We start from the raw sequence: 230686 nt of genomic DNA, 5'->3' as shown, positions 1-230686 counted from the left end.
TTTTAGATATCTTTTGCCTATGGTTGACTCAGTTTCTTTTATAAATTTTTCTTTATTGAGTTTGTCAACTTTGTTCTTTTCAAGAATGTATTTCTTAATCAATTCAGAATCATTTTTGTCTGAAACAACTACTAATTTCTGGTTTTCTTTTTTTGAAATATATCTATCAATTACTTTTTGAATAGTGATACTGTCAGATTTTAAATTTTGGGAAAAAGCATTTAACCCAAAAAATAAAAAACAAATAGCTGTATTTTTTTTAGTTCTGAACATCATTAAAACTATTTCTATAAAAAGTAATGGCTACTGACCATATTCTTTAACAGCCTCTATAAACGCTTTTGCATGATCTACAGGAATGTTTGGCAAAATACCGTGACCTAAGTTTACAATGTATTTGTCTTTTCCAAACTCGTCGATCATTTCGTGTGCCATTTTCTTGATAGTTGGAATTGGAGATAATAAACGCGACGGATCAAAGTTACCTTGTAAGGTGATGTTTCCACCCGTTAAATAACGTGCATTTTTAGGTGAACATGTCCAATCCACACCTAATGCCGATGCTTTTGATTTTGACATTTCATTTAACGCAAACCAACAACCTTTTCCAAAAACAATAACTTCTGTTTCTTCAGCTAATGCTTCCACGATTTGGTTGATGTATTTCCAAGAGAATTCTTGATAATCCACAGGCGATAACATTCCTCCCCAAGAATCGAAAATCTGTACCGCATTTACGCCTGATTTTACTTTTTCTTTTAAGTATAAAATGGTAGTATCTGTAATTTTTTGTAATAATGTATGGGCTGCAACAGGATTTGAAAAGCAAAAACCTTTAGCGGTATCAAAACTTTTAGACCCTTTTCCTTCTACAGCATAACAAAAGATAGTCCATGGAGAACCCGCGAAACCAATTAAAGGGACTTCGTCGTTCAACATTTCTTTGGTTAGTTTGATGGCATCCATCACATAACCAAGGCTTTCTTCAATATTTGGAATAAAAACTTGTTCCACTTGTTCCATTGTACGAATTGGGTCAGGAATAATGGGACCTAAATTGTCCTTTAATTCAACGTGAATTCCCATAGCTCTTGGAACTACCAAAATATCAGAAAACAAAATTGCCGCATCTGGTTTTACAATTCGGATAGGTTGCACTGTGATTTCAGCTGCTAATTCTGGTGTTTCACAACGTGTGAAGAAATCGTATTTGTCGCGTAATGCTCTGAATTCTGGTAAATATCTTCCTGCCTGACGCATCATCCATACTGGCGGGCGTTCTACAGTTTCTCCTTTTAAAGCTCTTAAGAATAAGTCGTTTTTAATCATGTTTTCTTGCTTTATGCTTTAAGCCATACGCTTTAAGCTTTTTACATTTTTATTGCATATTGCCTAAAGCTTAGTGCTTACGGCTAAAATAATTAATACATTGGATAATCACATTTTCAACCGAAGGTTGGTTCGCGACTATGATATTTTTTGTGTGATGTTCTAATGCTTCTGCAGTGGTATTTCCAATACAAAAACATATTTCATCAGCAATTTTATTTTGTTTAGTATAACTTTCTACTCCTGACGGACTATAAAAAAGTATTCCGTCAAATGTTGAATTACCGTTGGCTGAGCCTGTCGAAGTCATTTTTTGAGGTGTTAGAATCGTTTCGTACACTTCAATTTCATTGAATGAAATTTCGGCTTCTTTCAATTTTTCAGGCAAAACATCGCGACGCAAATTTCCGCTAAAAAAAGTATAACTTGAATCGGCATAGACTAACGAAATGATTTCCGCTAAATCCTCAGCATAACCTGTATAAGCTTCTACTTGAAATCCGTTTTCTTCCAATAATGCTTTGGTTTTTAAACCAACACAGAAGACTTTTTTAGCTTTTAAATCTTCAATATTTTCAAATCCTAAAACAGTATTAACTGCATTTTGACTGGTGAAAATTAAAGCTTCGTTGATTTGAGCATTAGCAAGAATTGGTAATGACTTGGTTTCAATAAAATCGGCTTCGACTACTGAAAGATTAGCGTTCAATAAAAACTGCTTCTGATTAGAAAGCAAGGTTTTTGTAGATAATATTCTAATGTTTTCAGCCACAATTATTTTTTCAGTTTTTCTTTAATTTCAGCCATTAAAGCCGAACCTCCATTGTCAAGAATTTCTTTGGCACAATTCAAACCTAACTTTTTCCACTCTGAAATATCAAAAGAACGTTTGATTTCTATTTTTTGCTGACCATCGATAGAGAATAACACCCCGTCAAAATCGATACAATCTGTTTTTTCATTATAAATGGCTAAGGCTCCAATTGGCGCAGTACAACCACCTTCTAATGTTCTTAAAAACTGACGTTCGATATACGTGCAAATTTCTGTTTCGATGTGGTTTAATTCAGACAAAGCGTCTAAAGCAAAAGTATCTTCTGCCATAGCAACCACCATCATAGCGCCTTGTGCAGGTGCCGGAATCATCCAGTCTAAATTGATAAAAGTATCCGGTTTTAAATTGATTCTTTCCAATCCAGCCGCTGCAAAAACAGCTCCATCCCAATCACTATCTCTTAGTTTTTGCATACGGGTATTTACGTTTCCACGTAAATCAACTACTTGGTGTTTTGGATATTTATGCAACCATTGTGCCTGGCGACGTAAACTCCCAGTAGCAATAGTTCCTTCACCTTGTAAGAAATCTAAATTCCCTTTGTGTACTAAAATATCAACCGTATTGGCTCTTTCTAAAACAGCTGCTTGTACAATACCTTGTGGCAAAGCTGTAGGAACATCTTTCATAGAATGTACAGCAATATCTACCTGACCAGAAATCATAGCAACATCAAGGGTTTTAGTAAAAATTCCTGTGATTCCTAATTCGTATAAAGGTTTATCAAGAATGATGTCCCCTTGTGATTTAACGGCAACAATTTCGGTTTTATATCCTAAATCGTTAAGTTGTTTTTCAACAGTGTGAGCTTGCCAAAGCGCTAATTCGCTATCGCGAGTTCCTATTTTTATAATTCGATTTTTTGCCACAAGTTGTTATTTTTCTAACTGAAACACTCTTTGAATCCAATCTACACTTTCATCAACCGAAGTGTTTTCATCTTTTAAATGATTGGCAAAATGATTGGTGATTTTTTGAATAATACGATTGCTTATTATCTCGGCTTGAGCCTCATCAAAGTTGTTCATTTTTTTACGTTGATACGCCATTTCGATTTCTTTAATCGACTGTAGTTTGGCTTTCAAAGCATGAATCGTTGGTGCATATTTACGCCCTTTAGTCCAAGTGATGAACTCATCTGAAATTTCTTCAATAATTGCTTCAGCCTGCGGAATGAATTTTTTACGATTCTCTAAAGTCTCATCGGTAATTTGCGACAAATGATCCATATGAACCAAAGTCACTCCTTCAATATCCTGAACATTTTCGTTCACGTTTTTAGGAATCGATAAATCTAATATCAATAAAGGTTTTTTTAGATTTAAAATGGTCTTATCAACCGTTGGGTTTTGAGCTCCTGTCGCTACTACCAGAACATCAGCTTTTTGAATTTCTTCTTGTAAATCAGCGTAATCTTTTACGATTAAGTCTAATTTTTTGGCCAATTTTTCTGCTTTATCCTTTGTGCGATTGATCAAAGTAATGTGGTCGTGTTTGCTATGTTTTACAAGGTTTTCACACGTATTACGACCAATTTTACCTGTGCCAAAAAGCAAAATGTTTTTATCAGCAATATCAGGAACGGTTTTGAAAATATATTGTACCGAAGCAAAAGATACAGAAGTCGCTCCAGAAGAAATTTCGGTTTCGTTTTTAACTCTTTTACTCGCTTGAATAACCGAATTTACCAAACGCTCCATGTAAGCGTTTCCTAAATCATGTTCTTTTGAAAAAACGAAGGCATTTTTAATTTGAGAGATGATTTCGAAATCACCTAAAATTTGACTATCTAAACCCGTTCCTACACGGAATAAATGATTGATAGCTTCTTTACTTTTGTATACGTAAGCTACTTTTTGAAAGTCTTCGACAGTTCCTTGACTATTTTCACAAAGTAGTTTGATTAATTGAAATGGGTGTTGTGCAAAACCGTAAATTTCTGTTCTGTTGCAGGTAGAAGTTACAATCAGACTTTCTATACCTTCTGATTTAGCCTGAACTAGTAAGTTTTCTTTGGCTTTATCATCCAGACTAAATTTACCTCTCATCTCTGCATCAGCTTTAAGATAACTTAAGCCAATAGCATAAAACGAAGTTGATTTTGCGGGTATATTCTGTGTCATTAAATCCTAATCAAATTTTCGATACAAATTTAGTCTTGCAATTTTTATAAAAATAACGCTATAAGTACTTTTTGTGTCGCTATAAGTAATTTTTATAGTTGAAATGACTTTTTAGCGATATTTGTTATATTTTTGCTGTGAAATAAGGTCTTTAGAATTTATTTATATAGAATCATTCTAAATAAAAAAGTTCTAATTGATTGAAATTTAAAACTAAAAAGTATCGCTATGAGTTCAGCGGAAGAAATAAAAATAGACGATGAATTTATTTTAATTCGCTTTCAGAATGATTCTGAGGAAGAAATGAAATACGAGCGTCCTGTAAAAACTGGATTGATTCAGTTTCACTTTGGCTTAAAAGGAAAGGGAAAATTCATCTTTAATAACGGTAATTATACTCTAGATTTAAAAGATGAGAAATCACTTTTGTTCTACAATCCAGAAAAAGAGTTGCCACTTCATTTAGATATTGCGCCTAAAACTTGGATTATTTCTGTTCTAATTTCTATTAAAAAATTTCATGGTTTATTCACAAGTGATGCGGATCATATTCCGTTTTTAAGTGAAGAAAACAAAGACAGGAAATACTACGGTGAGGAAAACATTACGCCTTCTATGGCGATTGTTTTGAACCAGATGTTTCATTACAACTTAAACCCAACAATCAAGAATTTATACTATAAAGGAAAAGGATACGAATTGTTGAGTTTGTTCTTTAACAAAAGTGAAGATCCAGACGTTGAGCAATGTCCTTTTTTAATTGATGAGGAAAATGTAAAAAAGCTTAAAAAAGCCAAAGAAATCATCATTGCAAATATGGCTGAACCGCCTAGTTTAGAAGAACTTTCGGAAAAAGTAGGGTTGAATCTTAAAAAACTAAAAACAGGTTTCAAACAAATTTATGGAGACACCGTTTATGGTTTTCTATTCGATTATAAAATGGATTATGCCCGTAATTTATTAGATAGCGGATCGTATAATGTTAATGAAGTAGGATTAAAAATTGGCTATAGCACATCTAGCCATTTTATAGCAGCATTTAAAAAGAAATTTGGCACTACGCCTAAGAAATATTTATTAGAAAAAGTACAATAATGAAAGGAGTATTATTAGTGAACTTGGGCTCACCTGAAAGTCCAGACCCAAAAGATGTTAAGCCTTATTTAGATGAATTTTTAATGGATAAATACGTAATTGATGTTCCGTATTTATTAAGAGCTTTATTAGTTCGAGGAATTATTTTACGCAAAAGGCCAGAAGAATCTGCTCATGCGTATGGAAAAATTTGGACAAAAGAAGGTTCACCACTTGTAGTAATTTCTAAAAATGTACACAAAAAAGTTCAAGATAGAGTAGATGTTCCTGTAGCGTTAGCGATGCGATATGGTTCGATGACTATTCAAAAAGGATTGCAAGAATTAAAAGACAAAGGAGTTACCGAAGTGTTGTTATTACCAATGTATCCTCAATATGCAATGGCATCGACAAAAACTATTTTTGTTTTAGCCGAAGAACTTCGTAAAAAGCATTTCCCTGAAATGACCATTACACGCATAAATTCTTTTTATAACAAAAAAGATTATATCCAAAATCTAGCAGACTCAATTAAAGAACATTTAGAAGGTTTTGATTATGATCATTTACTTTTCTCTTATCACGGAATTCCAGAACGTCATATCAGAAAGTCAGACGTAACTACAACACATTGTAAAATAAATAGCAGTTGTTGTGTGACTGCATCGCCAGCTCATGAGTTCTGTTATCGTCATCAGTGTTTTGAAACGACTCGTCAAGTAGTTGAGCTTTTAAATATACCAAAGGAAAAATATAGCGAAACTTTCCAATCAAGACTTGCAGGCGATAAATGGTTAGAGCCTTATACAGATATTGAAATCAATAACATGCCCGCTAAAGGGATCAAAAATCTAGCGGTTGTTACACCAGCTTTTGTTGCTGATTGTTTAGAGACTTTAGAAGAAATTGCAATGCGTGCTGATGAAGATTTTAAAGCTAATGGTGGAGAAAATTTCAAAGCAATTCCTTGTTTGAATGAAGACGAAGCTTGGATGGATACAATTGCAAATTGGATTAAAGAGTGGGCTAAAAACTAATTGCAATGGAACTTTATAACTACATAAAATCCTTACATCTCATTTTTGTTATTACTTGGTTTGCAGGTTTGTTTTATATTGTTCGTTTGTTTGTATATCATGCAGAAGCTAAGCAAAAGCAAGAGCCAGAACAAAGTATTTTAATCAAACAATACCAATTAATGCAGTATCGCTTGTGGTATATTATTACTTGGCCTAGTGCTATTCTGGCTAGTTTTTTTGCGTATTGGATGTTGTTCTTTACAGATGCTGGTCAAATTTGGCTCACACAACCTTGGATGCATGTAAAACTGGGCTTTGTGTTTCTTTTGTACTTGTATCATTTAAAATGCCATCAAATATTTCTTCAGTTACAAAAAGATGAGGTAAAACATACGTCGGGATTTTTTAGATTGTGGAATGAAGGAGCAACTATTATTTTATTTGCAGTTGTCTTTCTTGTGATTTTAAAAAATGCTGTGAATTGGATTTATGGAGTAATTGGAATTATACTTTTTTCAGTACTTTTAATGTTTGGGTATAAATTCTATAAAAAGATTAGAGAAAAAAATCAGTAAATGAAATCCCTTTTTAAGGTTAAACATTGGTCGCTACGCACAAGAATCTTCATGTCGATGATTCTAATTACACTTATATCTTCGATATTAATTGCGGCAGCTTCTATCATTCATTTTCAGATTAAAAGTAAAGTATACCACGACGAAAAGTTATTGATTAAAGAAAATCAAATTCGCCAACACATACAGTATATTTTAGCAACTACGCCACACCCATTAACAACGTTCAATTTACGATCTATCTTTTCGTATAAGATTTTTGAGATTGCAAATATTCACAATATTCAAATTGATATTTTCGATTTTTCAGGCAGATTATTGGTCACTTCTAAAGCACCAATAATAAAGGGACAAATTTCTCCTTTACTACCAGATTATGTGGTGGATAGAGTAAAAAATTCACCCAAAAACAGATACGTTGATTTTGCTGAGGGGAAAGATAAAAGTTATCGATTTTCGTATAGTTATTTAATGGATTTTGTTGAAAATAAGCCACTAGGAATTATTCGACTGCCTTATGTAGAAGATGATTCTTTCTACAAAAACGAAATCAGAAACTTCTTGCTTATTTATGGTATGGTGTACTTAGCAATGGTGATTATTTCGATTTGGATTGCTTATTATCTTTCAAAATACATAACAAAATCATTAAAAACTATTTCTGATAAACTAACGGAAACTAGTTTGACAGAAAAAAATGAAAAGATTGAGTCTGTCACCAATAGTCATGAAATTGACCGATTGATTTTTTCATATAATAAGATGATTGATCAGCTTCAAGAAAGTGCTAATAAACTGGCTCAAAGTGAAAGGGAAGGAGCATGGAGAGAAATGGCGAAACAAGTCGCTCACGAAATTAAAAACCCATTGACGCCAATGCGATTAACGGTTCAAAGTTTTGAAATGCGATTTAATCCTGAAGATCCTAATGCAAAGAAAAAATTAGCCGATTTTTCTAAAACATTAATTCAGCAAATTGATACAATGACGGCTGTTGCGTCTGCGTTTTCTAACTTTGCTTCGCTACCAGCTCAACAAAATGAGACACTCAATATTGTTGATGTCGTTAAATTAGCATTGGAAATCTTTAATGAAGATTATATTCGATTTGAATCTTCTCATGGAGAGATAATTACAAAAATTGATAGAACACAATTGATAAGGATTATTACCAACTTAGTTAAAAATGCAATACAAGCTATACCGGATGAAAAAACAGAAAAGAGTATTCTAGTTTCTATTACTAAGGACAAAAGTAATGCTGTAATTTGTGTACAAGATAACGGTAAAGGAATTGCATACATAGATTTCGACCGAATATTTGAACCTAAATTTACTACTAAAACAAGCGGTATGGGGTTAGGCTTAGCAATCATTAAAAACATCATTGAAAATTACAACGGAAGCATTACCTTTGAGTCTGAAGTAAATCAAGGAACCACTTTTAAAGTTATTTTACCTATAATAAACAAATAATATGGCACTAGAAAATATAATTTTAGAACACGAAAAAGGAATTGCAACTATTTTTATTAATAGACCAGAAAAATTAAATGCGTTAAACAAAGCAACCATTTTAGAATTACATGAAACTTTAAAAACGATTGAAGAAAATCCAGAAGTTAAAGTAATTGTAATTACAGGAAGTGGAGAAAAAGCTTTTGTTGCTGGTGCTGATATATCTGAGTTTGCCAATTTTTCTGCCAAAGAAGGTGCTCAACTAGCTGCTAAAGGGCAAGAGTTACTGTTCGATTTTATAGAAAACATGAAAACTCCCGTTTTTGCAGCTATCAATGGTTTTGCATTAGGTGGAGGTTTAGAATTAGCAATGGCATGTCATTTTAGAATAGCATCAGACAATGCTAAAATGGGATTGCCAGAAACTTCTCTAGGAGTTATTCCAGGTTATGGAGGAACGCAACGTTTACCACAATTAGTTGGAAAAGGTCGTGCTATGGAAATGATTATGACAGCAGGTATGATAGATGCCCAAACAGCTTTAAATTATGGTTTAGTAAACCACGTAGTGCCGCAAGCCGATTTGTTTTCAACATACATGACGATTGCTAATAAAATACTGAAAAACTCTCCAGTGGCAATAGGAAAAGCAATCAAAGCTGTTAATGCAAATTATAAAGATGGAGTTAACGGGTTTGAGATAGAAATAAACAAGTTTGGCGAATGTTTTGCCACTGCCGATTTTAAAGAAGGAACAACAGCCTTTTTAGAAAAAAGAAAAGCAGAGTTTACAGGAAAATAAAATTTTAAAGAATATATACAGTAGCAGTAAGCATAACAGCTTACTGTTTTTTTATTATGAGATATTTGTTGTTTCTAATTTTTTCTTCCACAGTTACATTTTCACAAATAAGTTTTGAAAAAGTAAATATAAAAACACGGAAGTTCATCCAAAAGTATAAAGAAAAAGAAAATATTCCGGGTATATCTGTTTCTATTTCATATAATGACACTTTAGTATTTTCTGAAGGATTTGGATATGCTGATTTAAAAAATAAAATTCCTGTTACTCCTTTCGAAACGCAATTTAATATTGCCAGCATAACCAAAACAATTACAATTTCTTCATTGGCTAAATTAGTTGAGATGGATTCAGTAGATTGGGATAAAAGTGCTTATTTCTACTTAAAAAAACTCCCGAAAAAGACTTTCGATTTTTCTGTACGGGAGCTAGCAGGACATTTAGCAGGATTTCAGAGAAACCTTGATGAAGACGGTTATTACCAGGAGGCAACTATAAAAAGAACTAATTTTTTTGAATTATTTAAAAAGACAAAACAGCAATTCAAACCTTCTGATAAATTTTTATATAGTAATTTAGGATTTAAAATCTTAGGATTGATTATAGAGGCTAAATCTTCTAAAGAGCTTACTGAATTTCAAAGGGAGGTGGTTTTGAATAAATTGAAAATGGTCAATACTTTAAAAGATTCTATTGGTCATACATTACCAACTATTTCCAAATTGTATTCACTAGACAAAAACGACTTTAATGAGGTTAAAAATATTAGTTCAGAATTTAGATATGCTGAAACTTGTTATTTGTCTACAAGTGAAGATATAATCAAACTTGGAAATGGTTTTTTGTTTCCTGATAGGATATTAAAAAAAGAAACTTTAATAACATTATTGACCTCCCAAAAGACCAATGATGGCAAGAAAACGGACTATGGTCTTGGGTTTCATTGTCAACGTGATAAATGCAATAATTTTTATTATGGTCATGACGGAAACTGGGTTGGTACAAGAAGTTTTATGCATATTTACCCCAAAAGTAAGTTGGTAGTTGTTGTTTTAGCTAACAGGAGTTTAAATGCAAAGCTTGAGTATGAAGATTTTTCAGATTTAGCTAAAAATTATATCGACTATATATCTAATTTAAAATAAAAGAGAGAACCATTTTGGTTCTCTCTTTTATTTCTGACCTTCCCATTCAGCATAGAACTGTGATAGAAATTGTTCCATAAATTTGTGTCTTTCTTCAGCTATTTTAAAACCTGTTGAGGTATTCATTTTGTCTTTTAACAACAGCAACTTTTCATAAAAGTGATTTATTGTTGGAGAGTCACTATTTTTATATTCTTCTTTAGTCATGTTGAATTTTGGCTCAATTGCTGGATTGTATAGCGCTCTATTTTTAAACCCCCCATAATTGAAAGCTCTCGCAATCCCAATAGCTCCAATAGCATCTAAACGATCGGCATCTTGAACAATTTCAAGCTCTTTTGAGTTGAATTTTTTTTCAAAATTACCACCTTTAAACGAAATGTTTTCGATAATGTTAATCACATGCTGAATGATTTCTTCACTAGTATTTTGACTTTCCAAAAATGTACGAGCTGTTTTAGGGCCAACAGTTTCATCTCCACCATGAAATTTACTGTCGACAATATCGTGAAGTAAAGCACCTAACTGAACCACAGTTAAGTCACATTTTTCTCTTTGTGCAATTAGTAAAGCATTTTTATAGACACGTTCTATATGAAACCAATCATGTCCTCCTTCGGCTCCTTCAAGTTGTTGTTTTACAAATGCGATAGTATTTTCGATTAAACTCATTGTAATTTAGATTAAAAAAATCCCTTCTGTAATAGAAAGGATTAGAATTTTATTTTATTAATGCAGGTTGCTGTACCCATTTAAAAACATGTGATTCAGGAGCAATTTTGATTCTTTCTGCCAGTTTTGTCATTCTATCTGGAAGTTTCATTAAGTAATCTCTTGCTTTCTCTGCTTCGTCAGTTAAATTTGAAATTTTATCAATTTCCCATTTTTGAATTAGTTTTTGCATAATGTCAACATAATCCATAGAAGTGTAAACACCTATGCGTTGCGCTGATTCAGAAAATTGCTCAAATGCACTTCCTATTTTTTCACCAGATTCTCTAATTAGTTGAGCAGGCATATTGATTTTGTGTTTCATCATATGATGAAAAGCCATCATCATTTGACTAGGATCTACATCAAAAATTCTTTTCACAAAATCTGAATATGCATGGTGATGACGCATTTCGTCTCCAGCAATTAATTTGCAAATTTTAGACAATTTATTATCACCATATTTTTTTGCTAATTGCGCTACTCGATTGTGCGAAACATAAGTTGCTAATTCTTGAAAACTTGTAAACACAAAGTTTTTGTAAGGGTCTCTGTCGGTTCCTGGATCGAAACCATCTGCAATTAAATGCTGAGTAGTAACTTCTACTTCACGCATGTTAACTCTACCAGACAAGTATAAATATTTGTTTAACAAGTCACCATGTCTATTTTCTTCACCAGTCCAATGGCGTAACCATTTTGACCATCCGTTATCTGGTTTTTGTGAAACTCCTTCAACATCCATTAGCCAAGATTCGTAAGTTGGTAATGCTTCTTCAGTGATAGTATCACCTACTAAAACAACCCAAAAATCATAAGGTAAATCCTGAGCAATTTCTCTTAATTCTTTTACATCTTCAATGAAAGATTCACTTTCAGAGTTTGGCAACAAATCTGAGGGTTGCCAAATTTTTTCTATTGGGAGTAAGTATTGTTCAACAAAGCTATCAATGCTTTTTTCTAGAAACTGCATCACCTCCAAGCGCACATTTTGTATTGACATAATTTTAATTTTTTATTCCACTTACAACAGCAGATTCCGTTTTTTCTATTAATTCACCAAATGGTAAATCCTTAACAGCTATTGGTTCATGAATTATGAATTGTAATTTATTTCCTAATCCCATAGGGAAACTTCCGTAGCGAACCATTTTCCATGAGTTGTTTATAGAAATTGGAACAACGTAAGCGGAAGGGGCATATTTGCATAAAATTTTGAGACCGTTTTCTGAAAAACGTTTTGGCACTCCAGTTTTACTTCTTGTTCCTTCTGGAAAAATAACTGCAGCTCTTTTGTGTTTCTCAATATATTCTCCTAAACTTTTAATTGCGGGAAGGGCTTGTTTAGGGTCCTTTCTATCAATTAAAATTGATCCACCGTGTCTTAAGTTGTATGAAACACTCGGAATTCCTTTTCCAAGTTCTTTTTTACTTACAAATTTTGGGTGTGAACGTCTTAAGTTCCATATAATCCCTACTATATCATATAAACTTTGATGATTAGCGACAAAAATTATCGGAACATTTTTTGGTACTAAATCAATATTTTGAACATCATAGGTAGTTCCTAAAAGATTTGTACATTTTGTCAAACAAAAATTTAAATAATCAACACTTTTTTTGTGTGCTTGGTATCCAAATACGTTTAAACAAATCCATTGAATGGGGTGAAAAATTAACAGGCATAAGCCAAAGAACATGTAATAAATTACAGATATTGGATAGGAAATTAATTTTTGCATTATTTACATCAATTTGTGCAAAGGTAAGTCATTAAATAAAAAAACCACTCTAAAAGTGGTTTCATTTTGAGATTTTTCTATTTAGCAAAACTCGCTGTAAGCATCTTTTAGATTGTCTGCAATGATTTCTGCAGGGCGACCTTCAATGTGGTGACGTTCTAACATGTGAACTAACTCACCATCTTTAAATAAAGCCATTGCTGGTGAAGAAGGAGGGAAAGGAAACATGTGTTGACGTGCTGCATCAACTGCTTCTTTATCAACTCCCGCAAAAACTGTGATTAACTGATCAGGTTTTTTATCACCTTCTAAACTCATTTTTGCGCCTGGACGAGCATTACGAGCTGCACAACCACAAACCGAATTCACAACTACTAGAGTTGTTCCTTTTTGAGCTAAAGCATTTTCTACTTCTTCAGCAGTATATAGACCTTGAAAACCAGCATCAGTTAATTCTGCACGCATTGGTTTTACCATTTCTTCTGGATACATATTCTTTTAGTTAAAAAGTTATTGAAAAGCAAAGTTACGAAGAATATAAATTTTAGCGTTTTATTTAATAGGAATTTAACGGATGTTAATGGAAAATATCTTTAGCTACTCTATATGTATTGGCATGTGCTTCGATAATAGTTTTGATTTCAGGAGAATAACCACCTCCCATACTACACTGTACTGGGATTTGGTGTTTTCTACAAAGTTCAAAAACGATTTCATCACGTTTTTTACAACCTTGAAGAGAGCATCCTAATTTTCCTAATTTATCTGTGTCAACGATGTCTACGCCACTTAAATAAAAGATAAAGTCAGGTTTTTGGGTTTCTATCAAATTTGGTAATGTGGCATTCAAAATCCTTAAATAATCATCATCAGAAGTTCCATCAGGTAAAGCAATATCTAAGTCAGAAGTTTCTTTTTTGAAAGGATAGTTACTTTTACCATGCATGGAAAAGGTAAAAACGGCCTCGTTATTTTGAAAAATTTCAGCTGTTCCATTGCCTTGATGTACGTCTAAATCTACGATTAAAACTTTTTTAGCAAGTTTTTTGTTCAGTAAAAATTGAGCACCTATGGCTTGGTCATTTAATAAACAAAAAGCCTCTCCGTGATTGCTGTAGGCATGATGAGTGCCACCAGCAATATTGAAAGCTACACCATCATTAATAGCATTTTGAACTCCAATAATTGTCCCTTGAGCAATACGTAATTCTCTTTCGACTAATTCTGCTGAAAGGGGAAAGCCAATTTTTCTGGCTGCTCTTGCATCAAGAGTTAAATGGATTAAATGGTCGACATACTCTTTTGTGTGTACTGCAAAAATAGGGGCTAAGTCAGCTATTTCTGGTTCAAAAAACATTTTATTGGTGGCCGTTCCCTCATGTAGTAATTGTTGAGGGAGCAACTCATATTTAATCATCGGAAAACGATGACCTTCAGGCAAAGGATGTTTATAAATAGGATGGTAAGCAATGGTGAACATTACAAATTCATTTGCTTTTCAAACTCTTCTATAAACAAACCTACATGATAGCCATCAACTAATCCATGATGAACATGAATTGACATCGGCATCGATTTTCTTCCATTTGTTTCAGTCATTTTACCAAATGAAATTTTATGACAACTGTCTGGAAATGAAAATCCACGAGCATGAGAAATTGAAGTAAAATCGATCCAAGGTATGGCTGAAAAATGAATTAAATTATTATCAGGAAATTCACGAGTAAGCAGTCCTGTTGTGTTTTGAATTCGTTCTATTTCCTCGATTGTATTTTGGTTGAATTGGTTGAGGTCTGTGTCAAATTCAATTAATGAAAAACCGAAGGTTTTATCTTCACGCATGATGGTTGATGAAACATCTATTCGATCCCAAATGTAAACTTCATTGTCGATAATACGATATTTGAAATTTTCGACAGTATTGATGGCCATTAATGTTTTATGTAAATAATACGTGAAAAAAGAAACGTTTAGTTCTTTAGCTTTATTGAAAGCTTGAGTACAATCAATGGTAAATGTGAGTCCAAAAAAGGGCTCTTCCATTTTACTAAAAAACTCAAAATGTTCTTTACGATTCCAATTATTAAGGTCTAATTTTGTTTTCATTAAAGCAAAGATAAGACTTCTTTAATATTTGAAATAGATCTAAAGTTATCATGAATTACTTCAAAATCGATTTGTTCATAAGCCCAAGTTGTATGATAAGGGATGTGAATACCATAACCACCAATATTTAAAACTGGTAACACATCTGATTTCAAAGAATTTCCAATCATCATAAAATCACTGGGTTGAATATCTAATCGCTTGAGCATTTTTTGATAATCAACATCGGTTTTATCACTCATCACTTCAATATGATGGAAAAAATGACCCAGACTGGAATCGTGTAATTTTCTGTGTTGGTCTTTCAAATCACCTTTGGTAGCAACAATAAGTTTGTAGTTTCCTTTAAGTTCTTTAAGGACTTCTTCTACATCAGGTAATAATTCTACAGGTTTTTGTAATAACTCTTTTCCTATTTGAAGGATTTTATCAATAGCGTTACCTGAAATTTGATGATTCGTCAATTTTAAAGCAGATTCAACCATTGACAAAGTAAAAGCTTTGATTCCAAAACCATATAAAGCCAGATTTTTTACTTGATGACTTAGAATTAGTTGCAAGATTTCTTGATGAGAAGCATAGTTCCGAAACAAGGCACAAAATTTTTCTTGCGCTTCATCAAAGTAAGGTTCGTTATGCCAAAGTGTATCATCAGCATCAAAAGCAATTATTTTTGGTTTCATGGCTTTGTGTTATAAAAAACTCCTTCATAAAGAAGGAGTTATATGATATTTTTCAATCAAGTCAAACATAGGGCAACGCTTGCAACGTTTAGACTCTTTCTTTTTATATTTTTCGCAACATTTTGACTTACACTTTTCTGCTTTCTTGTGTAGTTTTTTAAGCTCTTTTTCGTGCTTGTCTTTGTCTTTATTTTTTTCTTTTTTGCTCAAAGCAAAAAGGTTTTATGCTTATTTTTCGGTTGCATTCTTCGCTGTAATTTGCAAAATATCTCTATCAAACAAGTACAATCCTCCTTTATCATCACCTATCATATTGATTTTATCCAATATGTTTTTTGCTTGCGCTTCTTCTTCAATTTGTTCAGCTACATACCATTGTAAAAAATTATGAGTAGCATAATCTTTAGTTTCAAAAGTGATGTGAACTAATTCGTTGATAGATTGTGAAACAAAAAGTTCATGTTTATATAATTCTTCAAACATTTCCTGAAAAGCAGTAAATGTCGTTTTAGGCATTTTTAAATCGGTTATTTGGGCATGACCTCCACGTTCATTAACATACTTAATCAATTTAAGCATGTGCATACGCTCTTCATCAGATTGTAAATACATAAAACGGGCAATGCCTTCAAAACCATGAATTTCGGCCCAACATGCCATGGAAAGATAAACTTGTGACGATTCGGCTTCGATTCTAATTTGCTTGTTTAAAGCGTCTTCAATACTTTTTTGTAACATAGTTTAATTCGTTTTCTATAAAGTTAAGAAGAAAAACTAACATATTATTCTTTTAGATAATTTGAATTTTAGAATTTTCTTTATTTAAAGATCTGTAAGTATTTCTATGTCTTCACTATTGTCAATAATTGAAGAGTAAATAATTGAAGTTAACTCGATTCTTATATCAGATCTTAAATTTTTATATGTACTACCACTTTTGTTTAAAGTATTTCCATAATTGTCTTTATTGACAATTACATTATTTAAAGAGATTTCAAAAACACAATGTGGATACATACAAGGTTTTGGATCATGATTCAATTTAATTTTAGCAATTAAATCAGGATTGTTTTTACTTACGAGGATTTTTTCAAACGTTCCATTTTCACTAAGTGATTTTATCACTGTGGTGCTTATTTCCTTTTCTGGAATTCTTTCAATGTTTTTATCAGAGTCTATATTATACAACACATCATCTTTTGGGTAATTAATAGTGTCGTTAAAATTTCTATTATGTGAAACATCATATAAGCTAATTGATTGATATGGTTTCACAAGATCGTTGAAGCTACATCTGTAATATAATTCTTCACCAATCGAAAATTCTGGTATAATCTCTTTGCCTAATGAATGTAACCTATTGGGGATATATGCTAAAGAACATTCTGTCATTAATTTTTTATTGTTATGCAGAAATAAACTTATAAAGCAATTTTTCCATATCAATATTTTGGTCAAAAGTGCCTTTAATTTTTTTGCCATTCTTACCTATAAAGCTGTAAACTATTTGACCATATTCATCGAACGTAATCATTGATATTCCATGATTGGATTCACGCCACAACATTAAATCTGAATCCTCAACTGAATCCAAAGATATTTCTAATTTATTAGGGTCAATCTCTCCAAGAACATAACCTAAAGCTTTTAAAAATCCTTGAATATTTTTTACTTGAATTTCATTAAGAAAACTAAATTTCATTAAAATGCTGTTATACCAATCATCTAGATCGGAAACACTTAATTCATTAAAAGTATGAACTTGATTAATTTCAGAGTTTACATATTCATCTCTGAACAATTCGGATTGTTTTAAAACCAAATCCTCTGCTAAGAATGTTAATGAATTTTCCATAATTAATTTTCTTGATTTATATACTTTATAAGAGCTTTAGCTGTAATCGAATCAAAAAAAGCTCTATTTTTTATGTTTTGTAAAGGCAAAAATTGTTTTTCTAAGTCAATTTTATTTTCGCCAAAAGGTTTTAATTTACTGCTTACACTTATATCTAATAAAACAATATCCTCTTTTGGTTTTGTAGATACTGCATTGACAATAAAATCTGAATTATCTTTATACGAAAAACGAACAGAACTCTGGAAGTTTAAAACCTCTCTATCATCTGATTGTTTGGGGTATAATTGAACAAGGTGCGATGCAGGATTTGACTTATCAATTTCTATTACATTTATATATCGAACAGAAATATTGGTTATCGTAAGGTTATCTTTAGTTATTTGGTCAAAAATTTCCCAATATTCTAATAACGAAGTTAATATTTCACCAAAACCTCTATACGAATTCAGATGATGATAAGACAACGACCCTTTTCTCATTTGCAAAACTTCATTTTTGTTTCTTAAATGAAAACCACTATTGTCTTTTAAAATTCTAACCCCTCCATTACTTACCTCAAATTCATTTGTAACAGAAGGTTTAATATCATTAAAATTGTTTTTGATAGAATCTAAATTAACAAATTTATCGAAACAATCTTTGTCCACAATTTCCTCATAAGAAATTGAAAAGATAATTTCTTTTATAGGTGTATTTTTTAATTGAGGATATATCATAAGTTATTCAGATGATGTAAATATATGAAAGAATGTGACAAAATTATATTTTGTACTGAAAATTTTAACTAATTGTAGCTCCGTTTTCTACTCCTTCTGCTTCAGGGCTTACAAATACTAGTTTGCCTTCTGCGTTATTTGTCAGTAACAACATTCCTTGACTTTCCACACCACGCAAAGCTCTTGGTGCCAAGTTAACTAAAACCGTTACTCTTTTTCCAATTACTTCTTCAGGTGTGAAGTGTTCTGCAATTCCCGAAACAATAGTACGAACATCTAATCCAGTATCTACTTTTAAAACCAATAATTTATCTGCTTTAGGCATTTTTTCGGCTTCGATAATAGTTCCAACACGTAAATCGATTTTTGAGAAATCGTCGAAAGTTGCAGTTTCTTTTTGAGGCATAATTTTATTATTTGTGGCTACTACATTTGCTTTTTTAGTAGTTTCGAGTTTATCAATTTGTTTTTGGATTTCTGCATCTTCAATTTGAGCGAAAAGAATTTCTGCTTCGCCAATTTTATGACCTGCAGGCAGTAAATCTGAAGTTTCAGCTACTTTGTTCCAATTTAATTCGTCTAATTTTAAGATATTGGCTAATTTATTAGCTGTAAACGGTAAGAATGGTTCAGCCAATACTCGTAAAGCAGCAGCAATTTGCAATGCTACATACATTTGTGTTTTAACTCGCTCAGGATCTGTTTTTACCATTTTCCAAGGTTCTTCATCGGCTAAATATTTGTTACCCAAACGAGCTACGTTCATCATTTCGCCTAATGCTTCTCTAAATCTGTATCTTTCTACAGAAGAAGCAATCACTGCTGGATAGGCTTTTAATTCGGTTAAAGTAGCTTCGTCAATTGCATTGAATTCGTTTGGAGCAGGAACAATTCCGTCGTAGTATTTGTTAGTTAATACCACCACACGGTTGATGAAGTTTCCAAAGATAGCAGCCAACTCATTATTATTTCTTGCTTGGAAAGATTTCCAGGTAAAATCGTTGTCTTGTGTTTCTGGGGCATTCGCCGTTAAGGCATAACGTAAAGCATCTTGTTTTTCAGGGAAATCGATTAAATATTCGTGCAACCAAACCGCCCAGTTTTTAGAAGTCGATAATTTGTTTCCTTCTAAATTTAGGAATTCATTGGCTGGAACATTATCTGGTAAAATATAGCTTCCTTCTGCTTTTAACATCGCAGGGAAAATCACGCAATGGAATACGATATTGTCTTTTCCGATAAAGTGAACTAATTTTGTATCATCTGATTTCCAGTAAGGTTCCCAGTCTTTACCTTTACGTGCGGCCCATTCTTTTGTTGATGAAATATAACCGATAGGCGCATCAAACCACACATATAGTTTTTTACCTTCTGCACCTTCTACAGGAACATCAATTCCCCAGTCTAGGTCACGAGTTACTGCACGAGGCTCTAATCCACCATCAATCCAAGATTTTACCTGTCCGTACACATTCGGTTTCCAGTCATTTTTATGCCCTTCTACAATCCATTTCTGTAAAAAATCAGAATATTCATTTAAAGGTAAAAACCAGTGTTTCGTTGATTTTAAAACAGGCTTTGTTCCTGTTATTGTTGATTTTGGGTTAATTAAATCGGTAGCATTCCATGACGAACCACATTTTTCGCATTGGTCACCGTAGGCTTCTTCGTTGCCACATTTTGGACAAGTACCTATTACAAAACGATCGGCTAAAAACTGATCTGCTTTTTCATCGTATAATTGATCTGTAGTTTCTTCGATGAATTTACCTTCGTCATACAATTTTCTAAAAAATTCTGAAGCGGTTTCATGATGAATTTTGGCAGAAGTTCTAGAGTAATTATCAAATGAAATTCCAAAATCGATAAAAGACTGACGAATGATTCCGTCGTATTTGTCTATTACTTCTTGTGGAGTAATTCCTTCTTTTTTGGCTTTCATTGAAATTGCAACTCCATGCTCATCACTTCCACAAATGTAAGCCACGTCTTTACCTTGTAAACGTAAAAAACGTGCATAAATATCACCAGGAACATACACACCAGCTAAATGACCAATGTGGATGGGGCCGTTAGTATAAGGCAAAGCTGCCGTAATTGTATATCTTTTCGGATTTTGTACCATAATTCAACTAAATTGAGTGCAAAAATAAGGTTTTTTCGTCCAAGAATACACGAATACTATTCCTAATTTATTACTTTTGAAACTATAACTTAATAAGTAATGTCTCGCTATTTACTCGTTTTAATACTTATTTTTAATTTATCCTATTCACAAAAAATGATGGTAACACCTCCTTTACTTAAAAAAGGCGACACGGTGGCTATTGTGGCTACTGCTCGTAAAAACATTGATGATAATTTGAAACCAGCTATAGAATTATTGAAAAGTTGGGGATTAGAAGTAAAAATAGGAAGTACTATTGGGTTAGATTTAAATCAGTTGGCAGGAACCGATGAGCAACGTGCCAAAGATTTTCAAGAGCAATTAGATAATCCTAACATTAAAATGATTTGGTGTGTTCGCGGAGGTTATGGAACAGTGAGAATGTTGGATTTATTGGATTTTACAAAATTCAAGCAGAACCCAAAATGGATTGTTGGTTTTAGTGATGTAACAGTTTTACATAGTCATTTGAATACGATGGGTTATAAATCGATTCATGGAATTATGCCTGTGACTGTAGCTAGAGCTTCAAAACAAGCTAAAGAGACAATGAAAATTGCATTGTTTGGTACTGAGAGGTTGGAATATGATATTCCGTTTCATAATATGAATAAGTTAGGCAAAGCCACAGGGGAATTAGTGGGTGGTAATTTGTCGATTTTATATAGTTTGTTTGGGTCACCATCAGCCATTGATTGCAATGATAAAATTCTTTTTATTGAAGATTTAGACGAGTACTTGTATCACATTGACCGTATGATGATGAATTTAAAACGTAATGGTTGTTTGGAAAGTATCAAAGGAATTTTAGTGGGAGGGATGACAAAGATGAAAGACAATGATATACCTTGGGGTAAGGATGCGTTACAAATCATTGAAGATGTGACTAAAAAATATAATATTCCTATTGTTTATAATTTTCCAGCCGGACATATTCAAGACAATCGTGCCTTGGTTTTTGGTTCACAAATTGAACTAGATGTAAATGCTGAATGCACTAAGGTCTTTTTTGAAAGATAATGGCTTTCCATAATTATTTAGGTAAAAAAGGCGAAGAGCTTGCTAAAGAATATCTTCAAAAAAATGGTTACACTGTTTTAGAAAGTAATTTTGTTTTTCAAAAAGCAGAGATTGACCTCATTGCTCAAAAAGATGACACTCTAATTGTTGTTGAAGTAAAAACCCGCTCTTCGGTAGACTACGGAAACCCTGAAGATTTTGTAAGCCCTAAAAAAATAAAACTTCTTGTTAAGGCTATCGACGAATATGTCAATTTGAAAAATCTTGACCTTTCTATTCGTTTTGATATCATCTCAGTAATACACGACAAAGGTAATTTTACAATAGAGCATCTTGAAGATGCTTTTTATCATTTTTAAAATTTGCTCAAAAAACACCCCTATTGTTATAAAAGCATTTAAAAAAATATAGCAAGGTTAAATTCGTAACAAAATGTTTTTTTTCTATATTTGCCAAAAATTAGGACAGATAAATGAAAACGATTTCTTCAGTTGTAGAGAACTACATTAAAACCAAACCCTTTTTATTAAATGCATTATCGCAAGGAATTATTAACTTGACTTCTTTAGCGAGAACGATTACCGATGAATTAGAAGAAGAATTAGGGAAAGACGTAAAACAAGGTGCTGTAATTATGGCATTAAAGCGTCTGTCTGAAGACTTAGATTTTAAGGTGAATCATAAGATTACTAAGGTTTTAAAAAACATAGGTGAAATTACTGTACGTTCATCGTTAACAGATTATACGTTTCTTATTTCAGATACGATTTTAAACAAACAAGCTGATTTGATTTCGGATATCGATTCACATTCAGATATTTTTTATACATCATCTCGTGGTGTAAACGAAACAAATATAGTGGTAAGTGATAGTATTTCTCACTTGATTGAGAAACACTTTAAGGGAGAAAAATTAACGCAGAAGTTAGAAAATTTAGCTTCTATAACGGTTAAACTTCCTAAAGAAAACACATCGGTTCCAGGAATTTATTATTTTATTTTCCAACGTTTGGCTTGGGAAGGAATTGTTATTTACGAAGTAATTTCAACTTCTAATGAGTTTACAATTTTAGTAGATGATGAAATTGTAGACAAAGCTTTTAAAGTGATTAAGGATTTGAAATCGACAAAATAAAGAAAAGCCCTGTTTAAGGGCTTTTTTTAATATCATTTTGTGAGTAAAAATGATTTCACGTTATTGGGTACAGATGTTATCAAACAAATTATTAAGAAATGATGATAATTGAAATAATAAATAAAATTGAAAAATTAGGATATAAACTTGAGGGGCTTGATGACAATCAAATAAATAATATTGAAAGTTATTATGATGTTACTTTGCCAAATGATTACAAGTTCTTTTTGAAAAAAATGGGTAAATCTGGTGGAGGGATATTGAGAGGAGAGGATTGTTTTTATGATAGAGTTTTTGAATTAAGAGAATACGCAAATGAATTACTAAAAGATGATAATAGTTCATTTGAATTTAAAAAAGAACATTTTGTATTCTTCTCACATCAAGGATATATCTTCGCATTCATTGATACTACTATTCTGAATGATTCGCCAATATATTATTATTTTGAAGGTGACTTGGAGCCTCAGATTAAGTACAATTATTTGGCTTGTTTTTTGGAGGAATATATTAAGAAAATTCAAGCGATAGATTAAAAGTATCCTTGATTTCAAAAAACAATATCAACTATCTTTTTACTAGTTCAAACAATATGCTTCTTTAGATACTCTAAATTGATATGAACTACATGATAAAATTCACACAGAGAATATTATTATTAATTTTTTATAAACTTAAATCATCTCTATCAATTCCAATGCTTTTTTAATTGATTTCACATTTTCAAAACTCAATAACAAACGGAGACCATTTTTGGTCTCTTTTTCTTTCATCTTACATAAGTTGCTGTTTTGTTGCACAAACAGTAATACTTTATGAAAACGAGTCGATTGGTAGTAATTACTTTGTTGGTCACCTAAGAAGTAGCAAACCATTTTTCCTTGTTTTAAAACTAGTTTTTCGATACCTAAATGAGACGCAATCCATTTGATACGCAAACTGTCCAATAGTGCTAGTGCCGATTTAGGTAACTTTCCAAAGCGATCTTCAAGTTGTTGTTGATATTCCTGTAATTTTTCTTCGGTTTTGATTATGGCCAAGTCGTTATATAAACTCAAACGTTCTGTAACACTGTTTATATAATCATCAGGGAAAAGCAATTCAAAATCAGAATCTATTTGAAGGTCTTTTACATATTCTTTAGTTTCAATGTCGCTTTCTTCTGGATATAAGTCTTTGAATTCATTTTCTTTTAGCTCTTCAATGGCTTCCTGCATGATTTTTTGGTACGTTTCAAAACCAATTTCATTAATGAAACCACTTTGTTCGCCACCTAATAAATCTCCAGCACCACGAATCTCTAAGTCTTTCATGGCAATGTTGAAACCACTTCCTAGTTCGCTAAATTGTTCCAAAGCCTGAATACGTTTTCTAGCTTCTTCGGTCATTGCAGAATAGGGCGGAGTAATGAAATAACAGAACGCTTTTTTATTACTTCGGCCTACACGACCACGCATTTGGTGTAAATCAGACAATCCAAAATTATTAGCATTGTTGATGAAGATTGTATTGGCATTTGGCACATCTAATCCACTTTCAATAATAGTTGTGGCAACAAGAACATCAAAATCACCTTCCATGAAAGATAGCATGACTTCTTCTAATTTTTTACCATCCATTTGGCCGTGACCAATGCTTACTTTGGCACTAGGAACCAAACGCTGAATCATTCCAGCAATCTCCTGAATATTTTCAATACGATTATTGATGAAATATACTTGGCCACCACGTTCAATTTCATACGAAATAGCATCTCTAATCACCGTTTCGTTAAAACCTACGACTTGTGTTTCTATTGGATAACGATTAGGTGGAGGAGTAGAGATAACAGACAAATCACGAGCAGCCATTAATGAAAACTGTAAAGTTCTCGGAATTGGTGTTGCAGTTAGTGTTAATGTATCAATGTTTTCGGCAATGGTTTTAAGCTTGTCTTTTACATTTACGCCAAACTTTTGCTCTTCGTCTACAATTAATAAGCCTAAGTTTTTAAACTTAATGTTTTTATTTACCAATTGATGTGTACCAATGACTATGTCAAGCTTGCCCGATTCTAAATCCTTTAGAATTTCTGTTTTTTGCTTGGCAGTTCTAAATCGGTTGAGGTAATTTATGTTTACAGGTAAATCTTTTAAACGTTCTCTAAAAGTTCTGTAATGTTGATATGCTAAAATAGTTGTTGGAACTAAAATAGCTACTTGTTTACTATTGTCAGCTGCTTTGAATGCGGCACGAATCGCTACTTCTGTTTTTCCAAAACCAACATCACCACAAACCAAACGATCCATTGGGCGATCACTTTCCATATCGGCTTTGACATCTTGTGTCGCTTTTAATTGATCTGGTGTGTCTTCGTAAATAAAGGAACTTTCTAATTCATGTTGCAAGTAGCTATCAGGAGCAAAAGCAAACCCCTTGTCTAATCTTCTCTTTGCATATAACTGAATTAAGTTGAAAGCAATATGTTTTACACGTGCTTTGGTTTTTTGTTTTAATGCTTTCCAAGCACTTGAACCTAGTTTGTAAATTTTTGGAGGGACACCATCTTTACCATTGTATTTGGAAATTTTATGTAAGGAATGGATACTTACATATACGATGTCATTATCCGCATAAACTAATTTAATTGCTTCCTGTGTTTTGCCATCCACTTGAATTTTTTGTAATCCTCCAAACTTTCCAATTCCGTGATCTATATGTGTAACATAGTCTCCTACAGAAAGCGCATTAAGTTCTTTAAGAGTGATGGTTTGTTTTTTTGCATAACCGTTTTTTATTGAGAATTTATGATAACGCTCAAAAATTTGATGGTCTGTATAACATGCAATTTTATTTTCGTAATCAATAAAACCTTGATATAAAGGAAGTACGACAGTTTCGTAATCTTTTACAAAATGCTCATGATTTTGCTCATCCATCGATTCGAAAATATCATGAAAACGTTTGGCCTGTTGTTCATTGGCACAAAACAGATAATTTTTGATTCCGTTTTGACGATTGCTTTTCAAATCCTCCATTAACAAATCGAATTGCTTATTGAATGAAGGTTGAGGTTTGGTTTGTAGCTCGAAACTTTGTTCTACCTTAAAAGTAGGTTTGTTGCTTAATTCAACAACTGAAAAGTTAAGCGCTTGCTTAATAAATGACCTCTGATTGATGAATAATTCATCAGGAGAGGCATGTTTAATATCTTTAGATAATTTCTCGAAGCTTTCTTCGGCTTTGCCAAATAGTTTGTCCAGATTTGTTAATAACAAATCGGTGTTTTGAATAAAAAGAGTTGTTTTTGAATTGATATAATCTAAGAAACTTTCTCTTTTTTCTTCCAGAAGCTTATTCTCAAAATTAGGGATAATGGTGATCTTAGTTTTCTTCTCGATCGAAAGTTGTGAAGCAACATCAAATGTTCTAATACTATCTACTTCGTTTCCAAAAAACTCGATTCGATATGGGTTATCATTAGAAAAAGAGAAGACATCTAAAATCCCTCCTCTTACCGAAAACTCTCCTGGTTCAGTAATAAAATCGACACGTTTAAAATTGTATTCAAATAAAACTTCGTTGATAAAGTCTATGGAAACTTTTTCGCCAACAGCAACTTTTAAAGTGTTTTTTTCCAATTCTTTTTTGGTAACAACCTTTTCAAAAAGTGCTTCGGGGTAGGTAATAATTATCGCTGGCTTTTTGCGAGAATTAATTCTGTTTAAAACTTCAGATCTTAGTAAAACATTGGCATTATCTGTGTCTTCAATTTGATAAGGTCTTCTGTAAGAACTAGGATAAAAAAGAACATCTTCTTCATTAATTAATTCTTCTAAGTCATTAAGTATGTAAGCCGCTTCTTCTTTTTCGTTTGCAATGATTAAGAATGTTTTGTCTAATTTTTTGAACCAGCTTTCAATTGCAAAAGATAGTGATGACCCAACTAATCCTTTTACATTAATTTTAGCATCGCCAGTTATAGATTGTGCGATTACTTCATATTTAGATTCATTAGCAAAAAGCTGTTTGATGTGCTCTGTACTCAACGTGATGTAATTATTGAACGGTTATTTCTTTTTTAAAGTTTGTTTGAGGTGTTCCTTGTGTAGGAGGACTTACAGTTTTTATAGAATCCTGTTGTGACTCTAACGGATTTGCACCTCCTCGAATTGAATTTAGCATTTCTAGTTCACCTTCTTCAAATTGAATATGACTTCTTCTAACTATTTCCTCAATTTGATCCTGAAATGCATTTACTTCGATATTCAAATCTGTTACTAAAGTGAGAACTTTTTTTTCAGGAATCCTATCAAAAGCCATGAAAGTGTTTAAAGCTTTTACCTTAGTTACAATCGCCATTAATCTACTTTTTATTTGTGGCTTTTGAAGTTTTGTAGGTATAGATGTATTTAAAACTTCGGCTTTTTGTGCTAAGCTTTTTGTTTTTTGTTTAAAAGCGCTTATTGTACTTTTTGGTTTTTGATATAATTCATTAGTAAATAATCGCCATTCGTTCCAGTTTGTCGCTATAGATTGTGATTCTGGAGTAAGTGTTCTTGTGTTGAAGTTCCATGCTTTATTAATGTTAGCAAAAACCAACTCTTTTTCTTTAAGTGCTCTTGTTATTTCAGCCTGATGCAAAGCAGAATCATCTTTGCATGAAGTAAAAATCAAGCAAAGTAAAAGGTAAAAAGGCGCAATTAATCTCATCATAATATCACAAAATAAAACTCCTTTGCAAATGTAATGTTTTTGTTTTTCTGTCAACTACAAGTGTTAAAGTTCTTAAGAAGAATTGAGTTTTATAATTATCGAAAACGTTATATTTGTGACACAACTTTTTAAAAATGGATACAAAAATATTAATTATAGGTGCTTGTGGTCAAATAGGTACCGAGTTAACTCAAAAATTAAGACAAATTTACGGCGTAGATAATGTTATCGCTTCAGATATTAGAAAATTAAATATTGATGTTGTAAATGATGGTATTTTTGAAGTGGTTAATGCATTAGATTATAATCAAATAGAACATTTAATCGAAAAATATCAAATTACTGATGTTTATTTAATGGCCGCTCTTCTTTCGGCAACAGCAGAAAAAAATCCAGCTTTTGCGTGGGATTTGAATATGAATTCACTTTTTCATGTTTTAAATTTAGCCAAAGCAGGAAAAATTAAAAAAATATATTGGCCTTCAAGTATTGCTGTTTTTGGACCTACAACACCAAGAGATAATACACCTCAATATACTATTATGGAACCCTCAACAGTTTACGGAATTAGCAAACAAACTGGTGAAAGATGGTGTGAATATTACCACACACAATACGGTGTAGATGTAAGAAGTATTCGTTATCCAGGTCTAATCAGTTGGAGTACTCCTCCGGGGGGTGGAACAACAGATTATGCAGTTGATATATACCACAAAGCAATTACTGAAGGTGAATTCACTTCGTTTTTATCTGAAAATTCAGGTTTACCAATGATGTATATGGATGATGCAATTAAAGCAACTATAGGAATTATGCAAGCACCCGCTGAGCAGATAAAAATTCGTTCCTCATATAACTTATCGGCAATGAGTTTTACCCCAAAAGAGATTGCTGCTGAAATCAAGAAACATTTTCCAGATTTTGCTATAGATTACGCACCAGATTTCCGTCAAAAAATTGCAGATAGTTGGCCAGCAAGTATTGATGACTCGAGAGCAAGAGAGGATTGGGGTTGGCAAAACGATTACAATATTGAAAATATGACAGTTGAAATGATTGCAAAGTTAAAGGAGCATATTTATAAATAATAAAAAAGGGAACGATTATCGTTCCCTTTTTTATTTAATCTTTTATTTGGCAATTTTTGGAGTAGGTTTTAATTTTTCTATAAATAAGTCTTCAATAGGCGTTTTTATTTTTACCACGTCATTAGTATTATCATTAGGGATGGTCATAGAAAGCACATAATGTTTAATTTTCCATTCTTTGCCAATTTTCATCAATACTCCAGATCCTCGGCAAATTTTCATTTGAGTATTTAGTAATTCATCAAACCAAACAATTTCTCTTGCTTTGTCAAAATAGATATTACGCTGTAAAGCAGTAAAATTCCAAGCTCTTCCTTTATCAAAATAAGGTTTTGCAAAATCCATGAATTCTTTTTTGTTCCAATTTTCGGTTGCATCAGTTCCAATAAAGATAGATTCATCAGCTAAGTAACTAAAATAGTTATCAAATTTAGCTTCGGCAGCAGCTTTGTGCCAGTTGTCTAATAAAGTATTTATTTCCTTTTTCTCTTTGGTTTGAGCAAAAGATAAAAACGAAAATAAAAGTAAAACAATTGTTTTTTTCATGATTGATGTTTCTTCAAATATACTGAATTAATAAAATTGGAATTTCTAAGTTTTAGAAGTTTTATTAAAAATAAGTCCTTTCTTAAATTTATTATATCTAGCTTTGTGCCCAATTGGTTTTCTGCCAGTGCTTGTTCTGATCTGTAAATTTGTTGTTTTCTCTTCAGTTTTTGGCGTTTCAGTTGCCGTTTTATTAATTTAAACAAATTTACATCATGTTCGAAGTCTAGTCTACTATGACTTCAGTAGTTTAATTCCTTGTTCAGTTTAGTGATTATTTACTAACAAAGAATGCTACAAATTTTATTTTCAATCATTTAGACTTTTAAAAGATTACTCTCGTTTTGCTCAAATTGTAAAATATTCTGAATAGGAATCATTTTACTTATCACTAAACTCAATTTAGTAGCATGTAACTTAAGCATATGTTTTAAAGCTTTATTTAAAAAATATAGTCTATACTGGCTATAATATCAAAATTATGACATTTCAAAAATTAAACATATTACCCGCGATACTCAAGGTTCTTGATGAAGAACAATATGTTTCGCCAACACCCATTCAAGAACAAGTTATTCCTCTAATTCTAGAAGGTAAAGATGTTCTAGGGTGTGCACAAACAGGAACAGGTAAGACTGCTGCATTTGCAGTGCCTATTTTACAGCAATTAGAATTTCGAAAGGATATAAAAACTAAAGTTATAAGAGCTTTAATTTTGACTCCAACTAGAGAATTAGCAATTCAGGTGGGAGATAATTTTACACGTTATGGGAGTTATCTGAATTTGAGTTGTACGACCATTTTTGGCGGTGTTTCTCAGGTTTCACAAGTTAAAGCTTTAAAAAGGGGTTCAGACATACTTATTGCAACTCCAGGGCGCTTACTTGACTTAATGAATCAAAATCTAATAAATCTAGAGCATTTAGAGATTTTTGTATTAGATGAAGCTGATAGAATGTTAGACATGGGATTTGTTCATGACGTTAAAAAAATTGTGAATTGTATTCCTGCTAAGCGACAAACACTTCTTTTTTCAGCAACAATGCCTAAATCGATTCAGCAGTTGGCAAATAATCTTCTTACTAATCCTAGTTATATAAATGTAAGCCCGGTTTCCTCGGCCTCTCAATCGATTACACAGTCAGTATATTTTGTTGAGAAGAATGACAAAGAACAACTGCTTTCTAAATTATTGAATGATTCTGGAGTTTTAAGATCGTTGGTTTTTACAAGAACAAAACGTGGAGCAAATCAAGTCGTAAAAAATTTAATGAATCAAGGAATTTTGGCAGCGGCAATACACGGTAATAAATCTCAAAATGCTAGACAAAAAGCATTGGATGATTTCAAACAAAATGCTTTAAGAGTACTTGTGGCTACAGATATTGCAGCAAGAGGAGTGGATATAGATGATTTACCTCATGTGGTAAATTATGATCTTCCTAATATACCTGAAACATATGTTCATCGAATTGGTAGAACTGGAAGAGGAGGAAAGAAAGGTATTGCAGTTTCGTTTTGTAGTAACGAAGAAAAAATTGACCTCAAGAGTATTGAGAAGTTGATAGGGACTAAACTTTCAATTTCTAGTATTTAATAAACATATTAGCAGTTTAAGTAATTGAATTTATGATAACTGTGTAAAAAAATAAATTAGTAAACTTAAAATAATAGACTATGGCGGATTCTTTTTTAAAAAAAGAAAATAAAAAGAAAAAGATATTGAAGAAAAAATCTAAGGACCAAAAAAAGGAAGATAGAAAAGTGAACAATAATAAAGGTAAAGGCTTTGAGAGTATGATTGTTTATGTTGATGAAAATGGTCATTTGACAAACACACCACCCGAAATTGATAAACCTGTTGATGGTAAAACTAAACCAGCTATATCAAAAGGGTAATAAAGTAATTGGATTTACCATATAAAAAGAAAAGGCTTCGCAGTAATGCGAAGCCTTTTTTGCTCCCCCTCTTGGGCTCGAACCAAGGACCCTCTGATTAACAGTCAGATGCTCTAACCAACTGAGCTAAGGAGGAATCACCTAAAAAGGTTTATGTGTTTGCTAAAAAGTTGCTCCCCCTCTTGGGCTCGAACCAAGGACCCTCTGATTAACAGTCAGATGCTCTAACCAACTGAGCTAAGGAGGAAGATTAATATCTTTTTAGCGAGTGCAAATATAATCGATTTTTTATAATCGCAAACAAAAAGCTTTAAAAAATTACAAAAAATTCTTTGCTATTATTTCGTATATATCTTTTCCAAAAGTTAAAGCCATTAAACTCAGTAAGATAATCATTCCAAAAGTTTGAACTCTTTCTGCAGCTTTATCGCTTAAAGTTTTACCGGTAATCATTTCTGCAATGGTAAAAATAGCATGCCCACCATCAAGACCAGGTATTGGCAACAAATTCATAAATGCTAAACCAATCGAAAACATAGCGGTAAATCCCCAAATAAACTCCCAATTCCATTCTGTTGGCAATCGCTGTGTAATTCCAATAGGACTCTTAACTTGTTTGTAAGCTTCTGTTTTTGGTCTTAAGATTAATTTGAATTGTTTAATGTTGTAAACAAATTGTGTGTATGATTCATTTACTGCAGCTGGAATAGCTTCTAGCAAGCTCATTTTGTTAGTGATGATGAAATCGTCAGTGTTTTCAAATTTTGGAGCAAAACCAATTTTTCCTTCTTTGTTTACTTTAGTTGAAAGTACAACTTCTTGTCCATTTCTTAAAACTGAAAGCTTTATCGAATCTGATTTTTTAGATTTTAGAGATTCAGAAAGCTCGTCAAAGAAGTTTATTTTTTTACCATCAATGGTTAAAATTTTATCTCCTTTTAATAAACCAGCTTTGCCAGCTTCACTGTCTTTTAATATAGAGTCAATAGATACTTGAGTTAATCTAGGTGTAATAAAGTTTTTGCCTTCGGTAGCTAAAATTTTACTCTTTTGTTCGTCTGTGATGGTTAATGTTTGCTTTTGACCATTTCTTTCAATTTCAACTTTATCTCCTAATAGTAAATCAATAACCATTCTATTGAATTTTGGTTGAGCTTTACCATCTACAGCTATAATTTTATCTCCATTTTTAAAACCAGCATTCAATCCTGATTCACCAAAAGCCAAACCGTTTTTTTGATACAATTCAGTAGAAGCATATTTTTGACCGTAAGTACTATACATTGTTGTGTAGATAAACCAAGCTAATAAAATATTAACTGTAATTCCACCTAACATTATAATTAATCTTTGCCAAGCTGGTTTAGATCTAAATTCCCATGGTTGAGCTGGTTGATTCATTTGCTCTTTATCCATACTTTCATCCATCATTCCAGATAGTTTTACATATCCTCCAATAGGAAGCCATCCTATTCCCCATTCAGTATCTCCAATCTTCTTTTTTACTAAAGAAAACCAAGGATCCATAAATAAGTAGAACTTTTCAACTCTAACTTTAAATAATTTTGCAGGTAAATAATGACCAAATTCGTGAAGAATTACTAATACTGAAAGTATGAATATAATTTGTGCAATCTGAATAAGTGTATCCATTTTAAATTTTAAAAATTTCTATAAAAAGCAAAAGTAAGACTTTCGCCTTACTTTTTACACAATACCTATGCCGAGTTTAGTTTTTTATCAATTTTTTATGAAATATTCGTTTGCAATTTTAAAGTCTTATAATATAAACTCTTTAAAAATTAATGACAAATGAATAATACTTTTCTTTTAGATAAAAAAACCTGTTCATCGAACAGGTTAAAACTTATAATTGTTAAAAATTTAAAAAACACTAAATAAAAGTGGTATTTTGAGATTTTCGTTCAGATATGATGGATAACAATTTAGTTTTGTTTTTAAATTATTGGATTGATTTAGAAAGCGTACTTCGCTCCTGCAAAAATTCCAAAAGCACTTCCATCAGCAATTGTGAAACGTAAAGTTGAGAAAGGAACTATTTTTCCTCCAAAATCAAATTTGATACCAGTGCCAATATTAAAACCAATGTTGCCATCAGAGCTTTTTTCGCTCCCGCCTTCTGCTTCTGCATACTCGGCATATTCTGCTGGGATTTCTACTTTTGACGTTACATGTGTATAATTCAACCCTGCAAGCCCATATAATTTAAAGCCTTTTTGATTTAAAAAATAGTATTGTCCATCTAGATTAGCTTCAATTACTGTTGTTTTTATGTCTTCAACTTTTTCTGTAAAATGATAATTGAAACTAGGAACTATACTTAAGTTTTTCATTACTCCAAATTCTCCTACTAAACCAGCTACAAAATTTCCTCCTCCGCCAGATTCTAAGCTGGTTACGTATCCTATTTGCATTCCTGCCTCTGCAACAGTTTTAGGTTTCTTTTTTACTGGTTTTCTTTTTTTGTTTTGAGAGTATGTTGCAGTTACTGTAAGTAATGTTATTACTATTAAAAATATTTTTCTCATGATGTTAATTTGATTAAAAAGTTTTGTATTCGTATTCAAAAGTATTTTTAAGATTGTTGTTGTTATTACCATTAAGCACAGTAAGCAATTTTACTTTACCACTAGCTGTATACTGATAATTGTAATTTTCAAAAAAGGAGGGAGTAGTATAACCATCGAAGATAATCTTGTAAAATCCAGGGTTGTTAGGAGATGTGGGGTCTGTAATCATCTCAAAAAGATAAGCCGTCGGAGTACTATAACTCATCAACGCAGTCTCAGGATTGTTATCATAACTATCAAAACTTGAAGTGTAATCTATTTTTGTTGGGTCAGCTTCATCTGTTCTAACAGAAAGGCAATTCCCACGTCCTCCAAAGGTGTATGTTTTTGTGTAAAGCAATGTCCCTGTAGGACTTTTTGCTGTACTTGTCTTTAAGTTATTATTATCTGTCCAAGTAAATACTGCATCAAGTACATTAGCAATGTAATGTTCTTCTTTAAGAATTTTGCCATTTTGAAGAAAGAATATAAATTTTCTATCTGGTCTTGAATCTACATAATCCTTAATTACTGTAACTTTATCTGCAGTGTAAGAATATGTAGTGTTTTCATTAAAGCTACTATTTGCTGCTGAAGATAGGAAAATAGAAGATATTCTTCTTTCTGAATCATAAGTAATTGTTTTGATCCAATCTACTGTCCCGTCAGGGTTTTTTAGAGTAACTTTTACAGGCAATTCCCTCTCATGTTTGATCTCATTTTCATCTTTACTGCAACTGAAAATAGTCAACCCAATTAGAAGAGAGCTTAAAAATTTTAGTGTTTTCATGTTTTTTATTGTTTATCTGATTAAGGCAAAATTATAGTCACATATATTTTCTTACAAGATGGAAAACAGCCAAAAAAAAACCTCCCTGTTTTCAGGGAGGTGTTATAATAATCCTAATTGAAATGCTTTGGCGACAATGCCTGCTGAATTCTTGGCATCAAGCTTTCGTAAGAGGTTTTGTCGATATGTTTCGACTGTATTTGGACTTAAATATAGTTCATTTGCAATTTCTTGGGTAGTATATTCTTTAGCTATTAGTTCAAGCACTTCTTTTTCTCGTGGACTCAAAACTGGAATTATAGATGAATTAGTTTCTTTTACACCCTGAATATCGTCTATTAAGATGGTTTGAATTCCCGGAGAATAATACTTGTTTCCTGATTTTATTGAGGTTATTGCGATTAATAATTCATTTTGGTCAGTATTTTTTAAAAGATATCCATCAGGTTGCTCCTTTAAAATTGTTTTTACCATAGATGCTTCAGAGTGCATGCTTAGTATCATAGTTTTTATTTTAGGACAAATGTTTTTGGCCTTATTCATAAGCTCAATGCCATTAATATCAGGCATGCTTATATCAGTTATGAGTAAATCTGGACATTTCTCTTTTAAATCGTCTAATAAAAGTGATGGACTTGAGTAAGTACCAATGATTTGTATGTCAGGGAAGTTTTTAAGGATGGCTTCTAAACCATTCAAAAACATTTTATGGTCGTCTACAATAGATATTTTAAATTTACTCATAATTATATTGGGATGTCAAATTGTAATACGGTACCTCTTCCTGGTGACGAATCGATGGTTAAATAGGAGTTAAGGTCTTTTATTCGTTCTCTAATGTTTTTTAAGCCAATGCCCTCAAATTGTTTTGTTGTATCAAAACCAATTCCATTGTCCTCAACAATTATATTTATATAATCATTAAATGCAGTTACCAATAATGAAATTGAGGAGCAGTTTGCATGTTTAAAAGCATTGGTGACAATTTCTTGTAATATTCTGTAAAGAAGTGTTTTTTGATGAATCGTCATTTTTTCTAAATCTTTACTTCCATCTATATTTAAATGTAATTTTGTTTGAGTTTGTGAAGCATAATTTTGAATTAATCTTTTTATGATTTGTTCAAAAGTATCTTTAGAAAATTCAGGTGGAATTAAATTATGTGACATTAAACGAACATCATTACAAACTCCGTCTAAATCTTTAATTAATGATTCATTTTTGTCTCCTAATTTATTGAAATGATTGATAACAGATAGTTTTATTCCTGCAAGATTGGCTCCAAGTCCATCATGAAGTTCCTGTGCCAATCTTTTTCTTTCGGCTAATTGACCTTCTAGTGTAGATTCGACTTCTTTTAGTTTAAGTTCAGTTTTAAATTGTTCCTTCTGTTGTAGGTTCAATAGAGTTTTTATTTTGTGCCTTTTATACCAGTACCATGAAAGAATAATAAAAAGTAATAAAACCGTAGCTCCTAGAACCATTACTATTTTAGACTTCTTTAAGTCGGCTTCGTTTAATTTTTTTTGATTTTCTAGCAAAGTGAGTTTAGCATCTTGACGTTCTAATTCAAATTTTGCCTCTATTTCTTTTACTGCTGCTGTATTGCTTTTTTTGTTTAGAGTATCTTTTAATTCGGTGTATTTTTTAAGATAAATTAATGAGCTCTTATAATCACCAAGAATCGAATAAGCTTCTGATAAATTTCTATTTATCAATATTTTATTTTCTAAATGATTTTCTTTTTCCGCATAGTATTTTCCTTTTTCTAGATAACTGATCGCTTTTTTTGGGTTGCTGAGTTTCAAATATAATTCTCCTATATACAGCATAGTGTTCATGTAATGATAAGGGGATTTTATTTTGTCATTAACCAATAAGGCTTTTTGATAATATTGAATGGATAAATCATATTTTTTGAAATCACTGTATGCCTTACCAATGTTATTCAAAATAGAAATTTTATCATTAATTTCGGTTTCTAGTTTATCGGCTTTAAGGTAATTTTTAATTGATTTTTCCATATCTGGAATACATGAGTATGCATTACCAAGCATACCATAACAACCTGCAAGTCTAGTGTTTGGAGCTTTAGATTTTTTATAATAAAAAATAGCTTTTTCTATATTTTCTATAGCTTTTTGATATTGAGCTTGGGAACCATGTACTACACCTATGTTCAAGTAATTTGTGCCTAAATCGAAAAAATTGTTTACACTTGAGTAATACTTCAAATTCGTTTTAAGCATTTCATAAGCTTTATTGGCGTTCCCATTGCTTAATTCAATTAGTGCCAAGTCGTTTCGGCCAGAAGCCATTCCGTCTTCGTCTTTTATTTTACTTGCAAGTTTATAAGCTATTGTTGCATATTTTTTTGACTCAATATTGTCTTTATATAAATTCTTACCACTTAAAACCGAATATATATCTACTAATATAGTATCTGTTGGTAGTTTTGCTCTTTCTTTTGCTAATTTCTTTAATGAATCTATGCTTAATTTTCGAAGTGACTCAATTTTTGGATCTTGCGAATAGACTGAAAATGACAATAAAATTAGAAAGGTTAAAAAATGTCGAATTTTCATCTTTTTAGATTTTTAATGTATTGCAAAACTAAAAAATATGAATTTTATTATGCTAATATTTTGTTTTTAATTGCAAAAGAGAGTCAAAGACTCTCTTTTGCACTGTATTTATTTACTTAAAAGTAATAACTCATTTGCGACTATCTCGGTAAAATACTTTTTTTCACCGTTTGAATCTTCCCAGGTTCTATAGGTAAGTTTTCCTTCTAAAGCAATTTCTTTTCCTTTGCTTACAAAATTTTCAATGATTTCTGCTGTTTTTCCCCAAGCAGTTATATTGTGCCATTGTGTATCTGTTACTTTTTCTTTTTTATCATTATAATATACTTCATTAGTGGCTAGGGTAAGTTTTGCTAGTTTTTTTCCTCCTTCTAAGATTTTGATTTCTGGTTCTTGTCCTACGTGTCCGATTAATTGTACTTTGTTTCTTAATGCATTCATGGCGTTTAAAATTTAAATGTTACTGTTAATTAAAATTGCTTTGTCATTCATTTTGACATTGCAAAGATTAGACTGGATTTAAAATTTATTCGGTATATAGTCGTTTAATTTCGATTGTAAACGTTTGTTGTCGTTTGTAAATGGATTTTTTATTTATCTTTAAAAGCAAATAAAAACAAATGAACCTCGAAGAACTTAAATTTCCTATTGGAAAGTTTCATTTCGATCCTGAAATTTCTAATGACCAATTAAAACTTTGGATTCATACCATAGAAACTTTTTCTGAAGAATTAGAAATAATTACTAAATCTCTTTCGGTAGAGCAACTCAATTGGCGTTATAGACCAGAAGGATGGTCGGTTAAGCAAGTTGTACATCATTTAGCCGATAGTCATATGAATGCACTTATTAGAATCAAGTTAGCACTTACAGAAGAATCACCAACCATTAGGCCCTATGAAGAATCACTTTGGGCTCAATTAGTTGATGGATTAAACAATGATGTTTCGGCATCTTTAAAAATTATAAGTGGAGTTCACGGGAGATGGACACAAGTTTTAAAAAACCTTTCGGAAGAAGAATGGAATAAAATGTATTTTCATCCACAGCACCAAAGATTGTTTTCAATAAAAGAAGGTTTGGGAATATACGATTGGCATAGTAAACATCATTTGGCACACATAAAACAAGCATTGTTTAATAATGGTAAATTTGGAAGTGTATGAAAGATTGTTTAGAGTGTAATGAAAAAATTGTAGGGAGGGAAGACAAAAAGTTTTGCAGTGATGGCTGCAGGAATGCCTACAACAATAAAATGAATAAGGATAGTACAAACTTAATGCGTAACATTAATAATAAGTTGCGAAAAAACTATCGTATTTTATGTGACCTTAATCCAGAAGGAAAATCGAAAACTAATAGAACAAAACTCATTTCTAAAGGTTTTGATTTTGAATACTTCACTTCTATTTATACCACTAAAACAGGAAATGTATATTATTTTTTATATGATCATGGTTATATGGCTATTGAAAATGAAAATTATGTTTTAGTTAAAAAAGAAACCTAAATCTAACTATAATGCAAAAACCAACCAACTCACTTTTTCAAATGGCATTACTCTTTGGTATTGTGTTTGCCATTTTTTACTTCATGGTTCCTCAAAATGAAGAACAAAATGTACCACTAAATGAATTTTCAACTAATAGAGCGTTAGCCCATGTAAAAAAAATTACTCAAAAACCACATTATATAGGATCAGAAGGACATCAAGAAGTTGTTACCTATTTGTTTGATGAACTAAAACAACTAGGATTGTCTCCTCAAATTCAAGAAGGTTTTACATTATCTGATGGTGGAATTCTTGTAAACTCTAAGAATGTTTTAGCTCGTATTAAAGGAACAGAATCTGGTAAAGCACTTTTGCTTTTATCACATTATGACAGCGCTCCACATTCTAAATCACTTGGGGCTAGTGACGATGCCAGTGGTGTAGCGGCTATTTTAGAAAGTGTTAGAACACATTTGCATAACAAGCAACAAGCTAAAAATGATATTATAATTTTATTTTCTGATGCTGAGGAAATAGGCTTAAACGGAGCAGCACTTTTTGTTAGCAAGCATCCTTGGGCAAAAGAAGTCGGCGCTGTCATTAATCTAGAAGCAAGAGGAAGCGCTGGACCAGGTTACATGTTAATGGAAACCAATGAAGGCAATTCAAAAATGGTGGATGCTTTTAGTAGTAGTAAATTATCTAAACCCAATTCAAATTCATTAATGTACAGCATTTATAAAATGTTGCCAAATGACACTGATTTGACTGTTTTTAGGACACTTGGTAAAATTCAAGGCTTTAATTTTGCATTCATAGACAATCATTTTAATTATCATACTGCTCAAGATAGTTATCAAAATCTTGATCAAAGAACAATGGCACATCAAGGTGCAAATTTGTATCCGTTGATGAATTATTTGGCTAATTCAGACTTGACTAATTTAAACTCAACTCAAGACAAAGTTTATTTTTCAGTCCCGTTTGGTTTTATCAGTTATCCTTTTGAATGGATTGTACCAATGTTGATTATTGCTTTAGCTTTGACCTTAATAATAATTTTTATAGGTTTATCAAAACGTGTTTTAGTTCCTTCTGAAATAGGTAAAGGGTTTTTAAAGTTTATTTTAGCTTTAGTTGTTTCGGGAGGATTTGGTTTTTTTGCTTGGAGATTGCTTTTGAAACTTTATCCACAGTACAATGATATTCAACAAGGTTTTACCTATAATGGTCATGATTATATTTATGGATTTGCAAGTATTGCCCTTGCATTTTGTTTCATCATTTATCAAACCAAAGACACCAAAAGAAAGGAATACAATCATTTTATCGCCCCTTTAATTTTATGGTTACTCATTAATACTGGAGTTGCATTGTGTCTTAAAGGAGCAGCGTTTTTAATAATTCCTGTTTTATCAGGATTAATACTGTTAGGTTATTTTGTAATTACTCAAAAATCGAATCCAATTTTAAATTTTATTGTATCACTTCCTTCGCTGGTTATTTTAGTTCCATTTGTTGAGATGTTTCCTATTGGTTTAGGATTAAAAATACTTTTTGTAAGTAGTGTTTTAGTTGTTTTAATTTTTGGATTATTACTACCAATTTTAGGTTCGTTCCAAAATAAAAAAGTATATTTTTTCTTGTTTCTTGTACTTGGATTCTGTTTTATTGGCAAAGCTCATTTGAATACTGATTATTCAGAGAATAAAGCCAAACCCAACAGTTTAGTATATATTCAAAATTCTGAAGAAGGTAAAGCTTATTGGGCAACTTATGACAAAAATTTAGATGAATGGACTAAAGGATATTTAGGTGAAAAACCAACCGATGCTCAAAAGCTGAATACCAATAAAATGTATAGCAAGTACAAATCAGGTTTTACATTTATGGCTAGTGCGCCAATGAAAAACTTGCCTAAATCGACAGTAAAATTTATTCAAGATTCTATCAGTGGTAGTTATAGAAACTTTATTATTGATATAGTCCCAAATAGAAAATTGAATAGAATAGATGTGTTTTCTAACCGAGGAAGACCAGAACAATTAAAAGCCAACAAAGTTGAGGATATTGTGTTTAAAAGCAATATTGAAAATGCTAAAAGCAATAAAATTTTAACCTATTATATAACTGATAGTATTTCGTTAAGACTTCAGTTTAGAATTCCGGCAAAAGAAAAATTAGATCTATCAATTAAGGAAAGTTCCTTTGACTTATTGGAACATCCTCAATTTAGTATTAACAAAAGAAAACCTTGGATGATGCCTACACCATTTGTTTTGAATGATGCCATTATTGTTGAACATAGAATTTTTAGAAATGCAAAAAATTAGTGTTCTAGGATGCGGTTGGTTGGGTTTACCATTGTCACAAAAACTTATTGAGTCAGGTTTTGTTGTAAAAGGTTCTACAACATCTTCAGAAAAAGTGAGTCAACTAGAAGATGCAGGAATTAATCCTTTTGTAGTTTCTTTGACGGAGAATAGTATTGAAGGTTCTGTTGAGGCATTTCTTGACGAATCAGAAGTGTTAATTATTAATATCCCTCCAAAATTAAGAAGTGGATCAACAGAGAATTTTGTTGCCAAGATTGAAATATTAATTCAATTCCTAGAAAAATCTTCTATAAAAAAAGTCTTGTTTGTAAGCTCAACATCTGTCTATGGAAATCAAGAAGGAATCCTAACAGAAGAAATTATTCCAGAACCAATTACAGAAAGTGGTAAGCAATTACTTCAAGTTGAAAAATTGTTGTTAACCAACCCTAATTTCAAAACGACGATTCTACGATTTGGAGGTTTGATAGGGGAGGATAGACATCCAGTAAAGCATTTGGCAGGAAAAGAAAATCTTGATAATCCAGATGCTCCAATAAATTTCATCCATCAAAAAGATTGCATTGAGATAATTAAAACCATTTGTAGTAATGAGCTTATTGAAGTTTGGGGAGAAACTTTTAATGCAGTTGCACCATTTCATCCCAGTAGAAAAGATTACTATGTGCAAAAAGCAAAAGAAATGAATTTGGCTTTGCCAAAATTTTCAGAATCAATAGAGAGTACTATTAAAATTATTGCATCAGATAAATTAATTAAGCGAATAGGTCATCAATTTGATTTAGATTTGTATCGATGAAACCTATAAAAAAAATTCAATCTCTTGGATTACCTATTTTAGCACTGATTTGGATTTGCTTTTTTTGGGGTACTACTTGGTTAGCTTCAAAAGAAGGGGTAAAGCACATGCCAGCTTTGCAATTAGCTGCAATACGCCAGTTTCTAGGAGCAGCATGTTATTTGGGATATTTTATATTTAAAAAGACACCCTGGCCTAAGGGAAAGCAATGGAAAACTATTTTGATTTTAAGTGTTTTAAATTTTGTACTAAGTAATGGTTTAAGCACTTGGGGAGTAAAATACATTTCTAGTGGATTAGGAGCTGTTATTGGAGCTATTTTTCCTTTGTGGATTGTAATTATTAGTTTTTTTAACGGAGAAAGATTATCAAAACTAGCAATGATTGGATTGCTAGTAAGTTTTGGAGGTGTGTGTGTTGTTTTCTCAGATTATTTAGCAGATTTTATTAAACCTGATTTCCAATTTGGTATTTTTTTATCTGTATTAGCTACTATTACATGGGCTTTTGGAAGTTTGTATACTAAGAAAAAAGCAAAAAACTTTAACCCTTATTTTAGTTTGGGATTACAAATGCTTATTTCAAGTATTTTATTGTTCGCTTATTCAGGAGCAACGGGAACCTCAATAAATATCACTCAAATACCCCCTCAAGCTTGGTGGTCTATTGCTTACTTGGTTATTTTTGGCTCCATAACGACTTTCATAGCTTTCATCTATGCTCTGCAGCATCTACCAACAGAGGTGAGTAGTATTTATGCTTATATAAATCCTATTATAGCAGTGATTTTAGGTGCTTTTATATTTGACGAACCATTGACAATGACTTTGTCAATAGGCGTAGTTGTTGTTCTTTTTGGGATCTATTTAATTAACAAAGGCACTCGAAAATCTTTTGACAAAAAGTATTTAAAATAAAAAGACCTCGATTTGAGGCCTTTTTATTTTTGTCTGAGATTAGATTACCAAATTTTAACCCTCTCTTCAGGCTTTACATATAATTTGTCTCCTTCTTTAATGTCAAAAGCTTGGTAAAAAGATTCCACATTTTGTAAAGGCACATAAGCTCTATACATTCCAGGTGAGTGAGGATCTGTTTTTACTTGGTTTTTAATTGCCTCATCTCTCATTTTTGATCTCCAAATAGTTCCCCATGAAATGAAGAAACGTTGTTCTGGTGTGAACCCATCAATATTTTCAGGTCTTCCGTTTTTCTTTAAAAATAATTGTAAACCATCATAAGCTGCATTTACACCTCCTAAATCTCCAATGTTTTCTCCTAATGTAAATTTACCATCTACAAAAATACCTGGTAATGGTTGTAAAGCACTGTATTGAGCAGCAAATGCTTCTCCTAAACCAGTAAATTGTTTTAAGTCAGCATCAGTCCACCAGTTAACTAAGTTTCCATCAGCATTATAACGTGAACCAGAATCATCAAAACCATGAGAGATTTCATGACCTATTACTGCTCCTATTCCTCCATAATTAACAGCTTCATCTGCTTTATAATCATAAAAAGGAGGTTGTAAGATTGCGGCTGGGAATACGATTTCATTGTATGAAGGGTTGTAATACGCATTTACCGTTTGTGGAGACATTCCCCAACGTGTTTTGTCTACTGGTTTTTTTAAATCAGCGATATTTTCTGCGTAACCCCAACGAGAAAGGTTTTTCATGTTCGAAAAATAATCACCACCATTTTCTTTAGCTACAATTTCTAGTTTAGAATAATCTTTCCATTTATCAGGATAACCAATTTTAACAGTCGATTTTCTTAATTTTTCAATAGCACCTTTACGTGTTTCAGGAGTCATCCATGGTAAGTTGTTGATACGATTTTCAAAAGCTAAAAACACATTATCAATCATGGCTTTCGCTTTCGCTTTCGCTTCTGCAGGGAATTTTTTCTCTACATACAATTTTCCTAAAGCTTCTCCTACAGTTCCATTTACAACTTGTAATGCTCTTTCTTCTCTTGGACGCTGTTTTAATGCACCTTGAAGAGTCTTGCTGTAAAACTCCCAGTTTGCAGTTTCAATATCAGTGGTTAGATATCCAGTTGATTTATTAATTAATGTCCAACGAAGATATGCTTTCCAATCATCAACTTTGTTTGCTTTAAAAATACCATCTAAAGCTTCCATATATTTAGGTTGAGAAACAATAACTGAATCTATTTTACCAATACCAACACCTTGTAAATATGAATCCCAATTTACAGAAGGAGTTAAGTTTTGTAAATCAGCTACTGACTTTGGATTGTAAGTTTTTCTTCGGTCACGACGTTCCACTCTATCTAATCTTGGGCGAGCCATTTCTATTTCAAGTGCTAATACTTTTTCAGCTTGAAGTTTTGCATCAGCAGGTTTAATTCCTAAAAATTGCAACATTCTAGCAACATGGAGAACATATTTTTCTCTTTTTTCTTTAGAGTCTTTATCGTCAGAAACATAATAATCACGGTCAGGTAAACCAAGAGATCCTAAACCGATGTAAACTACATTGCGATTACTGTTTTTTGCATCTGGTCCAACCCCAGCGCCATAAAAACCTAAACCTCCTTGAGGTTCCATTTCAATTAATAGCTTATTAACATCATCAATTGATTTGATAGCATCAATTTTAGCTAGGTAAGATTTTAAGGGCTTGATGCCTAATTTATTTCTAGAAATAGTATCCATGTACGTTCTGTACACATTTACTGCTTTTGCTTGATCAGATTTTGGATCCAGATTTTTATTCGCTGCAGCTTCTTTCAAAATAGCTAAAGCATCTTTATCTGTGTTTTGACGTAGTTCATCAAAACTTCCCCAACGAGTTTTATCTCCAGGAATTTCGGTTTTATCAAACCAAGTTCCATTTACATAACGGAAAAAATCATCACCAGGTTTTACAGATTTATCCATATAATTTAGATTAATCCCTGGTTTCTGCTGTGCAAAACCTTGTGTAACAGCTAAGCTGAACAAAGCAATGGCACTTAATGAAACATTCTTTTTCATATTTATTTTTGGTTAAATTTTAGAATTAGTAGTTGGTTTTTGTAAAATGTTACAATTCCCAAATGTATTGAATTGTGTTGTTTTGATTTAATTTTTAACATTTTCTATAGAAATGATATGAATTAGTTATTGCTTCAAGTTGTAACTTTGCCCAAAAATAAGCTATGATTGATTTCTTAAAGAGATTCAAAACATTATTAGTTGTCTTGTCTATTTTGTCTGTAGTCATAATAACGTTATTTTATTTTGTTTTAAAACCTGCTAAGTCATTACCAATTTACACTCCTTCTATGGTAAATCCAGAATTGGTAGATACCACTATTCAGCATATAGCCAACGAACATTTTATTTCAGATTTTTCTTTTACAAACCAAAACGGTAAAACGATTACTCAGAAAGATTATGAAGGAAAAATTTATGTGGCAGATTTTTTCTTTACTACTTGTCCTTCGATTTGCCCTATAATGGCAGACAATATGGTTTGGTTACAAGACCAAATAAAAGATAATCCCGAAATTATGTTGCTATCTCATTCTGTTACTCCTGATATTGATAGTGTTCCTGTTTTAAAAGCCTATGCAAAAAGGAAAGGTGTAATTGACGCGAAATGGAACCTGGTAACTGGTGATAAAAAAGACATTTATTACATTGCTAGAAAATCTTATCTAGCAGTAAAAACTGGGAAACCAGAAGAAATGTATGATATGGTACATACCGAAAACTTTGTTTTAATAGACAAAAAAAGAAGGGTTAGAGGTTTCTACGATGGCACAAAGCGTGAAGAAGTTGAAAAGCTTTTAGAAGACATCAAATATTTATCAGAAAAAGAATAATTGTTTGAAGATTGATATTTATCATATTTAGAATGATTTTAATTAGTACTTTTGCAATCTAAACTGAATCTAAATAAGTGGATATTAACTTAGCACAATTGCAAATAGGACAAAAAGGAATTATTCAAGAATTCAATATTGATTTGGTTCCTTTAAAATTATTGGAAATGGGATGCTTACCCGGAAATGAAGTGCAAATACTACAAGTAGCTCCTTTTGGAGATCCCTTATATTTAAATGTAAACGATTCATACCTAGCAATTCGATTAGAAACTGCACGCGCTATTACAGTTCAAATTCCTAACGAGAGTAAATAATGAAAGTTGGGAATATTAACATAGCACTTATTGGAAACCCCAATGTTGGTAAAACATCTGTTTTTAATCAGCTCACGGGGTTGAATCAACAAGTAGGTAATTATCCTGGTATTACTGTTGAGAAAAAAGTGGGCGTTTGTAAATTAGCATCCAATCTTAAAGCTACAATTCTCGATTTGCCTGGAACATATAGTTTAAATGCAAGTTCACTAGACGAGAATGTGGTTATAGAATTGCTTCTAAATAGAAATGATAAAGATTATCCAGATGTAGCTATTGTAGTTACTGAAGTAGAAAACCTTAAAAGAAACTTACTGCTTTTTACCCAGATAAAAGACTTAGAAATCCCCACTATATTGGTCATTAATATGGCGGATAGAATGTCTTATAAAGGAATTACTTTAGATATTCCATATCTAGAAAAAATGCTGAAAACCAAAATTGCTTTAATCAGTTCTAGAAAAAATGAAGGTATTGACGAGTTGAAGAATTTAATCGTTAATTATAGAAATATTCCAACAGAACCTTGTTTAAACGCTTCTGAGATTGATCCAGTTTATTTTGGAAATTTACGCAAAGCGTTTCCAAATCAATTACTATATAAACTTTGGTTGGTTATAACTCAAGATGTCAATTTTGTTAATCTAGACCGAAAAGAACTACCCAATCCATCTTTCACCAAGTCAAAAGAAGATCTAAAAAGACTACAGCATAAAGAAACCATAAAAAGGTACCAGTTTATAAATGAGGTGCTTAAAGTAGGGCAGACAGTTGATATTAATTCGGCAAAAGATTTAAGAAGTCGGCTAGATCGAATTTTAATGCATAAAGTTTACGGCTATTTAATCTTTTTTGGGATTTTAATGCTCATTTTCCAATCAATATTTGATTGGTCAAGTGTTCCAATGGATTTTATTGATACTAGTTTTGCCTCGTTGAGTTCATATGCTAAAGCAAACTTGCCTACGGGAATTTTGACAGATTTAGTTGCTGAAGGTATAATTCCAGGATTAGGAGGTATTGTTATTTTTATTCCTCAAATTGCTTTCTTGTTTCTTTTTATCTCTGTTTTAGAAGAAAGTGGTTATATGAGTCGCGTAGTGTTTTTGATGGATAAAATCATGCGCCGTTTTGGTCTTAGTGGAAAAAGTGTTGTGCCTCTTATTTCAGGAACTGCTTGTGCTATTCCGGCAATTATGGCTGCACGTAATATAGAAAACTGGAAAGAAAGATTAATTACTATTTTAGTAACACCATTCACAACTTGTTCGGCTCGATTGCCTGTATATGCTATTTTGATTTCACTAATTATTCCAGACAAACGTTTGTTTGGAGTATTCAATATGCAAGGTTTAACATTAATGACTTTGTATATGTTAGGTTTTGGGATGGCCATTTTTTCAGCTTATATTTTAAATAAAATTCTAAAGATAAAATCCAATAGTTACTTTGTTGTCGAAATGCCAGGATACAAAGTACCAATGTTTAAAAACGTTGCTATTAATGTTATAGAAAAGACCAAGTCTTTTGTTTTTGGAGCAGGAAAAATTATTTTAGCTTTATCTGTTATTTTGTGGTTTTTAGGATCGCACGGACCTACAGAAACATTTCACAACGCTGATAAAATTATCGAAACACAATTGCAGAACAAAACTGTTTCAGGTGAAAAAGAAGATCTTGTTGCATCATACAAATTGGAAAATTCATATATCGGAATTGTCGGAAAAACAATCGAACCGGTTATCAAACCTTTGGGATACGATTGGAAAATAGGTATCGCTGTTGTAAGTTCATTTGCGGCTCGTGAAGTTTTTGTGGGAACATTGGCTACTATTTATAGTGTTGGTAGTCACTCTGATGAAGAAACAACAATTAAGAATAAAATGGCTGCTGAAGTGCACCCTGTAACAGGAGCTAAAATCTTCAATTTTGCTACTGGTGTTTCTTTATTATTATTTTATGCATTTGCGATGCAATGTATTTCTACTTTGGCAATAACAAAAAAGGAAACCAATTCTTGGCAATGGCCTATGGTACAATTGGTCTTTATGAGCGGATTTGCCTATGTGGTTTGTTTAATTGCTTTCCAGATTCTTAAATAATGAAAGAAAGATTTACACTTCTACTTCTTTTTACTTTTTTTATTACTATTACAACATTTGGACAAACCAAAATTGACATATCAAAGCGCGAGCTTACAGAAAAAGAAGGTGTTAAATTTCAAGCTCAAACCAATTATAAGAAAAGTCAAAACAATGAACCTAGTCTTTTTTGGCAAATTTTTGGTAAACCTATTATAGGTGCAATTGGTTGGGCTTTTTTTGGAAATTATGAAAATGAATCACATTTAAGTAGTCGGTTAACCCCATATCCTTTTTATGATGCTAAGTCAGGTAATTTTGAAAATGCAGATACTTTAGATGGAATAGAAAAGAAAAAAAATAGATTTAGGATAGATGTTGAGGAGAGTTACTTGTTCAATAGTAAGGAGTTATTTGGAAATTATTTGGAAGTAAAGATAAGGCCATTTCAATACTTGTATTTTCAGGCAGACTATCATCAATTAGAAGAAAGAAGAAATTTTAATTCTAGTAGCTTGTCTTTATTCTATTTTAATTTTGGATATGATAGAATCCGAATGAATAAATTCAATTTCGGTTGGACTCTTGGAGCAACTTATGTGGCAAATGAAGTTAAAAAAGCAGGCATGAGTTTTGGTTTAAATGCCGAAGTTTTTCCAATCAAACAATGTTCGTTTTCAGGAAGTGCTAAATGGGGGCGCTATTAATAACAAATCTGTAAACGAATTTGAAGTTAAGGGGAGATATCACATTAAAAGATGTTTTCTTTCTTTGGGTTATGATTATGTTAAAATTGGGTCACCATCATACAAGTTCACTAAATTTGGTGGAGGAATTTACTTCTAAATTATGATACAGCAAGTTATAGCATTTGGACTTTTAATTGTTGCCATTGCTTTTTTGGTAAAGAAATTCTTTTTCAAAAAGAAGAATGATAAAAACTGTGGTTCAGATTGTGGTTGCAGTTAATAATTTAACTTTATAAAATAATCCTCTAATTTTCTTGTAACACCGTCCTTAGGATAAGGTAAAATGCTAATCCCTTTTAATTGGTTCGTTTGTGTTGGTAAATGTTTTGTAAACCAAGAAACTATTTCTTCTTTAGATTTTGTGTTTACTGTAAATTGCACCTGTTCAACAATTTTTTTGTTCTCGTAAGCAGCAACTTCAATAGTTACTTCACCAGCCCAAATACATTGAACCCCTTCAGGACATCTTGAATCATCTATCACTTTTACTAATACAATTTCTTTATCAGATTTAGAGTCAAGTTTCTGATTGATTGTGTTATCGTTTTGTGCCGAAGCGCATCCAATAAGCGATACAGTTGCTATTACTAAAGAAATATATTTTTTCATAAAGTGTTTTTCAAAAAGAAATCAAAAATGATTCCACAAGTTACACTTTTTTGACAAAAAGATTGGCAGCAATTTTATTCGAAATCATTAATTCTTTGTTGCCGACTTTAATTTTTAGTGATAAATCAAAGCTTTCTTTAGACATAACTTCAATTTTTGAACCTAATGCAATTTCTTGTTTGTCAAGATATTGAAGAAATTCTGAAGAAGTGTCTTTAACTCCTACACAAACTCCTGCTTGCTTTTCTGTTAATTCCGAAAGTAATTGTTTTTCGACTTTTACAATCATTCCTTCAGCATTTGGAATTGGATCACCATGCGGATCTTCGGTAGGAAAGTTTAAAAATTCATCTAGTTTATTGATTAATTTTTCAGATTTAATGTGTTCCAATTGCTCCGCAATGTCATGTACTTCGTCCCAAGCGAAATCTAATTTATCAACTAAAAAAACTTCCCATAAACGATGCTTTCTAACAATCATTTTAGCCGAATGCAATCCTTTATCAGTCAATGAAACTCCTTGGTATTTTTTATAATTAACCAGATTTTTTTCCGACAATTTTTTTAGCATATCCGTAACTGAAGAGGCTTTGGTTTCCATTTTCTCAGCAATTGCATTGGTGCTAATTTCCGAATCCAATAGTGTAGTTAAATGGTAGATAGTTTTAAGATAATTTTCTTCTGAAAAAGTCATGGATTAATTTTTTACGATAAATAATGGAATGAAAATTTGATGACGCAATTTATCAACTGTAGTTCCAAAAAGCAAATCACTTAGTCCGGTATGACCGTGGGTTCCCATAACTAAAATATCATAAGTTCCTTCGTTGATAATTTTTGGTATTGATTTTCCTGGTTTCCCATAGCCTAAAATACTTACTACATTAAAGCCTTTCTCAGACAAAATTTGTTCGTATTCTTTTAATAATTTTTCATCAATGGTAGTTTCACAATCTTCAATATTCTCTCCATACATCATAGCACCTACAGTTTCTACTATATGAATTAATGAGTACTTAGCTTCTTTTCCGCCTAATTCAAATGCATGGTTAATTGCAGCTTCATCTGCATTGGAGAAATCAACTAGAATGGCAATATCTTTTTTTGTATGTACTTCAGATGTTGTGAATTTTAATTTTAGATTGTGAGGAGAATGATTCAAGATATTAGGTTTTGCCTTCGAAATAAAAGGTTTAAAAACGATATATAGTAGTAATAGTAAAAAGCCAATTGCTAAAGGGATTACGGTAAACCAAAGTATCGTTGGATTTTCTGAAGATTCTAACAAACCAACGATTTCAGAGAATACTAACTTGGCATTTAATGACACAATGATTAGTGCAATAATCCAAGCAGCAATTTGTGTGGGTTTACTAATGTGAAATCCCTTCATTTTTGATTTATCACTTACAAAATGAATTAAAGGTATGATAGCAAATCCTAATTGTAAACTTAAAATCACTTGGCTTAATATAAGGAGCTTGCCAGTTACTTCTTCACCAAAAATTGAAATAACTATTACAGCAGGAACTATGGCTATTAAACGAGTTAAAATACGTCTTACCCAAGGTTGGATTCGTAAATTAAGATACCCTTCCATTATAATTTGTCCAGCTAAAGTCCCTGTAATGGTAGAGCTTTGTCCAGCAGCAATTAAGGCTACGGCAAATAAAATAGGCGCCCATTTTGTTCCTAATAAGGGAGCTAGTAATTGATGTGCGTCTTGTATTTCGGCTACTTCAAAATAACCATTTTTATGAAACGTTGCCGCGGCTAAAATTAAAATAGCAGCATTTACAAAGAAAGCTAAGTTTAACGCTATGGTCGAATCTATGAAATTGTATTTCAGAGCTTGTTTGATTCCGCCTTTACTTCTGTCAAATTTTCTAGTTTGAACCAAAGAAGAATGCAAGTATAAGTTGTGCGGCATAACGGTAGCTCCAATAATTCCAATGGCTATATACAAAGCAGTATCATTTGGCAGCGAAGGAACTAGTCCAGAGATTATTTTACCTACTTCTGGCTGAGCAAATATCATCTCAAATACAAAGGAGAAACCTATGATAGCGACCAAAGCAATAATAAACGCTTCCATTTTTCGAATCCCTTTATTAATGAGAAATAATAATAAGAAAGTGTCTAAAACAGTAATCAATACTCCATTAATAAGTGAAATATCAAACAATAAATTTAACCCTATTGCCATTCCTAAAACTTCGGCCAAGTCACAAGCTGCAATAGCAATTTCGGCTAAAAAATATAAAATGTAGTTTATAAATTTTGAATAGGTTTCTCGTGAAGCTTGGGCTAAATCACGCTGTGTCACAATTCCCAAACGAGCACTTAAGCTCTGTAAAAGCAAAGCCATGATGTTGCTCATTAATAAAACCCATATTAAAGCATAACCAAATTGGCTACCACCGGCTAAGTCTGTTGCCCAGTTTCCTGGATCCATATAACCCACGCTTATTAAGTACGCAGGGCCAAAAAAGGCTAATATTTTTCTAAATATTGATGTTTTATTTTGTGTCGAAACAGATTCGTGAACTTCTTCTAATGACTTACTCATTTCTATAGTAATTGATTAAGACAAATTTAATTAAAATATTTGCTTACTAAAATTTAATTTTTAGCTTTGTCTAAAAATTTATTTAAATATATAAAAATCACAATTGTGAAAAAATTAATCCTAGTTGCAATCGTCTGTCTTTGTAACTTTTTAAATGCGCAAACTAATATTAAAGGAACTATTTCTTCTGATGGAATTTCTTTTGATAATGTTGAAGTAACTCTTGATAAAACAATTAAAACCAAAACGGACATAGATGGCAATTACTACTTTGAAAAGGTAAATACAGGGAATCATGAGGTTGTAGTTATGTTTGAAGGATTTCAAACTCAGAAAAAAAGAACTACTGTTAAAGACACAACAGAAGTAATAGTAAATTTTGAATTAATTCCAGCGAAAAGCTCACAAAAAGATCTTGAAGAAGTGGTAGTTACTGGTACACTCAAGCCGGTAAGTCGCTTAGAAAGCGCTGTACCTGTCGAAGTATTTAAGCCTACTTTTTTCAAAAAAAATCCAACTTCAAATATTTTTGAAGCACTTCAAAATGTAAACGGAGTGCGACCTCAGTTAAATTGTAATGTTTGCAATACAGGAGATATACATATTAATGGATTAGAAGGACCATATACTTTGGTTCTTATTGATGGTATGCCTATTGTTAGCGGACTTTCTACTGTTTACGGGCTTTCTGGTATACCAAATTCGTTATTGGAAAGAATAGAAGTAGTTAAAGGACCAGCATCTTCATTATATGGAAGTGAAGCAGTTGGCGGATTAATTAATATCATTACTAAAAACCCTAAAAATGCTCCCGCTTTTTCGGTAGATGGATTTTCTACGGGTTGGGGGGAAGCCAATTTAGATTTAGGAGTCAAAACCAATCTTGGTAACACTGCTTCGGTATTAACTGGGATAAACTATTTCAATTACTCGAATCCTATAGATAACAATGATGATAATTTCACAGATGTAACACTTCAGGATAGAATTTCTGTTTTTCAAAAATGGAATTTCAACAGAAAAAGTAAAAAGTTATTTTCTATGGCTGGACGCTATTTTTATGAAGATCGATGGGGAGGTGAAATGCAATGGAATAAAAGCTATCGTGGCGGATCAGAGGTCTATGGGGAAAGTATTTATACAAGTCGTTACGAAGTGTTAGGAGCTTATGAGCTTCCTGTAAAAGAAAAACTATTAGCTTCTTTTTCATATACTAATCATGATCAGAATTCAGTTTATGGGAACACGCCATATTTGGCAAAACAAAAAATAGGTTTTGGTCAGTTAACTTGGGATAAAAAAATTAAAAGTCATGATTTTCTTTTTGGAACTGCGATACGTTATCAATTATATGACGATAATACACCTGCAACAGTAAATGAGGATATAACATGGATTCCAAGTTTATTTGTTCAAGATGAAATGCATTTGGCAGAGAAACATAGTTTACTTTTAGGAGCACGTTACGATTACAACAATGCTCACGGGAATATTTTTACTCCTCGTTTAGCTTATAAATGGAAAGTAAATGACAAAAGCATTTTCAGATTTAATACAGGTACTGGTTTTAGGGTGGTTAATTTATTTACCGAAGAGCATGCTGCTTTGACAGGTTCTCGCGATGTGATGGTTTTAGAAGACTTAAAACCGGAGCGTTCTTATAATGCTAATCTGAATTTTTTAAAGAAATTCTATCTTAACGACGGAAGTTTTATTGGAGTTGAAACTACAGCTTGGTATACTTATTTTACTAATTCAATTCTTCCTGATTATGACACAAATCCAAACCAAATTATATACAAAAATCTTGATGGATTTGCAGTTTCTAAAGGAATAAGTGCAAACATAGATGTAATTTTAGGGAATGGAATAAAAGCAACACTTGGTGCGAGTTATTTAGATGTTTCTAAAACCGAAAACCAAATAAAAACCAAACAGGTTTTAACCGAAAATTTCTCAGGAACGTGGTCTATTTCATATTCTATTCCAAAATGGTTTTTATCAATTGATTATACAGGAAATTTATATGGCCCCATGAAACTTCCATTATTGGGAAATCTTGATCCAAGAAAACAATATTCATCAACCTATAGTGTTCAAAACATTCAGTTTACTATTTCAAAAATTAAAAACTGTGAGGTTTATTTTGGTGTCAAAAATCTTTTAAATTGGACGCCTAACAAAGGCAATCCTTTTATTATTGCTCGTTCTCATGATCCATTTGATGAAAATGTTCAGTTTGATTCTAACGGAAATGCACAAGTGACACCTGAAAATCCATATGGTTTAACATTTGATCCATCGTATGTTTATGGGCCAAATCAAGGAATTCGAAGTTTTATTGGTTTACGCTACTTTTTAAATTAATTCAAATTAGTCATTGAAGAATTAATTATTAAATTTGCGTTCGTATAAAATTTATATCATGTTACAAATCGCAGTTATTAGAGAAAAAAGGGAAGAAGTGATTAAGGCGTTGGCCAAAAGAAATTTTGATGCTACTGCTATAGTTGATTCTGTAATTGCATTAGACGAGAAGCGTCGTGCAACACAAGTAGAATTAGATAACATTTTAGCCGAATCTAATAAACTGTCCAAAGACATTGGTGCTTTGATGAAATCTGGAGAAAAAGCTAAAGCCGAAATCCTAAAAGAAAAAACTACGCAATTAAGAGACAAGAGCAAGGAATTGACAGAAGTACTTAATGCAGTTTCTGAAGATCTTACTCTGGAATTATATAAGTTGCCTAATACACCTGCTGACATCGTTCCAGAAGGCAAAACGGCTGATGATAACATCAATGTTTTTGAAGAAGGTGAAATTCCAGTATTGCATGAAGGAGCACTTCCACATTGGGAACTAATTAAAAAATATGATATCATCGATTTTGAATTAGGAACTAAAATCACAGCACCAGGATTTCCTGTGTATAAAGGAAAAGGAGCTAAGTTACAACGTGCGTTGATTTCGTATTTTTTAGATAAAAACACTGATGCCGGTTATCAAGAAGTTCAAGTGCCTCATTTGGTAAATGAAGCATCTGCTTATGGAACAGGACAATTACCTGATAAAGATGGTCAAATGTACCATGATGCAAAGGATGATTTATATTTAATCCCAACGGCTGAGGTTCCAGTAACAAATATTTACCGAGATGTGATTTTACAAGAAAATGAATTACCTGTTACAGTTACGGGTTATACACCTTGTTTTCGTCGTGAAGCAGGATCTTGGGGAGCTCACGTTCGTGGATTAAACCGTTTACATCAGTTTGATAAAGTAGAAATCGTTCGTATCGAACATCCAGATAATTCACATACGGCTTTAGATGGAATGGTAGAACACGTAAAAGAAATTATGCGTGAATTAAAATTACCTTTCCGTATTTTACGTTTGTGTGGTGGTGATATGGGATTTGCTTCGGCATTAACTTATGATTTTGAAGTTTTTTCAACTGCTCAAGATCGTTGGTTAGAAATTTCATCGGTTTCAAATTTTGAAACTTTCCAAACCAACCGTTTAAAACTACGTTTTAAAGGAAAAGATGGTAAAACACAATTAGCACATACACTAAACGGAAGTTCATTGGCTTTGCCTCGTGTATTAGCTGGAATTATAGAGAATTATCAAACACCTGAAGGAATTGTAATTCCTGAAGTATTACGTAAATACACAGGTTTCGATATTATAAACTAGTTTCTTAACGAAAACACAATATGTACTAAAGTGGCAAAATTATTGCTACCTTAGTACATTGTTTTTTTAATATGATGAAGTTTTTGCGCTTACTTTTTTTATTATTTCCAATATTTGTTTTTTCTCAAAACGAATTTTTGGCGCAAAATTATTTTGATAGAGGAGAGTTTGATAAAGCTATAATTATTTATGAGAATTTAATAAAAGCAAGTCCTGGAAATTATCAGTATTTTCAAAAGCAGGTGGCTTGCTATCAGCAGTTAAAAGATTTTTTAAAAGCCGAGAATACTATTAAAAATAAATTAGAAAGGAGCAAGTTGCCACAATTGTATGTCGAATTGGGATACAATTATCAATTGCAAAATCAACCTGAAAAGGCTAAAAAAAACTACGATTTAGCATTTCAGAAAATACAAGAAAATCCAAATTACGTTTACGGAATTGCTCGCGAATTTGAAGTAAAAGTACTGCTACAACAAGCCATAGAGTCCTATTCGATTGCCCAAAAATTGAATCCTGAACTTAATTTTGATTATCAAATAGCATTACTTCAAGGACAATTGGGAAAAATAGAATCGATGATAGATGCCTTATTGGATTATTCTGGAAAGTTTCCTGATAATTTGATTTTAGTTCAAAATCAGTTAAATAGATTTATGTCTGAAGATCATTCTAAAACTTTCTCAGATTATCTAAAAAAGGCCTTGTTGTTAAGAACTCAAAAATCACAAGATTTGTTTTGGAACAGATTTATGAGTTGGTATTTTGTGCAACAAAAAGAATACGGAAAAGCATTTATTCAAGAAAAAGCGATTTATAAAAGAAGTCCAGAGAGCTTTAGTAATGTTCTTACCCTTGCAAGATTAGCATCTGAAGAAAAAGAAAATGATGTGGCAAGAGAAATACTTGAGTTTGTTTTGGCTAATACTCAAGACAGACAAATAATACTTGATATGAAGCATTCTCTATTAGTGATGGATGTTGAAAAAGCAAGCCCTCAAGAATACCCTATTATATCTCAAAAAATAAATCAGCTTTTTGGAGAGTATGGAGTATCTAATAGTACATTGAAAGTACAAATTCTAAAAGCTCATTTTGATGCTTTTTACCTAAAACAATTCGAAAGCGCGAAATCCATTTTGACAAAAGCATTGGAACTACCATTAAATCCTTTCGAAAAAGGATATGTTAAGATGGAGCTCGCAGATGTTCTTTTACTTGACGAAAAATTTAATCAAGCCATAATTTATTATGCTCAGGTAGAGGATGATTTACCAAATGATGAAATGGCACATCAAGCTAGTTTAAAAATGGCAAAAGCTAGTTATTATAAAGGAGATTTTGAATGGGCTCAACAACAATTCAAAGTATTAAAATCTTCGGTTTCACAACTTATTGCAAATGATGCAATGCAATTGTTTTTACTAATTTCTGATAATACAGTAGAAGATTCTACTCAAGTAGCGTTAAAAAAATATGCTCGAGCAGATTTTATGATTTATCAAAACAAAAACAATGAAGCTTTAGAGCAGTTTAAAGCTATACTTAATCAACATAAAGGAGAAAGTATTGAGGATGAAACATTACTGCAAATAGGCAAAATTTATGAGAAGTTAGGAGACTACCAGCAAGCAGTAAATTACTATCAACAAATAATAGATCGTTTCCCTGAGGAAATTTACATAGATGAGGCTTTGTTTTTCTCTGCCGAGATTTATAGGAAGAATCTTTTAGATAATGAAAAAGCAAAGAGTTTATATGAAAAAATCTTGTTCAATCATCAAGATAGTATTTACTTTGTAGAGGCTAGAAACAACTTCAGGAAACTCAGAGGAGATACTAATTTATAAAAGTTTATTCGGTAATTTGTTTGTTCTTTTGTTTGAATAATCAAATCCACAAATCAAATCTAAAAAAAATGATAATCTACAACGTTACTATAAATATTCACGAAAGTGTTCACGACCAATGGATGCATTGGATGCAAAACAAACATATTGCTGATGTTTTAGCCACAGGCAAATTTACCACTGCAAGGATGGTAAAAGTTTTGGTAGAAGAAGAAATGGGAGGAGTTACATACTCAATTCAATATACTACAGATTCTAAGGAAACATTAGAAAAATATTACCAAGAAGACGCACCTCGTTTGCGTGACGAAGGATTGCAGCTTTTTGGAGATAAAATGCTTGCTTTTCGTACAGAACTTGAATTAATTTCTGAGCATTAAAAGAAGTAAAGAGTTTTACATTTTTTAATAATCAAGAACATAAAAATAATGGATAAAGTAAAAGCAAAAAAACACCTTGGTCAGCATTTTTTGAATGACGAAAATATCGCTCAAAACATTGCAGATGCATTAACACTTGAAGGTTATAAAAAAGTATTAGAAATAGGACCAGGAATGGGTGTTTTAACAAAGTATTTGTTAGAAAAACCTATCGATACTTATGTTATTGAAATTGATACTGAATCTGTAGAATACTTACAAAACCATTATTTAAAATTAAGTAATAAAATTATTTCAAAAGATTTCCTTAAATATAATATCAATGAAGTCTTTGAAGGAGAGCCATTTGCTATCATTGGGAATTTTCCATATAATATTTCTTCTCAAATAGTTTTCAGAACACTTGAAATGCGCGACCAGATACCAGAATTCGCTGGAATGTTTCAAAAAGAAGTGGCTGAGCGTATTTGTGAAAAAAAAGGAACTAAGGCGTATGGTATTTTATCGGTTTTAACACAAGCTTTTTACGATACTGAATACCTTTTTACAGTGTCTGAGCATGTGTTTACACCACCTCCAAAAGTAAAGTCTGGGGTAATGCGAATGAAGCGTAAAGAAAATTATAAATTACCTTGCGACGAAAAATTATTTTTTAATGTAGTGAAAACTGCTTTTAACCAAAGAAGAAAAACACTTCGTAACAGCTTAAAAAGCTTTAATATGACTGATAATTTGAGAGAAGATAGTATCTTTGACCTGCGTCCCGAACAAATTTCGGTGGAGCAATTCATAGAACTTACTCAAAAAATCGCAGCCGATGGAGTTTAAAATCAGCAGAGACTTTATTGTTCAAATTGAACAACTCATTAGTGAAAACCGTGCACAGGAATTAGAAAACTTGTTGCAGGATGTTCACTTTGCTGATATTGCTGATATTATGGACGAGCTTGACGACTATGGTGCAAGCTACGTTTTCAAACTTCTTGATTCTGAAAAAACAGCTGAAGCTCTTTTGGAGCTTGACGAAGAGGTTCGTGTCAAAATCCTTAAAAACCTTTCTGCTAAGGAAATTGCAGAAGAGCTTGATGAATTAGATACGGATGATGCCGCCGATATTATTGCAGAACTTCCTCAATCCAAAAAAGAAGAAGTAATTTCTGAGCTTGAAGACGTTGAACATGCAAAAGACATTGTTGATCTATTGCGTTACGACGAAGATACTGCGGGAGGTTTGATGGGTAAAGAGCTAGTTAAGGTTAATGAAAACTGGAATGTTCTTACTTGTGTGAAAGAAATGCGTCAGCAAGCTGAACATGTTACTCGTGTACATTCTATTTATGTGGTTGATGATGAAGATCGTCTTAAAGGAAGATTGTCTTTAAAAGATTTACTAACCACTTCTACTAAGACTCCTATTAGTGATGTTTATATCAAAAAAGTGGATTACGTAAAAGTTGATACTAAAGATGTTGAGGTAGCACGTATCATGCAAAAATACGACTTAGAAGCAATTCCTGTTGTGGATGAAATGGGAAGATTAGTTGGACGTATTACCATTGATGACATTGTAGACGTAATCAAGGAAGAAGCTGACAAAGATTATCAGTTAGCTGCCGGTATCTCGCAAGACGTTGAAGCTGACGATAGTATTCTAGAACTTACAAGAGCTCGATTACCATGGTTGGTTTTAGCATTACTAGGAGGTTTTATTAGTGTAAAAGTATTGGGTTTCTTTGAACCAGCTATGAAATTACATCCTGAATTATTCTTTTTTACGCCTTTAATTGCTGCTATGGGAGGAAATGTTGGAGTACAATCTTCGGCAATTATTGTGCAAGGTCTTGCCAACAATGCCATAACGGGTAGTATTGTTGAGCGTTTATTGAAAGAACTTTCCCTGAGCTTGTTAAATGGAATTATTCTCGCAGCCATTTTATTTTTAGGAAGTTATTACTTGCTTAATTTTGAAGCACATATTGGAATTACAGTAACTGTAGCGTTAATTTCAGTAATTGTAATTGCTTCGCTTAACGGAACCTTTATTCCTATTATCTTAAACAAATACGGGATAGACCCTGCATTAGCCACAGGGCCATTTATTACAACCAGTAATGATATCCTTGGAATTTTGATTTACTTTTCTATTGCTAGAGTAATTCTAGGTTTTTAGAATATTTTCTTTTAGAATTTCGCTAGATAATTGATCAAATCTTTTTGTAGTACTTATCAATGTCAATGTGATATTAACCAATTTTATGGTAATATTGTATATTTGAGTAAACCTTAATACAAGATTTGTGAAACCACAAGAAATTAAAATTCTTCATATTGACAGTAATCACCCTTTACTTTGGGACCAATTAGAGAAAGCAGGTTTTAGTAATGAAACTGATTTTATTTCTTCAAAAGATGAAGTCGAAAAAAAAATTCAAAATTACCATGGTATTGTAATTCGAAGTCGATTTAAAATAGACAAGCAATTTTTAGACAAAGCAGTAAATCTTCAATTTATTGCACGTGTTGGAGCAGGTCTTGAAAGTATTGATTGTGATTATGCTCAAGAAAAAGAAGTTTATTTAATTGCTGCCCCAGAAGGAAATCGGAATGCTGTTGGCGAACATGCTTTGGGAATGTTATTGTCCTTGTTTAACAAATTAAATAAAGCAGATAGAGAAGTTCGTTCAGGTCATTGGAACCGTGAAGCGAATAGAGGTCATGAACTTGATGGTAAAACTGTTGGAATAATTGGTTATGGTAACATGGGTAAATCATTTGCAAAAAAACTAAGAGGTTTTGATGTTAAAGTACTTTGCTACGATATTTTAGAGAATGTTGGTGATGAAAATGCAAAACAAGTTTCGTTAGAAAATTTCCAAAAAGAGGTTGATGTTGTAAGTCTTCACACACCTTGGACACCAGAAACCGATAAGATGATTAATAAAGATTTTATCTTAGGATTTGAAAAACCCTTTTGGTTTATTAATACTGCTCGTGGTAATAGTGTTGTTACCGCAGATTTAGTGGATGCTTTAAAATCAGGAAAAATCTTAGGAGCGGGTTTAGACGTTTTAGAATATGAAAAGTTATCTTTTGAAACGCTTTTTGAAGGTGAAAAACCTCAGGCATTTGAGTATTTATTACAAGCAGAAAATGTACTGTTGACACCACATATAGCAGGATGGACAGTTGAAAGTAAAGAAAAATTGGCACAAACAATAGTTGACAAAATCATACATCTTTATACAAATGAATAAGGTGAGCTATTATTTAGTTTTAGTCGTTGCAATATTAACCTGTTTGCAATTTATACCACATGCTTTTTTAGGATATCCAGCAATATTGGAGCATGTTTCTAAAGGTGAAATACAAGAGCCAGCCGCACAAGGTGTTCAAATGATATGGATTTATTCTTCAATAATGATGTTATTGTCTGGAATTTGGATGTTTTTTATTGCTAAATCTATTAAAATGGGTGAGCATCTGGCTCGTTTACAAGGCTTATTTATTTCAATTGGTTTAATAGCATTTGGGTTGAGTTGTAGTTACATTGCGCAAGAGGTTTTTAATCATTTATTTTTCTTTACTGTTGAAGGAATTCTACTTTTGCTATCAGTTACAGTTTTCTATAAAAGAAAAAGTCAGGATTAAAAGTGTAACTTTTTTAGAAATTGTTCGTATCAATAGAGTAAGATTAATCTTGTAGTTTTTAGATAAATTTATAGGAGATGCCGAAAATCCATAATAGAGTAGGAATTAACCAAAAACAAAATTAAAAATGGACGCACAAAAGGTCGACATGTACTTGATGATGAATAACAAGTACTTTGAGGAACATCAATTAAATGCTATTAGAGAAAAACTTTTATCACTTGATGAGGATCAATGGCAAAGACTTCAATTTACACAATTTAAAGACCCTACTACAGCGTTGTTAATTTCAATTTTTGCAGGAACTTTAGGAATTGATCGTTTCTATATCGGCGATACAGGTATGGGAATAGGAAAATTGCTTACTTGTGGAGGATTTTATGTTTGGGCTATTGTGGATTGGTTCTTAATCCAAGGTGCAACTAAAGAAAAAAATGTTGAGAAATTTTTCAATGCATTAATGTAAAATGAAAAAAAACAAGCTATACAATCTTGTTTTAACAGCTTGTTTTTTAGGATATAGTTGGTTGTTTTTTTTTAAGTTCTTTGCTAATTCTTCATCAAATATTGATTTAACGGCTTGCCTTTTTAAAAGAATAACCACTATACCTTGCCCATCCTGTGGAACTACAAGGGCCGTTCAAGAAATTGTACAAGGCAATATTTTGTCTTCTTTAGTTATAAATCCTTTTGGTATCATTGTAGCCTTAATAATGTTATGTTGTCCGCTTTGGATTATTTATGACTACTTTACAAAAAAACAAACGTTTTACAATTTTTACCTAACAACCGAATCTATTATCAGAACTAAGATTGTAGCAATTAGTCTCATTTTTCTTGTTCTTTTAAATTGGATTTGGAATATTTACAAACAATTATGAATGCACAATTGTATTTTGGTTATAAACCAGCAGATAGCGAACTCGAAAGAGCTTCAAATAGTTATTTAATGTCGCTTGTGGCTGTTTTAGGTGGTTTGCCATTACCTATAATGAACTTACTTGCGTCAATTCTTTTTTTTCTTGGAAATAAAAAAAGTACCCCTTTTGTGAAGTGGCATTGTACTCAAGCTTTGTTTGCTCAGCTAAGTATGTTTTTTTTCAATACAATTGGTTTTTGGTGGACCATTTCGGTGATTTTTAAAGAAGCTAAGGCGACAAATTATTACATTGCTTATATCATTACTATAGTATTATTTAATTTGTTCGAATTTTTTGTGACCCTTTATTTGGCTACTCAAACAAGGAAAGGGAATCATATTGAAATGTATTTTGTTGGAGATATTACTAATTTAACTTGCCCAATTAATAATGAAAATAATAGTTAAAGGTTTAAGCGTAATTGCAGTTTTTTTTGCAGTTTGGTTGTTACTAGCGCAAATAGATTTTGTTTCTATTTTTGGAGTTAAAGAAGCTAAAAATAATACAGAAGAAACTCTTGGAGATATTATTTGGGATGAAATAAAGTCTACAGAAGAAATTATAATAAATGATACAATTACTAAAACTATTAATAAGCTTGTAAAGCCATTATGTGTAGAGAACGGTATCGAACAGGATAGTTTAAAAATACATGTTTTAAAAAATGATGAAATTAATGCATTTGCATTACCAGGCAATCATTTAGTAGTATATACAGGGCTAATTGAGGCGTCTAAAAATGAATCTGCGTTGATTGGTGTATTAGGTCATGAAATTGCTCATATCGAGAATAAGCATGTGATGAAAAAACTTTCTAAAGAAATAGGTCTTTCAGTTCTGTTGTCATTAACTGGTGGAAGTGGAAGTGCTCAAGTGATGAAAGATATTTTTCATAATCTATCTTCATCTGCGTATGATAGGTCATTGGAAAGAGAAGCAGATTTAACAAGTGTAGAATATATGTTAAATGCTGATGTAAACCCAGCCTCTTTTGCTGATTTCTTGTATGAAATGTCATTTGATACTAATTCATTATCAACTGCTTTGTCATGGGTGAGTTCTCATCCAGAAGCAGAAGAAAGAGCTAAATATGTTTTAGAATATATTAAAGGAAAAAAGAGAAGCTATAAAACTATTTTGTCAGAAACAGAATGGAATGATTTCAAAAGAATAAATAAAAATTTATAGTATAAAAAAACCAGCTATTTAGCTGGTTTTTTTATACTTATTCTTCACCTTTTTCGGCAAGTTTTCGTTCAAGTTCTGCTTGAAACTCTTCCATAACTGGTTTTACAGTACTTTCGGGTAAATCAGCAATTCTAATATACATTAAGCCATCAACAGCATTATTGAATAATGGATCAACATTAAATGCTACAACACGAGCGTTTTGTTTAATGTATTTTTTGATTAAAACTGGTAAACGTAAATTACCTGGCTCTACTTCATCAATGATTTTGTCAAATTTGTTTAAATCAGCCTCCGTTTCGTTGAATATGAAGTCTTTGTCGGCATCTTTTAATTTCACCTTAAATTCTTTTTTAGGATGAATATATTGAGCTACATAAGGATCATAGTAATTTGATTTCATGAATTCAATCATTAATGATTTTGAGAAATCAGAAAACTGATTACTAATACTAACTCCTCCAATTAAGAATTTATGCTCTGGATAACGTAGAGTAGTATGAACAATACCTTTCCACAATAGGAATAAAGGCATTGGTTTTTGCTGGTATTCTTTAACAATGAAAGCACGTCCCATCTCGATAGACTTGCTCATCATATCGTAAAGTTCAGGTTCGAACCTAAACAGGTCTTGAAGATAAAATCCGTCTATACCATATTTTGCAAAAATTTGAGAGCCTAATCCCATACGATACGCACCAGCAATTTGCTTAGTTTCGTCATCCCAAAGGAACATATGGTCATAATATTGGTCAAACTTATCAATGTCAATAGATTCATTTGTACCTTCTCCAACTTCTCTAAAAGTAACTTCTCTTAAACGACCAATTTCATGTAGAATATTTGGAATTTCTTGAGCTTTTACTAAAAAGACTTCATAATTTTTGCTTTGTAAAAGTCGCGTGTCCATTTGACGAAGCTTTTCAACTTCGGCAATCATTTTCTCTTGATTTGCTCCTCCTACAATCTCCTTTACAGGTTTCGGAATTTTTAAACTTTGTGTGTTTATTAATTTCGATTCTTTCTCAAAAGGATTGGCTAGCATATAGGTTTTTTTGCGTAAAAATTCTGAATATGCTTCTAAAGTATCATGTTCGTTTTGTTCTGCAACAGAGATTGGTTTTCCAATTCTAACTTTGATTACACGATCCTTTTGAGTTAATAATTCTGAAGGAAGTTTAGCAGTTCTTAATGTATCTCCTAATTTTGAGAGCATGTAAAAAAACTTGCTGTTTTTTGCGTGAAAATAAATTGGTATCACAGGAACTTGTGCTTTGCGAATCACTTTGATAGCGCCTTCTTCCCACTCTTTATCAACAACTAGTTTGCCGTCTTTATAAGTTGAAACTTCACCAGCTGGAAACATTCCCAAAGGTTTGCCATCACTTAAATGGCGAAAAGTTTCTTTTAAACCAATTACGCTAGATTTAGCATCCTTGTGATTTTCAAAAGGATTTACAGGCATAATGTAAGGTTTTAATGGCTCAATTCTATGTAAAAGAAAATTAGCAATGATTTTAAAATTAGGCTCTCTTTCAAGCATTAATTTTAACAACAATATACCATCAATACCACCTAAAGGATGATTTGAAATGGTAATATAAGGCCCTTCTTTAGGTAATCTTTTTAAATCCTCTTCCGGAATTTCAAATTTTATTTGGAACTCATCCAAGATAGCATTCAAAAACTCAAGATCATTTAAATGCTTGTTTCTGTTATATATCTTGTTTAGAGTAGAAATTTGAAGCACTTTCATTAGCAGCCAACCAGAAAAAGTCCCAAGAACTCCATATTTGTCTGTCTTTATTGCTTTTGCAACTTCCTTAGCGGTAACTAAACCCATTAATTTTTTGATTTTATGCGAAAAACAAAGATACAAAAATGATGTAACTTCCTAAGTGGTTTTGTAAGTATTCCCCTTTTATTTTATTTACTAGCTTAACTAATTGATTTTTAAATCATTAAAACTTAATTAAAAATCTTGTTTTAATTTGATTGATTTTTCAATACTTTTGAAAAAACAAGTACCCCAAATGAAGATTATTTCCTATAATGTTAATGGAATCCGTGCTGCTATAACTAAAGGATTTCTAGATTGGTTAAAAGCTGCAAATCCTGATGTTATCTGTCTTCAGGAAATAAAAGCTACTCAAGACCAAATCCCTGTTATGGAAATTGAAATGGCTGGTTATCCTTACCAATATTATTTTCCTGCTCAAAAAAAAGGCTATAGTGGTGTAGCGATTCTATCTAAAATCGAACCTAAACAAGTTGTTTTTGGTACTGGGATTCCTCATATGGATTTTGAAGGGCGAAATGTACGTGCTGATTTTGAGGACTTTTCTGTTATGAGTTTGTACTTGCCTTCTGGGACTAACATTGATCGATTAGATCATAAGTTCAAATACATGGATGATTTTCAGGAGTATATAAATAATCTGAAAAAAGAAATTCCAAATCTTGTCATTGGTGGTGATTATAACATCTGTCATGAAGCTATTGATATTCATGATCCTATTCGTAATGCAAAAGTTTCAGGATTTTTACCAGAAGAACGTGCATGGTTGGATGCGTTTATGAAGTCAGGATTCGTGGATAGTTTTAGACATTTTAATAAAGAGCCTCATAATTACAGTTGGTGGAGTTACAGAGCAAATGCAAGAGAAAACAATAAGGGATGGAGAATTGATTACAATTTAGTTTCAGAACCTATGAAAGATAGAATGAAAAGAGCCTTAATATTACCTGAAGCCAAACATTCTGACCATTGCCCAATTTTAGTAGAGATTGAATAATAATTTTAGAGTCTATTTTTCGTTTTAATTGTAATTTAAAATTAACGGGAATAGTTCTAACAAATAAGTAGAATAAAATGATAAAAAAAGTTTCAGCAGGATTATTAGTGTTAGCTTTAAGCACCTCTTGTGTTTCAAAGAAAATTTACACTGATTTAGAGAATAAATATGCCGAATTAAAAAAGGAAAGAAACACCTTGGCAGATGAGAATGAACTATTAAAATCAGGGAAAAGTCAATCTGATTTAGATAACGCAAACTTAAAATCGGAACTAGAAAAATTAAAATCTGAGCGTGATAAGTTGGCTGCCGATTATGCTGCTTCAAGCAATAATCTTCAAACGCTTCAAAGTTCTTATGATGCTTTAGAGAAAAATAGTGATGCTGCTTTGAAAGCTAACATGGATAAAAACCGTGAGTTGTTAGCTCAATTAGAGGCTAAAGAGAAAGCTTTGGCTGACGAAAAAGCACGTTTAGATAAATTAGGTAGAGATTTCAAAGATAGATCAGATAGAGTAGCGGAATTAGAAGGATTAATTGCTGCTAAAGAAGCTTCAATGAAAAAACTTCGCGAAACGTTGTCAAAATCATTGAAGGCTTTTGAAGGAAAAGGTTTAATGGTTCATCAGAAAGATGGAAAAGTATATGTGTCTATGGATAACAAATTACTTTTTGAATCAGGAAGTTGGACTGTTGGTACCGAAGGTAAAAAAGCAGTAGACTTAGTAGGTAAAGTACTAGGTGATAATCCTGAAATTTCAGTTTTAATAGAAGGACATACAGACAACGATAAAATTACAGGAACTTTAGCTGGAGGTATTGAAAACAACTGGGATTTATCTACAAAACGTGCGACTGCAATTGTAAATATTTTATCATCAAACCCGAAAGTTAAAAAAGAAAATTTAACAGCGGCAGGACGTAGTGAGTATTCGCCATTAGTTTCAAATGACACTAACGATGGTAAGGCTAAAAACAGACGTATCGAAATTATTCTTACGCCAAAATTAGATGAGTTAAGTAAAGCACTAAACGAAATCTAAAAAAAACATATAATAAATAAAAAGTCCAGAGTTGTCTGGACTTTTTTATTAAATGAAACTCCTTAAATTTGCAAAGTCTAAAAATTCCCTCATGAAAAATATAATTCTGCCCAATACTAATCTTGAAGTTAGTGAAATCTGTTTAGGAACAATGACTTTTGGAAATCAAAATTCTGAAGTTGAAGCACACCTACAACTTGACTATGCTTTTGAGAGAGGTATTAACTTTTTAGATACGGCAGAAATGTATCCAATAGGAGGGAATGAACATATTTTTGGGAGTACCGAAAGATTTATTGGAACTTGGTTAGCTAAAAATAAACATAAAAGAGATAAAATGGTTGTTGCAACCAAAATTGCTGGACCAAATCGAGGTATGGGTTATATTAGAAAGCCTTTAGATTTTTCTAAGAAAAGCATCCATGAAGCTGTTGAATTAAGTTTAAAAAACCTTCAAATAGATTGTATTGATTTATATCAGATGCACTGGCCTGAAAGGGTTATGAATATGTTTGGGAAAAGAGGTATTTCGGATATTGATGCTAATTGGCAAGAAAATATCTTTGAAGTTTTGACTGTTTTTGATGGTTTAATTAAAGATGGTAAAATTAAGCATATAGGTGTTTCTAATGAAAACCCTTGGGGTGTAATGAAGTTTCTAAACGAAGCAGAAAAACATAATTTACCTAGAATTGCTACAATACAAAATCCATATTCATTACTTAATAGGTTATTTGAGGTTGGTTTATCTGAAATATGTATGCGAGAAAATGTGGGTTTATTAGCTTATTCTCCTTTGGCCTTTGGCTTCTTAACAGGTAAATATTTAAATGAAACACCAACCAATTCACGTATGGGGACTTTCCCGAATTTTGTGCGTTACACTAATGAAAATTGCTACAAAGTGACCAAAATGTACCAAGACTTAGCGCATAGTTTAGGATTGACATTAACAGAAATGGCACTTGCTTTTGTGCATCATCAAAAATTTGTGACTTCAACCATTATTGGAGCTACTTCTCTAGATCAATTAGAAGAAAATATTAATGCCTTCGATGTTAGATTAACAGATGATGTGCTGAATCAAATTGAAAAAATTCAGGAACTAATACCTAATCCAGCACCATAAAGTTATTTATTCCTTAATTAATTTATGGATAAAATGTGAGCCAGAATCATTGGTTATTTTTAAAAAGTACAAACCATTCGATAGATGATTTGTGTTTACATAGGTAATGGGTTGGCTCTTATTGGTTTCTTTCAGAATTGATTTGCCTTGTAGGTCAAGAATTTCAATATTGCGAATTGGATTTGCAATGTCTGAATTACTAATATATAATTCATTAGTAACTGGATTAGGATAAACTTTAACAGAAGTTAGACTGTTCTCTGTAACACTTAAAGAACTATCTATTAATTTGTAAATAGTTCCGTTTATTGATGCTACATACAATTCACCATTTACATCTTCTCCAAAAGACACAAAATTATTACCACTAAATGTTGCCGAAAAAGAAACATTTCCTAAGCCGTCACTTGACCCAATTTGAGCTTTGCAATAATCAGAAAAGAAATATTTTCCTTGAAAATTCGGGTATTGTGTGCCTCGGTAAACATATCCTCCAGTGATAGAACAAAAACCATTGGTGTGGTTCGTTGTAAATAAAGGCGATTTCATTGTTGATTGCGCAGCACAACCCGCTGTATTGTATGCAGTATTACCTTCATAACAACGCCAACCATAATTCAAACCACTTTCAGATGCTGTTGCTCTATTTACTTCTTCGTATTGATTTTGGCCTACATCAGCAATCCACAAATCTCCTGTTTGTCTATCAAAAGAGAACTTCCAAGGATTTCGTAAACCTATTGCCCAAATCTCATCAGCACCAGCTATTCCAACATACGGATTAGTAGGTGGAATTCCGTAAGGACTTCCAGAATTAACATCGATTCGAAGCATTTTTCCCAGTAACTCATTGATGTTTTGTGCTCTATTGCCGGGGTCTCCACCACTACCACCATCTCCCATGCCAATATATAAATAACCATCAGAACCAAATTTTAATGTACCTCCATTATGGTTGGTGAATGGTTGATTCACTGTGAGTAAAATTGTTCCTGTTGTATTTGCTATGTTTGGATTTCCTGAATTAACAGAATAACGAGCGATTACAGTATTGCCACTTGTATTAGTATAGTTGATGTAAAACAAACCATTTGTACTGTAATTAGGATGAAAAGCAAGACCAAGTAAACCTTGTTCACCACTTTGATTTGTCAATGAGGTAATGTTTAAGAAAGGAGTTGGATTTATTGTTCCATTGCTGTTTAAAATTCTAATTAACCCATCTTGTTCAACAACAAATAATCTGCTATCACCACAGTTTTCAATATCTACAGGAGAGGCAAATCCTGTTCCAAAACTTTGTAAAGCAATAGTACCAGTTTGTGATTTACTTTCAAATTGTATAAAGACTAAGGCAATAAGTAGGTATAAAAATCTCATGGTTGTAATTGTTTGATTGTTATAAAGTTATAAAAAATCCCGACATAAAAGTCGGGAAATTCTTATAAAACCAAATTATTTTTCTACTGAGTAGCCTTTCGTTTTAGCAAAGCCAATGATAGAGGTGTTTATGGCATTTCCTAGATCGTCTTGAGATTTTGTTTTCTTCATTTCCTCATCGATATAAGCTTGACGTTTTTTGCCTAATTCGGTAATTTCTTTCTGAAGAACTTCACGTTCTTTTGATTTTTTATCTACATATGCCTGAATTTCTTCCTTCGATTTGTTTTGCAACTCTTTTGGTAATTCTTCCTTTCTTAGTTTAGCAACCACATCTTTGTCTTTTTTAGCTCTGTCAACTAAATCCCAACTTTCATTTTTGTATGCAACTTTTGATTTGCTTACTGCTCTTTCGGCATAATTAGCCGAAGAAACCCCTTTTGCGTTAGAATCTTGTGTTGCTTGATTCATTTTCTTTTCATAACCCATGCTTCCGTAACCAATATAAGTGTCATTCATTAAAACATTACATTCTGAAATTCTAACATCATAAGGCGTTACTATATAATGAACAGCTCTATTAGAATCGATATTAAAGTATTTTCCTTTACCTGCATCGGCACCATCTCTCCAAAATGTTCTAATTCCTTCCATTTGATCTCCACAGAAAATAGTATTTACATAGATGTCATTTCGTAAAGCATCACTTATGGCTTCTTTATAATTAATATTGCCTTGATTGAAAGGTTCGTTCCCAGCAATGTAGATCAATTTCATATTGTTGTTGTCTTTGCCCCAAGATAATTGTCGTGTAGCATCTGATATCACTGCGCCACAGTATTCTGAACCTCCATTGGTTCTTAAAGAAAATAATTTTTCAGAAATTAAATCCAAATCGGTTGTTAATGGTGCAACTTGTCTGATATAATTTGCTTGTGCAGAAAGGGCATCGTTACCATATTCATATAAACCAATTTCGATATCTGGTGTTTTTCCATTGTATTTTAAAGTGGTTAGAGTATTTACAATATTCCATAAACGGGATTTTGCTTGTTCTATCAATCCGTCCATGCTGTTTGACGTATCTAGTAAAAGAGCTACTTGAATTTTTGTAGTTTCGTTTGCAACCTCTGTTTTCTTAGGTTCTTTTGGTTTTGCAGTTGATGAATTGCAAGATGCAAATGATAATGAAGTTGCTAATAATGTTGCTGATAATATAAGTTGAGTTTTCATAATATATATTTTTAAAATTATTGTTGAAAGCTTTTAATGTCGTTTTCTATGGTTAAAATAAGTAAGCTAGTTGCAGTACAAAATACTGGGCTTGTAATACAATGATGACCATTCCAGCTGCCATTATCATTTTGGATTTTTATCATTTTTCCACTTACATTATCGTACCAATTTTTCCAATCGTCATCTTTTTTAACCATCATAGACTCTCCAGTTTGTAAGAAACTAAGAAACTCTTCACCTCCGTTATTTCCAAAACCATTCATAACATTGTTATCCATTGCTTGCGTTTTTGCTGCTTTATAAACTTTGGTCGCCACATCATATGAAGAAGCTTTCTCTTTTGAAACACCTATTTTTTCAAGGTTTTCTTTATTCATGACCGCTTTTTTGTCAATTTTTCCTGAAGCTTTTGCATTTTCAAGTAAATCTTCTGCTTCTTTTGCTTCAGCAGCACTTCCCCTAACTGAGCTACTTACTGCGTACAACATAACACCTGCACCATCTTCGGTTTTTGCTGTATTTCTTTCGGTATCGTAATTGTCTTTTTGGTATTTTCTTGCAGCATCAATTTTGTCTTTGTTCACTTTAATATTTTTGTTTTTTGACGCCTGTTCTAACCCTGAATTAGCAAAAGAAGATTGTAATACACCAGCCCAACCAGCTCCTGAAACTTTTCCATTTCCGTCATAGGATTTTTCTATTTTATCGACACATATTTGAATGGCATCTTCAACTTTCTTAGCCAATTTTTGATCTGTAATAGTTGGTATGATTTGATTTAGAAATTGTAGTGTTAAAACCGCATCAATGTTTTGTCCTAGTTTGGTTTGAATTTGTGTACCTCTTATTTGGGTGATAAATTCATTGTCTTTGTTTTTTTCAACCTCATTAAGTAAATATTGAAGAGCATTAGATAATTCTTGTTTGTATTTTCCTGAATTTATTGAATAACCCATGCGATACAAAGCCATTGAAGCCATAGCTGTTGTTGCAGGATCAGAACTCACTGCGTGCGGATTCATTTCACCTTGATTAGAATGTGATCCTGCGCCCCATCCGCCATCTTGATTTTGGGCTTTGCCTAGCCATGCTTCTCCTTTATCAATGGCAATTTTTACTTTAGCGTCTGTTTTATTTACGGATTGATTTTCTACAGATTGTTCTCCCATTACAGACATGAACACACAAGGTTTTTCTTCAGTAGTTGGTTTTTTTACTGGAGTTTGTTTTTCATATCTAGAAATTAATCGTTTTTCAGTATTAGTTTTTGCTGTAAGGACTATTCCTGAAAGTAACAAGGTGCTTCCTATTGCAATTAAAAGTTTTCCGGTTTTCATAGCTTTTCGTTTTAAGATTATACCTCAAAATTATTCTAAGAAATTGCACGTTTTTTGCAGAATGGGTGAAAGAGGGAGTTGACTTGGTGAAACCGTTTTGATAGCATTTTTTAAAATAGTTTCTTTACATTGTCAAATATTTACAAAGAAGATGCGAGTAAGTTGGATGTTTTGGACTGTTGTTTTTGTGTTAGGGTTTCAATTTGAAATGGTAGCACAACAAGATAGTATTGTGCCAAAGTATAAAAGCAAAAAAGCATATCCAGTAAAAATTAGCAAGGCTGCAGATGACTTAAAAGAATCACTAGACTCCAACAATGAATTAAAGATTGCTAAGAATTATGAAACTTTAGCTAAAGGATTTTCAAATAAACAAGATTTTGCAAAAGCTGAAGAGTATCTTAAGAAAGCTTTGGCAAGTTATACTAAACTAAACTTAAATAGTGATAAAACCAGAGTAGCTAGAAGTCTAGCTAAAGTACAGGAATCACAAAATAAAGTAAATGCAGCTATTAAAAGTTATGAAATGGCAGGTGCTGCATCAAATGATAAAGATGCTGAACTAATCAATAAAAACGATGCTAATCGTTTACGAAATGTTGATAATCCAGCTGCACAAATGGAATATTCCAAATCGAACGTTCGATTGTTAGAAAAAGAAGATAAAAAAGAAGAAGTTGCCGAGGCCTATAAGCAACAAGCTGAAGCTAGTTTGGTACAGCGTAATAGTGAAGATGCCATTTTGAATTTTACAAAAGCAATTAATTATTCTAAAGATAAACCCGAAGAAGTGGTAAAGCTAAAGAACGAAATTGCAAAAGTATATGCTGCCGATAATCAGTTTGATAAAGCCATTACAATTAATCAAAAGTTATTGGATGATGCTGTTAAGCAAAATGATTTTGACACACAGATTAAACAATTACAATCATTAAGCACAATATATTTTAAAAAGGAAGAACCTGAAAATGCGGTAGCTTCTTTAAAAAAGGCCTATAGTTTAGCATCACATTATGGTAAAACAGATGAGGTTAAAAGTAGTTTAAAGCAATTACTTGAGTACTATAAGTCGAATGGAAAACAAAAAGAAAGCATGGCTTTGTATGAAGACTTTTTTAAGAATTTTGACCAATTGATAAAAAAAGATAGCACACTGATTGATGAAAAAACTTTTCAGGTTACCGAGGACAGAATCAAACAACTTGAAAAAGAAAAACAATTAAAAGACGAGTTAATTTCGAAGAAAAACACTTTTAATTATTTCCTAATTGGGATTTCTGCTTTGTTGTTGCTTTTGGTAGGTTTTATTGTAAAGGCTTTATATTCTATTAAAACTAAAAACAAAGAAATTGCGTTGCAATCGTTGCGTAGGGAAATGAATCCTCATTTTATTTTCAATAGTTTGAATAGTGTGAACCAGTTTATTTCACAGAATAAAGAATTAGAAGCCAATAAATATCTTTCGTCATACTCACATTTAATGCGTAACATGATGGAGAATTCAAACAAAGATTTTATTAGTTTAAGTAATGAAACAGAACAGCTTAAAAAGTATTTGGATTTAGAACATCTTCGTTTTCAGGATAAATTTGATTATGAAATATTGATAGATGATGCTTTAGATACCGAAGTGGTTTTAGTGCCTAATATGTTAATTCAGCCTCATCTTGAAAATGCAATCTGGCACGGTTTACGTTATCGTGAAACCAAAGGACTTTTATTGCTGAAGTTTGAATTGAATAGAGGAGAAATTTCGGTGATTGTGGATGACAACGGAATTGGATTAACACAAAGTGCCGAACTTAAAACCCGAAATCAAAAAGTACATCAGTCGCGTGGAGTTACCAATACCAAAGAGCGTATAAATCTTTTGAATGAATTGTACAAAACCAATATTTCTTTTTCTATTACTGAAAAAAATAGCGGAGAAACAGGAACAGTAGTAAAAATTGTATTCCCTAAGATTGAAAAAGTATGATGACATTTCAAAAAATACAAGCAGTTATTGTTGAAGATGAAATTGCTGCACGAGAAGTGCTTAAAAATTATCTAAGCAAGTACTGTCCAATGGTTGAGGTAATAGGGGAGGCTCAAAATATAAAAGAAGCGGTTCCATTGTTACATGAAGTAACACCTCAATTGGTTTTTTTGGATGTCGAAATGCCATTTGGCAATGCTTTTGATGTGTTGGAAGCTTGTAAGGATTTACATTTTGAAACTATTTTTGTCACTGCTTTTTCTGAATATTCATTAAAAGCGTTAAACCAAAGTGCGGCTTATTATTTGCTTAAGCCAATTAGTATTGAAGAATTGATCGTAGCAGTAAATAAAGTGCAACAACATATTCTAAATCACGAATTATTTAATAGAAATAAGATTATAGTTGAAAATTTTCGAGAGACTCAACCTGAAAAAAAGCAAGTAATTTTGCCTACACTTGAAGGTTTTGAAGTGGTAAAAATGGAAGACATTGTAAGGCTTCGCGGTAATGGAAATTTCACTGATTTACATTTGGCCGATGGTAGTAAAAAAATGGTCTGCCGTTTCCTAAAACATTTCACGGAAATTTTACCTTTCCCTTTTTTACGTGTACACAAATCTCATATCATCAACATCAATTATGTTAAGTCTTACAACAAAGGTGGATATGTAGTACTAAATGATGCCGCAGAAATTGAAGTTTCTCCCACTTACAAAGAACAGTTTTTAAAGAATTTTAAATAATTAAAAATCAAAATCACTTACCGAAGCTGTGGAGTCTATTGCAATTGTGTCTTGTACAACTTTAATACGTAAGTATGAACGAGCTCTTCCTGAAACATAAATTGGTATTGATTGTCCAATAGTATCGTCACTAGTAATTAATCCCCTGCGAAGCATTAGGTTTTTAATAAACTTCTGGTTTTTTTCAGCATATGATTTTTGATTCCCTTCTTCGTTAAATTGATACATAAACTTCTTAGGTTTTGGCACAATTGAAGCTAAGTACAAACATTCGTTCAAAGTCAAATCGATAGGTTTTTTCTGGAAGTAAAATTCGGCAGCTTCCCCAATTCCGTAAACATTAGGCCCCCATTCAATTACATTAAAGTATACTTCAAGCATACGTTCTTTAGAAGCAATTCGGTTATTTTCAAGAATATAAACTAATAAGATTTCTTCCAGCTTTCTTGATAAAGTTTTTTCGCGAGTTAAGAATACGTTTTTCACCAATTGCATACTGATGGTACTAGCACCACGGGAGAACTTTTTGGTACGAATGTTTTTCGCTATAGATTGTTTAAATGCTTCCGAAATAAAACCACGATGGCGCATAAACGAAGGGTCTTCGTTTGTAAGAACGGCGTGTTTCAGATAAGGTGAAATTAACTCTAACGGTGTGAAATTTGGATTAGAAGCGCCCACAAAAATAGGCCTTTGAAGCACTCCGTTTTCGATTGCTCGATAAGTGAATTCTGTATTTAGTTTCTCAAGATTTGCATCTCCATATTTTACAATTCGTAAGTTGTGTTTGTTGAATTTACTATCAAAAATAAGTTTATTTGGCTTGTTTTTATTGAATTGAAAATTGAGCTTGTAATCAAATTCACCTTCGGCTTCCATACCTACAAAATGAGAGAATAGACCATCTGGAAGCGAAGTAATAAAATCTTGCGCTTTCATGGTGTCGATATTCAGTTTTAGCGAGTAAACAGTATCTTCCTCAGTATTATACTCTAAATAGGGTTTTACTTTTATTTTATTAAGTTGAGCTTCCGAAGTACTATCAATAGCTATAAAATCACTTCCTAGTAAGAATCTGTAATCAAACTGAGCGTTTTTGATAACTACATCTTTCTTGGCAATTTTTGGATGATTGATTGTGAAGTTCTCAATAGATGCTACACCATCAATGTGTAGTTTGCCAAAAGACATATCGAGGTTGTCTAATTTAAGGCGAATTTTATCAAAGCTGGATTTCAAACCAAATCTTTCATCTATATAAGGAACTTGGATTTTTGAAGTATCGCCTGAAGCAAATAATAAATCCGCTTTTTTATCTCTTGGATTGGCATATCCTTTTATGTTCCAGTTTTGAGAAAAAGTATTCGTAGTAACCTTGATTTGTGTGTCAAGTTCATTGTTTACTAATTTTAAATCATCCATATGAAATTGCACTTTTTTATCCATATCGTTAATACGAAGGGATAAGTTTGTCAAATTCATTTGAGCAGGGACTAGGTTCAGTAACTTGTTTAAAATTCTATTGACAAGCTTTGCATAATCTCTTTTGTCATTGGTTTTTTCTTCGTTTTTTTCTTTCTTTAAAAAAGCATCAAAGTTTTTTCCGTTTTCATTTTTAACCAATTGAATAAAACCATTTTGCATTTCTAAATTATTCAATTGAACATCTCCAGTAAGTAATTGAAGTAAACTTACTTCGGTCTTTATTTTTTGAACAGATAAAAGAGTGTCTGCTTCATGTGGAATTAGCGTTATATTGTTCAATTCAACTCCAGTAGTGCCTAAAAATTTAGCGCTACCAACATTAAAATCCGAGTTATATTCTGTGTTGAATTTATTTTTTGCCTTATCTAAAGCTTGTTGCAAAAGAGTATCTCGGAAGAAATAAACACTTCCGATAAGCACTATAATTAGTATAATAACTATTTTAAGAATCAGAAAAAACCATTGTTTTTTGGTTCTCATTGGTAATAAAATTTGGGATGATTTATGGAAGCGAAGCTACAAAATCTTCTACTTCTTTTTTCTGATGAGCATATTTTTCTTGTAAAACAGAATCTTTACCCATTTTATTGTAATAGTCTAACGCTTTGTTGGCAAAAAATTTTTGTTGGTAGCTTGGAACATCAGGAACTTGAGGGTAAGTTTTATGAAATAACATCTCATAATAGGCTTGCCATTCCCTTTCGTTTCTGTCTACGACGAAATTACCCACGGCTTTTTGACCAATATGAATCATTTCGTGAGCAATTAAATTAAGCATCAACACAAACTCAAACTCAAAAGTATTTTCAGGAATACGAATAATGTTGGGTTGTCCAAAAGCACCTTCGGTGGTCATTAAAATGTATTCTGGTTTTGCTTTTTCGCGAAGCTCAAAGTTTTTAAAATTTGGATGTTTGATTCCGTATTCTTCTATAACTAAATTTGCTGCAGCAATGGTTTCTCCTAGTTCGTGGTAGGATTGTACAAGTTGTAATATTTCAGAGTAAGGTTTCATAGATTAACCAAACAATTCACTAACCACTTCTTCAATTTTGCTTACTAAAACCACCTTTATTCCAGGAAATTTAGTAGAAATTTTATTGTATTTTGAGATGAAAACTGTTGAAAAACCTAATTTTTCGGCTTCTTGAATGCGTTGTTCGATTCTATTAACAGGCCGAATTTCTCCAGAAAGACCAACTTCACCAGCAAAACAAAAATCTTTACCCACTGGAATATCTTCGTTAGAAGATAGAATAGCCGCAACAACAGCCAAATCAATTGCAGGATCATCTACTGAAATACCTCCAGTCACATTTAAAAATACGTCTTTAGCTCCTAAACGAAAACCAGCACGTTTTTCTAATACTGCCAAAATCATGTTTAATCGCTTAGCATTGTAACCAGTTGTGCTACGTTGCGGAGTTCCATATACTGCAGTTGAAACTAATGCTTGAATTTCTATCATTAAGGGGCGCATACCTTCAAGAGTTGTAGCAATTGCTGTTCCTGATAATTCTTCTTCTTTATGGGAAATCAAAATTTCCGAAGGATTAGATACTTCTCTCAATCCTGAGCCTTGCATTTCGTAAATCCCTAATTCGGCAGTTGAACCAAAACGATTTTTTAGGGAACGTAAAATTCGGTACACATGATTTCTATCACCTTCAAATTGTAAAACGGTATCGACCATGTGCTCCAAAATCTTTGGACCAGCAATGTTTCCATCTTTTGTGATATGTCCAATTAAGATTACTGGTGTGTTAGTTTCTTTAGCAAATTTGATTAATTCAGCAGTACATTCTCTAATTTGAGAAATGCTTCCTGCTGATGACTCTATATAATCAGTTTGTAAGGTTTGAATAGAATCGATAATTACAATTTCGGGTTCAATTTCTTCAATTTGTCTGAAAATATTTTGTGTTTTGGTTTCGGTTAGAATATAACAGTTATCACCATCTGGAGTGATACGTTCAGCACGCATTTTTATTTGCTTCTGACTTTCTTCTCCTGAAACGTATAAGGTTTTGTAAGGCAATTTTAAGGAAATCTGAAGTAATAATGTACTTTTTCCAATTCCAGGCTCACCGCCTAAAAGGGTTAAAGAACCGGGAACTAAACCTCCTCCCAACACTCGATTTAATTCATCGTCGGTGGTATTTATTCTAATTTCTTCTGTAGAATCAATTTCATGAATACGTAAAGGTTTAGCTGCTTTTTTTACAGCTGATGGTTCAGATTTCCAGGCAGTTTTTTCTTCTTTTTGAATAATTTCTTCAACTATGGTATTCCATTCTTTACAAGCTGTACATTGACCTTGCCATTTTGCAAATTGAGTACCACAACTCTGACAAAAGAAAGAGGTTTTTATTTTAGCCATTTAAAATTTATCTCGAAATTATTCTGGTTTTTTCTCTTCTGTTGGGGTTTCTTCCACTGGAGTGTCAGTCGCTGGTGTTTCTTCTGCTGGAGCTTCTTCAGTAACTACATCTTTGGCTTTTCCTCCTTTAAGTTTTTCTTTTTTAGGTAATAAAGCTTTCAAATCCTCGGCTTTATTCATCATCATGTCTTTTGTTAGGCCAGCAATTTCTTGTTTAGTAAATCCATCTTGATAGCATTTAATTGCTCTTTTTATTTCTTTTCTTTTTTCCCAATAATTCCCCATGTGATAATCGTATAACATGGTTTTTTCATACTGTTGTCCAGAAATTTGTGCTAATTCTTCATATTCATTCCAAGCCTCATTTTTAATGATAGCAGTCTCGATGGCTTTGAAATCGTTTATACGAACATTCATTTTTATACCCAATGCTTTTTCTATCATTTCATATTTCTTGTTTAAATACACAACAAAACCTTCTTTTAGAGGAGCAATTTTTTCTTGGTATTCGATAGATGAAATTGGTCTGTATACTTCAAAAAATTGATATAAAGCACTCGGGATTCCGTTAGTTGGAATAGAATAGTGAGATCCGCCTTTGAATTCTTCAAATTTGTAGTTTACTAACTCGTTTTTTACCGCCTTCATGTTTTCGTTCAACGCATTGATACGAGTTCTCATTTTTTTTAAATCGCCTTCGGCTGTTGCATGGTAGTAAAAAATTGGTTCTTTTGCAGCTGCTAAACGTTGCGGAATTCTGGTTTCCATATTTGTATATAGTTCAGGGCTAAAAGAAATATATCCTTGAAATATAGGAGTATCTTTGTATAAATAGGTGTTTAAAAATCCAGCAGTTAAATCTAGACCAGCAATCACTTTGAAAGGGGCAACTCTATATTTAGTCTCTAAATATGGAAGTAGTTCAGTTCCTATAAATTCAAAAAAAGCAGCTCCTTTTCCTCCAGGTAAACCAGTTTTAGGATCCGTGTCAGAATCATCTTCACGTTCGTTGTTTTTATTTTGGTTTACACCAACTAATATAACTTCAGGAACATCATCCCAGTAATTTGCGTATGATAAGTTTCCTGCAAAAGGATCAAATAAAAATTCGCTGTCTAAAACTAAAATTAAAGGATATTTTTTCTCGGTATTTTTTTCGTAAGAAGCGGGAAGTTTTACTCTTATGTCTCTATTTCCTCCCATTTTTGCTGAACGAAAACTTTCAGTTGTTTGTGCAAATACTGAAAATGAAAAGAAAAGTACTAGTAGGTAAAGTGCATTTTTCATAATAAAAATAAATTAGTCTTTGACTGTATTTAACGACCAAGATACTAATTTATTTCTTTTTCCCTACGATTGGTAAAACTAAAAAGGCAAAAACGCCCAGAAGGATTGTAATAAGCAATTGAGACGTCCATATAATCCATCCAAAAGCATTTCCTGCCTCTAAAGGTATGTTGTAGAGGAATAAGATTTTAGCTATTAATACAGGGAAAAAACCAAAGCCCCCATTTGTAAATGACATAGTTAAACCGCCTATTACAAAAGCAACAATTATGGTTCCAATGCTAATATGGCTTGTGGCTTCAAGTGCAAAAACTGTTATGTAAAACATTAATACATAAGACAACCAAATCAGTAGTGTAAAGAATAAAAATCTCCATTTGTTAGGCATATTCAGCACACTAAAAATACCTTCTTTTAAACCTTCTACTTTTGACTTTAAAAGTAAAACAAACTTCCATTTTGAATATTTGTAAATCAAAATAAAAGTTATGAATCCTATGAATCCAAAAAACAATAACCAGCCTAATTTTTCTACAGGAATGTAAAGTAATAAAAAGCTTTTAAGGGTTTTGAATTCTAAAGTTAATGCTGTAAAAACAAAAAGTAACAAGAATATTAAATCAACTATTCTTTCTGCTATAATTGTTCCAAAAACTTTGTCAAAAGGTTTGTCTCTATATCTTTTAAGAATTAGGGCTCTTGAAACTTCACCGGATCTTGGAATGGTTAAATTAACAAAATAGCCAATACATACTGCTACAAAATTTAGTTTGAAATCAGGAACTGTGCCTATTTCTGTTAATGTGTATTTCCATCTGTATGCTCTGAACACACATCCTAAAATGGCTATTCCTAGTGATACAAGGACGTAGTTGTAATTAGCAGTTATAAAATAACTCTTCATCTGAGCAATTTGCTGATCAGAAAAAGAATTGTATGTGTAATAAGTTAAGCCAGCTCCTAAAAGAATTGGAATTATGACACTGGCGTAAGAACTTATTTTATTCTTCACGATTATCTTAACGAATTGTCTTTTTCGTTAGGGAAAATAATAGAGGGTTTGAAGTTTTTAGCCTCTTCCATATCAATACTTCCGTAAGCAATAATAATAATGATGTCGTCTTTATGAACTTTTCGAGCTGCAGGTCCATTAAGTGTTATTTCTCCACTATTTCTTGGTCCTGTTATAGCATAGGTTTCTAAACGCTCACCGTTATTAATATTTACAATTGATACTTTCTCGCCTTCAAAAATATTTGAAGCTTCCATCAGAGCCTCGTCAATAGTTATACTACCGATGTAATTCAAATCGGCGCCAGTTACTCTAACTCTGTGTATTTTAGATTTTACTACCTGAATTCGCATGTTGCAAAGTTATATTATTTTAGGGAAATGTTATCAATCAATCTAATATTGTTTACAAAAACTGCTATAAACGCTCGGTATTTTTTGTTTTTATTTTTTCTCTTGCATTCAATTAAAGTTGCTTCGTCTGCAATTTCAAAATATTCAAGCTCAAATGTATTTTGTTTTTTGAATTGGTCGTTTACCCAATTACTAACTTCTTGAGCGCTTTTTTTAGAAAAAAGTTTTGCTGCTTCAGAAATGGTTTTAAAAATAAATGATGCTTTAGAACGTTCTTCGTTTGAAAGTCTTTCATTGCGTGAACTCATTGCTAGTCCATTTGCTTCGCGATGAATTTTACAGCCATTTATTTTTACTGGAATTTTATATTTTTCAACTAGTTTTTTTACAATTTGTAACTGCTGAAAATCTTTCTCACCAAAGTAAGCGTTGTTGGGTTGTACAATTTCAAATAACTTTTTCACTATTGTTCCTACGCCATCAAAATGTCCAGGACGATGTTTCCCTTCCATTTGAAACTCTAGGCCGTCATACTTGAAAGATGTCGATTCTGTTTTTCCTTCGTAGATGTCATCAACGGTTGGTGCATAGACAATTATATTTGAATCTAGATTTTTTATTTTTTCTACGTCAGAGTCAAGAGTTCTTGGGTATTTTTTCAAATCCTCAGGATTGTTAAACTGAGTTGGATTAACAAAAATGCTCACTACAGTTAAGGAGTTCTTTTTGAGTGACTCACTCATTAGTGAAAGATGTCCTTGGTGTAGGGCACCCATTGTTGGCACGAAACCAATAGATTTTTTTTCATCCCAGAAGGATTTTAAATAATCTTTTAGCTCATTTTGTTTGACAAAAACGGTCATGTGTAATCATTAAATTCCATGCAAACTTACTATTTTCGTCAATATCTTCGTAATTTTTTGTAATTTTGCATGGATTTGTGTCCAATAAACAAAACAAAAAAATAACATGGAGGATAAAAGGATTTTGTATGTATCATCCGAAGTAGTGCCCTATCTTGCTGAAAATGAGGTTTCTTTGATGTCTTATGATGTGCCAAAAATGATTAATGATCGTGGTGGGCAAATAAGAATTTTTATGCCAAGATATGGTAATGTAAATGAAAGAAGACATCAATTACACGAAGTGATTAGGCTTTCTGGAATGAATTTGGTGGTGAATGATGTAGATATGCCGTTGATTATTAAAGTAGCTTCGATTCCAAAGGAAAGAATTCAGGTGTATTTTATCGATAATGATGAGTATTTCAAGAGAAAAGCAACGTTTACTGATGAAGAAGGGGTGCTTTATCCTGATAATGATGAAAGAGCAATCTTTTTTGCAAAAGGAGTAGTTGAAACGGTTAAAAAATTAAACTGGGTTCCAGATATTATTCATGTTCATGGTTGGTTAGCTGCAATGTTGCCAATTTACATGAAACATTACTACAAAGACGAGGCTTTATTTGCAGATACTAAGATTGTTACTTCAGTCTTTAGTCAGTCTTTTGATGGAACTCTAGATTTAGAAATGGGTAAAAAAGTTCAATTTGATGGGGTGCCTCAAGAAGCTGTTCAAGAATTGGATAATCCAACTTTCGAAAATATAATGATGGCATCAATCAATCATTCAGATGGTGTGGTGATTGCATCAGAAGACATTTCTTCAAATTTAACAAAATTTATAGAAGCTTCAAAAAAACCTTTTTTACCTTTCGCCTCGAAAGATACGTTTGCGGAAGCGTATACTGAGTTTTATAAAAATCAAATTTTAGGTTAAACTAATGACGAATACCATTTTTTTTAAGGGCCTAGCTGTTGCTTTTATGGCTTTATTTATAGTTTCTTGTGATAAGGATTACAATTCAATTGGATCAGATATTGTAGGAAATGAAAATTTTTTATTTGAAAAGTATACAGGTCCATTATCAATTAAGTCATCAAATCAAATTACTGGTCCAGTACAAACAAATGGACTTTACATTCACCAATTAGGAGTTATTGATAATTCATTGTTTGGAGGGCCGAATGAAGTAACAAAAAATCATTTTGCAACACAGCTTGCTTTGTCTGATTTTGAACCTGAAATTCATTCTGGAGTTCAAGTTGATAGTGTTGTTTTAACCGTGCCATATTTTAGTACTAAATTATCTACAGATTCTAATGGTTGGGGGAAATATGATTTAGATTCTATCTATACTTCTAATACTGTAGATCAAGAGTTTGATGCTATAAAGTTGAAGGTTTATAGAAATGGATACACTCTTAATAGTTATGATCCTAATGAAGATTTTGCAACTGCAAAAAAGTATTATTCGGATGACAATAGTAAGTTTTCAAGTAATATAGTAGATAATGTACTTAATAATGATCCTGATGTTAAGCAAAATGATCAGTTTGTTCCTGATAAAAAAGAGTATGTTAGGTTTAAAGTGGATGGTGATTTAAATATGATGCCAAAAACTAACGAAAATGTGCAGTCTAGAAGTAATCCTAGAATGCGCCTAAAATTGGATAAAAATTATTTTAAAACGGCTATTTTAGATGCTGCTAGGGACGAGACTAATCTTGGTACTAAACAATTTTTTACAAATAATTCTAATTTTAGATCATATTTTAAAGGTTTGTATTTTCAAGTTGAACAAATAGGTGCTAATTATACATCAATGATGCTTGATTTTGCAAAAGGTAATGTGACTATATACTACAAGCAGCATAAGACAGACAATGACACTTCTGCTAATCCAGAGTTAGAAATGAAAGAACTTGTTTTAAATATGTCAGGGCAAATGGTTAATCTATTTGAAAATAATGTTTCTATACCAAGTGGTGATTCTAGAATTTATTTAAAAGGTGGTCAGGGCTCTATGGCTTTTATTGAGCTATTTTCAGGAACTGAATTGCAGCAATTAAGAGATAAAAAAGTTTTAATAAACGATGCAAGTCTTTATTTTACAGTAGATTCTTCGCTTGGAAATCCAAATAGAATTTATCTTTTTGATGCAAATAATGACAAAGTTTTGTATGATTACTCAATTGATCCGACATCCGTTTCGACTAATCCAAAAATAAACAAATTTATTTTTGGAGGTATTCTATATAAAGACGATCAAGGAGTAAAAAAATATAGAATTAGGATTACTGATCATATAAGAAGAGTTTTAGCTTCAAGTGATTATGATAAAGAAAATGTTAGGTTGGGGTTGGTTGTTACAGAAAGTATAAATAATGTTTCAAATCTAGCTTTAAAAAATAAATTCACATTACCAGCATTGCCTTCAGGATTTGTTAAAGAGTTTGATAAAATTCCTTCTGGTTCAGTTGTTAGTCCAAATGGTGTAGTATTGTTCGGAACTGATTCAAGTCTTGATCCAGATAAAAAAGTTAAGTTTGAGATTTATTATACAAAACCTAATTAAATTATAATTTATGTGTGGAATAGTAGGTTATATAGGACATAGAGAGGCTTATCCGATTGTAATCAAAGGGCTTAAGCGTTTAGAGTATAGAGGTTATGATAGTGCAGGAGTTGTGCTTTATGATGGTAAGGATTTAAAACTTTCTAAAACAAAGGGCAAAGTCTCGGACCTTGAAGAAAGAGCTGCTAAAGAAATTACTTTTAACGGAACCATAGGGATAGGACACACTAGATGGGCAACTCATGGGGTTCCTAATGATGTTAACTCTCATCCACATGTTTCAAATTCAGGTAATTTGGTTATTGTTCACAATGGAATTATAGAAAACTATGAGCCGTTAAAAAAAGAATTAATAAATAGAGGATATGAATTTAAGTCTGACACTGACACTGAGGTTTTGATTAATCTTATTGAAGAAGTACAGAAAAAAGAAAATATTAAACTCGGTAAAGCAGTTCAAATTGCATTAAATCAAGTTGTAGGTGCTTATGCTATTTGTGTTTTTGATAAAAATAACCCAGACGAAATTGTAGTAGCACGTTTAGGAAGTCCTCTGGCTATTGGTTTGGGAGAAAACGAATTTTTTGTTGCTTCAGATGCATCACCATTTATAGAGTATACCGCAAATGCTATATATCTTGAAGATGAAGAAATGGCGATTATAAGATTGCATAAACCTCTTAAAATTCGTAAAATCAAAGATGATTCATTAGTTGACCCTTATGTTCAAGAGTTACAAATGAACTTAGAGCAAATTGAAAAAGGGGGATACGATCATTTTATGATGAAGGAAATTTATGAACAGCCTAGTGTAATTAAAGATACTTATAGAGGGCGTTTACATGCAAATGAGGGTCTTATTAAAATGGCCGGTATTGATGATAATATTGAGCGTTTTTCAAATGCTCAACGTATTTTGATTGTTGCTTGTGGTACTTCATGGCATGCTGGTTTAGTAGCTGAATATATTTTTGAAGAATTTGCCAGAATTCCAGTTGAAGTTGAGTATGCTTCTGAATTTAGATATCGAAATCCAATCATTAATGATAAAGATGTTTTAATAGCGATTTCTCAATCAGGAGAAACGGCTGATACTTTAGCAGCAATTAAGTTAGCTAAAGAAAAAGGAGCTTTTGTGTTTGGGGTTTGTAATGTTGTTGGGTCTTCAATTTCAAGAGAGACTCATGCGGGAGCCTATACTCATGCAGGTCCTGAGATTGGGGTGGCTTCAACAAAAGCATTTACAACACAAATTACGGTTCTTACAATGATTGCTCTACGTTTGGCTAAACTTAAAGGGACTTTGTCAAATTCTGATTATCATAGGTATTTATCAGAATTAGAAATGATTCCAGAAAAAGTACAAGAAGCGCTTCAAACAAATGAGGTTACAAAACAAATTGCATCTGTTTATAAAGACGCTCAAAATTGTTTGTATTTAGGAAGAGGATATAATTTTCCAGTTGCTTTAGAAGGTGCTTTAAAATTAAAAGAGATATCATATATTCATGCTGAAGGTTATCCTGCTGCAGAAATGAAGCATGGTCCGATAGCTTTGATTGATGAACAAATGCCTGTGGTTGTTATTGCGCCTAAGCAGGGTCATTATGATAAAGTTGTAAGTAATATTCAAGAAATTAAATCGAGAAGTGGTAAAATTATTGCAGTTGTTACAAAAGGAGATGAACAAGTAAGAGCTCTCGCTGATCATGTGATTGAAGTTCCTGAGACTTCAGATGCATTATCACCATTGTTGACGACAATTCCACTTCAATTATTATCTTATCATATTGCTGTGATGAGAGGTTGTAATGTTGATCAGCCAAGAAACTTGGCAAAATCAGTTACTGTAGAGTAAAACTCATTATGAAAACAGAATAAAAAAAGCACAAGAATTCTTGTGCTTTTTTTATTCTGTTTTGTGACATATATTTTGTTTAAAAATCGGTGAATTGACAAAAAAAAGGATTAAAATTAATGATGGCCAATTTTTTTAAGCCTTTTTTTATTTATATCAAAAATTATTGTACATTGGCTTTATAAACCAACAAAATTCAAAAGAATGAGAATGTATTTTACTATTTTGTCATTGTTTTTTTGTGCCTTAACTTTTGCGCAAAATACAATTTCAGGATCAGTGACTGATGCAAATTCGCAGCCAGTTGCTGGTGCAAATGTTAAAGTTGTAGGAGCGTCCACAGGGACGTCTTGTGGCTTTGATGGAAAATTTACACTTAAAACAAGTGCGGCTTTTCCTTTTACAATCGAGGTGTCTATGATGGGCTACAGTGCGCAAACCCTTGAAGTTTCTTCAAAAGAACAAGAAATAGTAGTTGTTCTTTCTGAAGAATCTACATCTTTAAATGAAATTGTTGTTTCTGCTTCTAGAGCTCCAGAGAGAGTCTTAGAATCACCAGTTACAATTGAGAGAATGGGGCCTAAGGAAATCAAAAACACTACAGCTGCAACTTTTTATGATGGACTTGAAAATTTAAAAGATGTTCATTTTAATACAAGTAGTTTTTCATTTAAATCACTTAATACGCGTGGCTTTGCTACAGTTGCAAACACTCGTTTTATGCAGTTGGTGGATGGTATGGACAATTCTTCGCCAGCATTGAACTTCATTTTAGGAAACTTGTTGGGTTTGAATGATGTTGATGCAGGAAGTGTTGAAATTTTACCTGGTGCTTCTTCGGCTTTATATGGAGCTAATGCATTTAATGGAATTGTTTTTATGAATAGTAGAAGTCCTTTTGCTAAGGAAGGAATTTCTACATATTTTAAATATGGAAGAACAGTTCAAGAAACTGCTGGGGATAACCCTGTTTATGACTTTGGTATTAGAGCTGCTAAAAAATTTACGGATCATTTTGCTGCAAAAGCAAATTTTTCAGTGCTTTCTGCTACAGAATGGATTGCTAATGATAGAAGAGATTTAACACAGAATAATTCAGGATTAGATTTTAATCCTAATTATGATGGTTTGAATACCTATGGTGATGAAGTTTCGACTAATATTAAAAGTGTTGGTCAGTCTCTGGCTAATTTAGGACTTATTCCTGCTGCTGCTGTAAATTTATTACCAAATTACAATGTTGCAAGAACTGGTTATGCTGAGCAAGATTTAAATAGTAATAAAGTTGAGAGTGTTAAGTTTGATGCTTCATTACATTTCCGTCCTTGGGCAACTTCAGAAAGTAACTTTGCAAAAGATATCGAGATTATAGCTCAACATAAATTGGGTACTGGAAATACTATTTATCAAGGAGCAAACAGATATTTTTTGAAAAATTTCTATATGGACCAAACAAAGTTAGAGGTTAAATCTAGAAATTTCTTTGTTCGTGGTTATATGACTACTGAAGATGCTGGGAATTCTTATGACATGCGTTTTGCTGCTTGGAATGTTAATCGTGCTTGGAAGTCAGACCAGAATTGGTTTGGACAATATGCTGGGGCATATATACAAGCTACTTTAGCTGGTCAAACTCCTGAAAATGCTCATAAAATTGCTAGAACTACTGCTGATACGGGCAGATACTTGCCAGGTTCTCCTGAATATAACGCTGCTTTAGCTTCAGTGATTAGAAATTCTGATTTTACATCAGGTGCTAAGTTTGTTGATCAGTCAAAATTATATCACACAGATGTTAATTATAACTTTAAGGATTTGATTCAATTTGCTGAAATTCAGGTGGGTGGTTCAATGAGAGAGTATGTTATGAATTCTGAAGGAACAATATTTACAGATTTTGACAAGCCATTGAGATATAGCGAATATGGGATGTATACTCAATTGCAAAAGAAAATGATGGAGGATAGGCTTAAATTTACTGGATCAATAAGATATGATAAGTCTAAAAATTTTGATGGAAATTTCTCTCCAAGAGCTTCATTGACTTATGCAGCTGGTGCGGATAAACAACACAACTTGCGTGTTTCTTACCAAACTGGTTTTAGAAATCCAACTACTCAAGATCAATATATTGGTTTAGATTTAGGTCCATTTGCATTAATCGGATCAGCTCCTGAAAATTTAGTTCGTTTTTCAGAAACGGTTACTGCTTCAAATGGTTCAGATTATACTTTAAATGGTAATAATGCTTACTATAATTCATTTACTTCTGCGTCTGTTCAGGCTTTTTCTGCAACAGGAGATGCTAGTTTATTAGAAAAATCAACATATGGATTGGTGAAACCTGAAAAAGTGCAAGCATTTGAAGTTGGATATAGAACTAACTTCGAGAAAACAGGTATTGATATCAATGGTTACTACAATATGTATAAGGACTTTATTAATACTGCAAATGTTATTGCTCCTTATTACGGGGAAGTAGGAACTCCGCAAGCAATTGCTGCCTTAGCAAGTGGTGACAGAAGGGTTTATCAAGTATATACTAATTCTAAAGCTGATATCACGTCACTGGGCTTTGGTATTGGTTTGAATAGAAAAGTTGGTAAATTTGACTTAGGTGCAAGTTATAATTATTCAGATTTTCAATTTGATGAGGCTTCAGATCCAAGTTTTGAACCTGGCTTCAATACTCCAAAACACAGAGTTAAAGGAAGTTTTGGTAGCGACAAATTGTTTAAAAATTTTGGATTTAATACTAACGTAAGATGGAATACAGAATATTTATGGCAGTCTTCATTTGTAGATGCTATGGTTCCTGAAAACGTTGTTTTTGATGCTCAAATTAACTATACAATTCCTTTCTTAAGATCAGTAGTTAAAGTTGGTGGTGCTAATATAGGTGGTAAAGACTATATTCAAGTGCCGGGAGCAGGTAATGTTGGTCAACAATATTATGCTTCTTGGACAATTAATCCATAATTAAGGTTTAATTCAATAAAGTAGAAAAAATGATAAAAAATATAAAATGGCTATTGTTTGCTTCGTTAAGTATAGTAGCGTGTAATGATGATGATGTTATTACAGAAGAACCTGTGTCTTCTGGTTCTGCAAATTTTTCAAAATATGTAGCTTTGGGTGATTCTTTTGCTGCTGGTTATAGTGACGGGGCCTTGTTTAAAGAGGCTCAGAAAACTTCTTATCCTGCAATTTTATCAGGTCAATTCATGGCTGCAGGTGGAGGAAGTATGACTATTCCCTATATGAATGATAATATTGGAGGTTTTACAAATACAGCTTTAGGAGGTCCAAGGCTTTATTTAGCTCCAGGGAATGTTCCAACTCCTGTTGCAGGTACACCATCTACCGATGTGTCGTCGCATTTATCAGGTGCTTTTACAAATTTAGGTGTTCCAGGTGCAAAAAGTTATCATCTTTTAGCTGGAGGTTATGGGAATATTGCTGGTTTACTTACTTCTCCGCCATCTGCAAATCCATATTTTGTTAGATTTGCTACTTCAAGTACTACTTCAGTTCTTGCGGATGCTTTAACTCAACAACCAACGTTCTTTTCACTTTGGATAGGAGGGAATGACGTACTTGGTTATGCGCTTTCTGGTGGTGATGGTTCTAATCCAATAACGCCAACTATAAATTTTGATGCAGCATATAATACTTTAGCTACTCAACTAGCCACAGGAGGAAGAAAAGGGGTAGTGGCTAATTTGCCTTATGTAACTAGTTTGCCTCATTTTACAACTGTTCCTTATAATCCCGTGGTTCTTAACTCTACTCAAGTTTCACAACTGAATAGTGGTTATGCTACCTATAATGGAGGTTTGGCTGTTGCCGTGACTAATAATTTGATCACTCAAGCAGAAGCAGACAGAAGAAGAGTTGTTTTTCAAGTGGGAGCTAATCCAGTTGTTATTGTAGATAGTTACTTGACAGATCTTTCTGCTTATGGTATACCGTCATACAGGCCGGCTACTGCTGATGATTATCCTGTATTACCTTCAAGTGCTTTTATTGGTACATTAGTTGGTGGTAATCCGGTAGCTATTAATGGAGTTTCGGTTCCTTTGGCCGATAAGTGGGTTGTAAGTAAAAATGAAGTAGATGAAATTATTGCTGCAACAGATGCTTATAATGTTACTATTGAGGCTGCAGCAAACGCAAACGGTTTGGCATTTGTTGATGCAAAATCAATAATGAATCAGTTAACAAGTCCTAATGGTATTTCTGTTAATGGATACACTTTAAAAGAAGATTTTGTAACTGGAGGTGCTTTTTCTTTAGATGGGGTTCATCCATCACCTCGCGGTTATGCGTTAATTGCTAATAAATTTATTGAAGCAATCAATGCTAAATATGGATCTACTTTAAAAACAGTTAATGTTGGGACATATAGAATTTTATTCCCTTCTATATTATAATGTTAATAAAGAATATTGAAGTAAAAGCCATCGGGATTCTCGATGGCTTTTGTGTTTTATGATGTTTAATTTTCAAGGAGTTAAAAAAACCAAAATTTTGTATTGTAATTCACAATTATAAAATTATCTTTGCACTCTGAAAAAACACTTTGTTTTTGATAACTAAATAGCTATTTAATAATACATAAGCATGTCTCAAGTAATAGGAAAAGTTGCTCAAATTATTGGACCAGTTGTAGATGTTGTGTTTAACACAGCTGATGCTGAGTTGCCAAAAATCTATGATTCATTAGAAATCACTAAAAACGATGGTACTAAATTAGTATTGGAAGTACAATCTCACATCGGTGAAAATACAGTACGTACAATCTCTATGGACTCTACAGATGGTTTGAGTAGAGGAGCTGATGTTAAAGCTACTGGTGCTCCAATTCAAATGCCAATTGGTGGAGATATCTACGGGCGTTTATTCAATGTAGTAGGTGATGCTATCGATGGTTTAGGAGATTTACCAAAAGAAGGTGCTAACGGATTACCAATCCATAGACAAGCTCCTAAATTTGAAGATTTATCAACTTCATCAGAAGTTTTATTTACTGGTATTAAAGTAATCGATTTAATTGAGCCTTACGCTAAAGGAGGTAAAATTGGATTATTCGGTGGTGCTGGAGTAGGTAAAACGGTATTGATTCAAGAGTTAATTAACAATATTGCAAAAGGTCACGGTGGTCTTTCTGTATTCGCAGGAGTAGGTGAAAGAACACGTGAAGGAAATGACTTACTTCGTGAGATGTTAGAGTCAGGAATTATTAAATATGGTGAAGATTTCATGCACTCTATGGAAAATGGTGGATGGGATCTAACTAAAGTTGATAAAGTGGGAATGAGAGATTCTAAAGCAACTTTCGTTTTCGGTCAGATGAATGAGCCACCTGGGGCACGTGCTCGTGTTGCTTTATCAGGTTTGTCAATTGCTGAGTACTTCCGTGACGGAGCTGGATCAGATCAAGGTAAAGATGTACTTTTCTTCGTAGATAATATCTTCCGTTTTACACAAGCAGGTTCTGAGGTGTCAGCGTTATTAGGACGTATGCCATCTGCGGTAGGTTACCAACCTACATTAGCAACTGAGATGGGTGCGATGCAAGAGCGTATTACTTCGACTAAAAAAGGATCAATTACTTCAGTTCAAGCGGTATATGTACCTGCGGATGACTTAACTGACCCTGCGCCAGCTACAACTTTCGCTCACTTAGATGCTACAACGGTATTGTCTCGTAAAATTGCTGAGTTAGGTATTTATCCTGCAGTAGATCCATTAGATTCTACTTCTCGTATCTTAACACCAGAAATCTTAGGGAATGAGCATTATGATTGTGCACAAAGAGTAAAAGAGATTCTACAAAAATACAAACAGTTACAAGATATCATTGCTATCTTAGGTATGGAAGAGTTGTCAGAAGATGATAAACTTGCTGTATCAAGAGCGCGTCGTGTACAACGTTTCTTATCTCAACCGTTCCACGTTGCTGAACAGTTTACAGGTATTCCGGGAGTATTAGTAGATATTAAAGATACTATCAAAGGATTTAACATGATTATTGACGGTGAGTTGGATCATTTACCAGAAGCAGCTTTCAACTTGAAAGGTACTATCGAAGATGTTATTGAAGCTGGTCAAAAAATGTTAACTGAAGCATAATTTTAATTATGAATTAGGAATTATAAATTATGAGTTTCATCTCATCGAATTATAACTCATAACTCATAACTCATAACTTAAAAAGATGATTGTAGAAATCGTATCACCAGAGGCCACTTTATTTTCAGGAGAAGTTACATCTGTAGCAGTTCCAGGAGTAAATGGTGAGTTCCAAATGTTAAATAACCACGCACCTATAGTGTCGTTGTTAGTAAAAGGGAATGTTAAAATTGTTGGGTCCAATATTAAAATTGCTAAAGAATTTGCAGCAAAATTTAATAAAGTAAATGATCAAACTTTTTGGTTGCCTATCAATTCAGGAACTATCGAAATGAATGATAATAAAATAATTGTATTGGCAGATTAATACAATTTGAAATAAAGCAAAAGCCAAACAGTAATGTTTGGCTTTTTTTATATTTTTATATTACTAAATCTACGTGTATGAAAACGAAAATTACATTTCTTTTATTAATGATTGTGAGTGTGACTCTCTATTCATTTAAACAACAAACATCGCCAGTTTTAACATTAACTAATATTAAAACCAATAAGAGTATTAAAGTTTGTGAAAAGTACAACCCTGATAAGATAGAGGCTCTTTTAGGTAAGGCTATAACTTTAGATAAAGAAATTCTTGAAAAAGGGGAAGCGCCAGTTTTTACTTTCAATTATGATGGTTTAGTTATGGAAATGCAAAACGATCAAATGAAATTGCTTACTATAACAAATAAAAAATGGAAGCTTAATAAGTTTACAATAGGTGTTAATGTTGAAGACATTGCAGCGGTACATGAAAAACATGATGCCAAATTTGTTCGTGATCGTCGTTTTAAAGTAAAAAATTCTAAAGCTGTGATTTTTGCTCAAACTGATAGCGAGCAAAAGGTAACTAAACTTGGAGTGGTGTTTTAATGGCAGAATTTCCTAAATCACTCCAAGAAAAACTTGATATACGTAAAGCTAACAATGCCTTGCGTTCGCTTAAGTCATCAAATGAATTAATAGATTTTTCTTCCAACGATTATTTAGGCTTTTCAAAATCTGAGGTTATTTTTGATGATAGCCATCAATTTTTGATTGATAATAAATATAAAACAAATGGTGCAACAGGAAGTCGTTTAATTTCTGGCAATCATCATCTGTATGTAGTTGCCGAAGAATATATTGCACAGTTTCATCAGTCAGAATCAGCATTGATATTCAACTCAGGATATGATGCAAATGTTGGCATTTTGAGTTCAGTCCCTCAGCGTAATGATATTATATTATATGATGAACTTTGTCATGCATCTATACGAGATGGTATTCAGCTTTCAAATGCAAAATCCTATAAATTTGAGCATAATGATCTAGAAGATTTGGAACAAAAACTTATTAAGTTTCAAGTTTTAAATTCCAACATTTTTGTTGTGATTGAGTCTGTTTATTCAATGGACGGTGATTCTCCTAGTTTAGAAGATTTAGTGTCTCTTTGTGAAAAATTCAAGTGTTATTTAATTGTTGACGAAGCGCATGCTCTAGGTGTTTTTGGAGAACATGGTCAAGGTTTGGTTCAATCGTTAGGTCTACAAAATAAAATTTTTGCAAGAATCATGACCTTTGGCAAAGGCCTAGGTTGTCATGGAGCAGTAATTTTAGGAAGTAATGAACTCAAATCGTATTTAGTCAATTTTGCTCGAAGTTTTATTTACACTACGGGACTTTCGCCTCATTCTGTAGCTACTATTTTAATTGCCTATAAAAGCTTGAGTGAAAATCAAGAAGCAATCCAAAGGCTTAAAGCAAATATTGTTTTCTTTAATCAAGAAAAAATGCGGCTAGGATTAAAACCTATGTTTGTATATAGTAAATCCGCAATTCAATGTGCTATAATTCAGGGTAATGATAATGTGAAGCGAATTGCTCTACAATTACAAAAAAACGGATTTGATGTAAAACCAATACTTTCTCCTACAGTCCCTGAAGGACAAGAAAGACTTCGTTTTTGCCTTCACAGTTATAATGCTGAAAAAGAAATTTCGGCTGTTATTGCTTGTCTTTACTCACTTTTGTAAATTTTTTGAATTTTTTTGTAACGTTTTGTTTATTCGATTACTTACGAGTCGTAAACAAATTAAAACAAAACATTATGAAAACTATAAACACATCAAAAATTTCTTCAGTTAATTCAATTATGCTTTTTTTAGCTTCATTTGGGATTAGTTACTCTTTAGTGAGCGAATTTGCTTTTGAGAGACCCAACAGAGAATTGTTAGTCATCATTATTTGCCTTTTAGCAGGGAGTTTTGCTTCTAAAAAAAGAGAAAAGGCAGAAAATAATAAATAAGAGTTTCACATCAATCAAAATTATCATCAATATAGAAAACTAAAAAAAATGAAAAAACTAATTCAATCTTCACTTTTAATTTTTGCTTCTTTATTAGGAGGATCTACAATTGCTCAAACAACAGAAAATACATTACTATGGGAAATATCAGGTAAGGGATTAACTAAGCCATCTTATTTATACGGCACAGTTCATATGATGTGTGAGTCTGATTTTAAAATAACTGATAAAACTTTGAAAGCTTTTTCTAAATCTGATAAACTTGCACTAGAAATAGACATGGATGATCCATCAGAGTTAATGGCTATGCAACAATCAGCAATGAGTAAAGAACCGCTCAGTAAAACTTTAAATGCTGAGGATTATAAAAAACTTGACGCCTTTCTGCAAGAAAAATTAGGACAAGGAGCAAAAACTTTTGACAACTACACTTTAATGACGATAATGAGTATGGTGATGTTCAAGTCATTAAATTGCCCTCCAAAAATGTATGAGTTTGAATTCATGAAAATGGCGAAGGAAAGAAAAATAGAAACCATAGGTTTAGAAAAATTAAACGATCAATTGGATTTTCTAAGTAAAGCATATTCTGACCATGAAATGATAGAGCAGTTAAAACTATATGGCTCTGACTATTTTAAAGAATTAATACCAGTATATACTTCAGAGCAGGTTCAAAAAATATATGAATTAACTACGGATGCTAAATTTATGAACAAAGAAGATAAAAAATGGATGTTAGATATTCGTAACAATAATTGGGTCAAAAAAATGCCTGAGTTAATGGAAAAAGAAAGTGTTTTCTTTGCTGTTGGTGCAGCACATTTGGATGGTGAACAGGGTGTAATACAGCTGCTAAAAAAAGCTGGATATAATGTAAAACCTATAATGAACTAAAAAGCATTTTGGAGTCGAAAGAAAAAGAATTTTTAAGCCGAATTGAAACTCATAAAGGAATTCTCTACAAGGTTTCTAAAATGTATATGGACAATCGGGACGATCAGGACGATTTGTTTCAAGAAATTGTTTGTCAACTTTGGAAGGGATATGACACCTTTAAAAGGGAAAGTCAGTTTTCAACTTGGATGTACAGAGTTGCAATTAATACTTCTATAGTTTTCTTAAAAAAAGAAAAACGTAAAGTAGACAAGTATGATATTGTTTCAGAAAATATTAAAGAGGATGAAGACGACTCCCATATTAAAGAAACTCAAATAGAACATTTCTATAAGGCAGTACAAAAGCTGGATAAGATTGATAAAGCTATCATTTTTTACCAACTTGAAGGATTCTCGCATAAAGAAATAGGAGAAAATCTAGGGATTTCCGATGGGAATGCTAGGGTAAAACTCAATAGAGCTAAAGAAAAATTAAAAGAAATTATAAAAAAACAAGGTTATGGACTTTGATGATATACAAAAAGCATGGAATAATGATCATAATAATGAGATCAAACTCCCAAATAATTTAGAAAAATTACAATCGGCTAATATGCCACTCGATAAAATTCGTAAAAACCTTAAAAATGAATTTATTTATCAAGTATTAGCAATTGTTTTCATTGGTTGTATTCCTTTTTTGTACAACTTTACTGATTTATTAGCAACAGCCTTTTATGGTTTATTTGCTTTGTTTTTAGTTATTTGTGCTTATTTTTTAGTAAAACTGTTTTGGTTTTATAAAAGACTTAATACGCCAAATACGAGTACAAAAGACAATTTATATGACACCTATTTTGATATTCGGTTAAATATGGAATTGTATAAATCATTTACTTATTCTATTGTTCCTTTTGCTTTAGCATTTGCAGCAATGATTATTTTGAAAGATCATTCTCAAGAAATCGTAGATGTTATTTTGAACAAAAAATCAGGCGATTTTATTCTTGGAGGTTTATTTGGAATGTTTGTAGGAGTAATGATTTCGGTAGGGTTTATGACAGAATGGTGGGTGAACTATTTTTATGGTAAGTACGCTAAAGAGATTCGAAAAATAATTGATAAATTAAAAGAATAAACTAAAGCCCATCTTTGTGATGGGTTTTTTACTTTTGTATAAAATTTAAAAATGAAATTATTCGTAACAGGAATAGGTACCGATGTAGGAAAAACAATTGCATCGGCTATAATAACGGAAGCTCTAGAAGCAGATTACTGGAAACCAGTACAAGCAGGAGATTTAGAAAATTCAGACTCTCATAAAATCCAAAAATATCTTTCAAACAATACAACTAAGATTTTTGATAATGCCTATGCTTTGCATACACCGGCTAGTCCTCATTTAGCAGCAAAAAGAGACGGGGTTGTAATTGATTTACACCAAATTCAAGAGCCCAAAACAAAAAATCATTTGGTAATTGAAGGGGCTGGAGGTGTTTTTGTTCCTTTAAATGATACTGATTGTGTTATCGATTTGATTCAGAAAGATTATAGAGTAATAGTTGTTTCAAGACATTATTTAGGAAGTATTAATCATACTCTTTTAACTATTGAAGCGTTAAAAAATAGAAATATAAATATTGCTGGAATTGTTTTTAGTGGAGACGAATATCCTTCAACTGAAGAAATTATCTTAAACAAAACAGGACTAAAAATGATTGGGCGAATAGATAACGAACCTTATTTTGATCAAAATGTAGTAAGATATTATGCTCAAAAATTTAAAGAAAATATATTAAATCTTTAAGAATATAAGATAAGAGGATAGGTAATAGAATTCTTTTGTCTATCATCTCTTTGTCTATTATCCATAATCTAAAAAAAATGAACTTATCTCAAAAAGACAAACTATACAATTGGCACCCTTATACACAACATAAAACTGCTGCTGATTTTCCTGCAATTGTAAAAGGGAAAGATGCGTTGTTGTGGGATGAAAACGGGAAGGAATATATTGATGCCATTGCTTCATGGTGGGTAAATCCTTTTGGTCATTCTAATAAAATTATTGCAGATGCTATCTACAAGCAATTAACTACTTTGGAACATGTGCTTTTTGGTGGATTTACACATAATAGAGCGGTGGAACTTTCTGAGAAAGTATTGTCTATTTTGCCTTCAAATCAAAAAAAAGTTTTCTATTCTGATAATGGTTCAACCGCTGTTGAAATTGCTATTAAAGCTGCTTTGCAGTTTTTTTATAATAAAGAAGAAAGAAGAACAAAGATTATTGCTTTTGAAGATGCTTTTCATGGAGATACTTTTGGAGCAATGGCGGCAAGCGGAATTTCATTTTTTACCGAAGCTTTTCAGGGTTCATTGCTGGAAGTAGTTAGGATTCCAGTCCCAACTCAAGATAATGAGCAAGAGGTTTTGATTCAATTAGAGAGTTTACTTTATTCAAAGGAATTTGCAGCTTTTATTTTTGAACCTTTAGTGTTAGGCGCTGCTGGGATGGTTATGTACGAAGCTTCTGCATTAGATAAATTAATTGAAATTTGTAAAAAACATCAAGTCTTTACTATTGCCGATGAAGTAATGACGGGCTTTGGGAAAACAGGCAAAACATTTGCTTGCAATTATCTTTCTCAAAAACCTGACATGATGTGCTTGTCAAAAGCATTGACAGGCGGAACTATTCCTATGGCGATTACCACTTTTACACAAGAAATTTTCGACGGATTTTATAGTGATGATGTAAATAAGGCACTATTTCATGGTCATACATTTACTGCTAATCCAACAGGTTGTGCAGCGGCTCTTGCAAGTATTGAATTGTTATGTACAGAAGAAATTCAGCAAAACATCAAACAAATTAACCAATTGCATTTGCAGTTCCAAGAGAAAATCAAAACCCATCATAAAATAAAAGTAACTAGGGTTCTAGGGGTAATATTTGCCTTAGAAATTAAAACCGAAGGTCAAGAAAGTTACTACGGTGGCCTTAGAAATAAATTATATAATTTTTTTATTGAAAAAGGAATTATTTTACGTCCAGTAGGCAATATTGTTTATATTTTACCACCATATATTATCACTAAAGAGCAGTTACAAAAAGTATATGGTAGTATAGAAAAGGTACTAGAAATAGTATAGTTTTCTTTGGGTTCTTTGTAAAAGCTTTGCGACCTTTGTAATTAAATTGAGTGAGTTTGAAACAAAAAATTGCCATTACTTCTTTGAGTTCTATTTCGGCATTAGGTCAACATCCTAATGAGATCTGGGATAGTTATTTATCTTATAAAACTGCTATTACAAATCAGTTGTTTAATGGTAAAAGCAAGCCTGTGGCTCAAATTCCTTTAGAAATAAAAAAGAAACTCAAGGAATTAAGAAATTCTGATACTAAATACAAAGCTTTAGATGAAACAGTTTTAATGGCTATTTTAGCTTCAAGAGAAGCAGTAAAAATGGCTGGATGGGACTCTGGAGAAAACTTTGGGATTAATATTGGATCATCTCGTGGAGCAACTCAATTATTTGAAACTCATCATAAAGAATTTATTGAAACAGGTAAAGCGGCAACACTTACTTCTCCAACTACAACTTTAGGCAATATTTCCTCGTGGGTTGCTCATGATTTAAAGAGTAAAGGATTAGCAATTTCACATTCAATAACTTGTTCTACTGGTTTACATGCAATTTTAAATGCTGTGGCGTGGCTAAAATCGGGTATGGCAACAAAGTTTCTTGTTGGAGCTAGTGAATCTCCTTTGACAGATTTTACTTTAGCTCAAATGGAAGCACTAAAAATTTATAGCAATCAGCCGGAGAATGAGTATCCTTGTCTTGCTTTAGATTTAGAAAAAAAGAAGAATACTATGGTGCTAGGAGAAGCAGTCTCGCTAGCATGTTTAGAATTAGGTGTGAAAGAAAATGCATTGGCTTATGTCGAAGGTATTGGTTATGCTACAGATGATTTAGAACATAATATTTCAATTTCTGAGGAAGCTAAATGCTTTCAAGAATCTATGAAGATGGCTTTGCAGAACACTCCGCTTGAAGATGTAGATGCGATTGTAATGCATGCTCCGGGAACTATTAAAGGAGATTTGTCAGAATTTAAGGCAATTCAAAAACTTTTTAGTAAATCGGGTATTGAGCCTGTCGAAGTACCTTTACTAACTACAAATAAGTGGAAGTTAGGTCATACTTTTGGTACTTCAGGAATGTTGAGTGTTGAATTAGCAATACTAATGATGCAACACAATACATTTATACCAGTGCCATTTATCTCAAACCAATTAGTACAAAAGCCTATAAAAAAAGTGTTGGTAAACGCAGTTGGTTTTGGAGGTAATGCAGTTAGTGTTTTATTAAGCTGCGATTAATGGCTACGACTTAACTCTTCTAATTTGTCATATACTAAATAACTTTCCCATCCTTTTCGAAGTAGGTAATCTCCAACTTTTTTCTTTTTCTTTAGTAAATTCTTTTCGAACACAGCATCCCATTGTTTTTCGGCTAAAAGATGGAAGTTTTCTATATATGTTTCAGGAAGAATTTCTTTTAATGCTTTGGTAATGTTGTATTTAGAAATATTTCGTAATTTTAATTCGTTTTCAATTCTAAATTTCCCCCATTTTTTAATGTTGTGTTTCCCTCTGGCAAAACTACAAGCAAAGCGTTCTTCGTTCAAGAAATTATGCTCGATAAGATGAACTATGATATGATCTATGACTTGAGGAACTATGCCTAGGGATTTCAGTTTTGTAATAACTTCATCATGGCATCTGTCCTGATAGGAGCAGTAATACTCAATTTTTTTTGTGGCTTCTTCTACAGTATATACTTTCGAATTCATACTGTAAAAGTATCAAAAACTATCCTAAATTTAAAAATGTAAGAAATTTCATATTATGAATAATTTATTAAAAGACCAAGTTTTATCGACTATCTGTAATATTTAACGATAAATTTAACTTTAATTACTTTTTTTATTCAGAATTAATAATATATTTGATGGCTTTATTTTAAACTAAGTGTTTGGTTTTCAGTAGAGCGTTTTACACAATTAAAACAGATACAATGAGAATTAAATTACTTATTTTTTCTTTATTTTTTAGTTTAATTAGTTTGGCTCAAAGCATTACCATTACAAATGCAAGTATTGGTGGTTCAGCGATTCTAGGTTCTAATAATTATAACGGTGGGGCAGAAAGGGTTTGGACTCAAAGTTCAGTCTCTTTTGGAGGTAAAGCTATTACTTGCAATCCAGCTGGTACACCTGCTTCTTCTACTGCTTGTCAATATATTCAAGCCCAAGCAACCAATGGAGTTGTTTATAATACTACTGCAATACCTGGTAGAATTTTAAGTGTCCAGTTTACTGGCTCAGCTTCTGTAGCATCAACATTATACCTTGGTACATCACGTTTGGTAAGCAATACAACAGCTGATTATGTAGTAACAGGAGGTACATCGTTTGGCTCACAAACAAATACCACCTATACATGGACTATGGCTTCAACAGATAACTATAACTACTTTTGTATAAAAAGAGGAGCTACTGCGCAATATTTTAGTTCTATAGTAATCACCTATGAAGTCCCACATACAGTAACTTTTAATGGCAATGGTGCAGACGGAGGTTCTATGTCAAATCAAACCGCAAATACTGCGACTGCTTTGACATCAAATGCTTTTACTCGAACAGGTTTTACTTTTGCTGGTTGGGGTACAGCGCCCGCTGGTCCAGTAGTTTATACTGATGGTCAAACCTATAATTTTTCTGCAGATTTAACTTTATATGCACAATGGACATCAGCAAGTTGTACATCTCCATCTACTCAAGCATCAGGTATATCTACAAATAGTTTTACGTTAGACGGTTTTAATGTCAATTGGACACCTGGAAATGGTAACGGAACAATGTTGGTTGTTAGACCTAATTTAGCTGCTAATGCAGTTCCTGTTTCTGGTACACCTTATTCTGCAGCTTTAGATTGGTCAACGGCTGGTCAGATAGATGCAAACAATAGAGTTGTTTTTAGAGGAGCAGGATCAACGGCAGGACCTATTACGGGTTTGACACCAGGAACAGAATACAGAGTAACGGCTTATGAATATAATGCCACTGGAGAATGTTATAATTTAACATCACCTGTATCAACTGTTACTTACACACTGAGTTCAGAGCCAACTGCCCATGCAGCTACATTTAGTTGCACGACTGCTTCAAGCACTCAAATAGATTTAAGTTTTTCGGCGCCTAATACTCTCACAAATGGTAGAGCATATATCATTCTGCAAAAAATAGGATCAGCACCAACAGGAGTACCCTCAGATGGGGTTTATTACCCTGCCGGAACCGTTATAGGGGACGCAGTAGTAGCCGGAAATACTTCATTGTCTGGAACAGATACAACTTTTTCGGTGACAGGATTAACGCCTGGAACTACTTATTATTTTACCTTAATCCCATTTAATGCATATTTAAGTGTTGCTCAAACAATAAACTATTACACAGGAGGAAGTATTCCCTCAACAAATTTTACGACAACTACTGCTCTATGTGTTGATGAAAATTTCAACTCATTTACTGGTGCTTCTTTTGGTAGTTGGACATCTACTGGTTTATCAAATTATACTACTGCGGCTAGTTCAGGTTTGAGCCCAAATTCAGCACAGTTTAATTCTACAGGTGATATTTTAACCACTCCTTCCTTTGCCTATGCAACAGAGTTAAGTTTTTGGATTAAAGGAAATTCAACTGATGCTGCATCAGCTTTATTAGTTGAAGGTTTTGATGGGACAAGTTGGGTCGTTGTTGATAATATTACAAATTCAATACCTACAACCGGAACAACAAAAATATATAATTCATCATCTACTCCTTCATTGCCAATAAATCTCCAGAGATTTAGGTTTACCTACACAAAATCTGCAGGTAATTTAGCATTTGATGATGTAAAAGTTTTATGTGGACCTTTAATATCTTCTAATGAGATAAACGTTCAAGGAAATTCAGTTTCAATTGTTGATGGAGATATTACACCATCCTTAACAGATCACACAGATTTTGGTTCTGTAGATGTTACTTCAGGTACAATAGTAAGAACATTTACCATACAAAATACTGGTAATGTTATATTAAACATAGGAATTGTCACCATTAGTGGAGCTCAGGCATCAGATTTTACAATTACATCTGCTCCAGCTGCAACAGTAGCAGCAGGAGGTTCTACAACTTTTCAAGTAACATTTGATCCAAGTGCTGTGGGTGCTAGAAATGCAACTATTTCTATTGCTAATGATGATGCTAATGAAAATCCTTACGATTTTAGTATTACAGGTAATGGAACAAATGTAGCGAGTAATGATTTATGTACAAGTGCAACAACATTGATTGTAAATGCAGCGCCTATTCCAGGGAGTATGACAGGATCAACAAGAACACCAGCACCTTTCAATAATAAGCCAGATGTTTGGTACTCATTTACACCTACTTGTTCAAGTACCCACATAATAACTGTTTCTGGTTTTACGGGTGATATTGATATTGAGTTGTTTTCGGGAAGCTGTCCTGCAACAACTACTTTTTTAGATGAATCCAATGGTACAACTTCTACAGAAACTATTAGCATTGCATTAACAGCTGGAACAACTTATTTTCTAAGAGTATTAGCATTTAATAATGCGGCTGAAACTTCAACTTTCAATGTTGGTGTTACAGCAGGAAGTTCATTAAATATTAGTAATACTGGAAGCCCAGCTACCGGTAATATAACAACAGGTACAAATAATGTAGTTATTATGGGAGTGACAACAACTCCAGCTTGTGCGACTAGTTATGATCTTTCTTCTATAACGTTAACTAACGCAGCTGCATCAACTGTAGCAGCTTCAGATATTTCTAATTTTAGAATATTTTATGATGCAAATTCAAATGGAGTTGTTGATGGAGCAGAAGCTTCTGTTTCTGGAGCAGGTATTGCCTTGAACACTTCAATGAATTTTACTTTGTCAGGACAAACAGGATTAACAACAGAGAGAAGATATCTATTAGTTGCCGATGTTTCTCCGACAGCAGTAGTAGGAAGAAAAATAAAAGTAGATTTGTCTCCTAACAGTAATTTAGTTGCTGTAATTAATCCTGCAGGAACTAAAAATGGAATTGCTTTAGGAAATGTACAAACGATTGTTACACCACCATGTACACCAGCTACAATTGTATCCGTGATGCCTTCTTCTGGACCTATTGGGACTCAAGTGACTATAACCGCATCTACAGGTAATTTGACTTCTGCAACTGCTTCATTTAATGGAGTTGCAGCAACAATTGTGTCTAGTTCGGCGTCTCAATTAGTAGTTACAGTACCATCAGGAGCAACTACTGGGAATTTAATTGTAACAGATTCTCAACCTTGTTCATCGGCAGCAATCGCTTTTACAGTTGTTGATAAAGATATTACGTCTTGCCAAAGTTCATCTTTAATTACAGATTTGTTTATTTCTGAAGTTACTGATGCTTCTTCGGGTTCTTTGACTTATGTAGAAATTTATAATGGTACATCAAGTACTATTGATATGGCTGCATTGAATTATGCAGTTAGATTTACAAATTACAATGCAACCTTAAACGATAGTGCTCCGGGAGTTGATGTTGATTTACCATTAGCAGGTGTTCTTGCCCCTGGAGGGAAATTTATTTTTGGAACTACTGTTGGAACTGCTTGTAGTGTGCCTGGAGGAAATGGTAGTTTAGCCAATCAAAGCGGAGTTCATTCTGGAATTAATAATAATGATTTAGTGAAGTTAGTAAAAGGAGGAACCGTAATTGATGTTTGGGGGTTTGCAGATGATACTCGTTTTTGGATCACTGATTTAGGACTTGGAGATAGAGGATACGATTTTGAAAGAAAAAATACAGTTTCGGCACCATCGACTACTTTCGCAGTGAATGACTGGGTAATTATAGATTGGGATAGCTGTAGTGATGATTATTCTAACATAGCAACTTATATTCCAGTTGTAGCAACACCAGTGATAACAGCACAACCTGTTATTTCGGTAACTTGTACAACTACTTCGGCAACTTTGAGTGTAACAGCCAATGAAGGTTTTGTAGGTGGTAATCCATTAACATACCAATGGTATATTGTTGCCCCTAATACTGCTTCATGGTCTACAGTAACAGATGGAGGTGTATTCTCGGGAGCAACGACAGCTAATCTTGCTATATCTTCAGTTGCTAATTTAGATGGGTATCAATTTTATTGTCAAGTAAGAGAAGACTTGGCAACATGTTATACAGCTTCTACGGCAGTTTTAATCTCTGTTCCTTCAACTGTTTGGAATGGTACAATTTGGACTAAAGGTGCGCCAGATGTAACTAAGATAGCCATCATAGATGGTAATTATGATACAGCAGCAAATGGTGATTTTGAATGTTGTAGTTTACTTGTAAATCCAAGTTATACTTTAGTTATTAAAGATGGTGATTTTGTTACTGTAGTTAATAATATAACTAACAATGGTACATTAAATATTGAAAATAATGGTTCATTAGTCCAAGTTGATGATGCAGGAATAAATACTGGTAATATAAATATGCAAAGAACTGCATTTATAGATTATAGAGATTATGTATATTGGTCAAGTCCAGTTGCTAATTTCAATTCAGCTGACATTTCCTCATACTCAGGTAATAATAATTTGTACAAATGGATTCCAACTGTTCCAGGAAACGGAGTAGGAGATTTTGGTAATTGGGTAAACGGTACAGAAACAATGGTTCTTGGAAAAGGATATATAGAAAGAGGGCTTAATAATGCACCATTAAATTCTCCTGTGAATTTCACTTCAACTTTTACAGGGGTACCTAACAATGGAATAATTAATACGTCAATTTCAAGAGGAACTTATAACACTGTTGGTGCTTACCCTTCGCCTTATTCTCCAACAAATGCTACACAAGATGATGATAATTGGAACTTATTGGGTAATCCTTATCCATCTTCAATATCAGCAGACGAATTTTTAACGGCTAATTCGAGTAATTTAGATGGTTTTGTTAAAATTTGGTTACATCGCATTGCACCAAGTGGATCAGCTTTAGACCCATTCTATAATAATTATGGATATAATTACGATCCAAATGATTATTTAACGTATAACCTTTCTGGGCCTTCAACTCCAGGAGTATTTGATGGTTATATAGGCGCTGGACAAGGTTTTATTACTAGGATGTCTGCAACTAGTGCTTCTGCTTCATCAAATGCTGTTTTCAGTAATAGCATGAGAAGTAAAACGTATAGAAATGATCAGTTTTATAGAAGTACAAATGTTAATTCAGGTGGTAGAATTTGGATTGATTTAGTATCTTCAACAGCAAGTAATTCAACACTTGTTGCTTATGTTAATGGTGCAACAAATGGAAAAGATCAAATGTATGATGCTCAGGCTAATTTGAAAGCTACTTTTAGTATTTATTCATTATTAGAGGGGTATGATAGACATATTATTCAGGGTAGAAGCTTACCTTTTGATCAAAACGATCAGGTACCATTGGCAATAAAAATACCTTCTAATGGTAATTATACAATTGCAATAAAGGATGTTGATGGTTTCTTTAATGATCCTAGTCAGTCTATTTATCTTGAAGATAAACAAACAAACTTTATTCATGATTTGCGTTCAGCTCCATATTACTTTACATCTAATAGTGGAGAATTTCTTGAAAGATTCGTATTGCGTTATACTAATCAAACATTGAATAATGATCAGTTTGAAGTTTCTGATAATAGCGTTAAAATTTATGCTTCAGATAATAGTATAGTAATAAACTCCTCAATAGAGCCTATCAAGACATATGAAATTTATAATGTGTTAGGTCAAACATTGGTTTCTAAAAAGCAATTAAAAGTTAATAAAGCAGAAGAAACTTCATTACAAAAAGCAAGTCAAGCTATTATTGTGAAAGTGACTTTAGAAAGCGGAAAAACAATTACTAAAAAAGTTATGTATTGATTTTTTTTCAGGTTAATAAGTTTAGAAATCCCTCTTTTGAGGGATTTTCTTTTTTGTTGAAAACTTGTTACTTTAATGAAGTAAAAAACAACTATTTTTACTAAAAATAATTTGATTTAAAATTTAGGAATAATGAGTTCAGAAAAAGAAGCCAAACTAAAAGCGCTGCAGCTTACTTTAGATAAATTAGATAAAGCATACGGTAAAGGAACCGTAATGAAAATGGGAGACAAAGCTATCGAAGAAGTTGAGGTAATCGCTTCAGGTTCGTTAGGATTGGATTTGGCTTTAGGAGTAAATGGGTATCCAAAAGGGAGAATCATAGAAATTTTTGGACCTGAATCATCAGGTAAAACGACATTAACATTACATGCAATAGCTGAAGCTCAAAAAGCGGGAGGAATAGCTGCTTTTATCGATGCAGAACATGCTTTTGATCGTTTTTATGCAGAAAAATTAGGTGTAGATATCGATAATTTAATTATTTCTCAACCAGACAATGGTGAACAAGCATTAGAAATTGCAGAGAACTTAATTCGTTCAGGTGCTATTGATATTGTAGTTATTGACTCGGTTGCAGCATTAACTCCAAAAAGTGAAATTGAAGGGGAAATGGGAGATTCTAAAATGGGTCTTCATGCTCGTTTAATGTCTCAAGCTCTACGAAAATTGACTGCTACAATTAGCAAAACACATTGTACTGTTTTCTTTATCAACCAGCTTCGTGAAAAAATTGGAGTTATGTTTGGAAATCCTGAAACAACTACAGGTGGTAATGCATTGAAATTCTACGCTTCTGTACGTTTAGATATTAGACGTTCTTCTCAAATTAAGGATGGAGAGAATGTATTAGGAAATAGAACTAAAGTAAAAGTTGTTAAAAACAAAGTGGCACCCCCTTTTAGAACAGCTGAGTTTGATATTATGTATGGTGAAGGTGTTTCAAAAACTGGAGAGATTTTAGATTTAGCAGTTGAATTTGAGATTATTAAAAAAGCCGGTTCATGGTTTAGTTATGGAGATACTAAATTAGGTCAAGGACGTGATGCAGTAAAAGCTTTAATTAAAGATAATCCTGAATTAGCAGATGAACTTGAACTTAAAATCAAACAATTGATTAAAGAAAACGAAAATTAGAATATTTAAGGCCTCAATTTTAAGATTGAGGCTTTTCTTTTTTTAAAACATGTTGTAAATTAGTGTTTTAAATCTTTTAGTTATGAAAAAGGTAGTTGTTTTTTTCTTGATAGTAATGACATCAATGAGTTGTTCAAATGATGATGGAAATAATTTTCACTACGAATATATTCCAGTTGATAGTGTAGTTTTACCTTCAGAATTTAAAAAAGATAGTATTTATGAGTTGCCATTCAAATATGTAAGACCAACTACGTGTCATTTTTTTGATGGTTTTTATTATGATAGAAACTCAAATATTAGAACAATTGCTATTGTAAACGGAGTAGTTGAACAAGATAATTGTACAACTGCACCAATTAATCCAATGACTGAAATTTTACGTTTTATTCCTACTACAGAAGCGAGTTATATTTTTAAACTTTGGAAAGGTGAAGATTCAAATGGCAATGATATTTATGATGAAATAGAAGTTCCTGTGGTTCCTTAATTAATTATCTTCTTTTTCTAAACGAACTAATTCATCATACATGAGTTTTTGAGCATCATCCCGAATTATTTTTCGGTCATGATGGTCTTTCGTTTCTGTTTCTATGAATTTTAAAATTTTAACTCTTAATTTTCCTGGGTATCCGCTAAAAAAAGTATAAGAAAAATGCTTTTTATTATCTGGGAAAAGCATTGGAACAATAGGTAAATCATGGTCTACTGCTAAATTGAAAGCTCCAGTTTTAAAAGTGTCTAAAACGATACTTTCGTCATCTGGGACTTTGCCTTCAGGGAAAATACAAATACTTAATTTTTGATTTATTCTTCGTTGAGCGCGCTCATAAACTTGCTGTCTGCTTTTAGGACTGTCACGATCAACCATAATTACAGCTCTTTTATAGAAGAATCCAAACAAAGGGATTTTAACCAATTCTTTCTTCCCTACAAATACAAATGGATTTTTTACAGTCACTAACATCAGCATTATATCAAGCATTGAGGTGTGATTCCCAATGAACATGTAACTTTTGTTAGGAATGATTTCTTGATCTTTTTCAACTTTTGGGTAAAAACCCATTCCATATAAAATCACTTTGGCCCAAATTCTTGCCATCTTAAAAAAGTGTGGATACCAACTTTCTTTTAAAAAAGAGACGAATAAAAAAGGAAACATTACAATGATGGGAAGTAATACTAAAATGTAAAACCACACACGCCAAAGAATCCAAAAAGGTATTTTAATAATTTTCATAGGCTCAAAAATACACAATCGCTTTAAAAATCTCACAAAAGAATTAACTTTGCTAAAAATAGATAAAATTACAATGGCAAAAATACTTACGGGAATTCAAAGTACAGGAACTCCACATTTAGGAAATTTATTAGGAGCGATTTTACCAGCTATCAAAATGGCCGAAAATCCTTCAAATGAATCGTTTCTTTTTATCGCCGATTTACATTCGATTACACAGATTAAAAATGGCGAAACATTAAGAAGCAATACTAATAGTACTGCGGCAGTGTGGCTTGCTTGTGGACTTGATCCTGAAAAAGTAATTTTTTATCGTCAAAGTGATGTACCTCAAACTACAGAATTGTCTTGGTACTTGAGTTGTTTTTTCCCTTTTCAGCGTTTAACCTTAGCGCATTCATTCAAAGATAAAGCAGATAGATTAGAAGATGTTAATGCTGGTTTGTTTACGTATCCTATGTTGATGGCTGCTGATATTTTATTATATGATGCTGAAGTGGTACCTGTAGGTAAAGATCAATTACAGCATCTTGAAATTACTCGTGATGTAGCCTCTCGTTTTAACCATCAAATGGGAGAAACGTTTGTTTTACCCGAAGCATTGACTAGTGAGAACACTATGTTAGTACCAGGAATAGATGGAGAAAAAATGAGTAAATCAAGAAACAATATTATCAATATTTTCCTTGATGATAAAGCACTTCGTAAGCAAGTGATGAGTATTGAAACAGATAGTACTCCTTTAGAAGAGCCTAAGAATCCAGATACGTGTAAAATATTTACAATTTTTAAATTATTGGCAAACGAAGAGCAAATTGCCGAAATGAAAGAGAAGTATAAAAACGTAAACCGCGATTTTGGTTACGGTCACGCAAAGCAGGCTTTGTTTGAATTAATCATTGACAAGTTTGCTGCCGAAAGAGAGCGTTATAACTATTATATGAACAATTTGGATGAACTTGAAGCTTTGTTGCTTCAAGGAGCTCAAAAAGCATCTGCAGTAGCTGATGGCGTATTGAAAAGAGTTAGAACAAAACTTGGCTACTAGATAAAACTTAATAAAATATAAAATCCCGAATAATCACTGAGCTTGTCGAAGTGAAATTCGGGATTTTTTTTATGCTAAAGTTTGTTTTTATTCTTCCTGTAAAGCATTCCAACCTCTAGCTTTTAAAGCTATTTTAGTGTTGGCACGGGTTACTAAATGAATTCCTTCGCTTTCTTGTGTCATGTGGCCAATAACGGTGAAGTTTGGATTTCCTTTGATTTTATCAAAATCATCCATTTTAATTGTGAAAAGCAACTCATAATCTTCTCCACCGTTTAGAGCAATGGTAGTAGAATCTATATTAAACTCTTCACATACATTAATGAATTGAGGATCCATTGGTAATTTATCTTCATAAACATTACATCCCACAGTCGATTGTTTGCACAAATGCATTACTTCTGATGATAACCCATCAGAGATATCAATCATCGAGGTAGGTTTTATGTCTAGTGCTTTTAAAATTTCGGCAACATCCTTTCGAGCTTCAGGTTTAAGTTGTCTTTCAATTAAATAAGTATAATTGTCTAAATCGGGTTGGTTATTCGGGTTTACTTGAAATACCTGTTTTTCTCTTTCTAAAACCTGTAGTCCCATATAAGCAGCTCCTAAATCACCTGAAACCACCAATAAGTCACCTTGTTCTGCTCCGTTACGGTAAACAATATCGTCTGCGTCAGCTTCACCTAAAGCAGTAATAGAAATGATTAGACCTTTTTGCGATGAGGTAGTATCTCCACCCACAACATCAATATCATATTGTTTAGCTGCTAACGTGATTCCTTCGTATAATTCTTCCAATACTTCTAAAGGAAAACGATTGGAAACAGCTACAGAAACCGTAATCTGAGTTGCTTTGGCATTCATAGCATAAATGTCAGATACATTAACCACTACGGCTTTATAACCTAAATGCTTCAAAGGCATGTAAGCCAAATCAAAATGAACACCTTCAATTAATAAGTCGGTAGAAACTACTGTTTTTTTGTTTTGAAAATCCAAAACAGCAGCATCGTCACCAATGCCTTTTATAGTGGATTCGTTTTTTATTTCGAAGTGTTTAGTTAAATGGTCAATTAAACCAAATTCACCTAATTGTGCTATACTTGTTCTTTGTGGTGTTTTATCTTCTATCATCGCTATTCATTTTCTAAGGCACAAAGGTACAAAGTTTTTTCAGGCTTAAAATTTTTAAAATTTCTATTTTGCTACTGACAAACTGTTGTCACTTGCCTCTCTTAATTTTGTTTCAGTAATCATTTAAACAATCATAATATGAACACAGAAACAGTTTCACAGGTAATCAGTCAAGAAGATTTATTAAAGCACTGGCAAGGGCATAGAGCATTAACAAGAAGAGTAATTCAAGCTTTTCCAGAAAAGGATTTCTTTGAATTTTCAGTTGCAGGAATGCGTCCATTTGCAAAATTGACTGATGAACTTTTGGCTATTGCTGCTCCAGCATTACGAGGAATTGTGAAAAGAGATGTACAACCTTTTACTGAAGGTTCAACCCAAGGTTTTACGACAAAAGCTCAATATTTAGAACAATGGGATAAAGACACAAAGGATATTGATGCATTGTGGCAACAATTATCAGTAGAGGATTTTAGTGAATCATTTAATCTTTTTGGGCAATATGAATTCCCTATTATTCAAAATATCCTTTATTTCATTGACAACGAAATTCATCATCGTGGCCAAGGCTATGTATATTTAAGAGCTTTAAATATTGCTCCTCCTTTTTTCTGGGAAAGATAAAGAGATAGAATTCTGAATAATCCTGACATAAATTGTCAGGATTGTTTTTTTTGAAGTAATCTCTTTTTATTCATATCAAGTAATTCAAGTACACGGTCTCTTAATTCTTGTGGTTCTAGTATATCTGCATGATCTGCAAACATTAGAAACCATCTTGAAAAGCCATTATTCATTTCAGAACACATAAAGGTCATTTCGACTTGACTGCCTATCTTTTTTTCCGAAACAAAACCATATTGTTTTCGTTCCCAAGATAGATATCTAGATATTTTTTTATCCACTAAAATGCGAACTTTGGTTAGAGAATGAACTGAATTTTCTTTGTGAAGTAATTCGTCAAGAGTTTTGTGTTCTAACGTAAAATCTAAATCTGTTTTCCATATTTTTTGAATACGATCTGTCCGAAATTGTCGGTAATCATTTCTTAAATGACAATATCCTAAAACATACCAGAAATTATTTTGATGAAATATACCTACCGGTTCTATTCTTCTTTCGTTAATTTCTTCAGTTTCGAATGTTTGGTACGAAAGTAAAGTTTGCTTTTTCTCAGCAATACTTTCAAAGAATAATGCTAGTGCATTAGGTACATTTTCATTGAATAATTGCTGATTGGATTGCATTACTACTTTCGATTCAATTGCGTCTAGCCAATCTTTGTCGCTGTTTTTTAAAACTGCTTTTAGTTTAAACATTGCAGATTTGTAATGCTTATCTAAACCTGTATCAGTAAATTTTTGCATTAATTTTTCCGCGGCAATAAAACTACTTGCTTCCTCACGGGTAAACATAATAGGGGGAAGTCGGTATCCATCCATAATAGAATAACCAATACCAGCTTCACTGTAAATAGGAACTCCCGAAGATTCTAGTGAACGGATATCTCTGTAAATGGTTCTAAGGCTGACATTAAATCTGTCTGCTAAATCCTGAGCTCTAACAATCTTTTTAGATTGTAATTGAATCAGAATAGCGACAATGCGGTCAAATTTATTAAGAGATTCATCCATTTACTGCGTACAACTTTTCTTTCAAAGATAAGTCATAAGTTGTCATTATACAGAAATTAAAAAAGGCACATTTATAAATTTATGAATGCGCCTTTTGTTTTTTCATAGCTATAAAATTACCTTTTTAAACTAAAATGGGCTTTAAATTCTTGGTCTTGACCATTAAATTTGTAGAATACTTGGAACCAGTAATCAGTAGAAGGTAGTGGTTCTCCATTAAAAGTTCCATCCCACCCTTGAGTAGCAGGTCTAATTTGTTTTAAGAATTTACCAAAACGATCATAAATATATATATAGGATTCTGGTTGATCTGCTAAACTCTTAATATTCCATGTTTCATTATAGCCATCTCCGTTTGGTGTAAAATATCTTGGATAATTAAGTACATAAGCTTTAACTGGTATGCTTCCACAATTATTTAGTGTGTCTGTAATTGTAATTGTGTGTGGGCCAGCAGGAACATTAGTAAATACATTACTTGATTGTATTGGGCCATTATCAAGTTGATATGTATATACTCCAAAACCATGCTCTATGATAACAGTTATGTCTATTTGCTCTTCAAAAGCACCAGAAACATGAGCATAAGCAATAGCTTTACTTGATTTATCAATCGTTACAGTTGTTGGTTTGTAGTTACAATTTGCACCAACATCTGGAGTTAGTTTTACAAATTCAACATCATAGGTTCCAGGTTCAGTAGCTGTGTAGCTTACACCGGTACCCATTAGTGTGCCATTCAAATACCAGTTTGCACTGAACACGGCAGGGTTTAAGCCAGTATTGACTGTGTGTGTTGTTAGTCCTTGACTTATTGTTATTGGATCAACACAAATAATGCCGTTAGGCAGTGTTAAGTCTAATAATGGATGAACTGTAAAGGTAAATGAGTCTTCATCGTTACAGTTAGAGTTGTTTGTTGCGGTTGCATATCTGTAAATCGTGTACGTTCCAGGGGTACTATAAGTGTAATTTGCTGGAGAAATTAATCCAACACCACCTGGGCTTGAATAGTAATTGATATTGTAATTAACAGTCGGTAAAGCGGGTAGAGTATAAGACCCACATTCTTCCGAATCAAATGTTTGTGGAGTGATTACTGGAGTATCAGATACAGTTATTGTAAAAGATTTTTCCTCAATACAAGTCGAACCAAATCGTCCTGAATTTACCGCATAAACATAAATCGTAACTGGTGTATTGGCTGATGTAAAAACAGTACCAGTAGGAACAGGATTTACACCATTTGCATTGTAAAAATAGCCTATACTATAGCTGTTACTTGGTTCAGGTGGTTGATGCGTTAATACAGGAAGAGTGTAGGTGTCACAAACACTTATGTCTTGAAAATCAGGAAGATTAATTCCGTTGAAATATACTTCAAAAGGCTTGTCAAATACACATCCATTTGCAGTGTTTACATTGTATATATAAAAAGTATTATCGGTTGTGAATACTTGTGTTGACGTTACAACAGTTCCGCTACCGTTAGGTCCCCCCGGAGCGGTATAAACAGTTCCGTTTGTAGGTGTAGGGATAGAATATGGATTACATTCAATTCTATTAATTGGTTCATCGGTTACTGGATATGGAAGTATATCTATTGTGAAAGAACTTTCATTGTCACATCCATTAGCGTCTGGATTGGTATATATCCAATAAGTACCTGGATTTAGATTTGAGCCAGATAAGTCGATTATTGAACCAGCTGGAATTGCTGTTTGTCCAGCAACAGTTGGTCCGCCTTGAAGCATATAGTAGCTGCCATTTGTTGGAATAGGTAATATGAATTCTCCACAATGTGTGCCATTTGGAATTGTGTCAACTTCAGGTTTTGGATGTATTGTAATTTGGTAGTTTAAATTATTTGCTTCTGTACAATTTGGGATTGTGGTCGTTGGAGCATAATAATAAACAGTTTGAGATGTAGTTATAGGTACATTTGGATCTATTGGATTTCCACCACCACTTGGTGCATCAAAATACCCTCCTATAGTGATAGCAGGTAATGTATAGCTTCCACATGCTTGTTGTGGTGTAAAAAGTGATGTGTCAATTATGTTAATGTTTACTGCATTTTCAGTGATACATACACCGGGATTTCCTGTAACATCTGTGTAAGCATTTTCATTGTAAACATAAATGGTTTGTGTTGAGGTTATGCTGTTCCCTGCTGATAATGCGACTTGACCACTCACAGAAGGACCTCCAGGCAAGCTGTAATAATTTCCATTTGTTAATGATGGTAAAATGTAAGAGTCACATGTAATTACATCGGCAGGGTCATCAGCTAATGGCAGCGGATGAATGTTTATGACAAATAATCTGTCAGTACAAAATGTGCCATTGACATCTGCATAATAATAAATATCTTGAGTAATTGAAGTTGTCGACGAAGGGTTAGTGAAAACTGTTCCCACAGGGATTAGTGTTCCAGATCCTGAAGGCCCACCTGGTGCAGTATAAAAAGCGCCAATGTTATAATCAGGTTGAGGAACGGTAAATGAACCACAATTGTCAAGTGTTGGTACATATTCATCAACAAAATGTGCATAAAATTGCGATTCATTAGTACAGCCATTTGCATCTGGTCCAGCAAAAATGTAGTAAGTTCCTGAAAGGTCAATAATATCTCCAGGATTTAATTGTGTACCAGTTCCATTAGGGCCAGTATAGTAAGTTCCATTTGCAATAGTTGGCAAGGTGTAATTATTACATTCTATAACCTGATTTAATGTTGTGACTATTGGTAAAGGATTAACGGTAATTATAGCATTGGTTACATCAAAACAATTTGAATTAGAGATGTTTTGTAAGCGAATCCAAACAGTTACAGATGTTGATCCAGCAGGAATATTTAAAGAATTTCCTATGCTATTTATTCCTTGTTGTGCGTCTGTTTGTGTTAAATAGTACGTAATAGTAAAATTGCCTGCAGGTTGGCCATTTAAAACATCTGGATTGAAGTTGGCCAAATTATAGCTTTGTCCTATAGCATTATCACAGATAGAATCTGTAATGTTAGTTCCTGCAACTACTGGATTTGTAACTATTAAATTAAATGAATATGCCGCATCACAAAATTGTCCAGTTTGAGTATTGAATATTTTAATGTAAATGGTTTCTCCACCTGGGCTTGGATACGAATTTAAATTAGATGAAGGAATTGGATTGTTACTGTTAGCATTTGCTATAGAATCGTAATAAAACACATCATAAACGTTGTTATCGATGCCAAGAGTTGTTTCGTTATTTGTGGTTAAGTTAAAATTATAACTTGCACTTCCATTTCCACAAACATATAAATCAGAAGGAGAGTTTACAGCTAAATCATTAAAAACTACTGTATCGGTTAAACTACAACTTCCTTTAGTTATATTGACTGTATATGTTCCGGGTTGAGTAACTGTATAAGTTGGACCAGTTTGCCCTGTAGAAAATCCATTTAAAAGCCAATCAAAAGTATAAGACGTATCTAGATTTGTATCTAGAGTATAAGTGTCTCCAGAACATATTATTCTGTCAGGACCTAAATCAAGATTATTTTCAAAGCTACCAGCACCTATAAAAACAGCAGAATCATAATCAGAATCTCCATAATCTGCAATCACCAGTTTTAAACGATAAGGAGTGTTTGGAGTTACTGCAGATGATGCGTTTAAAACAACTGTATGTCCTCTCATGTTTAAAGTTGAGGCTCCAGGATTGTTTACGTTGTAAACAGAAAATAAGTTAGCGTTTGATGATCCACAGGTGTTGTTGTATAATGCATTTTTAATTGTCTTAACCGAGACAGGTGTAATAGTGCTTGGAATTACAGCTAGATTTGTGGTTATTCCTGTTGTTAAATTTGTTAATTCAAATGCAAAAATATCATTAGATAAACATTGAAATTGGCCATATTCATTAGACGCAAACAAAAAATCAAAACTAAAAGCACTTGAAATAGGTACAAAGTCAAATTGTAAGTATGAAAGATCTGTAATTGCAGTTGTTTGACCACTAATATTATTGCTTAGGTTTTGTAAAAAGGGATCAGTTCCTCCTCCAGTTGCAACAGAACTCATATTAGCTCCTGTATATGGTCCTTGAGAAAAAATAGCTTCACCATTTCTAAGTATAATACCCTCGTTTATGGGGAAAGTAGAACCGTTGTTGTTGAAATAAGCTACTGACTGTGATGATGAAATTCCAATATTGGATACACTGACACACGAATTTCCAAGTAATAGATTAACTAAATCACTAGGGCTATTTGTAGTATTATCTACAGTAATGCTTTGGGAAAAAACATTACTCCCAAAGCAAAGCAGAAAAATGTAAATTACTTTCTTCATATGAGTCAGCCTTGGGTTTACTAAAGGTACAAAATTTACCATTTTGCAAATAGGTTTTAAGGTTAAGATTTGGGTTTTTGGGCAAAAAAGTCCAATTGAATTCACAATTGGACTTTAAATATATTTCTTATTTTAATCGTTTAGCTTCAAGACAGCCATAAATGCAGATTGGGGTATTTCTACATTTCCTACTTGTCTCATACGTTTTTTTCCAGCTTTTTGTTTTTCTAATAGTTTTCTTTTACGAGAAATATCTCCACCATAACATTTTGCTGTTACGTCTTTACGTAAAGCTTTGATTGTTTCACGAGCAATAATTTTTGCTCCAATCGCAGCTTGAATTGGGATGTCAAACTGCTGTCTTGGTATTAACTCACGTAATTTTTCACACATCTTCTTACCAATGTGGTAAGCATTGTCTTCATGTATTAATGCTGAAAGTGCATCGACGTTTTGACCATTTAATAGGACGTCTAAACGAACTAATTTAGAAGTTCTCATCCCTATAGGATGATAATCAAAAGAGGCATAACCTTTCGAAACAGTTTTTAATCTATCATAGAAGTCAAATACAATTTCTGCAAGAGGCATATCAAAGTTTAATTCAACACGTTCAGTTGTTAAATAAGTTTGATTTGTGATTTGTCCACGTTTCTCTATACATAAGCTCATTACGTTACCTACGAAATCTGCTTTTGTGATAATTGTTGCTTTAATAAAAGGTTCCTCAACTCTGTCAAGTTTTGAAGGTTCAGGTAAATCTGAAGGGTTGTTAACGACAAAGGAAGTCTCTGGGTCTTTTTTGGTATAAGCTAAATATGAAACGTTGGGAACAGTAGTAATTACCGTCATGTTGAATTCACGTTCTAAACGCTCTTGGATAATTTCCATATGAAGCATTCCTAAGAACCCACATCGGAAACCAAAACCTAACGCAGCAGAACTTTCAGCAGCAAATACTAATGAAGCGTCGTTCAGTTGTAATTTTTCCATCGAAGCACGAAGTTCTTCATAATCTTCAGTGTCAACAGGGTAAATTCCAGCAAATACCATTGGTTTTACATCTTCAAAACCATGAATCATATTTGTTGTAGGAGTCTTGGCATCAGTGATGGTGTCTCCAACCTTTACTTCTTTAGCTTCTTTAATTCCTGATATCAAATAACCTACGTCACCAGTTGAAACTTTATCTTTTGGAACTTGGTTTAATTTAAGAGTTCCAATTTCATCAGCAAAATATTCATTGCCTGTGGCCATGAATTTGATTTTTTGACCTTTTTTAATTTCTCCGTTTTTCACACGGAAAATAACTTCAATTCCTCTAAACGGATTGTAAACAGAATCGAAAATCAAAGCTTGTAAAGGTTCTTCTGGATCTCCTTTAGGAGCAGGTATTTTTTCAATGATTGCTGCCAAAATATTTTCAACACCAAAACCAGTTTTACCTGAAGCATGAATAATATCTTCTAATTTACATCCTAATAAATCGATAATATCGTCGCTTACCTCTTCTGGATTGGCACTTGGCAAATCGACTTTATTCAATACTGGAATAATTTCCAAGTCATTTTCTAAGGCCAAATATAAATTAGAAATCGTCTGCGCCTGGATGCTTTGTGCGGCATCTACAATTAATAACGCTCCTTCACAAGCAGCAATAGAACGGGAAACTTCGTAAGAGAAATCCACGTGTCCAGGAGTGTCAATTAGGTTTAAAATATAATCTTCTCCTTTATACTTGTACTCCATCTGGATGGCATGACTTTTAATAGTGATACCTCTTTCTCGTTCTAAATCCATGTTGTCAAGTAACTGGGCTTTTTCTTCACGCGCAGTTACTGTTTGTGTAGCTCCTAAAAGCCTGTCTGCCAAAGTACTTTTACCATGGTCAATATGTGCAATAATGCAAAAATTTCTAATCTTCTTCATTCTATACTTTATAAAGTAATCTTTTTAGGCTGTTTTTGAAGATGTACCTCTAATAAACAGAAGAAAAATCTTCAAACCTAATTTGGCTACAAAAGTATAAAATTAAGTGAAGCAATCTAAGAACATCTTAGCATTAAGTGTATTAATTAAAAATTTTTGAAAAAATTGTAGCTTTTTTGGACTGTTTGCCCTTTGCAATTCTATATTTTCTAAATTCTAAAAGAGTTTTTTGAAGACGTTGTCTTAATTTTTCTGGGCTAGTTTCTTTTTTCATGTGGCATTAATTTAGTGAAAGTTCCGTTAAATTTAATAAAATAAATTTATAAAAAAAACCTTACAAATAAATATTTTTTTGTAAAAAAAAGTTTACATTAGCTAAAACTAAATAACTGATAATCTATGAAAAAACTTGACTTAGATGCACTAATTGATGAGACGGGAGTTGACTCTGCTCTTGTGTTTAACGGTGATGGAAATTTGTTAAAATCTCATTATCTTGATTTTGATGGTAATATTGCGGCGATGGGTGGTGTTTTGTTGACAATGTGTAAAGAGTTAATCGAGGATCTGAAATTTGGAAATTCAAACGAAATGATTATTCATGCGGACAAAGGACTCTTCTTTGTGCGTAGGCTCGATAAGGATGAGTATTTGGCCTTAATTACTAAAAATCCAAGTAAACTAGGTCTTATTCATTTAAAACTGCAAGCGATTTCTTAATCTTATTCAAAAACTATATTAACACTAAAATCTTAAATTATGTCAGAATTTTTAACAACATTTACCTCAGATTTGAAAGATAATCTTGCTGGTTTTATAGGTGTTTCAGTTACAGAGGTGAAAACAGGGATGTCATTTGCTTCGCTTTCTGTTAATCCTAATTTTGATCCAGAATTGGCATCGGCTTACAATCTTGAAGTGGTTAAGGCAAAACTTAGTGCAATTAAAGCTTTAGGTCTTGCATCTAAACTGGATGATATTTTGATCACGCTTTCTGATCAATTACACATTATTGATTTGTCAGAAAACGGAGATTACTTTGTTTATCTTGCTGTGGATTCATCTAAAGTGAATTTAGGAATGGCTAGAGCTACTCTAAAAAAATATAGTAAAGACATTGCATCTAAAATGTAGAATAATAGTATCTTTGCACCAAAAATGAAGCTGTAGTTAATTACAGCTTTTTTTTGTTTTTTATACATAATGAAGTGGATAAACTGTAGATTGAATGGTTAAAATAGGTAAAATAGAATTACCGGATTTTCCTTTGTTGCTAGCTCCTATGGAGGATGTTAGTGATCCGCCTTTTCGTCGCTTGTGTAAACTGCATGGTGCCGATTTGATGTACTCTGAATTTATTTCGAGTGAAGGCTTAATTCGTGACGCAATTAAGAGTAGGCAAAAACTGGATATTTTCGATTATGAGCGTCCAGTTGGTATTCAGATTTTTGGTGGAGATGAGGAGGCCATGGCAATGAGTGCTAAAATAGTCGAAACTGTTCAGCCAGATTTAGTAGATATTAACTTTGGATGTCCAGTAAAAAAAGTAGTTTGTAAAGGCGCGGGTGCAGGGGTGTTAAAAGATATCGATTTAATGGTTCGTTTGACCAAAGCGGTCGTTAAAAGTACTCATCTACCTGTAACTGTCAAGACCCGTTTAGGTTGGGATGAATCATCAATTAATATTGATGAGGTTGCCGAAAGACTTCAAGATGTTGGTATTCATGCCTTAACAGTTCATGGACGAACGCGTGCTCAAATGTATAAAGGGCATTCTGATTGGTCACATATTGCCAGAGTTAAAAATAATCCTAGAATTAAAATTCCAATTTTTGGTAACGGTGATATTGATTCACCCGAAAAAGCATTGGAATACAAAAACAAATATGGTTTAGATGGTATTATGATTGGCCGTGCTGCTATAGGTTATCCTTGGATTTTTGACGAAATAAAACATTACTTCAAAACAGGTGAGCATCTGGCTTCACCAAATATTACTGATAGAGTAGAGGCTGCAAGAAATCATTTGATTTGGTCTATGGAATGGAAAGGTGAGCGTGTAGGGATTGTTGAGATGCGTCGTCATTATACAAACTATTTTAAAGGTATTCCGCATTTTAAAGAGCATAGAAATAAATTGGTAACCCTTGATGAGCATAATGCTTTATTGCAAGTGTTTGATGATATTATTCAAGACTATAGTGGTCAATTAGTTTAATAAAATAAAAAAGTCCCAATTTGGGACTTTTTCTATACTTGTATTGTTTTCCATTTTCCTCTACGATATAAAAATATGCTGGTTAATGTAATTGCAGTTTCGGCAATAGGAATGGCCATAAAAACTCCTGTAGGTCCCATTTTTAAATGCTTTGCTAAGAAATAGGCTAAAGGAATTTGGAACAACCAAAATCCAAAAAAATTGACTTTTGTAGGTGTCCATGTGTCACCAGCACCGTTAAACGTATTAATGAGTACCATGCCAATTCCGTAGAAGATATAACCCAGACTCATTATTTGTAAAGCAGAAACGGCTATATCATGAATAACTTTGTCATTGGTAAAAAATGATATGACCACACTTCCAAAAAACAAGCAAAAAATCATAATACAAGCCATAAAAATAACATTATATTTTGCAGTTGTAAATACTGATTTTTCGGCACGTTCTATTTGATTTGCGCCTAAATTTTGCCCAACTAATGTAGCGGCAGCATTGCTTAGTCCCCAAGCAGGTAGGATAAAAAACATCATTATACGTAATGCTGTTTGATAACCTGCAGAACCATGATCTCCTCCTGTTGTGGCTACTAATTGTGCTAAGAAAATCCAACTACACGAAGCGATTACAAATTGTAAAACTCCTGGAGCTGCAATTTTTACTAGAGCATTTATTTGTTCCCAATCTGGAATGAACTGTGAAATATTTACTTTTAAAATTCCTTTGTCGCCAAATAGATGGTAAAACTGATATAAAACTCCTACGCTTCTACCAATAGTAGTTGCCATTGCAGCTCCTACTAATCCAAAAGCAGGAATTGGCCCCAATCCGTTGATTAAAATGGGACATAATACAATATTACATCCGTTAGCAATCCATAAGCTTCGCATTGCAATAGAGGCGTTTCCAGCTCCTCTAAAAATTCCGTTTATCAAAAATAAAAGCATGATACTTATACTTCCTCCCATCATTATTTGGGTAAAAAGAAATCCATAGTCAGTAGCTTCTTGAGATGCTCCCATTAATAGTAAAATGTCTTTTGCATAAATAACCCCAAAAAGACTAATGATTGTATTAATGACAAAAGCAATTACAATAGCCTGCATCCCTGCTTTTGCTGCTGCTTCTGGATTTTTTTCTCCAATTCTTCTAGCAACAACCGCGGTAGCTGCCATACTTATTCCGATGGCTAGTGAATAAATAATAGTGAGTATAGATTCTGTTAAACCTACAGTTTGAATGGCAAAACTGCTTTTTTCTAGATGACCCACAAAGTACAGGTCTACTAAAGCAAAAACTGATTCCATCATCATTTCTAAAACCATAGGTATGGCTAGTAAAATGACGCCTTTTTTAATGCTTCCAGTTGTAAAGTCAAAAGAATTGTCGCCTTTAATAGCGGTTTTAATAGTTGAAAATATACGTGATAGTATTGATTGATTTATTTCTGTCATGATTAATTTAGGATAATAATTGATAACTCCAAATTGAGATTATTTGGTTAAAAAACAAGGTCTTAATTATCTCCCGATAATTATAGACTAGACAAAAACAATCATAGACGTAATATTATAATAGTGTTTAACAAATATAAATTCTTTTTATGAACTTACATCATTAATTTTTTGGTTACTCTACTGCTTGCAATATATGATGCAAGAAAGCCTAAGAAAAATATTGTAAAGAATACAATAAAAACGTTAGTGAAGTTGAAAATAACAGGATAAGGTAATGATTCGGTTATCATTACAACCTTAAAGTGTTGTTGAATAAAAACAATTATGATTCCTAATAAAATTCCAATCAATCCGCCAACGACAGTTAGTAATGTTCCTTGAAGAAGGAAAACGTTTTGTATTTCCTTTATGTTCATACCAACACTGAATAGAGTCTTTAGATTGTTTTGTTTATCTAATATCATCATTATAATTGCTCCAGCTAGTGTAAATAGAGTCATGATTATGACTAGTGTAAAAATTAGATAAATGGCAGCGTTCTCTGTATTGAGCATTTTATGTAAGCTGTCATTAAGTTGTGCTCTATTTTTTATCAATACATTTTCTTCGCCAAATATAGTAGTTAGCCTGGTTACTATTTTCTTCTCATTTGCAAGAGAATCTAAATTAATCTCAATCGCAGTTACTTGATTTTTTTTAAATTCAAGTAATTCTTGTGTTAATTGCAAGTCTGCAAAAACGTATTTTGAATCTAATTCATCATTGATTGCATATATCCCAACAGGGATAAGTGTAGATCTATTGAAGGCAGTTTCAGCGCTTGTGATAGCTCCTTTGCCAGGTCTAGGAACATATATTTCAAAAGAATTATTTATATCAAACAGACCCATTGAAAGTTTTTGTGATATACCATTTCCAATCACAACTTGTGGGGTTTGAGGTGTGAGCCACTGTCCTTGATAGAGTGTTTTCTGAATATTGTTTACAAGGTTGTATTGATTGTCCACTCCTTTAATAAAAGCAACTTGTTCTTTTCCTTTATATAGAAACAATACTTTTTCTTCAATAGTTTGGCTGTAAAATTTAATCCCTTTGGTAGCTTTTGTTTTTAATCGTTGCTCTTCAGTTATAGTAAGAGTTTTGCCGTATTTAGGTATTATTTTTAAATCTGGATCAAAATCATTACTAAAAGATAAGCTAAAGTCCTTTAACCCACTAAATACAGAAAGAACAACAAATAAGCACATAGATCCTACTACTATACCTAATGAGGCAATTCGAGTAATAATGTTTATGGCATTATTTTTACTCGATGTGCGTAAATAACGTTTCGCTATGTAATAGGAAAAACTCAAGTTATGATTTTTTTCTTTTTTCTAATAAGTCAGGGTTTTCTATTGGATTTTCTTTTCCAGATAATGCATTGTCAATTTTCTCAATATAATCTAAACTATCGTCGATATAAAAAATAAGATTTGGAACTTTTCTTAATTGTTGTTTAACCCTTTGAGCCAAATCATGTTTAATCAATGGAGTATTAGATTTTATAGCTTCTAAAATTTCTTCTGCTTTATCCTGAGGGAAGATACTCAAAAAAACTTTAGCAATAGATAAATCTGTAGTAACACCTACTTTAGAAACAGAAATTACAAGATTAGTTATGCCGTTTTTACGCACTTCCCCTTGTAAAATATCCACTAAATCCTTTTGCAAAACGCTCCCTATTTTTTTCTGTCTATTTGTTTCCATGTGGCAAAAATACAATTTTTTAGTTTGATAGTGGTAAAGTAACTAAGTTACAAAGTTTTTATATTTGTTTAAAATTTAAAAAATGAGAAAGATAGAACATATTGGTATTGCAGTTAAAAGTTTAAGTGATTCGAATGATTTGTTTGAAAAACTTTTTGGGGTTGCTCCATATAAAGAAGAAGAAGTTGAATCTGAAGGGGTTAAAACGTCATTTTTTATGAATGGCCCCAATAAAATAGAATTACTTGAAGCGACAAATCCAGAAAGTCCTATTGCGAAATTCATAGAAAAAAAAGGAGAAGGGATACATCATATTGCATTTGATGTTGAAAATATCTACGTTGAAGTTGAAAGATTAAAAAAAGAAGGATTTGTAATTTTAAACGAAATTCCAAAAAAAGGAGCTGATAATAAGCTAGTTGTTTTTTTACACCCTAAAAGCACTAATGGAGTATTGATAGAATTGTGTCAAGAAATAGCAGATTAATTTTGTAGAACACAAAAAATGTACTAATATTGCAACCTCAAATGAGAAATTATCTTGTTTGTGATTGCTGAAATTCAGTTAATCAATTGGTCCTATAGCTCAGTTGGTTAGAGCACCTGACTCATAATCAGGTGGTCCCTGGTTCGAGCCCAGGTGGGACCACATATTTAAACCCTGTTTTTTCAGGGTTTTTTTGTTTATAAAAGGTTACGAAAACGTTTCTTTAAAAGATATGGCGCTAATTTTTTAATTTTTAATTGGTTGTGTCATTTTTTTCTTTTAATATTGTCGAGAAATCAAATGTTTCAAATCAAAATTTTTAATAAAGTTTTGTTAAACAGTTTTTTTTTATATTTTTACCAAACTATGAAAATTGCTCCAAAAAATACCTACCTTTCAGTTTTAGCTGCTTTTGTAAGCGGAGGTCTATATGCTCAAGATCCACCACCACCACCTACACCTGTTGGTCCAGGTTTCCCGATAAATGAAAATGTAGTGGTGTTAGTAGTAGCAGGTGTAGTTTTAGCTGCAGTTTATTTTTATAGAAGTAAAAAAGCTTTAATTAAATAGTATTTAGTTTTCAAGATATAAAAACAAAAAAGCTCCCTTATGGGAGCTTTTTTTATTTCTTAGAAGTTGCTTCTAGATTTCTTTCTATTGTATGTCCAGGTCTAGACCATTTTGGTTTTTCACCAAGAGCTTCAAATTGTGAATCACAAGCTTCAACTGTTTCAGGTTGCATTTTCTTAATGAAAGGTTTTTGAGGTTGTAATCCTAACATTTCAAACATTTTCATGTCTTCATTAACATCTGGATTTGGAGTTGTTAGAAGTTTATCTCCTGCAAAAATTGAATTAGCACCAGCAAAAAAGCACATAGCTTGACCTTCACGAGTCATGTTAGTGCGCCCTGCAGATAATCTAACTTGAGTTTCTGGCATTACAATTCTGGTTGTAGCTACCATTCGAATCATTTCCCAAATTTCAACAGGTTTTTCTTCTTCAAGAGGTGTGCCTTCAACTGCCACTAGTGCATTAATAGGAACTGATTCTGGTTGAGGGTTTAGTGTTGAAAGCGCAACAAGCATTCCGGCTCTATCTTCAACGCTTTCTCCCATTCCTATAATACCTCCACTACAAACTGTTACATTAGTTTTTCTAACATTGTCGATTGTTTGTAAACGATCTTCAAAACCACGTGTAGAAATCACTTCTTTATAGTATTCTTCAGATGTATCTAAATTATGATTATAGGCATATAATCCAGCTTCGGCTAATCTTTTAGCTTGATTTTCAGTAAGCATTCCTAAGGTACAACAAACTTCCATATCAAGTTTGTTTATTGTTCTTACCATTTCAAGTACTTGATCAAATTCAGGTCCGTCCTTAACATTTCTCCATGCGGCACCCATACAAACTCTTGATGATCCTGAAGATTTAGCTCTTAAAGCTTGTGCTTTCACTTGTTGAACGCTCATTAAGTCATTGCCTTCGATGTCTGTATGATAGCGAGCAGCTTGTGGACAATATCCACAGTCTTCTGGGCATCCACCAGTTTTTATAGAAAGTAGTGTTGAAACTTGAACAACATTAGGGTCATGATGTTCTCTGTGTATTGAGGCAGCTTCAAATAATAAATCCATTAAAGGTTTATTGTAAATAGCTATAATTTCTTCTTTAGTCCAGTTATTTCTTGTGATACTCATAGTATGCTTTTTGTAATAATGGTCAAAAATACGGATTTAGATTTATTATTATGGGAAGTGTAAAAAAAAATGCCTTTGGATACCAAAAGCATTTTTCTAATTTTTTTATTTTTCAATAACCTTTGATGGGTCTGTCTTTCCAATACTGCATTAAAGTGAATGTAATGATTATCGACGAAGCTATTCCTTCAAATAGTAATCCAATACAATATTGATACATTGAAGGCTCTCCACCTCCAAACAAGAAATTTTTAGATAGATTTGCCAGATAGGCATTTCCTCCTTTCATGGATATATATGCTAATAATCCAGCAACACTAAGAGCTACTCCTATTAAAGAGGTCAATGATCCAGATATAATATTTTCTAAATATTCTGTTTTTCCTTCTTTATAATTTGATTTTATGGTTTTATTGATAAAGTAAACCACAATAAAAATATTAAGAAGTCTTAGTAAAAACACATCCGAAAGTCCAAGCAATTCCATAAAGAGGAAATAGATGCCTATACTGATGAAAATCAAAATACCGTTGTTTAATTCTTTTGAGATATTCATAACTTTTAATTTTAATTAGACAATTAGTTAAAAGCAATCTAGAGTACTCTCAAATTTAATTAATAAAATACTGAAAAACAAATAATTAACAAGAATATGGCGATTAGTATTCTTTGTTGAAGAATTTCATGGTTTTGTTTTTGTCTTTTTTTAATTGCTCTTTTAGGTCTTCTAAAGAGTTGAATTTTTGTTCATCTCTTATAAATTCTAAAGTGTAAATGGTGATTTGTTTGTGGTACAAATCTTCGTCTAAATTTAAAAAATGCACTTCTATTGATAGAGAATTACCTTCAACAGTTGGTCTGTAGCCTATGTTCATCATTCCGTTGTGCTGCTTTTTATCCCATTCTCCTTTTACTATATATACACCAGTTTTAGGTATTATTTTTTGTGAATTTTGGATTTTTATGTTAGCTGTTGGAAACTCGATTGTTCGGCCTAATTGTTTTCCTTGAGTTACTTCCCCTGAGAAAAAGAAATCATACCCTAAATATGAATTGGCAAGGGAGATATTTCCGTTTAAGATTGCATTTCTAATTTTAGTTGAGCTTATGGTTATGTCATTTATTTCTTCTGCAGAAATTTGCTCAACATCAAAATGATATTTTTTTCCAAAATAAATTAAATCATGGATGTCTGAAGATCTGTTTTTACCAAAACGATGATCATAACCAATAATTATTTTTTGAATATTTAGTTTGTCTACCAAAATATTTTTAACAAACTCTTCACCAGATAATTCAGAGATAGATTCAAAATCTAAAATCACTAAATTGTCCAGTCCAAGGTTTTCTAATAACTTTATTTTTTCATCTGTAGTGTTTAAGAGGCATATATTTTTATCTTGGTTGAGGACAGATCTAGGATGTTCAGAAAAAGTAACTACAGTACTTTCAATATTTTCAGCTTTAGAGCTTTTTAATAATCTGTCTATAATTTTTTTGTGTCCCAAATGGACTCCATCAAAAGTGCCAATGGTTAAGATTGTTCTTTTTGAAGAACTGAACTCAGTTTCAGAAGTAAATACTTTCAAAATAAATTAAATAAAAGCAAAATTAAGTTTTTTAATAATTGCTTGAGATTTAGGCTTTAGGTTTTTTCGAAATCCTTTTAATTTAACAAAATAAATTAAGAAAGTTTTAAAAAAATGTTACTTTTGTGTGCTAATCAAATTTATAATTATGAAAAAACAATTACTTCTGGCAATTGGATTTCTTTTTTCTTTAAGTCAAGCTTCTGCACAAACAGATAGGTTTTGGACTGAATACAAAGGATCAGGAGTTGAAGTTGCCAAGCAGATTTCTCGAGAAGACTTTCCTAAACAGTTTAAATTGTTTAGTGTTAATGTTGATCAAATGAGACAGGTGTTATTTTCTGCTCAAGACAGATTCGTTTCTAAACAAGGTAAAATAATTTCTTTACCTAATTCTGATGGGGGGTTAGAACAGTTTGAAATGTTTGAAGCGTCAAACTTTGATGCGGAATTGCAAGCTCAGTTTCCAGATATTAGGGCTTATGTTGGTAAAGGAATTAATGATAAATATGCTCAAATTCGTCTGAGTGTGTCACCCAAAGGATTAGATGCTACAATTTTTAGAGCAGGAAAGGACACTGAATTATTAGAACAATATTCTAATGATGGTAAGGTTTATGCTATTTACACATCAAAATCCCAAGGCGCTAGAGAGTTCAAATGTGGAACAGTGGAGAATTCTTTGCAAGCTCAAATGTCTGATAAGAATGGTATTTCTGCTAAATCGAATGACAGAAAATGGCATGTTTTTAGACTAGCCATGTCTTGTACAGGAGAATATGCTGCTTTTCATGGAGGTACCACAGCTTTAGTTTTAGCGGCTTTTAATAATACTATGTCAAGAGTTAATGGAGTTTTTGAAAAAGAATTCGGAATTCACATGAATTTAGTTGCCTCAACAACAAATGTTATTTATTTAAATGCTGGAACAGATCCTTATGGAGATACGGATGCAAACTATAATACAGATTTGCAAGATGCTTTAACAATAAATGTTGGTGATGCAAATTATGATATAGGTCATTTAGTTTCTGCTATTGGAAATAATGGTAATGCTGGATGTATTGGATGTGTTTGCGGAACCGCTGATACAACTACAGCTCCTTGGACAGGAGTTGGAGCAGGTAAGGGTAGTGGATATACAACAAGTACTGCTCCTATTGGAGATAATTTTGATATTGATTTTGTTGCTCATGAAATGGGTCACCAATTTGGAGCAAATCATACGTTTACATTTAGCGGTGAAAATAATACTGTGAATGTTGAACCAGGTTCAGGTTCTTCTATTATGGGTTATGCAGGTATAACAGGTGCCTATGATGTTCAGCCTCATTCAGATGATTATTTTACCTACAGATCTATAAATCAAGTTCAAACTAATATGACAACTAAAACTTGTCAAACTACAACAAATGTTGCAAATTTACCTCCAGTTGTTACTCCGGGAGCTAATTTAACATTGCCTATTGGAACACCATTTTATTTAACTGGTTCAATAACTGATCCTAATGGTAATCCAGTAACATATTGTTGGGAACAAAATGATGACGCTACAACTGTTGGGGGAAATGCAGGTTTTGTTTTGTCTAGTAAAAACAACGGGCCTAATTTTAGATCATATGCTCCAACTACATCTCCGGTTAGATATTTTCCTTCGCTAAGTGCCTTAGCGAGTAATAGAACAACTTTTGAGGTTGTGCCAACAATAGCAAGAACCCTAAATTTTGCATTAACAGGTAGAGATAATGTTGTAGGTCAATACCAAACGAGTACAGCTACTATGTCTGTAACTTTTGATGCTACGAGAGGACCATTAGATGTTACTTCTCAAAACACTGATGGAATTTCATGGTTACAAAATTCAACTCAAACTATTACATGGACAGTTAATAATACTAATTTGATGGCTGGCGCGGCTAATGTTGATATTTTGCTATCAACAGATGGAGGTTTGACATACCCTATTGTTTTATTAGCTAACACACTAAACGACGGTTCACAAGCAATTACAGTACCAAATATTGCTGCTACAGACTGTAGAATTATGGTAAAAGCTTCTGGTAATGTTTTCTTTGATGTAAATAGGAAGCCTATTGCTATTGGATATACAGTTACAAATACATGTAATACATACACCAATAATGGCTCTATTGATATTCCTGACGGATCAGGAACAACAGGGCCAATTCCAGGGGGTTATGCATTAAGAACGGTTAATGTGCCAGTAACTTACAACATTACTGATGTAAACGTAAATGTTGCTGTGACTCATACTTATATTAATGATTTAGCTATTGAATTAGCACATCCTGATGCAACTAGTTTATGGTTGTGGTTGGATTTCTGTGCGTCTCAAAATAATTTTAATATTACTTTTGATGATAATAACCCAATCCCTGTTTGTACAGGAGGATCAAATGCTACTGGTCCTTCAGGAGTTTCTTATGCGCCTTATGATAAGTTATCTGTTTTGAATGGTAAACCAGCTAATGGTACTTGGACATTAGGAGCAAGGGATCTTTATTCAGGAGATACTGGAAGTGTTACAAATTTTGCAGTTACTGTTTGTTCTCAAACTTTGACATTATCTAATCCTGATTTTGAATTTGAAGATTTTAATTTATATCCAAACCCTAATAAAGGGGAGTTTACAATTAAGTTTACTTCTTCAACAGCAAATGATATTAAAGTAGTAGCTCACGATTTGAGAGGTCGTCAAGTATATGAAAAATCTTTTGTAAATACAGGAGCAATTAATCAATCGGTTTCTTTAAATAATGTTGAATCAGGAATTTATTTAGTTTCTATAATCGATGGAGCTAAGAAAACTGTTAAGCGTGTTATTATAGAATAATCTTTTTGATAATAATTAAAAAAGGCAAATTCTGTTGAATTTGCCTTTTTTTGTGCTTATTTTTTCATTTTGATTTTACGGCTTTACTCATAAAATACATTTCTCAATTAAATTTATTGCCACATTTGTAATATTATTCGCTATACTTTTTTGATTATCAATTTTTTAATTTTGTATTGTGGAAATATTTTTTAACTTGGTGTTTATTAACCCTAAATCATGATGTAAATGAGAAAAAAACTACTTCTATTATTTATTTTGTCTTTTGGTTTCGTCAATGCTCAATCCGATGGATTTTGGAAAAAATGTGATGTTTCTAAAAATAAAATAGTCGCTAATAAGTTTGTTAAAAGACCAAACTTTCCTGAAAAATTCGACTTATATGTATTAAATACAGAGTCATTAAGAAATGCTTTGTTTGCTAGTTTAAATGGCAAAAATTCAAAAAAAAATATTATTTCAATACCTAATACCGAAGGTCAAATAGAAGAATTTGAAGTTTTTGAAGCTTCAAATTTTGATAATCAATTGCAGGCTAGATTTCCTGAAATTAGGGCTTTTTCGGGAAAAGGTATTACAGATAGGACTGCTACTTTAAAATTAAGTCTCTCTCCTCAAGGTATACAGACAATGATTACGAGAGCTGATAAACCTAGTCAATTTATTGAACCATATTCAGAAGATAATTCTATTTATTTTGTTTATAGTAAATCAGGCAAGCCTCTAGATAATTGGAAATGTAGTACAATTGAAAAGGAAATGATAGACAATATTGATTTTGAAATTAGTAAAAATTCAAATCAAGGAAAATCGAGTGGTGCAATTTTAAGAACATTAAGATTAGCTCAATCAGTAACTGCAGAATATTCAAATTATTTTGGTGCTACAAGTGCTGCCCAAGTCGGTTTAGTTTTATCAGCAATTAATGCTACGCTTACTAGATGTAATGGAGTATATGAAAAAGACTTAGGTTTGCATTTAAACTTGATTAATGAATCAACAAATGTAATATTTTACAATGCTTCTACTGATCCATATTCTGCATCAGGTACAGGAGCTGGAGGTGCTTGGAGTACAGAATTGCAAAGTACATTAAATACTATGTTGTCTGTACCTGCTCAACCACAATCTGTTAATGATGCATTATACGACATTGGTCATCTTTTTGGACGTGATGGTGGTGGGGGAAGTGCTGGATGTATTGGTTGTGCATGTGGTACAATTAATCCTGCAGCGTCTTGGACTTATATGGGTAGCGGAAAAGGAAGTGGTTTTACATCACCCGGAAGTGGACCTCCAGTTGGAGATAATTTTGATATTGATTATGTTGCACATGAGGTTGGACATCAGCTAGGTATGAATCATTCTTTTACACATTCTGCACAAGTTCTAGCTGCTCAAAAAGAAGTTGGCTCTGGAGTTACAATTATGGGTTATGCAGGGATTACTAGTTATGATGTTGCACCACATTCGATAGATATTTATCATCCATATAATATTTGGCAATTTGAAGAGAATTTTTCAAATAAGCCTTGTACTCAAGTACAAGATATTTCTGCAAATAACGTTGCTCCAGTAGCTAATGCAGGAAATGATTATGTTATTCCAATTAGTACTCCTTTTCTTTTAGAGGGTTCAGCTACTGATGCTAATGGTGATGGACTAACTTATCATTGGGATCAAAATGATGGGATTACTGGTTCCGGCCAGACAGGTGCAAGCTCACCAGCTAGTGCTACTAAAACGATTGGTCCAAATTTTAGAAGTTGGCTTCCTTCATCTTCTCCAATAAGATATTTTCCTGCTTTGACTTCAATCATAAATAATTCAAATACAACTAGTGGGACAGGAAATGAGATCATTACAGTTGAAGCATTAAGTTCAGTGGCTAGAGATTTAAATTTTCGTTTGACAGTTAGAGATAATGCTCCGTATAGTTCTTCTACTCCAGAGGTAGCACAAACTCATTATGATGATATGAAGGTGACTGTTAGTTCTGCTGCTGGGCCTTTTGCGGTAACAGTACCAAGTTCAGCAGGTTTGTCTTATAATGTTGGAACAAATCAAACAGTGACTTGGAATGTTGCATCTACCAATGCTGGAGCTGTTAATACTCCTTACGTTGATATTTATTTATTTGTGGATAATACGCTTACAAACGGAATTTTGTTGGCAAGTAAAGTACCTAATGATGGTTCAGAAGTAGTTACTATTCCTAATAATGTTGGAACAACTCACAGAATCATGGTTAGAGGTAATGGTAATATTTTCTTTGACATTTCTAATAATAACTTTGCTATAACTGCGCCTGCATCATCATTTGCAGTCGCTTTTAACGGTTTGGTGGGAGAACAAAATAAAGGAGTTTGTCAAGGTGTTAATGTTGTAAATTATACATTTAATTATACAACTTTAAATGGTTTTTCAGGAACTACTAATTTCACGGCAACTGGAGTTCCAGCAGGAACAACAGTAAGTTTTACTCCTACTTCGAGAACTACTTCTGGACCAGTTACTATGACTGTAAATACAACTGGAACTACTCCGTCAGGATTAGCAAACATATTGGTAAATGCTACTTCTGGGTCAACAACTAAAACTGTTCCATTTTATTTAGATGTTGCAGGAGCTCCTGCATCGGCTACTTTGTCTACTCCTGCTAATAATGCAAATGCGCAAGATGTTACAGTTAATTTAACTTGGATTGCAGGAGCAAATACAAACTCTTACGATATAGAAGTGGCTACTGATAGTGGTTTTACTAATATAATTTCATCTGGTTCATCTGTTACTACAAATTATACAGTTAGTGGATTGTCTCAGGCTACAGATTATTATTGGAGAGTAAGACCTAAAAATGCAGGTTGTTCAGGTGCTTTTGGATCTGCTTTTAAATTTACTACTGGTATTGTGAATTGTTCTAACTTGAGTAATAATACTGTCCAAGTAATTGCATCAAATGGGAAACCAACAATTACTTCTACAATTACTGTACCTTCTGGATTTACAATTAATGATTTGAATTTAGGATTGAATATTACACACACTGTAATAAGTGATCTTATAATATCATTAGCTAGCCCATCTGGTACATCTGTAACTGTTTTTAATCAAACTTGCGGAAGTAATGATAATATTAATGCTACTTTTGATGATGGTGGTACAGCTCTGGTTTGCGGGACTAATCCAGCAGTCAGCGGAACAGTAATTCCATTAAATCCTTTATCAGTATTCAATGGCCAAAGTTCTACTGGAACATGGACTTTAACAGTAAAAGATAATGATGCTGCATCAGGAGGTGGAGGTTCTTTGAATAGTTGGAGTTTAAATATTTGTAATATTCAAGTAGCTACTTTAGCTAATAATGAATTTGAATTTTCAAGCTTAAAAGTTTATCCAAACCCTAACAAAGGAAACTTTGTAATAGAATTGAATTCAGAAGGTAGTAAAGAAATAAAAGTAAATGTTTTTGATATGAGTGGACGACAAATATTTGCTAAAAACTTTGCTAATAATGGAGCTTTCAATCAAAGTATAAATTTAGAAAACGCTCAATCTGGAGTTTATTTAGTTTCTATTTCTGATGGAACTAAAAAAACAGTAAAAAGGGTTGTTGTAGAATAGTTTATAATGAATATCATAAAAATAAAAGGGAAGCTTCTAGCTTCCCTTTTATTTTCCATTAAAGTCACTCATTGTATTTCCTAATCCAGATAGTGCAAATGATTGAATTGCTTTTATTGACATTTCTAATCGTTCGGGAAGCTTTATTTTTTCATCTTCATCCCATTCTCCAAGCACATAATCGACTTGTTTTCCCTTTTTGAAATCATCACTTATGCCAAATCGAAATCTTGGATAATCAGCTGTGTTTAATGTTTGCTGAATACTTTTTAATCCATTGTGACCTCCATCAGATCCTTTAGGTTTTATTCTAATAGTGCCAAAGGGTAAGTTTAAATCATCAGTAATTACAAGTATATTCTCTTTTGCTATTTTTTCTTTCTCCATCCAATATTGAACAGCTTTACCGCTAAGATTCATGTAGGTGTTGGGTTTAAGAAGTAGAAGTGTTCTTCCTTTAACTTTATATTCAGCTAGAGCTCCTAGTTTTACAGTTTGAAAATCCAGTGATTCTTGTTTTGCTAAAAAGTCCAAAACTTTAAATCCAATGTTGTGACGAGTGTTTGCATATTCGGCTCCAATATTACCTAGGCCAACTATTAAAAATTTCTTCATGTTTATTTCTGTTGTTTCTGTTTTGTTAGTAAACAGATTTTTGATCCAATTAATCATTGGGCAAAAATAACTTAAATTTTAATCATAAAAAAAGCACCTCGACTGAGGTGCTTTTGTATAGAGTGTAAGAAAATTATTTTTTCTTTTTTGCTCCTTTTTCTGCTTTCGCAGCTTCTTGAGCAGCTTTCATTGCAGCACGAGAAATTCTTACTTGACAAACTACAGTGTTGTCTGGGTGTAAAAATTTGTACTTGTCTGATGCTAATTTAGTAATGTATAATTTATTACCCATTTCTAATGCAGAAATGTCAGCATCAATATAATCAGGTAAATTAGCTGGTAAAGCTTTTACTTTTAATTTACGTTGGTTTAAACGTAAAACACCTCCTAATAATACACCTGGAGAAGTTCCAACAACTCTAACTGGGATTTCCATAGTTACTTCTTTGTTATCAAATAATTGATAGAAGTCAATGTGTAAAATTTTGTCAGTTACAGGGTGTACTTGGATGTCTTGTAAAACTGCATTGAAAGATTTACCGTTTGCTAACTCAATCACAACTGTGTGTGCGTTTGGAGTGTAAACCAAGTTTTTGAATGCTTTTTCTTCTGCTGAGAAATGCACTGGTTGATCTCCTCCGTATAATACGCAAGGAACCGCTCCAGCATTACGTAAGGCTTTAGTAGCAACTTTGCCCACGCTTTCTCTTTCTGATCCTTTAATTGTAATCGATTTCATTTTTAAAAAATATAGTTATTAAATATTTTACTTATTTTAAGCATAAAATTTTTGATTTTATGCGAATGAGCTGGCAAATGTACGATTAATTATTTAATCGCTTGCCTTTACATTAAAAATTTTCCACTTATGGAATTGTTGTGATGCACCATGTGCATAACTTCTGCAAAAAGTGGTGCGCAACTCACTACTTTTATTTTGTTTGATTCTTTCTTTAATGGAATAGAATCTGTAACAATTAATTCACTCAATTTTGAGTTTTCTATTTTTTCGTAAGCACTACCAGATAAAATAGCATGTGTACAAATAGCACGTACACTTAAAGCTCCTTTTTCTATCATTAAATCAGCCGCTTTAGCTAATGTGCCTCCTGTGTCAATCATGTCGTCTACAAGAATTACGTGCCTTCCTTTTACTTCGCCAATTAATTCCATTGATTCAATTACGTTTGCAGCTTTCCTTTGTTTGTAACAAATTACTACATCCGATTCTAAAAATTTAGAATAAGCATACGCTCTTTTTGAACCACCCATGTCAGGAGATGCAATTGTTAAGTTTTCTAAACCTAAGCTTTTTACATATGGTAAGAAAATTGTTGACGCAAACAAGTGATCTACCGGTTTTTCGAAGAAACCTTGAATTTGATCAGCATGTAAATCCATGGTCATAATTCGGGTAGCTCCAGCGCTTTCCAATAATTTTGCAACTAGTTTAGCTCCAATTGGTACTCTTGGCTTGTCTTTTCTGTCTTGACGAGCCCATCCAAAATAAGGAATAACCGCTGTTATATGTCTTGCAGAAGCTCTTTTAGCAGCGTCTATCATTAATAGCAATTCCATTAAGTTGTCAGAACTTGGGAATGTTGAACAAACAATAAATACTCTCAATCCGCGGATTGACTCTTCATAAGACGGCTGAAATTCACCATCACTATATTGCGAGAACGTTACTTTGCCTAATGTAACACCGTATTTTTCGGCGATTTTTTCAGCTAGGTAAACACTTTGTGAACAGGCAAAAATTTTTGCTTCGGGTTCTAGGTGTGGCATTAATATGTTGTTTTTTATTCCGCTACGCTTTATACAATTCGCTCTACTGTTTGTTTAAAGCTTTATGCGTTATAAGCGTCTCGGATGTAGTTAGTTATGTGTTGTGCGTTTTTAACGCGGTGCAAATTTAGGAATTAAATTCATGCTTGAAAGATATTTTTGAACTATTTTTTATGAATTTTGGAAAAAATAATTACATTTGCAGCCACGATACTGAAACGAAAATCAGCTTCTTTGCCCGGATGGCGGAATTGGTAGACGCGCACGACTCAAACTCGTGTACTTAGGTGTGTGGGTTCGATTCCCACTCCGGGTACTAACCTCTCAGAAATGAGAGGTTTTTTATTTTTAGACAGCTTTAATAATATAAGTCACGATCCCCCAAATACTGATTTGATTTTCTTCTGTGATTTTTATGGGTTGGTAGTTTTTGTTTTCTGGAAGTAAGAACAAGTAATCTTTTTCCAATTTGATTCTTTTTACTGTAAACTCACCATCAACTAAACATACTGCGATTTTATTGTCTCTTGGTTCTAGGCTTCGGTCAACTACTAATATGTCTTTGTCATTGATTCCTGCATCTATCATAGAATTACCATTTACTTTTACATAAAATGTTGCCAAAGGATTTTTAGATAGTTCTTTATTGAGGTCGATATTGCTTTCTGTGAAATCTGCAGCAGGAGAGGGAAATCCGGCAGAAACGCCTCCGCTTATGTATGGAGCAGATTTATCACTTTCAAAATCTGGATTTAGAAAGGTCAGTTTGTTTGTATCTTTTATTGACATTTGATCTCTAGAATTTGATTAAAATCTGTGGTATATTTTGGCGATAAATGGTTTTGATTCATATCCCAAGTTTTCTCTAAATTTTGATTGCCTAATTTTATTTTACGTCCGCCAATTTTAGCATTAAGAGAATCAATAGTCTCCATCAATCGCAAGTGCTTTGGGTTTTCATCTTCGAATAGATGAAATTGTTTGCTGTTTTCAGGAATGAGTCCGCTTACTATTACGCCAGCTTTTTTGAACTTGATACCATTATTGCCTTCATAAAGTTTTTTTAAAATAGACAAAGCAGTGTTTACAATCGTTAAAGTCGAATTAGTTGCAAAGGGCAAACTAATAGCACTATTAAAATAATACTTGTTAGATTCATATTTATGTTTGTCAACGACAAGCATAACAATAATGGTATAACAGCAAGACTTTTGTTTGCGTAGTTTTTCGGCACAAACTGTAGCAAATGTTGAGACGCGCTCTTTTAGTAAATCATAGTCAGAAATCTGCTTTGGGAAACTACGAGTAATGGCAATACTCTTTTTTTGTTCTGATATAGGTTCTAATGTTAAAACAGATTTTCCTTCAAGCTCTTGTTTTAATCGTAAACCGGTTACTCCCATTTCTTTTCTTATCCAAGCCTCATGTTCTGGCAAGGTAAAGTCGTAGGCAGTTTTAATATTGCGGAGTTTGGCTTTTTTAGTAAGGCGATAGCCAATGCCCCAAACGTCTTCAATTTTAGTCCATTTTAAGGCTTTGATTCGACTTTCTTCGGTATTAATTATATAAGATCCTTTAGTTCTTTCAGGAAATTTTCGAGCAATTTTGTTAGCTACTTTTGAAAGTGCTTTAGTCTCTGCAAAACCAACTGAAATAGGTATGCCTAACCATTGTAAAACCCTAGACTTCATTTGCAATCCATAATCTTGGAAATCGTTTATGTTTAGACCATCAAAATTCATGAAAGCTTCGTCTATGCTGTAAATTTCTATGTTGGGAGAAAATTGTTCTAGAATTTGCATTACTCGATTGCTTAAATCGCCGTATAAAGGATAATTTGAAGAAAAGACAGTAACATTTTTAGTTTTCAACTCTTCGCGAACCTTAAATTCTGGAGCTCCCATCGGGATTCCAAGTGCTTTTGCTTCGTCACTCCTAGAAATAATACAGCCATCGTTATTGGATAAAACCACAATAGGCTTTCCAATCAATTTTGGTTGAAAAACGCGTTCGCAGGATGCGTAAAAATTATTGCAATCGACTAAAGCATACATGTTGCAAAGGTACTTATTATGCTTTTTATGATTTGATTTAAGAAGTTAATTTTTGATTGGGGTTAATAAAAAATCCGGCTTAAAACCGGATTTCATTTATAAATTATTTGCTATCGCATTTGCTAGATCTTGAAATTCTTCAGGAGTTAGTTTTACCTTGTTGTGGAATCGCGCATCGTCCATCATGTTTAGAGGAATTAGGTGAACGTGAGCATGTGGTACTTCAAGTCCAATAACAGTCATTCCTATTCTTTTGCAAGGCACCGTTTTTTCTAATGCAATGGCAATCTTTTTTGAGAAAGCCATTAGACCTAAATACAATTCATCTTCTATATCAAAAATTTTGTCGATCTCTTTTTTAGGAATACATAAAGCATGTCCTTTTACATTGGGATTAACATCTAAAAAAGCCAAAAAATCATCAGTTTCGGCAATTTTATAACAAGGAATTTCCCCGTTTACGATTTTAGTGAAAATAGAAGGCATTGAGTTGATTTTAGGTTTAGTCTCTTGTTATTTCTAGAACTTCAAATTTAAGAATTCCGTTAGGAACTTGAATTTCGGCAATATCACCAACAGATTTGCCTAATAAACCTTTTCCTATAGGAGAAGTAACCGATATTTTTCCTGTTTTTAGATCAGCTTCGCTTTCAGCTACCAATTGATATGATAATTCCATACCATTAGTTTGGTTTTTAATTTTCACATGTGATAAAACTAATGCTTTTGAAGTGTCTAGCTGAGATTCGTCAATTAAACGAGCATTAGCATAAAGCTCTTCCATTTTAGCAATTTTCATTTCCAAAAGACCTTGAGCTTCTTTTGCAGCATCATATTCTGCATTTTCAGATAAATCTCCTTTGTCTCTTGCTTCTGCAATTGCTTGTGATGCTTTTGGGCGTTCTATACTTTTTAATTGTTCTAGTTCGTCTTTTAATTTCTTTAATCCTGCGGCTGTATAATAAGATACTGTACTCATAACGTCATTTTTATAAAATAGAAAAAATCCCATCGGGACGGGATTTCTTCATACAAAGATATAATTTTTATTTTAATTTATAATTTAACCCTAAATAGGTGCGTTTACAAAGTTAATTAAATTAAATTTGTTACAGCAAGTTATTAGCTTTTTTAAAATGAAACAAATTATCGCCTTAATTATTACTTTATTATTAGTTTCTTGTGATAAAGACAAGCCTGTAAATAATAATCAATATTTGCAGAATGTAAGTTTTTCAAAAGAAATTAATACAAATTTACCACAATATAATTCGTTGAAATTTCCAGGAAACTCTATGGTAATTACAGATGCAGGAGCAGGAATACAAGGTATTATTATAGTGGCTGCTGGTACAAGCGATTATCGAGCTTGGGAGGCAAGTTGTCCTAATCAATATCCAGTTGCTTGTTCTCGGTTAACAATTGAAGGAGGTTATGCCAAGTGCTCATGTGAAAATTCTAAGTACAGTATTTATATTGGAAGTGGAGAAAATGGTGAGCAATATCCTTTGAAGCAATACAGGACAGAAATATTGGGAGATGTAATAAGAGTTTATAATTAAAAAGAGGAGCAATTGCTCCTCTTTTTGTATTAAAATAAAAGTGTTAAACCGGCTAATATATTTGCACCTGCTTGAGGATAATAACCTGCTCCTTCAATGGTCGTAATTGCAGGAGGGTTAGACCATGTATCGTCATAGGTGTAAAAATACCCGTTTGAAGTGTATTTTCTATTAAAGATGTTGTTAGCTACTGCTGAAATAATAATTGATTTGAAAACTTTCTTAGGTTTGATTTCGTAACTAGCACTAAAATCATTCACAAAATAATCATTTAAAACAGATGATCTTGCATCAATATTACCCATGTATTGTTTTCCAACAAATTTGGAAAGCAATGAAACTTGCAATGGTTGTATAGGGTTAAAAGTTAAAATATTTCCAGCTACAATTTCTGGAGAGTAAGAAATATTAGTTTCTCCTAAGTTTTGTAAATTTCCATCTCTTTGAAAATAGAAATCAACATTTTTGTTTTTACTTAATGTAATATTTGGTTGAATTGACCATTTTTGATGCAAAATAATTTTTGCATCAACTTCAACTCCTAGTCGGTAGCTTTTACCTATGTTTTCACGAATTGGTGCTCCTACATCATCTAGTCCTCCTGTTAAGATTAACTGATTTTGATAAAGCATATAATATCCATTTACATTAAGCTTTATTTTATTTGAATTAAAACGCCATCCTAATTCAAAATCGTCTAATGTTTCAGGGCGAGGACTTCCGTTTTCGTAATCAGTTCTATTAGGCTCGCGGTTTGCTCTTGCAAATGAATAGTAGATTGTGTTTTTTTCATTAGGAGAGAAGCTTACACCTGCTTTTGGATTGAAAAAATTAAAGTTATCTTGGACAATATCGGCTTGAACTCCGTTGGCTTTATAGTTAACATTTCTTCCTTGAAGGTCTACGTATAGGTTTAATTTTTTGAAGAATGTATAAGTAGCTTTTAAGAATACGTTAGCATCAGTTTTAATTCCGTAGTCGTCATAATATTTGTCTCCTAATTCGCTTGTCGAAGCATATCTGGCCCAAATAACTTTTCCAAAATGAGAACCTTCATATTTGTTTGCACCTCCACCTAGAATTACTGATAGCTTTTCATTAGTATAATTTAATGAAAATGTAGTTCCGTAAAAATCATTATCTAACCATTTTTGGCGAACTAAATCGGTAGTGGTTTGTCCAGCAGTTGGTGTTAATCCATAATCTTCAAAGGCCTCATCTTCTTTATAGTTTTCGTAGAACCCTTTTCCTTTAGTGTAGTGAATGGCTAAGTTGGTGCTAAATGTTTTCGAAAAAGTTTCATTCCAATGCAATTGAGCATGATTTTGCTTGTAATTGTCAACTTCGTTGTCATAATAACGAGTATTGCCAAATTCATCAGTATAAATACCAGCTGAGTTAAATGTTCTGTCATTTTCTAATTGAGTTGCATCTACACCATTCCATGATTGGTAAGTAATCTCATGCCCTCCAAAAATTAATGCTTTAATTCTAGTAGTTTTTGAATTGAAATTTCCTTGTAAAAAGTAAGATTTTAGGTTAGAAGAAGCTCTGTCAACATAACCGTCAGAGTTTATTTTAGAAAGTCTTCCTAAAACTTCAAAATGATCATTTAATAATCCAGTGTTGAATTTAATAGTGTGTTTGTGTGTGTTAAAACTTCCATATGAATTTGAAATTTCACCACCTGCTTTACCGCTTGTGTTTTCTGTTAAAACGTTTAAGCTTGCGCCAAAAGCTCCAGATCCATTTGTAGAGGTTCCAACTCCTCTTTGTAATTGAATGCTTTCTGCAGACGATGCAAAATCGGGCATGTTAACCCAATAAGTGCCATGACTTTCAGAATCATTGTAAGGAATTCCGTTAATAGTTACGTTTACACGTGTTGCATCGCTCCCACGAACTCTAATTCCTGTGTAACCAACTCCGTTTCCTGCATCGGTTGTTGTAACTACCGAAGGGAGGTAGTTCATTAAAACAGGTATATCCTGTCCTAGATTACGTTTAGCAATTTCCTTTTTAGAAAAATTACTGAAAGAGATTGGAGTTTTTTCGTTGGCACGTATAGCTTGTACCATGACTTCTTCTAAGGAATTAACTTTTACCGAATCCTTTGTAGATTCTTGAGCAAAAGAACTTCCAGAATTTAATAGCAATATTGCTATAATAAGTGTTTTGAATAAAGTTTTCATTCGTAAATGTTTACGAATAAAAGGGGTAATTATTCTTTTTTAATAAATTGATAATGAATTTCTCGACAATAACCACTTCTAGTTAGTGTCTTATCCCTAAACAGCATTACCTGTTCTAGGTTCATTGGGTATAATCTCAGCTCGTTATTTAGAGCACCCCTTTGAGACGGCGCAAATTTAATTAAAAGAAAACAGAAAATGCAAAATATAATTCGCGAAATGCAATTAAGAAAGAAACCTCTTACAGGTTAGTATTTCTTTAATTCAAAAGTAGTTCCATCAAAAACACCATAGGTGAAATAACCAATCCAATCGCCTAGATTAATGTATTTTGAGGATTCATTTAACTGAATTTCCATTGGTAAATGACGGTGTCCAAATACAAAATAATCATAGTGTTTAGACTGCAATTTTAATTTGGCATATTGTACCAACCACTCGTTTTCTTCACCTAGAAATTTTACATCTTCATCACCCGAAATCAATTTGTTTTTTACAGAAAGATATTGAGCTAATTTTACTCCAACATCAGGATGTAGCCATCTGAATAACCATTTCGAAAAAGGATTGGTAAATACTTTTTTCATTCGTTTATAGCCTTTGTCACCAGGACCTAAACCATCTCCATGGCCAATTAAAAAGGTTTTGTTGTTAAAAGTAAATTCTTTTGTAGTATGATAGACAGGAATATTTAGTTCCATTTGAAAGTAATCGTCCATCCATAAATCGTGATTTCCAACAAAAAAGTAAACAGGAATGCCACTATCTCTAATTTCGGCTAGTTTACCCAAAACTCTAACGAAGCCTTTTGGAACAACCGTTTTGTATTCAAACCAAAAATCGAATAAATCACCTAACAAAAAAATAGCTTCTGCATCTTTTTTTACTTCATCCAGCCAGGCTACAAATTTTTGTTCGCGTGGGAAACTAGCTTCAGGTGTTGGAGCACCTAAATGTTGGTCGCTGGCGAAATATATTTTTGTATTAGAGGATGTATTCATTGGTCAAAATTTCGACAAAGATACTATTAATTGAAAAACTAAGCATGATGCTTTTTTAAAGAAGCATAAGCAACAATGGTACTCATAAGCATTCCAACTCCGCCCACAATAAACGGTGCTCCAGCAAATTCAAAAGGAGCTTCATTGTGTGTAAAATAGTAGAACACAGTAGACATTAAAGGCGGACCAATAATTGCAGCAGCGCTAACTAAACTGGTTAATGTTCCTTGTATTTCGCCTTGTTCATTTGCAGGAACTTGTGAAGCTATTACAGCTTGTAAAGCTGGTCCAGCAATTCCGCCTAGACAGTAGGGGATTAAAAAAGCAAACATCATCCAACTTTGTGTCGCGAAACCAAAAAGAAACATGCCCAAGGTATACAATGCCATACCTACATAGATACTTTTTACATTCCCTAGCTTTGGATTTATCCATCGAATAAGACCTCCTTGTACTAAAGCTACTAATAAACCTACAACACCAAGAGAAATACCAACCATGGTTTCGTCCCATTTGAATTGGTACATGGTAAAATAACTCCAATTACTTTGTACAGCATGTGAAGCCGTATGAAGTAGGAAAACAGCAGCAACCAAACCTATTAAACTTGGATATTTTTTTAAATGTATAAATGATCCAATAGGATTTGCGCGCTTAATATCGAATTCTCTTCTATTTTTTTTAGATAATGATTCTGGAAGAATAAAGTAACCATATAAAAAGTTGAACAAGCAAAGTATTGCTGCTGCATAAAAAGGAACCCTAGCGCCATATTGTCCAAGTAACCCTCCAAGTACAGGGCCAATAATGAAACCAAGCCCAAACGCAGCACCAATCATCCCGAAGTTTTTTGCTCTGTTTTCGTTATTACTAATATCACCAATGTAAGCTGCTGCAGTTGTAATACTCGCTCCTGTAATACCAGCAATAATTCGACCTATAAAGAGCCAGGTGATAGTAGGGGCAAAAGCGAGTAGTAAATAATCCAAGCTAAAACCAAACAAGGAAAGTAACAGAACTGGCCTTCTTCCAAATTTATCGCTTAAGTTTCCAACTAATGGGGAAAAAAGAAATTGAGTAATGGCATAGGCAAATGTTAACCAACCTCCATATTTGGCCGCTTCACTTATATCGCCATGAATCAGTTCTTGGATTAATTTTGGAACCACCGGAATGATGATTCCTAATCCAATAACATCAATTAATAATGTGATAAATATAAAACCTATAGCGGCTTGTTTTTGATTTTTTTTCATGATGATTTGTTGTTGGGCGTGACCCTTTGGGTCGGGCTTTTCGCTGTATCTTTTTTAGAACATTTCGAAAACCTCAATGTTCTAAAAAAGGATGTCGCTTCAATCCCTCACGCTGTGTTACAAATAAACAAAAATCTAATATGTCTATGATTTTTTTTTGAATAAAAGTAGTGTTAATTTTTTGTCTATATTTGTCGATCCTAAAATTGGATTTTATGAAAAAACAACTACTTATCTTTTTCTTTTTTTTAAGTTTTAATGCTATTTATGCACAGATATTTACAGGAAATGTAATGTTTCAGAATCCCAATTGTCCTGGTGAGCCTAGTGGGTTAATACATGTAAACGCTACAGGAGGAGTTCCGCCTTATACTTTTTCGGTAATGCAAAATGGTGGACCAATGTATGGACCAACTTCAAATAGTGTGTTTACTAATTTATTTGCAGGAGTTTATACCGTAAATGCTTTCGATAGTAGTGTGCCACAACAAATGTTTAGTATGAATGTGATTATAACAGAACCAGCTCCGTTGTATTTTACAGTTGCTGTAGAGGGGCATACAGTTACAGTCTCGGTTGTGAATAGCGGTAACTATCAGTATTCTTTAGACAATGGCCCAAGTCAAAGTTCAAATATATTTACTAATGTTTCTGTGGGAATGCACCAAATAACTGTTGTGAATGAAAATGGGTGTGTGCTTTTACAGAATATAACGGTTGATCCATTATTAGAATTGTCTGTAACGAGCAATTATGTCGATTATAATAACGATGGTTTTACCAATGTGGGCGATGTGATTGCTTATCAATTTACAGTTACAAATAACGAAAATGCACCCATCACCAACCTGACACTTTCGGGTAACGATCTAACCATTAACGGTTCTCTGGCAACGCTAAATCCGAGTGCTTCAGACGCAACAACCTTTACAGGAACACACGTTATCACACAACAGGATATAAATAACGGTTGGTTTTCAACTAATGTTGCTGCAAACGGAACATATGATGGCAATTTGTATTCAATTGCTGTAATAGATGAGGAAGCATTATCAATTACCGATGGAATTAAGCTAAATGCATTTGTTGATACAAACACAAACGGAATTCAGGACGGGGGAGAGCAAAATTTTACACTTGGAAACTTTCAGTGCCAAATGAATAATAATGGGATTAATCACATTATAACGGCTTCATCAGGAGTGCATTATATTTATGAAACCAACCCTGCAAACATGTATAATGTAAGTTATTCGATTGGTAATGTTAATCCGTTGCAATATAGTTTAGGTACTTCTTCTTATAATAATGTTTCAGTAGCAACAGGTTCTGGAGTTACAACCTATAATTTTCCTGTAACAGTATTGGATCATAAAGATTTGGAAGTTGCTGTTTTTCCAAATGGCGCACCACCACGACCAGGATTTACATATACAAACCGTTTGATGTATAAAAACAACGGAAACCAAACCATAGATTCAGGAACATTAACTTTTATTAAAGATAATGCGGTTACGATTACAGGTATTTCTCAATCTGGAACGGTTTCAGGGACAAACGGTTTTACTTATAATTTCACTAATTTACTACCTGGAGAAGTTAGATATATTGATGTAATAATGCAGGTACCAACTATTCCAACAGTTGCATTAGGTCAGACAATTACTAATAATTTTTTGGCTACCATTTCGGGAACAGATATAAATACATCAAACAATGCTAGTAGTTTGACTCAAACTATTGTTGGTTCTTACGATCCTAATGATAAAATCGAATCGCATGGTGGAAAAATATTACATTCATCTTTTACTTCAAATGATTATTTAACCTATACAATTCAATTTGAAAATACCGGAACAGCAAACGCTGTAAATGTTAGAGTGAATGATGTTTTAGATTCTAAACTTGATGAAACTACGGTAAGAATGATTAATGCCAGTCATGATTATGCACTTGATAGGGTTGGGAATAATTTAAATTGGAAATTTAATGGAATTGAGCTTGAACCTTCGGTGGCTAATACAGCTATAGGAAAAGGATATGTTACTTTCCAAATAAAACCAAAGCCAGGTTATGCTATTGGAGATATTATTCCTAATACAGCGAGCATTTATTTTGATTTTAATCCTGCTATTGTTACCAATACTTTTAATACTGAATTTGTGTCAACTTTAAGTGTAGCTAATTTTGAAAGTGAAAGTTTTGCAGTATATCCAAATCCTACAATTGGAGTTTTAACAATTTTATCAAAAAACAGTAGTAGATCTATTAATAATGTAGTTGTTAGTGATGTTCTTGGAAAAACAGTTCAAACTAATTCTTTCAATTCATCAAAAGTTGTTTTGGATTTGTCAGGCTTAAATAGTGGAGTTTACTTTGTTAAAGTACAATCTGAAGGAGTGGAAAAAGTATTGAAAATTGTAAAACAATAATTTTATAATTTGAATAAGAAAAACCGCTAGATTTCTAGCGGTTTTTTTATGGCTAATTTTTTAAAGTTGTCTCTTTTGACCATCAAGCATGTAAATCCAAATCATTCTAGATAATCTGAAGTTGAACGTACTCCACACTATGGCGAGTAAAGCGATTAAACCAACGATAGTAAGAAAACTGTCAATGAATTGGTGGGCAATCAAAAAGAATATGACCATCTCAGCAACTAATAGAGCATAGCTTACAAACATGGAGCCAAAGAAATAGCCTGGTTCTTTTTCAAACTTATAATTACAATGTGAACAATTCGTGTGCATCTTAGGTAATTGAAAAAGGAAGATGTTTCCTTTTTTAGTAAAAACCTGTCCCTGATGACATTTTGGACATTTTTCTTGGATAATATTTAAGAAAGTTGACATAGTTTTTTTTAAGTAAAGTTAGTGTGGGTTGAGGGTTGTACTATTGTTAATTTACACTATTTTTTGTACTTTTAGGACATATTTTAAAAATGAATTTATGAGAAACTTAGCGGTATTACATATTGAACAATTCGTTAAAAAGGAAAAAATTGAAGGTTTTTATTGCAATACTATAGAAAATCATATCATTACTGCTCACAAAAACATTCATAAACCTCATAAGCATAATTTTTACCTCACTGTACTATTTACGCATGGATCGGGAACACATGAAATTGATTTTGAAATCTATGAAATAAAACCTGGAAGTATTTTTTATCTTAATCCCGGACAAATGCATCATTGGCAATTATCTGATGATATTCGGGGCTTAATTTTCTTTCATTCTCAAGCGTTTTATGATTTGCATTTCTCAAATGGTAAGATTAATAATTATCCTTTTTTTCAAAGTGTACAAAATCCTTCTGTATTGTATTTAGATGATCAATATCTCTCTTATTTTGATGGATTGTTTACATATATTCTGAATGAAATGAACTCAGTAAATGCATTTAAAACTCAAAAAATAATTGCGTTAATCGAATTGATTTATATTGAAAGTACCCGTTTGTACATAAATGATGAGGTTTTGCAGACAGTGAAGTTGAATTCTTATTCCGATAAATTTCAACAATTTGAGCGTTTAGTGGAAATGCATTATAAAACAGAAAAATCAGCATCTCAATACGCGGATTGGTTGTTTATTTCGCCTAAGCATCTCAATCGAATAACTCAAAGTATGGTCAATAAAACTACTACTGATATAATTCTCGAGAGGGTTTTCTTGGAAGCAAAAAGGGAATTAATTTCAAAAAAATTTAGTTACGGCGAAATAGCAACAGATTTGGGATATGTAGATTATGCCTATTTTTCTAGACTGTTTAAAAAGAAGTGTGGAGAGACGCCTTCGGAGTTTTTGAAACGTTACCATTAAGAAATAAAAAGTCCCATCATTGATGGGACTTTTTATATATAAATTGAGAATATTACAATTCCAATGCTTTTCTTGGATTACCACCCATTAAGATTTCTGTTGGGTTTTCTAAAGCTTCTTTTACTGCTACTAAGAAACCAACTGACTCACGTCCGTCGATGATTCTGTGGTCGTATGATAATGCCACAAACATTACTGGAGCGATAACGATTTGGCCGTTTTTCACGATAGCTCTGTCTACTACATTGTGCATTCCTAAAATACCTGATTGAGGAGGGTTGATGATAGGCGTTGATAACATAGAACCGAATACACCACCATTAGAAATCGTGAATGTTCCACCTGTCATTTCATCAACAGTAATTTGTCCGTCACGAGCACGTAAAGCCAAACGTTTGATTTCAGCTTCTACACCACGGAAAGATAATAATTCTGCGTTACGCATTACTGGAACCATTAATCCTTTTGGACCTGAAACCGCTACTGAGATGTCACAGAAATCGTAAGAGATTTTTTCTTGACCATCAATCATAGAGTTTACATCTGGATATAATTGTAAAGCGCGAGTTACTGCTTTAGTGAAGAATGACATGAAGCCTAATCCCATTTGGTGTTTAGCTTTGAATTCTTCTTTATATTGATCACGTAATTTGTAAATTTCAGTCATGTCAACTTCGTTGAACGTAGTTAACATTGCAGTTTCGTTTTTAGCAGCTACTAAACGCTCAGCTACTTTACGACGTAACATTGATAATTTTGATCTGTCAGAACCTCTTGATCCTCCAGTAGGAGTTCCCATTGAAGGAACAGCGTTAGCCGCATCTTCAGTAGTGATTCTTCCTGATTTACCTGTGCCAGATACAGTTGCAGGGTCAATGTTTTTTTCTGCTAATATTTTTTTAGCAGCTGGAGAAGCACTTCCAGTTGCATAAGTTGTTTCTTGCGCTGGACTAGCTTTCGGAGCTTCTACTTTTGCGGGTGCTGAGCTTGTCGAAGTATCTGCTTTTGGAGCTTCAGCTGCAGGAGCTGCTGATCCACCTTCAGGTTTTGCTGCATCAGTATCAATTAAACAAACTACAGCGCCAACTGCTACTGTGTCACCTTCTTCTGCTTTAAGCGTAATTACTCCACTCATTTCAGCAGGCAATTCTAATGTTGCTTTATCTGAATCAACTTCTGCAATTGCTTGGTCTTTTTCTACATAATCTCCGTCTTTCACTAACCAAGTAGCAATTTCTACTTCTTTGATTGATTCTCCCGGTGAAGGGACTTTCATTTCTAAAATCATCTTTTATAATTTTATAAAGTGTTGTTATATATCAGTTTATCAAAAATACAATTTTTATTGAAATAAGGTTTTGTCAAAAACCATCGCAATAGCTGCTGCGTGACGTTTTTTAGAACGAACATAACTACCAGCTGCTGGTGCACTATATGCTTTAGGCGAAGCAATTCTAAATTTAACTTCGTTAAAATACATTAGCATATATCCGTAAGCTCCCATGTTTCTTGGTTCTTCCTGTGCCCAAACATAATCATCTGCATTAGGATATTTAGCTATGATTGCTTTCATTTGTTCAACTGGTAAAGGGAACAATTGTTCTAATCTTACAAAAGCAACATCTTTTCTTCCGTTAGCTTCTCTTTCTGCTTTTAAATCATAGTAGAATTTACCTGTACAGAACACTAATGTTTTAACATCCGCTGGATTTACATTTGCATCATCAATTACTTCTTGGAATTGACCGTCAGTAAATTCACTTAAAGCCGAAATTGCTTCAGGATGGCGTAATAAACTCTTAGGTGTCATTACTACTAATGGCTTACGGAATTTAGTCACCATTTGTCTTCTTAATAAATGGAAGAAGTTGGCTGGTGTTGTACAATCGGCAACATACATGTTGTGGTTAGCACATAATTGTAAGTAACGTTCCATACGTGCCGAAGAGTGTTCGGCTCCTTGATTCTCATAACCGTGAGGTAATAACATCACGATACCATTTTGATTGTTCCATTTGTCTTCCGCTGCTGAAATGTATTGGTCAATCATGATTTGAGCACCATTTGAGAAATCACCAAACTGTGCCTCCCAAATAGTTAAAGCATTTGGATTGGCTAAGGCATAACCATATTCAAATCCTAAAACACCATATTCAGATAGGTGTGAATTGTACACCGAGAAATTTCCTTTTTTATTAGGAATGTGGTTCAATAAGATTACTTCTTCTTCTGAATCTTCTACTTTAACAACTGCATGACGATGTGAAAACGTACCACGTTCCACATCTTGTCCAGAAATACGAACATCGTAACCTTCGGTTAATAATGAACCATAAGCTAACATTTCACCCATTGCCCAGTCTAACCTGTTTTCATCAACCATTTTTTTACGGTCACCAATTACTTTTGTAATATTTTTGATGAATTTTTTATCAGAAGGTAATTCAGTTACTGTTTTGGCAACCGCATCGATAATTTCTTTGCTAGCTTTAGTTTCGTACTTTTTAAGCATTCCTTCCGCTTCAACTTGTTCGAAACCTTTCCACTCGTCCTGCATAAACGGAGAAATAACCGTTAAGTCTTTTTTACGAGAGTTTTCTAAGTTTTCTTCTAAGGAAGCTTTGTATTCTTCCTCTAATTGTTTTACAAAATTACCATCAATAGCACCTTCTGCTTTTAATTGTTCAGCATATAGGTCTCTTGGATTTTTATGTTTAGCAATTGCTTTATATAAGATAGGTTGTGTAAATTTAGGTTCGTCACCTTCGTTATGACCATATTTTCTATATCCTAATAAGTCTATGAATACGTCTTGCTTAAATTCCATACGGTATTCTAAAGCAAATAACATAGCATGAACTACAGCTTCGGCATCATCAGCATTTACGTGAAGTACTGGCGATAAAGTTACTTTAGCAACATCTGTACAATACGTTGATGAACGAGCATCTAAGTAGTTAGTGGTAAAACCAACTTGATTGTTAAACACTACGTGTATAGTACCATTGGTTTTATAACCATCAAGTTTAGCCATTTGAATGATTTCATAAACGATACCTTGTCCTGCAACAGCAGCATCACCATGAACAGCGATAGGTAAAACTTTTGAGAAATCTTCTGGATAGTATTTGTCTTGCTTAGCACGCGCAATACCTTCAATAACGGCACCTACAGTTTCAAGGTGAGAAGGGTTAGGGGCTAAGTTGATGTTTATTTTTTTTCCGTTTTGTGTTTGTCTGTCGGCTGTAAGACCTAAGTGGTATTTAACGTCACCATCAAACAATGCATCGTCATCGTAATCTTTTCCGTCAAATTCAGAGAAGATGTCTTGAGTTGGCTTTCCAAAAACGTTTGCCAAAACATTTAAACGACCACGGTGTGCCATTCCCATTACGAATTGTTCTACACCTTTATCAGCTGCTGCTTCAATTAAGAAGTCTAAAGCTGGAATTGCAGACTCAATACCTTCTAATGAGAAACGTTTTTGACCAACATATTTAGTATGTAAAAAGTTTTCAAATGAAACCGCCTCATTTAATTTTTTAAGAATACGCTTCTTCTGATCAGCATTGAAGCTAGGTAAGTTGTCATTAATGTCTAGACGACGTTGGATCCAATCAATTACTTTTGGATCACGAATGTACATGTATTCCACCCCAATGTGTTGACAGTAAACATTATCTAAATGTTTTATAATATCACGCAATGAAGAAGGATTTAAGTTTACCACTTTGGCAGCATCAAAAACGATATCTAAATCAGCATTTGAAAGACCAAAGTTTTCAATTTTTAAATCTGGTGAATACGTTCTACGTTCGCGTACAGGATTTGTTTTTGTAAACAAGTGACCGCGAGTTCTATAAGCATCAATTAACTTAAGAACATTAAATTCTTTTTGAAGTTTATCAGTTACAACTGAACAATCTTGACCATTTGCTGATAAAGCCAATCCTTCAACGGGACCTGCTCCAAATTCATTAGCAAAGTCGAAACCTTGGAAGAAAGCTCTCCATGAAGGTTCCACGCTATCTGGATTTTCTAAATATTGGTCGTATAAATCGGCAAAAAAAGCCGTGTGTGCTGCGTTTAAAAAGGAAAACCTATCCATAATATTAAGTGAGGACGATTTGTGGTTAAAAATTTTGGCAAAAGTACAATACTTTACAATAATGTTCTAATGTTTTCATACTTTTATATCATAAAATATTCATAAAAATGAATTCAAGTAAGTACTCCTTCGTTTTTTTAACAAGAATTGCTATTTATGTTCAGTTTTTGTTGTTTTTCAGTTTTTTACAAGCTCAAGATTCAATTACAGCGCCTAAAAAAAATATTTTTTGGAAGAAGCTGCAAGTTGGTGGAGGATTAGGTCTTGGAATAGGGAGTAATTATACTAATATAGCAGTTGCTCCTAGTGCAATTTATCCTTTTAATGAATATTTTTCTACAGGTCTAGGGATTCAATATAGTTATGTTAAGCAAAAAGGGTTGTATGATTCGCATATTTATGGGGCAAGCATAATTACATTATTTAATCCAATCAGAGAAGTTCAACTTTCTGCAGAGTTGGAAGAACTTAGAGTCAATAATACATATACTGCTTTTTCACCTTCCATAAAGGATGATTTTTGGAATACTGCTTTATTTCTTGGTGCAGGATACAGAAATCAAAATGTAACAATTGGTTTTCGATATAATATTTTATATAAGGAAGAGAACAATGTTTACAGTCAGGCTTGGATGCCTTTTGTTAGGGTGTATTTTTAGATTTTTATATCGAGGCTTTTATAAAAGCCTCGATATAAAAAAATTATTTTGTTCTATTAGATGAACATGTAGTGAATATTGTTCTTGGATTAATACCAGTGTCAATACTAATAGTTGCTGATGGATCATTAATAGTTGTTACTTCGCCAGTTCCCCCGAAAATTTTGTTCATTTCGGATACATTTAATTCAATAACTGAAGTTTTTTGTAGGATTAGTTTTTGTTTTTTGATTTTTTTCATAATAAATTAATGTTTTTTACCTTGCCAAGGTATTTTATTTGGATAATAAAATAAAATATTACAACCCTTTTTTTATAAAAAAACAGGTTTAATTTAGCTTTTATGTTTAAATAATTTTAGTTTAAAATATAGTGATGAGGAAGAATGTTTTGCCTTTTTTTATAATGCTTTTTATGTTTAATTCTGTGATGCCACAATCGAACTCGAACAAAGTTCTAATCGATTCTATCAGGAAGACACTTCTTAATGATACAAAAAGAGCAAAGTATTTCAGTTATAAGTTATTAGAAAAATCTAAAAGTCAGGGGAATTTTAAAGATCAAAGTTTAGCATACTTTTATCTTGCTGATTTACATAGTGTTGAATCACAAAGAGATAGTGTTTTTTATTATTATGAAAAAGCTATACAAAAGGCTACAGAAAATGATGATAAAGATTTAGTGCTAAAATTTAAAATTAATAAAGCGAATTATTTGTTTAATCAAAATGATTTTGATAGTGCATTAGAATTATATAATGAATGTTTAATAATTGCTAAAAATAACAATGAAAGTTATGCGTATGATTATATTGTAATTCAGAGGGGAAATGTATATTATGAAATTGAAAAATATAGAGAAGCATTACAAATTTTTAAAGAAGGTTTTAAAAAGCAAAAATTTGACAGGCTTTCAAAGCTAAGTCTGCAATTAAGTTTATCTAAAACTTTTTTAAAGCTCCATCAACCTGATTCATCAATCATTTTAGTTAATAAAGGATTGTTAGAATCAAAAAAGTTTAATTATGATGAGTATGAAATTTTTTTTAGAAATCAACTTGCACTAAACTTTATCTATTCTAAAAATTATTTTCAGGCAGAAAATGAATTAAAAAAAGCTTTGGAGTTAGCTAAAAAATATGGTGTTGTTGATTACATTAGAATGACTGCAATTAATTTAGCAAAGTCTTATACACTGCAAGAAAGAGACAATCAATCTGTAGAAATATTATCACAAATCCTAGAAAAAAACAATGAAATACCATTTTCTACACAAAATCATGTTGAGATAGATAACATATTAGCAGAAAACTACAAGCAATTAAATGATCCTGGAAAAGCTGCTTTTTATTTAGAGAAGTATGTACAAGATTCTAAAAAAATTGGACAAAAAAGGATAGAAACTATAGAATATCTTCACAATATGAGTGTTTCTGAAATGGAAAACGAAAAAAAATCACTAAGTATTCAAAAATGGGTACTAATTGGAATAATTACTTTTTTAAGTATATTTCTAATTATCCTTTATTATAGAAAGAAAAAGTATGAAAAAGAAAATCAAGAACGCTTTGAAAATTTAATTCATAGAATAAATGAATATGAAATTGAACTCAATCAGGAAAATCCTGACAATAATAGAGATATTCATGTTTTAAAAAATCAGATAGCTTCTTTAGAAGAAGAAATTGATGAAGATTTTTCAGAGAATGACGCTCTTGATTTAAATGAAGAATCTGATGAATATAAAGGAGAAAATAATAGCGAATTCAATGATAATGACGCTGCTGAAATAACTCAAGGTTTTATTATTAAAGATGAAAAAATAAATGAAATATTAGAAAAGTTAGAAAAATTAGAAGAAAAAAAATATTTTTTAAAACAAGAATGCACATTGCATAATGTTGCAAAAAAATTGAAAACAAATACAGCTTATTTGTCCAAAGTTGTCAATAATGAGTTAGGAAAAAATTTTAGTACTTATATCAACGAGTTGCGTATCAATTATATAATAATTGAACTAAAGAAAAATGCAAAGTTAAGATCTTATTCTGTTAATGCCATAGCAACAGAGATTGGATATAAAAGACCTGATGCTTTTACTAAATATTTTAAAGAAGCTACAGGTATTACACCTGCTATCTATATCAAAAAAATTAATGAGTTATCAGAAAGCAAAAAATAGATATAACTTACTGATAATAAAAGTATTACTACACTTTTAAGCACGCTTTTTTTATAAATAAGCGTGTTTTTTTTTTTTTTTCTTCAAAAATCCTCTCTTAATTTGATTTGTCGAAAAGAGAAAGGTACCATCTTTTTTTGAAAAAATAAAACAGCGTGTGGAGACGCTGTTTTATAAGAAAATTTAACAAAATGTAAACCCAACAAGTGACTGTTAGGAATTACTTTGCAAAGTTACAAAAGTTTTAAAATCTTCAAAACAAACTTCTCTGTAAAGTTACTTTTTCACATTGCTTGTTGGTTAAAATGAAAGTTTTAATTGCAAACAATAATTCTTATGATTCTTAAAGGAAAAAAAAGACTTAATCGGAATTCAATTTTTGAGCTTAAAGACAGTAATGAATCTACTAAAACAGATTCATTTTTTAAAGTTTTAATTCTAGAATTTAAAAAAATAAGTCGTCTATTCCCTAAGCTGTAACACCGTCATCATAATTGTTTTTTGTATTTAATTCTTTAAAGAACAAAACCAAGACCTTATTAAGGAAGGTTGTAATTTAAACTAAAATAATGAAAAAAGAAAAGAGTATTAGTAAGTTATTGCTTTTTAAAAAAAAGGGAATAGCAGAATTAAACGACAATCAACTTTTTCAAATTAAAGGTGCTGATTTAGGAGATGCTGTAAAATCTGCAGTGGTATCTTTTACCAATAACACTTTTGATACCAATGTTGCTGTTTCAGCTGCAATAGCAAGTTTTTATAAGACATTGCAACTTTGATTAATGTCTTAATTCTAAAGAATAGAATGTATTTCTAATAATGCAATAATATCTTAAAATTAATAATTAATCTGTTGACTATTTCACGTTCAGACCACGTTGGTTTTTAAAAATTAAAAAGGGATTTGATTCAATACATTGATAGAGTTTAAAGTGAATTGCAAAAGGAGAAACCTGAAAATCCTAAATAGAGTAAGGAAATAATGACTAAAATTCTAACAAAATGAAAAAACAAAATGTAAACTCAAAATTAGTTTTTACAAAAGCTTCTTTAGTTGAACTAAACAATGATCAATTAAACTCAGTTAATGGAGGTACTATGCCTTATCCAATTCCTACTGCATCTGTTGTGTCAATTACAACAACAGTGTCAACGGTACCTACCATTGGATGTACATTTTGTATATCTAGCAGCAATGGGACTTTTACTGAAAATCAAATGTTGTAGTAAGTAAAATATTTTTACTAAAACTTAATCAATTTTAATAAAATGAAAAAGAAAAATATAAATCCAGAGTTAGCTTTCAAGAAGCTAAATGTAGTGGAATTAAATGATCATCAATTACAGGAAGTAAATGGAGGAACAACTGCGGCTTGTGTTGCAGCATCAGCAGTGAGTAGTGCTGTTTGTGGGGCGGCAGTTATATCTGCTGTAGTTTCGGCGGCTTCAGTTTCAGCTGTAGCCTCAGTTTTATCTTACATATATATTAATAATAAAGAAAATTAAATTTTATGAAAAAGTCAAATAATATCAATAAGTTAAATTTTAATAAGACTGCTGTAGTTGAATTAAATGATTCTCACCTAAACGAAATTAACGGAGGTACTGGAGGTTTTTGTGCTACTATATCGGCTGTCTCTGGTCAAGCTCTTTCTTTAGTAGGTTCAGCAATAGCTTCAGCTGTGGTAAGCGCAGCGGCATCTATAGTTGCAGTTTCAGTTTCAGTAGCAGTTTATACTGCCGTAAAAGAGAACTAATATTTAAGAGTATTTTTATTAAAGGCTGCTTTTGCAGCCTTTTCGATTTCTTTTTTTATTTAAAATATTGATTGTTAATATTTTAATTTATCGAAAAGATTAGTTTTTTTATAAAAACAAGTTTTTTTCATTTTTTTAATCTTTTAATATTAGGTTCATTTGCCTTGTGTTTAAACAAAAAAATATGACTGAGAAAAATATATTTCCCGAGGAGATTCTAAAAAGCACAATTGAAAATCATATAGTAAAACATAATAAAAAAACATCAGTTTTTTTTTGGGTTACTTGTGTCGCTTTATTAATAGTTTTTGTTTCTCTGCCTTTTATTACAATAGATATTTTTACAACAAGTCGCGGAACAATTGTGTCTCAAGAAAAGAAGGTAACTATTTATGTGCCTTCTAATGGTAAGATAACAACATTCAATATTGAGGAAAATAAAAAAGTTAAAAGAGGCGACACTTTACTTATTATTTCGCATGAAATTTTAAAAGAGAGAGAAAATCTAAATTCTTTGCAAAGCAGAGAGAATAATTTATTTGCCTCAGATTTAAAGAATTTGATTGCCCAAAATTATAATGCTGTAAAATCAGAACAGTATCAAAAAGAGTATTTAAAGTTTAAGCAAGAATTGTACAATTTAGATGTAATTCTTCAAAATTTGCAAACTGAGTTTAACAGAAAAGAACATTTATTTAAGAAAGATGTAATCTCAAAAGTAGAATATGAAAGAGCGCAATTAGAGTTTGATAAAGTAAAGAATGATAGAAACAATGTTATTAAACAGGCACAACTCACTTGGCAAAAGGAGCTTACACAAATACAACAAACTAACACTACAATCAAATCTTCTCAAAAGCAATTGAAAGAAGAAGAAGAGAATTATATTATTACTGCCCCAATAGATGGTGAACTAGTCAATATGCAAGGATATCACAAGGGGAGTTTGGTTGCTGTAGGAAACGCAATTATTGAAATTTCACCTGACAAAAATGTAGTAGTTGAAACATACATAAATCCTTCAGACATTGGTTTTATTATGGAAAAAGGTAATGCATTATATCAAATAGATGCTTTTAATTCTAATCAGTGGGGATTTGGAACTGGTAAAATTCTAGAAATAAGTAAGGATGTAGTTTTTCTAAATAATACTCCATTTTACAAAGTAAGGAGCTCTTTGGATAAAGATAAATTAACATTAAAAAATGGTGCAATTGGAAAACTAAAAAAAGGAATGACATTAACTAGTAGATTTTTTTTGACCAGAAGAACAGCTTTTCAACTTTTATTTGATGAAGTTGAAGATTGGTTTAACCCTTACACGGCTAAAAAATGAGTAAAATAGAAATAAAACAACATGATTTTTCAGATTGCGGAGCAGCTTGTTTAGCTTCTATTGCTGAATTCTATAACTTGAGTTTGCCTATTGCAAGAATAAGACAATATGCAAACACAAACCAAAAAGGTACCACTTTGTTGGGATTGAGAGAGGCGGCGTCTAAACTTGGATTTTTGGCTAAAGGGGTACAAGTCTCTTTTGAAGGAATTAATGAATTGCCTTTTCCTGCAATTATACATGTTATGCAAGTTAAAGATGGTCACGAATTTCCACATTATATGGTTGTCTATAAGGTTACTAAAAGATACATTCAGGTAATGGATCCTGCAATAGGGAAATTAGAAAAGAAAAAGTTTTCTGAATTAGAAAAAATCTTTACAACTTATGCTTTAATATTAATTCCAGATGAAGATATATTTACAGAAAAGAATGAAAAATTTTCAAATTGGAGACGTATTTCTTTTTTATTAAAACCTCATAAATATATATTGTTTCAGGCTATAATTGGTGCTGTTTTATATACTTTGTTAGGATTTTCAATTTCAATTTATGTTGGAAAAATTACTGATTTTGTTTTAGTGAGTGGTAATAAAAGTTTGCTCAACTTAATGAGTATAATTGTTATTGGATGTTTAATTCTACAAGTTGTTTATGGTGTTCTAAAAGATGTTTTTATTTTAAAGACTAGTCAGCAAATTGATTCAAGATTGATTTTAGGGTATTACAAACATTTGTTTACCATGCCTCAAAAATTCTTTGATACAATGCGAATTGGTGAAATTATGTCAAGAATTGGTGATGCCGTAAAAATAAGAGTACTCATTAATGAAACTGCATTAAGTGTTTCTGTAAATATTCTGATTGTAATTTTTTCATTCATTTTTATGTTTACTTACTATTGGAAATTAGCTTTAATAATGTGTTTAATTATTCCTTTTTATATAGCTATCTACCTAATTACAAATAAGCTTAATAAAAAAGTTGAGAGAGAAATCATGGAAAAAAACGCCTTAATGGAATCTCAGTTAGTGGAATCTATTAAAAACATAGGGACTGTTAAAAGACTTTCTTTAGAGGATTTTTCAAAAATAAGAACAGAACTGAAGTTTGTAGATTTGCTTAAGAGTATTTATAAATCAGGTATAAATGGAATATTTGCCAGAACTTCCACTGATTTTATTTCTAGAATATTTACAATAATTCTATTGTGGGTTGGTACATATTATGCAATTGATGGTGAAATAACACCTGGGGAATTGTTTTCATTTTATTCTATAATTGGTTATTTTACTGGACCAGCTTCTCAGTTAATAGGTACAAATCAAACTATACAAAATGCAATGATTGCTGCAGAAAGATTATTTGGTATTATGGATTTGGACAGAGAGGAAATCGAATCAAAAGTAACTTTAACGAAATATAATTTAGGAGATATTCAATTTAAAAATATCGACTTTTCATATGAATTGGGTTTTTATATATTTAAAGATTTAAATCTAAATATAAAAAAGGGTGAATTTACAGCCTTTATTGGTGAAAGTGGGAGTGGTAAAAGCACCTTAGCTTCTTTAATTCAAAATATTTATTATCCTAAAGAGGGTAAAATTTTAATAGGTGAGTATGATCTAAACTATATTTCTAAAAAAAGCATTAATGATTTGGTAACAACTGTTCCTCAAAATGTTGAATTATTTGATGGGACTATTGCTTTTAATATTGCAATTGGAGAATCAGAACCTAATATGGAGCGAATCATAGAAGTAAGTAAACGAGTTGGAGCTTATGACTTTATAGAAGCATTGCCAAACGGATTTAATACCTATTTGGGTGAATTTGGAGCTAATTTATCAGGAGGTGAAAAACAACGAATTGCTTTTGCTAGAGCATTATACAAAGAACCAGAGATATTAATTTTAGATGAGGCTACATCAGCTTTGGATTCTGAGTCTGAATTGATAATAAAAAAACTTGTTGAAGAACTCCGTAAAGAAGGTAAAACGATTATTGTCATAGCTCATAAATTACAGACAATAAAAAATGCAGATGTTATTTACGCCTTCAAAAAAGGTCAAATTATAGAATCTGGGAATCATGAAGAGTTGATTTCTAGAAAAGAGTATTACTATAATATGTGGAACAACATTGCTATTTAAAATTAAAATATTAACAAATGAAAAACTATTCTTTTACAAAAACTGCCATAGTAAGAACACCATTGGAAGAAAAAAAAGTGGATTTGACATGGGAGCAAATCCAAGAGATATTTGCAAAAAAAGAAAATAGAGAAGCTTTATTTTTAGGCTCACCAAACATATATAAAGCAATGACTTTGTGGGAAAAAGGAGAATTGTTTCAAAAAGAAGATGAGCTTAAAAATTTGAAAGGCTCTTTATATAAATACGCATCACGTTTAGCCAATAGAGCTACACCATTTGGGATGTTTGCAACTGTTGCTTCTGCACAAATAACCAATGAAGCAGACATGAATATTGGGAGTAGCGAATTAATAAGATTTACAAAATTTGACATGTATTTTTTGGCTATTCTGTTGCCTGAGATAATTAAAAATGAGTCTATTAGATCTGTTTTGAAACTTTATACAAATAATTCAGCTTATGAAGTTTTTGACAAGTACAGATATGTAGAATACTATTATAAGAATGATGTTAGATTTCATAAAATATCTGAAGTTGAAAAAACTGACTATTTAAGTTTAATTTATACAGAGGCTAAAAAAGGAATTCAGTTCAATGATTTGGTGCAATTATTAATTTGTGATGATATTTCAAAAAATGATGCGTCAGAATTTATAAGTAAATTAATTGAAAATCAATTTATTGTTAGTGAACTTGAGTTTACAGTTACTGGCCAAGATTACTTTGAAAAATTACTTCAGGTTCTTGAAGAAGATCGTTTTGATTTCTATGAAGCACATGTAATTAAAAATCTTATTAATACATTAAAAGACAAAATAAATGATTTGGATAAAAATTGCATTAATGATATTCAATACTATTATGAAATACATGAATTTTTGACGGCTCAGCTAGGAAAAGAGATAGATATTACTAAACTATTTCAGGTGGATAGCTGTCGTAAAATAAATAATGGTAGTCTAAGTTTTAAAACTTTAAAAGCGGTTAGAGGAGCAATAACAGCTTTAAATAAGCTTTGTTCTTATCATGAAAATGATACTTTGAAAGAATTTAAAAAGAATTTTCAAGAACGCTATGAGGAATATGAACAGCCTTTAATTAAAGTTTTGGATCCAGATTTAGGGGTTGGATATGGAGCTAAATCAGGAGCTAAAACTCCATTAGTTGATAATTTAGTTCTAATGAGAAATTATAGCGGAGAAAGAAAGTTCTCTATGGATTTTAAAAAGACTTTTCTATTCAAAAAATTATTAGAAGCTCATAAAAATAATTGGCAATCTATTGAGATTACTGATGATGAAATTAAAAATTTTGTTGAGGATGAAAGGTTGTATCCAGATACTTTTTCAGTATTTACAAATATTTTTACTGAAAATGGAAAAGAGAAAATTAACCTAAAAACAGTTTCAGGGCCTACAGCAAACGGCTTAATAGGAAGGTTTACTCATTTAGATTCTCAAATTTTTACTTTGTCTAATGAAATTACAGAAATCGAAAAAAACTTATCTATAGATAAAATTGTTGCCGAAATAGTTCACTTACCACAAGCAAGAACTGGTAATATACTGTACAGAAGTTTTCAACGTGAATATGAAATACCTTATTTAGGAAATGCATCAGTAGATCAAGAGCATCAAATTTTAATAGAAGATTTACTGGTTTCGGTAAAAAATAATAAAGTGATTCTGAGATCTAAGAAATTAAATAAAGAAATTATTCCAAGATTAAGCAATGCACATAATTACAGCAGTAATGCATTGCCTATTTATCATTTTTTATGTGACATTCAAAATCAAGAATCTTCTGGTTTTGCTTTTAGTTGGGGAGCTTTACAAAGCGAATTTGATTTTTTGCCAAGAGTTTGTTATAAGGATATTATCTTTTCAAGAGCTACTTGGAATATTAATAAGAGTGATATTGATACTTTACTCGCTAATGATGAATCTAATGCTGTAGGAATCATAAGAGCATTTCAAAAATCAAGAAATATTCCAAATCTCATTTATATTACTCAAGGAGACAATGAGGTTTTAATAAACTTTGAAAATGAGTTTAGTTGTATTGTTTTTTATAATATGTTAAAAGGAGAACGCTTTTTACAACTAAAAGAATTTTTGTTTAAAGAAGATAGTATAACTGGAGCTTATTGTAATGAAGTAGTTTTAGTTGCTCATAAAAATTTACCAGAAAAACAGGAACAAAATATTCAAAAAGATTTGCATCAATTTGAAGAGATTAATTATGATGTTAAAAAATCTTTTTCGATAGGTGAACAATGGTTGTATTATAAATTTTATTGTGGTGAAAGAGCTGGTGAGGAAATTTTAAATAAAGTAATTAACCCACTGGTTGCAGAGTTAGAGCAAAAAAAGATCATGGAAAAATGGTTTTTCATACGCTATTACGATGCTCAAGGACATCATCTTCGTTTTAGAGTTTTGTTAAAAGACTTGAATTTATTTACAGATTGTATTAAGGCAGTAAAAAAATTCACATTACCTTTTGAAGTGAATAATGTTATTTGGAAAACACAAACAGACACATATCTAAGAGAATTACAACGTTACGGATTTGATTCGATAGAAGCTACTGAAACTTTATTTTATAATGACAGCGTTTCTACACTTCAATTTGTTGATATGATTGAAGGAGATGAAGGAGAAAAAATCAGGTGGTTGTATTCATTGTTGTCAATGGATCATTTCTTAAATGATTTTGGATTTTCATTTGAAAAAAGAATGCAACTTTTTAATGTGGCCAAAACAAACTTTGGGAAAGAATTTAATCGATCTGGTAAATTAAACAAACAAATCAATGAGTATTATGCAACTCATGAGCTAGAAATTGAAAATTTTCTATCTAAAGTAAATACTCATCAGGATTATTTACCAATCTGGGAGGTTTTGTTAAAACGTTCTAAAGCAAATGAAGAAGCAATTTCTTTTATACTTCAAATGAATCAAGAAAATGCTTTAAAAATCCCTGTTGAAGATATTGTTATGAGCTATTTACATATGATTTGTAATAGGATTTTTATTTCAAAACAACGTGTTCATGAAATGGTGGTTTATGATTTTATGTACAAGTATTATAGTAAGAAACTGCATGTTATTAAAGAAAATAAAACAGAATTAGAAACTATTAATTTATAAATTATGAAAGCTTTAGCTGTTGTGACTCCAAGTTTGTTTGAAGTAATTGATGAAAAGAACAAACATTTAATGGAAATAGATGATTTAAAGATTCCTCTTGCTTTAGTAGAAGGTAATGCACCTGAATTTGATCCCGAGTCTGATATTTTTAAAAATTCAGTTTTAGTACAAAAAAAGAGTTTTTCACTAAATTATAGAGATTTAGGAATTATGGAAATGGCGTGGAATTATTTAAAAGACAAAGAAGTAGAAACTTATTATCCTATAGGCTCAGATTTTTCTGGATATGTGATTAAAGTTGGTAAAGATGTAACTCGTTTTTCAATTGGAGATTTGGTAATTGGAGATTGTGCCTTTCCTGATTTTAAGGAAGGTGTGAATCCAGGGATACCTTCTAATCATTCAAGTCGAGAGTTTGAGGTTTATAATCAGCTAAAACTTTGTAAAGTACCTGATTATATTTCAGCTGAAGATGCTGGAGCTCTAAGCATTGGGACACAAACTTCAATGTCTATGCTTAAAAAAGGAGCAATTAAAAAAGGAAACAATGTTTTAGTTACTTCTATCACTTCAAATACCTCTTTTTTTCTATTAAATACATTATGGGGTGAAGACTGTAATGTTTATGGGCTCTCATATTCTGGGGAGAATATCCAAAAAGTAAAAGACCATTTTCCTTTTATTAAGGAAGTCTTTTCAGTTAGTGAGAATAATATTCCAAAAGATATTTTATTTGATGTTGTATTTGATGCTTTTTCAGATACTTATCTAGAATATTTAATTCCTTGTCTTAATTTTAATGCCAGATACGTAACCTGTGGGATTTTTAAACAATCTAGTCATAAAATGATTAATAGTGATGGAGTAAACCTTTCAGCTTTAATAGTTGGTTTAATGATGAAGAATATTAGTTTAATAGGTAATTGTTTAGGCTCTACTCAAGATTTAGTTGAAGGATTACAAAACTATAGAGAAAACAAGATGTTTATTGATACGGTATTTACTGAGGAGAATAGTATTTCTGATTTCATTTCTAGATCCTACAATTTAAATAAAGATAAATTTGGAAAGGTGGTTTTTGTTTATGAAAATAAAAATTAGCATTAGTTGTAACTGAGTCTAAGTTTCTTGTTTGCTATTAGTTTTTCGTTTTATTTCTACAAAAGATTATTTTTAACAATTTATACGGTAAAACCGTAATCAAAAATCTTTTTTCGTATTTACCTTTATGATGTAATTATTCGTGCCTTATTGACTTTTTTGCCCCCATTTCAAACCAAAAACAAACGAATATGAGAAAAATTATTTTAGGTTTTACACTTTTTCTGGTTTTTTTGACTAATGGTCAAACAAAAGGAATAGTTGGAGAAACAAATTGGCTAAAAAATTGGACCAATTTTAAGCCAAAAACAACTGAATACAGCGAAGCTTCAAATGTTTTAGCTGGAGTTGTTAGTAAGGATATGATGCTTTATAAAAAAAACACTTATTTGTTAATGGGTAATGTGTATGTAACAAATGGAGCAACCTTATTTATTGAACCAGGGACAGTGATAAGGGGAGATTTTGAAACAGGAGGAAGTTTAATAATAACAAAAGGTGCAAAAATTATTGCTCTTGGAAATGAGACTGATCCAATTGTTTTTACATCTAATAAACCAAGTTCTGAAAGAAAGCCAGGAGATTGGGGTGGGATAGTTGTAATGGGAGAAGCGACAACAAATAATTTTACAAAAAGATTAGATTTAAATATAGAATCTCAGTACAATAGTTATGGTGGTGGTAAAGATGAAAGTGATTCTGGGATATTGAAATACGTTAGAATTGAATTTGCTGGGAAAAAGGAAAAAAACGCGATTAATAATCAAGGACTTATTTTAGCTGGAGTAGGAAGTAAGTCAATTATTAGTAACATTCAAGTGAGTTTTTGTAATGATGATGCTTTTAGTTTTTGTGGAGGAATTATTTATGCAGAAAATTTGATTTCTTATAAAAACATGAACACTGATTATAATTTTACTGAAGGTACACAATGTATAATAACTAATAGTCTTGCGGTAAGAAATCCTTTTTCTTCTAGAGCTGGAGAATCTAGATGTTTTGAAGTAAAATCGTATGACGTCGCATCAAAAGCTGATTTAAGTAAAAGACTTACGAATGTAATTGCTAATAACATTACCTTGTTCAATGAATTTGCTGAGAATAATGGTCTAGTTAAAGAAGCTATTTTAATAAAAGAAAATTGTTCATTAAATATTAGTAATAGTGTGGTGTCTGGATTTAGTCAAAGTTTGATTTTTGATAAGGGGTTCAAAGTGAAACCAGAGACATTAGCTAAAATAAAATTAAGAGGCATGTTGCTTAATAATTGTGATGGTCATATAGAAAGCGAGCTGCCTGAGTATAACGAAGAAATAAATAGTTGGTATAGTTCCAACAGTAATATAATAGAATATTCTACTATCATGGATGTTGCTTTTTTTACAGAGGTTGACTCAAAAAAAATGCCGGATTATAGAATTAAAGACCCAATCAATACCACTAGATTGGCAACAAACTAAAATTTCCAAAACAAAAATCATCCCTTAAGTAACCTTAAGGGATGATTGCTTTATAGTCTATTTCTAAACCAAACTTTTTGCCATTCTCTTTTTAAAATTAAAAAAGATACTTGTTCTGAAAGTTCATATATATCAGAACCATCGAGACTTTTTATTTGGCTTTCTGGAACATCTATGATGTATAATAAGTTCAGATATTCGGCAAACTTGAACTGTATAAGTTTGTATATCTTTTCTTGGAGTTGAATTTTCAAATCAATTGGAGAAATGTTTGTATCGAAATCCACGCTTTCATTCGCTAATGAAAAATCTTTGTTAATCTGCTCAACTAATTTAAAATACAATTGTTCTTTCTGAGCTTCAGAAAGTAATAAGTCCGTGTTTTTGGGTGCTATAAACATTTTCTAAACTTTTCTTCCCATTAAGTTTTCACCAAAAGCTTTTAGAACTCCTTTTTTCGTGTCTTCTATGTTCATTTTTTCTAGAGTTTGAAAAGCTTTTTCAGTGTATTCTTTTATAGCCTCAAGAGTTGCTTTGCTAGATCCTGTGAGGTTAAAAATATCTTTCACAGAATTAATTTTATCACTATTTTCTTTTGGTTGAATTGAAAATAAATGAAGCAATTGTTCTTTTGTTTCGGTTGTTGCAAATTCTATTGCTTTAAGATAAAGATATGTTTTTTTGTTTTCGATTATATCTCCTCCAACTTGTTTTCCAAAGGTTTCAGGATCGCCAAAAGCATCAAGATAATCATCTTGAAGTTGGAATGCAATGCCTAGATTTAAACCAAAATCATAGATTAATTCAGCATTTTCTTTTGAAGTATCAGCTACAATAGCTCCCATCTTCATGGCAGCAGCGACTAATACTGCTGTTTTGAATTCAATCATTTTAATGTATTCTGGGATTGTCACATCATCTCTTGTTTCAAAATCAATATCCCATTGTTGTCCTTCACAAACCTCTAATGCAGTTTTGCTAAATAATTTTGCGAGCTCTCTGAAAATAATAGGTTCGTATTGTTCAAAATACTGATATGCTAAAATTAACATAGCATCTCCAGAAAGAATACCTGTGTTAATATTCCATTTTTCATGTACAGTTTCGTTTCCTCTTCTCAATGGTGCATCATCCATAATATCATCATGGATCAAAGAAAAATTATGAAAAACTTCTACTGCGGTTGCTGCAGGTAAGGCTTTTTCATAATTACAATTGAATATTTCTGCACTCATCAATGTTAGAACAGGTCTTATTCTTTTACCTCCAAGAGATAAAATGTATTTTATAGGCTCGTATAAGTTTTGAGGTTCTTGGTTGATTGTTAAAGAAGAAAAATGGTTACTTATAACTTCTTGATAATAAGATATGGAATGCATTATTTATTTTTTTGCTAAAATACTTTAAAACTTGCACTTGGCAAAGTTTACTAAAATGTTAAATTTTTGTAAAAACTTAGGAAACTTTTAAAGTGTTAAAAGTTTCCTAAGTATATTTGCATTGAAATTATGTTATAAAGATGACAGCAAATAATTTATTGTTTGATAAAGATCAGTCAAACGTTTTAATCAAAATTAGACGTAGTGTAAATCGTTATCTAAAAACTAATATTAAAGCATCAAATGGTTTTTTGTCTGTTTCAAATGACCAAATTGAAGATTTGCAGCTTGATTTTATTCTGGAAATTGTGTCTAATAATTTCAATTTCATTAAATCTGAAGAAACTTCTCAAATTTCTTTTAAATCCATTTCATTTCAAAAAATTAATCAAACGATGAGTTTTATCAAAGGGTATCTCACGATTAATAATGTAATTAAAGTTGTTGAACTTGAGGTTTCTTTAGTTTCTACTGAAGATGAAGGAACAAACGGAAATGCTTTTATAGAAATTACAGGAATAATAAATAAGAAAGATTTTGGTTGGACTTTACAAGAATATAAAAATTGGGGAGACTTTCCATTGAGTCAAAATGTAAACTTGGTAGCAAATTTAGATTTTAAAAACTTTACAGCGAATTAATAGGGAAAATATGAAAGAGAAGATTATCGCTAAAGCGACAGACATGTTTTTGAAAATGGGCTTTAAGAGCGTAACAATGGATGATATAGCCTGTGAAATGTGTATTTCTAAAAAAACAATTTATAAATTTTTCAGCAATAAGGAAGCGCTAATAGAAGAAGGAACAGCTATCGTAAACAATAAAATAAATTCTTTAATGGATGAGGTTATATCTAAGAACTATAATGCTATTGAAGAAAATTTTAAAATTAGAGAAATGTTCAAAGAAATGTTTCAATCATTAGATCATTCGCCTGCATATCAGTTAAAAAAGCACTATCCGGAAATATGGGATAAAATGATGGCTTCAAAAATTGAAGACTGTAACGAAATGTTTGGACAAAATATCAGTAAAGGTATTGCCGAAGGTTTGTATAGAGATGATGTTAATATTGATGTTTATATAAAGTTCTATTATACTTTGATATTTAGTATAAACGAAAATACTCAACTTGAAAGCGAAGCATTATTACTTGAAAAAGAAGCTTTAGAATACCACACAAGAGCTTTAGCAACTCCAAAAGGAATAGAAGAATTAGAGAAACAATTACAAACTAACTATAAATAATTTTATGAGAAAAATAGTAATATTAATTAATCTAATTTATTTCGCGCAGCTCAATGCGCAAGAGGTGAATAAGAATGATGCAAAACAAAGTTACTCATTCACTTTAAAGCAATCAATTGAGCATGCTTTGCAATATAACTATGCCGAAATAAATGCAGGAAGAGATATAGAGGCTGCAAAAAAGAAAAAGTGGGAAACTACAACTATAGGTCTTCCACAATTAAATGGTAATGTTGGTTACCAAAACAATTTTAAACTGCAAAAATCTGTTGTGCCAGGAGAGTTTTTTGGTGGACCTCCAGGAAGTTTCGCTGAGGTTGAATTTGGTACAAAACATAATATGGGGGCAAGTTTAACTTTGAGTCAATTAATTTTTGATGGTTCTTATTTAGTAGGTTTACAGTCTGCAAAAGTATACCTTCAGTTGTTTGAAAATTCTAAAAAGAAAACAGATTCTGAAATCAAACAAATGGTAATCAGTTCTTATGGGAACGTTCTTTTAGCTCAAGAAAGTATAAAAGTCTTAGAGAGTAATAAGACTATTTTAGAAAAAAACTATAATGATGTTAATCAAATTTATAAAAACGGATTAGCAGAAGAAGAGAGTGTTGAGCAAATAGCAATCACATTATCTACTGTAAATAGTACATTGAATAATGTTAAACGTTCAAGAGAGTTGGCTTTAAAAATGTTAAAAATTAATTTAGGAATAGAATTAGAAGATGAATTAACTTTAACAGATAATCTTGAAACTCTTTCTAAAGAAAATTTAGACTTAGCGATTACCACATCAGAATTTAGTGTCGATAAAAATATTGATTATCAAATGGCAACTAATATGACCGAGCAAAAAAGATTGCTTTTAAAATTAGAAAAAAGTAAAGCTTTGCCATCTTTAGGAGCCCAAGTAAATTTTGGATACAATGCTTTTAGTAATACGTTTAGTTTTTTTAATGAAAACCAAAAATGGTTTAATTATTCAAACTTAGGAGTTGCATTAAATGTGCCAATTTTTAGCAGTTTTGGCAGAAGTGCAAGAACGCAACAAGCAAAAATAGCTTTCGAACAAGCTCAAACAAAACAAAAAGAAGCAGAGCAAATGCTAAAACTTCAATATCAAGCAGCAAAAAGTGATTATGAGTTTAGCGTTGAAGAATATGAAACAGCAAAAAACAACCTAAAACTTGCTGAAAGAATTGAAAAAAAGCAACAAATAAAATTTAAAGAAGGTTTGTCTACAAGCTTCGAGTTTACAGAAGCGCAAAGACAATTATATGCTGCGCAACAAAGCTATTTACAATCAATGGTAAATGTTGTAAACAAAAGAGCTTCATTAGAAAAAATAACAAACTAATCATTTAAATATATCATTCAAAACATGAAAAAAATACTTATACTAACAGTTGTTTCAACTTTATTTATGGCATGTGGAGGCAACGAAAATAGCGCTTCAATCGATGCTTTGATTGAAGCTAAGAATTTAACAGAATTGAAGGCAAAAAGAGCTGCTTTGCAGACAGATTTGTCTAAAATTGATGCAGCATTAGCAACATTAGAAAAAAAATCTGATGAAGCTTTAGTAGAGACTATTGCAGTAAAAGATACTGTTTTCAATCACTATGTTGAAATACAAGGAAATGTTGATACACAACAAAACGTTTTGATTCAACCAGAAATGCCAGGTGCTTTAATCGCTTTAAATGTTAAGGCTGGACAAACTGTTTCAAAAGATCAAGTTTTAGGTCGAGTAGATGATGGAGGAATGAGTCAACAATTAGCTCAAATTCAAACACAATACGAATTAGCTAAAACAACTTTTGAGCGTCAAAAAAGATTGTGGGATCAAAAAATTGGGTCAGAGATTCAATATTTACAAGCGCAAACTCAAATGGTTAGTTTGTCAAAATCAGTTAATCAAATGAAGGCTCAAATTGCGAAAACAATAATCCGTGCGCCATTTAATGGTGTAATCGATGAGGTTTTTGTAGAAAGAGGACAAGTAGTTTCGGCTAGCCCACAAGGCTTAATGCGTATCGTTAATTTAAGCCAAATGTACATAAGTACTGCAATACCAGAAATGTATGTGGGTAAAGTAAAAGTAGGAACTTCAGTTGAGACAAATATTGCTTCTATAGGTAAAACATACATGGGTAAAGTACGTCAAGTAGCTAAAACGATTAATCCTGCTAACAGAAGTTTTGGAATTGAAGTAACCGTTCCAAATCCTGAAGGGTTATTACGTCCTAATCAAGTGGCTAAACTTAAAATAGTAGATTATTCTAATAAATCAGCAATTACAGTTCCTACAAATGTTATTCAGCAAGATGCAAATGGTGCAAAGTATGTTTATGTAGTTACAAATACTGCAAAAAATGCCGGAGTTGCTAAAAAAGCAATTGTTAAGGTAGGACAAAACGCTAATAACAATACAGAAATTTTATCAGGATTAAAAACTGGTGATGTTGTAGTATCAGAAGGAGCAAATACAGTTTCTGAAGGAATGAAATTAACTTTCTAAATCTAAAATTGAAGTTGGCTTAGTGATGATCGGATTTTGTTGGTTTATTATTCAATCTTCAACAAAACCAACTTCAATTTTTAACCCATAAAAAGCAATAATAATGTCGCATCAGCAAAAAGAGTTTGGCATTTCGAGTTGGGCAGTAGACAACCGAGTGACCGTATATATACTTACATTTATTGTGGTTATTACAGGGATTTATGCCTATATAACCATGCCGCGTGAGGATTTCCCTGAAATCATCGAAAACAAGATTTATATTTCATCTATATTCCCTGGAAACTCAGCAGAAGATGTAGAGAAATTAGTAACTAAACCCTTAGAGGATAATATCAAAAACATAAGTGGTGTTAATAAAGTAACATCAAGTTCGTTCCAAGATTATGGAATGATTGTTGCCGAATTTGACGATGATATCACTGTTGATCAAGCTAAAATCTTAATCAAGGACAAAGTAGATGTTTCAAAAGCAGATACTGATTGGCCTACGCTTGATAATGGAAGTAAAGTAGAACCCAATGTCTTTAGTATTAATATTGCAGAAGAGGTGCCAATCCTTAACATCAATCTTAAAGGAAATTATACAGCACAACAGCTAAAAAAATATGGTGAATATCTTGAAGATGAAATTGAAGACATTTCTGAGGTAAAAGCTGTTGATATTTTAGGTGTTGATGACAAAGAAGTTGAAATTGCTGTTGATGTATACAAAATGAATGCAGCGCAAGTGAGCTTTGATGATATTGCTAGTGCAGTAAAGTATGAGAACATGACTTTGTCTGGAGGAAATTTAGTTTCTCAAGGTGCACGTAATAATATCCGAATCATTGGTGAAATTGAAGACCCGTCTGAATTAGAGAATGTAATTGTAAAATCATATGGAGGTACGGTTTATCTAAAGGATATCGCTAAGATTAGTTTTAAAGAGAAAGAAAGAACAACGTATGCTCGTGAAAAAAATCAGGAAGTAGTAATGTTGAATGTTAAAAAGCGTTCAGGTCAAAACATGATTACTGCTATTGATCAAGTAAAAGAAGTAGTTAAAAAAGCTCAAGAAACGGTTTTGCCTAAAAACCTAGAAGTAACTTTAACAAACGACCAATCGTCACGCGTTGAGCATCAAGTAGATGAGTTGTCAAACCACATCATTTTTGGGGTTGTTTTGGTAATGATTGTTTTGATGTTTACTATGGGATTACGTAACTCATTGTTTGTGGGTGCGGCAATTCCTCTATCAATATTTATCGCCTTTACATTACTTCAAGCTATTGGTGTTACCATGAATACAATGGTATTGTTTGGATTAGTTATGGGATTAGGAATGCTTGTAGATGATGGTATTGTGGTGGTCGATAACGTTTTTGCCAACATGCAGAAGGGATTGCCAAGAGTTCAAGCTTCCAAAATAGGTATTGGAGAAATCGCTTGGCCAGTAATATCATCTACTGCAACTACATTAATGGCATTTTTACCATTTGCATTATGGCCTGGTACTATGGGTAAATTTATGATGTATTTCCCATTAACATTGTCAGTAACCTTAGGAGCTTCATTGTTTGTGGCTATGGTTGTAAATGCTGCAATGACTGGTGGTTCTATGGATATTGTAGATAGAAATATTGAATCTAAAGTCTTAAAAAGGAATACAATTATTTTCTTAGTAATAGGTGTATTTTTTGTAGTTATTGGAAATGTTTTTGATTCAAAATTAGGAAGAGCAATTGGTCACTTATCATTGATTGCTGTAGCTATGATGTGGTTGTATTATAAAAAACTATATCAATGGACACAAGATTTTCAACATAGTTTCTTTCCTCGTATGGAGGAAAAGTACAAAGCAATGTTAGCTCGAATTTTAACTGGTAAATCGGCTTGGAGAGCTTTTGGAGTAATTGTGGCTATGTTATTCTTTTCGTTTGTTTTAGTTGGAGTTTTCCCAAGAAAGGTGTTATTCTTCCCTGATAATATTCCTAACCAAGTAATTGCTTATATTGAATATCCGCAAGGAACCGATATTTCTAAAACGAATAAAGCGACAAATTTCGTTGAAAAACAAATTATTGATGTAATAAGTAAATATGTTGATCCTAAAACGAGTGAGAATTATTTAGCAGAATCAATCGTAGCCCAAGTAGGAGTTGGTGCAACCAATCCTCAAGTTGACTTAGGTTCTCAGTCTGAAACTCCTCATAAAGGGAAAGTTACAGTAAATTTTGCTGAATTTAAATTCCGTAGAGGTATTAATACTGCAGATGTTATGGAAGAAGTTCGTGCCAGAATCAAAGCAATTCCAGGAGCGTCTGTTACTGTTGAAAAAGATGCCGCAGGGCCACCAGCGGGTTATCCAATTAGTATTGAATTAACTGGTACAGATTATGACTTGATGCTTAAAGAGGCAGATAAGATGATTGCGTACTTAAATTCTAAAAATATTCCAGGTATTGAGAAGCTAAAAGTAGATATCAATAAAGAAAGTCCAGAATTATCAGTAAAAATTGATCGTGCTAACGCAGGAAGTTTAGGAGCTTCAACTGGAATGGCTGGATTTACTTTACGTAGAGCAGTATATGGACAAGAAATTTCTACTTACAAAGAAGGTGATGATGATTATAACATTGTAATGCGTTTGCAAGAAGACCAACGTAAAAACGAAAGTGTACTGTTTAATCAACCTTTGACATATCGTAATCCAAACAATGGACAAATTATGCAAGTGCCAATTTCGGCGGTGTCAAATACAGAAAAAACAACTACTTATAATCAAATTAAACGTAAAAACTATAAACGTATCATGACCGTATATTCAAACATTTTGACAGGATATAACGGTGATGAGATTACGAAAAGCATTGCTAAAGAATTAGAGAATTACAAGCTTGCTGGAGATATTACTTATGGTTTTTCAGGAGTTCAAGAGGAACAAGGTAAAAATCAAAGTTTCTTATTCTTTGCTTTATTCTTAGCATTGGCTGGTATTACAACAATTATTGTACTTCAGTTCAACTCTGTGTCAAAAACTATGGTTATTATGTTTACGGTACTATTGAGTTTTAGTGGAGTATTCTATGGGTATGTGATAGCAAACATGGATTTCGTTATTTTAATGACCATGATGGGAATAATCTCGTTAGCCGGAGTTGTAGTTAAAAACGGAATTGTATTAATGGACTTCTTTGTCTTGTTAATGGATAAAAAAGTGGCAGATAATGGTCTTGAAAGTCATGATGATTTAACACTTGATCAAATCAAAGAAGTGATTATTGAGTCAGGTAAATCACGTTTACGTCCTGTATTATTAACGGCGCTTACCGCAGTATTAGGTCTAATTCCGCTAGCAATTGGATTAAATTTTGACTTCTTCGGATTAGTTACCGATTTTAATCCACACTTATATATGGGTGGAGATAACGTTATTTTCTGGGGGCCATTAGCATGGACAATTATTTTTGGATTAACATATGCTACTGTGTTGACATTAGTAATGGTGCCAGTTATGTTCTACTTGGTTAAGAGAACTAAATATTGGTTACGTGATAGAAGAGAAAGAAGAAGAAATCTTTCAGAAGCTTAATTATAAATTTAATTAGTAAAAAGGCCAGCTCAATAAGCTGGCCTTTTTTATTAGAAGGTGTATGTTAAACCGATTCCTAAAATTTGTTTTAGTTGAATTCTTGGTCCTAAAGTAACTTGTACTCCATCAACTTCATCTTTAGCTTTGATGTCATCATCATAAATGATGTGTGTGCCAATATTTGCATTGACATATTTGTTTACTACTAAATCTAATTGCAATTGCCAGTTTACATCTATGTTTCCGAAATTGTTAATATAATCAGAATATAAAGCTAATCTGTTTTCCAAGTACATATTAGTGAAAATCTCGTCTTTATGATAGGCTGTAAACAAGGCACCTAGTTCCATTCTTATTTTATCCCCTTTAGAGGTGATTTCACCAGTAATTGGATCATAAGTAGCTTTTGTTACTCCAAAAGCCCCTTCATTGGCTAATCTTTGGTCAAGAACAAAAGTTGTTTTCATTGTTATTGGTGACAAATAGAGATTGAATTTTCTTTCTTTATCAATATATTCAGAACCAGCTCCTAAAAAGACATAAGCAGGGGCAAAGGATTTTGAAATGGCTCTTTCAGTATTTGGATACAAATAACCGTTTGTGAACTGGGTACTAAAATTGAATTTGGCAGAATAAAACCAATTAGAAATAGTATCTCTCCTAAAGCCAAAGGTTGAGTTTAGAGCTAATGCATCATCAGTTTTTCTGACTTTTACTCCATCTTGTTTGTTAATACCATATTTAAAAAGTAACTCATTGTGCCATTTTACAGTTTCTTTTTCATAGATTCTAGTGAATTTACCTTTTAGTAATCCAGAAACAGTATTTACACCACCAGCGTTCCAGTTTAGAAAAGCAACTTGACTTATGTCAAATCCTATTTTATTTTCCTTTTTCCAATAAGTGGTTGAATCGGGAAGTTTAGTTATAATCTCTACTTGTGAAAAAATAAATTGGCTTGAAAAAATAGCAATAAAAAGTAAAAAATGTAATTTTTTATTCATGGTTAATTCGATTTGGTTTGCAAAAATCGAATTTTTTATAAAAAAGTAAAAACGATGAGTGAAATTTAACAAAAAATACAACTCTTAAGAGTTGCATTTTAGTGGAGAATACCGGATTCGAACCGGTCGCCTCTACGCTGCCAGCGTAGCGCTCTAGCCAAATGAGCTAATCCCCCGTTGATTGTAAACAAATATATTGATTTTGATAGAATATATTTATTTTTGTAAAAAAATTACGATATGTCAGCTGATATTACCCTAAAAATTACCGATAGAGAAGGAGTAACACATGAAGTTCAAGCGCCTACTGATATGAATATGAATATCATGGAGGTTGTACGTATGTATGAGTTGGCTCCAGAAGGCACTATAGGTATTTGTGGAGGTATGGCAATGTGCGCTTCATGCCAATGCTATATTTTAAATGATGTTGAATTACCTGAAAAAAATGCTGATGAAGACGCAATGCTTTGGGAAGCTTTTAATGTGAAAGATAATAGTCGTTTAGGTTGTCAAATAAATATTACTCCTGAAATTGATGGACTAGCAGTAGAGTTAGCTCCTGAGAGTTAAATGTAATCCTTCAACGCTTTAGGCCTTTCAAGATATTCTCTAACTATTTGTAAGGTTCCATCGTCACGAGTATCAATAAACCATTTTATAAGAGCTATTTCTCCATTTTCAATTTCAATTCCAGTTATTGAACGAGGGTGAATACAGCTTCCGTCATTAAAATAATTAGCTTCGCTGTCATTTGGTCTTGAAAATCTTGGACGATGTGTATGACCAGTGATTGTAATTTTATTATTGTTTTCTAAAATCCATTTTTTAATTCTGCGTTCAACTTTAATAAGTTCAACATAGTTTTTAGCAGGACTTGTTGGGTCTTTAATTCCCCAAATTTGGAGCGGTTTCCATAAAATACGAACCAAGAATTGATTTATTTTCCAACCTACATAATTCATGAAATCGGCTTGATGACCATGAATTAAAAATAGTTCTTGTTTAGTGTCTTTATGTTCTAGTATGATACTTTCTTGATAGGTAAGTCCTGGCATTAAAGGAACCTTTTGTCCTAAGTTCATATCGAAATATTCAGAGAAATTTTTTTTCACAACATTGGGGTTCCTAAAAATCATATCATGATTTCCCCAAATCATATTTAGTCTATTTTCTAAATAAAATTTTTGAAGTAGTAAATAAATATTTTTATTGGATTCGAATACTTCTTTAAAGAATATGTTTTCCCAAAGTTCATCACCATCACCTAATTCGATGTAATGAAACCCGTTTTTAAAATATTGCGATAAAGCATGAAAAAAAAATGTTTCTGTTATTAGCAAAATCATCAGCATAACTTCCATCACTTCTATGACAGTCGCTAAATAAGATGAATTTGGAATCATCATCAAAAGGAATTCTGATGGCGTTTTTATAAGCTCTGTCTAATCGGTCTTTTGATGATAACATTTAAAGGTTTCAGATTTATGCTAAAGATAATTCTTTTTCTTTAATTGTTTTTTCTATTGCATCCCATAATCCAATTCTTTTTTCTAAAGCTTCAAGTGCAACTTCTTCCATTTCCTTCCATTTTATTGGATCATTTTCAGCCAATTCTTCAATCATTTTCATGGCCATTGGTCCATGTTCATCAGCATCTAATTCAATATGTCTTTCGAAATAATAAATCAGTTTAGAAAGGTTAGTTTCAGGAAAATTAGTCTTAAAATTTCTTAGAATTTCAGTGAACATATTTGGTATTAAATCCTCTCTGCCAAATGTAAAGGCTGAGGCTATTTCATGAGCGTTTCCTTTTTCAATCACTCTAAAAGTAAAGTTTAAAAACTCTTTTATTGCATTGTCAAGAGGACTGTTTTTTATGGCTATAAAAACGTTTTTAGTATCTTCTATGTCAAATAAAAATTGTTCAATTTCAGAGGTGGAAGCTTGACAATCTTGCATAGCTTCAATATACATTTCGTAATGACTCAAGCGTCTTCCGTCTAAACCTAAATCAGATTCTTCTGCTATAACAATTTCGTTAATTAGGTATCTTGTTTCAGGATTTTTGGATGCTTTCCATGGCGTTGTTGTGCAAGTGAGTTTTTGTTGTAAAGCTTTTAATAGCGACATAAAATCCCAAACAGCATATACATGTATTTCTAAAAAAGAATGTAAATCATCAATGGTTTTAATTTTAGAATACAAAGAATGGTTCAACAATTGTTTTTTTTGTTGTTCAATAGACTGATTTATAGATTGTATATTCATGGGGCAATTTTTATAGATATACGAAAAACGTTGAGATTTGGTTTTGTTTTTCACGTTACAAAAATAAAAATGCTTCCTGAATTTAGGAAGCATTTTGTATCAATTTTATCTATTGTTCAATTATTTAAAAGCAGAAAAGCCAGTTACATCCATACCTGTAATTAGTAAATGAATGTCATGAGTTCCTTCATAAGTAATTACCGATTCTAAGTTCATCATATGACGCATGATTGAGTATTCACCAGTAATTCCCATACCACCTAACATTTGACGTGCTTCACGAGCAATTTCGATTGCCATGTTTACGTTATTTCTTTTAGCCATTGAAATTTGAGCAGATGTTGCTCTTCCTTCATTGCGTAAAACTCCTAATCTCCAAGTTAATAATTGTGCTTTAGTGATTTCAGTAATCATTTCTGCCAATTTCTTTTGTTGTAATTGAGTTGCACCAATAGGCTTGTCAAACTGAATTCTTTCTTTAGAATATCTTAAAGCAGTATCATAACAATCCATTGCAGCACCAATAGCACCCCAAGCAATACCATAACGAGCGGAATCTAAACATCCTAGAGGAGCTCCTAATCCTGATTTATTTGGCAATAAGTTTTCTTTAGGAACTTTTACATTATCAAAGATAAGTTCACCAGTTGCAGAAGCTCTTAATGACCATTTGTTGTGTGTTTCTGGAGTTGTAAATCCTTCCATGCCACGTTCAACAATTAATCCATGGATTCTTCCTTCTTCATTTTTAGCCCAAACGACAGCAATTTGTGCAAATGGAGCGTTTGAAATCCACATTTTAGCACCATTTAAAAGATAATGGTCACCCATATCTTTGAAGTTGGTTATCATTCCGCCAGGATTTGATCCATGGTCAGGCTCAGTTAAACCAAAACAACCAATCCATTCTCCAGTAGCTAACTTTGGTAAATATTTCATGCGTTGTTCTTCATTTCCATATTTCCAAATAGGATACATAACCAATGAAGATTGTACAGATGATGTAGAACGTACACCAGAATCACCACGCTCAATTTCTTGCATGATTAAACCATAAGAAATTTGATCAAGACCAGCTCCACCATATTCAACAGGAATATAAGGCCCAAAACCTCCAATTTCTGCAAGCCCTTTTACAATTTGATGTGGGAATTCTGCTTTTTGAGCATATTCTTCAATAATTGGAGAAACTTCTTTTTTTACCCATGCACGTGCCGAATCACGTACTAATTTATGTTCTTCTGTTAGTAAATCATCTAACAAATAATAATCAGGAGATTGAAATAAATCTGGTTTCATAATTAATGCATTATGTGCGACGCAGTTATGCGGAGCAATCTGTTAATAATAGGACACAAAAGTAAGTAAAGATTTTTAACAAATCAATTAAGGAATGTTATAATTTTTAAGGACATTTTTTTTTATAATAGAGACTGTTTGCAAGTTTAGATGTCATTTTGCTTAAATAGTTGGTATTGTTCGTAAATACAAACATGTTATCAATTTTGAGTGAGGTTCAGAACTAAAATTTTAGAAAATATTATCAGATTATTTAACAGTAAACAATTTTTTTATAAATAAATTCGTTTCATATTTGTAAGAAATTACATAAAATTTAATTAAAAAACATGCATTTAGTTAAAAAACTTTTAATTGAGAATAAGTACTCAAATGTTGTAGATGAATTTGAAGATCTATTTTCTTCACATCCCAATTATCCAAGTTTGTTTGCTATTACTGATACATTGAGTTTATTGGGAGTTGAAAATCTTGCCATAAAAATACCTAAAGAACAGTTTGTAGAATTACCGAAAACTTTCTTGACTCTTTATAAGGGAGAATTGGTTTTTTTATCTAAAAGTAATGATTTAATCACTGTTCTAGATGAAAAAGGAAAGAAATTAAAGTTAACTCTCGATGTATTTCTTGGTGATTGGGATCAGATTGTTATTGCTGTAGAACCAAATACAGAAAAGAAAATTGAACTAAAAAAGACTTCAAAATGGGTTTTGTTGGGGCTTCCATTATTATTGTTGATTTTATTGTCTTCTTTTTCCAATGGATATTCAATTAGCTCGATTTTGCTTTTAGGACTAAATGTTTTAGGACTTCTTTTAAGTGTTTTGGTACTACAAGAAAAATTTGGAATAAAAACAGAAATAGTTTCCAAATTGTGTAATATGAATCAAGAAACATCTTGTGATTCAGTTATTAAATCTGATCAAAGTCAGATTACAAGTTGGTTGAGTTTTACAGATTTGCCATTATTGTTTTTTGGATCTAACTTTTTATCACTACTACTGAGCCCAATTTTGTCAGTTAGCATTATATCTGGACTAAGTTTGTTGACTATTCCTTTTTTGATTTATTCGGTTTGGATTCAGAAGTTTAAAATAAAAAAATGGTGTTTACTATGTTTAGGAATTTCAGGAGTTGTGTTGTTGCAAGGACTATTTTTTGTTTTTAACCCATTCATTTTTAATACTTTTACACCGTCAGGATTTGTCTCTTATTTATTTTCAGTAACATTACTTTTTTCAGCATGGTTTTTAATGAAGCCAGTTTTGGAAAAAGAAATTAAAGCTACAAAAGAAGTAAAGGAATTAAAAAGATTTAAGCGAAATTTTAAAGTTTTTAGTTCTCTGACTAAAGAGATTGATTCAAAAAATATTTTGGAAAAATTAAAAGGGATTGAGATTGGAAATTTTGAGGCTACTACTAATATTTTACTTTTCTTGAGTCCTAGTTGTGGACATTGTCATAAAGCTTTTGCAGATGCTTATGAATTATATAAAAAGTATCCAGAGAGCATTTATTTAAAAATCCTATTTAACGTTAATCCAGAAAATGAACAAAACAAGTATAAGATAATTGTTCAAAATTTACTGTATATCAACTCTGTTAATTCTAATAAAGCTAAAGAGGCCTTAATTGATTGGCATATTAATGAAATTGGATTAGACTTATGGAAGGAAAAATGGGGAATTGATATACATGATATGATGGTAAATAATGAAATTTATGACCAGTATAATTGGTGTGTTGAGAACGAATTTAACTATTCTCCTGTGAAGATTATTAACGGAAAGCTTTTTCCAAATGAATACGAAATAGCAGATCTATATTATTTCATGAATGATTTTGAGGAAATAAACAAACTTCAGCACGAAAATATAGCACAGTAAAATATCCCGGCCAGGAGAGGACTGAGTCTCAACAGTCATTAAAGGATTGAGAAATAAAACTATTAAACTATTAATTATGTTAAAAAACATTTTAAAATTAGAAGGTGCTCAAGCATTATCTAAAAATGAGCAAAAAACGATTAAAGGAGGTTTAGCCTGTGGCGTTGATAATAATTATTGTCCAGCAGGTACTAAATGTGTAACGGACTGTCGTTATGAAAACTTATGCAGGCCAATCAGTTATGTTCCATGCTAATAAAGATTTTTTTAAAATAATACGCATAATTTAAATATAAAATATCATGTTAAAAAACATTTTAAACTTAGAAGGTGCTCAAGCATTATCTAAAAATGAGCAAAAATCAGTTAAAGGAGGATTGAAAGATTGTATTGATCCAATGACAGGACAATGTAGATATTACAGTTTGGCTTGTGCTAATCCTTGCCGAATACAGTTAGAACCATAATAAGTTTTACTGAGTTTATTCCCTTGTTTTTTTTAAAGGGATTTTTAAAAACTAAAAAAAAATTAAATCATGTTAAAAAACATTCTAAACTTAGAAGGTGCTCAATTGATAACAAGGGTTGACCAAAAAAAAATTAATGGAGGTATACCAGCTGGTTGTCAATATCAAAGCTGGGAAGGAACTAGCTTGGCTAACTGTAAAGCTACTAGATCAGAAGGATATAATTATTCATATTCATTAGGTATTTGTAAAGCTTATTTTTGTGGTCCATATGTTCCGCCACCGCCATATTAGGATTTAATAATTATAAAAGGGGAATTTTCCCCTTTTTTGTTTAATATAGATTCTCCATTTGTTTATAGAATTTTAGAGATAGTTGATTAAATACGTATAATTTTTTTAAAAAAATGAGTTCCTTTGCAAGTTCTAAAAAGCGACAAATGAGAGCATATTTTTTATACTTCATCTTCTTCTTTACATTTTTTTATTTACCGCTTCAAGCACAAAAAGCTTTTAGTACAAAAGAGTATTCGAATTTTCAAGATGAAATAAGAAGATTGACTAATTCTAACCAAGATAGTGCTTTTGTAATAGCTTTTAGATTAGAAAAATCAACAGATTTAGAACAAAAAATTTTTGCAAAAGGAGCAATTGCTTATCTTTCTCAGTCGAAAGGCGATACTATAATTTCTAACAAAAAAGTAAATGAAGCACTAAAACTTTCGGAGAAAATACCAAATTCAGTTAAGAAAGATAGAACTTTAGCATATCTGTATAATTATATAGGTTTGATGGATTGGCAAAAAGCTAAATTAAGTAATGCTTTGTTGAAACTTAACAAAGGACTGGGTTATTCAATAAAAATAAATGATCTAAGACAAGTCATAAAACTACAAAATAATATTGCAATTATTAATAATGAAATTGGTAATTATCAATTAGCTATTAAATCCTTGAAAAGGTCTGAAAAAATGATTGGGGAAAATAATTTCCTTTTTACAGAAAATGATTTACTAACGACAAAATCTAGTCTTCTTCTAAATTTAGGAAAAAACTATGAGAGCGTTTTTAAGAAGAACCAAAAAGATAAGAAAATTTTAGATTCAGCATTGTTTTATTATAAAAAGGCAATTGCTTATTCAAAGTATTCGATTATGTCTAAAGTTAGGATTCAGATAAATATGGCTGGAGTCTATTTACAATTAAATAAAATCGATTATGCAATAAACATTTATCAGAACATTATTTCAGAATGTATAGAGAACGAACTCTACGATGAATTTTATGTATCATTATACAATTTTGGATATGCTTATTTTTTAAAAGAGGATTATGAAAAAGCTCTGGTTTATTTTTCGAAAGTTGATTCAATTTATGCTACAACTGAGAAAAAGTATCGCAGGGAAGAATATGTAAGTTCAAAATATTATCAGGCTAAAATTCATGAGTTTCAAGGGGATTATGTAAAGGCAACACATTTTGCAAAGACTTATCTTGAAAATCTAGAATCTGAGGAGATGAAATTGATTAATGAAAAAGAAAAAATTAATGGTTTTCAAAATGAACAAGTTTTGAAAAAAGAAATGATTCAAATGCAAGCTAAGTATGAAGTGCAAAATCTTTTTAAAACAATTGCATGGTGTTTGGGTTTAATTACTATAGTGATGTTACTTTACTTTTCAATAAAAAATTATAGATACAGAAAAGTTACCGAAGCTAAGTTTAACGATATAATCGAAAAATATAGAAAGGAAGAAAATTTAGGAATGGAATCTTTAAAATTGAGTTTCCAAGAAGAAAACCAACAAGTGAGCAATCAAGTTGCTACATTAAATCTAGATGAAGAAAAGGAAACTCAGTTATTGCAAAAACTAAAAGATCTTGAAGAGAAAAAAGTTTTTTTAAATCAAGATTTTACATTGCAATTTGTAGCTAAAAAAATTAAAACAAATACAACCTATCTTTCATATATTGTGAATAAAAATTTTGAAAAAACATTTAGTGAATATGCAAATGAGTTAAAAATTAATTATGTCATTAATGAGATGATTACTAATTCATTATATAGGAAATATTCAACTCAAGCCATCGCAGAAAGTGTTGGATATAAAAATGCAGCTTCTTTTGCGAGGTCTTTTAACAAAAAAACTGGACTTAGTCCAGTTCAATTTGCAAAAAAGTTAGATGATGCAAATTATAATTTCTCTTAATAAAAGAGAAGTTATAATTAACTTTAATTTTCGGTATTATTATTAAAGTAAAATTACTTATTTAACTTTTAATAATAACTATAATGGGATTTGAATGGTCGAGGGTTGTGGTGACTGGTACCGACATTGTAGTTCCGCCTGGCCCACCTGGATTATTTGGATCATCCGGGTCACCATCACTTCCATAGCCACCTAGGTCGTCATCACCTCCATCTGTTAATCCTCCTTTTATTAAAGTTTGAAATTTTGTTGATAAAGAATACTTTTCAAACTCACTAATTTTCAATTTGCTGTTTTTCATTTTCATTTCAGAATTAAATTTTTTCAAATTTAGTTAATCATTCAGTTTGTTTTTTAGAATTAAAGGTTTTGCAGCTGCTTGTGGTTTTAGTTCTTTTAAAATCAGTGTTTTATGTACTTAATGACGTAAGCTAATTTATAAATAGTCATACATATAATTTAAAAATTGCAATTGTATTCGTTTTTTTTATTCTCCAAATGCATCAAAATTTGCCCCAGTATTTGAAAATAAACAGAAGGATATATTATGTTAAACATCATTAAAAAATACTTGAATTTAAATAAGTATTATGATCAAAAAGAATTATTTGAAGAGGCTTTTTTATCTCACCCAAATTATCCGAGCTTGTATGCCGTTACAGACACATTGAGTTATTTGGCTATTGATAATTTAGCAGTGAAAGTTCCAAAAGATCAATTTGCAGAATTACCTAAATATTTTTTATCAGTATATAAAGGAGCGCTAGCTTTGATAAAAAAAGATAATTCAGCAGTATTAGTTGAGAGTGAAAAAGGAAAAAGATTAACTATCACTTCTGATGAATTTCTAAGGGAATGGGGTCAAATTGTTGTTGTTATCGAGTCAAATACAGATGTAAAAAATTTTCAAATTAAAAATAGTTATTCAAATGGGGTGTTGTATTTATTGCCTGTCTTATTATTAGTTTTATTATCAACCTTTTCGTTTAATTTTTCAGCCTTTAGTTTCTCTGTGTTAGGACTAACAATAATAGGGTTGTTAGTTAGTGTTTTGATTTTACAAGAAAAATTTGGAATCAAAACAGAAATAGGATCAAAACTTTGTAACGTTAATGCTCAAGCTTCATGTGAATCAGTAATAAGATCAAATAAAAGCGAAATTTTTAAAGGACTAAGTTTTTATGATTTACCCATTCTTTTTTTCGTAATTAATTTTTTAGCACTACTTACAGATCCAAATAATTCGAGTTTACCAATTGTTTGTCTGAGTTTAGTGTCAATTCCTTTCCTAGGTTATTCTATTTGGCTTCAAAAAGCGATTTTAAAAAAATGGTGTTTTTTATGTTTGGTGGTTTCATTAGTCATTCTGATTCAAGGAACACTTTTTTTTTCATATTCAGAGTCTATTAGCAATTTCACTTTTAGTAACTCTTTTGGTTATATACAACCTTCGATTTTAATCATTTCAAGTTGGTTTTTTATAAGACCAATTATTGAAAGAAATGTTCAATTAAAAGATGAATTAAATGTCTATAAACGTCTTAAAAGAAATTTTAAAGTTTTCAAATCTTTTAGCAAGAAGATAGAAATACATGAGGGTTTTGAAAAGTTAAAGGGCATTAAATATGGTGATAGTAATGCATCGATAAGTTTGACTCTTTTTTTAAGTCCAAGTTGTGGTCATTGTCATAAGGCGTTTAAAGACGCTAAGGATTTATTCGAAAAAAATAAAAGCAATGTATACCTCAATATATTATTTAATGTCAACCCTGAAAATAGAGACAATGAGTATTTATCTATTGTAGAAACATTATTGGCTTTAAACTCATCAAATGAAAAGATGGCTAAAGAAGCTTTGGAGGATTGGCACATTAATAACATTAGTTTGATAGAATGGAAAGAAAAATGGTCTTTATCGTCATACAATATGATTATTAATAATCAAATGATGAAACAGTATGATTGGTGCTTAACTAACAAGTTCAATTTTACTCCTGTAAAAATTGTTAATAACAAATTGTTTCCAGATGAATATGAGTTAAGTGATATAAAATATTTCTTAAATGATTTTGAAGAAGAAACTAACACATTAAAAAATAAAGAAAACTTTCAAATTGTATAAAAAAATTCTTGGCCAAGAATAGACAGAAATCTCAACTGTCTTTAAATGATTGAGAAAATAAATTATTTAAATTATTTAATCATGTTAAAAAACATTTTAAACTTAGACGGTGTTCAAAAGTTAACTAATAAAGAACAAAAAATAATCAGTGGTGGACTTAGAGATGATCAATGTGTAGTAACAGTTTTTACACAGGAACAATGTGCTGAATGGATGGGAAAATGGACTGCACCTAATAAATGTACAATAGTTAAACCTGTAACAGGACCAGACGATTATTTCGAATTTATTCTTTGTTAATTTATTTTGATATGTTAAAAAACATTTTAAACTTAGAGGGCGCTCTTGAATTGAGCAAAAAAGAACAAAAAACAATTAACGGAGGAATAACAAATCCTAGTGGATGTAGCCTTCCTCCTGGAAATGTTTGTGATTATACAATCAATGCTGAAGATTGTTTTAGTCTTTATGAAGGTGTTTACAACACTAAATGCAAATGTTGTATTAAAGGATAATTTTTAAAAATAAGATCATGTTAAAAAACCGCCTGATTATTCAGGCGGTTTTCATTACTTTTGCCAAAAACAAACTAAAAATTGAAAAAATTTCCTACATATATTCAGGCTGATGCTAAAGATTGTGGACCAACTTGTTTGAAGATTGTATCTAAATACTATGGCAGGACAATCAATATACAACAGTTACGAGATTACTCTGAGACTACCCGTGAGGGGAGTAATTTACTTTTTTTAAGTGATGCTGCAGAACGTATTGGGTTCAGAACTTTAGGTGTAAAGCTTGATTTAGAAAGTCTTCAAGAGGCTCCCTTGCCATGCATTTTGCATTGGAATAAGGAGCACTATGTGGTTTTATATGATATTAAAAAAGGTCAATATCGTATTTCGGATCCTGGTTTTGGTCTTATTGATTACAATGAGACGGAGTTTTTAAAATTTTGGATTGGAAATAATGCTGATGATAAAACTCCAGAAGGAGTTGCATTGTTACTAGAAACTACTCCTAAGTTTTTTGAAACTGATTTTGATAAAGAGGAAAAGAAAGCTTTAGGTTTTGGAATTTTGTATCAATATTTATGGAAATATAAATCCTTTCTTGTTCAGCTAAGTATTGGATTGTTAGCAGCAACATTATTGCAGCTAGTTTTTCCATTTTTAACTCAAAGTATAGTCGATGTTGGAATTCAAAATCAAAACATCAATTTTATCTATCTTATTCTCTTTGCGCAATTATTTTTATTTGCGGGTAGAACTGGAATAGAGCTTATACGAAGTTGGATTTTACTTCATCTATCTACAAGGATTAATATTTCACTGATTTCAGATTTCTTTATCAAATTGATGAATTTGCCAATTTCGTTCTTTGATGTACGAATGACTGGTGATATCATGCAACGTATTAATGATCATCGCCGAATTGAAAGAATTCTGACTACTTCGTCACTAAACGTAATTTTTTCTATTATCAACATGATAGTTATGGGTGGAGTTTTGGCCTATTATAATCTTCAGATATTCTTTGTTTTTTTTGCTGGAAGTATACTTTATTTTGGTTGGATAACTTTGTTTTTAAAACGAAGAGAGGCATTAGATTACAAGCGTTTTTCCGAAATAAGTCAGGAACAAAGCAAAGTTATGGAGTTAATTAATGGTATGCAGGAAATAAAACTCCATAATGCCGAAAAACAAAAAAGATGGGGTTGGGAACATGTTCAGGCAAGATTGTTTAAAGTGTCTATGAAAGGTTTAGTTTTAGAACAAACACAAACTATTGGTTCGTCAGTTATCAATGAATTAAAGAATATTTTTATTGTTTTTATTTCTGCTAAGTTGGTTATTGATGGAGATATTACTCTTGGTATGATGATGGCAATTAGTTCGATTGTTGGAAATTTAAATGGTCCAATAACTCAATTAATTGGTTTTGTTAGAGAATTGCAAGACGCTAAAATATCCTTAGCTCGTTTGTCAGAAATTCATGAAAAAGAAGATGAGGTTCAACAAGAAGAATTTCAAATGCATGATGTGCCAAATAATCAAGATATTCATGTAAAGAATTTAACCTACAGATATTTAGGTGCTGATATACCCGTTTTAGAAAATTTGGATTTAGTAATTCCTGCTAATAAGGTGACTGCGATTGTTGGGGTAAGCGGTAGTGGTAAAACCACTTTGATGAAATTACTTTTAAAGTTTTATGAGCCAGAAAAAGGAGAAGTTTTTGTTGGCAATGCACAACTTAAAAACATTTCACAGAAGGCATGGAGAAATAGTATTGGTGCAGTAATGCAAGAAGGTTTTATTTTTAATGATACTATTGCAAATAATATAGCTGTTGGAGTAGATAAAGTTGATAAGCAACGCTTAGCTTATGCAGCTGATGTGGCTAATATTACGGATTACATTAATGGACTTCCGTTAGGATATAATACTAAGATAGGACAAGAAGGTGTTGGAATGAGTACAGGGCAAAAACAACGATTACTCATTGCTAGAGCAGTTTATAAAAATCCCGAAATGTTGTTTTTTGATGAAGCTACTTCTGCTTTAGATGCTAACAACGAAAAGGAAATCATGAGAAAACTAGATTTGTTTTTCAAAGACAAAACTGTAGTAGTAATAGCGCACCGATTAAGTACAGTAATGAATGCTGACCAAATTGTGGTATTAGATAAAGGTAAAATTATCGAAATAGGAAGCCATTCCGCGTTAGTAGAGCAAAAAGGAAATTATTTTGAATTGGTTAGAAACCAATTACAATTAGGAAATTAATCATGGCACAAAATACATACGATACTTCTTTTGAACTTCGCAGTGAAGAAGTACAAGACATACTCTCAAAAGTTCCTAACTGGATGATTCGTTGGGGAACAGTTTTGATTTTTTCAATTATAGTGCTGATGTTTGTTATTTCATGGTTTTTGAAATATCCAGACATTGTGAGAACAGAAGTTGTTATAACGACAAATATTCCGCCAGAAAAAATGATGGCAAAAGCTTCCGGTAGAATTCAGAGTCTTTTGATAAAAGATAAAGCATTGGTAAAAGCAAATACACCATTAGCAGTAATTGAAAATGCTTCAAATTATGAAGATATCTTTAAATTGAAAAATGAATTAGAGGCTTTTCAAAAGAGAAATTTTAATGATTTTTCTTTTGTTAAATTCACTAATGCTCAATTTGGAGATATAGAGAGTGCTTATGCTGCTTTTCAAAAGGATTATATGGCCAATAGTTTGAATAAAAGCTTGACTCCTTATAAGGTAGAATCTTCTGCACAGCGTTCTGAAAGTTCACAAATTAAAGAACGATTGTCATTACTGATTCAGCAAAAATCGATTAATGAACAAGAACTTCAATTACAAAAAAGTGAATTGACTCGTTATACTAAGCTTCATGATAAAGGAGTAGTTTCTGATCAGGAATTTGAAAGTAAAAAAATGGCTTTTTTACAAGCTGAAAAAAATTATAAGAACTTATTGTCTTCAATTTCACAATTGCAATCTTCATTAATTGATAATACAAAAGCAATTAAAGGAAACGAAATAAACGATGTAAAAGAAACTGTTAATCTAGACAGGAATTTGTCACAATCTTTTTACCAACTTAAAAAAGCGATTAAAGATTGGGAACTTAACTATGTTTTGCAGTCAGGTATTGATGGGCAAGTAACTTTTACAAAGGTTTGGGTTAAAAATCAAACAGTTACTTCTGGAGAAGAAGTTTTTTCAGTTGTGCCTTCAGCAGGTGAAGGTTACATAGGAAAACTTAAAGCGCCTTCTCAAAATTCAGGAAAAATTAAAGTTGGTCAAAAAGTAAATGTTAGACTTTTAAATTATCCTGATAGAGAGTTTGGAATACTTAAAGGGAAAATACAAAATATAGCCTTAGTGCCAGACAAAGAAGGTAATATTGCAATTGATGTTGTGCTTCCAGAAGGAATGAAAACTAGTTATAAAAAAACAATTCCTTTCCAACAAGAAATGCGAGGATCTGCAGAAATTATTACAGAAGATTTAAGATTGCTTGAAAGAGTTTTGTATCAGTTTAGAGATATGCTGAAAACATCATAGTGGTTTTTACATTTTCAAATAAAAATCTTTAGTCAGTTCAATATATTGGGGAGTATATTGATGACGCGAAATTTCAATAATTAATTCATCTACTAAAGGGGTTTGCTGGATTCTTGTAAAGGCTAGTAAACTCCTTTTAATTTCAGATGTAGGTGTTCCTTTTACACGAGTAATTTTCAGTGGGAACAATTCTCTTTCTTGACAAAGAGCTACTATTTTTTCTTCTTCTTTAAAAGGTACAATTAAAGAGAAAATTCCATTGTCTGATAAAAAGAAATCGGCGGCTTCTACTAATTCTTCAAAAGGAAGTGAATCTTCAAAACGAGCATTATCTCGCAGTTCGTCACCTGATTTGTAATCATCGGTATAAAAAGGTGGATTGGAGACAATTAAATCAAATTCTTCTTCTACTTCTTCTACAAACTCATCTAATCCTGCATGATAACAATGCAAACGGTCATTCCATGGTGAATTTTCAAAATTCTCAGTAGCTTGTTCGTAAGCATTATCATCTATTTCAATAGCATCAATTTGTTCAGCATTACTACGTTGAGCTAGCATTAGAGCAATTAAACCTGTACCTGCTCCAATATCGAGTATGTTATAAGGATTATTGATTAATGGAGTCCAAGCTCCCAGCAAAACGCCATCAGTGCCTACTTTCATAGCACAGCGGTCTTGTTCTATTTTGAATTGTTTGAATTGAAACATGGCTGGAATTTAGAATTTTTATCCTAAATATAAGTCCACTAATCCTTCTGGAGTATTTAAAGAGATTGATTTATTGTTGCGATTAACTTCTACAATGAAATCGTCAATCATAGGAATCAAAATTTCGATTCCATCTTTGTCAATTTCAAATAAAGGTTGTGCAGCGCTGTCATTTATGGAAACAATTTTTCCAATGTTTCCTAAGCGTTTGTCAATAACATCAAAACCAATTACTTCGTGGTAATAAAATTTGTTGCCTTCTAGTTTGGGTAACATTGATAATGGAAGATATACTTCTCGGCCAATTAACTCATCGGCTTTTTCTTCGTTGTCAACATCTTCAAAACGAACTTTTAAGAAGTCGTTTTTGTGAAGTTGGGCATTTTCAATAAAAAATGGAACCAGATTTTTGTTGAATCCAACAAAAACTGATTCCAAATCTTCATACATTTCAGGTTCGTCAGTATCTAAATAGATAAGAACTTCCCCTTTGAAACTAAATTTTTTAGCGATTTTACCTAAATAGAAACAATCGTCTTTACGCATTATCGCCAGTTATAATTAAGCTTCTGTTTCTTCGTTGTTAGCTTCTTCAGCAGCAGGAGTTTCCTCTACAGTTGCTTCAACATCTGCAGGAGCTTCTACTTCTTCAGCAACCTCTTCTGTAGCTTCAGCAGCCTTAGCAGCTTCAGCTTGAGCAGCAGCACGTTTTTCGTTTGCAACTTTTTCAGCTTTTAAAGCTTCAGCTTTAGCATCTGCTTTAGATTTAGCTAAACCATCTTTCTTAGCATTAACTTTACCAGCTTTTTCATCTAACCAAGCGTTGAATTTAGCTTCAGCTTGCTCAGGAGTTAAAGCACCTTTACGTACTCCACCTTCTAAGTGATGTTTTAATAAAGCACCTTTGTAAGAAAGGATAGCTCTTGCAGTGTCAGTAGGCTGAGCACCGTTAAATAACCATGTAACTGCTTGATCAACATTTAAGTCGATAGTTGCAGGGTTAGTGTTTGGATTGTAAGTTCCTAATTTTTCTAAGAATTTACCATCTCTTTTTGATCTAGCATCAGCTGCTACGATCCAGTAAAAAGGTTTCCCTTTTTTACCGTGTCTTTGTAATCTAATTTTTACTGACATAATCTAATTGATTAATTTGAGGTACACGACCTCGTTATTTAAGGGTGCAAATATATAAAACTTTAGCATACAGTAGTATAATTTTTTTCTTTAATTTTTTAAGGTCAAAAAAATATTTTTGAAGAAAAACTTTAATTATCAGTTAATTGCCATCTTAATAGTCTACCTTTACCCAGAATTATAAAATTTATATATGAATATTTTTGTGGGAAGTCTTCCGTTTTCAATAGACGAAGCAGACTTAAGAGATTCTTTTGGAGTGTATGGTACTGTAACATCAGTAAAAATTATTACTGATAAATTCACAGGCCGTAGCAAAGGTTTCGGATTCGTTGAAATGTCAAATGACGAAGAAGCATTAAAAGCTATCCAAGAATTAAACGGTGCTACTGTTGATGGTCGTACGATTGTGGTAAACAAATCGGAACCAAAACCGGAAGGCGAAAGAAGAAGTTTTAATAACAACCGTTCAACGAGTGGTGGTTATGGAAACAACCGTGGTGGTGGAAACTATGGCGGAGGTAACAATAGAGGAGGAAGATACTAGACTTATTTTTTATATCATTGTTTTAAAACCATCTCATTCGAGATGGTTTTTTGTTTGTGTTAATAACAATTTTTGATTTCTCCGTTCTGAAAATGTACTTTTGTGTTTACCTAAAATTTGCTTGAAGCGTTTTGCTTAAAGCTTAAAAATCAGAGAAATGTATTTAATCTTCGATACCGAAACTACTGGATTACCGCGCAGTTGGTCAGCACCAATTACAGATACTGACAACTGGCCTCGTTGTATTCAAATTGCTTGGCAATTGCATGACGAGTTAGGAAATCTTATAGAACATCAAGATTATTTAGTCAAACCAGAAGGATTCAATATTCCTTATGACGCAGAGCGTATCCATGGTATTTCAACCGAATTGGCCATGGAACAAGGGATTGCTTTACAAGAAGTTTTAGAAAAATTCAATATTGCTTTATCAAAAGCCAAATATATTGTTGGACAAAATGTTGGTTTCGATGTGAACATCATGGGCTGTGAATTTCATCGTGTGGGAATTGATTCTGATATGGTTAAAATGCCAGTGTTAGATACCTGTACCGAAATTACTGCTGAATTATTAAAATTACCTGGTGGTAGAGGAGGAAGATATAAATTACCAACACTTACCGAATTACACGAATATTTATTTGGTGAGCCTTTTGCAGAAGCTCACAATGCAACTGCCGACGTAGAAGCTACTACTCGTTGTTTTTTAGAGTTAATTAAACGAGAGGTTTTTACAAAAGAAGAACTAGATGTTACTGAAGATTATTATAGTCGTTTTCGTGAGAACAATCCTCAAGAAATTAAATTAATTGGATTAAAACATATTAATTTAAAATCGGCTTCAGAGGAAATAAGAAAGCGATTGAATAAAATCCAGCAGGAAGAAGTCCTTTCTCCTGTTTCTGAAGAAGATGTAAAGGATTTAGAACATGCGTCATTTGCTCATTTACACAATCACACACAATTTTCAGTATTACAATCAACAATAGGAGTTCCTGATTTGGTTAATGCTGCAGCAAAAAATAAAATGTCAGCTGTAGCGATGACTGATACTGGAAACATGATGGGAGCCTTCCACTTTGTGAGTGCTGTAATGAATCATAATAAAGTGGTCAAGTCTAAAATTGATGAAGCCATTGCAGCAGGAGAAGAGCCCACAGAAGTCGAAATTAAACCTATTGTGGGTTGTGAGTTCTTTGTTTGTAACAACCATAAAGACAAATCTCAAAAGGATAATGGTTATCAAGTTGTTTTTCTAGCGAAAAATAAAAAAGGTTATCATAATTTGGCCAAAATGGCTTCGATTGCTTATACCGAAGGGTTTTATTATGTGCCTCGTATCGACCGTAGTGTAATCGAAAAATACAAAGAAGATCTTATTGTTTTATCTGGAAATTTATACGGTGAAATTCCAAGTAAAATTTTAAATATTGGCGAAAACCAAGCCGAAGAAGCATTGTTGTGGTGGAAATCTCTATTTGGGGATGATTTGTATCTCGAAATTATGAGACACAATCAAGAAGATGAAAATCGTGTCAACCAAACTTTAATTCAATTCGCTAGGAAACATAACGTCAAATTAGTTGCTACAAATAACACCTATTACGTAGCAAAAGAAGATGCCAATGCTCATGATATTTTATTGTGTGTCAAAGATGGTGAAAAGCAGGCTACACCAATAGGTCGTGGTCGAGGATATCGTTATGGTTTGCCTAATCAGGAGTATTATTTTAAGAGTCAAAACGAAATGAAAAAGCTCTTTTCTGATTTACCTGAGGCTATTATTAATATTCAAGAGATTGTTGATAAAGTTGAACCTTATTCATTATATAGAGATGTATTACTTCCAAAATTTGATATTCCTGATGAGTTTAAAGTAGAGGAAGATAAATTAGATGGCGGAGTAAGAGGTGAAAATGCCTATCTACGTCATCTTACCATGGAAGGTGCTAAAAGGAGATATGAAGAGATAACTTCTGAGATTCAAGAGCGTTTGGACTTTGAGTTGCTTACGATTTCCAATTCAGGATATCCTGGTTACTTTTTGATTGTACAAGATTTCATTGCTGAAGCTCGTAAAATGGGAGTGTCAGTTGGGCCAGGTCGTGGTTCTGCGGCGGGTTCTGCGGTAGCCTATTGCTTAGGAATTACCAATATTGACCCAATTAAATATGATTTGCTTTTTGAGCGTTTCCTGAACCCTGACCGTGTATCCATGCCCGATATTGATATTGACTTCGATGATGAAGGTCGTGGTTTGGTAATGGATTATGTAATCAATAAATATGGAGCAAATCAAGTAGCTCAAATTATTACCTATGGTAAAATGGCTACTAAATCGGCTATTCGTGATACGGCTCGTGTATTAGATTTGCCTTTATTTGAAGCTGATAGAATTGCGAAGTTGATTCCGGGAATGATGCCTTCAAAATGGAATTTGGCACGTTTCTTAAAAGAAGATGAAAGTGAAGTAAAAAAAGCATTACGTTCCGAAGAATTTGATCGTGTAAAAGAATTGATTGCCATTGCAAATGAAGGTGATTTAGCAGGAGAAACTATTCAGCAGGCAAAAGTTTTAGAAGGATCACTTCGTAATACTGGTATTCATGCTTGTGGTGTAATTATTACACCTGATGATATTACTAATTTCGTTCCGGTTACAACTGCAAAAGACTCTGATTTATATGTGACTCAGTTTGATAACTCAGTTGCAGAAAGTGCGGGATTGCTAAAAATGGACTTCTTGGGTTTGAAGACCCTTACTCTGATAAAAGATACAGTAAAACTGGTAAAATATCGAACAGGAATCGAATTAGATCCAGATACTTTCCCTATAGACGACCAAAAAACATATGAACTTTTCCAGCGTGGTGAAACTGTAGGTATTTTCCAGTACGAATCACCGGGAATGCAAAAATACATGAAGGAACTAAAACCCAATGTTTTTGGGGATTTGATTGCGATGAATGCATTATATCGTCCAGGACCATTGGAGTATATTCCTTCTTTCGTTCGTCGTAAAAACGGAGAGGAACCCATTACTTATGACTTGGATGCTTGCGAGGAATATTTAGCAGAAACCTATGGTATTACAGTATATCAGGAGCAGGTGATGCTTTTGTCACAGAAGTTAGCTAATTTCTCTAAAGGTGATGCCGATGTCCTTCGTAAAGCGATGGGTAAAAAGCAAAAGGATGTTCTTGACAAAATGAAGTCTAAGTTCATTGATCAAGCTATGGCTAATGGTCATGATGAAAAAAAATTAGATAAAATTTGGACAGACTGGGAAGCCTTTGCAAGTTACGCCTTCAATAAATCGCACTCAACATGTTATGCTTGGGTGGCTTATCAAACGGCTTATTTGAAAGCGCATTATCCTGCTGAATATATGGCTGCGGTACTTTCTAATAATATGAATGATATCAAACAGGTGTCTTTCTTTATGGAAGAGTGTAAGCGTATGGGATTAGCGGTTTTAGGGCCTGATGTTAATGAGTCATTTTATAAGTTCACTGTAAACGAAAACTATGCAGTTCGTTTTGGTATGGGAGCGATAAAGGGAGTTGGTGAAGGTGCAGTAAATACGATAGTTGAAAATAGGAAAGAGGGAAAATATAAATCCATCTTTGATTTGGCTAAACGAATTGATTTGCGATCAGCAAATAAAAAAGCATTCGAAAATCTAGCACTTTCAGGTGGTTTTGATTGTTTTACAGATACACATCGAGCACAGTATTTTCATCATGATGGAGATAATATTTGGTTCTTAGAAAAAGCGATGAAGTATGGTGCTAAGATGCAAGAAAATGAAAATTCATCACAAGTAAGTTTGTTTGGTGAATCTACAGAAGTTCAAATTCCTGAGCCAACAGTTCCGCCATGTGAAGAATGGCATACCATGGAAAAATTGGCCAGAGAAAAAGAAGTGGTAGGGATTTACATTTCAGGACATCCATTAGACGATTATAAGTTTGAAATGAAATATTTCTGTAACACAAGGTTGGAGTATCTAAATAGTCTAGAACAGTTTGTTGGCAAAAATGTGACCTTTGGAGGCATGGTGAACAATGTGCAGCATCGTACAGCTAAAAATGGAAAAGGATGGGCAACCTTCAATTTAGAAGGATATGATGAGAGTTTTGAATTTAGAATTTTTGATGAGGAATATTTAAAGTTCCGTCATTTCTTGGTACAAAATACATTTGTGTTCTTTAAAGTTAATGTAAAAGATGGTTGGGTAAACAGAGAGACAGGAAAAAAATCAGACCCTCGTTTACAGTTTTTAGAAGCTAAAATGTTAGCTGATGTATTATCAACTTTTGCTAAAAAAATCACTATTCTTTTTTCAATTAATGAACTAGAAGAAAATCTTGTAAACAATCTGTATAGTTTGTTTACTAGTAACAAAGGTGATCACCAAGTTACTTTTGAAGTAATGGAACTTGAAAAATTCAAAAAACAAGTAGAAATTTTAAATGAACCAATTGTTACTGAAAGCAATGATGATTCTGTAGATAATGATGTCGAAATCAGTGAAATAATTGAGCCAATAATGACCGAAGTCGAGGAGACAAGGGTTGTAAACAGGATAGCAATGCATAGTAGAAAACTTAAAATTAAGATTTCTAATGAGTTACTTTCTGAATTAGAGAAAATGCAAATAAATTTCAAATTAAATTAGGTTTTTTAAAAATAATGTAATATGAAATGCAAAAAAGGATTATGATATTAAGTTTCAGGGTTTTATTTTTGCGAAAAATATATTAACCCAAATTTTATCATGATTAAAAAGTTATTATTTGCAGGCATTATGGCATTTTCTGCTACTATGGTTGCGCAGACTACAGAAGAAAGTACTGTAACAGGTAAAAAAGGATTTTACTTTAAAGCAGGAGGTTCTTATTTTTTTCAAACAGTTGCTACAGAATTTCCTACTGTAAATGGACACGAAGCTAAAGAAGAAGTTTATAATTCAGATGGAACTGAATTATTGTCTTCGAAAAGTATTACTGGTTCTTTTGGAGAAGGATTTAGAACTAATTTAGGAGTTGGATACAGATTTACGGAGCGTTTAGCTTTCGAAATGGGAATTCATTACTATATTGGAAATTCAAGAAAAATGGCTTCTTATACTAATTTAGAAGATGGGAATACACAAGTAGCTCCTGGAGTTTTTGTTCCAACAGTTATTACTTTCCAATCTAAAGGACAAATTAAAGCTTTAGATTTGTCTCCATCATTAGTTTTAAATCTAGGAGAAACTAAAGGTTTTGAACCATACACTAAGGTTGGTGTGATTGTTCCTGTTTATGGTTTCTTAGAAATAAAAACAGATGCCACAAAATCTACAACTTCTGGAACTAAGTTAGCAGATGTTTATAAAAGAGATGTAGTAAAACCAAACCCAACTGTAGGTTTTATGGCAGCTTTAGGAACTTCTTATAAATTATCAGGAAAACTATCATTATATGGTGAAGTAGAATACAGAAACTTTACTGTTCATGGTAAAACTAAAGAAACTAAAGATTATGTTGTTAATGGACAAGATAGATTAAGCACATTGCCTTATTCTGAGATTCATACAAACTATGTAAATCATTTAGATACAAATTCAAATAATCCTGAAACTAATTCAACAGGTTATAACACTAATAATGCTAAAGATGAATTAAGTTCATATGTTGGTATCAGCGGTGTAGGTTTGACATTCGGAATACGTTACGATTTATAATATGTAAATCATCTTAATAGAAAGAGACCTAAAAGGTCTCTTTTTTTTATAAAATTATGTGAATAGTAGTTCCAAAGTCATTGCTTGTTTTAACTGTTATCTCAGCTTTTATAATTTTTGCTAAATCTCTGATAAGATGAAGGCCTAATCCTGATGAAATACCAGTTATTGTTGTCTCGTCGTATAAAGCTTTAAACTGCTCTTTTGTTCCTCCAGGACCATTATCATGTATACTTAAAATTACTTTATTATCTTTAGTATATGCTTTCCATTCAATTTTAGGGTTCTCGGTTTTTTCTAAAGCTTTAATAGCATTTCCGGTAAGGTTTCTTATTATGGTTTTTAAATAGTTTTCGTCTGCATAAAGCTCAATATTCTGGGTGTTTTCATAAGTAATTGAAATGTTTTCAAAATTAGAGAAATGATTTGCGGTATCAGAAAACAAAGAATCTACAGTGATTTTTTTAGGCTGAGGTTCAAAGTTCTCAATTTGACTTTTACTCCATAATAAAAGGTCTTCCATTGAAGATAAAAGATTTTCAGCCCCTTCTGTTGTTTTTTGTTTAAGTCTTTTTTCGCTTTCTTCATCCAATAATTCCGGGTGGTTTTCTTGAAGATGTAAAAAGCTAATTAAATTTGCAACAGGTCCTCTCAGATCGTGGTTTATAATACTAAAAAAGCGAGCTTTGGTTTTATTGGCTAGATCTAATTCAGTATTTAATTTTTCTAATTTTTTATTCGTCTTTTTTCGGTTTACATTTTGACGATATAATAAAGTGACAATTGTAAGTAAAAATAAAAATGCAATACCGAGATATATTTGTGTTTTTCTGGTATTTTCAATTTGTAAATTCTTTACTTTATTTTCGGCAGAAAGAAGATTAATCTTCTCTTGTTTATTTCTGTTTTGGAATTTTGCTTCAGCATTTGCAATACTTTGTTTTGCGGATTCACTTAGGACTTTTTCATTGGCTTTAGTATAGATGCTTTGGTAATAAAAGGCTTGTTTCCAATCTCCTATTTTAGCATAACTTTCAGATAATAACTGATTGATAACAATAAATGAATTTTTGTCAAATTCATAGGCGTGAGTCGAGGCTTGTTTTAAAACTTCAATAGCTGCGTTAAATTGTTTTTGACGGTAAAGTAATTTTCCTTGACTTACACGAGCTTCCATTAATATTTCCTCATCATTCGATTTTTCGGCAAAACGAATGGCTTTTTTTGCAAAAAAAGAAGCTTTGCTAATATCATCTTTGGCAATAAAGTATTCGGCCATATATCGATTTGCAGAACTTACACTGATATGAAGAGAATCTTCCTTGGAAACTAATTTATAAACCTCTTTGTAATATTTTGTAATGCTGTCAAGGTTGTTTTTTCCGGTATAACATTTTATATAGTCATTGTATAAAAAAGCTAATGAATTTGAAGAACCTTCCATATATGGTTTGGCATAATTAGAGTATTCAATTCCTTTATCGAATTGTTTCATCTTAATGTACGCTTGTCCAATTTGAGAATATGAAATTCCAATATTAACGATATTACTAGCGTCTTCTTTCGGGAATTTTTTTCGATATTCAATTGCTTTTAGTTTGTAGCCAATAAATGGTTCAATTTCAGATTTATCCAAATGATATTCTCCTAAACTCCCATTTAAAATACCTTGAGTATAAATGCTCTTAGTAGTGTCTAAAACTTCCTTGATGTATTTTATTAATTCTTCTCTTTTTTGAAATTGTTTGGTTGAGTAATACAAATAACTCAGTCGCATTATAGCTAAAGTTTCTTCTTTGAGGTTTTTATTTTTTTTTGCAAATCGCCAAGAAGCTTCAAAATAAGGTGTTGCTTTTTCATATTGGTTATTGTCATACTCATAACCATAAGCTTTATAAAAACTAAATCGAGAAAGTAAGTAAGTGTCTTCTTTGGATAAAGAAAGTCCTTTGTTTGCAACCGAAATTAGTTGTCTATAATTTTCGTTTTTTTTGATGGTTTCACATTCTTCTAATAGCCGAATGATTTCTTTGTTTCGGTTTTGTCCGAAGCCTAAAAGAGAAGTAAGGAGTAAAATCGCTATGATTTTTCTCATGCTATCAAACTTAGATTGTCTTTATAACTCCGACCAACCGGGATCGAAATGTTATTGTTTAATTCAATTTCCTGTGAACCAATTTTTTTTACGTATTGTTTTTGGACAGCAAAACTTCTGTGTATTCGAACAAACGATTGAAAATGGTTCTCTTTTAATAGTGTGCCAATGCTTGAAAGGACACAGTGTTTTTTTTGAGTTGTAACTACTAAAGTATAGTCTTTAAGCGCTTCTAAGTAAAGTATTTCATGAAGTTTTACTTTAGTTTGTTCGTGACCTTCTTTGATGTAAATCGTATCACCACCTATGCTAGATTCGAACAATTCAGCTTTTTGTTTAATTTCTAGAAACTCTTCAATTCGAGTAACAGTATTCTTGAAACGCTCACTTTTAAGAGGTTTGATTATAAAATCTAATGTTTCATAATCAAAACTTTCAACAGCATGTTCTGGATGTGCTGTTATAAAAACACAAACTGGAATTTGTGCTGCACTTTTTCTAATTTCAAAACCGCTGGTTTCAGGCATGTCAATATCTAAGAATAAAACATCTATTCTTTCTTTATTGCTTATCTCAAGAGCATCTTTTGCGTTGTCAAAAGAGCCTAATAAATTCAATTGAGGAAATTTCTTTACGTTAGAAATTGTCATCAATCTATCTATTTCGTCATCGTCAACAATGATGCAGTTTATTTGCTTCATAAGATTAGTTCATGCTTAAATATATAAAAAATAGAAAAACGATAAAAATGTTGTTCGTCTATTTTTAATGTCGTTTGTATATCGGTGTTTTTTTACTTGAAAAACCCACCGCAAATTTGGCTTAAAATTTTGTTAAAAACAATTGTTAAGTCCTATAAACACTGATACTTATAAAAAATTTTATTTCGTCGGATTTATTTGCTTTTTATCGATTTTTTTAAATCAAAAACAAACTATTTATGAAGGAGATTAAATGGATAATAGTCATTTTACTTTTTTCCTGCGGAATTAGCCCAAGATTGTTTTCACAAGATATGGAAACCATTGCAGAACAAAAGCCTATTGAATTAACAGGGACTTTGTCTGTCTTTGGTTCTTATTACAATGTAACAGGCATTGATGCGCGTAGGAAAGATTTTTCTTGGTATGTAACTGGTAATCCAATATTAAAATTGTATGGAATCGAAATTCCATTTTCATTCACAGTAAGTGAACAAGAACGTTCTTTTCGTCAACCGTTCAATCAGTTTTGCATTAGTCCAAGTTATAAATGGGCAAAAGTGCATTTAGGCTACACAAATTTAACTTGGTCACCTTTCTCATGGGCTGGACAAACGGCAATGGGAGTTGGAGTTGAGCTTAATCCAGGGAAATTTAGATTTGGAGCATTATATGGAAGGCTTAACAGGGCAGTGGAAGAGGATTTGAATTCCCCTGAAGCAATAACTCCTGCCTACAAAAGAATGGGATACGCTATGAAAATTGGGTATGGAACAGAAACAAGTCATGTTGATCTAATTTTACTAAAAGGGAAGGACGATCAAAACTCATTAAATACTATTCCTACTCAGACAGAAGTTTTATCAGGTGAAAATGTTGTAGCTGCTTTATCATCAAAAATGAAGTTTACAGATCATTTATTTTGGGATTTTGATGTTGCATCGAGTTTGTATACAAGAGATGTTAATGCAATTGGATTTACTGCTAATGAAGAATCAACTTTAGATCAATTTAAATCATTATTAAAAGTAAACACATCAACGCAATGGTACAATGCATATCAGACCGAAGTAAGGTATGAGGAAAAGTTCTATAAAATTAAAGCCAAATACAGACGTGTTGAACCTGATTTTCAAAGTATGGGTGCCTATTATTTTCAGACAGATGTAGAGAATATCACTTTAGAACCTTCTGCGTATTTATTAAAAAATAAATTAAAAATATCAAGTAGTGTTGGTCAGCAACGCGATAACCTTATGAATAAAAAGTCTTTTACTACTAAGCGTTTTATCGGAAACATTGGACTAGATTGGACTATTTCTCAGAAGTTTGGTTTTAATGCTTTGTATTCAAATTATTCAGGAGAACAAGGAAAAGGATTGAAAATTCCTAATCAGGCTACACAACAATCTTATGTTTCTCAGAATATGGTTTTGATGCCTCGATTGACTTTTGTTAAAGAGAGGTTAACTCACTTTCATACGCTAATGCTAAACAAGCAATGGATGACGGATAGAAATCCTAATACAGCTAATTTGACGGAATATCAGGTAGACAACCTAAATTATAATAGCAATTTTATTTTCAATAAAACTGGATTTATGGTTGGAGTTAATTACCTGCTTTCAATTTTTAATTCTGAGGTAAATGTTAATCGATTAAATGGAGTAGGATTGAATTTAGCCAAGCCTTTTTTTCAAAATAAAATGAATTTGAATCTTTCGGCTAACGCGACACAACAAAAGTTAAACGGAGAATATTTTGCAGACATACTAAATATCACTTTGCAAGATACTTATAACTTCAATCAACATCACGGATTAACATTGAGAGGGGTTTATCTTGATAATACGGCAAAAAGCACCACAGGAATTTCATTTAAGGAGTACAATATAGATTTAGGTTATACCTATACATTTTAAACTTAGGATTATGAAAAATAATTTAAAATTTTTAAACATCGTTTTATTGCTTTTGGCACAATTAATTTGGTCACAAGCATCACCAACTGTAAATGTTACAGTACAGGTTTTACCACCTTACTCAACTTATTTGCCAGATTATGTAAATAGTTCAAATAAAGTGTTACTTACACTTTTGTCTTACACAAATGCAAATGTAAAGTTGAAAGCAACAATAACTGGCGACAATGGCATAACAGTTGCAACCTCTGATAGTTATAGACCTTCAGCTCCTTTGCAGCTTACAGCTTATCAGTCAAAAATCTTAACGGGTATAGATTTGAGAAATTATCTTGAATTTAATTCGGTTACTGTGAGTGGTATTGATAAAAGAGAATTGTTTAGAGGTTCAGGGATACCTGAAGGGAATTATACGTTGTGTGTTCAAGTTTTAGATTATAATACAGGAGCAGCTTTAAGTAGCCCCGAACCTTTGGGATGTAGTAATTCATTCAATATCGAACAAATTACCCCTCCACAGTTAATTACTCCAAGATGTGATGAGCCAATTATGGCTAGCAATATTCAAAATGTAATCTTTTCATGGTCGCCATCTGCTGGAGCACCAGCAGGGAGTCAATACAAACTGAAAATTGTTGAGCTGATTCCTGCGACTCGTAATCCAAATGAGGCCATGAATAGTGCTACTACTCCAGCTTTCTTTGAAACAACCACAAGCTCTTATACTTATGTGTATGGGCCAGCTCAACCTCAGTTTAAAAAGGGTAAAAAGTATGCGTGGCGTGTGACTTTACTGCCTGCAGGTGTAAGGGGAGGAACTCCATTAAATACACAAAACAAAGGAAATAGTGAGGTTTGTAGTTTTGAATATAAAGAAGATGAAAATGTATCAACTATTCCACAAAATGTAACAAATGGAATAACTCTACTAGATCCTATTAAAGGTAAAAAAATTTTTAGTGGATATGGATTAGAATTTTCTTGGGCTCCTTCAAAACAAGCAGTTAAAAAATATCAGTTGCAATTTACTGATAGATTTACTCAAGACGTAAAAATTACTAATTGGAATAGTTTGCCTGAAAATTTATTTGATTTGCCCAATAGTTTTTATGCAAGCAAGGATACTGGTTTAAATACGAAACAGACTTTACCTCCTTCATTTACAACTGGAAATGGGAAAATTGCTTGGCGTATTGTAGGACTTGATTCACAAGATAAAATCATTGACAAAAGTGCAATTGAAATTTATGAAGTAGTAGATGCACCAAGTAGTGATCGTATAAAATTAATTTCTCCTATTAATGGTAAACAAATTTCAGGTGGAGAAACAATAACTTATTCATGGACAGCTTCTAAGAAAAAAACAGTACAAGAGTATTTGATACAATGGAAATACATTAAAAATAAGAATGAGGTTAGTGAAAAGCTTTTTTCTGATACAGATTTTAATGGATCTATTGGACCATTCAAAGAAACGCAGTTTAGTATGAAGACTCAAGTAGATCAAGACGAACGAATGATGGCTTGGCGTGTTATAGGGATTTCTAATAATAAAATTGTAGATAGTAGTTTGCCAGATTATTTGGAATTTGTAAAAGATAAATCAGATTTGGCTAATTTAAAAAACTTGATAATAAATGGTTACAGTATTCAGATAACAAAAATTAATGATAAAAATCCTGACTCATATGCTGGTCAAGGAAAAGTTTTATTATGGGAAAACGGGCCAACTATAACCGTTTGGTTCAAGGATTTAAAAATTAAACCTATTTCCTATATCGCTAAAACAAAATCATATGTTTATGCTGTAGTTGATGGAATGATTGATATGCCTTACAATAAGGCGTTTGAATACAAAAAAGAAAAAATTAGTTTAAGTACTCACAATCAAAGTGAGGGTGCTTATGAATTATTTTTCAAAAACATCACATTTAAGGCAAATCTAAAAGGCATTGAAAATCCAGAAACAAAAACATTCAAAGTCACAGAAGATTTAGGTACAACAACAGCTAAGATAACAGCAAAATGGTACTCAAACTTTATGCTGCCTAAAGAAAAACAAACTGGTGAATATTCTCAATATGTTTTTGAAAGCAATGAAGAAGACATTAAAATGACCTTTAAAGATAGATTTGATGGGACAATTCAATTCAAAAATCAAAAACTTGAAAACCTTGGAGGGCATGGTATTGAGGTAGATTTTGATGCACTTGAAGGTGTAAAAGCAAAAATTAAAGGATTAACTGCAGAATCTTCTTTAAATGGGAAGGTAACTATTCCAAAAGCAAATTCTGAAAATGCTATCATTAAAATTGAAGGGGGAGGTAGTCTAGCTAATCTAGGGAAATTAGAAATTACATTCAAACAAAAATCAAATTTGAATTTTGAACATCTTTTCGCAAAACCATTACGTTGGAATATTTCAAAAGACAAATCTGTTTTTGCAATTATCGAAAAAGCATATGTTCATTTGTCAGAAGAAGGAATGTTAGATGCTAAATATAAAACTTATCCTCTAGGTCTAAACATAGAGAAATTAGGGGTTGAAGTTGTTATGCCTTCAAAGTCAGGAAAACAACCATCAACATTCAAATTAAACTTTGATAAAGTTTATAATAACGGAGATGGTTACACTAATAATAAAAAAGGGGAGGAAGTTGTTAAGTCAAAAATCGATGTCGCAGGTTTTCTTACAAAACTTCAAAAATCAACTTTTTTAATGAAATTTAATAAATTATATATGCTTAATGTAGAAGGAAATATGTATGTTCCTTTTATCAACGATTGGGTGGGAATAAATATTTTTATAGACGATGATAAATTACAAGACGCTAATCTTTCTTTCGATTACAATAAAATATATTATTTATCAAAAGACAAAACAACATCGGCATTTGTAAAAATATCTTCTGGTAGATTTGAAAACAAGGCAATTGTACTATCACCTAGAATTACAATCAAAAACTCAAAAAATAAAGGATTTGAGACTAATGATATGTCTATGTGTGATTTGTATGTTAATTCAGAGGGGACAGTATCTTACGATAAAAACTTCTCTTTAAATTCAGATTCAGCTTGTGAAGGTTCGAAAAAATGGGCAACTTATTATCGTTTTACTTACGGAATTGATAAAATGAAAATAAAAAGAAATGCTTCTAAGACTGAAGCAGAATTTTTATTCTCGGGGGATATTAATTTAGGTCAAAATATAGCTACCAATTCAAAAAAAGAAATGGGTTTCAAATATATTGGTCAAGCACCAAATCCTAATGTAACTCTGTCGGATTTAGAAGGAATAAACAATAGCGCAAGTCAAAATCCAAATTCTGGCAATTACCAAGCTCCTAAAGGAATCAAAGGGCCTAATTCAGAAGTATACCATTATGTCTCAACTTTAGAGAATAACATTTCTATATCGGATGATGGAAAAGCTATTAGCGGCGGATATGAAGATGGAGCACAAAAATTTGGTGGTGGTTTTAAAATAGGGCATGATGATAAATGGGGGGATTATTTTCAATTAGAAGGAAAATATGAAGCAAAAGAACCTACAGCAAAAGAACTTGAATCTAAATTAATTTTAGGGAAAACGCTCGAAAGTAATGGTAAATTCACCTATTGGTTTTTTGAATTCAAGCAAAAAGGAATGGTTGTAGTGCCAGTTATACCAGGTGTAGTTGAAATTCATGGTTTTGGTGGCAAGGCATACTATCATATGAAACCTACCTATGATAATTTAGGCCAAGTTACCGACTTAAATCCTGACTCAAGTTTATCATTAGGTATTGCCGCTACTGCATATGCACGTACTGCATACGATAATGGCAGAACCTTACACGGCTCAGTACAAATTGTAACTGAATTCTACGATTGGAGTATTAGCGGTATCGATTATTACATCAAAGCTGATGCTATAGCCGAAAATTCAAATAGTTCAGGTATGCTTCAAGCTCGTTTAAACGGAAGTTTGAACTGGAAGGATAAATACATTAACGGTAAAGGTCAAATTTGGGGTAAAGTAAAAGACATTGTATGCTTGAATGAAGGGCAAACTAACGAAGATTCTATTTTTTTTCAATTTGGTGGAGGCGAATTTAAAATCGATATTGGAACAGAAAGCGTCCCTATTACAGCAGAAGTAATGTGTGGAAGTGGTTTAACTATGGGGGTTTGGTTCAACTTATCTAAAACTAATATTGAGCTAGGTGTAAAAGAACATTATGACTCTGGATGGAAAGGGTTAAATCTACATGTAGCATCAGCACAAGGAAAATTAGTAACCGATTTTTCTGCAGGATTGAATGTTCAATATTCACCATCGTTTCAAGCTACAGGAAATGCATCATTTAGCGGGAGAGCATATGGTAAAGGTTGTGTGAAATATATAGGCTGTATAAGTGGCAGTTGTGGTGTAGGAGCAAAATTAGCAGTTACTATGCCTAATCCAGTCGTTTTTGAAGGTTCAGTTAGTTGTGATGTAAGTAGATGGATTCCTGATTTTACATTACATGCAAGATGGTCGTCAAATGGCGGATTTAGTATTTGGGTTTAAAAAAATAAAGAGATGAAAAAATACATATTATATATCGTTTTTACTTTTGTTACAGTTTCAGTCAAAGCACAAGAATACAAGCTATTTGGCGCTTCAATCAACGAAAAAGTGCAATTAAAATGGATGTCAAAACAAATATCGAGGGAAACAGCTTTTGATGTATATAAAAAAGAAAACGAAAATTGGGAGAAATTAAACATGAATCCTATTGTTCCTTCACCATTGATTTCTGCGAATGAATTAAAATCATCTAAAAATCCTTTTCCGAATGATGAAGCATATGCAATATATGTTGAACATTATTCTAAAAAAGAAGACGCAGCAAACAAACAAGCTTATGCTGATTATACTTTAGCAATGAATTCAATTTCAGATAATGTTTTAGCAAAACATCGCGGTATTTATTTTGAAGATAGCAATGTTCAAAAAGGAAAAACATATTCCTATAAATTAGTAGATGCAAAATCTCAAAAAGAGCTTTCTGTAATAAATAATTTAACAGTAGGTAATCTAGGGAATGCACCAGACAATATAAAATTCAAGCAAAACAAGCAAAATATCGAGTTGGTTTGGCCTATAAATGAAGATTATATTGGTTATAACTTATATAGAAACAATGATAAAATTAATGGAGAATTAATAATGCCTAATACTGAAAAAGGCTCTGTTTCAATAAATTCTTATAATGATCTTAAAGTACCTGCGGGTAATTATGTTTATATAATAAAAGGTGTTACTTTCTTAAATACTGAATCGAACCCCTCACAAGAGATTAAGGTTGAAGTGAAAGATGCTACACCTCCTGCAGTAGTAAAAGGAGTTAATGCTGAACGTAAAAATCTTGGCGTCACAATCACTTGGAAAGCTTCAACAGACGCAGATGTTGTGGGTTATAATATCCACAAGAGTAACGATATGGGTAAAAATTTTGCAAAAATCACTACACAACCCATAAAAGAGAACAAATATATTGATGTGCTTAAAAAAGATGTTTCTGGAACTTTACAGTATAAAGTAGAAGCAGTTGATGCTAGCGGTAATGGATTGTTATCCATGCCTGTGGCAATTTTTGCACCCGATGTTGAGGCTCCAGCAAAACTTGAAGATGTAAAAGGAAAATCAGAAGTAGGCAAAATTACGATTTCATGGAAGGCAAATTCAGAGAAAGATTTAGCGGGTTATAGAATTTATCGCGGACTGAAAAACGATGATGAAAACGAAATGTTATTGTTAAATGTTGAACCTCAAACAGCAACCATATTTGTAGATACATTTAACGAAAAAGCAAGTACAAAATTTATCTATAAAGTAGCTGCTGTTGATAAATCTTATAATCATAGTGAAAAAGCTGAAGTTTGGATTCAATTACCAGATGTTATTCCGCCAACAGCACCATTCTTAAAAGAAGCTAAAATAGAAAACGATGAGGTAATTTTGAATTGGAATCCTGTTTTGACTGATGCTATTCAAGGTTATGAAGTCTATAGAAGAATAGATGAAATAGATGAAAAAATTTCAACTGATTTAGTAAACGGATTAACCTTTGTTGATAAAATTAAAAATCGCGGAATTATAGAATATTATGTCAAAGCGGTAGATTCGGCAAAATTAGTGTCAAGCCCTTCAAATAAAATTGCTATTGCAACAGGAGATATAAAAGCTGATTTCTCTTTGGTAGTCAATCAAAATATTGCGAGAAAAAAAGTAGTACTAACAATAACAGGCGTTAAGCCAGAAGAAATTCAAGAGCTAATTGTGTATAGAAAAGATGGCGATTCAGGTTTTAGAATTATTTCTTCATTCTTTACAAATAATGAGTTTATAGATTTAAATTCGGAAGAAAATCAAATTTACCAATATTTTGTTGTTGCTCTATTAAAAGATGATACAAGACTAAAATCAGAAAAAATTAGTATAAATAACACGTATTAGTTTTATTTATCTATGTATCAAGAATTGTAATTCTCTTTCGAGCTGTCAATTAAAATAAAATGCTAAATTTGTCCGTAATAAAAATAAATAAAAATGGCACAAGCAATAACAGATGCTACTTTTGAAGAAGTAGTATTACAATCAAGTAAACCAGTATTAGTAGATTTTTGGGCAGCATGGTGTGGTCCTTGTCGTATGGTTGGTCCAATCATTGATGAAATTTCTACTGAATACGATGGTAAAGCTGTAGTAGGTAAAGTTGATGTAGATGCAAATCAAGAATTTGCTGCAAAATATGGAGTTCGTAATATTCCAACTGTTCTTATTTTTCAAAATGGAGAAGTAGTAGGACGTCAAGTAGGTGTTGCTCCAAAAGATACTTATACTAAAGCTATTGATGCTTTATTGTAATTCTTTATTAAATTAGAATATAAAAAAGGCTCGGTAATTCCGAGCCTTTTTTGTTTCTTAAGGGAGATAACACTTGTAAAAAAATAGGAAAAACACCCTTTTAAAACAGGAAAGACACTCTTTCATATGACCAGCTATTGTTAAATATTTGTAGTGGATAAAACTTAATAAATTTTAAACTAACTAAATGGCTATGAAAACTTTAAAAAATCTTTTGTGTATTACATTATTGTGTGGGGCAATAATTTCTTGTAATAAGGACGATGATAATTCGTCACAAACACCTGTTGTAACAGAGCAAAATCCTTTACCTGGTTATTTAACAGCAACAGGGTTTGATCAAAAAACGACTAATTATGTTAATTCTGGGGATTACGAATTTGGAATCACATTTACACCTCTTGTAAATGGTAAGATAACTACATTAATGACTAAAATTCCTGATGTTCGTACTTCGATGAGAATTACAATTTGGGACAAAGCTACAGCAACAATTTTAAGAACAGAATTGATTGATGTAACTTCTTCGGGTGTAGAAATAAGTAAAGTTATTTCGCCGTTGGATCTTGTAAAGGATAAAGAGTACATGATTACGTATAACAGTAATGACTGGTACGAGAGAAAAAAAACAGATGGGACTAATACAACTTATCCTGTAACTGTAGGTGATATTAAGATTATGTCTTATGCATACAAATCAGGTACGAATCAAGTAATGCCTGATGTAATTCCTATGAATTATTATGCTGGTGATTTAACTTTTAAATTTGTTAAGTCGTAAATTATAACATAAGTATTATACTTGAAAAGGTTTGGCGAAAAGCCAAACCTTTTTCTTATTTTTGAGAGATGAACCTAGAATCTCAAATAGAAAAAATATCTAGCTTCCAACATTTGGAACTTTTAGCAAATCAAATTGTTGAAGGTTTTATATCTGGAATGCATAAATCTCCTTTTCATGGTTTTTCGGCAGAATTTGCTGAACATAAGATATATAATGCAGGAGAAAGCACAAAGCATATTGATTGGAAACTTTACGCTAAAACAGATCGTCTTTATACAAAGCGATTTGAAGAAGAAACAAATCTCCGCTGTCATTTAATTATTGATAATTCTTCTTCGATGCATTACCCGAAACTTTCTTCAAATCAGTTTTTTTATGAAAACAAAATTGGGTTTTCGGTTCTGGCATCAGCAGTGCTGATGAATTTGCTTAAAAAACAGCGTGATGCCGTTGGATTGAGTGTGTATTCGGGTTCATATGAGTATTATGCTCCCGAAAAAGGAAGTGATCGTCATCATAGAATGTTGCTCCATAAATTAGAAAATTTACTTCAAACAAATAATTCAACTAAGCAAACAGATACTATTACGTATTTGCATCATATTGCGGAAAAAATGCATCGTCGTTCAATGATAATTTTATTTACAGACATGTTTCAAGGAGCAGATGATGAGAAGCTCTTTAAGGCACTTCAGCATCTAAAGCACAACAAGCACAAAGTAGTTTTGTTTCATGTATTAGATAAGAAAACAGAATTGAATTTTAATTTTGATAATTCACCACGAAAATTTATCGACCTTGAAACAGGAGATGAGGTAAATTTATTTGCCGAAAACATAAAAACCGATTATGAAAAATTGGTAAAAAACTATTTTGGAAAAATAGCTAATACCTGTGCAATGTATAAAATTAAGTATGTTCCTGTTTATGTCGACGAAAAATTTGAAAAAATAATGACAACTTATTTGGTTGAAAAACAAAGATTTGGGTGATTTTAAATAAAATATTTTAAATTTTTTTAAAAAAAGACTTGCGGGAATGAAAAACGGTTGTATATTTGCACTCGCAATTAAGCACTGGTTTGGTAGTTCAGTTGGTTAGAATACATGCCTGTCACGCATGGGGTCGCGGGTTCGAGTCCCGTCCAGACCGCCAGAAAAGAGGAAGCTCCGTTAAACACGGAGCTTTTTTGCCCTCTTAAGATATTTAAAATTAGTTGTGTTGTTTAGTTCCGAGTAAAATCGGAATGGTTTAGTAGTTAGACCAATGAAAAGCTTTCCATTTGATTGGAGGGCTTTTTTATTTTTATATCGGTTTGTTTCATTTTGTGTTTTTTTATGAAACATGTTAACAGTAAATAAGTTATGATTTTAATCAAAAAAATAACGAATTTCAAAATAGAAAAGACTTGTGAAAATAAAAAACGGTTGTATATTTGCACTCGCAATTAAGCACTGGTTTGGTAGTTCAGTTGGTTAGAATACATGCCTGTCACGCATGGGGTCGCGGGTTCGAGTCCCGTCCAGACCGCCAGTAATAAAAAAAGCCTTTCAATCGAAAGGCTTTTTTTATTTTATATCATATGTGTTTTTCTTAGAAAAAAAAATGTCTGTTTGTCCAACTCACATAAAGGAAGGTGCCTAGAAAAATCATGCAGACTATGAATTTCATAAAAGAAGAAACTAAGAACCCCAGAAAAGATCCTGTGGCTGCCTTTAAGGCTCTTTTGTGATCATCTTTGTCATAAAGTAATTCGCCTAAAAAAGCACCTAAAAAAGCACCAATAATAAATCCGAAAGGGATGGGAATAAATAGACCAATAATCAAACCAATATTTGTTCCCCAAACACCGTACTTACTTCCTCCAAATTTTTTAGTGCCTTTGGCAGGAATAATGTAATCTAAAATCATGATTAGTAATGTGATTGCAAGAGTTATTCCTAATACCCAATAATTGTTTGGAACGGCGTTGGTAAGGTATAATAGTAAAATTCCAATCCAACTTAATCCTGGGCCGGGTAGGGCTGGTAAAAAGCTGCCAATAATTCCAGTAATAACACAAACAAAGCCAAGTATTAATAGCAATATATCCATAAATTAATTTTTATTACTTTTGAACCCTAAAATAGAATTATTTTCTCAAATTAAATCGGGTTGTCCCAAAATGAAAAGAATATTTCCTCTTTCTTTGGCTTTTCTTTTATTTTCGTGCCAGTACTTTGAAAAAGAAGTGCCTAGCAAAGATGAATTGTTGAAACAAGAAATTAAAAAAATAGATTGGGATAAGGTTGATGAATTTCCAAGTCTTGTGGTTTGTGATTCACTTGATAGCAAAGAAGACAGAAAACAATGTTTTTTTGAATTATTAACACGTGATTTAGAATCTAGATTGAGTAATGATACCATTAGAACTCAATTTCCAAGTATTGATACTTTGCAACTTAAAATAATTGTATCACCTGACTATACAATCGAATTTGCATCACAAAATACTTCAGAGGATGTTTTTAAGCTAGATAGTGTAGTTAAACAACTAACAGTAGGAATGCCTATTATTGAGCCTGCGATAAAAAGGGGTATAAAAGTAAAATCTGAGTTTGTCGTTCCGGTTGTTATAAAAAGAGTTGATTAATCTCTGTTAACCATACTTTTTGCATCTTTAAATAATCTCACAAAATTTATTCCGTTCTCGATAGTTCCGTCTTTAATAAGTCTATTCTTTGGAGTAGACTGGAAATCTTCAAAGTATTGTGTATCAATAATTTTTTGAGAATCAAATTTTGGTCTTGCAAATGATGTAACGATAATTTCTTCTAATTCATCTCTTGAAGGAGCTAAAACGACTTTAACGTAGTAGTTTTCAGCTCTGCTTGGATCTAAGACTATTCTTTTGGGTTCATAGCCTTTAATTCCAAAAACAAGTACGTCTTTAGGTTTTACAATTATAGAGAAAAGTCCATTTGTATCAGTAATAACAATATTTCGAGTGTTTAAACTGATCACCTCTACACCCTTTATAGGAATATCGTTGTTAACAACTTTTCCATGCACAAACATTCCGGTTTGCGAAAAGCAAATTTGAACCAGAAATATGAAAAACAATATGTAGAATCTACTTTTCATAAGACTATAATTGAGAGTAACATAAAGTTACAAAATCTTATGTTATAATATATTATGAAATAGGTTAATTGTTTTTTGTTTTGGTTTTAACGAATTAGTTTTTTTGGAATTATTTTTTGAAAGTTCTTCCTTTCCATTTATAGTTTCCAAAAAAACTATAAAAAACTACTGCGGAACTAAAGAAAGGATAAATTAAACTACTTAGAAAAAAATGATTGAGATTCACTTTAAAGAAGTTTGAAGTATTTCGAATAAGTATATAGTCAACTATAAACTTTAAAATCATAACAGATATAATTACCTCTAAAGCGATGAAATTAGTTAGCCAAAGCAGTATAGATATTATGCAGGTTAAATTCATTAAAAACACACATAATCCTAATTGCTTGCTATAGACCCCTGAATAACTTCCTGTTTTACTCGCCCATCGTACTCGTTGATGAAATAGAGATAACCATGATTTTTCAGTTTGAGTGAGTACTAAAGTTTCGTTTGATTTTACAAAATGAACATTTTCACTTTGATAATTAAGGGCTTTTTGTAATAAAAAAACATCATCACCACTTGCAATAGTATCATTCCCTTCAAATCCGTTTAGCTCTTCAAAAAAATCTTTTTGATAAGCAAAATTGGCACCGTTGCATATGAATGGTTGTTGATTACCAAAACTTCCTATCGTTGTTCCTTGTAAGCTCATTAAGTCCAATTGCTGAAATTCATCAATAACTGAATTCCCTGTTTGATAATAAACACCAGATGCTATCATTTTTGGATCATGTTCTTTAATAAAAGCATCAAATGTTTTTAGCCAATTTTTAGGGATAATGCAATCCGCATCTGTTGTTATAATCCAATCTGTTTCAGCATTTTTGATGGCCGTATTAATAGCATCTTTTTTTGGTGAATTGGTTTTTCGAATATTCTTTAATACGAAAATCTGAAATCTGAAATCTGAAATCTGAAACTTATCTGTAGAGTCATCATCGACTAAAATAACTCTGAATAAGTTATAAGGATAATCTAGTTTTTCAATTGACTGCATTAGCTTAGGAAGATTTTGGGCTTCATTCCTAAAAGGAATAACAATTGTAAATTGATTGGATGGTGTACTTTCTTTAGGAATGAATGTTTTTACTTTGGCGAAACCGTAGATCAGCCATAAAATGTTTAAAACATAGTATATTGTTATGATAATGATTCCTGTTTCCATCCTGATTTAAATGTAAATACAAAATAGGCTCCTATAACAACTGGTAAAACAGTATTTAAAAACCACATAAGTGTTGTGACAAACACGACAATCCATTCGTTAACGCCTAGTAATCCAAAAAAATAAACCGCCACACTCCCTTTAACGGCAAAGTCTAGAAATTGAAAACTTGGCAAAGCAGAAGCAAGAAAATATACGCTCGTTATGGCGGCCATCAATGATAGATAAGGCAGTTGAACGTCCAAAATCAAAAACAAAACATAGTACTGATGTGAAAATGTAAGGTATCTGGCAACGGCTAATAAAATGTTTTTTTGGTGTATTTTTTTAGGAATGACATTGATTTTGTGTATCAGTTTTTCCAAGGAATATCCTTTAATATTAATTCTCTTCATGAAAAATGAAAGGGAAAGTAGTACTATAAACAATCCGAAAATTAAAATAACACTTTTAGGAGTAATGATGTTGAAAGAAGCATTGAAATATAATAATCCAAAAGTGCCAAAAATAACCGTTAAAATCATCTGGATTCCGTTACAAATTAAATTCAGAAAGACAATTTTTTTGCTTTTTTCTTTTTCAAAAAACAACGCTTTTCCTGCGTATTCACCTATCCCATTTGGAGTGAAAAGAGCCAATGTTAAGGCTCCCATAACCTGTTTTGTAGATTCCCATATAGTTATCGGTTTTATGAAATTTACCAAGTTTTTCCATTTAAGAATTTCTAGATAACGGTTTAAAAAAGAGAGAAATAAAATAAAGCAAACATTTCCTATAGAGGCTTTTTCAATCAGTAATTTATTGAATTGACTCCAATTTAATTGATTGTCATGTGCTAATCGATCATAAATAAAATAAAAAGCTCCTCCAACAATGCAAAGTTTAAGGAGAAGTATAAGGAATTGCTTAGCTTTGTCGCTTACAGTTATCATTGAAGCAAAGTAACGAAACTTTAGACGTTTAACCTTTAACCTTTCAAATAAAAAGAGTGTCAAACGAACGTATCATATTAGGAATTGATCCAGGTACCACAATTATGGGTTTTGGACTCATTCGAGTAGTCAATAAAAAGATGGAATTTGTCCAACTTAATGAATTGCAATTAAACAAAATGGATGATCACTATATGCGTTTGAAACGAATTTTTGAACGAACTATTGAGTTAATCGACACCTATCATCCTGATGAAATTGCTATTGAAGCACCTTTCTTTGGTAAAAACGTGCAATCAATGTTGAAGCTTGGAAGAGCACAAGGTGTTGCAATGGCTGCGGGTTTATCACGGCAAATTCCAATTACAGAATATGAGCCTAAGAAAATTAAAATGGCAATTACAGGAAACGGAAATGCAAGTAAAGAACAAGTCGCAAAAATGCTTCAGCAATTATTAGGATTAAAAGAGTTGCCTAAAAACCTAGATTCTACGGATGGTTTGGCAGCAGCTGTTTGCCATTTTTTTAATTCGGGAAGAGTAGAGATTGGTAAAAGTTATTCTGGTTGGGATGCCTTTGTGAAACAAAACGAAGGAAGAATAAAAAAATAACCTTACTGTTGAGAAATAAGAATATATTTGCAAAAAAATTAAAACCTGCTTATGAAAATGTTTAAATTCTTTGCTGTATTATTTATAGCAGTTTCTTTGTTTTCTTGTTCTTCTGATAGTTCAAGTGATGACACAACAGATAACTCAGCTGATTATTTTAACTTAACCTATAATGGTCAAGCAAAAACAGTTAATAGCTGGGTTGCTATTAAACAAGAAGATTTTATTGAAGTTTCGGGAGATACGCCTGATGGTCTTGGGATTTCTTTAAAATTTAATGCTCACGGTAATTTATATGAGGCTTTTACTCATCCAAATACTCCATCGAGTACAATACCTACTTCAGGTTCGTTTGCATATTTTAGTAATAGTACTTTTACTTTTCAATTAGTTGAATTAAATACAACTAATAAAACAATCAAGGTTAATTTTAGTGGTAAGTTATACGAAGATGAATACGATCATACTTCAGCAACTAATACAGTTAGTGGTTCGTTTAAAATTCCTTATACATCAGTAACACCACCTATCAGTGGTATTGGAACCTACGCTAAAATAAATGGACAAGATTGGTATGGTATTCAAAAATATGCTTCTGGGAACGGTAGTACAATGACTTTGTACGAACAAAACGGAGGTGAGTATATTATTGGAATTGTTTATCCTGATTCATCTCTTCAAACAGGAACATTTAATTTTTCGAATAATTCCGCAAGTAATAGAATCTCGTTTTCAAAATATGACCCAGTAACACATGAGGAAATAGAGTACAATGTTTCGGGAACTATTACTTATACTCAAGCTTCAATATTGGCACAAGGAACGTTCAGCTTAACGGCAACACATCCAACAAACGGATCTACCGTTACAATTACAAATGGTACTTTTAAAGAAGGAGCACAATAATATTAAATATTAGGGCAGTTTATCTGCCCTTTTTTATGGCAGGAATTTATATTCATATCCCATTTTGCAAGCAGGCTTGTCATTACTGCGATTTTCACTTTTCAACCTCATTGAAGAAAAGTGATGCAATGGTTTTGGCTTTGGCCAAAGAACTTGTTTTACGAAAAAATGAATTTAAAGGTGAACTAGTAGAAACTATTTATTTTGGTGGTGGTACACCTTCTATATTGTCTTCAGAGGATTTAAATCATTTAATCGATGAGGTTTATGCCAATTATAAAGTTTCAGATAATACCGAGATAACTATAGAAGCCAATCCTGATGATTTAAATGATAAACGGATTAAAGAACTAGCAGCTTCTCGAGTAAATAGATTATCAATAGGAGTACAGTCTTTTTTTGAAGAAGATTTAAAGTTGATGAATCGTGCCCATAATGCAAATGAAGCCAAAAAATGTCTTGAATTAGCTGTTCAATATTTTGACAATATTTCGGTCGATTTGATTTATGGAATTCCTGGACTAACAAATGAAAAGTGGTTAGAGAATATTCAAATATTACTTGATTTAAATATTCCTCATATATCAAGCTATGCATTAACTGTCGAGCATAAAACAGCTTTAGAAAAAATGATTCAAAAAGGAGAGATTCCAGCGCTTGATGATGGAGTTGCTCATGAACAGTTTTTAATGTTGGTGGACAAACTCGAAGCTAATGGTTTTGTTCATTACGAATTGTCAAATTTTGGTAAACCAAATTACTTTTCTCAAAATAATTCGGCGTACTGGCTGGGTAAAAAATACATTGGCATTGGTCCATCGGCACACAGTTATGATGGAATAAATCGTAGTTGGAATGTTTCTAATAATTCCTTGTACATCAAATCGATGCAAGAATCTAAATTGCCGAGTGAAGTCGAAACATTATCTATTACTGACAGATATAACGAATATGTTATGACAGGTTTGCGAACCGTTTGGGGTGTTTCTTTAGAAATAATAGAAAAGGAATTTGGTAAAGACTATCTTGAATATTTACTTCAAAATGCACAACGATTTTTGGATGATGAAAAGCTGATTATTGAAAGTAATATTCTAAAAACTACAAAAAAAGGAAAATTCTTTTGTGACGGAATTGCATCAGATCTTTTTTGGTTAAATTTGGAATAAATAATTTCAAAGTGATTGCAGAAATTCAACACCAAAATCAGATTTTTAAAATAGATTTATCAAAGCCTTTAGATATTTCATTGCCAATTTCTAATACTGAACAAAATCCAATTGCCTGGTATATCGAAAAACCAGAAATAGAACCTGTTCGATTTGGTGATTGGGTTGGTAAAGTTTCAGAAGGAAGTTCTTCAACAAATTTCAATAATATTTTTTTTAACCCTCACGGACATGGTACGCATACCGAATGTCTGGGGCATATCACAATAGACTTCTATAGTATCAATCAATGTTTAAAGCAATTCTTTTTTACTGCAGAAGTGATTTCGGTTCAGCCAGAAGCACAAGGAGAAGATTTTGTAATCACTAAAGCGCAAATTGTTGATGCTTTAAAAGATAAATCGCCAGAAGCAATTATAATTAGAACATTACCGAATTCACCGGAAAAAACTTCAAAGAAATATTCAAATACAAACTGGCCTTATCTATTGGAAGAAGCAGCAACGTTTATCCGCGAAAAAGGTATTCAACATTTATTGATAGATTTGCCAAGTGTCGACAGAGAGCATGACGAAGGAAAATTATTAGCACATAAAGCATTTTGGAATGTAAAAGACGTGAATCATCTTAATGAAGACGCCAGAATCGATTGTACTATTACAGAGTTAGTTTATGTGAATGATGCAATTGAAGATGGATCTTATATACTAAATCTTCAAGTTGCTTCGTTTGAAAATGATGCAAGCCCTAGTAAGCCAATTTTATATAAAATATGATAACAGCAATTATTCCTAAGCTGCCTTTTATTCATAAAAGCAAAACAATTGAGTTTTATGAAAAATTAGGTTTTGTTTTGAATTCAGATTATGACGATTATTGTATTATTTCAAAGGATGACTTGGAAATTCATTTATTTGCCTATCAAAATTTGAATCCAATGAAATCAGATTTTATGATTTATATTCGGTTAGAAGATAAAATTGATGAATTTTATAAAAAATTGGAAGAGAAAAATATTGAAATTCATCCCAATGGAAAACTTGAAGTGAAACCATGGAACCAAATAGAATTTTCGATAATTGATCCTAATGGAACTTTGCTAACTTTTGGGCAATCAATATAAAATAAGATGGATATACAGCAACTTTATGAGTTTTGTTTGTCAAAAAAAGGAGTTACAGAGCATTTCCCTTTTGATGAAGATACTTTGGTTTTTAAAGTGGGAGAGAAAATGTTTTGCTTAACATCTTTGCAGGAGTGGGAAAAAGGAAATCCTTCTTTAAATTTAAAATGCGATCCAGAAAAAGCGGAAGAACTTCGCGCTGAATATGATGGAATAAGACCAGGTTATCACATGAGTAAAGTACATTGGAATACTGTCGATTTTCATAAAGACGTTTCTGATAAAATGATGCTGGAATTGATTAACGATTCATACGATTTAGTGTTTAAAAGTTTAACAAAGAAATTACAAGCTGAAGTAATAAATTCTTAATTTAGGCATTACTTTTGATGCTATTGTAAGCGCAAAAAATAATAAACAATAATTATGATTGATAATTTAAAGAAAATATTAAACGAAGACCAAGACCCAAAAGCGATTGAGAAAATTACGGCTAAGCTTGAGAATTTATTGATGACTAACGAGGAAGTTGGTTACATTGCTGTACAAAAAAAACCAGCGATTACAGTTTTTCCTGATAGTATAGTAGTTACTAATAAACGCATCATCTTATGTAAACCTAAAAATTTAGGCTTATCTATGGAGTTTATTGACTTTAATTGGGATGAAATAGGAGGAACGTTTGTGAAAGAAGGAATTTTAGGTTCTGATTTTACTTTTTCAACAAAAACTGAATTAACTCATACAGTAGATTATTTGCCTAAAAATCAAGCTAGAAAGCTATATACTTTTGCTAAAGAGCAAATGGATTTATTGAAAAATCCGCAAGCAACAACTACTATTGAAACAGCTCCTGTTATAGAAACTCCATCAGCCGTTGAAGAAGAATATCCTGCAGAAATTGTGGAAGAGGTTGAAGTTGAAGAAGTAACTTCATTTGCTGAAATCATGCCTTCAGTTCCAGTAATTAACGAACCAATTATTGAAGAGAAAGTAGAAAATACACCAACTAATTCTGGTGAAAGAAAATTAAGTGAAATGAGTAGTGAAGAGCTATTTGCTAAACTTCAGAATTATAAAAAATTATTAGATAACGGATTAATTCTTCAGGGAGAATATGACCGTTTAAAAGCTGAGGTTTTACAGTATATGTAATATATGTAATCTCTTAAATTATAAACAAGAAAAAGGCATTAGATTATCTAATGCCTTTTTAATTTTAGTTACATAACACTTTTTTGTTTTGCAACGTAACTGTCAGATTGAAGTTTTAATATTTCAATTGCAGATCTTTTCTTGTAATCGTACAATTCTTTGTCTGACCTGATGTCTTCATACACTTTGTCATAAATCATGGCATCAGTATCTTTTTGTAAAGCACGTTGAAAGTTGTTTTGTTCAATATGAGTTTTCAAGGCAGTTTCGTTGTCTTCTAATTTAAAGTCATACTCACCTTTAGGTGATAACATTTTAGCAATAATAGGTGATGTTTCGATAGCTAAAAACAACAACATTATAAAAAGAGAAGGTAATAAAGGAAGTTTTCCTAAGGCATTAATCCTTGCCATTAATCCATCAAAATTGTCTATTATAGGTTTAGAATCGGCTACTTTTTTGTCTAAATCGGCTTGTAAAGTCTTTGCTCTGGCTTCTTTATCGGCAATGGTTTTAGAAGAATTGGCTTTTAAAGAATCCAGTTGACGTAAGGCCAAATCATGAGCCTCTCTTTTTTCCTTGTAAATAGGTCCTTTACCCATTTTTTTAGTTCCAGCAGAACCTTCAGCCTCTGTAATGTAGGATTGATACAAATCGGCCACTTCTTTTTCTTTAGCTTTTATGTTCGATTTAATACTGTCAATTTCTCCTTGATTTTTGGTTACATCACCCTTAAAGAAATTGGTAACTTGATTTTTATTGGCAATTGCCATGGCATTCTTTTCTTTTAAAAGAACTGTATTGATTTCTTTTTCGAAAATTTTGATTTCTAAGGGTTTTGATATAACAATGGCAATAATCATTGCTAATATAATTCGGGGAGAAGCTTGTGCAAGTTCTGCTAATAAATTGTCTCTCTTTCTAATGGTTGAAACAATAAAGCGGTCTAGATTGAAAATAAGTAATGCCCAAACAGTTCCAAAAGCTACAGCATAATAAGGATTGTCAAATACTGTAAACAATGCGTAAGCACTCGCTAAAAATGCCATGACTGCGGTAAAAAATACTGTAGCGCCAATTCCAACATACTTAGTTTGTTCGCCTTCACTGCAAGAGTCTAGTAACTCTCTATCTGCGCCAGAGCACAGAATAAAAAAACGTTTTAACATGATGATTGATTTTGATTGATGATACAGCAAATTTAAGACCAAAAAAATAAATTATATCTAAATCATTGATTTATTTCGACTTATAAAACAATAATGACTTGAAATGGCAAAGCTAGTTATTTATATTCTACTGATAATCAGAATTTTAAATTAAAATTATTGTAAATTTGTACAACTATTTAGTATGTTCTTAAAAATCCACGTATTTCTGGTTTCAAAAACAAGTTTTACTTCTTTATAAACTTTTAATTTTTGAAATTATGAAAGCAATTCATTACAAACTTTTGGGGCTGTTCCTGTTTTTTTTAGGAAGCATAAATCCCACAATTGCTCAAGAAGCAGTACCTCGCTTTTTAACAGTAACTACTTTACACAGAAATACTTCTAATCCTGATTTAAAGCGAGAAGATTGGCTTAAAATTGAAAAAGAGTATTTTGACAAAGTGGTCATGAAGAATCCGTTAGTGTTAAGACATAATATTTTGACTCACTTTTTTACTGAAGATAACACTGAAATTCTCTTGGTACAGGTATATGAAAATTGGGAAGCTATTGATAAAGCTTGGGAAAAAGAAAATGAATTAGTTAAAGCGGCTTGGCCAGATGAGAAAGCAAGGAAGGCTTTTTTTGATAAAAGAGCGACTTTCTACTCAGAAGGACATTCGGATGAAATTTATACAGTTTTACCAAATCGAAAAATGTTAGCAAAAATTCCTGATAAACAGTTGGTTTATTATGTTAGAAAAAGTGCTTTTGCAGACAATAAAGAAGGTAGCACTAAGGAATTTGATGCCATGTTTAAAGAGGTAATGGATAATTTGATAAATAAAAACGATTTACTTAAGGCTTATTATACTTACGCTCATGCATGGGGCTCTAAAGGAGGTGAATTTGTTGAAGTATTCGTTTACGATAGTTTGGGAGATATCGAAAAAGCTTGGGCAAAAGATGACGAACTAGCTAAAGCTTATTGGAAAGATGAGTCCAAAATGAAAGAGTTTGATAAAAAAATGAATAAGTATTTTTCGCCAAATCACGGAGATTATATTTATAGAAATGAAGTTGGCCTTCAGAAATAAAAAGAAACCTCAAAGTGATAATGCTTTGAGGTTTTTGTTTTTTAACTAAAATTGATAGTCATCTTTTTTCCGGTGATTTCTTCAAGGGCCCAATCGGATGAATTGATAGCGCCTTCTATAAAACCGGTATAATCTGAATAAGCTTCCCCAATAATATGGATGTTTTTTGCTTCAGAATTATCTAAAGCAAAAGCTTTGAATTGTTCTTGAATTTCCCATGATTTTACACCTGGTCTCCAGCAGTGATTTCCAGCGCCATAAGGAGCACATGACCAGTCACGAATACCGTATGAAACTATCGATTTTTCAATATCATCTTTAATTTCAGTCAAACTCATATTGGCGTATTTCAATAAAGCTTCTTTAGTAAGTTGTAAACCGGTGGTTGACATTGCCTCATTTCCTTGTAACGATCGATAAACATCTTTTGACATAAAATTAGCAAACTGTTGTTTGATTTCGTCGTTATTGTTTATTTCTGCAAATTCATGCTTGTTTCTATTTTCTATGTAATAGTTCCAAAATTCTGTTGCAGGTTTGTCAGTGTATAATAGAATCATTCCGTAACCATCAAAATCATTGGTTTTTGATCTGCGGAAGTAATGAATTTCACGAGTTGGCATTCGATTTGCTCTTGCTTGAGGTGATTGATTGTATTCCCACCAAGGTTTGTCTAGAATGAAAAATACCTTAGTCATGGCAAATCCATTTACACTGTCTAATTGTTCTCGTATTTTTTCTGGTAAAGAGTGGTTTAGTTTCTTTAGGGGATATTGAGGCATCGCCAATAATAGATGGTCTGCTTCAAGAGTTAATTTTTCCTCTTTCTTGGTGTAAGCTGCTTCAACCTGGTCTTTATTAATGCTTTTAAAGGAAATTAATTTGGCACCATTAATAAGTGTTACGTTTTTTCTTTCTTGAAGTTTTAGTAACATTTGCTTAGTGATTTCATCTGTTCCTTTTTTTATTGTGGCCAAAATTTGGCCGTCTGTTTTAAAAGCTCTTAACCACCAAATAACCCATTCTATAGCATTTAAATTATCAGGAATCATATGATAAAAAGTACCAGTGTCTCTAATTTTCATTAGGGCTTGGTGTGATAAAATTCCATCTTCACTTAAAGCGTTCCAAAAACCCATTTTCCACATAGGTTTTCCATTGAGTTTGGATTCCTTACGCATGATTCTGAAATCTTCTTCAGTTAAGCTATCAATCCAGTTTTGACAACCAAAATCAAGAGGGTTGTTAGGATTTTTACCCATCATTAATAAAATGCCTTTGCGTAATAAGTCTAAAGCATTTAAATTTTGCTCTTGTAACGGAAGATCGTATTGAGGAAATTGTGAAGGATTTGCTTGCGGACCATTAAACGGCAGAAGCTCAATTTTTAAATCGTCAATTAATTTGCCAAACTTAGGTTGTAATTTTGTCTCAAAACGCATTGGTCCCCATTCTGTAATAAAATTTTCAAGAACCGTAGTTTCAATACGTCCGCCCCAATGATTTTCAGAAGCTTCAAGAAGAATAACGTTGTAATCTAAATCACTCAGTTGAAGTGCGCTGTAAAGTCCAGAGATTCCGCCTCCAGCAATACAAATTGTCTTTTTCATTTTGTGTTTGTTTGGTGGAGCAAACTTAAAAAAATTGAGGAAAAGACAAAGGGTGTTTTTGTTTTATTTTGAACAGATATATACGAAAGCAGGAGGTAAGTTCAATAGGGTGAAGTTGATGCTAACTTCGCTAAAATATCCTTCTAATTTTTTTTTGGCATTCAATGAATATTGAAACTGAATGTATTTTCCATTTTCAGAAAGTGCATTGTCAGAATTAGTTAAAATACTATGAACAACTTCATCGGGGATCATGGTGAAAGGCAACGATGAAACTATATAGTTAGCCGAAGAGAATCCATGCTCTTTAAGATAAAGTTCTATTTTTTCAGCACTGTTGTTAATCAAAACTAAACGGTCATCTTTAATTTGTTTTAGTTCTTCTATGAATGTTGGATTAATTTCAAAGGCTAAAAGTTTTGCGTCTGGGCGCATGTTCTCTAATAGTTTTTTTGTAAAAACACCTGTTCCTGGACCAAATTCTACAATACATTGCGATTGACTAAAATTTATGGGTTCCAACATTTTTTTAGCCAAAAAAGAGGAACTAGGCGACAAAGCGCCTATAGTTCCTGTAGATTTTAATACTTCTGATATAAATTTTTTCTTACTCACTGAATTTATTTACTCATTTCAGTAAAGTATTTATAGAATAATGGAATAGTTTCGATTCCTTTTAAGTAGTTAAAAATTCCGTAATGTTCATTAGGAGAATGGATAGCATCGCTATCAAGTCCAAATCCCATCATTATGGTTTTTGATTTTAATTCTTTTTCAAATAAAGCAACGATTGGAATACTTCCTCCAGAGCGTACTGGAATTGGTTCTACGCCAAAAGAGTCATTGTAGGCCTTGGCAGCAGCTTGATAGCCAATACCATCAATAGGAGTTACATATCCTTGCCCTCCATGGTGAGGAGTAACTTTTACTTTTACAGCCTTTGGAGCAATACTTTCAAAGTGTTTTTTGAATAATTCAGTGATTTCCTCCCAGTCTTGATTTGGTACTAAACGCATTGAAATTTTAGCATAAGCTTTACTTGCAATAACTGTTTTTGCACCTTCTCCAGTGTAACCACCCCAGATTCCGTTTACATCTAGTGTAGGACGAATTGAGTTTCTTTCATTTGTTGTGTAGCCTGTTTCACCATATTCTTCGGCTATATCAAGTGCTTTGTTGTATGCTTCTTGGCTGAATGGTCTTTTTGCCATTTGAGCTCTTTCTTCTAATGAAAGTTCTTCTACTTTATCATAAAAACCAGGTATTGTAATGTGGTTGTTTTCATCGTGCAAAGAAGCAATCATTTTAGTTAATACATTAATTGGGTTTGCTACAGCTCCACCGTATAATCCAGAGTGTAAGTCTCTGTTAGGGCCAGTAACTTCAACTTCTACGTAGCTTAAACCACGTAAACCAGTTGTGATTGATGGTTGTTGGTTTGAAATCATACCAGTGTCTGAAATCAAAATCACATCATTAGCTAGTTTTTCTTGGTTTCTCTCTACAAACCAGCCTAAGCTTTTAGATCCAACTTCTTCTTCACCTTCAATCATAAATTTCACGTTACAAGGCAAACATTTATTTTGAATCATATATTCAAATGCCTTTACGTGCATATACATTTGTCCTTTATCATCACAAGCACCACGAGCAAAAATTGCTCCTTCAGGATGCAAGTCTGTTTTTTTAATTACTGGTTCAAAAGGAGGTGAATCCCATAATTCAATTGGATCCGCTGGCTGTACATCATAGTGTCCGTATACTAAAACTGTTGGTAAACTTGGATCTATTATTTTTTCACCGTAAACAATTGGGTAGCCAGGAGTTTCGCAAAGTTCAACAATATCACACCCAGCTTTTTCTAAACTTACTTTTACAGCATTTGCAGTATCAATTACGTCTTGAGCATAAGCGCTATCGGCACTTACTGAAGGTATTTTTAATAAATCGATTAATTCATTTAAAAAACGTTCTTTATTTTCTTGAACGTATTGTTTAATATTTTCCATTGTGTTTTTTTGATATAGAATTTCAAAGATAGCAAATTGAGGGGCCAATTTCTTAATTCCAAATTTCAATTTTTATAATAAATTAAAATTTTGTTCAATTTTTGAATTTGCAATTTGGTTTTTAAAATAAATGTGTATATTTGCACCCACTTATTGAAACAATTACTGTTTCTAAACCCTGCGGGTGTGGCGAAATTGGTAGACGTGCCAGACTTAGGATCTGGTGCCGCAAGGCGTGTAGGTTCGAGTCCTATCACCCGCACAAAAAGCTCAAACGAAAGTTTGGGCTTTTTTTATGTATTGAAAACAAAAAACCCTTTCATTTGAAAGGGTTTTTCTATAAGTAAGAATATGGTTGATATTTAGTTTCTGTGAACTAATGTTCCTTGTGACCATTTTTTTGCTTCAGCAACACGACTGTCATTGTAATCAACTTCATTAAGTGTGTTTTTGTCCCAAAAAAACCATTTACCAGTTTTTTCTCCATTTTTATATTCTCCCATAGCAATTTTTACTCCGTTTTCATCAAAAGAAACCCATTTGCCATGAACTTTACCATCTTTGTAAAAACCTTCTTGTTTTACTGTTCCATTGTCATTGTAGTAAGTAGCTTTAACTAAGTTTCCTTCAATTTCATATTTAGGTTCTATAGTTTGAGCCATTACAATACCTGAGAAAACTAACGCGCATAATGTGATAATCTTTTTCATAGTTTAGGGATTTAGGTTACAATTATATTTCAAATATAGAAAAATATTTACATTAAAAAAACTATTGCTTAACAATTTCATAACATTGGATGAAAATTTAACATTGGAAATCTTTTTAGGAATGATAAATAATTGTTTTGACTAGCTTTTAACTTGTGGTAAATTGGTTAAATTTGCACTCAAATTTTAATATAATGTACAGAAGTCATACATGTGGCGAATTAAACGTTTCGCATATCAATACAGAAGTTACCCTAGCTGGATGGGTTCAAAAATCTCGCGATAAAGGCTTTATGGTTTGGGTTGATTTAAGAGATCGTTATGGTATTACTCAGTTAATTTTTGACGAAAGTAGAACTGATAAAGCAGTTTTTGAATTAGCAAAAACATTAGGACGTGAGTTTGTAATTCAGGTTAAAGGTACTGTTATTGAGCGCGAATCTAAAAATCCTAATATGGCTACTGGTGATATTGAAATTTTAGTTTCAGAGTTAACAGTATTAAATCAAGCTATTTTGCCTCCTTTTACAATAGAAGACGAAACAGATGGAGGAGAGGAGTTGCGTATGAAGTATCGTTATTTAGATATTCGTCGTAATCCAGTGAAAAACAGTTTGTTGTTTCGTCACAAAGTAGCAATGGAAGTTAGAAATTTCCTTTCGGCTAAAGGTTTTTGTGAAGTTGAAACACCATATTTAATTAAATCAACACCAGAAGGAGCTCGCGATTTCGTAGTGCCCTCACGTATGAATGCTGGTCAGTTTTATGCTTTACCTCAATCTCCACAAACATTCAAGCAATTATTGATGGTAGGAGGAATGGATAAATATTTCCAAATCGTAAAATGTTTCCGTGATGAGGATTTACGTGCTGACCGTCAACCTGAATTTACTCAAATTGACTGTGAAATGGCTTTTGTTGAACAAGAAGATATTTTAAATATGTTCGAAAGTTTAACACGTCATTTGTTAAAAGAAATAAAAGGGATTGAAGTAGATAAATTCCCAAGAATCACATACGATTATGCTATGAGAACCTATGGTAATGATAAACCAGATATCCGTTTTGGAATGGAGTTTGGTGAATTGAATGCCGTAGCTCAGCATAAAGATTTTGGTGTATTTAATTCGGCAGAATTAGTAGTCGGAATTGCTGTGCCAGGCGGAGCTGCTTATACTCGTAAAGAAATTGATGCTTTGATTGACTGGGTAAAACGACCTCAAGTTGGTGCTTTAGGAATGGTGTACTGTAAATATGAAGCTGATGGAAGCTTAAAGTCTTCAGTAGATAAGTTTTACGATCAAGAAGATTTGAAAAAATGGGCAGAAGCTACCAAAGCAAATCCTGGAGATATTATTTTTGTTTTATCGGGACCAGCAAATAAAACTCGTTCTCAATTAAGCGCACTTCGTATGGAGGTGGCAACTCGTTTAGGTTTACGTAAACCAGATGAGTTTGCGCCATTGTGGGTGGTTGATTTTCCATTATTGGAATGGGATGAAGATAGTGAAAGATATCATGCAATGCACCATCCATTTACATCACCTAAGCCAGAAGATATTCATTTAATTACTACAGAGCCAGGAAAGATAAGAGCGAATGCTTATGATATGGTATTGAATGGAAATGAAATAGGCGGAGGGTCAATTCGTATCCATGATAAAGATTTACAAGCAAGAATGTTCGAATTATTAGGGTTTACAAAAGAAGAAGCTGAAAATCAGTTTGGATTCTTGATGAATGCCTTTCAATATGGAGCACCTCCTCATGGTGGTTTAGCGTTTGGATTAGATCGTTTAGTGGCTATTCTTGGAGGTCAGGAAACGATTCGTGACTTCATTGCTTTTCCTAAAAATAATTCGGGACGTGATGTAATGATTGATGCTCCATCGGTTATTGATGACAAACAATTAGACGAACTATTTATCAAGTTAAATCTTAAATAAATAGTAGTTTCTTTGTTAAACAACAAAAAAAATTAACATTTT

205 protein-coding genes, 8 tRNA genes and 2 pseudogenes (1 of these 215 running past the window's edge) are annotated in these 230686 nt (G+C 32.3%); 122 read left to right on the top strand and 93 right to left on the bottom strand.

Translation table 11 applies throughout. The annotated features are described in order from the left end of the window. The 5 genes from BUC09_RS01335 to hemA form a co-directional block, all read right to left on the bottom strand. Window positions 1–276: the 5' end (the start) of a hypothetical protein gene (locus BUC09_RS01335; protein WP_143161841.1), read on the bottom strand. It extends 1506 nt beyond the left edge of the window; only the first 276 of its 1782 coding nucleotides appear in the window; its start codon is at window positions 274–276; its stop codon lies beyond the left edge, outside the window. Between the two features lie 27 nt (window positions 277–303). Next, window positions 304–1329, bottom strand: a complete 1026-nt coding sequence (gene hemE, locus BUC09_RS01330; RefSeq protein ID WP_073307939.1) for a uroporphyrinogen decarboxylase — start codon at window positions 1327–1329, stop codon at window positions 304–306. 70 nt (window positions 1330–1399) lie between these two features. After that, the gene (locus tag BUC09_RS01325) at window positions 1400–2101 is read right to left on the bottom strand and encodes a uroporphyrinogen-III synthase (RefSeq protein WP_073307938.1); all 702 of its coding nucleotides are present in this window, start codon (window positions 2099–2101) and stop codon (window positions 1400–1402) included. A 2-nt stretch (window positions 2102–2103) separates the two neighbouring features. After that, window positions 2104–3033: a hydroxymethylbilane synthase gene (hemC, locus tag BUC09_RS01320; protein WP_073307936.1), complete on the bottom strand. Its 930-nt coding sequence runs from the start codon at window positions 3031–3033 to the stop codon at window positions 2104–2106. A 6-nt stretch (window positions 3034–3039) separates the two neighbouring features. Continuing rightward, window positions 3040–4287, bottom strand: a complete 1248-nt coding sequence (hemA, locus tag BUC09_RS01315) for a glutamyl-tRNA reductase (protein WP_073307934.1) — start codon at window positions 4285–4287, stop codon at window positions 3040–3042. Window positions 4288–4515: 228 nt separating this feature from the next. Between hemA and BUC09_RS01310 the strand changes: the two genes are divergently transcribed. Genes BUC09_RS01310 through BUC09_RS01285 form a run of 6 tightly spaced genes read left to right on the top strand, consistent with a single transcriptional unit; the run spans window position 4516 to window position 10360 of the window. Continuing rightward, window positions 4516–5382 carry an AraC family transcriptional regulator gene (locus BUC09_RS01310; protein ID WP_073307932.1) on the top strand — a complete coding sequence of 289 codons (867 nt, stop codon included), beginning with the start codon at window positions 4516–4518 and terminating at the stop codon, window positions 5380–5382. Beyond that, on the top strand, window positions 5382–6398 hold the full coding sequence (gene hemH, locus BUC09_RS01305) for a ferrochelatase (RefSeq protein WP_073307930.1): 1017 nt from the start codon (window positions 5382–5384) through the stop codon (window positions 6396–6398). The genes BUC09_RS01310 and hemH overlap by 1 nt, the downstream gene beginning before the upstream one ends. Window positions 6399–6403: 5 nt before the next feature. Next, the gene (locus BUC09_RS01300) at window positions 6404–6955 is read left to right on the top strand and encodes a CopD family protein (protein WP_073307928.1); all 552 of its coding nucleotides are present in this window, start codon (window positions 6404–6406) and stop codon (window positions 6953–6955) included. After that, on the top strand, window positions 6956–8431 hold the full coding sequence (locus tag BUC09_RS01295; protein ID WP_073307926.1) for a sensor histidine kinase: 1476 nt from the start codon (window positions 6956–6958) through the stop codon (window positions 8429–8431). It abuts the gene before it with no gap. A gap of 1 nt (window position 8432) precedes the next feature. Then, window positions 8433–9215 carry an enoyl-CoA hydratase/isomerase family protein gene (locus BUC09_RS01290; protein ID WP_073307924.1) on the top strand — a complete coding sequence of 261 codons (783 nt, stop codon included), beginning with the start codon at window positions 8433–8435 and terminating at the stop codon, window positions 9213–9215. 56 nt (window positions 9216–9271) lie between these two features. Beyond that, the gene (locus BUC09_RS01285) at window positions 9272–10360 is read left to right on the top strand and encodes a serine hydrolase domain-containing protein (RefSeq protein WP_073307922.1); all 1089 of its coding nucleotides are present in this window, start codon (window positions 9272–9274) and stop codon (window positions 10358–10360) included. Window positions 10361–10387: 27 nt separating this feature from the next. Here BUC09_RS01285 and BUC09_RS01280 read toward each other — a convergent pair whose 3' ends face one another. The 13 genes from BUC09_RS01280 to metG form a co-directional block, all read right to left on the bottom strand. Continuing rightward, entirely contained in the window at window positions 10388–11032 is a 645-nt protein-coding gene (locus BUC09_RS01280; protein WP_073307920.1) for an HD domain-containing protein, read from the bottom strand. A gap of 49 nt (window positions 11033–11081) precedes the next feature. Continuing rightward, window positions 11082–12074, bottom strand: a complete 993-nt coding sequence (locus tag BUC09_RS01275; protein ID WP_073307918.1) for an acyl-ACP desaturase — start codon at window positions 12072–12074, stop codon at window positions 11082–11084. Between the two features lie 4 nt (window positions 12075–12078). Beyond that, window positions 12079–12813: a lysophospholipid acyltransferase family protein gene (locus tag BUC09_RS01270; RefSeq protein WP_073307916.1), complete on the bottom strand. Its 735-nt coding sequence runs from the start codon at window positions 12811–12813 to the stop codon at window positions 12079–12081. An 81-nt stretch (window positions 12814–12894) separates the two neighbouring features. Next, entirely contained in the window at window positions 12895–13305 is a 411-nt protein-coding gene (locus tag BUC09_RS01265; protein ID WP_073307914.1) for a BrxA/BrxB family bacilliredoxin, read from the bottom strand. An 85-nt stretch (window positions 13306–13390) separates the two neighbouring features. After that, entirely contained in the window at window positions 13391–14293 is a 903-nt protein-coding gene (locus BUC09_RS01260) for a histone deacetylase family protein (protein WP_073307912.1), read from the bottom strand. Beyond that, window positions 14293–14919 carry a chloramphenicol acetyltransferase gene (locus tag BUC09_RS01255; protein WP_073307910.1) on the bottom strand — a complete coding sequence of 209 codons (627 nt, stop codon included), beginning with the start codon at window positions 14917–14919 and terminating at the stop codon, window positions 14293–14295. The genes BUC09_RS01260 and BUC09_RS01255 overlap by 1 nt, the downstream gene beginning before the upstream one ends. Beyond that, window positions 14919–15602 (bottom strand): HAD family hydrolase, encoded by a 684-nt coding sequence (locus BUC09_RS01250; RefSeq protein WP_073307908.1) that lies wholly within the window; start codon window positions 15600–15602, stop codon window positions 14919–14921. The genes BUC09_RS01255 and BUC09_RS01250 overlap by 1 nt, the downstream gene beginning before the upstream one ends. A 24-nt stretch (window positions 15603–15626) precedes the next feature. Then, entirely contained in the window at window positions 15627–15812 is a 186-nt protein-coding gene (locus BUC09_RS01245; RefSeq protein ID WP_073307906.1) for a hypothetical protein, read from the bottom strand. An 18-nt stretch (window positions 15813–15830) separates the two neighbouring features. Next, entirely contained in the window at window positions 15831–16340 is a 510-nt protein-coding gene (locus tag BUC09_RS01240) for a ferritin (protein ID WP_073307904.1), read from the bottom strand. 84 nt (window positions 16341–16424) lie between these two features. Beyond that, window positions 16425–16994 carry a hypothetical protein gene (locus BUC09_RS01235; protein WP_073307902.1) on the bottom strand — a complete coding sequence of 190 codons (570 nt, stop codon included), beginning with the start codon at window positions 16992–16994 and terminating at the stop codon, window positions 16425–16427. Between the two features lie 13 nt (window positions 16995–17007). Then, window positions 17008–17457: a hypothetical protein gene (locus tag BUC09_RS01230; protein WP_073307900.1), complete on the bottom strand. Its 450-nt coding sequence runs from the start codon at window positions 17455–17457 to the stop codon at window positions 17008–17010. Window positions 17458–17459: 2 nt separating this feature from the next. Then, on the bottom strand, window positions 17460–18176 hold the full coding sequence (locus tag BUC09_RS01225) for a TIGR04255 family protein (RefSeq protein ID WP_073307898.1): 717 nt from the start codon (window positions 18174–18176) through the stop codon (window positions 17460–17462). Window positions 18177–18240: 64 nt separating this feature from the next. Continuing rightward, entirely contained in the window at window positions 18241–20301 is a 2061-nt protein-coding gene (gene metG / locus BUC09_RS01220) for a methionine--tRNA ligase (RefSeq protein WP_073307896.1), read from the bottom strand. 159 nt (window positions 20302–20460) lie between these two features. On the opposite strand from metG, the gene BUC09_RS01215 reads away from it, so the two are divergent. From BUC09_RS01215 to BUC09_RS01200, 4 genes are all read left to right on the top strand, one after another. Then, window positions 20461–21363 (top strand): S66 peptidase family protein, encoded by a 903-nt coding sequence (locus tag BUC09_RS01215; RefSeq protein WP_084127089.1) that lies wholly within the window; start codon window positions 20461–20463, stop codon window positions 21361–21363. Then, window positions 21363–21722 (top strand): YraN family protein, encoded by a 360-nt coding sequence (locus tag BUC09_RS01210; protein WP_073307892.1) that lies wholly within the window; start codon window positions 21363–21365, stop codon window positions 21720–21722. Before BUC09_RS01215 ends, BUC09_RS01210 begins: the two co-directional genes overlap by 1 nt. 113 nt (window positions 21723–21835) lie before the next feature. Beyond that, the gene (locus BUC09_RS01205) at window positions 21836–22498 is read left to right on the top strand and encodes an aspartate kinase (protein ID WP_073307890.1); all 663 of its coding nucleotides are present in this window, start codon (window positions 21836–21838) and stop codon (window positions 22496–22498) included. 98 nt (window positions 22499–22596) lie between these two features. Beyond that, window positions 22597–23034 (top strand): SMI1/KNR4 family protein, encoded by a 438-nt coding sequence (locus tag BUC09_RS01200; RefSeq protein WP_084127056.1) that lies wholly within the window; start codon window positions 22597–22599, stop codon window positions 23032–23034. 138 nt (window positions 23035–23172) lie between these two features. Here BUC09_RS01200 and mfd read toward each other — a convergent pair whose 3' ends face one another. Beyond that, window positions 23173–26472, bottom strand: a complete 3300-nt coding sequence (mfd, locus tag BUC09_RS01195) for a transcription-repair coupling factor (protein WP_234972517.1) — start codon at window positions 26470–26472, stop codon at window positions 23173–23175. 64 nt (window positions 26473–26536) lie between these two features. After that, window positions 26537–27247 (bottom strand): hypothetical protein, encoded by a 711-nt coding sequence (locus tag BUC09_RS01190; RefSeq protein ID WP_143161840.1) that lies wholly within the window; start codon window positions 27245–27247, stop codon window positions 26537–26539. 80 nt (window positions 27248–27327) lie between these two features. Between BUC09_RS01190 and BUC09_RS01185 the strand changes: the two genes are divergently transcribed. Then, window positions 27328–28281 carry an NAD-dependent epimerase/dehydratase family protein gene (locus BUC09_RS01185; RefSeq protein WP_073307882.1) on the top strand — a complete coding sequence of 318 codons (954 nt, stop codon included), beginning with the start codon at window positions 27328–27330 and terminating at the stop codon, window positions 28279–28281. Between the two features lie 42 nt (window positions 28282–28323). Here BUC09_RS01185 and BUC09_RS01180 read toward each other — a convergent pair whose 3' ends face one another. After that, the gene (locus tag BUC09_RS01180) at window positions 28324–28827 is read right to left on the bottom strand and encodes a nuclear transport factor 2 family protein (protein ID WP_073307880.1); all 504 of its coding nucleotides are present in this window, start codon (window positions 28825–28827) and stop codon (window positions 28324–28326) included. A gap of 481 nt (window positions 28828–29308) precedes the next feature. Between BUC09_RS01180 and BUC09_RS01175 the strand changes: the two genes are divergently transcribed. Both BUC09_RS01175 and BUC09_RS01170 read left to right on the top strand, forming a co-directional pair. Then, window positions 29309–30424 carry a DEAD/DEAH box helicase gene (locus BUC09_RS01175; protein WP_073307878.1) on the top strand — a complete coding sequence of 372 codons (1116 nt, stop codon included), beginning with the start codon at window positions 29309–29311 and terminating at the stop codon, window positions 30422–30424. An 80-nt stretch (window positions 30425–30504) separates the two neighbouring features. After that, window positions 30505–30726 (top strand): hypothetical protein, encoded by a 222-nt coding sequence (locus tag BUC09_RS01170; protein WP_073307876.1) that lies wholly within the window; start codon window positions 30505–30507, stop codon window positions 30724–30726. A 62-nt stretch (window positions 30727–30788) separates the two neighbouring features. Here BUC09_RS01170 and BUC09_RS01165 read toward each other — a convergent pair. The 8 genes from BUC09_RS01165 to BUC09_RS01130 all read right to left on the bottom strand — a co-directional run bounded on the left by BUC09_RS01165 (window position 30789) and on the right by BUC09_RS01130 (window position 37112). After that, window positions 30789–30862 (bottom strand) — tRNA-Asn (locus tag BUC09_RS01165). Window positions 30863–30899: 37 nt separating this feature from the next. Next, window positions 30900–30973, bottom strand: a tRNA-Asn gene (locus BUC09_RS01160). A 71-nt stretch (window positions 30974–31044) separates the two neighbouring features. After that, window positions 31045–32379, bottom strand: a complete 1335-nt coding sequence (rseP, locus tag BUC09_RS01155; RefSeq protein WP_073307874.1) for an RIP metalloprotease RseP — start codon at window positions 32377–32379, stop codon at window positions 31045–31047. 323 nt (window positions 32380–32702) lie between these two features. Then, window positions 32703–33275: a hypothetical protein gene (locus tag BUC09_RS01150; RefSeq protein WP_143161839.1), complete on the bottom strand. Its 573-nt coding sequence runs from the start codon at window positions 33273–33275 to the stop codon at window positions 32703–32705. 13 nt (window positions 33276–33288) lie between these two features. Beyond that, window positions 33289–34086 (bottom strand): hypothetical protein, encoded by a 798-nt coding sequence (locus BUC09_RS01145; protein ID WP_073307870.1) that lies wholly within the window; start codon window positions 34084–34086, stop codon window positions 33289–33291. A gap of 102 nt (window positions 34087–34188) precedes the next feature. Next, a complete protein-coding gene (locus BUC09_RS01140) occupies window positions 34189–34830 on the bottom strand; it encodes a response regulator (RefSeq protein ID WP_073307868.1) in 642 nt (213 codons plus the stop codon). Between the two features lie 2 nt (window positions 34831–34832). Continuing rightward, window positions 34833–36671: a tetratricopeptide repeat-containing sensor histidine kinase gene (locus BUC09_RS01135; protein WP_073307866.1), complete on the bottom strand. Its 1839-nt coding sequence runs from the start codon at window positions 36669–36671 to the stop codon at window positions 34833–34835. A gap of 108 nt (window positions 36672–36779) precedes the next feature. After that, window positions 36780–37112, bottom strand: coding sequence for a single-stranded DNA-binding protein (locus tag BUC09_RS01130; protein WP_073307864.1), 333 nt, complete (start codon window positions 37110–37112; stop codon window positions 36780–36782). A gap of 179 nt (window positions 37113–37291) precedes the next feature. On the opposite strand from BUC09_RS01130, the gene BUC09_RS01125 reads away from it, so the two are divergent. Genes BUC09_RS01125 through BUC09_RS01105 form a run of 5 tightly spaced genes read left to right on the top strand, consistent with a single transcriptional unit; the run spans window position 37292 to window position 42215 of the window. After that, window positions 37292–37837 carry a YfiT family bacillithiol transferase gene (locus BUC09_RS01125; protein WP_073307862.1) on the top strand — a complete coding sequence of 182 codons (546 nt, stop codon included), beginning with the start codon at window positions 37292–37294 and terminating at the stop codon, window positions 37835–37837. Further along, on the top strand, window positions 37834–38181 hold the full coding sequence (locus BUC09_RS01120; protein ID WP_073307860.1) for a hypothetical protein: 348 nt from the start codon (window positions 37834–37836) through the stop codon (window positions 38179–38181). Before BUC09_RS01125 ends, BUC09_RS01120 begins: the two co-directional genes overlap by 4 nt. 11 nt (window positions 38182–38192) lie before the next feature. Further along, window positions 38193–40496, top strand: coding sequence for a M20/M25/M40 family metallo-hydrolase (locus BUC09_RS01115; RefSeq protein ID WP_073307858.1), 2304 nt, complete (start codon window positions 38193–38195; stop codon window positions 40494–40496). Beyond that, complete coding sequence (locus BUC09_RS01110) at window positions 40483–41298, top strand: NAD(P)H-binding protein (protein WP_073309002.1); 816 nt, start codon at window positions 40483–40485, stop codon at window positions 41296–41298. The genes BUC09_RS01115 and BUC09_RS01110 overlap by 14 nt, the downstream gene beginning before the upstream one ends. Then, window positions 41295–42215, top strand: coding sequence for a DMT family transporter (locus BUC09_RS01105; protein ID WP_073307856.1), 921 nt, complete (start codon window positions 41295–41297; stop codon window positions 42213–42215). The genes BUC09_RS01110 and BUC09_RS01105 overlap by 4 nt, the downstream gene beginning before the upstream one ends. A gap of 44 nt (window positions 42216–42259) precedes the next feature. On the opposite strand, the gene BUC09_RS01100 is transcribed toward BUC09_RS01105, so the two are convergent. Beyond that, window positions 42260–44302: a M13 family metallopeptidase gene (locus BUC09_RS01100; RefSeq protein WP_073307854.1), complete on the bottom strand. Its 2043-nt coding sequence runs from the start codon at window positions 44300–44302 to the stop codon at window positions 42260–42262. A gap of 164 nt (window positions 44303–44466) precedes the next feature. Between BUC09_RS01100 and BUC09_RS01095 the strand changes: the two genes are divergently transcribed. The 5 genes from BUC09_RS01095 (at window position 44467) to BUC09_RS01075 (ending at window position 48502) form a co-directional block, all read left to right on the top strand. Continuing rightward, window positions 44467–45135, top strand: a complete 669-nt coding sequence (locus BUC09_RS01095) for an SCO family protein (protein WP_073307852.1) — start codon at window positions 44467–44469, stop codon at window positions 45133–45135. Window positions 45136–45212: 77 nt separating this feature from the next. Then, window positions 45213–45452, top strand: coding sequence for a FeoA family protein (locus tag BUC09_RS01090; RefSeq protein ID WP_073307850.1), 240 nt, complete (start codon window positions 45213–45215; stop codon window positions 45450–45452). Further along, on the top strand, window positions 45452–47554 hold the full coding sequence (feoB, locus tag BUC09_RS01085; RefSeq protein ID WP_073307847.1) for a ferrous iron transport protein B: 2103 nt from the start codon (window positions 45452–45454) through the stop codon (window positions 47552–47554). Before BUC09_RS01090 ends, feoB begins: the two co-directional genes overlap by 1 nt. Continuing rightward, window positions 47554–48240: a hypothetical protein gene (locus tag BUC09_RS01080; RefSeq protein ID WP_073307845.1), complete on the top strand. Its 687-nt coding sequence runs from the start codon at window positions 47554–47556 to the stop codon at window positions 48238–48240. The genes feoB and BUC09_RS01080 overlap by 1 nt, the downstream gene beginning before the upstream one ends. 142 nt (window positions 48241–48382) lie before the next feature. Further along, window positions 48383–48502 (top strand): FeoB-associated Cys-rich membrane protein, encoded by a 120-nt coding sequence (locus BUC09_RS01075; protein WP_084127054.1) that lies wholly within the window; start codon window positions 48383–48385, stop codon window positions 48500–48502. On the opposite strand, the gene BUC09_RS01070 is transcribed toward BUC09_RS01075, so the two are convergent. From BUC09_RS01070 to BUC09_RS01060, 3 genes are read right to left on the bottom strand one after another with little or no spacing between them, the layout of a single operon-like run. Continuing rightward, the gene (locus BUC09_RS01070; protein WP_073307841.1) at window positions 48499–48891 is read right to left on the bottom strand and encodes a hypothetical protein; all 393 of its coding nucleotides are present in this window, start codon (window positions 48889–48891) and stop codon (window positions 48499–48501) included. The genes BUC09_RS01075 and BUC09_RS01070 overlap by 4 nt on opposite strands. Before the next feature lie 40 nt (window positions 48892–48931). Further along, window positions 48932–49585, bottom strand: a complete 654-nt coding sequence (locus tag BUC09_RS01065; protein WP_073307839.1) for a metal-dependent transcriptional regulator — start codon at window positions 49583–49585, stop codon at window positions 48932–48934. Between the two features lie 3 nt (window positions 49586–49588). Continuing rightward, a complete protein-coding gene (locus BUC09_RS01060) occupies window positions 49589–51460 on the bottom strand; it encodes an Nramp family divalent metal transporter (protein WP_073307837.1) in 1872 nt (623 codons plus the stop codon). Between the two features lie 105 nt (window positions 51461–51565). On the opposite strand from BUC09_RS01060, the gene BUC09_RS01055 reads away from it, so the two are divergent. The 12 genes from BUC09_RS01055 (at window position 51566) to BUC09_RS01000 (ending at window position 63143) form a co-directional block, all read left to right on the top strand. Next, entirely contained in the window at window positions 51566–53827 is a 2262-nt protein-coding gene (locus tag BUC09_RS01055) for a TonB-dependent receptor (RefSeq protein ID WP_073309000.1), read from the top strand. Between the two features lie 58 nt (window positions 53828–53885). Continuing rightward, entirely contained in the window at window positions 53886–55157 is a 1272-nt protein-coding gene (gene serS / locus BUC09_RS01050; RefSeq protein WP_073307835.1) for a serine--tRNA ligase, read from the top strand. A gap of 137 nt (window positions 55158–55294) precedes the next feature. Further along, window positions 55295–57007: a tetratricopeptide repeat protein gene (locus BUC09_RS01045; protein WP_317041185.1), complete on the top strand. Its 1713-nt coding sequence runs from the start codon at window positions 55295–55297 to the stop codon at window positions 57005–57007. A 68-nt stretch (window positions 57008–57075) separates the two neighbouring features. Then, window positions 57076–57387 (top strand): DUF4286 family protein, encoded by a 312-nt coding sequence (locus BUC09_RS01040; protein WP_073307831.1) that lies wholly within the window; start codon window positions 57076–57078, stop codon window positions 57385–57387. Between the two features lie 48 nt (window positions 57388–57435). Then, complete coding sequence (gene rsmA, locus BUC09_RS01035; protein ID WP_073307829.1) at window positions 57436–58215, top strand: 16S rRNA (adenine(1518)-N(6)/adenine(1519)-N(6))-dimethyltransferase RsmA; 780 nt, start codon at window positions 57436–57438, stop codon at window positions 58213–58215. Continuing rightward, on the top strand, window positions 58205–59557 hold the full coding sequence (mgtE, locus tag BUC09_RS01030; protein WP_073307827.1) for a magnesium transporter: 1353 nt from the start codon (window positions 58205–58207) through the stop codon (window positions 59555–59557). The genes rsmA and mgtE overlap by 11 nt, the downstream gene beginning before the upstream one ends. 127 nt (window positions 59558–59684) lie before the next feature. Next, a complete protein-coding gene (locus BUC09_RS01025) occupies window positions 59685–60641 on the top strand; it encodes a 2-hydroxyacid dehydrogenase (RefSeq protein ID WP_073307825.1) in 957 nt (318 codons plus the stop codon). A gap of 1 nt (window position 60642) precedes the next feature. Beyond that, window positions 60643–61035, top strand: a complete 393-nt coding sequence (locus BUC09_RS01020; protein ID WP_143161838.1) for a hypothetical protein — start codon at window positions 60643–60645, stop codon at window positions 61033–61035. 127 nt (window positions 61036–61162) lie between these two features. Further along, on the top strand, window positions 61163–61501 hold the full coding sequence (locus tag BUC09_RS01015; protein ID WP_073307821.1) for a TM2 domain-containing protein: 339 nt from the start codon (window positions 61163–61165) through the stop codon (window positions 61499–61501). 1 nt (window position 61502) lies between these two features. Further along, a complete protein-coding gene (locus BUC09_RS01010; protein ID WP_073307819.1) occupies window positions 61503–61916 on the top strand; it encodes a DUF2752 domain-containing protein in 414 nt (137 codons plus the stop codon). Further along, window positions 61913–62362: a magnetosome magnetite crystal formation protein family gene (locus tag BUC09_RS01005; RefSeq protein ID WP_073307817.1), complete on the top strand. Its 450-nt coding sequence runs from the start codon at window positions 61913–61915 to the stop codon at window positions 62360–62362. The genes BUC09_RS01010 and BUC09_RS01005 overlap by 4 nt, the downstream gene beginning before the upstream one ends. After that, window positions 62346–63143, top strand: coding sequence for a M48 family metallopeptidase (locus BUC09_RS01000; protein ID WP_084127052.1), 798 nt, complete (start codon window positions 62346–62348; stop codon window positions 63141–63143). Before BUC09_RS01005 ends, BUC09_RS01000 begins: the two co-directional genes overlap by 17 nt. A gap of 37 nt (window positions 63144–63180) precedes the next feature. Here the strand turns inward: BUC09_RS01000 and BUC09_RS00995 are convergent, their stop codons facing one another. Then, window positions 63181–64986: a GNAT family N-acyltransferase gene (locus BUC09_RS00995; RefSeq protein WP_073307813.1), complete on the bottom strand. Its 1806-nt coding sequence runs from the start codon at window positions 64984–64986 to the stop codon at window positions 63181–63183. Window positions 64987–65176: 190 nt separating this feature from the next. On the opposite strand from BUC09_RS00995, the gene BUC09_RS00990 reads away from it, so the two are divergent. From BUC09_RS00990 to BUC09_RS00980, 3 genes are all read left to right on the top strand, one after another. After that, window positions 65177–65938: an exodeoxyribonuclease III gene (locus tag BUC09_RS00990; protein ID WP_073307811.1), complete on the top strand. Its 762-nt coding sequence runs from the start codon at window positions 65177–65179 to the stop codon at window positions 65936–65938. Window positions 65939–66015: 77 nt separating this feature from the next. Continuing rightward, entirely contained in the window at window positions 66016–66981 is a 966-nt protein-coding gene (locus BUC09_RS00985) for an OmpA family protein (protein ID WP_073307808.1), read from the top strand. Window positions 66982–67072: 91 nt separating this feature from the next. Then, on the top strand, window positions 67073–68110 hold the full coding sequence (locus BUC09_RS00980; RefSeq protein ID WP_073307806.1) for an aldo/keto reductase: 1038 nt from the start codon (window positions 67073–67075) through the stop codon (window positions 68108–68110). Between the two features lie 6 nt (window positions 68111–68116). On the opposite strand, the gene BUC09_RS00975 is transcribed toward BUC09_RS00980, so the two are convergent. The 3 genes from BUC09_RS00975 to BUC09_RS00965 all read right to left on the bottom strand — a co-directional run bounded on the left by BUC09_RS00975 (window position 68117) and on the right by BUC09_RS00965 (window position 72063). Then, window positions 68117–69490, bottom strand: coding sequence for a PQQ-dependent sugar dehydrogenase (locus BUC09_RS00975; RefSeq protein WP_073307804.1), 1374 nt, complete (start codon window positions 69488–69490; stop codon window positions 68117–68119). A gap of 75 nt (window positions 69491–69565) precedes the next feature. Next, window positions 69566–70723, bottom strand: coding sequence for a vWA domain-containing protein (locus BUC09_RS00970; protein ID WP_073307802.1), 1158 nt, complete (start codon window positions 70721–70723; stop codon window positions 69566–69568). A 17-nt stretch (window positions 70724–70740) separates the two neighbouring features. Then, window positions 70741–72063, bottom strand: a complete 1323-nt coding sequence (locus tag BUC09_RS00965; protein ID WP_073307800.1) for a prenyltransferase/squalene oxidase repeat-containing protein — start codon at window positions 72061–72063, stop codon at window positions 70741–70743. A 151-nt stretch (window positions 72064–72214) separates the two neighbouring features. Here BUC09_RS00965 and BUC09_RS00960 point away from each other — a divergent pair, with 151 nt between their 5' ends. Next, complete coding sequence (locus BUC09_RS00960; protein ID WP_073307798.1) at window positions 72215–74041, top strand: tetratricopeptide repeat-containing sensor histidine kinase; 1827 nt, start codon at window positions 72215–72217, stop codon at window positions 74039–74041. Further along, the gene (locus BUC09_RS00955) at window positions 74038–74787 is read left to right on the top strand and encodes a LytR/AlgR family response regulator transcription factor (protein ID WP_073307796.1); all 750 of its coding nucleotides are present in this window, start codon (window positions 74038–74040) and stop codon (window positions 74785–74787) included. Before BUC09_RS00960 ends, BUC09_RS00955 begins: the two co-directional genes overlap by 4 nt. Here BUC09_RS00955 and BUC09_RS00950 read toward each other — a convergent pair whose 3' ends face one another. Genes BUC09_RS00950 through panC form a run of 7 tightly spaced genes read right to left on the bottom strand, consistent with a single transcriptional unit; the run spans window position 74788 to window position 82167 of the window. Beyond that, window positions 74788–76752 (bottom strand): transglycosylase domain-containing protein, encoded by a 1965-nt coding sequence (locus BUC09_RS00950; protein WP_073307794.1) that lies wholly within the window; start codon window positions 76750–76752, stop codon window positions 74788–74790. A 22-nt stretch (window positions 76753–76774) separates the two neighbouring features. Continuing rightward, window positions 76775–77287: a hypothetical protein gene (locus tag BUC09_RS00945; RefSeq protein WP_073307792.1), complete on the bottom strand. Its 513-nt coding sequence runs from the start codon at window positions 77285–77287 to the stop codon at window positions 76775–76777. A gap of 3 nt (window positions 77288–77290) precedes the next feature. Then, window positions 77291–78652 carry a DNA repair protein RadA gene (gene radA, locus BUC09_RS00940; RefSeq protein WP_073307790.1) on the bottom strand — a complete coding sequence of 454 codons (1362 nt, stop codon included), beginning with the start codon at window positions 78650–78652 and terminating at the stop codon, window positions 77291–77293. 18 nt (window positions 78653–78670) lie between these two features. Next, window positions 78671–79939: an alpha/beta hydrolase gene (locus tag BUC09_RS00935; protein ID WP_073307788.1), complete on the bottom strand. Its 1269-nt coding sequence runs from the start codon at window positions 79937–79939 to the stop codon at window positions 78671–78673. Window positions 79940–79988: 49 nt separating this feature from the next. Beyond that, a complete protein-coding gene (locus BUC09_RS00930; RefSeq protein ID WP_073307786.1) occupies window positions 79989–80951 on the bottom strand; it encodes a lysylphosphatidylglycerol synthase transmembrane domain-containing protein in 963 nt (320 codons plus the stop codon). Window positions 80952–80953: 2 nt separating this feature from the next. Further along, window positions 80954–81304 (bottom strand): aspartate 1-decarboxylase, encoded by a 351-nt coding sequence (gene panD, locus BUC09_RS00925; protein WP_073307784.1) that lies wholly within the window; start codon window positions 81302–81304, stop codon window positions 80954–80956. 14 nt (window positions 81305–81318) lie between these two features. Beyond that, window positions 81319–82167: a pantoate--beta-alanine ligase gene (gene panC, locus BUC09_RS00920; RefSeq protein ID WP_073307782.1), complete on the bottom strand. Its 849-nt coding sequence runs from the start codon at window positions 82165–82167 to the stop codon at window positions 81319–81321. A gap of 106 nt (window positions 82168–82273) precedes the next feature. Here panC and BUC09_RS00915 point away from each other — a divergent pair, with 106 nt between their 5' ends. From BUC09_RS00915 to BUC09_RS00840, 16 genes are all read left to right on the top strand, one after another. Continuing rightward, window positions 82274–83083, top strand: a complete 810-nt coding sequence (locus BUC09_RS00915; RefSeq protein WP_073307780.1) for a glycogen/starch synthase — start codon at window positions 82274–82276, stop codon at window positions 83081–83083. 46 nt (window positions 83084–83129) lie between these two features. Further along, window positions 83130–84722: a BamH family beta-barrel-assembly machinery protein gene (locus tag BUC09_RS00910; RefSeq protein WP_159432925.1), complete on the top strand. Its 1593-nt coding sequence runs from the start codon at window positions 83130–83132 to the stop codon at window positions 84720–84722. A 10-nt stretch (window positions 84723–84732) separates the two neighbouring features. Next, a complete protein-coding gene (glmS, locus tag BUC09_RS00905) occupies window positions 84733–86580 on the top strand; it encodes a glutamine--fructose-6-phosphate transaminase (isomerizing) (protein WP_073307776.1) in 1848 nt (615 codons plus the stop codon). Between the two features lie 204 nt (window positions 86581–86784). Beyond that, on the top strand, window positions 86785–89559 hold the full coding sequence (locus BUC09_RS00900) for a TonB-dependent receptor (RefSeq protein ID WP_073307774.1): 2775 nt from the start codon (window positions 86785–86787) through the stop codon (window positions 89557–89559). Window positions 89560–89588: 29 nt separating this feature from the next. Further along, window positions 89589–91013 carry an SGNH/GDSL hydrolase family protein gene (locus BUC09_RS00895; protein ID WP_073307772.1) on the top strand — a complete coding sequence of 475 codons (1425 nt, stop codon included), beginning with the start codon at window positions 89589–89591 and terminating at the stop codon, window positions 91011–91013. Between the two features lie 190 nt (window positions 91014–91203). Next, window positions 91204–92715, top strand: a complete 1512-nt coding sequence (gene atpD / locus BUC09_RS00890) for a F0F1 ATP synthase subunit beta (protein ID WP_073307769.1) — start codon at window positions 91204–91206, stop codon at window positions 92713–92715. Window positions 92716–92800: 85 nt separating this feature from the next. Beyond that, window positions 92801–93082 carry a F0F1 ATP synthase subunit delta/epsilon gene (locus tag BUC09_RS00885; RefSeq protein WP_073307767.1) on the top strand — a complete coding sequence of 94 codons (282 nt, stop codon included), beginning with the start codon at window positions 92801–92803 and terminating at the stop codon, window positions 93080–93082. A gap of 77 nt (window positions 93083–93159) precedes the next feature. Further along, window positions 93160–93630 carry a hypothetical protein gene (locus BUC09_RS00880; protein WP_073307765.1) on the top strand — a complete coding sequence of 157 codons (471 nt, stop codon included), beginning with the start codon at window positions 93160–93162 and terminating at the stop codon, window positions 93628–93630. Continuing rightward, window positions 93630–94772 (top strand): aminotransferase class I/II-fold pyridoxal phosphate-dependent enzyme, encoded by a 1143-nt coding sequence (locus BUC09_RS00875; RefSeq protein WP_073307763.1) that lies wholly within the window; start codon window positions 93630–93632, stop codon window positions 94770–94772. The genes BUC09_RS00880 and BUC09_RS00875 overlap by 1 nt, the downstream gene beginning before the upstream one ends. Window positions 94773–94846: 74 nt before the next feature. Beyond that, window positions 94847–95044 (top strand): hypothetical protein, encoded by a 198-nt coding sequence (locus tag BUC09_RS00870; RefSeq protein ID WP_143161837.1) that lies wholly within the window; start codon window positions 94847–94849, stop codon window positions 95042–95044. A 48-nt stretch (window positions 95045–95092) separates the two neighbouring features. Next, window positions 95093–95941, top strand: coding sequence for a TraB/GumN family protein (locus BUC09_RS00865; protein WP_073307760.1), 849 nt, complete (start codon window positions 95093–95095; stop codon window positions 95939–95941). A gap of 8 nt (window positions 95942–95949) precedes the next feature. Next, window positions 95950–96453: an RNA polymerase sigma factor gene (locus BUC09_RS00860; RefSeq protein ID WP_073307758.1), complete on the top strand. Its 504-nt coding sequence runs from the start codon at window positions 95950–95952 to the stop codon at window positions 96451–96453. Next, a complete protein-coding gene (locus BUC09_RS00855; RefSeq protein ID WP_073307756.1) occupies window positions 96443–97060 on the top strand; it encodes a hypothetical protein in 618 nt (205 codons plus the stop codon). The genes BUC09_RS00860 and BUC09_RS00855 overlap by 11 nt, the downstream gene beginning before the upstream one ends. 51 nt (window positions 97061–97111) lie before the next feature. Continuing rightward, the gene (bioD, locus tag BUC09_RS00850; RefSeq protein ID WP_073307755.1) at window positions 97112–97729 is read left to right on the top strand and encodes a dethiobiotin synthase; all 618 of its coding nucleotides are present in this window, start codon (window positions 97112–97114) and stop codon (window positions 97727–97729) included. A 77-nt stretch (window positions 97730–97806) separates the two neighbouring features. Then, window positions 97807–99078 (top strand): adenosylmethionine--8-amino-7-oxononanoate transaminase, encoded by a 1272-nt coding sequence (gene bioA / locus BUC09_RS00845; protein ID WP_073307753.1) that lies wholly within the window; start codon window positions 97807–97809, stop codon window positions 99076–99078. Between the two features lie 56 nt (window positions 99079–99134). After that, a complete protein-coding gene (locus BUC09_RS00840) occupies window positions 99135–100313 on the top strand; it encodes a beta-ketoacyl synthase N-terminal-like domain-containing protein (protein ID WP_073308998.1) in 1179 nt (392 codons plus the stop codon). On the opposite strand, the gene BUC09_RS00835 is transcribed toward BUC09_RS00840, so the two are convergent. Then, entirely contained in the window at window positions 100310–100786 is a 477-nt protein-coding gene (locus BUC09_RS00835) for a regulatory protein RecX (RefSeq protein WP_073307751.1), read from the bottom strand. The genes BUC09_RS00840 and BUC09_RS00835 overlap by 4 nt on opposite strands. A gap of 224 nt (window positions 100787–101010) precedes the next feature. Here BUC09_RS00835 and BUC09_RS00830 point away from each other — a divergent pair, with 224 nt between their 5' ends. The 3 genes from BUC09_RS00830 (at window position 101011) to BUC09_RS00820 (ending at window position 108580) form a co-directional block, all read left to right on the top strand. Beyond that, window positions 101011–106953 (top strand): choice-of-anchor D domain-containing protein, encoded by a 5943-nt coding sequence (locus BUC09_RS00830; RefSeq protein ID WP_073307750.1) that lies wholly within the window; start codon window positions 101011–101013, stop codon window positions 106951–106953. 132 nt (window positions 106954–107085) lie between these two features. After that, window positions 107086–108090 carry a recombinase RecA gene (recA, locus tag BUC09_RS00825; RefSeq protein WP_073307748.1) on the top strand — a complete coding sequence of 335 codons (1005 nt, stop codon included), beginning with the start codon at window positions 107086–107088 and terminating at the stop codon, window positions 108088–108090. An 82-nt stretch (window positions 108091–108172) separates the two neighbouring features. Continuing rightward, window positions 108173–108580 (top strand): hypothetical protein, encoded by a 408-nt coding sequence (locus BUC09_RS00820; protein WP_073307746.1) that lies wholly within the window; start codon window positions 108173–108175, stop codon window positions 108578–108580. On the opposite strand, the gene BUC09_RS00815 is transcribed toward BUC09_RS00820, so the two are convergent. Next, entirely contained in the window at window positions 108581–109192 is a 612-nt protein-coding gene (locus BUC09_RS00815; protein WP_317041184.1) for a lysophospholipid acyltransferase family protein, read from the bottom strand. Window positions 109193–109403: 211 nt separating this feature from the next. On the opposite strand from BUC09_RS00815, the gene trpS reads away from it, so the two are divergent. After that, window positions 109404–110378, top strand: coding sequence for a tryptophan--tRNA ligase (gene trpS / locus BUC09_RS00810; protein ID WP_073307742.1), 975 nt, complete (start codon window positions 109404–109406; stop codon window positions 110376–110378). Between the two features lie 87 nt (window positions 110379–110465). Here trpS and thiL read toward each other — a convergent pair whose 3' ends face one another. Beyond that, window positions 110466–111515: a thiamine-phosphate kinase gene (gene thiL / locus BUC09_RS00805; protein ID WP_073307739.1), complete on the bottom strand. Its 1050-nt coding sequence runs from the start codon at window positions 111513–111515 to the stop codon at window positions 110466–110468. A 138-nt stretch (window positions 111516–111653) separates the two neighbouring features. Here thiL and BUC09_RS00800 point away from each other — a divergent pair, with 138 nt between their 5' ends. Beyond that, window positions 111654–112139 carry a DinB family protein gene (locus tag BUC09_RS00800; protein WP_073307737.1) on the top strand — a complete coding sequence of 162 codons (486 nt, stop codon included), beginning with the start codon at window positions 111654–111656 and terminating at the stop codon, window positions 112137–112139. Between the two features lie 35 nt (window positions 112140–112174). Here the strand turns inward: BUC09_RS00800 and BUC09_RS00795 are convergent, their stop codons facing one another. From BUC09_RS00795 to BUC09_RS14960, 4 genes are all read right to left on the bottom strand, one after another. Next, window positions 112175–113149, bottom strand: coding sequence for a helix-turn-helix transcriptional regulator (locus tag BUC09_RS00795; protein ID WP_073307735.1), 975 nt, complete (start codon window positions 113147–113149; stop codon window positions 112175–112177). A 116-nt stretch (window positions 113150–113265) separates the two neighbouring features. Continuing rightward, complete coding sequence (locus tag BUC09_RS00790; protein WP_159432924.1) at window positions 113266–117486, bottom strand: T9SS type B sorting domain-containing protein; 4221 nt, start codon at window positions 117484–117486, stop codon at window positions 113266–113268. 132 nt (window positions 117487–117618) lie between these two features. Then, window positions 117619–119415, bottom strand: a complete 1797-nt coding sequence (lepA, locus tag BUC09_RS00785) for a translation elongation factor 4 (protein WP_073307731.1) — start codon at window positions 119413–119415, stop codon at window positions 117619–117621. A gap of 142 nt (window positions 119416–119557) precedes the next feature. Further along, window positions 119558–119689, bottom strand: coding sequence for a hypothetical protein (locus BUC09_RS14960; protein WP_262487715.1), 132 nt, complete (start codon window positions 119687–119689; stop codon window positions 119558–119560). Window positions 119690–119814: 125 nt separating this feature from the next. On the opposite strand from BUC09_RS14960, the gene BUC09_RS00780 reads away from it, so the two are divergent. From BUC09_RS00780 to dusB, 3 genes are all read left to right on the top strand, one after another. Continuing rightward, entirely contained in the window at window positions 119815–120135 is a 321-nt protein-coding gene (locus tag BUC09_RS00780; RefSeq protein WP_073307729.1) for a roadblock/LC7 domain-containing protein, read from the top strand. A 39-nt stretch (window positions 120136–120174) separates the two neighbouring features. Beyond that, window positions 120175–120549, top strand: coding sequence for a hypothetical protein (locus BUC09_RS00775; protein WP_073307727.1), 375 nt, complete (start codon window positions 120175–120177; stop codon window positions 120547–120549). A gap of 94 nt (window positions 120550–120643) precedes the next feature. After that, the gene (gene dusB, locus BUC09_RS00770) at window positions 120644–121633 is read left to right on the top strand and encodes a tRNA dihydrouridine synthase DusB (RefSeq protein ID WP_073307724.1); all 990 of its coding nucleotides are present in this window, start codon (window positions 120644–120646) and stop codon (window positions 121631–121633) included. A gap of 32 nt (window positions 121634–121665) precedes the next feature. On the opposite strand, the gene BUC09_RS00765 is transcribed toward dusB, so the two are convergent. From BUC09_RS00765 to rbfA, 3 genes are all read right to left on the bottom strand, one after another. Then, window positions 121666–123087, bottom strand: a complete 1422-nt coding sequence (locus BUC09_RS00765) for an MATE family efflux transporter (RefSeq protein WP_073307722.1) — start codon at window positions 123085–123087, stop codon at window positions 121666–121668. Window positions 123088–123242: 155 nt separating this feature from the next. Further along, window positions 123243–124445 (bottom strand): ABC transporter permease, encoded by a 1203-nt coding sequence (locus BUC09_RS00760; RefSeq protein WP_073307720.1) that lies wholly within the window; start codon window positions 124443–124445, stop codon window positions 123243–123245. A 1-nt stretch (window position 124446) separates the two neighbouring features. Then, window positions 124447–124839: a 30S ribosome-binding factor RbfA gene (gene rbfA / locus BUC09_RS00755; RefSeq protein WP_073307718.1), complete on the bottom strand. Its 393-nt coding sequence runs from the start codon at window positions 124837–124839 to the stop codon at window positions 124447–124449. Window positions 124840–124921: 82 nt separating this feature from the next. Between rbfA and mce the strand changes: the two genes are divergently transcribed. The 3 genes from mce to BUC09_RS00740 all read left to right on the top strand — a co-directional run bounded on the left by mce (window position 124922) and on the right by BUC09_RS00740 (window position 125896). Next, a complete protein-coding gene (gene mce / locus BUC09_RS00750) occupies window positions 124922–125326 on the top strand; it encodes a methylmalonyl-CoA epimerase (RefSeq protein ID WP_073307716.1) in 405 nt (134 codons plus the stop codon). Between the two features lie 88 nt (window positions 125327–125414). Then, window positions 125415–125488, top strand: a tRNA-Ile gene (locus tag BUC09_RS00745). Between the two features lie 204 nt (window positions 125489–125692). Further along, complete coding sequence (locus tag BUC09_RS00740) at window positions 125693–125896, top strand: hypothetical protein (protein ID WP_234972508.1); 204 nt, start codon at window positions 125693–125695, stop codon at window positions 125894–125896. Window positions 125897–125948: 52 nt separating this feature from the next. Here BUC09_RS00740 and bioB read toward each other — a convergent pair whose 3' ends face one another. The 3 genes from bioB to BUC09_RS00725 all read right to left on the bottom strand — a co-directional run bounded on the left by bioB (window position 125949) and on the right by BUC09_RS00725 (window position 128620). Continuing rightward, the gene (gene bioB / locus BUC09_RS00735; protein ID WP_073307711.1) at window positions 125949–127031 is read right to left on the bottom strand and encodes a biotin synthase BioB; all 1083 of its coding nucleotides are present in this window, start codon (window positions 127029–127031) and stop codon (window positions 125949–125951) included. Window positions 127032–127143: 112 nt separating this feature from the next. Then, window positions 127144–127587 (bottom strand): hypothetical protein, encoded by a 444-nt coding sequence (locus BUC09_RS00730; RefSeq protein ID WP_073307710.1) that lies wholly within the window; start codon window positions 127585–127587, stop codon window positions 127144–127146. 103 nt (window positions 127588–127690) lie between these two features. Continuing rightward, complete coding sequence (locus BUC09_RS00725; RefSeq protein ID WP_073307708.1) at window positions 127691–128620, bottom strand: bifunctional riboflavin kinase/FAD synthetase; 930 nt, start codon at window positions 128618–128620, stop codon at window positions 127691–127693. 148 nt (window positions 128621–128768) lie between these two features. On the opposite strand from BUC09_RS00725, the gene BUC09_RS00720 reads away from it, so the two are divergent. Both BUC09_RS00720 and BUC09_RS00715 read left to right on the top strand, forming a co-directional pair. Further along, window positions 128769–131474 carry a zinc-dependent metalloprotease gene (locus tag BUC09_RS00720; RefSeq protein WP_073307706.1) on the top strand — a complete coding sequence of 902 codons (2706 nt, stop codon included), beginning with the start codon at window positions 128769–128771 and terminating at the stop codon, window positions 131472–131474. A 228-nt stretch (window positions 131475–131702) separates the two neighbouring features. Next, window positions 131703–135098, top strand: a complete 3396-nt coding sequence (locus BUC09_RS00715) for a zinc-dependent metalloprotease (protein ID WP_073307704.1) — start codon at window positions 131703–131705, stop codon at window positions 135096–135098. A 48-nt stretch (window positions 135099–135146) separates the two neighbouring features. Here the strand turns inward: BUC09_RS00715 and pth are convergent, their stop codons facing one another. The 3 genes from pth to BUC09_RS00700 all read right to left on the bottom strand — a co-directional run bounded on the left by pth (window position 135147) and on the right by BUC09_RS00700 (window position 137501). After that, on the bottom strand, window positions 135147–135713 hold the full coding sequence (gene pth, locus BUC09_RS00710) for an aminoacyl-tRNA hydrolase (RefSeq protein ID WP_073308996.1): 567 nt from the start codon (window positions 135711–135713) through the stop codon (window positions 135147–135149). 133 nt (window positions 135714–135846) lie between these two features. Next, window positions 135847–136452: a 50S ribosomal protein L25/general stress protein Ctc gene (locus tag BUC09_RS00705; protein WP_073307702.1), complete on the bottom strand. Its 606-nt coding sequence runs from the start codon at window positions 136450–136452 to the stop codon at window positions 135847–135849. 107 nt (window positions 136453–136559) lie between these two features. Then, on the bottom strand, window positions 136560–137501 hold the full coding sequence (locus tag BUC09_RS00700; RefSeq protein WP_073307700.1) for a ribose-phosphate pyrophosphokinase: 942 nt from the start codon (window positions 137499–137501) through the stop codon (window positions 136560–136562). Between the two features lie 236 nt (window positions 137502–137737). On the opposite strand from BUC09_RS00700, the gene BUC09_RS00695 reads away from it, so the two are divergent. After that, a tRNA-Leu gene (locus BUC09_RS00695) sits at window positions 137738–137817 on the top strand. Window positions 137818–137849: 32 nt separating this feature from the next. On the opposite strand, the gene BUC09_RS00690 is transcribed toward BUC09_RS00695, so the two are convergent. The 4 genes from BUC09_RS00690 to greA form a co-directional block, all read right to left on the bottom strand. Then, complete coding sequence (locus BUC09_RS00690; protein WP_073307698.1) at window positions 137850–138290, bottom strand: LexA family protein; 441 nt, start codon at window positions 138288–138290, stop codon at window positions 137850–137852. Beyond that, on the bottom strand, window positions 138281–139555 hold the full coding sequence (locus tag BUC09_RS00685) for a Y-family DNA polymerase (RefSeq protein ID WP_073307697.1): 1275 nt from the start codon (window positions 139553–139555) through the stop codon (window positions 138281–138283). The genes BUC09_RS00690 and BUC09_RS00685 overlap by 10 nt, the downstream gene beginning before the upstream one ends. Window positions 139556–139651: 96 nt before the next feature. Next, window positions 139652–140041 carry an HIT family protein gene (locus BUC09_RS00680; RefSeq protein ID WP_073307696.1) on the bottom strand — a complete coding sequence of 130 codons (390 nt, stop codon included), beginning with the start codon at window positions 140039–140041 and terminating at the stop codon, window positions 139652–139654. A gap of 16 nt (window positions 140042–140057) precedes the next feature. Beyond that, entirely contained in the window at window positions 140058–140534 is a 477-nt protein-coding gene (gene greA, locus BUC09_RS00675) for a transcription elongation factor GreA (protein ID WP_073308994.1), read from the bottom strand. Window positions 140535–140691: 157 nt separating this feature from the next. Here greA and BUC09_RS00670 point away from each other — a divergent pair, with 157 nt between their 5' ends. Beyond that, window positions 140692–141117 (top strand): Rieske (2Fe-2S) protein, encoded by a 426-nt coding sequence (locus BUC09_RS00670; protein ID WP_073307695.1) that lies wholly within the window; start codon window positions 140692–140694, stop codon window positions 141115–141117. A 29-nt stretch (window positions 141118–141146) separates the two neighbouring features. Here BUC09_RS00670 and BUC09_RS00665 read toward each other — a convergent pair whose 3' ends face one another. From BUC09_RS00665 to BUC09_RS00655, 3 genes and pseudogenes are all read right to left on the bottom strand, one after another. Then, window positions 141147–143309, bottom strand: a complete 2163-nt coding sequence (locus tag BUC09_RS00665; RefSeq protein ID WP_073307694.1) for a TonB-dependent receptor — start codon at window positions 143307–143309, stop codon at window positions 141147–141149. Window positions 143310–143557: 248 nt separating this feature from the next. Beyond that, the gene (locus BUC09_RS00660) at window positions 143558–144310 is read right to left on the bottom strand and encodes a UDP-2,3-diacylglucosamine diphosphatase (RefSeq protein WP_073307693.1); all 753 of its coding nucleotides are present in this window, start codon (window positions 144308–144310) and stop codon (window positions 143558–143560) included. 38 nt (window positions 144311–144348) lie between these two features. Beyond that, window positions 144349–145587: pseudogene (locus tag BUC09_RS00655) on the bottom strand (TCR/Tet family MFS transporter); the annotation flags it as partial. A gap of 194 nt (window positions 145588–145781) precedes the next feature. Between BUC09_RS00655 and BUC09_RS00650 the strand changes: the two are divergent. Further along, the gene (locus BUC09_RS00650) at window positions 145782–147998 is read left to right on the top strand and encodes a T9SS type A sorting domain-containing protein (RefSeq protein WP_073307689.1); all 2217 of its coding nucleotides are present in this window, start codon (window positions 145782–145784) and stop codon (window positions 147996–147998) included. Window positions 147999–148058: 60 nt separating this feature from the next. On the opposite strand, the gene BUC09_RS00645 is transcribed toward BUC09_RS00650, so the two are convergent. Continuing rightward, the gene (locus BUC09_RS00645) at window positions 148059–148418 is read right to left on the bottom strand and encodes a DnaJ-like cysteine-rich domain-containing protein (protein WP_073307687.1); all 360 of its coding nucleotides are present in this window, start codon (window positions 148416–148418) and stop codon (window positions 148059–148061) included. Between the two features lie 97 nt (window positions 148419–148515). Between BUC09_RS00645 and BUC09_RS00640 the strand changes: the two genes are divergently transcribed. Continuing rightward, on the top strand, window positions 148516–149391 hold the full coding sequence (locus BUC09_RS00640; protein ID WP_073307685.1) for a helix-turn-helix domain-containing protein: 876 nt from the start codon (window positions 148516–148518) through the stop codon (window positions 149389–149391). Window positions 149392–149443: 52 nt separating this feature from the next. Here the strand turns inward: BUC09_RS00640 and odhB are convergent, their stop codons facing one another. Next, on the bottom strand, window positions 149444–150679 hold the full coding sequence (gene odhB, locus BUC09_RS00635) for a 2-oxoglutarate dehydrogenase complex dihydrolipoyllysine-residue succinyltransferase (protein WP_073307683.1): 1236 nt from the start codon (window positions 150677–150679) through the stop codon (window positions 149444–149446). A 54-nt stretch (window positions 150680–150733) separates the two neighbouring features. Then, window positions 150734–153499: a 2-oxoglutarate dehydrogenase E1 component gene (locus BUC09_RS00630; protein ID WP_073307681.1), complete on the bottom strand. Its 2766-nt coding sequence runs from the start codon at window positions 153497–153499 to the stop codon at window positions 150734–150736. A gap of 107 nt (window positions 153500–153606) precedes the next feature. Here BUC09_RS00630 and BUC09_RS00625 point away from each other — a divergent pair, with 107 nt between their 5' ends. Beyond that, complete coding sequence (locus BUC09_RS00625; protein WP_073307680.1) at window positions 153607–154158, top strand: hypothetical protein; 552 nt, start codon at window positions 153607–153609, stop codon at window positions 154156–154158. Between the two features lie 43 nt (window positions 154159–154201). Here the strand turns inward: BUC09_RS00625 and BUC09_RS00620 are convergent, their stop codons facing one another. Then, the gene (locus tag BUC09_RS00620) at window positions 154202–154399 is read right to left on the bottom strand and encodes a TIGR04149 family rSAM-modified RiPP (RefSeq protein ID WP_073307678.1); all 198 of its coding nucleotides are present in this window, start codon (window positions 154397–154399) and stop codon (window positions 154202–154204) included. A gap of 134 nt (window positions 154400–154533) precedes the next feature. Between BUC09_RS00620 and BUC09_RS00615 the strand changes: the two genes are divergently transcribed. The 10 genes from BUC09_RS00615 (at window position 154534) to BUC09_RS00570 (ending at window position 167304) form a co-directional block, all read left to right on the top strand. Beyond that, complete coding sequence (locus BUC09_RS00615; protein WP_084127050.1) at window positions 154534–156339, top strand: AraC family transcriptional regulator; 1806 nt, start codon at window positions 154534–154536, stop codon at window positions 156337–156339. Window positions 156340–156908: 569 nt separating this feature from the next. Beyond that, a complete protein-coding gene (locus BUC09_RS00610; protein WP_073307674.1) occupies window positions 156909–157118 on the top strand; it encodes a class I lanthipeptide in 210 nt (69 codons plus the stop codon). A gap of 223 nt (window positions 157119–157341) precedes the next feature. Then, on the top strand, window positions 157342–157566 hold the full coding sequence (locus BUC09_RS00605; protein ID WP_073307672.1) for a class I lanthipeptide: 225 nt from the start codon (window positions 157342–157344) through the stop codon (window positions 157564–157566). A gap of 42 nt (window positions 157567–157608) precedes the next feature. After that, window positions 157609–157845, top strand: a complete 237-nt coding sequence (locus BUC09_RS00600) for a class I lanthipeptide (protein WP_073307670.1) — start codon at window positions 157609–157611, stop codon at window positions 157843–157845. Window positions 157846–157850: 5 nt separating this feature from the next. Then, the gene (locus BUC09_RS00595) at window positions 157851–158096 is read left to right on the top strand and encodes a class I lanthipeptide (protein WP_073307668.1); all 246 of its coding nucleotides are present in this window, start codon (window positions 157851–157853) and stop codon (window positions 158094–158096) included. A gap of 184 nt (window positions 158097–158280) precedes the next feature. Then, complete coding sequence (locus BUC09_RS00590; protein WP_073307666.1) at window positions 158281–159432, top strand: HlyD family secretion protein; 1152 nt, start codon at window positions 158281–158283, stop codon at window positions 159430–159432. Next, window positions 159429–161588 carry a peptidase domain-containing ABC transporter gene (locus BUC09_RS00585; protein ID WP_073307664.1) on the top strand — a complete coding sequence of 720 codons (2160 nt, stop codon included), beginning with the start codon at window positions 159429–159431 and terminating at the stop codon, window positions 161586–161588. The genes BUC09_RS00590 and BUC09_RS00585 overlap by 4 nt, the downstream gene beginning before the upstream one ends. Before the next feature lie 17 nt (window positions 161589–161605). After that, on the top strand, window positions 161606–164743 hold the full coding sequence (locus tag BUC09_RS00580) for a lantibiotic dehydratase (RefSeq protein ID WP_073307662.1): 3138 nt from the start codon (window positions 161606–161608) through the stop codon (window positions 164741–164743). A 3-nt stretch (window positions 164744–164746) separates the two neighbouring features. Next, entirely contained in the window at window positions 164747–165844 is a 1098-nt protein-coding gene (locus BUC09_RS00575) for an MDR/zinc-dependent alcohol dehydrogenase-like family protein (protein WP_073307660.1), read from the top strand. Window positions 165845–166035: 191 nt separating this feature from the next. Further along, complete coding sequence (locus tag BUC09_RS00570; protein ID WP_073307658.1) at window positions 166036–167304, top strand: hypothetical protein; 1269 nt, start codon at window positions 166036–166038, stop codon at window positions 167302–167304. Window positions 167305–167354: 50 nt separating this feature from the next. Here the strand turns inward: BUC09_RS00570 and BUC09_RS00565 are convergent, their stop codons facing one another. Together BUC09_RS00565 and BUC09_RS00560 are read right to left on the bottom strand one after the other, a co-directional pair. Continuing rightward, on the bottom strand, window positions 167355–167705 hold the full coding sequence (locus BUC09_RS00565; protein ID WP_073307655.1) for a hypothetical protein: 351 nt from the start codon (window positions 167703–167705) through the stop codon (window positions 167355–167357). A gap of 3 nt (window positions 167706–167708) precedes the next feature. Further along, window positions 167709–168683, bottom strand: coding sequence for a polyprenyl synthetase family protein (locus BUC09_RS00560; protein WP_073307653.1), 975 nt, complete (start codon window positions 168681–168683; stop codon window positions 167709–167711). Between the two features lie 140 nt (window positions 168684–168823). Here BUC09_RS00560 and BUC09_RS00555 point away from each other — a divergent pair, with 140 nt between their 5' ends. The 5 genes from BUC09_RS00555 to BUC09_RS00535 all read left to right on the top strand — a co-directional run bounded on the left by BUC09_RS00555 (window position 168824) and on the right by BUC09_RS00535 (window position 176023). Next, a complete protein-coding gene (locus BUC09_RS00555) occupies window positions 168824–169324 on the top strand; it encodes a YceI family protein (RefSeq protein WP_073307651.1) in 501 nt (166 codons plus the stop codon). A gap of 10 nt (window positions 169325–169334) precedes the next feature. Then, the gene (locus tag BUC09_RS00550; protein WP_073307650.1) at window positions 169335–169931 is read left to right on the top strand and encodes a TetR/AcrR family transcriptional regulator; all 597 of its coding nucleotides are present in this window, start codon (window positions 169335–169337) and stop codon (window positions 169929–169931) included. 4 nt (window positions 169932–169935) lie between these two features. Next, complete coding sequence (locus BUC09_RS00545) at window positions 169936–171285, top strand: TolC family protein (protein ID WP_073307648.1); 1350 nt, start codon at window positions 169936–169938, stop codon at window positions 171283–171285. 24 nt (window positions 171286–171309) lie between these two features. Then, window positions 171310–172449, top strand: coding sequence for an efflux RND transporter periplasmic adaptor subunit (locus tag BUC09_RS00540; RefSeq protein WP_073307646.1), 1140 nt, complete (start codon window positions 171310–171312; stop codon window positions 172447–172449). Between the two features lie 103 nt (window positions 172450–172552). Then, complete coding sequence (locus tag BUC09_RS00535; RefSeq protein WP_073307644.1) at window positions 172553–176023, top strand: efflux RND transporter permease subunit; 3471 nt, start codon at window positions 172553–172555, stop codon at window positions 176021–176023. 50 nt (window positions 176024–176073) lie between these two features. Here the strand turns inward: BUC09_RS00535 and BUC09_RS00530 are convergent, their stop codons facing one another. Together BUC09_RS00530 and BUC09_RS00525 are read right to left on the bottom strand one after the other, a co-directional pair. Further along, complete coding sequence (locus BUC09_RS00530; protein ID WP_073307642.1) at window positions 176074–177027, bottom strand: DUF3078 domain-containing protein; 954 nt, start codon at window positions 177025–177027, stop codon at window positions 176074–176076. Between the two features lie 102 nt (window positions 177028–177129). Then, window positions 177130–177203: transfer RNA gene (locus tag BUC09_RS00525), tRNA-Ala, on the bottom strand. 64 nt (window positions 177204–177267) lie between these two features. On the opposite strand from BUC09_RS00525, the gene BUC09_RS00520 reads away from it, so the two are divergent. Then, a complete protein-coding gene (locus tag BUC09_RS00520; protein ID WP_073307640.1) occupies window positions 177268–177600 on the top strand; it encodes a 2Fe-2S iron-sulfur cluster-binding family protein in 333 nt (110 codons plus the stop codon). Here the strand turns inward: BUC09_RS00520 and BUC09_RS00515 are convergent. The 3 genes and pseudogenes from BUC09_RS00515 to BUC09_RS00505 form a co-directional block, all read right to left on the bottom strand. Next, window positions 177597–178497, bottom strand: a pseudogene (locus BUC09_RS00515) (metallophosphoesterase). The gene BUC09_RS00520 and the pseudogene BUC09_RS00515 overlap by 4 nt on opposite strands. 15 nt (window positions 178498–178512) lie before the next feature. Next, window positions 178513–179298, bottom strand: coding sequence for a DUF3050 domain-containing protein (locus BUC09_RS00510; protein WP_073307638.1), 786 nt, complete (start codon window positions 179296–179298; stop codon window positions 178513–178515). Window positions 179299–179418: 120 nt separating this feature from the next. Next, the gene (locus tag BUC09_RS00505; RefSeq protein ID WP_073307636.1) at window positions 179419–180597 is read right to left on the bottom strand and encodes an acyl-CoA dehydrogenase family protein; all 1179 of its coding nucleotides are present in this window, start codon (window positions 180595–180597) and stop codon (window positions 179419–179421) included. Between the two features lie 329 nt (window positions 180598–180926). On the opposite strand from BUC09_RS00505, the gene BUC09_RS00500 reads away from it, so the two are divergent. The 5 genes from BUC09_RS00500 to BUC09_RS00485 all read left to right on the top strand — a co-directional run bounded on the left by BUC09_RS00500 (window position 180927) and on the right by BUC09_RS00485 (window position 185160). Continuing rightward, entirely contained in the window at window positions 180927–182483 is a 1557-nt protein-coding gene (locus BUC09_RS00500; RefSeq protein ID WP_073307634.1) for a vitamin K epoxide reductase family protein, read from the top strand. A gap of 76 nt (window positions 182484–182559) precedes the next feature. Then, window positions 182560–182739, top strand: a complete 180-nt coding sequence (locus BUC09_RS00495) for a hypothetical protein (RefSeq protein WP_073307632.1) — start codon at window positions 182560–182562, stop codon at window positions 182737–182739. 46 nt (window positions 182740–182785) lie between these two features. Further along, window positions 182786–182950, top strand: a complete 165-nt coding sequence (locus BUC09_RS14720) for a hypothetical protein (RefSeq protein ID WP_159432923.1) — start codon at window positions 182786–182788, stop codon at window positions 182948–182950. Window positions 182951–183019: 69 nt separating this feature from the next. Continuing rightward, complete coding sequence (locus BUC09_RS00490; protein ID WP_073307630.1) at window positions 183020–183244, top strand: hypothetical protein; 225 nt, start codon at window positions 183020–183022, stop codon at window positions 183242–183244. Between the two features lie 146 nt (window positions 183245–183390). Further along, window positions 183391–185160, top strand: a complete 1770-nt coding sequence (locus BUC09_RS00485; RefSeq protein ID WP_073307628.1) for a helix-turn-helix domain-containing protein — start codon at window positions 183391–183393, stop codon at window positions 185158–185160. A 61-nt stretch (window positions 185161–185221) separates the two neighbouring features. On the opposite strand, the gene BUC09_RS00480 is transcribed toward BUC09_RS00485, so the two are convergent. Continuing rightward, window positions 185222–185488, bottom strand: coding sequence for a hypothetical protein (locus tag BUC09_RS00480; RefSeq protein ID WP_159432922.1), 267 nt, complete (start codon window positions 185486–185488; stop codon window positions 185222–185224). 219 nt (window positions 185489–185707) lie between these two features. Between BUC09_RS00480 and BUC09_RS00475 the strand changes: the two genes are divergently transcribed. From BUC09_RS00475 to BUC09_RS00455, 5 genes are all read left to right on the top strand, one after another. Then, complete coding sequence (locus BUC09_RS00475; RefSeq protein WP_073307623.1) at window positions 185708–187282, top strand: vitamin K epoxide reductase family protein; 1575 nt, start codon at window positions 185708–185710, stop codon at window positions 187280–187282. Between the two features lie 45 nt (window positions 187283–187327). Next, window positions 187328–187582 (top strand): hypothetical protein, encoded by a 255-nt coding sequence (locus BUC09_RS00470; RefSeq protein ID WP_073307621.1) that lies wholly within the window; start codon window positions 187328–187330, stop codon window positions 187580–187582. Window positions 187583–187593: 11 nt separating this feature from the next. Then, window positions 187594–187797 carry a hypothetical protein gene (locus tag BUC09_RS00465; RefSeq protein ID WP_073307619.1) on the top strand — a complete coding sequence of 68 codons (204 nt, stop codon included), beginning with the start codon at window positions 187594–187596 and terminating at the stop codon, window positions 187795–187797. An 81-nt stretch (window positions 187798–187878) separates the two neighbouring features. Continuing rightward, window positions 187879–190071 (top strand): peptidase domain-containing ABC transporter, encoded by a 2193-nt coding sequence (locus tag BUC09_RS00460; protein ID WP_073307617.1) that lies wholly within the window; start codon window positions 187879–187881, stop codon window positions 190069–190071. Between the two features lie 2 nt (window positions 190072–190073). Beyond that, entirely contained in the window at window positions 190074–191372 is a 1299-nt protein-coding gene (locus BUC09_RS00455; RefSeq protein ID WP_073307615.1) for an HlyD family secretion protein, read from the top strand. Window positions 191373–191378: 6 nt separating this feature from the next. Here the strand turns inward: BUC09_RS00455 and BUC09_RS00450 are convergent, their stop codons facing one another. The 3 genes from BUC09_RS00450 to BUC09_RS00440 are packed head-to-tail and all read right to left on the bottom strand — an operon-like array spanning window position 191379 to window position 193217. Further along, the gene (locus tag BUC09_RS00450; RefSeq protein WP_073307613.1) at window positions 191379–192083 is read right to left on the bottom strand and encodes a tRNA1(Val) (adenine(37)-N6)-methyltransferase; all 705 of its coding nucleotides are present in this window, start codon (window positions 192081–192083) and stop codon (window positions 191379–191381) included. Between the two features lie 18 nt (window positions 192084–192101). Next, entirely contained in the window at window positions 192102–192629 is a 528-nt protein-coding gene (rimM, locus tag BUC09_RS00445; RefSeq protein WP_073307611.1) for a ribosome maturation factor RimM, read from the bottom strand. 15 nt (window positions 192630–192644) lie between these two features. After that, window positions 192645–193217, bottom strand: coding sequence for a 30S ribosomal protein S16 (locus BUC09_RS00440; RefSeq protein ID WP_073307609.1), 573 nt, complete (start codon window positions 193215–193217; stop codon window positions 192645–192647). Window positions 193218–193410: 193 nt separating this feature from the next. Between BUC09_RS00440 and BUC09_RS00435 the strand changes: the two genes are divergently transcribed. The 3 genes from BUC09_RS00435 (at window position 193411) to BUC09_RS00425 (ending at window position 199495) form a co-directional block, all read left to right on the top strand. Then, a complete protein-coding gene (locus BUC09_RS00435) occupies window positions 193411–193764 on the top strand; it encodes an RNA recognition motif domain-containing protein (protein ID WP_073307607.1) in 354 nt (117 codons plus the stop codon). 157 nt (window positions 193765–193921) lie between these two features. Further along, the gene (gene dnaE, locus BUC09_RS00430; protein WP_073307605.1) at window positions 193922–198445 is read left to right on the top strand and encodes a DNA polymerase III subunit alpha; all 4524 of its coding nucleotides are present in this window, start codon (window positions 193922–193924) and stop codon (window positions 198443–198445) included. Between the two features lie 99 nt (window positions 198446–198544). Next, window positions 198545–199495 carry an outer membrane beta-barrel protein gene (locus BUC09_RS00425; protein WP_073307604.1) on the top strand — a complete coding sequence of 317 codons (951 nt, stop codon included), beginning with the start codon at window positions 198545–198547 and terminating at the stop codon, window positions 199493–199495. Between the two features lie 46 nt (window positions 199496–199541). Here the strand turns inward: BUC09_RS00425 and BUC09_RS00420 are convergent, their stop codons facing one another. Together BUC09_RS00420 and BUC09_RS00415 are read right to left on the bottom strand one after the other, a co-directional pair. Then, complete coding sequence (locus tag BUC09_RS00420; protein ID WP_073307602.1) at window positions 199542–201590, bottom strand: tetratricopeptide repeat-containing sensor histidine kinase; 2049 nt, start codon at window positions 201588–201590, stop codon at window positions 199542–199544. Beyond that, window positions 201587–202291, bottom strand: a complete 705-nt coding sequence (locus tag BUC09_RS00415; protein ID WP_073307600.1) for a LytR/AlgR family response regulator transcription factor — start codon at window positions 202289–202291, stop codon at window positions 201587–201589. The genes BUC09_RS00420 and BUC09_RS00415 overlap by 4 nt, the downstream gene beginning before the upstream one ends. A gap of 239 nt (window positions 202292–202530) precedes the next feature. Here BUC09_RS00415 and BUC09_RS00410 point away from each other — a divergent pair, with 239 nt between their 5' ends. The 8 genes from BUC09_RS00410 to BUC09_RS00375 all read left to right on the top strand — a co-directional run bounded on the left by BUC09_RS00410 (window position 202531) and on the right by BUC09_RS00375 (window position 213425). Continuing rightward, on the top strand, window positions 202531–204213 hold the full coding sequence (locus tag BUC09_RS00410; protein WP_143161834.1) for a hypothetical protein: 1683 nt from the start codon (window positions 202531–202533) through the stop codon (window positions 204211–204213). Between the two features lie 10 nt (window positions 204214–204223). Further along, complete coding sequence (locus tag BUC09_RS00405) at window positions 204224–208765, top strand: hypothetical protein (RefSeq protein WP_073307596.1); 4542 nt, start codon at window positions 204224–204226, stop codon at window positions 208763–208765. Window positions 208766–208777: 12 nt separating this feature from the next. Further along, window positions 208778–210697, top strand: a complete 1920-nt coding sequence (locus BUC09_RS00400; protein WP_073307594.1) for a fibronectin type III domain-containing protein — start codon at window positions 208778–208780, stop codon at window positions 210695–210697. A gap of 93 nt (window positions 210698–210790) precedes the next feature. Next, window positions 210791–211108: a thioredoxin gene (trxA, locus tag BUC09_RS00395; RefSeq protein WP_073307592.1), complete on the top strand. Its 318-nt coding sequence runs from the start codon at window positions 210791–210793 to the stop codon at window positions 211106–211108. 193 nt (window positions 211109–211301) lie between these two features. After that, window positions 211302–211889 (top strand): DUF4082 domain-containing protein, encoded by a 588-nt coding sequence (locus BUC09_RS00390; RefSeq protein WP_159432921.1) that lies wholly within the window; start codon window positions 211302–211304, stop codon window positions 211887–211889. 68 nt (window positions 211890–211957) lie between these two features. Further along, window positions 211958–212884, top strand: a complete 927-nt coding sequence (locus tag BUC09_RS00385; protein ID WP_073307588.1) for a DUF58 domain-containing protein — start codon at window positions 211958–211960, stop codon at window positions 212882–212884. 86 nt (window positions 212885–212970) lie between these two features. Continuing rightward, window positions 212971–213047 (top strand) — tRNA-Asp (locus tag BUC09_RS00380). A 301-nt stretch (window positions 213048–213348) separates the two neighbouring features. Beyond that, a tRNA-Asp gene (locus tag BUC09_RS00375) sits at window positions 213349–213425 on the top strand. A 60-nt stretch (window positions 213426–213485) separates the two neighbouring features. On the opposite strand, the gene BUC09_RS00370 is transcribed toward BUC09_RS00375, so the two are convergent. Beyond that, a complete protein-coding gene (locus tag BUC09_RS00370) occupies window positions 213486–213986 on the bottom strand; it encodes a DUF456 domain-containing protein (protein ID WP_073307586.1) in 501 nt (166 codons plus the stop codon). 70 nt (window positions 213987–214056) lie between these two features. On the opposite strand from BUC09_RS00370, the gene BUC09_RS00365 reads away from it, so the two are divergent. Further along, window positions 214057–214524, top strand: a complete 468-nt coding sequence (locus BUC09_RS00365; protein WP_073307584.1) for a hypothetical protein — start codon at window positions 214057–214059, stop codon at window positions 214522–214524. Here BUC09_RS00365 and BUC09_RS00360 read toward each other — a convergent pair. The 3 genes from BUC09_RS00360 to BUC09_RS00350 form a co-directional block, all read right to left on the bottom strand. Continuing rightward, window positions 214521–215015 carry a carboxypeptidase-like regulatory domain-containing protein gene (locus BUC09_RS00360; protein ID WP_084127046.1) on the bottom strand — a complete coding sequence of 165 codons (495 nt, stop codon included), beginning with the start codon at window positions 215013–215015 and terminating at the stop codon, window positions 214521–214523. The genes BUC09_RS00365 and BUC09_RS00360 overlap by 4 nt on opposite strands. Before the next feature lie 109 nt (window positions 215016–215124). Further along, window positions 215125–216225 (bottom strand): glycosyltransferase family 2 protein, encoded by a 1101-nt coding sequence (locus BUC09_RS00355; protein ID WP_073307580.1) that lies wholly within the window; start codon window positions 216223–216225, stop codon window positions 215125–215127. Continuing rightward, on the bottom strand, window positions 216201–217157 hold the full coding sequence (locus tag BUC09_RS00350; protein ID WP_073307578.1) for a lysylphosphatidylglycerol synthase domain-containing protein: 957 nt from the start codon (window positions 217155–217157) through the stop codon (window positions 216201–216203). Before BUC09_RS00350 ends, BUC09_RS00355 begins: the two co-directional genes overlap by 25 nt. A gap of 56 nt (window positions 217158–217213) precedes the next feature. On the opposite strand from BUC09_RS00350, the gene ruvC reads away from it, so the two are divergent. Genes ruvC through BUC09_RS00315 form a run of 7 tightly spaced genes read left to right on the top strand, consistent with a single transcriptional unit; the run spans window position 217214 to window position 222121 of the window. Beyond that, complete coding sequence (ruvC, locus tag BUC09_RS00345) at window positions 217214–217768, top strand: crossover junction endodeoxyribonuclease RuvC (RefSeq protein ID WP_073307576.1); 555 nt, start codon at window positions 217214–217216, stop codon at window positions 217766–217768. 51 nt (window positions 217769–217819) lie between these two features. Further along, the gene (locus BUC09_RS00340; protein ID WP_073307574.1) at window positions 217820–218674 is read left to right on the top strand and encodes a DUF6252 domain-containing protein; all 855 of its coding nucleotides are present in this window, start codon (window positions 217820–217822) and stop codon (window positions 218672–218674) included. 35 nt (window positions 218675–218709) lie between these two features. Next, window positions 218710–219843: a radical SAM family heme chaperone HemW gene (gene hemW / locus BUC09_RS00335; protein WP_073307572.1), complete on the top strand. Its 1134-nt coding sequence runs from the start codon at window positions 218710–218712 to the stop codon at window positions 219841–219843. 11 nt (window positions 219844–219854) lie between these two features. Then, window positions 219855–220619 (top strand): cyclase family protein, encoded by a 765-nt coding sequence (locus BUC09_RS00330; protein ID WP_073308992.1) that lies wholly within the window; start codon window positions 219855–219857, stop codon window positions 220617–220619. After that, window positions 220616–220966 carry a bleomycin resistance protein gene (locus tag BUC09_RS00325; RefSeq protein WP_073307570.1) on the top strand — a complete coding sequence of 117 codons (351 nt, stop codon included), beginning with the start codon at window positions 220616–220618 and terminating at the stop codon, window positions 220964–220966. The genes BUC09_RS00330 and BUC09_RS00325 overlap by 4 nt, the downstream gene beginning before the upstream one ends. Before the next feature lie 6 nt (window positions 220967–220972). Next, window positions 220973–221338: an MmcQ/YjbR family DNA-binding protein gene (locus tag BUC09_RS00320; protein ID WP_073307568.1), complete on the top strand. Its 366-nt coding sequence runs from the start codon at window positions 220973–220975 to the stop codon at window positions 221336–221338. A 54-nt stretch (window positions 221339–221392) separates the two neighbouring features. Next, the gene (locus BUC09_RS00315; protein ID WP_073307566.1) at window positions 221393–222121 is read left to right on the top strand and encodes a PH domain-containing protein; all 729 of its coding nucleotides are present in this window, start codon (window positions 221393–221395) and stop codon (window positions 222119–222121) included. A 68-nt stretch (window positions 222122–222189) separates the two neighbouring features. Here BUC09_RS00315 and BUC09_RS00310 read toward each other — a convergent pair whose 3' ends face one another. Next, the gene (locus BUC09_RS00310) at window positions 222190–223290 is read right to left on the bottom strand and encodes a DUF4407 domain-containing protein (protein WP_073307564.1); all 1101 of its coding nucleotides are present in this window, start codon (window positions 223288–223290) and stop codon (window positions 222190–222192) included. A gap of 260 nt (window positions 223291–223550) precedes the next feature. Between BUC09_RS00310 and BUC09_RS00305 the strand changes: the two genes are divergently transcribed. Further along, window positions 223551–224369: a hypothetical protein gene (locus tag BUC09_RS00305; protein ID WP_073307562.1), complete on the top strand. Its 819-nt coding sequence runs from the start codon at window positions 223551–223553 to the stop codon at window positions 224367–224369. A gap of 41 nt (window positions 224370–224410) precedes the next feature. Here the strand turns inward: BUC09_RS00305 and BUC09_RS00300 are convergent, their stop codons facing one another. The 3 genes from BUC09_RS00300 to BUC09_RS00290 all read right to left on the bottom strand — a co-directional run bounded on the left by BUC09_RS00300 (window position 224411) and on the right by BUC09_RS00290 (window position 227988). Further along, window positions 224411–225979: a flavin monoamine oxidase family protein gene (locus BUC09_RS00300; protein WP_073307560.1), complete on the bottom strand. Its 1569-nt coding sequence runs from the start codon at window positions 225977–225979 to the stop codon at window positions 224411–224413. Between the two features lie 63 nt (window positions 225980–226042). After that, entirely contained in the window at window positions 226043–226594 is a 552-nt protein-coding gene (locus BUC09_RS00295) for a class I SAM-dependent methyltransferase (RefSeq protein WP_073307558.1), read from the bottom strand. A 5-nt stretch (window positions 226595–226599) separates the two neighbouring features. Beyond that, window positions 226600–227988: a dipeptidase gene (locus BUC09_RS00290; protein ID WP_073308990.1), complete on the bottom strand. Its 1389-nt coding sequence runs from the start codon at window positions 227986–227988 to the stop codon at window positions 226600–226602. Between the two features lie 180 nt (window positions 227989–228168). Between BUC09_RS00290 and BUC09_RS00285 the strand changes: the two genes are divergently transcribed. Continuing rightward, window positions 228169–228250 (top strand) — tRNA-Leu (locus BUC09_RS00285). Window positions 228251–228350: 100 nt separating this feature from the next. Here the strand turns inward: BUC09_RS00285 and BUC09_RS00280 are convergent. Continuing rightward, window positions 228351–228698: a toxin-antitoxin system YwqK family antitoxin gene (locus BUC09_RS00280; protein ID WP_073307556.1), complete on the bottom strand. Its 348-nt coding sequence runs from the start codon at window positions 228696–228698 to the stop codon at window positions 228351–228353. 194 nt (window positions 228699–228892) lie between these two features. On the opposite strand from BUC09_RS00280, the gene aspS reads away from it, so the two are divergent. Further along, window positions 228893–230644, top strand: a complete 1752-nt coding sequence (gene aspS, locus BUC09_RS00275) for an aspartate--tRNA ligase (RefSeq protein WP_073307554.1) — start codon at window positions 228893–228895, stop codon at window positions 230642–230644. Window positions 230645–230686: the final 42 nt, after the last annotated feature.

Source organism: Flavobacterium terrae (assembly GCF_900142035.1).
Taxonomy (GTDB): domain Bacteria; phylum Bacteroidota; class Bacteroidia; order Flavobacteriales; family Flavobacteriaceae; genus Flavobacterium; species Flavobacterium terrae.
Note: the sequence above shows the minus strand (reverse complement) of the source record. Positions and strands in the feature narration are given on the sequence as shown.

Coding starts and splice junctions, on each gene's coding strand:
- hemE (WP_073307939.1), bottom strand. CDS start 1,329: ATGATTAAAAACGACTTATTCTTAAGAGCTTTAAAAGGAGAAACTGTA.
- hemA (WP_073307934.1), bottom strand. CDS start 4,287: ATGACACAGAATATACCCGCAAAATCAACTTCGTTTTATGCTATTGGC.
- BUC09_RS01310 (WP_073307932.1), top strand. CDS start 4,516: ATGAGTTCAGCGGAAGAAATAAAAATAGACGATGAATTTATTTTAATT.
- hemH (WP_073307930.1), top strand. CDS start 5,382: ATGAAAGGAGTATTATTAGTGAACTTGGGCTCACCTGAAAGTCCAGAC.
- BUC09_RS01300 (WP_073307928.1), top strand. CDS start 6,404: ATGGAACTTTATAACTACATAAAATCCTTACATCTCATTTTTGTTATT.
- BUC09_RS01295 (WP_073307926.1), top strand. CDS start 6,956: ATGAAATCCCTTTTTAAGGTTAAACATTGGTCGCTACGCACAAGAATC.
- BUC09_RS01290 (WP_073307924.1), top strand. CDS start 8,433: ATGGCACTAGAAAATATAATTTTAGAACACGAAAAAGGAATTGCAACT.
- BUC09_RS01285 (WP_073307922.1), top strand. CDS start 9,272: ATGAGATATTTGTTGTTTCTAATTTTTTCTTCCACAGTTACATTTTCA.
- BUC09_RS01280 (WP_073307920.1), bottom strand. CDS start 11,032: ATGAGTTTAATCGAAAATACTATCGCATTTGTAAAACAACAACTTGAA.
- BUC09_RS01275 (WP_073307918.1), bottom strand. CDS start 12,074: ATGTCAATACAAAATGTGCGCTTGGAGGTGATGCAGTTTCTAGAAAAA.
- BUC09_RS01270 (WP_073307916.1), bottom strand. CDS start 12,813: ATGCAAAAATTAATTTCCTATCCAATATCTGTAATTTATTACATGTTC.
- BUC09_RS01265 (WP_073307914.1), bottom strand. CDS start 13,305: ATGTATCCAGAAGAAATGGTAAAACCAATGCGTGCAGAATTAACTGAT.
- BUC09_RS01260 (WP_073307912.1), bottom strand. CDS start 14,293: ATGTTCACCATTGCTTACCATCCTATTTATAAACATCCTTTGCCTGAA.
- BUC09_RS01255 (WP_073307910.1), bottom strand. CDS start 14,919: ATGAAAACAAAATTAGACCTTAATAATTGGAATCGTAAAGAACATTTT.
- BUC09_RS01250 (WP_073307908.1), bottom strand. CDS start 15,602: ATGAAACCAAAAATAATTGCTTTTGATGCTGATGATACACTTTGGCAT.
- BUC09_RS01240 (WP_073307904.1), bottom strand. CDS start 16,340: ATGTTACAAAAAAGTATTGAAGACGCTTTAAACAAGCAAATTAGAATC.
- BUC09_RS01235 (WP_073307902.1), bottom strand. CDS start 16,994: ATGACAGAATGTTCTTTAGCATATATCCCCAATAGGTTACATTCATTA.
- BUC09_RS01230 (WP_073307900.1), bottom strand. CDS start 17,457: ATGGAAAATTCATTAACATTCTTAGCAGAGGATTTGGTTTTAAAACAA.
- BUC09_RS01225 (WP_073307898.1), bottom strand. CDS start 18,176: ATGATATATCCTCAATTAAAAAATACACCTATAAAAGAAATTATCTTT.
- metG (WP_073307896.1), bottom strand. CDS start 20,301: ATGGTACAAAATCCGAAAAGATATACAATTACGGCAGCTTTGCCTTAT.
- BUC09_RS01215 (WP_084127089.1), top strand. CDS start 20,461: ATGGTAACACCTCCTTTACTTAAAAAAGGCGACACGGTGGCTATTGTG.
- BUC09_RS01210 (WP_073307892.1), top strand. CDS start 21,363: ATGGCTTTCCATAATTATTTAGGTAAAAAAGGCGAAGAGCTTGCTAAA.
- BUC09_RS01205 (WP_073307890.1), top strand. CDS start 21,836: ATGAAAACGATTTCTTCAGTTGTAGAGAACTACATTAAAACCAAACCC.
- BUC09_RS01200 (WP_084127056.1), top strand. CDS start 22,597: ATGATGATAATTGAAATAATAAATAAAATTGAAAAATTAGGATATAAA.
- BUC09_RS01185 (WP_073307882.1), top strand. CDS start 27,328: ATGGATACAAAAATATTAATTATAGGTGCTTGTGGTCAAATAGGTACC.
- BUC09_RS01180 (WP_073307880.1), bottom strand. CDS start 28,827: ATGAAAAAAACAATTGTTTTACTTTTATTTTCGTTTTTATCTTTTGCT.
- BUC09_RS01175 (WP_073307878.1), top strand. CDS start 29,309: ATGACATTTCAAAAATTAAACATATTACCCGCGATACTCAAGGTTCTT.
- BUC09_RS01170 (WP_073307876.1), top strand. CDS start 30,505: ATGGCGGATTCTTTTTTAAAAAAAGAAAATAAAAAGAAAAAGATATTG.
- rseP (WP_073307874.1), bottom strand. CDS start 32,379: ATGGATACACTTATTCAGATTGCACAAATTATATTCATACTTTCAGTA.
- BUC09_RS01150 (WP_143161839.1), bottom strand. CDS start 33,275: ATGAGAAAAATATTTTTAATAGTAATAACATTACTTACAGTAACTGCA.
- BUC09_RS01145 (WP_073307870.1), bottom strand. CDS start 34,086: ATGAAAACACTAAAATTTTTAAGCTCTCTTCTAATTGGGTTGACTATT.
- BUC09_RS01140 (WP_073307868.1), bottom strand. CDS start 34,830: ATGAGTAAATTTAAAATATCTATTGTAGACGACCATAAAATGTTTTTG.
- BUC09_RS01135 (WP_073307866.1), bottom strand. CDS start 36,671: ATGAAAATTCGACATTTTTTAACCTTTCTAATTTTATTGTCATTTTCA.
- BUC09_RS01130 (WP_073307864.1), bottom strand. CDS start 37,112: ATGAATGCATTAAGAAACAAAGTACAATTAATCGGACACGTAGGACAA.
- BUC09_RS01125 (WP_073307862.1), top strand. CDS start 37,292: ATGAACCTCGAAGAACTTAAATTTCCTATTGGAAAGTTTCATTTCGAT.
- BUC09_RS01120 (WP_073307860.1), top strand. CDS start 37,834: ATGAAAGATTGTTTAGAGTGTAATGAAAAAATTGTAGGGAGGGAAGAC.
- BUC09_RS01115 (WP_073307858.1), top strand. CDS start 38,193: ATGCAAAAACCAACCAACTCACTTTTTCAAATGGCATTACTCTTTGGT.
- BUC09_RS01110 (WP_073309002.1), top strand. CDS start 40,483: ATGCAAAAAATTAGTGTTCTAGGATGCGGTTGGTTGGGTTTACCATTG.
- BUC09_RS01105 (WP_073307856.1), top strand. CDS start 41,295: ATGAAACCTATAAAAAAAATTCAATCTCTTGGATTACCTATTTTAGCA.
- BUC09_RS01100 (WP_073307854.1), bottom strand. CDS start 44,302: ATGAAAAAGAATGTTTCATTAAGTGCCATTGCTTTGTTCAGCTTAGCT.
- BUC09_RS01095 (WP_073307852.1), top strand. CDS start 44,467: ATGATTGATTTCTTAAAGAGATTCAAAACATTATTAGTTGTCTTGTCT.
- feoB (WP_073307847.1), top strand. CDS start 45,452: ATGAAAGTTGGGAATATTAACATAGCACTTATTGGAAACCCCAATGTT.
- BUC09_RS01080 (WP_073307845.1), top strand. CDS start 47,554: ATGAAAGAAAGATTTACACTTCTACTTCTTTTTACTTTTTTTATTACT.
- BUC09_RS01075 (WP_084127054.1), top strand. CDS start 48,383: ATGATACAGCAAGTTATAGCATTTGGACTTTTAATTGTTGCCATTGCT.
- BUC09_RS01070 (WP_073307841.1), bottom strand. CDS start 48,891: ATGAAAAAATATATTTCTTTAGTAATAGCAACTGTATCGCTTATTGGA.
- BUC09_RS01065 (WP_073307839.1), bottom strand. CDS start 49,585: ATGACTTTTTCAGAAGAAAATTATCTTAAAACTATCTACCATTTAACT.
- BUC09_RS01060 (WP_073307837.1), bottom strand. CDS start 51,460: ATGAGTAAGTCATTAGAAGAAGTTCACGAATCTGTTTCGACACAAAAT.
- serS (WP_073307835.1), top strand. CDS start 53,886: ATGTTACAAATCGCAGTTATTAGAGAAAAAAGGGAAGAAGTGATTAAG.
- BUC09_RS01040 (WP_073307831.1), top strand. CDS start 57,076: ATGATAATCTACAACGTTACTATAAATATTCACGAAAGTGTTCACGAC.
- rsmA (WP_073307829.1), top strand. CDS start 57,436: ATGGATAAAGTAAAAGCAAAAAAACACCTTGGTCAGCATTTTTTGAAT.
- mgtE (WP_073307827.1), top strand. CDS start 58,205: ATGGAGTTTAAAATCAGCAGAGACTTTATTGTTCAAATTGAACAACTC.
- BUC09_RS01015 (WP_073307821.1), top strand. CDS start 61,163: ATGGACGCACAAAAGGTCGACATGTACTTGATGATGAATAACAAGTAC.
- BUC09_RS01010 (WP_073307819.1), top strand. CDS start 61,503: ATGAAAAAAAACAAGCTATACAATCTTGTTTTAACAGCTTGTTTTTTA.
- BUC09_RS01005 (WP_073307817.1), top strand. CDS start 61,913: ATGAATGCACAATTGTATTTTGGTTATAAACCAGCAGATAGCGAACTC.
- BUC09_RS01000 (WP_084127052.1), top strand. CDS start 62,346: ATGAAAATAATAGTTAAAGGTTTAAGCGTAATTGCAGTTTTTTTTGCA.
- BUC09_RS00995 (WP_073307813.1), bottom strand. CDS start 64,986: ATGGGTTTAGTTACCGCTAAGGAAGTTGCAAAAGCAATAAAGACAGAC.
- BUC09_RS00990 (WP_073307811.1), top strand. CDS start 65,177: ATGAAGATTATTTCCTATAATGTTAATGGAATCCGTGCTGCTATAACT.
- BUC09_RS00985 (WP_073307808.1), top strand. CDS start 66,016: ATGATAAAAAAAGTTTCAGCAGGATTATTAGTGTTAGCTTTAAGCACC.
- BUC09_RS00980 (WP_073307806.1), top strand. CDS start 67,073: ATGAAAAATATAATTCTGCCCAATACTAATCTTGAAGTTAGTGAAATC.
- BUC09_RS00975 (WP_073307804.1), bottom strand. CDS start 69,490: ATGAGATTTTTATACCTACTTATTGCCTTAGTCTTTATACAATTTGAA.
- BUC09_RS00970 (WP_073307802.1), bottom strand. CDS start 70,723: ATGAAAACTCAACTTATATTATCAGCAACATTATTAGCAACTTCATTA.
- BUC09_RS00965 (WP_073307800.1), bottom strand. CDS start 72,063: ATGAAAACCGGAAAACTTTTAATTGCAATAGGAAGCACCTTGTTACTT.
- BUC09_RS00960 (WP_073307798.1), top strand. CDS start 72,215: ATGCGAGTAAGTTGGATGTTTTGGACTGTTGTTTTTGTGTTAGGGTTT.
- BUC09_RS00955 (WP_073307796.1), top strand. CDS start 74,038: ATGATGACATTTCAAAAAATACAAGCAGTTATTGTTGAAGATGAAATT.
- BUC09_RS00950 (WP_073307794.1), bottom strand. CDS start 76,752: ATGAGAACCAAAAAACAATGGTTTTTTCTGATTCTTAAAATAGTTATT.
- BUC09_RS00945 (WP_073307792.1), bottom strand. CDS start 77,287: ATGAAACCTTACTCTGAAATATTACAACTTGTACAATCCTACCACGAA.
- radA (WP_073307790.1), bottom strand. CDS start 78,652: ATGGCTAAAATAAAAACCTCTTTCTTTTGTCAGAGTTGTGGTACTCAA.
- BUC09_RS00935 (WP_073307788.1), bottom strand. CDS start 79,939: ATGAAAAATGCACTTTACCTACTAGTACTTTTCTTTTCATTTTCAGTA.
- panD (WP_073307784.1), bottom strand. CDS start 81,304: ATGCGAATTCAGGTAGTAAAATCTAAAATACACAGAGTTAGAGTAACT.
- panC (WP_073307782.1), bottom strand. CDS start 82,167: ATGACCGTTTTTGTCAAACAAAATGAGCTAAAAGATTATTTAAAATCC.
- BUC09_RS00915 (WP_073307780.1), top strand. CDS start 82,274: ATGGAGGATAAAAGGATTTTGTATGTATCATCCGAAGTAGTGCCCTAT.
- BUC09_RS00910 (WP_159432925.1), top strand. CDS start 83,130: ATGGCTTTATTTATAGTTTCTTGTGATAAGGATTACAATTCAATTGGA.
- glmS (WP_073307776.1), top strand. CDS start 84,733: ATGTGTGGAATAGTAGGTTATATAGGACATAGAGAGGCTTATCCGATT.
- BUC09_RS00900 (WP_073307774.1), top strand. CDS start 86,785: ATGAGAATGTATTTTACTATTTTGTCATTGTTTTTTTGTGCCTTAACT.
- BUC09_RS00895 (WP_073307772.1), top strand. CDS start 89,589: ATGATAAAAAATATAAAATGGCTATTGTTTGCTTCGTTAAGTATAGTA.
- atpD (WP_073307769.1), top strand. CDS start 91,204: ATGTCTCAAGTAATAGGAAAAGTTGCTCAAATTATTGGACCAGTTGTA.
- BUC09_RS00885 (WP_073307767.1), top strand. CDS start 92,801: ATGATTGTAGAAATCGTATCACCAGAGGCCACTTTATTTTCAGGAGAA.
- BUC09_RS00880 (WP_073307765.1), top strand. CDS start 93,160: ATGAAAACGAAAATTACATTTCTTTTATTAATGATTGTGAGTGTGACT.
- BUC09_RS00875 (WP_073307763.1), top strand. CDS start 93,630: ATGGCAGAATTTCCTAAATCACTCCAAGAAAAACTTGATATACGTAAA.
- BUC09_RS00870 (WP_143161837.1), top strand. CDS start 94,847: ATGAAAACTATAAACACATCAAAAATTTCTTCAGTTAATTCAATTATG.
- BUC09_RS00865 (WP_073307760.1), top strand. CDS start 95,093: ATGAAAAAACTAATTCAATCTTCACTTTTAATTTTTGCTTCTTTATTA.
- BUC09_RS00855 (WP_073307756.1), top strand. CDS start 96,443: ATGGACTTTGATGATATACAAAAAGCATGGAATAATGATCATAATAAT.
- bioD (WP_073307755.1), top strand. CDS start 97,112: ATGAAATTATTCGTAACAGGAATAGGTACCGATGTAGGAAAAACAATT.
- bioA (WP_073307753.1), top strand. CDS start 97,807: ATGAACTTATCTCAAAAAGACAAACTATACAATTGGCACCCTTATACA.
- BUC09_RS00835 (WP_073307751.1), bottom strand. CDS start 100,786: ATGAATTCGAAAGTATATACTGTAGAAGAAGCCACAAAAAAAATTGAG.
- BUC09_RS00830 (WP_073307750.1), top strand. CDS start 101,011: ATGAGAATTAAATTACTTATTTTTTCTTTATTTTTTAGTTTAATTAGT.
- recA (WP_073307748.1), top strand. CDS start 107,086: ATGAGTTCAGAAAAAGAAGCCAAACTAAAAGCGCTGCAGCTTACTTTA.
- BUC09_RS00820 (WP_073307746.1), top strand. CDS start 108,173: ATGAAAAAGGTAGTTGTTTTTTTCTTGATAGTAATGACATCAATGAGT.
- BUC09_RS00815 (WP_317041184.1), bottom strand. CDS start 109,192: ATGGCAAGAATTTGGGCCAAAGTGATTTTATATGGAATGGGTTTTTAC.
- trpS (WP_073307742.1), top strand. CDS start 109,404: ATGGCAAAAATACTTACGGGAATTCAAAGTACAGGAACTCCACATTTA.
- thiL (WP_073307739.1), bottom strand. CDS start 111,515: ATGATAGAAGATAAAACACCACAAAGAACAAGTATAGCACAATTAGGT.
- BUC09_RS00800 (WP_073307737.1), top strand. CDS start 111,654: ATGAACACAGAAACAGTTTCACAGGTAATCAGTCAAGAAGATTTATTA.
- BUC09_RS00795 (WP_073307735.1), bottom strand. CDS start 113,149: ATGGATGAATCTCTTAATAAATTTGACCGCATTGTCGCTATTCTGATT.
- BUC09_RS00790 (WP_159432924.1), bottom strand. CDS start 117,486: ATGAAGAAAGTAATTTACATTTTTCTGCTTTGCTTTGGGAGTAATGTT.
- lepA (WP_073307731.1), bottom strand. CDS start 119,415: ATGAAGAAGATTAGAAATTTTTGCATTATTGCACATATTGACCATGGT.
- BUC09_RS14960 (WP_262487715.1), bottom strand. CDS start 119,689: ATGAAAAAAGAAACTAGCCCAGAAAAATTAAGACAACGTCTTCAAAAA.
- BUC09_RS00780 (WP_073307729.1), top strand. CDS start 119,815: ATGAAAAAACTTGACTTAGATGCACTAATTGATGAGACGGGAGTTGAC.
- BUC09_RS00775 (WP_073307727.1), top strand. CDS start 120,175: ATGTCAGAATTTTTAACAACATTTACCTCAGATTTGAAAGATAATCTT.
- dusB (WP_073307724.1), top strand. CDS start 120,644: ATGGTTAAAATAGGTAAAATAGAATTACCGGATTTTCCTTTGTTGCTA.
- BUC09_RS00765 (WP_073307722.1), bottom strand. CDS start 123,087: ATGACAGAAATAAATCAATCAATACTATCACGTATATTTTCAACTATT.
- rbfA (WP_073307718.1), bottom strand. CDS start 124,839: ATGGAAACAAATAGACAGAAAAAAATAGGGAGCGTTTTGCAAAAGGAT.
- mce (WP_073307716.1), top strand. CDS start 124,922: ATGAGAAAGATAGAACATATTGGTATTGCAGTTAAAAGTTTAAGTGAT.
- BUC09_RS00740 (WP_234972508.1), top strand. CDS start 125,693: ATGAAAATTGCTCCAAAAAATACCTACCTTTCAGTTTTAGCTGCTTTT.
- bioB (WP_073307711.1), bottom strand. CDS start 127,031: ATGAGTATCACAAGAAATAACTGGACTAAAGAAGAAATTATAGCTATT.
- BUC09_RS00730 (WP_073307710.1), bottom strand. CDS start 127,587: ATGAATATCTCAAAAGAATTAAACAACGGTATTTTGATTTTCATCAGT.
- BUC09_RS00720 (WP_073307706.1), top strand. CDS start 128,769: ATGAAAAAACAATTACTTCTGGCAATTGGATTTCTTTTTTCTTTAAGT.
- BUC09_RS00715 (WP_073307704.1), top strand. CDS start 131,703: ATGAGAAAAAAACTACTTCTATTATTTATTTTGTCTTTTGGTTTCGTC.
- pth (WP_073308996.1), bottom strand. CDS start 135,713: ATGAAGAAATTTTTAATAGTTGGCCTAGGTAATATTGGAGCCGAATAT.
- BUC09_RS00705 (WP_073307702.1), bottom strand. CDS start 136,452: ATGAAATCGATTACAATTAAAGGATCAGAAAGAGAAAGCGTGGGCAAA.
- BUC09_RS00700 (WP_073307700.1), bottom strand. CDS start 137,501: ATGCCACACCTAGAACCCGAAGCAAAAATTTTTGCCTGTTCACAAAGT.
- BUC09_RS00690 (WP_073307698.1), bottom strand. CDS start 138,290: ATGTCAATAAAAGATACAAACAAACTGACCTTTCTAAATCCAGATTTT.
- BUC09_RS00685 (WP_073307697.1), bottom strand. CDS start 139,555: ATGTATGCTTTAGTCGATTGCAATAATTTTTACGCATCCTGCGAACGC.
- BUC09_RS00680 (WP_073307696.1), bottom strand. CDS start 140,041: ATGCCTTCTATTTTCACTAAAATCGTAAACGGGGAAATTCCTTGTTAT.
- greA (WP_073308994.1), bottom strand. CDS start 140,534: ATGAGTACAGTATCTTATTATACAGCCGCAGGATTAAAGAAATTAAAA.
- BUC09_RS00670 (WP_073307695.1), top strand. CDS start 140,692: ATGAAACAAATTATCGCCTTAATTATTACTTTATTATTAGTTTCTTGT.
- BUC09_RS00665 (WP_073307694.1), bottom strand. CDS start 143,309: ATGAAAACTTTATTCAAAACACTTATTATAGCAATATTGCTATTAAAT.
- BUC09_RS00660 (WP_073307693.1), bottom strand. CDS start 144,310: ATGAATACATCCTCTAATACAAAAATATATTTCGCCAGCGACCAACAT.
- BUC09_RS00650 (WP_073307689.1), top strand. CDS start 145,782: ATGAAAAAACAACTACTTATCTTTTTCTTTTTTTTAAGTTTTAATGCT.
- BUC09_RS00645 (WP_073307687.1), bottom strand. CDS start 148,418: ATGTCAACTTTCTTAAATATTATCCAAGAAAAATGTCCAAAATGTCAT.
- BUC09_RS00640 (WP_073307685.1), top strand. CDS start 148,516: ATGAGAAACTTAGCGGTATTACATATTGAACAATTCGTTAAAAAGGAA.
- odhB (WP_073307683.1), bottom strand. CDS start 150,679: ATGATTTTAGAAATGAAAGTCCCTTCACCGGGAGAATCAATCAAAGAA.
- BUC09_RS00630 (WP_073307681.1), bottom strand. CDS start 153,499: ATGGATAGGTTTTCCTTTTTAAACGCAGCACACACGGCTTTTTTTGCC.
- BUC09_RS00625 (WP_073307680.1), top strand. CDS start 153,607: ATGAATTCAAGTAAGTACTCCTTCGTTTTTTTAACAAGAATTGCTATT.
- BUC09_RS00620 (WP_073307678.1), bottom strand. CDS start 154,399: ATGAAAAAAATCAAAAAACAAAAACTAATCCTACAAAAAACTTCAGTT.
- BUC09_RS00615 (WP_084127050.1), top strand. CDS start 154,534: ATGAGGAAGAATGTTTTGCCTTTTTTTATAATGCTTTTTATGTTTAAT.
- BUC09_RS00610 (WP_073307674.1), top strand. CDS start 156,909: ATGAAAAAAGAAAAGAGTATTAGTAAGTTATTGCTTTTTAAAAAAAAG.
- BUC09_RS00605 (WP_073307672.1), top strand. CDS start 157,342: ATGAAAAAACAAAATGTAAACTCAAAATTAGTTTTTACAAAAGCTTCT.
- BUC09_RS00600 (WP_073307670.1), top strand. CDS start 157,609: ATGAAAAAGAAAAATATAAATCCAGAGTTAGCTTTCAAGAAGCTAAAT.
- BUC09_RS00595 (WP_073307668.1), top strand. CDS start 157,851: ATGAAAAAGTCAAATAATATCAATAAGTTAAATTTTAATAAGACTGCT.
- BUC09_RS00590 (WP_073307666.1), top strand. CDS start 158,281: ATGACTGAGAAAAATATATTTCCCGAGGAGATTCTAAAAAGCACAATT.
- BUC09_RS00585 (WP_073307664.1), top strand. CDS start 159,429: ATGAGTAAAATAGAAATAAAACAACATGATTTTTCAGATTGCGGAGCA.
- BUC09_RS00580 (WP_073307662.1), top strand. CDS start 161,606: ATGAAAAACTATTCTTTTACAAAAACTGCCATAGTAAGAACACCATTG.
- BUC09_RS00575 (WP_073307660.1), top strand. CDS start 164,747: ATGAAAGCTTTAGCTGTTGTGACTCCAAGTTTGTTTGAAGTAATTGAT.
- BUC09_RS00570 (WP_073307658.1), top strand. CDS start 166,036: ATGAGAAAAATTATTTTAGGTTTTACACTTTTTCTGGTTTTTTTGACT.
- BUC09_RS00565 (WP_073307655.1), bottom strand. CDS start 167,705: ATGTTTATAGCACCCAAAAACACGGACTTATTACTTTCTGAAGCTCAG.
- BUC09_RS00560 (WP_073307653.1), bottom strand. CDS start 168,683: ATGCATTCCATATCTTATTATCAAGAAGTTATAAGTAACCATTTTTCT.
- BUC09_RS00555 (WP_073307651.1), top strand. CDS start 168,824: ATGACAGCAAATAATTTATTGTTTGATAAAGATCAGTCAAACGTTTTA.
- BUC09_RS00550 (WP_073307650.1), top strand. CDS start 169,335: ATGAAAGAGAAGATTATCGCTAAAGCGACAGACATGTTTTTGAAAATG.
- BUC09_RS00545 (WP_073307648.1), top strand. CDS start 169,936: ATGAGAAAAATAGTAATATTAATTAATCTAATTTATTTCGCGCAGCTC.
- BUC09_RS00540 (WP_073307646.1), top strand. CDS start 171,310: ATGAAAAAAATACTTATACTAACAGTTGTTTCAACTTTATTTATGGCA.
- BUC09_RS00535 (WP_073307644.1), top strand. CDS start 172,553: ATGTCGCATCAGCAAAAAGAGTTTGGCATTTCGAGTTGGGCAGTAGAC.
- BUC09_RS00530 (WP_073307642.1), bottom strand. CDS start 177,027: ATGAATAAAAAATTACATTTTTTACTTTTTATTGCTATTTTTTCAAGC.
- BUC09_RS00520 (WP_073307640.1), top strand. CDS start 177,268: ATGTCAGCTGATATTACCCTAAAAATTACCGATAGAGAAGGAGTAACA.
- BUC09_RS00510 (WP_073307638.1), bottom strand. CDS start 179,298: ATGAATATACAATCTATAAATCAGTCTATTGAACAACAAAAAAAACAA.
- BUC09_RS00505 (WP_073307636.1), bottom strand. CDS start 180,597: ATGAAACCAGATTTATTTCAATCTCCTGATTATTATTTGTTAGATGAT.
- BUC09_RS00500 (WP_073307634.1), top strand. CDS start 180,927: ATGCATTTAGTTAAAAAACTTTTAATTGAGAATAAGTACTCAAATGTT.
- BUC09_RS00495 (WP_073307632.1), top strand. CDS start 182,560: ATGTTAAAAAACATTTTAAAATTAGAAGGTGCTCAAGCATTATCTAAA.
- BUC09_RS14720 (WP_159432923.1), top strand. CDS start 182,786: ATGTTAAAAAACATTTTAAACTTAGAAGGTGCTCAAGCATTATCTAAA.
- BUC09_RS00490 (WP_073307630.1), top strand. CDS start 183,020: ATGTTAAAAAACATTCTAAACTTAGAAGGTGCTCAATTGATAACAAGG.
- BUC09_RS00485 (WP_073307628.1), top strand. CDS start 183,391: ATGAGAGCATATTTTTTATACTTCATCTTCTTCTTTACATTTTTTTAT.
- BUC09_RS00475 (WP_073307623.1), top strand. CDS start 185,708: ATGTTAAACATCATTAAAAAATACTTGAATTTAAATAAGTATTATGAT.
- BUC09_RS00470 (WP_073307621.1), top strand. CDS start 187,328: ATGATTGAGAAAATAAATTATTTAAATTATTTAATCATGTTAAAAAAC.
- BUC09_RS00465 (WP_073307619.1), top strand. CDS start 187,594: ATGTTAAAAAACATTTTAAACTTAGAGGGCGCTCTTGAATTGAGCAAA.
- BUC09_RS00455 (WP_073307615.1), top strand. CDS start 190,074: ATGGCACAAAATACATACGATACTTCTTTTGAACTTCGCAGTGAAGAA.
- BUC09_RS00450 (WP_073307613.1), bottom strand. CDS start 192,083: ATGTTTCAATTCAAACAATTCAAAATAGAACAAGACCGCTGTGCTATG.
- rimM (WP_073307611.1), bottom strand. CDS start 192,629: ATGCGTAAAGACGATTGTTTCTATTTAGGTAAAATCGCTAAAAAATTT.
- BUC09_RS00440 (WP_073307609.1), bottom strand. CDS start 193,217: ATGTCAGTAAAAATTAGATTACAAAGACACGGTAAAAAAGGGAAACCT.
- BUC09_RS00435 (WP_073307607.1), top strand. CDS start 193,411: ATGAATATTTTTGTGGGAAGTCTTCCGTTTTCAATAGACGAAGCAGAC.
- dnaE (WP_073307605.1), top strand. CDS start 193,922: ATGTATTTAATCTTCGATACCGAAACTACTGGATTACCGCGCAGTTGG.
- BUC09_RS00425 (WP_073307604.1), top strand. CDS start 198,545: ATGATTAAAAAGTTATTATTTGCAGGCATTATGGCATTTTCTGCTACT.
- BUC09_RS00420 (WP_073307602.1), bottom strand. CDS start 201,590: ATGAGAAAAATCATAGCGATTTTACTCCTTACTTCTCTTTTAGGCTTC.
- BUC09_RS00415 (WP_073307600.1), bottom strand. CDS start 202,291: ATGAAGCAAATAAACTGCATCATTGTTGACGATGACGAAATAGATAGA.
- BUC09_RS00410 (WP_143161834.1), top strand. CDS start 202,531: ATGAAGGAGATTAAATGGATAATAGTCATTTTACTTTTTTCCTGCGGA.
- BUC09_RS00405 (WP_073307596.1), top strand. CDS start 204,224: ATGAAAAATAATTTAAAATTTTTAAACATCGTTTTATTGCTTTTGGCA.
- BUC09_RS00400 (WP_073307594.1), top strand. CDS start 208,778: ATGAAAAAATACATATTATATATCGTTTTTACTTTTGTTACAGTTTCA.
- trxA (WP_073307592.1), top strand. CDS start 210,791: ATGGCACAAGCAATAACAGATGCTACTTTTGAAGAAGTAGTATTACAA.
- BUC09_RS00390 (WP_159432921.1), top strand. CDS start 211,302: ATGAAAACTTTAAAAAATCTTTTGTGTATTACATTATTGTGTGGGGCA.
- BUC09_RS00385 (WP_073307588.1), top strand. CDS start 211,958: ATGAACCTAGAATCTCAAATAGAAAAAATATCTAGCTTCCAACATTTG.
- BUC09_RS00370 (WP_073307586.1), bottom strand. CDS start 213,986: ATGGATATATTGCTATTAATACTTGGCTTTGTTTGTGTTATTACTGGA.
- BUC09_RS00365 (WP_073307584.1), top strand. CDS start 214,057: ATGAAAAGAATATTTCCTCTTTCTTTGGCTTTTCTTTTATTTTCGTGC.
- BUC09_RS00360 (WP_084127046.1), bottom strand. CDS start 215,015: ATGAAAAGTAGATTCTACATATTGTTTTTCATATTTCTGGTTCAAATT.
- BUC09_RS00355 (WP_073307580.1), bottom strand. CDS start 216,225: ATGGAAACAGGAATCATTATCATAACAATATACTATGTTTTAAACATT.
- BUC09_RS00350 (WP_073307578.1), bottom strand. CDS start 217,157: ATGATAACTGTAAGCGACAAAGCTAAGCAATTCCTTATACTTCTCCTT.
- BUC09_RS00340 (WP_073307574.1), top strand. CDS start 217,820: ATGAAAATGTTTAAATTCTTTGCTGTATTATTTATAGCAGTTTCTTTG.
- hemW (WP_073307572.1), top strand. CDS start 218,710: ATGGCAGGAATTTATATTCATATCCCATTTTGCAAGCAGGCTTGTCAT.
- BUC09_RS00325 (WP_073307570.1), top strand. CDS start 220,616: ATGATAACAGCAATTATTCCTAAGCTGCCTTTTATTCATAAAAGCAAA.
- BUC09_RS00320 (WP_073307568.1), top strand. CDS start 220,973: ATGGATATACAGCAACTTTATGAGTTTTGTTTGTCAAAAAAAGGAGTT.
- BUC09_RS00315 (WP_073307566.1), top strand. CDS start 221,393: ATGATTGATAATTTAAAGAAAATATTAAACGAAGACCAAGACCCAAAA.
- BUC09_RS00310 (WP_073307564.1), bottom strand. CDS start 223,290: ATGTTAAAACGTTTTTTTATTCTGTGCTCTGGCGCAGATAGAGAGTTA.
- BUC09_RS00305 (WP_073307562.1), top strand. CDS start 223,551: ATGAAAGCAATTCATTACAAACTTTTGGGGCTGTTCCTGTTTTTTTTA.
- BUC09_RS00300 (WP_073307560.1), bottom strand. CDS start 225,979: ATGAAAAAGACAATTTGTATTGCTGGAGGCGGAATCTCTGGACTTTAC.
- BUC09_RS00290 (WP_073308990.1), bottom strand. CDS start 227,988: ATGGAAAATATTAAACAATACGTTCAAGAAAATAAAGAACGTTTTTTA.
- BUC09_RS00280 (WP_073307556.1), bottom strand. CDS start 228,698: ATGAAAAAGATTATCACATTATGCGCGTTAGTTTTCTCAGGTATTGTA.
- aspS (WP_073307554.1), top strand. CDS start 228,893: ATGTACAGAAGTCATACATGTGGCGAATTAAACGTTTCGCATATCAAT.